The following is a 227,356-nucleotide window of genomic DNA, read 5'->3' on the forward strand; positions in this document are numbered from 1 at the left end:
TGGCCCCCCCCCACTGTTTGCGGGGGGGGGGGGGGGGGTGGTGGGGGGGGTGTGGGGGGGGGGGGGGGGGGGGGGGGGGGGGGGGGGGGGGGGCCCCCCCCCCCCCCCCGCACGGGGTGCCTCAGCCGAGGTCGATCTGCGGGTACAGGGGGAAGCCCGCCACCAGGTCGGTCGCCCGCCGGGAGATCTCGTCGGAGACCTTCTCGTCCAGGACGTGGGAGGCCTTCGAGGGGGCGCCCGACTTCGTGGTGCCCGGCTCCGCCGTCGTCAGGACGCGGTCCATCAGGGCCGCGACCTCGTCCATCTCGGCCGTGCCGAGGCCGCGCGTGGTCAGCGCGGGGGTGCCGACCCGGATGCCGGAGGTGTACCAGGCGCCGTTGGGGTCGGCGGGGATCGCGTTGCGGTTGGTGACGATGCCCGAGTCGAGGAGGGCCGACTCGGCCTGACGGCCGGTGAGGCCGTAGGACGTGGCGACGTCGATCAGGTTGAGGTGGTTGTCGGTGCCGCCGGTGACGAGGGTCGCGCCGCGGCGCGTCAGCCCCTCCGCCAGCGCACGGGAGTTGTCGACGATGCGCCGGGCGTAGTCCTGGAAGGCGGGCTGCCGGGCCTCGGCCAGGGCCACCGCCTTCGCGGCCATGACGTGCGGGAGCGGGCCGCCGAGGACCATCGGGCAGCCGCGGTCCACCTGGTCCTTGAGGGAGTCGTCGCACAGGACCATGCCGCCGCGCGGGCCGCGCAGCGACTTGTGGGTGGTGGTCGTGACGATCTGGGCGTGCGGGACCGGGTCGAAGTCGCCGGTCAGCACCTTGCCCGCGACCAGGCCGGCGAAGTGCGCCATGTCGACCATCAGGGTCGCGCCCACCTCGTCGGCGATCTCCCGCATGATCCGGAAGTTCACCAGCCGGGGGTACGCGGAGTAGCCGGCGACGATGATGAGCGGCTTGAACTCGTGGGCCGTGGCGCGCAGCGCGTCGTAGTCGATCAGGCCGGTGGCCGGGTCGGTGCCGTAGGAGCGCTGGTCGAACATCTTGCCGGAGATGTTGGGGCGGAAGCCGTGGGTGAGGTGGCCGCCCGCGTCCAGGGACATGCCGAGCATGCGCTGGTTGCCGAAGGCCCGGCGCAGTTCGGCCCAGTCGGCCTCGGAGAGGTCGTTGACCTGGCGGGCGCCGGTCTTCTCCAGGAAGGGCGCCTCCACGCGGTCGGCGAGGACGGCCCAGAAGGCGACCAGGTTGGCGTCGATGCCGGAGTGCGGCTGGACGTAGGCGTGGCGGGCGCCGAAGAGTTCGCGGGCGTGCTCGGCGGCGAGGGACTCGACGGTGTCGACGTTGCGGCAGCCGGCGTAGAAGCGGCGGCCGACGGTGCCCTCGGCGTACTTGTCGCTGAACCAGTTGCCCATCGCGAGGAGGGTGGCCGGGGAGGCGTAGTTCTCGGAGGCGATCAGCTTGAGCATCTCGCGCTGGTCGGCGAGCTCCTGGCCGATCGCGTCGGCGACGCGCGGCTCGACGGCGCGGACCGCGTCGAGGGCGGCGCGGAAGGCGGTGGACTCGGTGGAGAGGGGCTGCTGCTCTGACATGACGTCGGCCTCCGGATGGCGTGGCGTGCAAGCGGTCACGGTCTCGGTCTGGCCCAGGCGCACGGCACTCGGTCACTGCAGGCCGCTCCCCGATGGTCCGTCCCATCCCAGCGCGCCAGTCACGGCCTGACGGTCAGCCTACCGGGGTCACCGACGGCCGCAGGGGCGACGTCCACCATGCGAGCGAGGGCGGCGGGGGCGACCGGGCCCGTCCCCGGAACGGGCCTACGCCCTCCTCCACCGGGGTGCGGGCCCGGTGGGCCGGAGCGTCGGGCGGCCCGCGAGGCGGAACGCCCGACGGTGTCGCCCGAGCCGGGAGCTCACGGCCGGCGAGGGGCAGGGTCGGCGCGCACGAGCAGCAGGGTCACCCGGAAGCGTGACGCCCACGACCGGGCGGGCCGGCCCCGGAGCGGGGCGGAGCGGCGGGCGCCGGGGCGGAGCAGAACGGCGGGCGCGGGACGGACGGCGGCCACGCCCAGGGCAGGGCGGCGGGCGCGGGACAGAGCAGGACGGCAGGCGCGGGACGGAGGGGACGCCGGGCAGGCCCCGGAGCGGAGCGGCGTGGCGGCGGGCGCCGGGGTCTGTCGTCGTGGGTGCCCGGCGGGCACGGCAGGGCCCGCGTCCGACGGTCACGGCAGAGGCCGCGTCCGACGGTCACGGCAGGGCCCGGCACAGTGCGGTCAGGGCTCCGCTCCAGGCGTGGTCCGGCGGGGTGGCGTAGCCGACCACCAGGGCGTCCAGGGGGTCGGTGCGGGCCGACGCGTGGCGGAAGCGGGAGAGGCCGTAGAGGGCCAGGCCCTGCCAGGCCGCTACCTGGATCACCGGCTGCTCGGTGCCGGGCGGGAGGCCCACCACGGCGTGCAGGCCGGCCGCGATGCCGGTCACACGGGCTTCGGGGGCGTGTTCGGCCAGGGCCGTGACCAGGGCGTCGCGGCGGCGGCGGTAGCGCAGGCGGGCCGAGCGGACGTGACGGTCGTAGGCGCCGGAGGTGAGGAACTCGGCCAGGGTCAGCTGGTCGAGGACGCCGCAGGTGTCGATGCCGCCCTTGGCGCCGGCGGCCTCCTCGGCGAGGCCGGGCGGCAGGACCGCCCAGCCGAGCCGCAGGGCGGGGGCGAGGGACTTGCTGGCAGTGCCCAGGTAGACGACGTGGTCGGGGTCGAGGCCCTGGAGGGCGCCGACGGGCTGGCGGTCGTAACGGAACTCGCCGTCGTAGTCGTCCTCCAGGACAAGTCCGCCGGTGCTGCGCGCCCAGTGCACGAGGGCCGCCCGCCGGTCGCGGTGCAGGGGCACGCCCATCGGGAACTGGTGGGCGGGGGTGAGGAGGACCGCTCCGACGCCGCTCAGACCCCCGGGGTCGGTGCCGAGCCGGTCGAAGGGCATCGGGACGGTCCTCAGTCCGGCCGCCCTCAGCTGCCGCTCGTGCACGTCGAGGCCGTACGACTCGACGGCGACCGTGCGGACCCCGCGGGCGCGCAGCACCTTGCCGAGCACCTGGAGGCCGTGCACGAACCCGGCGACGACGAGGACGCCTCCGGGGTCGGTGCGCACGCCGCGGGCGCGGGCGAGGTAGTCGGCGAGGGCGGTGCGCAGCTCGGCGCGGCCGCGCGGATCGCCGTAGCCGAGGGCGTCGTTGGGGGCGGCGGTGAAGGCGCGTCGGGCGGCCTTGAGCCACTCGGTCCGGGGGAAGGAGGCGAGGTCGGGGGTGCCGGGGCGCAGGTCGAACGCCGGGCGGCGGTGCTGCCGGTGCGGGGCCGCCGCCCCGGCCGACGGGACGACGGCGCGGTCCGCGACGCGCGTGCCGGAGCCCTGCCGGGCGGTCAGCCAGCCCTCGGCGACCAGGTCGGCGTAGGCGTCGGCGACGGTGTTGCGGGCGATGCCGAGGTCGGCGGCGAGCGTGCGGGAGGAGGGCAGCCGGGTGCCGGGGGCCAGCCGACCGCCGCGGACGGCCTCGCGCAGGGCGTCGGTCAGTCCGCGCCGCAGGCCGGGACCGGTCGGTTCCAGGTGCAGGTCGACGCCCAGAGTGGCCCAGGATTCCGGCATGGAAATGGACCATACCCGTGGGCAGCCTCGCTCCTAGGGTCGAGGGCATGACGAACGCGACCGACAGCACCACCAGTACGACCAGTACGACGACCGTGGAGTACGCCCCCGAGCACACCCCCCGGCTGGCCTGGGCCGAGCTGGCCCCCGAGGTCTACAAGGCGATGGTCCGGCTGGACGCCGCCGCCCGCAAGGGCCTCGACGCGACGCTGCTGGAGCTGGTGAAGATCCGCGCCTCGCAGCTCAACCGCTGCGCGCTCTGCGTGGACATGCACAGCAAGGACGCCCTCGCGGCCGGGGAGAGCGTGGAGCGGATCGTGCAGCTCAGTGCCTGGGAGGAGTCCGGGCACTTCTACACCGAGCGGGAGCTGGCGGCGCTGGCACTGACGGAGGCGGTGACCGTTCTGACGGACGGGTTCGTGCCGGACGCGGTGTACGAGCGGGCCGCGAAGCACTTCGGGGAGGCGGAGCTGGCGCAGCTGATCGCCGCGATCACGGTGATCAACGCGTGGAACCGGTTCGGCGTGACCTGCCGGCTGGTGCCCGGGCACTACCGGCCGGGGCAGCACCGGTGACCCTCCGCCCGGCGACGGTCCTCCGCACGGCGGTCACCCGCGACACGTCACCGGGGAGCGCGTCATGGTGACCCGGGCCGACACCTTCCGCGCGCTGCACCGCGGGCGGCTCCCCGACGATCCGCTGGTCCTGCCGGGGCCGTGGGACGCGGCCAGCGCCCGCGCCCTGGCCGACGCCGGCTTCCCGGCGCTGGCCACGCCGAGCGCCGGGATCGCCGCCTCGCTCGGCCACGCGGACGGGGAGACGCCGGCCGCGGAGATGTTCGCGGCGGTCGGGCGCATCACCCGCGCCGTGGACGTGCCGGTCTCGGCGGACGTCGAGGACGGCTACGGCCTGCCGCCGGGGGAACTGGTCGAGCGGCTGCTGGAGGCGGGGGCCGTGGGCTGCAACCTGGAGGACTCCCGCGGGGGTGTCCTCCAGGACGCGCGTGCCCACGCCGACCGGCTCGCCGAGGTGTGCGCGGCCGCCGCCGGCCGGTTGTTCGTGAACGCGCGGATCGACACCTTCCTGCGGGGCGAGCCCGACCCGGCGCGGGCCATCGAGCGGGCCGCGCTGTACGTGGCGGCCGGCGCCGACTGCGTGTACCCGATCGGCGCCCCCACCGCCGTACTGCCGCTGCTGCGGGCCGGGACCGAGGGGCCGGTCAACGTGCTCGCGCGGATCGGCGAGGGCCCCTCGCCCGCCGAACTCGGCGAACTCGGGGCCACGCGGGTCACGTTCGGGCCGGGGGTGCAGCAGCGGGCGACGGCGGCGGTCACGGAGATCGCCGCGCGGCTGCGCGACAAGCCGTAGTGGCAGGTCGTAGCTGGGTCCCGTCGCGGAACGTGCCGTAGGGGTCGGCAGCGCCGGCGAGCGGGCCGACGGGCGCGATCGGCGTCGGCGCCGGAACGCGGACGCACCGATCCCCGGGCGGCCGGTGCCGCCCGGGGATCGGGAAGTGCGGTGGTGCGCCGAGCCGTGGCTCAGACGGCGTGGCTCAGACGCCGTGGCTCAGATGAGGCCGAGCGCGCGGACCGCCTCGCGCTCCTCGGCCAGCTCCTGCACGGACGCGTCGATGCGGGCGCGGGAGAACTCGTTGACGTCCAGGCCCTGGACGATCTCGTACCTGCCGTCCTTGGTGGTGACCGGGAAGGAGGAGATGAGGCCCTCCGGGACGCCGTAGGAACCGTCGGACGGGATGCCCATGGAGGCCCAGTCGCCCTCGGCGGTGCCGTTGACCCAGGTGTACACGTGGTCGATGGCCGCGTTGGCGGCGGAGGCGGCGGAGGACGCGCCGCGCGCCTCGATGATGGCCGCACCGCGCTTGGCGACGGTCGGGATGAAGTCCTCGGCCAGCCACTTCTCGTCGTTCACGACCTCGGCGGCGTTCTTGCCCGCGACCGTGGCGTGGAAGATGTCCGGGTACTGGGTGGCGGAGTGGTTGCCCCAGATGGTCAGGCGCTTGATGTCGGCGACCGTGGAGCCCGTCTTCTTCGCGAGCTGGGTCAGCGCGCGGTTGTGGTCCAGGCGGGTCATCGCGGTGAAGCGCTCGGCCGGTACGTCCGGGGCGGCGGCCTGGGCGATCAGCGCGTTGGTGTTGGCCGGGTTGCCGACGACGAGCACCTTGATGTCGTCCGCGGCGTGGTCGTTGATGGCCTTGCCCTGCGGCTTGAAGATGCCGCCGTTGGCCTCCAGGAGGTCACCGCGCTCCATGCCCTTGGTGCGCGGGCGGGCGCCCACGAGGAGGGCGACGTTGGTGCCGTCGAAGGCGACGTTCGGGTCGTCGGTGATGTCGATGCCCTGGAGCAGCGGGAACGCGCAGTCGTCCAGCTCCATGGCGGTGCCCTCGGCGGCCTTCAGCGCGGGGGTGATCTCCAGGAGGCGCAGCTTGACCGGCACGTCCGCGCCGAGCAGCTGGCCGGAGGCGATGCGGAAGAGCAGTGCGTAACCGATCTGGCCGGCCGCGCCGGTGACGGTGACGTTCACGGGAGTGCGGGTCATGGCGTTCTCCGTATGACAGCTGGCGGTGGGGCGTCCCTGCCCCGGACGTTTGATCGATCTCTTGGCGTCAAGAGATCGACCAGCGGTCAGGCTATCGCGCATCCGGGATGCCGTACGTCCGGGGCTGTGTGGCCCGTCCCACAGAGTGGCATCCGGCCGCGGTCGCCGCACCACGTCGTACGTTCCCCGGTCCGGCGGTGCGAGAGGCGGCCGCCGGTCCGGGAGAGGGGGGAACCTGGCGGCCGCCGGTGGGGGTGCCGGGTCGTGCCGGACTCCCCTGGGGGTACCGTTCGCGTGCCCGGGGCGGAGCGGGGTATGCCTGGGCGCGCCGACCTCTTTCCCCGCGGGTTGCGGCGGCCGGTTCCGACGGCCGGACCGGTCCCCGCCTACGTGCAGCCTCGTTGCCCCGAGGCCAGCTCGGCGCACGCGCGCAGCTCGCCCGGCCCCTTCACGGCCGCCATCGGGGTGTACGCGATCGTCTCGTCGTCGCCGGTGATGCCGCCGGTCCCGCTCGTCCCGCTCGTCCCGCCCACGGTCACCCGGACGGTGTCGCCCGGTACCGCCCCGGTGAGGCGGCCCCAGGCGGCGCCGCACGTGTCGCTGTAGCGGACCTCCAGCAGGGTCGCGCCGACGGTGACGCTCCGTGCCGTGGTGACGTGCTCACCCGTGCACCCCATCTTCTCCGGGTCCTTGCCCGTGCAGCCGGGGCCGGCGCACAGCACGCCCGGCGGCAGGCCGGGGGTGGCGGAGGGTGCGGGTGTCCGGGCTGCGGTCCGGCCGCTGTCGGCGGGTCCGCCGTCGGTCAGCAGGAAGGCGCCCACGGCGACGGTCACCGCGCCGAGCGCGCCGGCCAGGAACACGGCGGGGCGCCGCGCGGGCCGGCCGGCGCCGGTCGGCCGGCCCGCCGCGGGCCGCCCGGGGCCGGACGCCGGGGTCGTCACCGTGCGGGCGCGGGACAGCAGGACGGCCTCGGTGGCGTCGCCGTGGCGCAGTTCGGAGCGGCTCCAGGCCCGCTCGGCCAGTTCCCACAGGGTGATCAGCGGGACCGGGTCGGTACCGGTGACCTCGGCCAGGGCGACGACCGCGCCCTTGGGGGCGAGGAGCCGGCCGTCGAGGTAGCGCTCCCAGGACGCCTCGCCGTAGCCGGTGCCGTCGGCGAGCACGGCCGGGCTCGCACCGCTGCCGTCCGCGATCCGGCGCAGCCGCGTGACGAACTCCCGGACCTGCGGATCCAGTGTGTCCGGCAGATCCTTCCAGCGAGGCATCGGTCCCCCCCTTCCACCGCCGTGTCCCCCGCGGCCACGGTAGCGCCCGGCCGGGTGCCACGGCTCCCCCGGCGGGATCGGTTCCCGCTCCGGGGACGACTGTGGCCGGGCGCGCACACGATGGCGGAACGGTCACCGCTGTGCCACAGCGCGCGGCCGGGCGTTGAACGACGCGCTCCCCGTGCGGCAGCGTGGAACACGACGGCGGCCCGTCCTTCTCGGGGGAGAGGACGGGCCGCCGTACGCGCGCGGAGGTGGGCCGTCAGCCCTGAGCCCTCAGCCCTCAGCCCTCAGCCGTCGACCGTGAAGTGCAGGGTGTCCTTCAGGAAGGGGATCTGCAGCCACGGGTCGGGCTGGGCCATCAGCGCCAGCAGGACGATCGCCGCGCCCAGCACGCCGTACGTCGCGATGTCGGTGAACCGGGAGCGGACGGCGAGCATGCCGACGCCGGGCAGGAACCAGCGCAGGGCGGCGCCGCCGAGCAGGGCGGCGCCGATCAGGATCGTGCCGACGCGGAACTGGTCGAAGGCGGTCACCAGCAGGCCCAGGGCGACCAGGCCGAGGACGGCCAGGACCGGCCACTGCCGGGCGGGCGCGGGGGCGTCCCCGGGCGCGGCCCGGCCGCCGCCCTCGGGGCGGGCGGTGTCCCGCGTGAACAGGGGGAAGCGGCGCGTGACGCGGCGCGGGACGCCGTCGGCGTCGGGTGCGCTGACCGGGTCGCTGACGACGGGCTCCACGAACGCCCGCTCCTCGGCGGACCGGGCCGCCGCACCGCCGTCGGCGCGGCCCGTGGTGCCGGCGTGGTCCCGGCCGTCGGCGCGGTCCGTGGCGTCGGCCCGGACCGCGGCATCGGCGCGGACCGTGGCGCCGGCCGGGCCGCCGGCGTCGGTGCGGTCGGGGTGGTTCCCGCGGTCAGCCGACACTGCGCTCCGCCGCCTCGACCACGTTGACGAGCAGTTGGGCGCGGGTCATCGGGCCGACGCCGCCCGGGTTCGGGGAGATCCAGCCGGCCACCTCGCGGACGTCCGGGTGGACGTCGCCCACGATCCGGCCCTCCGCGTTGCGGGAGACGCCCACGTCGAGGACGGCCGCGCCCGGCTTGACGTCCTCGGCGCGGATCAGGTGGGCCGAGCCCGCGGCGGCGACGATGACGTCCGCCCGCTTGAGGTGCGCCGAGAGGTCGCGGGTGCCGGTGTGGCACTGGGTGACCGTGGCGTTCTCGCTGCGCCGGGTCAGCAGCAGCGGCATCGAGCGGCCGATGGTGACGCCGCGGCCGACGACCACGACCTCGGCGCCCTTGATCTCGACGCCGTGGCGGCGCAGCAGGGTCAGCACGCCGTTCGGGGTGCAGGGCAGCGGGGCGGGTTCGTTGAGGACGAGGCGGCCGAGGTTCATCGGGTGCAGGCCGTCGGCGTCCTTGGCGGGGTCCATCAGTTCGAGGACGCGGTTCTCGTCGATGCCCTTGGGCAGCGGGAGCTGCACGATGTAACCGGTGCAGTCCGGGTCCTCGTTCAGCTCGCGGACGACCGCCTCGATCTCCTCCTGCGTGGCCGTGCCGGGCAGTTCGCGCTGGATGGAGGCGATGCCCACCTCGGCGCAGTCACGGTGCTTGCCGGCGACGTACTTCTGGCTGCCGGGGTCGTCCCCGACGAGGATCGTGCCGAGGCCGGGCGTGACGCCCTTCTCCCTCAGCGCCGCCACTCGGGCGGTCAGGTCCGACTTGATCTCGGCTGCGGTGGCCTTGCCATCGAGAATCTGGGCGGTCATGGACCCATCCTCCCGGATGACGCCCTCCCGGTTCCAATCCGGGTGACTCCGCCGCCGGACGTCCCCGCCGGGCCGGTGCGGCGACCGCTCCGGCGGTGATCCACCGGGTTGCACTTGCACAACGTCCCGGCTCACCGGCTGGACAACGAACCAGCCGTCGGCCAACGATTGACGTCCAGTGCCGCGGGCAGTACCGGGGGGACGCACCGCACCGTGGGACCTTCCTCCGCACGTGCCCCGCGTCGTCCCCGCACCCGAGTGCACACGGAGGAAGGACCGCCATGAGCTTCGGCGAGCCGAACAACCCCTACGGGCCGCCGCCCCAGCAGCCCCCGGCCGCTCCCGGCCACGGCCACCCGCAGCAGCCGCCCGCCCCCGGTCACGGCGTCCCGCAGGCCCCGCCCTACCAGCAGCAGCCGTACCCGCAGCAGGCGTACCCGCAGTACCCGGGCGGGGACCCGTATTTCCAGGGCGGCCACCACCCCGGCGGACCGGCGCAGATGCCACGGCCGACGCGCGTCGCGCAGATCCTGGTGGGGGTGATCGCCCTGGCACACCTGATCGTCGCGGGCTCGTACGTCTGGGTGCTGTCCCGGTGGGACGAGGAGATGCTGAAGGCCGGGGTGACCGACGACCCGGACGTGGAGCGCTACGCCGACCTGGGCAAGGGAATCGTCGTGTTCATGGCGAGTCTGGCCACCGTGTTCGCGATCCTCGGCATCGTGCTGCTCCTGCAGTACGCCAAGGGCGGCAACGCCGTGCGCGTGTGCTCCATCGTGTACGGCTCGTTCGCCATCGTCACCGGCATCTTCATGCTGTCGGCCTGGGGCCTCGGCCTCATCCTCATCGCCGTCAGCATCCTGGTGATCGTCTTCTGCGCGAAGCGGGAGAGCGCGGGCTGGTTCCGCCGGCCGCGCTACTGATCCACCGGCCGGCCCCGGACCCGCGGGAGCGCCCGTACCCGGTGGCGGGAGCGCCCGTTCCGATCACCGGGGGCGCCCGTCGTACCGCGCGCGCCGACCGGTTCGCGCCATTCACGCCCGCGGGCCGTGTCGGTCCCGTCCGAAGGGGGACACGGCCCCGGCGCGTCGCCCTACCCTGGCTGCGGTAGCCGTCGGGCACGGGGAGACGCACCTTGTACAGCATCATCGTGGTACCTCCGCCGACCGCCGAGGACGCGCGAGGGGGCGACCAGGTCCGGCTCGCGCCGGGCGAGCGGCTGGCCTTCGGGCGGTCCGCGGCCGACAACGACCTGCGCATCGCACACGACGGGGTCTCCCGCAGGGCGGGCGAGATCACCGCGCAGGGCGCCTTCTGGATACTGAGCAACCTCTCCGCCCGGCACACCTATGTGGTGGAGAACCCCGAGGGCGCGGGCGAGCACATCAAGGTCGGGCCGGGCCGGCTCGACGCCCCCGTGCCGTTCGAGTTCTCGCGGATCGTGCTGCCCGCGGCGGGCGACCTGCTGGCGATCCAGGTGTGGGCGCCGCGCCACGACTACCGGCGCGACGACGGGGCGGGGCCGGACGGCGACACCACCGCGCCCGCCTTCTCCATGGATCGCACGAAGCGCTACTTCGCGGTGCTGGCCGCCCTGTGCGAGCCCCGGCTGCGCGGGGAGCCGCACGCCCCACCGCCCACCGTCGACCAGCTCGTGGACCGGCTGCGCCCCGCCTGGCCCGGGGCCTCCCGCACCTCCGTCCAGTGGAACATCGACTACCTGGCCGTGAAACTGCGCCTGAAGCCGGGCCCGGACACGGCGGACACCGGCCCTCGGCTCAACGGCAAGAAGGAGTCGCTGGTCTCCCTGGCCCTCCGCTTCGACCTGGTGCGCGAGGACGACCTGGTCGTGCTGGCGGGCGCCGCCGAGAGACGAACGGCGCGGTGACCGGGCAGCCGTACGCGGTGCCGGTGCCGGCCGGCTACCGGGTGGGCGACTGGGAGGTGCGGGCGCCGCTCGCGACGGGCGCGTTCGGCAGCGTCTACGAGGCCCGGTACACCGGCGCGCGGGCGCGGCTGCCGAGGACGGCGGCGCTGAAGTTCCTGCCCACCGGCACCAGTACGCCCCGCCGGCTGGCGCACCTGCGGGACCTCGTCGAGCGCGAGGTGGAGTTGTACCGGCGGCTGAGCCATCCCCGGCTGATCCGCCTGTACGAGACGCTGACGGTCGACGACCCCGGCCGCCCCGGACTCGACGGCGCCACCGTCCTCGTGCTGGAGAAGGCGGAGGGCTCCCTGGCCGCGCTGCTCGCCCGCTCGCCCCGGCCCGCCGGGGGGCCCGAGCTGCTCGCGCAGATCTGCGAGGGCCTCCACCAGCTGCACCGGGCGGGCTGGGTGCACGGGGACCTGAAACCGGCGAACGTGCTGCTGATGCGGGACGGTTCGGTCCGCCTCGCCGACTTCAACATGGCCGCCGAACTCGAGGGCACCCACGCCTACACGCCCGCCTTCTCCACCCCCGACTACACCCCGCCCGAACTCCTGTGGTCCGAGATCGGCGAACGCGGCCGCCGCATCCGCCCCTCCGCCGACGTCTGGGCCTTCGGGGTCCTCGCCCACCTCGTCCTCACCCACACCTTCCCGCTGCCCGGCGGCACCCCGACGGCCCGCCGCGACGCGGCCGCCGCCTACGCCCGCGGCGCCGACGAGCTGCGCCTGTCCCCCCGGTTGCCGGACGTCTGGCGGGAGATCGTGCGGGACTGCCTGACCCGTACGCACGAGGAGCGCGTGGCCGCCGGGGCGCTGCTGCGCCGGGTCGAGGCCGCCGCCGCGGGCACCGCACCCCGGCCGCGCCGCCGCTCCCGGCGCGCGACCGCGGCCGCCGCGGCGGGCGCCACGGTCGCGGCGGCCGTCCTCGGCTGGGGCGTCAGCTCCCGGCTGGCGGACGGCGGCGACGGGGCGGGCGGTGGAGGGACCGGTGGCGCCACCGGGACGGCCGTACCGGCCGCCGTGTACGGCGCGGAGGACCTGCGCACCGGCCGGGGCGTCCCCGCCGCCTACCGGCTGCTGATCGTCGAGACCGCGCGCGACTGCCGTCAGGGCGACGTCACCCCCTCCCTGATCGCCGCGATGCTGAAGGTGGAGAGCGACTTCGACCCGGACCTCGCCGACCCCGCCAAGGACGAGTACGGCATCGCCCGCTGGACGCCGAGCGTGCTGCGCTGGTGGATGAACGAGGACGGCACCCCCGGCGAGTCCGTGCCCTCGCCGCCGTTCCCGCCGGCCGAGTCCGTTCCGGCGATGGGCCGCTACCTGTGCTGGATCGCGCCCCGCCTGGACCGCCGGCTGCCGGGCGACCGCCGGGTGCTGGTCGCCGTCGCCTACCGGACGTCGTACAAGAAGGTGAACGACGCGGGCGGAGTTCCCCCGAAGTACCGCGACTACGCCGCCCGCGTCGCCCACTACCTCAAGGAGTACACGCCCCCCGGCCGGAAGTGACCCTGAGACGTCCGAGGTACCGGTCGGCCTCCTGAGCCGCCACCGTGGAACCACCGCCCCGCACGACGGGGGCGGGACACCCACGGGGGAAACGGGGGGTCGGCGATGACCGGCAAGCACGCGTTCGCCCGGATGTGCCTGGTCGCGGCGGCCGTCACGGCCGCCGCGACCGGATGCACCGGCAACGGCAACGGTGACGGCGGTGACGGCGGCGGCTCGGGCGGGCGGGCCGGAGCGGCGCCGCTGACCTGGCAGCAGGAGCTGCGCGTCACCGACGCCCTGCAGCGGCTGACGAAACGGTGCATGGACCGCCACGGCTTCACGTACTGGGAGGACCGCACCCTCACCCTGCGCGAGAGCCGCCCCGTGCGGTACGTGCAGGACGACGTGGCCTGGGCGCGGACGTACGGCTACGGCGGCCCCGTCGAGGCGAAGAACGAACGGACCCGGCTGCACCACCCCAACGCCGCCTACCGGCAGCGGCTCCCCGCCGACCGCCGGGCCGCCTTCGACAGGGCCCTCGACGGCGGCGACGACGCCCACACCCTCTCGGTACGGCTGCCGGGCACCGGGGCCGAGGTCGGCAAACGGGTCGGCGGCTGCTCGGCCGAGGCGGAAAAGGCCCTCTACGGCGACCCCGCCACCTGGTTCCGCGCCGCGAGGACCGCGACCGGCCTGCGCGCGCTGTACGGCGAGGACCTGATGCGCGACCGGGAACTGACCGCGGCCGTGCGCGTCTGGTCCCGGTGCATGAGAGGGGCCGGCCTGGCCCACGCCGACCCGCGGGCCGCCCGCGACGCGATCCGCGCGAACACCGCCCGGCTGGGCCCGGCCCGCGCCGGCGAGGCGTTCGCGCTGGAGCGCCGGACGGCGGTCGCGGACGCCCGCTGCGCCCGCGGGGCGGACCTGAGGTCCGTCGTCACGGCCCGCGAGGCCCACTACGTCGACCGGCTGCGCGACCGGTACGGCGACGCGCTCGACACCTACGAGCGCCTCCAACGGCAGGCGTACGACCGGGCGGTACGGATCGTGCCGCCACGCGCCTGACGGATCACCACCGGAACACCGCAGAACACCAACGAGGGGACATCATCATGCGCAAGTTCGCCATCACGGCGGCCGTCCTCGGGCTGACCGCCCTGGGCCTCGGCCTGCCGGCCACGACCGCCCAGGCGGCCGGGTCGGACGTCCGGGCCACCGTCTGCAACAGCAAGTGGCCGGGCCGCAACGGCAACGTCTACGCCTGGGACGCCCTGGACTGCCAGGGCTCGCCGCTCGGCGTCACCGCGGGCAACGACGCCGACTGGAACGCGGCCGGCGGCGGTTTCGCGAACGCCTGGGACAAGGCGTCGTCCGTCATGAACGCCGGCTACACCGGCGGCAACGACGTCGTGCAGTTCTGGTTCATGGAGAACCACGGCGGGGGCTACACCTGCCTGTCGCCCAACGAGTACTTCGCGGACGACCTGAGGGACAACTTCTTCACCAGCGGCCCCGTCGTGAACGACAACATCCGCTCCCACCGGTGGGTGACCGCGGGCTCCTGCTCGCAGTGGCTGACCTGAGCCACCGGGCGCCGACGGCAAAGGCGGGCGGACCGGCAGGGTGCCGGGCCGCCCGCCCTCGCGTCGGCGGCGGACCGTCAGTGGAACGCCGGCGGCGGACCGTCAGTGGAAGAAGTGGCGCGTCCCCGTGAAGTACATGGTGACGCCCGCCTTCTTCGCGGCCTCGACGACCAGCTCGTCACGGACCGAACCGCCGGGCTGGACCACGGCCTTCACGCCGGCCTCGACGAGGATCTCCAGCCCGTCGGGGAAGGGGAAGAACGCGTCGGAGGCGGCGTACGCCCCCTGCGCGCGCTCCGCGCCGGCCCGCTCGACGGCGAGCTTGGCGGAGTCCACCCGGTTGACCTGGCCCATGCCGACGCCGACCGAGGCGCCGTCCTTGGCGAGCAGGATCGCGTTGGACTTCACGGCCCGGCAGGCCTTCCAGGCGAAGGACAGCTCGGCCAGTTCGCCGGCGGTGAGCGCCTCGCCCGTCGCCAGCGTCCAGTGGGCCGGGTCGTCGCCCTCGGCCTGGAGGCGGTCGGTGACCTGGAGGAGGGCACCGCCGTCGATCGGCTTGACCTCGACCGGGTTGGCCGGGGCGCCCTCGGCCTTGAGCACCCGGATGTTCTTCTTCCTGGCGAGGGCCTCCAGGGCCCCCTCCTCGTAGCCCGGCGCGACGATGACCTCGGTGAAGATCTCGGCGACCTGCTCCGCCATCTCCTTGGAGACCGGGCGGTTGACCGCGATGACGCCGCCGAACGCCGACAGCGGGTCGCACGCGTGCGCCTTGCGGTGCGCCTCGGCGACGTCCGCGCCGGTCGCGATGCCGCAGGGGTTGGCGTGCTTGATGATCGCGACGCAGGGCTCGTCGTGGTCGTACGCGGCACGGCGGGCGGCGTCCGTGTCCGTGTAGTTGTTGTACGACATCTCCTTGCCGTGGAGCTGCTCCGCCTCGGCGAGGCCGCCGGTGCCGTCGACGTAGAGCGCCGCGCCCTGGTGCGGGTTCTCGCCGTAGCGCAGGGTGTTCTCGCGCGCGTAGGTGTGGCCCAGGAAGTCGGGGAAGCCGCTGTCGTCGACGGCCGCGTAGTCGTCGGCGAACCAGGAGGCGACGGCGACGTCGTAGGCGGCCGTGTGCCGGAAGGCCTCGGCGGCCAGCCGCTTGCGGGTGGCGAGGTCGAAGCCGCCGTCCCCGACCGCGGCGAGGACGTCGGCGTACCGGTCCGGACTGGTGACCACGGCGACCGACGGGTGGTTCTTGGCGGCGGCACGCACCATGGACGGCCCGCCGATGTCGATCTGCTCGACGCACTCGTCGGGCGAGGCGCCGGAGGCGACCGTCTCGCGGAACGGGTAGAGGTTCACGACGACGAGGTCGAACGGCTCGACGTCCAGCTCGGCGAGCTGCCGCCGGTGGTCCTCCAGCCGCAGGTCGGCGAGGATGCCGGCGTGCACGCGCGGGTGCAGGGTCTTGACGCGTCCGTCCAGGCACTCGGGGAAGCCGGTCAGCTCCTCGACCTTGGTGACGGGGACGCCGGCGGCGGCGATGCGGGAGGCGGTGGACCCGGTGGAGACGAGGGTGACACCGGCCTCGTGCAGCCCGCGGGCCAGCTCTTCGAGGCCGGTCTTGTCGTAGACGCTGACGAGCGCGCGACGGATCGGCCGCTGGGTGCTCTCGTTGCTCTCGGCGGTCACTGGATAACTACCTTTCGTCCCTCGATGCGATAGCCGTTGCGGGCGAGGCGCCCCACGACCTCGACGAGCAGCCTTCGCTCGACTTCCTTGATGCGCTCGTGCAGCGCGCTCTCGTCGTCCTCGTCCCGGACCTCCACCACGCCCTGGGCGATGATCGGGCCGGTGTCGACGCCGTCGTCGACGAAGTGGACGGTGCAGCCGGTGACCCGGGCGCCGTACGCGAGCGCGTCCCGCACTCCGTGGGCACCCGGAAAACTGGGGAGCAGGGCGGGGTGGGTGTTCACGAACCGCCCGCCGAACCGCGCCAGGAACTCCTTGCCGACGATCCTCATGAACCCGGCGGACACGACGAGGTCGGGCTCGTGGGCGGCGACGGCCTCCGCGAGGGCGGCGTCCCACGCCTCGCGGGTGTCGTAGTCCTTCACCTTGCGCACGAAGGTGGGGATCCCGGCCCGCCCGGCCCGCGCGAGCCCCTCGATGCCCTCCCGGTCCGCGCCGACGGCCACGATCTCGGCGCCGTACGCCTCGACACCGGTCGCGGCGATCTCGTCGAGCAGTGCCTGAAGATTCGTACCGGAACCGGAGACCAGCACGACGAGGCGCTTGGCCTCGGGCTTGGCGGCCACGATGGGGCCCTTTCTCGGGGGAGCGTCTGTCCGTCGGCCGACTCACGACGCCACGCTTGTGCATTCATACGAATGCTTCGCGCCCCGGGATACGGGGAAGTCTACGAAGCGGCCGACCGTCAGCAACGATACCGGCACACCGGACGGCCCCCGCGGGACGGGGGCGTGGCCGGAAGGTAGCGTCTGGGGCGAGCGGGCTCGGGAACGCGGTCGTCGTGCGGAGCGTTTCCCCTGTGACCGCTCCCATCCGACAGCCGTACGCGGTCGCCTCGGCCAGCAGGCCGTGACCACCGTCGCGATCACTTAGGGGAAGACGCTCTCTTGATGCCGGACCGCAGTCTGCGACTCCTCACGCTCCCCCCGCAGTCACCGCAGGGAGGGGAGCGCGGCGCCGTGCTGCTGCGGGAGCGCCCAGCCACCCCGCCCGACGCGTCCACGGGCCGGGTGAGCGGCGACGAGGGTTCCTCGCCGAAGGATTCCCCGCCGAGCGGCTCCTCGCCGAACGACGACAACCCCTTCGCCCCGCCCCCGGAAGGCACCCCCGACCGCCCGTGGCAGCCCCGTCGCCCGTCCCAGGGCGGGGGCGAGCCGCCGTCCGGGAACTCCCCCTGGGGCAGCCAGTGGAGCGACCACCAGCCCGGCCGTTCCGGCGGCGGCTTCGGCGAGCGCCCCGGCGGCCCTCCCGAGGGCGGCGACCCCGGCTCCGGCCCCACTCCCAGCCCGCGCTGGGATCCCACCGACCCGTCCCAGCGCCGCGCGCGCTACGCCCTCCTGTGCGGCATGTGGGCCTTCTTCTTCGCCCTCTTCGGCTGGCCCTACGTGGCCCTCCTCCTCGGCGCGCTGGCCCTCAACTGGGGCATCAGCGCGCTGCGGGCCAAGCCGCGCACCCCCGACCCGGACAACCCCCGGCCGCCCGCCCGCCCCCAGACCACGGCGGCCGTCAGCGGCATCGTCACCGCCTCCCTGGCCCTGGCCCTGGTGGCCCTCACCTTCACGGCGCAGCTGGTCTACAGCGACTACTACACCTGCACGAACGACGCCCTGACCAACAAGTCCGAGCAGGCCTGCGAGGACCTGCTGCCGGAACAGCTGAGGGACGTCCTGGGCGGCAACAGCTAGAGGCAGCACGCCCCAGCGGCAGAAACCGCACCACCGGGGCCCCGTGGCTCCGCCCCCGGGGCCCCACCCCCGCCCACCCCGACCCGGCGGGCCGAAACCGCTCCGGCCGGGCGTCTCCTCCCGGCCGAGGCCAGGCATCCGGCACCCCCAGCGCCCACCCGCCGGGGACGAGCGACGAACACCGGCCGGCACACGCAGCCCGCCCGAGTGCGCCCCTCCGGAGAAGCCTGAGGGCAAGACCCGCCCAGGCCCGGCAGCCGGGGTCCAGGCCCGGCAGCCGGGGTCCAGGAGCGGGCCGCCGGGGTCCAGGAGCGGGCCGCCGGGGTCCAGGAGCGGGCCGCCGGAAGCGGCGACTCCCGGACGGTGAACACCGGCCGGCACACGCAGCCCGCCCGGAGGCGCCCCTCCGGGGCAGCCTGAGGACAAGACCCGTCCAGGCCCGGCAGCCGGGGTCGGGGGGCGGCAGCCGGGGTCGGGTCGGGAAGGGGCGGCGGGGGCGAGAACGCTCCGCGCCGTTCACGGCGTCCCGGTGCCCTCCTCGCGCTCGAAGTCGTACGGCTCGGTGTCCGCGCCGGACGCCGGCGCGGGCACGGCCACCGACAGCGGCACCGGCACCGACGTCCGCACGGGCGCAGCCGCGCCCGTCACCTCACCCCGCCCCCACCACCACCGCAGGCCGAGCCCCACCGGCATCCCCACCCCCACCACCCACACCCACACCGCCGCCCCCACCTGCCACCCCACCGGCCCGAACCGGGCCAGGCTCCCCACCCCCAACGGCCCCCCGGCCATCGCCGCCAGCACGCCGAACCCCACCGCGCACAGCACCGCCGCCAGCCCCACCACCCCCACCGTCCGCTTCCAGGACCAGACCCGTCCGCCGGGCCGCACGGCGCCCCGGCCCACGAACATCCCCACCGCACCCCCGCCCAGCAGCGCCATCACCGCCGCGGCCCAGTTCAGCCCTCCACCCGCCCCCGCCTCCGGCACCGCCGCGAGCAACGGGAACGGCGGCAGCAGCGGAGCCGGGTCGGAGGTCAACGGCGTCACCACGTGCCCGGTCCCCAGCACGAACCCGGGGCCCACCGCGTACGCCGCTCCCCACACCGCCGCGTTCGGCACCAGCACCACGCACAGCAACAGCACCGCGAACCGCCCCGACCAGCCCCCGGTCAGCTCCAGGAACGCCCCCCGCGCCGCCCCGAGGTGCCACACCGACGAGACCACCACCAGCAGGGCACCGCCCCCCACCAGCACCGCGGCCCCCGCTCCCGCCGCCCGCACGGCCACCGCCACCCGCTCCCGTCCCTCCGCCCCCAGCACCAGCCGCCGCGCCCCGCGCGGCAACAGCACCAGTACCCGCTCCACCGGCCCGCGGGGGCAGCCGTACGCCACCCACACCCCGACCCCGGCCGCGACGGCCACGAGCACCGGCAGCGACACCACGGCCCCGAGCCAGGAGGGCCGCAGGGCGCCACCGGCCGCGTACCCCGCGGCCGTCGCGGCGACGGCGAGGTACCCGAGGACCACCCCCGCCCACGCGGTCCGCGCGCTCACCAGGGGAGCGCCCTCCTCCCCGGTCCCGTCCACGGCGTCCCGCGCGGCCCGGTGCAGCAGCCACACCGGCAGGGCGAGCAGCAGCAGGGGGGTGACACCGACCGGCGCGGGGACCCCGGACAGGGTGTCGGCGCGGACCAGTTCCACCCCGTGCGCCAGCAGCCACAGCGCGGCCGCGACGTGCAGCGCGCCACCGGGCCCGCTGTCCGGATAGGGCGAGCTGATCCACAGCACCGTCACCAGCACGGCGAACGAACCGAGCCCTAGCCCCGCGGCCAGCGCACCGCCGAGCAGTCCGGCGGCCAGTCCGGGGGAGCGATGCCGCGACCGGGCGAGAAGGAGCGACAACGACGAACGACGAGCGGTCATCTGGATCACGCCCGCCATGGTCCCAACGACACGCGTCTTCCCGTCGTAACGGGCGAACCATCGCTGTGTCGCTCAATATACGTTTATGTACTTTTTCGTACGAAGGGGTGCCCTGTGACACAGTGCTTCGACACCCCGCTCCCCCCGCCCGAGGAACGCCGACGCCTGCGCGAGAAGCGCTCGCTGACGCAGGCTCAACTGGCGGCGCGACTGGGTGTCAGCAGGGAGACGGTGCGTGCATGGGAGACCGGCCGCTCCACTCCGAGCGGCCGCAAGAGGGAGTCGTACGCGAAACTGCTGGCCGAGCCGACGGACGAGCTACCGGCCGAGATGACGGGCCCCCAGAAGGCGGAGCCCGCACCCGAGCTGACGACCGGTCCGGGCACGGCCGGGAAACCCTCCGCACCCGGGCCCGCCCGCGCTCCCACCCCCACACCCGCGTCCCCCCTCTCCCCTCCCCTGACTCCCGCTCAGGCCTTCGACGCCCTGTACGCGTTCTGCGCCCCGGCCCTCGTCCGCCAGGCCTACCTCCTCACCGGCCGCCGCGAACTGGCCCGCGAGTCGGTCGAGCGGGCCTTCCAGGTCGCCTGGCAGCGCTGGCCGGAGGTGGCCGTCGACCCCGACCCGCCGAGCTGGGTCCGCGCGACGGCGTACGAGTACGCGCTGTCCCCCTGGCACCGGTTCCGCCCCCGCTACCGCCACCCCGAACCACCGCCGGCCGACGCCCGTGACCGCGCCCTGCTCGACGTCCTCCTGACGCTCCCGCCGTCCTACCGCCGCACCCTCCTGCTGTACGACGGGGTCGGCCTGGGGCTGCCGGAGACCGCGGCGGAGACGGAGGCGAGCACACCGGCGGCGGCGAACCGCCTGCTGCACGCCCGCGCGGCGGTCGCCGCCCGGCTGCCGGAGCTGGCGGAACCGCGCGAGCTGCACCGCAGCCTGGCGCAGACGGCGTCGACGGAACGCCTGCGCGCCGCCAAACCCCCGACGGTACGGATCGGCAGCGAACGCCGGGCCCGGTTCTGGACCAGGGCGGCGATCGCCGTCACGGTGGCGATCATCGGAGCGACGGCCCTCACCCTGAGGTCGGCCCCCACCCGCTACGAACCCCCGGTCCCGCCCGGCGAGACGGTCCGCGGCATCCCCCCGAGGACGGCCCCGGGCCCCCTGTCGACCGCGGAACTGGCGCTGCGGGCCAAACTCCGGGCGGAAGCGGCGAACGGCCCGGAGAGGCTCCGGCCGGAGCCCCGCTGACGCGACGGCCCCGGCCCGCTCGCCGCCCGCGGACACGACGGTGGGCCCGTCCCGGGCAAGGGGACGGGCCCACTGACGTTCAGCCGGAGGGAGCCGTTCAGCCGGCCAGGATCTCCCGGGCCAGCTTCGCCGTCTCGGTCGGCGTCTTGCCGACCTTGACGCCGGCGGCCTCGAGGGCCTCCTTCTTGGCGGCGGCCGTACCGGAGGAGCCGGAGACGATGGCGCCGGCGTGGCCCATGGTCTTGCCCTCGGGCGCGGTGAAGCCCGCGACGTAGCCGACGACCGGCTTGGTCACGTTCTCCTTGATGAAGGCCGCGGCCCGCTCCTCGGCGTCGCCGCCGATCTCACCGATCATGACGATCAGGTCGGTGTCGGGGTCGGCCTCGAACGCGGCGAGCGCGTCGATGTGCGTGGTGCCGATGATCGGGTCGCCACCGATGCCGACGGCGGACGAGAAGCCGATGTCGCGCAGCTCGTACATCATCTGGTACGTCAGCGTGCCGGACTTCGAGACCAGGCCGATACGGCCCGGCTTCGTGATGTCGCCCGGGATGATGCCGGCGTTCGACTGGCCCGGCGTGATGAGACCGGGGCAGTTCGGGCCGATGATCCGGGTCTTGTTGCCCTTCGAGCCCGCGTACGCGTAGAAGGCGGCGGTGTCGTGGACTGCGATGCCCTCGGTGATGACGACCGCGAGGGGGATCTCGGCGTCGATCGCCTCGATGACGGCGGCCTTGGAGAAGGCCGGCGGCACGAAGAGGACGGACACGTTGGCGCCCGTCTTCTCCATCGCCTCGGCGACCGTGCCGAAAACGGGGATCTCGGTGCCGTCGATGTCGACCGACTGACCCGCCTTGCGGGGGTTCACGCCACCGACGATGTTGGTGCCGTCCGCCAGCATGAGCTTGGTGTGCTTCATGCCCGTGGCACCGGTCATGCCCTGGACGATGACCTTGCTGTCCTTGTCGAGGAAGATAGCCATGGCTGTGTCTGTCCCTCTTCCTTACTTCGCAGCCGCGAGCTCGGCGGCCTTGTCGGCCGCGCCGTCCATGGTGTCCACGCGCTGGACCAGCGGGTGGTTGGCGTCGGAGAGGATCTTGCGACCCAGCTCGGCGTTGTTGCCGTCCAGGCGGACGACGAGGGGCTTGGTGACTTCCTCGCCCTTGTCCTTGAGCAGCTGCAGCGCCTGCACGATGCCGTTGGCGACCTCGTCGCAGGCGGTGATGCCGCCGAAGACGTTGACGAAGACGGACTTGACGTCCGGGTCGCCGAGGATGATCTCCAGGCCGTTCGCCATGACGGCGGCGGAGGCGCCACCGCCGATGTCGAGGAAGTTGGCGGGCTTGACGCCGCCGTGGGCCTCACCGGCGTACGCGACGACGTCGAGGGTGCTCATGACGAGACCCGCGCCGTTGCCGATGATGCCGACCTCGCCGTCGAGCTTGACGTAGTTGAGGTTCTTCTCCTTGGCCGCGGCCTCGAGGGGGTTGGCCGCCGCGTGGTCGACGAGCGCCTCGTGGTCGGGGTGGCGGAAGTCCGCGTTCTCGTCCAGGGAGACCTTGCCGTCGAGGGCGATGACGTCGCCGGAGGCGACCTTCGCCAGCGGGTTGACCTCGACGAGGAGGGCGTCCTCCTCGATGAAGGTCTTCCACAGCGTCACGAGGACGTCGGCGACCTTGTCCGCGACCTCGGCCGGGAACTTCGCGGCCTCGACGATCTCGCGGGCCTTCTCGGGGGTCACACCCTCGTTGGCGTCGATCGGGGTCTTCGCGACGGCCTCGGGGCGGGTGGCCGCCACCTCCTCGATGTCCACGCCGCCCTCGACGGACGCGATGGAGAGGAAGGTGCGGTTGGTGCGGTCCAGGAGGAAGGAGACGTAGTACTCCTCCAGGATCTCCGGGGCCGTCTCGGCGATCATCACCTTGTGGACCGTGTGGCCCTTGATGTCCATGCCGAGAATGTCCGTCGCACGGGCGACGGCCTCGTCCGGGGTGGCGGCGAGCTTCACGCCACCGGCCTTGCCGCGGCCGCCGACCTTCACCTGGGCCTTGACTACGGACTTGCCACCGAGACGCTCAGTGGCTGCGCGGGCCGCCTCAGGCGTGTCGATGACTTCACCGGCCAGCACCGGTACATCGTGCTTGGCGAAGAGGTCCCTCGCCTGGTACTCGAACAGGTCCACGCGCTTCCGTCCCTATCAGTGATCTCGCGGTTCGTTGTCTGCGTGGGCGTGCCGCGAGGGCAACGTGACGTCCGCCGTCTGTCAGTCACAAGGGAGGCGCACACGGTGTCCGAGCGCGCGGCATGTCCGTCTCGCAGGTTATCGCTGCTTGCGGGGGGCCCCTAAATCGAGGGTCACACCTGAGCGGTGATACCTGTCACATGATGCCGACATCACTGGCACGCCGTGCCGCCTGTGAGGAGGGGGAGGTGGTGACGGAGGCGGGGCGGAGGCGGGGCGGAGGCGGAGGCGGAGGCGGTAGTGGCGGCGGAGGCGGCGGCAGCGGCAGCGGCAGCGGCAGCGGCAGCGGCAGCGGAGACACGCGACCGGGACGGAGCCCGGGAGGGGTCTCACCGGGCTGGGGTTGGCCCGGTGAGACCCGTGGAACAGCCCCGGAGGGGCTCGGGGCCGGGCCGTCCCCACCCCAATGGGGACGGCCCGGCCCCGTTCCGCGGGGGTGGGGCCGGAACGACCGACGGCCTCGGCCGTCCGGTTCCCGCCTCCCGCGGAGTCGGTGCCCCGCCGACGTGCGGCCGGCGGGAAGAATGCGAGGCCCGCGGGGCCCGGTGCGCGCGGGTGCGCTCGCTGCGTGCGCGGACCGGGGGATCAGGCGTGCCGGGCCTCGGCGACGTCCCGCACCGGGCGGCACGACCGGGCGGGGACGACCAGGCGGGGGCGACCATGCCGGCAGCCGGCCGGGCGGGGACGACCATGCCGGCAGCCGGCCGGGCCGCGCGCCGTCGGAAGGACGCCACCGGCTCGCCTCGTGCGTGAGTTCTTACGCGAAGGGGGTGGCGGGGCCGTCAGATCTCCGGCGCACCGGTCAGCCGTACGGGTGACCGTCCGGGCGGAGAGGGCGGCCTGCCCTAGCCGGGGAAGAGGGGGATCTCCCGGTACCTGTCCTCGATCCCGACCACGTCCGTACGCACGGCGCTGCCGGGAACCAGCAGCAACGGCACCCGCTGCTGCGGCGGCACGGCGTGCGCGTCGCCGTGCCGCGACACACCGCCGTCGAGCTGTGACGCACTGCCCAGCGCGCCGTCGGGCGCCCCGGCGGGCGTTCGCTCCGCGGGCGCGTGCGCGCCGGTCCCGGTGTGCCCGGTACGGCCCCGCACTCCACCGCGCGCCACCGTTCCGCTCGGGTACTCGCGTACGACGCCCCGGGGGCCGCACGACGGTCGCGGCGCCGCCGGGTCTACGGTCCCGGAGTCCGGTCCGGGGTCCGACGCCGGGTGGACCGGTTCCGGGTGGACCGGTTCCGGATGGACCGGTTCCGGATGGACCGCTGGCGGTAGATCCGAGGCCGGGAGGTCCGACACCGGCAGGGCCGGCAGGGCGGGCGCCGGCAGGGACGGCAGGTTCGACACCGGCAGGGCGGGCGCCGGCAGGGACGGCAGTGGGGGAAGGTCCGGCGGCGGCACCGTGGGCGTCCCCTCCACCACCACCGCCGCCAACCGCTCGCTCACGTCCTCCAGTGCTTCACCGGTGAACTTCACGACCCGCTCCCGCACCGGAAGCACGGGGTTCGTCGGGGCGGCCGGACGCGCCGGCGTCTCCTCGGCCGGGGCCGGGACTGAGGCGGAAGGCGCGGAAACGGAACCGGATGACGGTCCGGAGACAGCATGCGGTGAGGCCAGTTCGGCCACGGTCTTCGACAACGAGGCGGCCGGCGGTACTCCGTCCGCCGCCTGCGCCTGCCCGCCGAGGAGGAGTCCCAGCGCGAACAACCCGCCCAGCAGCAGCACGCCGCGCAGCGCGATGCTTGCGGCGACGGCGGGCAGGCGAGCGGGGCGGGCCAAGGGGGAGGAACCTCCCGTGCGACGGGACGAGGCGTTCGATCCTCGCACGGGAGTCCCGAGGTCGCGCAAGCTCCCCGTTACCGATGAGTGGTCATGTCCCGTTTGCCGCACCGGTGTCCAGGTCCGGGACGGGAAGCGGGCGTTTCTCGATCGCCGCCGCCATCACGTCCGGGAACAGGTCGGGCGTACAGGCGAAGGCGGGTGCGCCCAGCGCCGCCAGGGCGGCGGCGTGCTCCCGGTCGTGGGCGGGCGCGCCTTCGTCGGAGAGCGCGAGCAGGGCGACGAACTGCACCCCCGACGCCTTCATCGCCGCCACCCGCTTCAGCATCTCGTCACGTATGCCTCCCTCGTAGAGGTCGCTGATGAGCACCACCACCGTCTCGGCGGGGCGGGTGATCCGCGACTGGCAGTAGGCGAGCGCCCGGTTGATGTCCGTACCGCCGCCGAGCCGGGTACCGAAGAGGACGTCCACGGGGTCGTCGAGCTGGTCGGTGAGGTCGACGACCGCCGTGTCGAAGACGACGAGCCGGGTGCTGACCGTCCGCATCGACGCCAGCACCGCCCCGAACACCGAGGCGAAGACGACCGAGGGCGCCATGGACCCCGACTGGTCGACGCAGAGGATCACCTCCTTCTTCACGGACTGCGCGGCCCGCCCGTGACCGACGATCCGCTGGGGCACGACCGTCCCGTACTCGGGCAGGTAGTGCCTGAGGTTGGCGGCGATCGTGCGGTTCCAGTCGATGTCGTGGTGGCGGGGCCGGGCGACCCGGGCGCCGCGGTCGAGCGCGCCGGTGAGGGTGGCACGGGTACGGCCGGCGAGCCGTCTCTCCAGGTCCTGGACGACCTTGCGCACGACGGCCCGCGCCGTTTCCCTCGTCGTCTCCGGCATCGCCTTGTCGAGCGAGAGGAGGGTGCCGACGAGGTGCACGTCCGGCTCCACCGCCGCCAGCATCTCCGGCTCCAGCAGCAGCGCGGCCAGCCCGAGCCGCTCGATGGCGTCGCGCTGCATGACCTGGACGACGGAGGAGGGGAAGTAGGTCCGGATGTCCCCCAGCCAGCGCGCCACCGACGGCGCCGACGCCCCGAGCCCCGCCGAACGGTCCCGCCCCGTCCGCGCCCTGTCCCCCTTGCCGTAGAGCGCGGCGAGCGTGCCGTCCACGGCCGTGTCCCGCCCGGACAGTTCCTGCCCGGTGCCGTCCGCCTCGCCGCCCCCGAGCACGAGCCGCCAGCGCCGCAGCCGCTCCCGCGCGGGGTCCGTCTCCCTCGTCTCGAAGGCCGAGGTCATGTCCTCACTCCTGCCGGATGGCCGTCGTCCTGCCGCGTCCCGTCCGGTCCCAGCAGCAGCCGCACCACGGGGAGGACGGCGTCCGCTCGTCCCTCGTCGATCTCGTCCGCGAACCCAGTGGTCCCGGCACCCGCACGCACCACGGTTCCTCTCTCCCCGGGCCCTCTGCGCACCAGTTCCCCGAGCGTCCGGCGCACCCCCACCTCGTACGCCGAGAACGTCCGCCGCAGCAACGGCAGTACGTCCGTGAACGTCTGCGCCGGCACCCCCGACAGCCAGCCGTCGACCAGGCCGAGCAGCCGCTCGTCGTGCACGAGGAGCAGCCCGCCGCCGGCCCCGCCCCCGACGAAGCCCTCGATCCAGGCGGCCGCGTCCGCCGGCGGCGTCCCCGGCGACAGCGCGAGCCCCATCAGCCGCGCCACCTCGTCCGCCGCCAGCTCCCCGTCGTCCAGCAACAGCCGTACGGCGCGCCCCCGCACGACCTCCGCCACGCCGCGCCGTGCGGACAGCAGCCGCAGGACGTCCCGCCAGCGGTCCCGGAGCCGGCCGTGCAGCGGGGCCCGCTCCGCCCCGGTCTCCTCCTCGAGCAGCCTCACCGCGCCGTGGACCGCGTCCACGTGGCCGCGCATCTCCTCGGCCGCGTCGGCGTCGAGTGCGGCGCACGCCCGCGGCAGGCCGACGAAGATCCGGTCGGCGAGCCCCACGGCGACGTCGGCCAGCGCGCCGGTGCCGGTGCCGCGCGCGTCGCCGTAGCGCAGGGAGCGGACCAGGGCGGGGAGCGCCCGGGCGAGATGGCCGACGTCCGTGTCCAGGGCGGCCCGCTCGGCGATGACCCGCATCACCGTCGGCAGGGCGTCCGGCAGCCCGGCCGGCAGGCAGCGCTCCGCGAGGGCGGTCGCCTCGGCGAGGCCCCGCGCCGCGACGGCGTCCGCCTCCGCCCTGGCGGTGGCGGCGGCCGGTACGGTCGTCCCCCACATCCCGGCCTCGGCGACCCGGACGGACAGCTCGGGCCGCCAGCGCAGCCGCCAGGTCTCCCGGAACGTGCCCGTGCTCCCCCGCGAGACCACCGGCTCGCCCCAGTCCACCCGCAGCAGGCGCAGCCGGTGCAACAGCCTGCTGCGCTCGGCGTCGGTCTCCTTGCGCAGGTCCAGTTCCAGTTCCCGTTCGGCCGCTTCCGGGGTGAGCCGCAGCCGGCGCCGGCGCCGGTCGAGGTCACGCTGCAGGGGCACCGCGGGCGCGGTGGCGGGGACCTCCCCCATGACGTCCCCCACGACCAGCCGGTCCTCGATCAGCGCCAGCGGTACGTCCGACCCCTCGCACAGCACCGCCCGCACGGCGTCGGTGGTCTCGCCCAGTCCGGGCAGCGGGCGGCCGCGCAGTGCGGCGAGCGTCTCGGCCAGCCGGACCGCCTCGATGACGTGCGCCGGGGAGACGACACGGTCCTCCTCCCGCAGCAGGCCGGCCACCCTGGTCAGCCACCGCTCCACCGGCCGGTCGGGGACGGCGAACAGATGCGCGTACCAGCCCGGCGAGTCGATGCCGGCGCCGTATCCCCCGGCCCGCGCCAGTCTGCGGTGGGTCCACGGCACCCACGTCAGGTCGGTCTTGGTCTTCGGCAGCCCTCTCACCAGCGCCCGGTCTGCGGTGAGCGTCGTGGTACGCCGGAGCGCGGGCACGTGCCACGCCCCGCACACCACCGCCACGGCCCCGCCCCCGGACTCCTTCAGCGCCGCCCTCAGCCGGAGCCGCATGTACGCCTCCCGCACGAGGTCCCGCTCGGTGCCCGCGGCGCCGTGCCCGTCCCGCAGGGCCGTCATGGCCTCCTCGATCGCGGCGAAGGGCGCCAGCGGGTCGCGCCGTCCGGCCCCCCGGTGTTCGACGACGTCCTCCCACCAGCGCTCGGGGTCGTCGTAGCCGGCGGCGTCGGCGAGCGCGGCGATCGGGTCGATCGGGTCGACGCGGAGATCGTCGCCCGGCGGTCGCGCCCCGGGCGCCGTGCCCCCGGACCCGGTACCGCCGGACTCCGTGTCCTCCACGTCCTCCGGGCCCGTGCCCTCGTGCGCCGTGCCCTCGTGCGGCTTCCGCTGCCAGGCCAGGGTGTGCGCGGCCGGCAGGTCGATGAAGCGGGCCGGGACGCCGTGTTCCAGGGCCCAGCGGAGCGCGACCCACTCCGGGGAGAACGCGGCCATCGGCCAGAACGCCGACCGTCCGGGCTCGTCCACGGCGTGCGCGAGGAGGGCGACCGGGGGCCGCAGGTCCTCGTCCGCGACCAGCGGGATCAGCGCGTCGGCCTCGGGCGGGCCCTCGATGAGCACGGTCCGCGGCCGGGCGGCGTCCAACGCCCTCCGGACGGCCCGCGCCGACCCCGGCCCGTGATGCCGCACCCCGAGCAGCAGGGCCCGGGCCGGGCCCGCCACGGGCCGACCGCCCGGCTCTCTCCCGGCGGCACGCGTCCGCCGTTCCCCGTCCTCCCCCTTCCCGACCACCCCGGCAGCCCCGTCACCGGCCGCCCCGTAGCCGTCGTCGTCACCGTCGTCCGGACCCCGTACCCGGCCCCCGGCCCCGTCCGTCCCCCCGGAGGCCCGGCTGCCGGTGGTCCCGTCCCCCGCTCCTCCGGGCGCCCGGTCCCCGCGCCCTTCCTCCCCGGCGCCGAGGGCCGCCCGGCCGGCCTCGGCCACCTCACCGTCCGGCATCCCGGCTCCTCCCCCGTGATCCTCCGTGGCCCCCGTCCGGCCGTCGTCCCCCGGTGCCCCGCCCGGCCCGTGCCCGCCCGCGCCCCGCCGGAACACAGCCCCGGGTCGCGTCCTCGTGTCCCCTCACACGGTCACCTCCCGGCACGCCCGGTAGAAGTCCGCCCAGCCGTCCCGCTCGCGGACGACCACCTCCAGGTACTCCCGCCACACCACCCGGTCGGCGGCCGGGTCACGGACGACCGCGCCGAGGAGGCCCGCGGCGACATCGGCCGGACGCAGGACGCCGTCGCCGAAGTGGGTGGCCAGCGCGAGGCCGTTGGTCACCACGGAGATCGCCTCCGCGGGCGACAGGGTGCCGCTCGGCGACTTCACCTTCGTACGGCCGTCGGAGGTGATCCCGTCGCGCAGTTCGCGGAAGACGGTCACCACGCGGCGGATCTCGTCGATGCCGTCGGGCCCGGCCGGCAGGTCGAGGGAGCGGCCGATCTGGCCGACGCGCCGCGAGACGATGTCGACCTCCGCCTCGACGCTCTCCGGCAGCGGCAGCACCACCGTGTTGAAACGGCGGCGCAGGGCGCTGGACAGCTCGTTGACCCCCCGGTCGCGGTCGTTGGCCGTGGCGATCAGGCTGAAGCCGCGGACCGCCTGCACCTCCTGCCCCAACTCCGGTACGGGCAGCGTCTTCTCCGACAGGATGGTGATGAGGCTGTCCTGCACGTCGGCCGGGATCCGGGTCAGTTCCTCCACCCGTGCCGTCATGCCCTCCGCCATGGCCCGCAGGACGGGGCTGGGCACCAGCGCGGCCCGGCTGGGGCCGTGGGCGAGCAGCTGCGCGTAGTTCCAGCCGTAGCGGATCGCCTCCTCCGGGGTGCCCGCCGTGCCCTGCACCAGCAGGGTCGAGTCACCGCTGACGGCGGCGGCCAGGTGCTCGGAGACCCAGGTCTTGGCGGTGCCGGGCACGCCGAGCAGGAGAAGGGCGCGGTCGGTGGCGAGCGTGGTGACGGCGACCTCGACGATGCGGCGCGGGCCCACGTACTTCGGTGTGATCACGGTGCCGTCCGGCAGGGTGCCGCCGAGGAGGTAGGTGGCGACCGCCCACGGCGAGAGCCTCCAGCGGGCGGGGCGCGGGCGGTCGTCCTGAGCGGCCAGCGCCACGAGTTCGTGGGCGAACGCGTCCTCGGCGTGCGGCCTCAGGACCTCCTGACCGGGTGTGCCGTTCGCGGGCGCGGAGTGGTCGTGGCGTGGTTCGGCGGACATCGGTCCAGCGCTGACTGACATGGCTGAGGTCCCCTCCAGCTCGGCCGGTTCGGATCTGGTGTCCACCCTGCACCACCCCACTGACAATCCACTCCGACCTGCGAAAACACCTCCGCGAGGGCCTTCACGGGACCGATTGTCAGTGGGGGGATCTACCTTCGACGACATGACACAGCAGGGGGTGCGCTGGACCGTGGACCGGGTGCTGGCACTGGCGCCTGACGTGGGGTCACGCGCAGCGGGGAGCGAACTCGGCGCGGTCGGTGCGTGGTCCGGGACGGGCTGTTCCGGCGAGGGGGCGGTGTGGGGGTTGTGCGGGGGCGGTGGCGGTGGCGGCGGCCGGTACCGGACGGTCGTCGATGTCGGGGACCCGTCCGGACCGGCGTACGAGTGCAGCTGTCCGAGCCGGAAGTCCCCGTGCAGACACGCGCTGGGGTTGTTGCTGCTCTGGTCGGAGGGAGAGGAGGCGGTGCCGGCCGGAGGGGAGGGGCGGGCGCCGGACTGGGCGCGACCGTGGCTCGCGGCGCGGCGGGGGCGCACGCAGGGGGAACGGGGGGCGGGTGCGCGGAGTTCCGGAGCGGGCCCCGCCGATCCGGAGGCGGCCCGTCGCAGAGCCGAGCGCCGCGCCGGGCGCGTCACCGCGGGGGCGACGGAGTTGGAGCAACGGCTCACCGACCTCCTGCGTTCCGGCCTGGCCGCGGCCGAGCAGTCGGGGTACGGGCTGTGGGAGGAGGCGGCGGCCCGGATGGTCGACGCCCAGGCTCCCGGACTGGCTTCGCGCGTGAGGGAGTTGGGGGCCATTCCCTCGTCCGGGGCCGGCTGGCCGGTGCGCCTGCTGGAGGAGTGCGCGCTGCTCCACCTCCTCGACCAGGGCTGGCTGCGCCGCGACCGGCTGCCGGAGGCCCTGGCGACGACGGTCCGCACCCGTGTCGGTCTCACCCGGTCGCCGGACGGACCGCCGCTGCGCGACGACTGGCTGGTCCTCGCCCAGTACGACGTCCCGGACCCGAAACTGACGACCCGCCGCGTCTGGCTGTACGGCACCACGTCGGGCCGCACGACGCTCCTGCTCTCCTACGGAGCCGCCGGCCGCGCACCCGAACTCTCGCTGCCGGTCGGTCTGGCCCTGGACGCGGAGGTGTCGGCGTACCCGGGCACCGGGCAGCGGCGGGGTGCCCTGGGTGAGCAGTTCTCGCCGCCCGTGCCCACCGCGGTCCGGCCGGACGGTGTGACCACGGCGGAAGCCGCCGCCCGCTACGGCGCGGCACTGCGGGACGATCCCTGGCTCGACTCGGTGCCGGTGACCCTGGACGCCGTCGTCCCCACGCCGGACGGGACCTCCTGGCAGCTGGCGGACGCCGACGGGGACACGGCGCTGCCGCTCACACCGGCGGCGACGGCCCGGGCCGGGCTGTGGCGCCTGGTCGCCCTCTCGGGGGGTGCTCCCGTCAAGGTCTTCGGCGAGTGCGGCCACCGCGGCTTCACTCCCCTGACCGCCTGGCCGCCGACCCCCGGAAGGGCGGTCCACCTGTGCTGACCCCCCGGGACCACGCCCGGCCTCCGCAGGGCGGTCCGGCACCGGCATCCGGCCCGTGCCCGTCCGCCGTCCCCGGCACCGGCAGCCGCGCCCCGGCACCGGCCGGACGCCTCGGCCACCCTTGCCGGCCGCCCCGCCGGGGCCGGAAGACCACGTCCGTGACGCGCCCCGCCACCCGACTCGGTGAGCCAAGAAGGGAACCGCATGACCGGTACCGCACCGGCCTCCTGGGACGACCTCGTCGCCATGGCCCTGCTCGGCACGGACCGGCGCACGCCGCCGGGCGTGGCGCCCGGCCGCTCCGCGGCCGCGGCGCTGCTGGACGCGGCGGCCGCCGAGACCGTACGGCGGCGGGCCGGGCTGCGGCCGGGACGGGCGGCACCGCGCCCCGAGCCGGCGCCCGAGGACCCGCGCCCGGCGCTGCCCGCCGCCGCGGCCCGCAGACTGGCCCGCCTGCTGGCGGACCGTCCCGGCACCGGCAGAGGCGGCCGCAGGGGCACGGCACCGGACCTGGTGGAGTTGCTGCCCCAGTGGCTGGCGGCCGCCAACGCCCGCGGTTTCGCCGCTCCCGCCGAGATGCTGCCCGCCCTGCTGGACGCGGCGCGCGGCCGGACCGATCTGCGCCCGGCGGCACTCGAGTTCGCGGGCCCGCGTGCGCTGTGGCTGGCCCGGCTCAATCCGGAGTGGCGGTTCGCTCTGCGTTCGACACCGGGCGGCGGGACGTCCCTGCCCGGCCCGGAGGAGACCGGCAGGATCGCGAAACTGTGGCAGGAGGGCCTGTTCGCCGAGCGGGTCGCCCTGCTCGCGGTGATCCGCTCCCGTGATCCCGACGCCGCCCGCGCGCTGCTGGAGTCGACCTGGCCGACGGAGCGCGCCGAGGACCGCCTGATGTTCCTCGATTCGCTGCGCACCGGCCTCGGCCCCCGGGACGAGCCCTTCCTGGAACAGGCGCTGGCCGACCGCAGCCGCAACGTGCGCGCCACGGCGGCGGAGTTGCTGTCGGCGCTGCCGGGGTCGGCGCTGGCCGCGCGGATGGCGGTGCGGGCCACCGCGTGTGTGGCCGTCGACCGCACGCGGGACACTCCGACGATCGTCGTGGAGGCGCCGCACGAGTGCGACGCGGCCATGGAGCGCGACGGCGTGTTGCCCAAGGCGCCGTCCGGCCGGGGCGAACGGTCCTGGTGGCTGGGCCAGTTGGTGGAGTCGTCCCCGCTAGCCTCCTGGCCGGCGCGGCTGGGTGGCCGTACGCCGGAGGAGATCCTCGCGCTGCCGGTGGCCGACGACTGGGTGGGCGAGCTGCACGCGGCCTGGTGCCGGGCGGCCGTACGGCAGCGGGACGCCGACTGGTCGCGGGCGTTGCTCGGAGCGCCGTCGGCGCCGGAGGCGGGCGGACCGGGGGCGGTCTCCCTCGCGGAGCGGGCCAGACTGCTGGGCACCCTGCCGACGGGCGAACGGGCCGGCTGGGTGGCCGGTTTCATCGCGACGCACGGCCTGTCGGAGGCGTTCCAGCTGCTCGGGGTGTGCGCGGTGCCGTGGGCCGCGCCGCTGGGCCGGGCAGTTCTCGACGCGCTCAACATCGCCCGGGACGCGGGGAGTTACCCGTGGAGCTTCAGCGGGGTGATGGGCCTGGCGGAACGCTGCCTCGACCCGGCGGAGGCCGCCCGCCTCGACGGCCTGCTGGCGGTTCCGGAGGAACCGGAGGACGCCTCGCCCGGTGCCGGAGGCTACTGGGCGGAGGCGTTCCAGCGCCTGGGGACGACGCTGCGGTTGCGGGCCGTGATGAGCGAGGAACTGGGCGCGGTGCGATGACAGCGGACCACGACGACAACGGCCCACGACTCCGCCCCGCGCCCGCGCCCCTGCGCGTACGCGCCCTGCACGTCCGAGACCGACACGTCCGCGTCCTGCCCGTCCGTGCCGTGCGCGTCTCCCGGTCCGCGTGTCTCCGCGCGCCCGTCCCCGCGGGCACCCGCCCGTGCAGGCGCCCGTGGGTCGCCCGTCCGCGCCGCGTGCGCCCCGTCAGGGGTGATGCGGGGTGCGGGGGCGCCGCCCCCGGATGACCACTGCGGACCACCCCGCCTCACTCGGGACCGCTCTACGCTCCCGCCGGCTGCCGTACGTTCGCCCGCACCCAGTCCACGATCGACGCCGTGGTCGCGCCGGGCGTGAAGATCTCCGAGACGCCCTTCTCCTTCAGCGGCGCGATGTCCGCCTCGGGGATGATCCCCCCGCCGAAGACCAGGATGTCCGCCGCGTCCCGCTCCTTGAGGAGTTCGATCACGGCGGCGAAGAGCGTGTTGTGCGCCCCGGAAAGGATGGACAGACCGATCGCGTCGGCGTCCTCCTGGATCGCGGTGTCGACGATCTGTTCGGGGGTCTGGTGGAGGCCCGTGTAGATGACCTCCATACCGGCGTCGCGCAGCGCACGCGCGATCACCTTGGCCCCGCGATCGTGGCCGTCGAGCCCCGGCTTGGCCACCACCACGCGGATCGGACCGGCTGCCACACCCATCACTGCCTCCATGAAGCGACTACATCCATCCGTACCGATTCCCTGCGTACCGAGAGGTACCACCACACCGGCCGGGGAAGTGAACGAACGTTATCCCCAGCATCCCGCAACCGGCGGTTTTACGGTGCGCACAGAGGGGGAAATCACACAATGGGACACGTTCACCGAACGCGGTTGTCTCTCCCCGGACGGGGAACCCGGGACAGATCCGCGCAACGGGAGCCGCACAGAGGTCGCCGCACCGCCGCGCCGCAGACCGCGCGCCGTGGCAGCGCGGCGCATCGGCGCAGGCTCGATGGGCAGGCAGGACAGGGTCGTCGACGTCAGGAGCGCCGGGAGCAGATCGCTCACCCCACCGCAACGCCCTTCGCGCTCCGCCGACCGCCTCCGCCGCGACTTCCATGAGGGCACACGGGGGTCAGAGCCGTCCTCGGCGTGCCGACAGGAGGTCGGCCATGCAGGTCACCCGGGCCCTGGAGCCCTTTCTCCCGTACCGCCTCTGCCGGCGCCTGGTGCCGAGCGGGCTGATGGGGCTCTCCGCGACGCTCCTCAAGGCGACCGCCCTGGAGCTCGCGATCCTCACGGGGCACCTCCTTCTGTACCCGTCCGGCATCGTCCAGGAGCGGCGCGGCGGGACCGCGCCCGCGCCTCCCCCGGGCGGTGGCGTCGCGAGCGCCGGAGGGGTCGAGGATCCGGCGCGGCTGCCGACGCAGGCCCCGCCCCCGGTCGTCCTCCTGCACGGCTTCATCGACAACCGCTCCGTCTTCGTCCTGCTGCGCCGCAGTCTCGCCCAGCACGGCAGGCACCGCGTGGAGTCGCTCAACTACTCTCCGCTGACCTGCGACATCCGGATCGCCGCCGAACTGCTCGGACGGCACATCGAGGAGATCTGCCAGCGCACCGGCAGCAGCCGGGTGGACGTCGTGGGGCACAGCCTCGGCGGGCTGATCGCCCGCTACTACGTGCAGCGGCTGGGCGGCGACGCGCGCGTGCGGACGCTGGTCACGCTGGGCACCCCGCACGCCGGGACCCGGGTGGCGCCGCTGGCGAACGCCCACCCGATCGTGCGCCAGATGCGTCCCGGCTCGGAGGTCATCGAGGAACTGTCCCGGCCCGCGCCCGGCTGCCGTACGCGCTTCGTCAGCTTCTGGAGCGATCTGGACCACCTGATGGCGCCGCTGGAGGCCGCCCGCCTCGACCACCCCGACCTCCTGGCCGAGAACGTGCAGGTGAGCGGCATCGGCCACCTCGCCCTCCCCGTACACCCGGCAGTCGCGACCGGCATCCGGGACGCCCTCGACGGAGACGGCGCGGCGACGGACGCCACGCCCGGTGCGCCCGGTACGCCGGGAGCGCACACCGGCGGTCTGACGGTCGCCTGAGAACAACCGTCCGGACGACCGGAAGGCGTCACCAGCAGTCCGCGATCGGACATGCGGCGCCACTTCCGTCCACAAAGAGACATGAGGTGGCATAACAGCCCCTCCGCGCGGCCGACTTACCGAGCCCGCACCACACCGAGACGACCGTCAAACTTCGAACAGGTTTCGAACATAGGGCCAAACCCGTGCCCACCCTTCCCCGAAACCCCACCGAATGCCCCTTTCCCGCGAGCATGAAACCTGCGGAAGATTGTCGCGCCCGCATACCGCCGGGTACAGTCGCCGCACTGCTCTGGCAGCCCCTGTTGTGCTCTGGCAGACCCTGTTGTCTAGGCGAGAGAGAAGTTGGTGAACGACCGTCACCCGTCGGGGACCATGACCACCCCGGCTCCGGCTTCCGACGCCGAACCGGCGCACCAGGCGTCGTACGGCTCCCCGGAAGCCCAGTACGGCGACTTCACCACGTACGACGGCTACGACTCCGGCACCTACGACACCGGCGCGCACGCCACGGGTCACTTCACGGTCGACCCCCTCTTCGGCGACATGTCGGGCGATGCCGCACCGGCCGGGGTGTACGGCGCCACGCAGTGGTCCACGGGCAGCCACCAGACCCTGAACCACGACCCGTACGCGGCCCAGCACCACGCCGCCTACGACACGGGCGCCTACGACACCACCGCCTGGTCCACGGACCAGCAGCAGTCCTCGGGCATCCCGGCGCAGGCCACGGCGGCCGACGGCGGCTGGGACTCCCCCCTCGCGGAGGGCGACACCGGCACCTGGCGCACGCCCGACGGCACCGCCGACCCGACCCAGCAGTGGGAATGGGGCACGCAGGCCTTCGACACCGGCGCCTACGACGCGACCCAGTGGAACTCCGACGGCGGCGACGCCGCGGAGAGCGGCGACGAGTACGGGCAGCCGGGCGAGGCCGCTTTCGACCAGCAGGCCGAGATCCCCTTCGACCAGCAGGCCACCGCCACCTTCGAGCAGGTCGGCCGCGACGACTCCGGTCCCGACGCCGACGGGTCGGCCGACGGCGCCCCGCTCCTCCTCGACGACCAGGAGGAGGCCGTCCCGGCCCCGCTCGGACGGGCCGCCACCCGCAACGCGAACCGCTCCCGGCGCCGTACGCCCGCGCGGCGCTCCGCGCTGCTGACGATCGCCGTGCCCTCGGCGTGCGTCATGGGCGTGGCCGGCATCGCGGCGGCCTCGGTCGGCACCCTGGCCTCCGGCGACGACCAGGACACCACGGCGTCCGCCTCCGAGGCGCAGGCGGTGAAGCCGTCCACCGCGAACAACAAGCTGGACACCCAGCTCCAGACGCTCACCGCCGAGGCCGACGCCTTCGCCGACCGGGCCAGCCGCACGCAGGAACGCATCGACCTCAAGGCGCAGCAGGAAGCCGAGAAGAAGAAGGCGGCGGCGGAGGCGGCCCGCAAGGAGCGGCTGCGCCCCAAGTACGCGCTGCCGGTCGCCAACCAGGGACTGAGCGCCTACTACGGCCAGTCCGGTGTCAACTGGATGTCCCAGCACACCGGCATCGACTTCCCGGTGTCCTACGGCACCACCGTGGTGGCGGCGACCGACGGCACCGTGCGCACCCAGTGGAACAGCGCCTACGGCAACATGATGATCGTGACGGCGAAGGACGGCACGGAGACCTGGTACTGCCACCTCTCCAGCTACCGCGTCGCCTCCGGTACGACGGTGAAGGCCGGCGACCCGATCGCGTACTCCGGGAACTCCGGGAACTCCACCGGACCGCACCTGCACTTCGAGGTCCGGCCGGGCGGAGGCTCCTCGATCGACCCGCTGTCGTGGCTGCGCAGCCACGGACTCGACCCGACGTAGCCCTCCTCGGCCCGTCGTCTCCGCGATGAGCCCTCGTCTCCGCGATGAGCCCCCGTCGTCGACCTGACGCCGGGGGCTCATGCCGTGCGCGCTACAGCTTCTCCACCGGCGCGTACCGCAGCAGCAGCCGCTTCGGCTTGGCCTCGCCGAAGTCGACCGTCGCCTCCGCGTTGGCGCCCGTGCCCTTCACGCCGACGACGGTGCCGAGGCCGAACTGGTCGTGGGTGACGCGGTCGCCGACGGCCAGGGCGATCACCGGTTTCTCCGAGGTGCGCCGCGTGGCGAAGCCGGACGCGCCGGCCGCCGAGGAACGCGAGCGGGACGACGACAGCGAGGCCGCCACCCCGGACACCGGGCCGGAGGACAGGGGAGAGGTCGCCCCCGTCCGCCTCCAGTCCACGTGCGCGGCCGGGATCTCCTCCAGGAACCGCGAGGGCGGGTTGTACGACGGCTGCCCCCAGGCGCTGCGCAGCGCCGAGCGCGTCAGGTAGAGCCGCTCCCGCGCGCGGGTGATGCCGACGTAGGCCAGGCGGCGCTCCTCCTCCAGCTCCTTGGTCTGGCCGAGGGCGCGCATGTGCGGGAACACGCCGTCCTCCATGCCGGTGAGGAAGACGACCGGGAACTCCAGGCCCTTGGCGGTGTGGAGGGTCATGAGCGTGATGACACCGGAGCCGTCCTCGCCCTCGTCCGGGATCTGGTCGGAGTCGGCGACCAGCGCGACCCGCTCCAGGAAGTCGGAGAGCGAGCCGGTCGCCTCGCCCTCGCCGGACTCCTGCTCGAACTCCAGTGCCACGGCGGCGAGTTCCTGGAGGTTCTCGATGCGGGTCTCGTCCTGCGGATCGGTGGAGGCCTGCAACTCGGCCAGGTAGCCGGTGCGTTCGAGCACGGCCTCCAGGACGGTCGCCGGTCCCGCGCCCGACTCGACGATCGTGCGCAGCTCCTCCATCAGCGTGTTGAACCGCTTGACGGCGTTCGTGGAGCGCGCGGCCATGCCGTAGGCCTCGTCGACGCGCTTGAGGGCCTGCGGGAAGCTGATCCTCTCGCGCTGGGAGAGGGCGTCGATCATCGCCTCGGCGCGCTCGCCGATGCCGCGCTTGGGCACGTTGAGGATGCGGCGCAGCGGGACCGAGTCCTCGGGGTTGGCGAGGACCCGCAGGTAGGCCAGGACGTCCCGGACCTCCTTGCGCTCGTAGAAGCGGACGCCGCCGACGACCTTGTAGGGCAGGCCGACGCGGATGAAGACCTCTTCGAAGACGCGGGACTGGGCGTTGGTCCGGTAGAAGACGGCGACGTCACCGGCCTTGGCCTTGCCCGCGTCCGTGAGGCGGTCTATCTCGTCGGCGACGAACTGCGCCTCGTCGTGCTCGGTGTCGGCGACGTAGCCGGTGATGCGCGCGCCCTCGCCCGCGTTGGTCCACAGGTTCTTGGGACGGCGGGACTCGTTGCGCTCGATGACGGCGTTGGCGGCGGTGAGGATCGTCTGGGTGGAGCGGTAGTTCTGCTCCAGCAGGATCGTGGTGGCGTCCGGGTAGTCCTCCTCGAACTGGAGGATGTTGCGGATGGTCGCCCCGCGGAAGGCGTAGATCGACTGGTCGGCGTCGCCCACGACGCACAGCTCGGCGGGCGGCAGGTCGCCCGCGTCCCGCGGTGCGTCCACCGGCTGTTCCACGGAGCCGACGAGCTCCCTGACCAGGGCGTACTGGGCGTGGTTGGTGTCCTGGTACTCGTCGACGAGGACGTGCCGGAAGCGGCGCCGGTAGTGCTCGGCGACGTCGGGGAAGGCACGCAGCAGATTGACCGTCGTCATGATCAGGTCGTCGAAGTCGAGGGCGTTCGCCTCGCGCAGCCGCGACTGGTACATGGCGTAGGCCTGCGCGAGGGTCTTCTCGAAACCGTCGGCCGCCTGAACGGCGAAGTCCTCCTCGTCGATCAGCTCGTTCTTGAGGTTGCTGATCTTGGCGCTGAAGGACTTGGGCGGGAAGCGCTTGGGGTCGAGGTCGAGGTCGCGGCAGACCAGCGCCATCAGGCGCTTGGAGTCGGCGGCGTCGTAGATCGAGAACGACGAGGTGAAGCCGAGCCGCTTGCTCTCGCGGCGCAGGATGCGCACGCACGCGCTGTGGAAGGTCATCACCCACATCGCGTTCGCCCGCGGGCCGACGAGCTGCTCGACGCGCTCCTTCATCTCGCCGGCGGCCTTGTTGGTGAAGGTGATCGCGAGGATCTGGCCCGGGTGGACGTGCCGCTCGGCGAGGAGGTGGGCGATGCGGTGGGTCAGTACCCGCGTCTTGCCCGAGCCGGCGCCGGCGACGATGAGCAGCGGGGTGCCGGAGTGGACGACGGCCGCGCGCTGGTTCTCGTTGAGCCCCTCCAAGAGCGCCGCCGCGTCGATCGGGGGGCGCGGGGCGCCGTCGCGGTAGTGGGTGTCCCGGTCCGGCGGCACGTCGAACTTCCCGCCGAACAGATCGTCCGGAACCGGTTCCGGAGAGTGATCGTCCTCGGGCGGCGGCGGGGGTTCCTCGTCGTGGCCGCGGGGGGCCTGGAGGTCCGCCAGGAAGCTGTCGTCAAAGAGGCTGCTCATCGCTCTCCGAGTCTAGGCCGCCCCACCGACAACCCGAGGCCGTCCGGGAAACATCCCGGCCCCTCACCTTCCGGCGCGCCCCTTGCACCGTCGGTGACCGCGGACGGCGAACCGTCCGGAGGTCACGAAAATGTATCGGGCATATCACCCGCCAACCTTCACAGGGGGCACACCGGTTGGCTACCGTGCCGGGCAGGCCGCTCGACCCCCTCCGGCGAACCCGCCGGGCCGCGCGGCCTCCGCCGAGTCCGGCGTGCCCCGCGGCAGCCGGAGCCGGGGACCCACCGAGACCTTGGGGTGAATCGGCTCACTCCCCTCCGGGGAGGACGGGCCGTAGGGCAACCCTTCCGAAGCATTCCCGCCCGAACCCTCCCCCAGCGCTTGAACGGCCTGGGGGTGCCCCCATCGCTAACCCGGCAGGCGGAGCATGGAAGGAGTCGCCTCCCTTGGCGTCGCAGCACCGCAAGCCGCGCCCCGCGAGCACGCGTATGGCAGGCATCCGTACGCCCGCCCTCGCCACCGCCGCCCTCACCTCGGTGGCCCTGCTCTCCCAGACGGCCACCGCCGCTCCCTCCACCGACGGCAGGCCGAGCCTGGAGGAGGTCGAGAAGAAGGTCGACGACCTTTACCGCCAGGCGGAGTCGGCCACCGAGAAGTACAACGCCGCCAAGGAGAAGGCGACCAAGCAGCGCAAGAAGGTCGACACCCTCCTCGACGACGTCGCGCAGCGCGCGCAGAAGCTCAACGACGCGCGCGAGGAGCTGGGAACCTACGCCGCCGCCCAGTACCGCACCGGCGCCGCCGCCCCCGGCACGGCGACCCTCCTGCTCGCGGACTCCCCGCAGGACTACTTCGACCAGACGCAGCTGATGGGGCGGGTGACCGACCGCCAGAAGGGCGCGGTCGACGACTACTTCGCCGACCAGGCGGAGACGATGAAGAAGCGCCAGGAGGCCTCCCAGAGCCTCCAGACGCTGACCGACTCGCAGAACGACCTGCGGACCGCCAAGGCCGCCGTCCAGAAGAAGCTCGGCTCCGCCCGCGCGCTGCTGTCGCAGCTGACGGCCGAGGAGAAGGCGCGGCTGGCGAAGATCGAGGAGCGGAAGCGGCAGGAGGCCGCCCGCAAGGCCGCCGAGCTGGCCGAGCAGCAGGCGGCAGAGGCGGCGGCCGCGCGGCAGGAGAGCGCCGGCGCGTCGGACCCGGCGGGCACCGGCACGTCGACGTCCTCGTCGTCCCCCTCCACGTCGTCCCCCTCCACGTCCACGTCCACGGACTCCTCGTACGCCACCAAGGCCGAGAAGGCGCTGGCGTTCGCCCGCGCGCAGATCGGCAAGCCGTACGTGTGGGGTGCGGCCGGCCCGGACTCCTATGACTGCTCCGGTCTCACCCAGGCCGCCTGGAAGGCCGCCGGTGTCTCCCTGCCGCGCGTCACCTACGACCAGGTGAACGCCGGCACGACGGTCTCCCTCTCCGCCGCACAACCCGGTGACCTGGTCTTCTTCTACGACGACGTCACCCATGTCGGCATCTACATAGGCAACGGCATGATGATCCACGCCCCGAAGCCCGGCACGTACGTGCGCGAGGAATCGATCTACTACGACGGGGAGTCGTCGATCCACAGCGTGGTGCGCCCGGCCTGAGGGAGCACCACGCGCGGGGGCGGGCGTCGTCCTGAGCCCCCGCGCGTGTCCCGTGCCCGCGTTTCCTCGCGACCGCGCGTACTCCGCCGCCCTCGCGCGCCTGCCCTGGGGAAACCTCCGTACGCTCCCCGGCATCGGCGGCGTGCCCCGCACCGGACGCGCCGCTGGGTGACCGTGTTCACCCCCCGGGATGACGGCGGTGGCGACGCTGCCGGTCGCCGCCGCCGTGGACGTGCCGTGGCCGAGGGCCCCGGGAGGTACTGGTGTGGGTCGCGGTGGCGGCGTGGCCGGCCGTCGCCGCGGGCGCGGTCGCGGACGGGCGGGCGTCGCTCAGGTCCAGAGCACCGCGATGAAGACGTTGGCCACGGTCAGCAGGCCGACCAGGCCGAACAGGGGCTTCTCCACCCGCTCGTCGTCCCGCTTCACGTAGACGAGGCCGAGGATCACGATCAGCAGGGCCAGCTTCACCCCGATCTTGACGTTGTTGACCTCCTGGTCGTCCGCCTGGTTGAGGCCGACCAGGATCACGCCGGTGACCAGCATCGTCGCGGCGCCGTGCAGCATCGCGGGGACGAAGCGGGCCGTGCCCTGCCCCATCGCCTTCATCTGCGTGAGGAAGCCGCCGAGCAGCGCGGCGATGCCGATGATGTGCAGGCCGACGAAGAGGTGGATGAGTACGTCCATGAGGCCGGATGCTAGCCACCGGGCCGGCCGCCCACGACACCGGCCCGCACCCACCGCCCCCTCGTACACCTGTGCGCGCCCCTGTGCGCCGCATAGCAGCGTGCCGCTCCCGGGTGCCCCGGATTCACCGCATCGGTCGGCCCGCCACGTGAAGTCGACGCCCCCGGACCGGCGGTACGGCCATTTCCGGTCACCCTGCAGTCCGCTCCTGTCATTTCCGTACATCGCGTCACCGGGCCTACCCGAACGGGCCTAGCGTCCTCCCCCAGGTGACCGGCTTCCCACCGCCGCCCGGCCCGGGGCGGCAGTCGGACACCACCGCCGAGAGTCCGGCGGCGCTCCGCTCCCCCGTGCGGGCGTCGCCGGGCGCGTCAGCCGCACCGCGCGGCCGTGCGTCCGCTCCCCCGGCACCCGAGGCCCGTGCCCGCGGCCCCGGTCCCCGGCGGCCGTACCGACGAGGCGGTCGACGAAAGGACGTGCAGTCCCACGTGCCAGCGCACCGCAAGCCCCGCCGGCGTTCGGCCGGCGGCCACACGGCCCGCACGGCGGCCACCCTCGCCCTCGCCGGTGTGGCCGGCGCGACCGCCCTCGACGGGATCGGGCACGCCGAGCCGAACCTCACGCCGGCACAGGTGAAGGCCAAGGTGGACAAGCTGTACCAGGAGGCCGAGGCCGCCACCGAGAAGTACAACGGCGCCCGGGAGAAGGCGACGGCCGCCGAACGGCGGCTGGACACACTGCGCGACGAGGCCGCGCGCAGGGAGGCCCGGCTCAACACGGCCCGCGAGGCGCTGGGGACGATGGCCGCGGCGCAGTACCGCGGTGGCGGCCTCGACCAGGCGGTGCAGCTCGCGCTCTCCGACGACCCCGACCGCTACCTCGACAACGCCGCCTTCGCCGAGCGGGCGGGCCACCGCCAGTCCGCCGCCGTCACCCGGGTCGGCAGGCAGCTGCGGGAGATCGAGCAGCTGCGCGGCGCCGCTCGCGTCCAGCTGACCTCGCTCGAGACGCGTCAGGCGGAGCTGAAGCGGCACAAGAAGACGATCACCGACAAGCTGGGCGCCGCGCGGCGCCTGCTGAACCGGCTCACGGCCGAGGAACGGGCTCGGCTCACCGCGGACACGGGCGGCGGGACGGACACCCGTGTCTCCCGGACCCCGGCGGGAGCCCGTGCCGGCCTGCCCGCCCCCGGCGCGGTCACCGCGACCACCTCCCGTGCGGCGGCGGCCGTCTCCTACGCCTACGCCAAGCTGGGCAGCCCCTACGTGTGGGGGGCGACCGGCCCGAACGCCTTCGACTGCTCGGGCCTGGTCCAGGCGGCGTACCGCTCGGCGGGCGTCTCCCTGCCCCGCACGACGTACGCCCAGATCGACGCCGGGCGCCGCGTCCCCCGTTCCGAACTCCGGCCGGGCGACCTGGTGTTCTTCTACCCCGGCATCACCCATGTCGGGCTCTACATCGGTGGCGGCAGGATGATCCACGCCCCGAACCCGTCGGCCCCGGTGCGCGTGGCACCGATCGACGAGATGCCGTACGCGGGGGCCACCCGGGTGGTCTGAGGCTCCCCCGTCACACCAGCCGTCGGGCCGTCGCCCAGCGGGTCAGCTCGTGGCGGTTGGACAGCTGGAGCTTGCGCAGCACCGCCGACACGTGGGACTCGACCGTCTTCACCGAGATGAACAGCTGCTTGGCGATCTCCTTGTAGGCGTAACCGCGCGCGATGAGGCGCAGCACCTCGCGCTCGCGCTGGGTGAGGCGGTCGAGGTCCTCGTCGACCGGCGGGGCGTCGGTGGAGGCGAAGGCGTCCAGGACGAACCCGGCGAGCCGCGGCGAGAAGACCGCGTCGCCCTCCTGGACACGGAAGACGGAGTCGACCAGGTCGGTGCCGGTGATCGTCTTGGTGACATAGCCGCGGGCACCGCCGCGGATGACACCGATCACGTCCTCCGCGGCGTCCGAGACGGACAGGGCGAGGAAACGCACGGGCCGCTCGGCGTCGCTCATCAACGGGGCACAGCGGCGCAGCACTTCGACGCCGCCGCCGCCCGGAAGGTGCACGTCGAGCAGGACGACCTCGGGCCGGGTCGCGGTGATGACCGTGACCGCCTGGTCGACGTCGGCGGCCTCGCCCACGACCTCCACACCGGTCTCCTCGGTCCGGCCGATCTCGGCCTGCACGCCCGTGCGGAACATGCGGTGGTCGTCGACGAGGACCACCCGCACGTGCCGTCCGGCGCCGCCCTCGCCGTGCGCGGGCGGCGCCGGGGCCGCCCCCGTCGTGCCGTTCGTCTCGGTCGGGTCGCTCATCACTTCTCCGCCCTCTCCATCTCCAGCTCGATCTCCGTGCCGCCGCCCGGGACCGCCCGCAGCCGCGCCGTGCCGCCGTTGCGCTCCATGCGGCCGATGATCGATTCTCTGACGCCCATCCGGTCGGCGGGTATCGCGTCGAGGTCGAAGCCGGGACCGCGGTCCCGGACGGACACGAAGACCGTCCTGCCCTCGACCTCGGCGTAGACCTGTACGGCGCCGCCCTCGCCACCGTACTTGGCGGCGTTCACCATCGCTTCGCGCGCGGCCTGCATCTGCGCGGTCAGCCGCTCGTCGAGCGGGCAGTCGCCGACGACCACGACCTCCAGGGGGACGCCGTGCTTGTCCTCCACCTCGGCGGCGTGGCGCCTGACGGCATCGGCGAGGGTGGTGGGCTCGTCCGCCTCGTCCTTGCCAGTGCCCTCCGGCTTGTACAGCCAGGTGCGCAGGTCGCGCTCCTGGGCGCGGGCGAGTCGGCGCACCTCGCCCGCGTTCTCCGCGTTGCGCTGGATCAGGGTCAGGGTGTGCAGCACCGAGTCGTGCACATGGGCGGCGACCTCGGCCCGCTCCTGCGCGCGGATGCGCATCAGCCGCTCCTCGGACAGGTCCTGCGTCATGCGCACCAGATAGGGCCCGGCGAGCAGGGTGATGCCGACCAGGACGGCGAGGGCCGCCTGCAGGACCGAGCCGAGGTGGGCGGCGGAGCCCTGGAGGACGAAGATGCCGGAGACGCCCGCGGTGACCAGCAGGACACCGGCGCCGGCGCGCAGCAGCGTGAGCGTACGGCGTCGGCGGCCGACCTCGACCCAGCGGGCCCGCCGGGCGTTGTCCGCCTGGCGCCAGACGAGGGCGACACCCGCGCCGACCAGCACGGCGGGCAGGAGGTAGGCCTTGGCGCCACTGCCCAGGTTCACATTGCCGACGAAGACCATGGCGACGACGACCATGAGGAGCAGGGCGACGATCTGGCCCTTGTCGGGCTTGCGGGCGACGAGTCTGCGGCGGCCGTCGGGCGCGGTCCCGGTGGCGACGAAGGAGGAGGGCCGCTGGTCGCCGACCCCGCCGATGCCGAGCGGCACGAAGAACCAGAAAGCCGCGTAGAGCAGGGCGCCGAGGCCGTCCGCCATGAACAGGCCGACGAACACGAGCCGCACCCAGATCACGGGCAGCCCGAGATGTCCGGCGAGCCCCCGCGCCACGCCACCCAGCCAGCGTCCGTCGCCGCTGCGGTAGAGCTTGCGCGGCGGCCGCGGTTCGACGAGTGGCGCTGTTGCGGCTTCCGGCATGCCAACGATGGTCACACGGCCGCAGGTCCCGGACATCAGGGTTCGCCCCCGAGACACCCCTGATCTTCGACGGCCCCGCACGTCGAACGCGTCCCCGGCGGCGCCTCAGGGCCGATATCAGGGTCCGACCAGGGTCGTTCCGACTGCCGCCGGGGCCGCTCGCCCGCCACCATGGACTCATGACGGATCACCAGCACGCCGCGGACACCGGACCGGACGGGAGCGGCGCACCCGACGCGGCCACCCCGCCCGCCGGCGCCCACGGCGGGGCGTCGGCGCCCGGTTCCGGTTCCCACCCCGGCGGTGGCCCCGGCCTCGCCGAGCGCCCCCCGCACCGGTTCCGCCGCGACCGCGAGCACAAGATGCTCGCCGGCGTGTGCGCGGGCCTCGGGCGGCAGTGCGACATGGACCCGGTGATCTTCCGGATCACACTCGCCGTGCTCTCCGCGACCGGCGGCATCGGCCTCATCTTCTACGGCTTCGCCTGGCTGTTCGTCCCCTACACCGACGACGGCCAGAACGAGGTGCGCAAGCTGCTGACCGGCCGGGTGGACGGCCAGGCCCTCACGGCCGTGCTGTTCGCGCTGGTGGGCTGCGGGGTGTTCCTGTCGATGCTCAACAACGGCGGTGTGCTCACCTTCGCCGTCGTCCTCTCCCTCCTGCTGGCCGGTGCCGGCTACTGGTCGCGGTACCGGGAGACCTCCGACGCCGACCCGCTCGCCGCCCAGGCCGTCGCCGACGCCCCGCCGGAGGCCCAGGCGCCCCCGGCTCCGGCCGCGTACCCGTCCTGGTGGCGCGACCCGATCGTGAAGGACGGCACGCACGACGGCGGCACGGGGTACCTGTGGGGGCCCGGAGACTCCCACGCCCCGGAGTTCGTCTCGTCGGTCCACGTCGACTTCCTCGGGCACGCGCACGCCAGGGAGGCCGTACGCGCCCTGCACGGCCGGCCGGCGGCCCGGCCGCGGGGTCCGCGCTGGATCGGCGGCTGGTCCTTCCTGCTCGCGCTGCTCGCGGGCGGCCTGGCGACCCGGCTCGCCTGGGACGAGCACCCGCTGGGCACCAGCCTCCAGGCCGGCCTGGCCGTCGCGTTGGTCGTGCTCGGCACGGGGATCGCGGTCAGCTCGCTGCTGGGGCGCACCGGCGCGGGGTCGGTCCTCCTGGCGATCGTCACGGCCGGCCTGCTCGCCGGCTCGGCCACCGTGCCGAAGAACGTCGGCACGCGCTGGGTCGACACGACGTGGCGGCCCACGGCGGTGGCGGACGTCCGGGAGGGCTACGACCTCGGTACCGGCGACGCCGTCCTGGACCTCTCCCGGCTCCGGCCCGCGAAGGGACAGACAGTGAGCACCGACGCCGAGGTGGGGCTCGGCCGGCTGCGGGTGATCGTGCCGCCGGACGTGACGGTGACCGTCCGGATCGACGTGGGCCTGGGCGACATCCAACTGCCGGGTGACGACCAGAAGGACGTGGACGTGGAGCCGGGCAAGTACAAGGAGGTGACCTTGTCCCCCGTCTCCGGCGGCGAGGACACCGGGACGATCGACCTCGACCTCCAGGTCGGGGCGGGACAGGCGGAGGTGGCCCGTGCTGCGTCATGAGTTCCGGCCGGGCCGGCTGGTCGCCGGCTCCGCCTTCGTCCTCGCGGGAGTCATGTACGCGGGCGACGCGGGCGGTCACTGGGAGACGCCCTGGTTCGCCGTCATACCCGTCGTCGTGGCCGGTCTCTGTCTGGCGGCCGTCACCGGCCTCGTGACCCGCGCGATCCGCGGACACCGGGACGGAAAGCCGGACGCTTCCACGGAACGGGGCGCGGGAGCGGGACCGGCGGGAAGCTGACCTCGGGACCGGGACCGGGAGCGGGAGCGGGAGCGGGACCGGCGGAGGAGCTGCCCCGGAAGGGGGCCATGCCGGGGGCGGCACGGCCTACAGGAAGCCTCCGGACCGCTGACGCCTCCTGGTGTGCCAGGCGGCGTCGAGGGAGAGGACCGGGGCGCCGGCCAGCACGAGAGGCACCCAGCAGAACAGGTACGGGAGGTCGTTGCCGTAGTAGTACGGGTCGGAGGCCCAGCTCACGGTCAGCCACAGGCTGAGGGAGATCAGCGCGCCGCCGAGGGCGGCGAGGCGGGTGAGGACGCCGAGAAGGGTGCCGATGCCGACGGCGAGTTCGCCGAAGGCCATGGCGTAGCCGAAGCCGGTGGGGCTTTTCAGGGCGAGGTCGACCAGGGCGGGGATGGCCGAGGAGTCCCGTACGGCCCGCATGGTGTCGCCGATCGAGCCGGCGCCGCTGTCCTTGAGGAAGGCGCCGTCGGTCAGTTTGTCCAGGCCGGCGTAGATGAAGGTGACGCCGAGGAAGATCCGGAGCGGGAGGAGGGCGTAGCGGGTGGCGGTGTCCCGCCAAGTGCCGCGGTCACCGTCGCGATAGGGGGAGTGCGTGTCCGTCCGCCTGCCGTGAGTCATCGCCCGTAGCCGCCCGTCGCCCGCAGTGGTGGAGCCCTCGGCAAACCATACGGACGAAAGGGGCGGTGCGTTCAATGATCGGCCAGGTCGCCGAACACCTCGTCCGGGCCTTGGGCACTCAGGTCCGGCGCGTCCGGGCCCTGGGCGCCCGGGTCCGGCGCGTCCGGGCCCTGGGCGCCCAGGACCCGCGCGTCCGGGTCCCGCCCGCTCCCGTTCCGCCTGCCTCAGTCCGTCACGTCGATCGCGTAGCGGTTCGTCTCCACGCCGGCCGCGGTGACCACCTGTACCTCCACCCGGCCGGGCTCGACCTCCACCGGGACCGGGACGGTGAGGACCGCGTCGGTGGGGTTGCTGAAGCCGCCCGTGACCGGGACGAGGGGTACGTGGACGTGGACGGCGCCGATACGGACGACCATGCGGGCCAGGCGGTCGGCGGTCTGCGCGCCCGGCGGCACGAATCCGGCACCGCGGATCTCGATGTCGTCACCGGTGCGGATCGGGGCGTCCAGGTCGCCCGCCTCGCGGGAGCGGACGACGGACAGGATCACGGGCCGCCCACCCTCGGCGTACTTTCCGGCGAGGTAGGTCGCGGCCGACACCAGCACCACCACGGCGAGGCCCCAGGGCAGGTCGGGCAGCTGGTCGGGGCGGCGGGCGAGGCGTACGGCGGCGAAGGCCAGGGCGACGGCGCCGATCACGACGTACTGGATGTCGGCGAAGGTGCCGCGGCCGGCGTCGTCGGTGAACAGGTCGGCGGCACGGGGCCGGGGCGCGCGGACCTTCTGGAGCCGCTGGCCGAGGACGCGCTGGCCGACCACGCGCCGCACCACCACGGCGATCGCGCAGACCACCGCGAGGACGGTCACCGCGCCGGCGCCGCGCGTCAGGTCGAGTCCGGAGATCAGGACGTCGCGCTCGGCGGGTCCGGACGCGGCCGCCAGCCTGCCCACCAGGACCAGCACCGCGTACGCCACGAACAGCACCCAGGCGGCGGCGACCGCACGCGAGGTGGACAGGCGGTTGTCCTCGCCGATCACGGGGGCCAGCGCCCCGCCGCGGGTCCGGTGGAACCAGGAGGCGGCGGTCAGGGCGCCGCCGACGAGCAGCGCGGCGAGCAGTCCGGCGGTGCGGGCCGTGGTCCAGCCGGCGCCGATCGCGGTCAGGGACTGCACGAGCAGCAGGGTGACGACCGCGGCCCCGACCGTGCAGGCCGTGCGCAGCCAGACGCGGTTCAGCCAGGACTCGCCCTCGGCGCGGCCGCGTTCGGCGACGAGTTCGGCGGACTGGGCCAGTTCCTCCGACACCCACTGGCGGGAGGCGGACGCCGAGTGGGCGACGGCGGCCGGCAGGCCCTGTCCGGCGGCGAACCCGTCGCGCTTCGCCAGGAAGGCGGCGACTGCCCGCCGGTGCCCCTCGCGCGCCCCGTGCGGGCAGTCCCCGCAGGCACAGCCACCGTCGTGCGCGCCCGGTTCCGGGCCCTGTCTCGCCTCCTGCACCGCCACTGCCGATGCCCGCCTTCCCCACTACCCGTACGGCTGGTGGCTCCGGTGAGAACCGGCCCCCGCCCCTGTGAACAACTCCCCTGCGACGACAGCGAATTGTGCCCTACGGCACACCGCCGTGCTCCGGCAGGTCGGGTCGGCGCGGGTGAATCCGGGCCCGCCGTGTTGACCCGCCCAGCCGAGCAGGTCGGGTTCGCTGCGGCTGATGTCCTGCCACAGGGGCTGGTAGTTGATCCAGGCCACCAGGTCGCCGCCGAGCTGTTCCCGGGTCGCCACGGCGGCCTTGTGCTCGATCAGGACGGGGCGGCCGGCGGCGCGGGCGGTGAGCTGGACCTGGCTGGAGCGTTCCATCGACAGGGACCACCAGGCCGCCGCGTCCACCGAGTCGCCGACGGTCAGCGGCCCGTGGTTGCGCAGGACCAACGCCTTGCGGCTGCCGAGCGCGGCCGCGATGCGCCGCCCCTCCTCGGCGTCGACGGCGACGCCGGTGCAGGCGTCGTACAGCGCCATGTCCTCGTAGAAGGCGCAGCTCTCCTGGGTGATGGGGTCGATCAGTTCGCCGAGGGCGGCGAGGGCGCGCCCGTGGACGGAGTGGCAGTGGGCGACGGCGACGACGTCCGGCCGGGCGGCGTGCACCTGCGCGTGCACGGTGAAGGCGGCCTGGTTGACGTGGTGGCGGCCCTCGACGACCTGCCCGTCGGCGTTGACGAGGACGAGGTCGCTCACGGTGACGTGCTTGAAGGGCACGCCGAACGGGTTGACCCAGAAGCAGTCGCTGTACTCGGGGTCGCGTGCGGTGATGTGGCCGGAGACCCCGTCCTCGAAGCCGTGCCGTCCGAAGATCCGCAGGGCGCCCGCGAGCCGTTCCCTGCGGTGCCGGCGCTCGTCCTCGACCGATTCGTGCATCGGCGGCATGGCGAACCGCAGTCGGTCGGTGGGCAGCGGGGCGGGAGACGTGGGCCCGTGCATCGGTCCTCCAGCACTGGGATGCGTTACGGGCGGAAGTTACCGTCGGTCAGGGAAAAAGGGCAGAGCCGTTGTGCAAAGACGACGATTTCCGTCACCTGTGGAGCACGACGTGGGCAGCACCGACCGGCATCTCGCCTCCCTCATGCGGCAGATCACCAGCCGTGACGAGGTCGAACTCGTCCACCCCTTCACCGAGTGGCGGACCTTCGGCGCGCCGGCGTACGTCGCCGAGTGCTACGGCTTCCGCTACGCGGGCGTCCGGCTGGTCGGCAGGCAGCGGATCGTCCACGTCATCCTGGTGCGCGGCACCAGCCCCTGGGCGCGGCAGCGGGCGGCGGCGAACACCGCGGCCTTCCCCGACCCGGGCGCCGGGCGTCCCGTGCCGGGCATGTGCCTCGGCTCGCTCACCCCGGTCCCCGAGGCGCGGCCGGACGTCGACCTGCTCACGGCCCTCATCCGTCACGAGGCGCTGGAGGCGGCCGTGAACCGTCGGCAGCTGCTGGCCATGGCCTCGGGCTCCGCCGCGCTGTTCCTGCTGATGGCGCCCTCTGATGGCGCCCTTGACCGGGAAGTACGCCGTGCTGCCCCCGCTCGCCGTCCTGACCCCGCTGGGTCTGCTGGGCGCCCTGCGGGTCAACGCCTCGCGCCGGGCGAAGCCGGCGCGGCAGCTCGTCGCGGCGGGCTGCACGGCCGTACCGGACGGGTCGGGCCGGGTGCGCCGCGTGCGGCCGGCTCCGCACACCGTCTGATCCTCCCGGCGCGACACGCGGTCCCCGCAATACCGGACAGAAGATGTCTGGTTTCGGCGCCACACTCGCCGTATGACAGCACGTATGACAGCACGTTCCGCGACAGCGGCGAACTGGGCGGTGTTCGCCGGGGCGGAGCCGGCGTTCGCACGGGTCGTCGAGGACCGTTTCGGCGCCTTCACGCACCACGTCCTGGCGACCCTGCGCAGGGACGGCTCCCCGCGCACCAGCGGCCTGGAGGTGCGCTTCCTGGGGGGTGAGCTGTGGCTCGGCATGATGCCGGGCTCGCTCAAGGTGCTCGACCTGCGCCGCGACCCCCGTTTCTCGCTCCAGGCCAACCCGGGCGAGGGCACCGGGATGGGCGGCGGCGACGTACGGGTCAGCGGGCGGGCCGTCGAGGTCGAGGACGGGGAGGCGCGGGCCGGGTACGTGGAAGAGGTGGAACCGCCGCAGCCGTTCCACCTCTTCCGCACCGAGCTGACGGAGGTCGTACGGACCTGCGTCGAGGACGACACGTATCTGGTCGCCCAGGTCTGGAAGCCCGGAGAGCCGGTGCGCGCTCTCAGGCGGACCTGAAGCCCGAAGGGCTCACTCCCACTCGATGGTGCCCGGCGGCTTCGAGGTGACATCGACGACGACCCGGTTGACGTCACGGACCTCGTTGGTGATCCGGGTGGAGATCTTCGCGAGGACGTCGTACGGCAGGCGCGACCAGTCGGCCGTCATGGCGTCCTCGGAGGAGACCGGGCGCAGGACGATCGGGTGGCCGTAGGTGCGGCCGTCGCCCTGGACGCCCACGCTGCGGACGTCGGCGAGCAGGACCACCGGGCACTGCCAGATCTCGCGGTCCAGACCGGCCGCCGTCAGTTCCTCGCGGGCGATCGCGTCGGCGTCGCGGAGCAGGTCGAGGCGATCCTTGGTGACCTCGCCGACGATGCGGATGCCGAGGCCGGGACCGGGGAACGGCTGGCGCTGGACGATCTCCTCCGGCAGGCCGAGTTCCTGGCCGACCATGCGGACCTCGTCCTTGAACAGCTTGCGCAGCGGCTCGATGAGCTGGAACTCGAGGTCCTCGGGCAGTCCGCCCACGTTGTGGTGGGACTTGATGTTGGCGGTGCCGGTGCCGCCGCCGGACTCGACGACGTCCGGGTACAGGGTGCCCTGGACCAGGAACGCGACCTCGGGACCCTCGTCGGCGATGATCTCCGCCTGGGCCTGCTCGAAGACGCGGATGAACTCGCGGCCGATGATCTTCCGCTTCTCCTCGGGGTCGGAGACCCCCTTGAGGGCGGTGAGGAAGCGCTCCTGCGCGTCGACGACCTTCAACTGGACGCCGGTCGCGGCCACGAAGTCCTTCTCGACCTGCTCGGTCTCGCCCTTGCGCATGAGGCCGTGGTCGACGTAGACGCAGGTCAGCTGGGAGCCGATGGCCTTCTGGACCAGGGCGGCGGCCACCGCGGAGTCGACGCCGCCGGACAGGCCGCAGATCGCGCGCTTGTCGCCGACGAGCTCGCGGATGGCGGCCACCTGCTCGTCGATGACGTTGCCGGTGGTCCAGTCCGGGGTGAGACCCGCGCCGCGGTACAGGAAGTGCTCGAGCACCTGCTGGCCGTGCGTGGAGTGCATGACCTCGGGGTGGTACTGGACGCCGTAGAGCTTCTTCTCGTCGTTCTCGAAGGCGGCGACCGGGACGACGTCCGTGGAGGCGCTGACGGTGAAGCCCTCGGGGGCGGCGGAGCAGGCGTCGCCGTGCGACATCCACACGGCCTGCTCGGCCGGGGTGCCCTCGAAGAGGGTGGAGGACACGCGGGAGACGTGCAGGTCGGTGCGGCCGTACTCACGGGCGCCGGTGTTGTCCACCGTGCCGCCGAGGCTCTGCGCCATCAGCTGGAAGCCGTAGCACATGCCGAAGACGGGGACGCCGGCCTCGAAGATCGCGCGGTCGAGGCGGGGGGCGCCCTCCTCGTAGACGGACGAGGGGCCGCCGGAGAGGATGATCGCCGCCGGGTTCTTGGCGAGCATCTCCTCGACGGGCATGGTGCTCGGCACGATCTCGCTGTAGACCCGCGCCTCGCGGACTCGACGGGCGATGAGCTGGGCGTACTGCGCGCCGAAGTCGACGACCAGGACGGTGTCGGGGGCGGCGGCAGCGGGAGTCGCTGTTGACACGGGAGCCTTCCGGCGGTTTGGGCGGGTCTCTGTGCTGGCCAATTCTACCGAGGTGGGCGCGGGACCGGTCCCGTCGCCGGGGACGGCCGGGCCCGCGGCCCCCAGCGCCGGTGAACCGCCGTGGCATACTGGCCCCATGCTTTCGCACGCGACCTTCGTCTTTACCTATGGCACCCGGCCCGCCGGCTGCCATGGTCGCGCTGCTTGAGCTGACGCAGCGACTTCCCAGGCGCCCCGGGCCGACAAGGCCCGGGGCGCCTGTCGTTTCTCCCGGGTCCTGTCGTTCCGGGGCATCCGCACCCACCACCACAGGAGCCCCCATGACCGCCACCGACGTGACCGGCGCCCGCACCTCCGAGGCCGCCGACGTGATCACCGGCGCGCGTGAGCGCATCGACGCGCTGGACGACCGGATCATCGGTCTCATCCAGGAACGGGTCGCCGTGTCCGCCGTGATCCAGGAGGCCCGGATCACCTCCGGCGGCCGGCGGGTGAACCTGTCCCGCGAGATGGAGGTCCTCGACCACTACCGGCAGGCCCTCGGCAAGCCCGGCACGTCGCTCGCCATGACGCTCCTCGAACTGTGCCGGGGTCGCATCTGAGTTCGGTGCCCCTCTCACCCGTACGGCGCGTGACCGGCCCCGGACGGCTTCGTTGGTCCCGGTGTCCGTTCCAGCCAGGGGCGGGCCCGGAAGAACCACGCGTGGCTCACTGGAGCGATGAGGCGCACGGGTCGTGCCGTGCGCCGTGGGACCTCGCTCCGGGGAAGTGACCGGACGGCAGGGGACAGCAGCCCGGTCACCCAAGAGAACGGCCGGCCTCGGGGACGCCCGGGGCCGGCCGGCGGGAAGGGCGAAAACGCACCAGGGCCGGGTCGAACGGTTGCGGGCGCCGCGTTCATCCAGCACGATGCGCAGAAAGCCCCAAGTCCCGCCGGGGACAACCGCATTGCACCACTCTCCCGCGCTGTGACCTGATGAGTGGCGTTGCGTCCCCATCGACCTCCAAAGGTCCAGATCAGCCGTACGCCCCGCGCGCGCCCCGGCGACCACCCGGTGCGGACGCGGAAGCCCGACAAGCCAGCGGCGCAACCCCCCGGCGCCGCTCCACAGGCACCGGCGCCGCCCTGACGCCGGTGCTGACGGTAAGGAAGGGCCCCGCGGATCCGTCCCGCGGGGCCCTTCGCCATGCCGAGCGGGCTCCTTCGTCACGCCGGTGTGACGCACGCCATATAAGAAACGCGTGAAGAGAGGGCAACTCTTCACAGACTTGGCCGGTCACACGTAGCGAACCCAGGGCCATCAGCCGCTCCCCCATGCGGAAGGCCTCCTCAACCGCGCCGCGGCCTCGCAGCCGTGCGCATCGCATCGATCGAGGTCTCTTTTCATGAAGCTCCGCCGGGCCGTGGTGACCATGGTCGCGACCGCCGTCCTCGCGCCGCTGGCCCTGCTGTCGGCGCCGACCGCCTTCGCCGAGGAGAGCGGCACGGCGTCACCCAGCGCGTCGTCGTCCGAGAGCACCTCCGCCTCGCCGTCCGACTCGGCGGGTTCCTCGGAGTCCGCGTCTGCCTCCGCCTCCGAGTCCGCCTCCGAGTCCGCGTCGGGCTCGGCGTCCGCCTCCGAGGAGACGAAGCCGACCGGCTCCCCGTCGTCCTCCTCTTCCTCTTCCTCGTCGGCGTCCGCCTCCTCCTCGCCCGGTGAGGAGCCGTCGGAATTCCCCGACGACTGCCCGGTCGACGAGGACGGCGTCGACGTCGACTCGCAGCTGGAACTGTCGGTGTCCGGTCTGCCCGGCAAGATCGTCGCAGGCAGCGGGTGGCACACCTTCAAGCTCACCGCCGCCAACCACAGTGACGAGGCCCTGGGCACCGTGCAGTGGCTCGCGGCCATCGACAACGACTCGATGAGCGACGACGAGCGGACCTGGCTGAGCACCTACGCCAAGATCGAGTACTACGACCCGCAGACCAAGGCCTGGGACTCGATCGCGGACGACTTCGGCAACGGCTTCTACTTCGGCCAGACGGAACTCGGCCCCAAGGAGACCGTCGACATCAAGCTGCGCGTCGACATCACCGCGAAGGCCCCGGCCGGCGACGGCTTCACCCTGGGCCTCGGCGGCTACGTCGACGCGGAGAAGAACTGCGTCCACAGCTCCTTCGCGCTCTACGAGTTCACCGTGCTCAAGCCTGGCAGCAGCAACGACGACCCGGGTGAGGCCAAGCCGGGCGAGGGCAAGGCTCCCGAGGGCGGCAAGAAGCCGCAGGGCGGCGCCAACGAGATCCCCGCCACCGGCAGCCTCGCCGAGACCGGCTCCAGCTCCGTGCTGCCGATGATCGGTCTGGTCGGCGGTGTCGCCGTCGTCGCCGGTGCGGGTGCGGTGTTCACCGCGCGCCGCCGCAGGACACAGGCGTAAGCCTGACACGGCCCCTGGGGCCACCGTGAAGGAGGGACCTGCGCTCGGAGGGGGGCGCAGGTCCCTCTTCTCGTGTCCGGTGCCCTCTTCTTCCGGGTCCGGCTTTCGCGTTCCGTTCTTTCTGATCCGGCTTTCGGGTCCGGTTCTTTCGGGTCCGGCTACTTCTTCGGTGGCACCGTCGGCATTCCCAGGAACGGCAGCCGCAGGGCCGCGAACGCCTCGGCCGGGACCACCGGGTCGCGCGGTGCCACCGGCTCCAGCCGCTCGTAGGCCGCTCCCTGCGCGGGGCGCGGGTCCGCCTCTCCCTTGTTCGGCCAGTACGACATCGCGCGTTCGGCCTGGGCGGTGATCGTCAGCGACGGGTTCACCCCGAGGTTCGCCGAGACGGCGGCGCCGTCGACGACGGAGATGCCGGGGTGACCGTAGAGCCGGTGGTACGGGTCGATGACGCCGGTCTCGCGGGAGTCGCCGATCGGGCAGCCGCCGAGGAAGTGGGCGGTGAGCGGGGTCCCCATCAGCTCGCCCACGTTGGAACCGGCGAAGCCGTTGATCTCTGCGGCGAGGGCGTCGGCCGCCTCCGAGGCCGCCTTGATCTGCTTGGGGTTGGGGCTGCCGTGCCCCTGGCGTGCGGTGAGCAGGCCCTTGCCCACGCCCGTCGGCTTCAGGTGCGTGGTCAGCGAGTTGTCCAGGGACTGCATGACCAGGCCGATGATGGTCTTCTCCGACCAACGGCGGTTGGACAGGGAGCGCAGCACGCGGAGGGGGTGGCGGGCGGCGTTGGCCAGCCAGCCGGCGACCCGTGACGAACCCTCCGCGTAGGGCACCTGGAGGATCGACAGACTGCCCATCGAGTTGGAGCCCTTGCCGTAGCGGACCGGCTCGATGTGGGTGTGCGGGTCCGGGTGGATCGAGGACGTGATCGCGACGCCGCGCGTGAAGTCGACCTTCGCCTGCCCGGTCGCCCTGCGGTAGCGGCGGTCGTCGGTCTGGGCGCCGACCAGCGCCTCCGAGTTGGTGCGGGTCAGCTCACCGAGCCGGTCGGAGAGGTACGGCAGCTGCCGGCCCGCCTTCATGCGGTGCAGCAGGGTCTGGGTGCCGTAGGTGCCGGCGGCGAGGACGACCCGGCGGGCCGTGAAGGTGCGGCCGCGCGACCTGCGGCGGTCGTCGGTCGGGAGGGTCGCCACCGCGTACCCGCCCCGTGAGTCGTCGGTGACCGAGACGACCGTCGTCAGGGGGTGGACGACGGCGCCCGCCTTCTCGGCGAGGTGGAGGTAGTTCTCGTTGAGGGTGTTCTTCGCGCCGTGCCGGCAGCCGGTCATGCACTCGCCGCACTCGTTGCAGGCCTTGCGGGCGGGACCCGCGCCCCCGAAGTAGGGGTCCGCGACCTGCTCGCCGGGCCGTGCCGTCACCGACCCGTCGGCGTCCTTGCCGTCCCCGAAGAACACGCCCACCGGCGCCATGTGGAAGGTGTCGCCCACGCCCATCCGCTCGGCCGCCGCCCTGAGGTGCACGTCGGACGGGGTCGTCGTCGGGTTGAGGCGCACACCGAGCATGCGGGTGGCCTGGTCGTAGTAGGGGGCCAGCTCCTCCTGCCAGTCGGTGATGTGCCGCCACTGCGGGTCCTCGAAGAAGGGCTTCGGCGGGACGTAGAGGGTGTTGGCGTAGTTGAGGGAGCCGCCGCCGACGCCCGCGCCGGCCAGGACCATGACATTGCCCAGCAGGTGGATGCGCTGGATGCCGTACATGCCGAGCCTGGGAGCCCAGAGGTAGTTCTTCAGGTCCCAGGAGTTCTTCGGGAGCGACTCGCGGGTGAAGCGGCGGCCGGCCTCCAGGACGCCGACCCGGTACCCCTTCTCCGTGAGGCGCAGGGCGGTGACCGAGCCGCCGAAGCCGGATCCGACGACGACGACGTCGTAGTCGTACGCGTCGTCCACGGCGTCGGCGTGGGCGTCGGCATGGACGTCGGCATGGACGTCGGCGTCGGCGTGGGCGTGGGCGTGGGCGTGGGCGTGGGCGACGATGTCAGCCTCGGCCTCGGCCTTGGCGTCCTGGCGGCCGGGGCCGTCCTCGTCCCGGGGCTGGGCGGAGTTCTCCTGTGACACATGCTCTCCTCGTCGAGAACGGGTGCTGTCCAGTGCTGTGACCGGAAAGGTCTGCCGGAAAGCTCGCGGCGTCCGGTGCCGGGGGCTCCTCCCACGCCGTTCGGGCAGTGGGGGAGCATCTCAAGGCGGAGCATTGCCCGCGTACTGGATGTACTCGGATGCACTCGGGTGATGCGACGACGCGGCGCGGGGGTGCCCCCGGCCGAAGGCTGGGGGAGTGCCGGGCCGGGCGTCGCGAGCCGGTGAACCTTTCCGGTCACAGCACTAGCGGAAGCGGAGCGCCTTCATGAGGCGCAGGCTGCGGCTCATGAACTCCGCGTACTTCTCGTCGTCCATGCCCAGGGACGGCGCCATCGGCAGCAGTCGCTGCTGGGCCACCGTCTGGGCCTCGGTGTACTTGAGGATGCCCTCGGAGCCGTGGCGGCGGCCGAGGCCGGAGTCCTTCATGCCGCCCATGGGCGACTGGACGCTGCCGTAGGCGGGGGCGTAGCCCTCGTTGACGTTGACGGTGCCGGTGCGCAGGCGGGCGGCGACCGCGCGGCCGCGTCGGCCGTCCTTCGTCCAGACCGAGGAGTTCAGGCCGTACGGCGTCGCGTTGGCGCGTTCGACCGCCTCGTCGTCGGTCGTGAAGCGGTAGACCGAGACGACCGGGCCGAAGGTCTCCTCGCCGCACACGGACATCGGTTCCGTGACGCCGTCGAGGATCGTCGGCTCGAAGAAGTACGGGCCTATGTCCGGGCGGGCGACACCGCCGGCGACGACCCGGGCGCCCTGGGCGACGGCCTCCTCCACGTGCCGGGTCACGGTCTCCAGCTGGCGTTCGCCGACGAGGGAGCCCATGTCGGCGCCGTAGGCGAGGGAGGTCCCGAGGCGCATGGCCTTCGTGCGGGCGGCGAAGCGCTCCAGGAAGGCGTCGGCGATCGACTCGTGGACGTACAGCCGCTCGATGGAGATGCACAGCTGGCCGGCGGAGGAGAAGCAGGCGCGGACCGCTCCGGCGGCGGCCTTCTCGACGTCGGCGTCCTCCAGCACCAGCATGGCGTTCTTGCCGCCGAGTTCGAGGGACACGCCGACCAGGCGGGCGGCGGCACCCCGCGCGACCTCACGGCCGGTGCGGGTGGAGCCGGTGAAGGAGACGTAGTCGGCGTGCCGGACGACCTCGGGGCCCACGACCGGGCCCTCGCCGATGACGACCTGGAAGACCTCTGCGGGCAGCCCGGCCTCGATGAGCAGGTCGCGGGCCCACAGCGCGGTGAGGCAGGTCTCCGTGTCGGGTTTCATGACGACCGCGTTGCCCGCGACGAAGGCGGGCAGCGCGTCGCCGACGGAGAGTTCGAGCGGGTAGTTCCAGGGGGCGATCTGGCCGACGACCCCGCGCGGGTGACGCAGCTCGGTGACCTTGGTCAGCGTCGGCATGGCGCCCGCGTGCCGCTTCGGCCGCAGGTAGGCGGGGGCCTTGCGGCCGTAGTGGCGGGCGGCGACGGCGACCGCCTGCACCTCCTCGTGGGCGTGCAGGCGTGCCTTGCCGGTCTCCAGCTGGATCAGGTCGAGGACCTCGCCCTGGCGCTGGAGCACCAGGTCGTGGAAGCGCAACAGGACCGCGGCCCGTTCCCGCACCGGCACCTGCGCCCACACCGCCTGCGCGGCCCGGGCCTCGGCGAACGCCCGCTGCACGTCCTCGGGGATGGACTCGGGCAGGTCGGCGAGCTTCTCGCCGGTGAGCGGCGTGTGGTTCGCCGTGAGCCCGGAACCGGCGACGCCCTTGGTGAGGTGGGCGACGAGCTGGGGGGTCACCACGTCGGCGGCGGTACGGGCGCCGGTGGGGGTCGGGGCGAGGGGGTTGGTACCGGTCTTCTCCGGGGCCTGCGTGTCCGTCATGAGCCGCAGGGTATGACGTGGCGAACGCTTTTGGTACCCGTCGGTAACGGGGATTCACCGACCGCACACACGACGCCAGTGGTCACTGGCAACAAACCCGCTGATCAGCGGGTTGGCGTGACGGTTCCCCTTTCACGGTCCGTGCCCTACGGCACTCCGATCTGGAGCCGGTCGCGGGCCGCCGCGAAGACGGCCGTGCCCTGCTCCTCGTCCGCGGTGCCCTTCGGCATGTCGACCCGCAGCTCGTACGTCCGGCTGTCGTCGGCGAGCACGAACAGCTCCATCACGCGGGTCGGGGACGCGTCCGGGCCGTAGGTGGTGTCGGCGAGCGCCGCCTCGCGACCTCGGAAGACGGTCCGGGCCGTTTGCGTGCGCGCGTCCCCGCCGTGCCCGTCCCACGTCCCCCACGCCTCGGCCGCCCGTCCGAGCGGCGATGCCGGCGCCCTGTCCCATTGCGTGAGGCGTACGTCGACGGAGCCGGCCGAGCAGACCACCAGCCGCGGCTGCTCGCCGCCGCCACCGCCCTGCCGGGCCGACTCGCGGTACTCGGCGGGGAGGGAAAGGACGGCGCCCATCCCGGTCTCGCGGTGGGCGGTCCAGGCGGCCGGGGAGGCGGAGGCGGCCGGGGAGGCAGGGCCGGCCGGGGAGGCAGGGACGGCCGGGGAGGCGGGGACGGCCGGGGAGGCAGGGGCGGAGGCGGCCGGCTCACGGTAGAGGCGGTGGGCCGCACGGCGATGGGCCTCGTCACCGGGTTTCCCCGGCAACCGGGTTTCCTTGACGGCCACTTCGCGTTCCACCAGCAGGTCCCGGGCCCGCCACACGGTGCCCGTGACGCCGGATCCGATGCGTTCGAGCAGCATGTAACGCCCGCTGACGGTACGGCCGTTGGCGCCTCCGGGGTCCCCGTCGTCGCTCATGTCACATGACTACCACGAGCGTGGTCCGTCAGAGCTTGTCCACGTCGAGGTGGGCGATCGCCGTCCGCGCCACCTCCTGGCCCCGCTTCGTGAAGTCGCCCTTGCCGGGGTAGGCGACGGTGAGCTTGTACATGTCGCCGGCGGTGGACTTGTAGTACAGGGTCCGCATCTCGCGGGGGCGGGGGTCCTGGGTGTCGTCGGTGGTGTAGCGGACCGTGTTCTCGGCGGCCGGCCTGCCCCGGTACTCGGCGGTGGCGTTCGGTTCGGTCTTCGGCCCCTTCGGCATGTCGAGGGCGTAGCTGCCGTTGGTCTTGAAGTCGTCGTTGTCCTCGTACATCTCGGCGGCCGCGGAGTCCTTGATCCCGCCGCCGGTGTCCTCCGCCTTGCGGTCGACGGTCAGGACGATCGAGACGGCCCCGCTCGGGTCCGTGAAGCTGACCCAGTGGTCGTCGTCCGACTCCCGGTCCGGTGTGCCGATCACGTAGCCCTTCGGCACCGCCAGCGTCGCGGTGACGTCCTTCTGGGCGCTCGTCGTCCAGCCGGCGGGCAGCCCGCCGGCGGAGGGGTCGGCGACGATCAGCCAGGCCGTGACCGCGGCGGCGACGACCGCCGCCCCGAGCCCGGTCCAGAACAGCCTGGTGCCGACCCGCAGGCCCCAGCCGGCCCGTCCGGCACTGACCCTGACGGACCAGCCGCCGATCGGACCGGCCGCGGCTCCGGCTCCGGTGAGGCTCCCGGGTGCGGTGAGGCTCCCGGGTGCGGTCACCACCTGGGTGGGAGCCGGGGCGGGCGGGTTCGCGGCGCGCTCCAGCAGGGCGCGGACCTGCGCGGCCTGCGGGCGGCGGGCCGGATCCTTCTCCAGCAGGCCGTTGATGGCCTCGGCGAGCGGTCCCCGCGCGGCGGCGGGCGGCGCGGGCGCGGCGTTGAGGACGGACTGGAGGGTCGCCGGGGTGTTGCTGCGGCGGAACGGCGACACGCCCTCCGTCGCCGCGTACAGCACCACGCCCAGCGACCACAGGTCGGACGCCGGGCCGGGGCGCTGGCCCAGCACCCGCTCGGGCGCGATGAACTCGGGCGAGCCGACGAAGCCGCCGGTGTCGGTCAGGTTGGTCTCGCCCTCGATCTGGGCGATGCCGAAGTCGGTGAGGACGACCCGGTCGTGCCGCCCGAGCAGCACGTTGTCCGGCTTCACGTCCCGGTGCAGGATGCCCGCCGCGTGGGCGGCCTCCAGCGCGCCCAGCACCTCCAGGCCGACGCGGGCGGCCTCGCGCACGCCGAGCGTGCCCTCCTCCAGGGCGGCGCCGAGCGACCGCCCGTGGACCAGCTCCATGACGATCCACGGCTGCCCGTCGACGACCGCGACGTCATGGACGTTCACGACGGACGGATGGTCCAGCCGGGCCGCGGCCCGCGCCTCGCGCCGCATCCGCTCGAACGCGTTGGCCCGTTCACGTTCGGGAAGGTGGTCCGGTACGCGCGGCTCCTTGACGGCTACCTCCCGGTCCACCGTCTCGTCCTTGGCCCGCCACACCGTGCCCATGCCACCGTGCCCGAGCTTGGCGAGGAGCCGGTAGCGGCCGGCGATGAGCCGCCCGACGCCGTGCTCCCGAGGGGCGGGCGCGGCCTGGGCGGGCACCGCGTAGGGGTTGCCGGGCTGCGGGGCCGGCGCGTCGTGGGGCGCCTGCTGCGCCTGCGGAGGCTGCTGTGACTGGGGAGGCTGCTGTGACTGGGGAGGCTGCTGCGCCTGTGCCTGCCGAGGCGGTTGCAGAACAAAACTCGTGGTCTCGTCGGCCCCGTGGCCCGGTCCCCCGTTGTGGCTCATGCGTCCATCCATATCGCGCCACGCGGGCCGATATCCACCGGCGGCCCCCACCGGTCACAGACCCGTGACGCAGTCCGTCCCTTATCTCCGCTTATTCCGGTACGAGCGTGTCGACGGCCACGTCGAAGTACTCGCGCGCCTCCCGCTCCTTGCCGACCGGCGCCGAGACCCACACGTCGTACAGCCGCCCGCCGTCCTCCCAGCACAGGTCGTACGTGTGCCGGGCACCCTCCGCCGCGTCGAAGCCGTCCCAGGTGAACTCCCAGAGGGCTGCGGGCCGTCCGGCGCGCGTCGTCTCGGTGACGCGGCCGTCGCGGTAACCCGGGTTGGTGTCGGGACCCTCGCGCGCGGCGCGTTCCATCACCCCGAGCGGGCCGCCGGGCCGGGGCGCGCCGATCTTCACGCCGAGCCGGAAGATCTGCCCCGGGGACAGGTAGAAGACCCGTTCGCCCTGCGGATCCCGGGTGAACCCCTCCGGCACGGCGAGCGTGAACCCGGCCGGGTCGGCGACGACGCGGTAGCCGGAGGGCGCGCTGGGGCGGCTCCGGGACGGGGTGGCGGAAAGCGGGGTGGAGGGGGCGGGGGAAAGCGGGGTGGAGGGGGCGGGGTCGGACGTGCCGCTGGACGTCGTACCCGTCGCGCCGCCCGGTCTTCCAGGTCCTCCCGGCCCTCCCGGTGCCGAACTCGACGGCGTGCCGCCCCCGTCGCCGTCCCGGTCGAGCAGCAGCGCCGCCGACACGCCGGCGCCCGCCATCGCCGCCACCAGCAGCGCGGCCACCAGCGCGCCCCGCGTGGACCGCTCGCGGGGCGGGGGGTCCGAGGCGAGGCGGGCGGGCCGCTGACGCGGCAGGTCGGTCTGCGTGGGCGGGTACCCGGTCCGGCCGGCCGGCGTGCGCCCGGTGTCCAGGAAGGAGCGCAGCATCCGCTCGGCCCGCTCCGCGTCCAGCCGCCGGCCCGGATCCCGCTCCAGCAGCCCCCGCACGACGGGCAGGAGCGGCTCGGCCTGCGGAGGCGTACGGATGTCGGCGAAGACGACGGCGTGCAGGATGCCGCCGAGCGAGTCGCGGCGGAACGGCGACTCGCCGCTCAGCGCCGTGCACAGCAGCGCGCCCAGCGACCACAGGTCGGACGCGGGACCGGTCCGCTCCCCGGACATGCGTTCCGGCGCGGTGTACTCGGGCGAACCCACGAAGGAGCCCGTCTCGGTGAGGGTGGTGGCGCCGGCGACCTGCGCGATGCCGAAGTCGGTGAGGACGGCGCGGCCGGTGGCGGAGTCGACCAGGACGTTGGCGGGCTTGATGTCCCGGTGCAGCACCCCGGCCGCGTGTGCGGCGCGCAGTGCGCCGAGCAGGTCGGCGCCGATCCGGGCGGCCTCGCGCGGGTCGATCGGGCCCTGTTCGGCGATCCGGTCGGCGAGTGAGCCGCCCTCGATCAACTCCATGACGATGTAGGGCCGTTCGTCCTCGACGACGACGTCGTGCACCACGATGATGTGCGGGTGGCTGAGCTGGGCGACCGCGCGGGCCTCGCGCAGCGTCCGGTCGCGGCGGGCGCGGGCCTCCTCGACGGACAGGGAGTCGTCCTGGACCAGTTCCTTCACCGCGACACGCCGTCCCAGCAGGTGGTCCGTCGCCCGCCACACGATCCCCATGCCGCCCCGCCCGAGCCTCGCCTCCAGCCGGTAGCGGCCCGCGATGACCCGGACGGCGTCCCCCTCGGTCCCCATGCGCCCATCATGCCCCACCGGACGCCACGCCTCCGGGGCGCTGATCGGCCAAGTCACGCGCGGCACCGCCCCGCCGGGACGGAGGCGGGCTCACCCGGGCCAACCCGGGTCCACCGGGGCCCACCGTGCGGATCGGGCCGGACCTCGCGAGCCCGGTCTGATCATCGCGGGAGGTCTCAGGTTCCCGGCGGCTCCCGCCAGCTCTGCAGCACCGAGGTGAACTGCCGGGCGGTGAGCGCCCAGTCCTCGGCGGGCGAGGACATGTAGATGACGTACTCGGTTCCGTCGCGGGAGAAGTACGTCTCCTCGACCGCGTGCCGCGGGCCGGGGAAGTCCGTGTCCTTGGCGAGCGCGGTCCAGGTGTACTCCCACCGGGCGCCCTCGCGGTCGCGGTAGGTGTTCCGCTCGAGGGTGACCCGCTCGTAGTCGACCAGCCGCTGGAGCTGCTGTTCGAGGTCGAGCTGATGGGCGTACGGGTCGTCGAAGTCCGGGGACGTGTCGATGGCGATGCGGACGAAGTGCTCGCCGCCGTCGGGCGAGTAGTCGACCTGCTTGAGGTCGCCGTCGTCCTGGAACAGCTTCCGCTCCCAGGTCCGGGGCAGCGAGAGCCCGAACCCGAGGGGGTCGTCGATGTCCACCCAGGTGTCGGGGACGGCGCCCTGGTCCTTCTGCTTGCCGGTGCCGGTGGGGCTGGGGCTGGTGGTCGGCGAACCGGAGCCCTGCGTCGTGCCGTCGCCGCCCCAGGTCCGCATCGCCACCGCCGTACCGCCTCCGACCAGCGCGGCGACGACGACCACGAGCGCGAGGGTACGCAGCCTGCGGCGCCGGGGCGGCCGGCTCGGCGGGACCTGCCCGGCCGAGCCGATGGCGGTCGGGCCGATGGCGGTCGGGCCGGTGACGGGGTGGACGCGCGTCCCGGAGGCGGCCGGGACGGGAATGGCGGAGGCGGGGGTGGCGGAGGCGGGGGTTCCCGGCCCCGCGGCCGCCCCGGCGTACGGGCCGGGAGACGGGTACGGCGTGCCGCCGCCGTCCGTGCGGTGGGGCGCCCCGCCGGACGGTGTCCCGGTCTCCACTCCGTTCGCCCCAGCGGTCGCCGCGCCACCCTGGAGGCCCTGCCCCTGCTCCGGCCACGGTCCCGGCCCCGTGTACCGCGTCGGTACGTACGCCTGCGCCTCGTCGGGCCGGCGGCCCTCCGCCGCCTCCGCGAGCAGGCGTTCCGCACCGGCCGTGTCGGGCCGGGCGGCCGGGTCCTTGCGCAGCAGCGCGGTGATGACGGGGGCGAGCGGGCCTGCGTACCGCGGCTCGGCGGCCTCCTCCTCGACGACCGCCTGCATCGTGGACAGCGGCGAGGTACGGCGGAACGGCGAACGGCCCTCCACCGCCGTGTACAGCGTGGCGCCGAGCGCCCACAGGTCGGAGGACGGACCCGGGTCGTGGCCGCGGACGCGCTCGGGGGCGAGGAAGTCGACGGACCCGACGACCTCTCCGGTGCGGGTGATGGTGGTGTCGCCCTCGATCTGGGCGATCCCGAAGTCGGTGAGCAGGACCCGGCCGTCGTCGGCGAGCAGCACGTTGCCGGGCTTGACGTCGCGGTGCAGGACGCCCGCGGTGTGCGCGGCACGCAGGGCGCGCAGCACCCACAGGCCGATCCGGGCGGCCTCGGTCGGCTCGACCCGCCCGTCCGCCTTGACCGCGTCGGCCAGTGAACGGCCCTCGACCAGCTCCATCACGATCCAGGGGCGGCCGTCGTGTTCGAGTACGTCGTGCACGGTGACGACGGCGGAGTGGTTGATCCGCGCGGCGGCGCGGGCCTCGGCCCTGGTGCGCGCCAGCAGGACCGGACGGTCGCTCTCGGAGACGTAGAGCGCGGCGGTCAGCTCCTTGAGGGCGACGGACCGGTGCAGCAGGTCGTCGTGAGCGCGCCATACGCGGCCCATGCCGCCGCTGCCGATGGCGTCGACGAGCCGGTAACGGCCCGCGACGAGCAGGCCCTGCATCTGATTCACGTTGCCCCGCAATGCTCTTGACAGAGCCAGCGTAAAGACCGGCCCTCGTCCGGGGAACCTGCGGGGCGCCACGGAAACCGCACTGTGACGGTTGTCGCTTCCGCCCACGTGCGGGAACCAACGGCGCCCCGGCCACCGCGGGTGTCACCGAACGGTCGCTCAGCCCGTGTAGCGGTAGCTGGCCGACGCCTGCTCGAACAGCCGCGTCACCTCGTCCCGCTCGGCCTCCGGACCGCGCAACTGCACGACGTGGTACCGCCCGTCGAGGAGCAGCGCGACGTTGCGCACGAACAGCTCGCGCCCGTCGCCGCCGGTCCAGGTGAACTGCCCCTCGGCCGAGGTCCGTCCGCCGACCTGGATGGTCCGCAGCCCGGACGCGGTCGCCCAGCTGGAGTCGCGGTAGGGCTGCAACTCGCCCTCCTTCTCGCGCTGGTACACCATCGGATCGCTGCCGTACCGGGCGGCGGAGTCCCGTCCCGGCACCACGATCAGCTCGAAGCCCGCGTGGGTGTAGACGACCTGACCGCGCCCGTTCTTCGGGGTGCGGTCCCAGCCGTCGGCGACGGCGATCTGGAAGCCCTCGGCGTCCTTGCGCAGCGTGAAGCCGCCGGGCAGACCACCGGACTGCGTCTCGGTGCCCCCGGAGGCCGACGCGGAGGGGCTGTTGCCCGAGGCCGGAGGGCTGCCGTCGTCGGGCCGGGGCTCGCTGCTGGCGTCGGGGGCCGGGTTCGCCTGGCCCGCGGCACCGGTCCGCTCCGCACCGCCCGCGCTGCCGGTGCCCTCCTCGTCGGCCTTGGGCATGAACATCACGGCGTAGGCGACCGCCGCGGCCAACAGGAGCAGCACCAGCACGACCAGGGTGCGGCCCAGGCTGCGAGGTGAACGTCCTGTCTCCGGCCGGCCCCGCTTGTGCCGCGCGTGCGTCGCGGGCAGCCCCGCGCGCCGCCTGCGCACCAGCTCGCCCCTGCGGCGCACGATCGGCAGCCGGCGCGGGTCGGTGGGCGGTGCGGCGACGACGTACGTCCCCGCCTCGGGTTCGGGTGCCGAGCGCACCAGCGAACGCAGCCAGCCGCCCAGTTCCTCGAAGTCCAACCGGTCGGTGGGATCCTGACGCAGCAACGACTCCACGACCGGCCGCAGCGGCCCGCACTCCTCGGCGAAGGCGGGCGGTTCGGCGCACACCAGCTGCACCAGCTCGGCCGTCGACTCCTCCGGATAGGGGGCGTGTCCCTGCACGGCGCGGAACAGCAGCGCGCCGAGCGCCCACAGGTCGGTCGAGGGCCCGACGGGCGCGGCCAGTTGCCAGTTCTCGTGCACGGGACCGGCCTGCTCCGGCGCCCAGCGCTCGGTGACGGGCCCGACCACGGCCATCCGCGCCTGCCGCGCCCGTTCCGCGGCCGGCGCCGTGGCCGGCCCGCGCCGTGCGCCGGCTCCGGCGGCCGGCTCGTCCCAGCGCGACCCCACCGGTGCCCCGCCGCCGGTCTGCGCCGGCACGGGCACCGCGCCGGTCCCGAGCGGCCTCGGGCCGGTAGCGCCGCCCACGCCGTAGGGATCGGCGATCTGCCCGGAAGGCGCACCCCCCGCACCCCCCGCACCTCCCGGTTCCTGCTCCGGACCACTGCCGAGGGCGTACGGCGACGGCGCCACGCCGGCGATGCCCGGCCCGGTGCCGGTGTCGCCCCCGGCCGGGGTGCGGACGCCCGGCAACGCCGGCCGGCCGCCCTGCTGCGCCTCGTGCACCCGCGCCGCGGCCCGTGCGCCCGCGCGGTAGGCCGCGATCGCGCCGGCCCGCGCGGCACGGATGTCCCCGCCCGTCTCCATGGGCCGGCGAGCCACCGCCCCGGAGGCCCCGGGCGCAGGCTCGGCTCCCGCCGCGGGCAGCCCACCGGCGGCCCGCGCCTCGATCGCCGCCCGCCGCGCGGCCTCGGGATCCCCGCCGGCGGCGCTTTCCTGCCCGCGCTGCGGCTGCGGTCCCTGCCGCCGGTGCTCCTGTTCCTGCTCCTCGGTCACGGGCACCGGGTCGTACCCGCACAGTGCCTCTTCCGCCGCGCCGACCGCCAGCCCGGTCAGCATGACCCGGCCGTCGTCGCAGACGAGCACCGTGCGCGCGGTGATGTTGCGGTGCACCCAGCCGTGCGCGTGCAGCACCCGCAAGGCCATGAGCACGTCGGAGGCGACCTCCGCCGCCCGGTACGGCGTCAACGGCTTCTCGGCGAGCAGCGCCGCCAGCGGCCGGGCGGACACCAGTTCGCTGACCACCCAGAGGGAACCGCCCTCGGCGAACACGTCGAAGACCTGGTCGAGCCGTGGATGGTCGGGGATGCCCGCGGCGGCCTGCGCGGCCTCCACAGCCCGCCGTACGACGGGATCGACGGGCCGGCGCGTGCTGGCGCCCGGCCCAAAAGCATCCGCCGGCCGGCGTGCTCCGCGCTCCCGCGCGGTGAACCCCTCGGGCAGCCCTTCCGCGTCGAGCACCTCGGCCTCGACGACCTCGGGCAACGGCACCTGACGGACCAGGACTTCCTGCCCGCTGTAGGTGTCGAAGGCCCGGGTCTCGGTGAGTTCGTACTCGTCGGAGGGCGGCAACGGCAGGCGGTAGCGGTCGGCGAGTACCCGTCCCGCATAGTCGTCCACGACGCCTCCCCCGGCCGGCCGGTCGGTCACATCCGTTCGTCCCACGGGCCGTTCCAGCCGAATCAGGCCGGATCCAGCCGGACAGCTGGATGCGTACGGTCCGCAGCCATTCACGATACGTGCCGGAGGCAACCCGGAAAGAGGGGATGCCAGATCTCACGCGCCGAACACGTACCGAAACCCCGCCGGGGGCCCGCTGAAACCCCACCGAGGGCCCTCCGGAGACCTGCCGGAGGCCCTTCGAGGGCCTGCGGGCGCGGGCCCGACGCGGGCGGGACGTCGGCGGGCCCCGCCGGAAGCGGGGCCGGAAGCGTGGGCCGGACGCACGTCACGGCCACGCCGACGGACGAGCGGGGAGCCGCGGACGAGCGGGAGCCCCGGAGCCGCCCCGCCCAGAGCGCTACTTCTTCGGCGTGAACGTCTCCGTGAGCGTCTTCCAGGTGTTCTCCCGGAGATCGCCGTCCCACGCGGCGGCCTTCGCCGTGTACATGAGCGCATGGCCGAGCTGGTCGTCGACCACGAATCCGCGGTCGATCGTCCGGTACGCCGTCCCGCTCTCCGTGTAGGTGAACTCCCAGTCGGCCGTGTTCCAGCCGCGGTAGTCCACCTTCTCTATGCGGACCTTCTGGTACTGGGAGCGCTTCATGTAGCGCTCCTGGTTCTCCCAGTCCGCGACCGGGTCGTCCTTGGGCGTGGTCGTCCAGGCCACCAGCAGCTTCTGTCCCTCGGGCCCCGTGAAACGGTCCCCCGCGGCGCTCGTGGACTGGTACTTCCAGCCGGCGGGCAGCCCGATCGAGTAGCCCTGCTTCCCCTCGTGCGTCGTGACGGCCGCACCGGCGCCGGTGGCGGAGCCGCCCGAAGCGGCGCCGCCGGCCGTGGTGGTGCCGCTGGGCGAGCTGGTGCCGGAGGCCGAGCCGGTCGTCGCGGACTGCGACGCCGAGCCGTCGGTCCGTGTCCCGCCGTCCTCGTCCTCCTTGGTGCCGGCGGCGGCGCTGTCGCTGGCGACGGCCGAGGAACCACCGCCGGTCTTCGCGCCGTTCGCGTCGTCGTCGCCACCGCCGAGGGTGAGGGCCAGTACGGTGCCGAGGACGGCGAGCGCCACCACCACGGCGATGATCACCAGCGTCCGCTTCGGCACCACGTCGGTCAGCGGCGCCCTGGGCACGGGCCGCGGCGGCAGGTCCGGCGGCGTCATCACGGGCCACCCCGAACTGCGCCCGGCGGGCTGTCCGTTCGCCCCGCGAGCCTCCTGCCCCGTGGACCCGGGGCGGCCGGCCGCCCCGGTCGTGGTGCGGGTCACCGGCGCGGCGGCGGAGGCCGCGGTGGTGGTCGTCTTCCCGCGAGCGGTCCCCGCGGTCTTGGCGGCTGCCACGGCCGACGCCGAGGTGACGGCCCCGGTGGCCGCGCCGCCCCGCGTCTCCTCCTGCGTGCCCAGCGACGCCGAAGCGGACGACGCGTCGGCCGACTTGGCGCGGGCGGCGGCCGAGGTGGCCGCCCCGGCGGCGACCGCCGCCTTCCGCACGGACCGCAGGGCCCCGCGCAGTTTCTCCGCCGCCTCTCCCCCGGACGCGCCCGCCCGGCTCTGGGAGCTGTCCGGCTGCGCCGGCAACGGCACGAGCTTCGTCGCGTCCGCCGGCTCGGTCTCCCGGGACTCCGGCGCGTGGATCACCGCGTTGAGTTTCGCCCGCGCCCCGGTGTCGTCCAGCCGGTGCACCGGGTCCTTGGTGAGCAGGCCGTAGATGACGTCCCGCAGCGGACCCGCGTTCTTCGGCTCCTCCAGCGGCTCGGTCATCACCGCGGTGAGCGTCGCGATCGCGGAACCCTTGTCGTAGGGGGGTGTGCCCTCGACCGCCGCGTACAGCAGGCCGCCCAGCGACCACAGGTCGGCCGCCGGTCCCGGCTTGTGGCCGCGGGCGCGCTCCGGCGAGATGTAGGAGGGCGCGCCGACGAGCATGCCGGTCGAGGTGATGGACGGGTCGCCCTCGACCTGGGCGATGCCGAAGTCGGTGAGCACGACCCGTCCGTCCTCGGCGATCAGCACGTTCGACGGCTTCACGTCGCGGTGCAGGATGCCCTCGCGATGGGCCGACCGCAGTACGTCGAGGATCGCGAGCCCGACCTCCGCCGCGCGCCTCGGTTCCAGCACTCCGTCCTCACGGATGACCTCGGCGAGCGACTTGCCCTCGACGAGCTCCATCACGATCCACGGCCGGTCGTCCTCCTCGACCACGTCGAAGACCGTCACCGCGCTGTTGTTGCGGATCCGCGCGATGGCCTTGGCCTCACGCAGCGTCCGGGTGATCAGCCGGCGCTTCTCCTCGTCGTCGATGTTTCCCGGGAACCGCAGCTCCTTGACGGCGACCGTGCGTCCGAGGGTCTCGTCCTCGGCTCGCCACACCGTCCCCATGCCGCCGCGGCCGAGTACATCTCCCAGCCGGTACCGCCCGGCGAGGAGACGTGCGCTCTTGTCCTGACGGGATGCTCCCGCCCGCTCCGCCTCCGACATGCGTCCCCTCATGCAACCCGCCCTGACAGAGCCTTCATTGTCCCTCACCCGACAAGTGCCCGACGCCCAGGGTGCCCCTCACCACCCCTGAGGACCGGCTCATTTCGGCCAGAAGGGGCAGCAGTCTCCGGCCAACAGGCGGAATGAGCCCCGCCCGCTGCACCAAAAGTCCCTTCTGTGAGCCGGACGGCGACCGGGTACCCGGCACGAAGCCCACTCGGGACCCCGGCGCGAGACCTCCCCACCCACTCTGCATGATGGGCACATCAGGGACACGAAGTGGAAGAGAGAGGGAGGGAAAGGGAGGGAGAGAGCCCCGCGATCCGAGCGCTGCGCGGACTCCTGGCCGTCCCCGTGACCCTGGCCCTCCTGGGACCCGCCACAGCCGACTCCCACCCGAGCCCCACCCCCGGCGCCGGCACGACCTCCACCGCCGACACCGCCGACACCGCCGACTCCTTCCTGCCCCTGCTCCGCACCCGGGGCAAGGCCCCCGCCGCCCTGCCGGCCGGTGAAAAGAGCGGCACCCGCTACCCCGAGTCCGGCCCGGACATCTCCAGGTCCGACCACTTCCGGGCCGGCAGCGTCACCAAGACCTTCCTCGCGACCGGCATCCTCCAACTGGCCTTTGAACGAAGGCTGTCGCTCTCCGACCCGGTGGAGCGGCACCTGCCCGCCCTGGTGCGGGGAGCAGGCAACGACGGGCGCGCGCTACCCCTGCGTTCCCTGCCGAACCACACCAGCGGCCTGTACGACTTCGCCCGGGACACCGGCGGCATCCGCCCCGTCACCCCTGTTCAGGCCGTCCGTATCGCTCTCACCCACCCTCCGGCCGACCTCGGCCGCTACGCCTGCTCCAACACCGGCTACGTCCTGCTCGGCCTGGTCGTCACCCAGGTCACCGGCCGCCCCTACGCCACGGAGGCCGAATGGCGCATCCTCGATCCCCTCGGTCTGAACGGCACCTCCTTTCCCGGTTCCCGCACCTCTCCGCCCTCCCCCTCCACCGTCGCGCCTACGGCACGGACGGATCCGACGTCACCGGCCTCGACCCACGGGTGGCCGGGGCGGTGGGCGAGCTGGTGACGGCCCTCGCCGACCTGAACCGCTTCTGCTCCGCCCTCCTGGGCGGCGAACTGCTCCCCCCTCGCTGACGGAGGGAGATGCTCGACACCCGCACCGCACACGGCTCGTACGGCTTGGGGCTGATTCCGGCGCGCCTGCCCTGCGGAGTGACCGTGTGGGGGCACAACGGCCGGATCCAGGGCAGCTACATGCGCACCGCGGCCACCGTCGACGGCCGTCATGTCCTCACCTTCCGCGTGAACACGACGGCGATGGCGGACCCCGACCTCGAACCGGCCCTGCTCGCCGCCGAGTTCCGCCCTCGCACCTCTTAGAACGGACAGGCCCCGAACGGAGATCCCGACCGGCGACACTCGTTCGAGTGAAGCAGTGTGCGGCCCCACCGGGCCGGCCTCACGCGCGGGACCGCGGGGACCCTGCAACGGCACGATGTCCAGGGCCCTACAACGGCACGATGTCCGGCGCCCCCAGCCGCGCCGCGTCCGCCGTGAGGTCGTCGGGCTGCCGTTGCGACTCCCGTTCGGCCTCCACCCGCTTCTCGTAGTGCTCGACCTCACGCTCGATCTGGCCCTTGTCCCAGCCGAGGACCGGCGCCATCAGTTCCGCCGCCTCCCGGGCGCTGCGGGCGCCCCGGTCGAAGGTCTCGATGGAGATGCGGGTGCGCCGGGTCAGCACGTCGTCCAGGTGCCGCGCCCCCTCGTGCGAGGCGGCGTAGACGATCTCGGCGCGCAGGTAGTCGTCGGCCGCGTGGAGCGGCTCGCCGAGTGTCGGGTCCTCGGCGACGAGTTCGAGGAGTTCCTCGGTCATCGAGCCGTACCGGTTCAGCAGGTGCTCGACGCGCACCACGTGCAGCCCGGTCCGGGCGGCGATGCGCGCCCGCGCGTTCCACAGCGCCCGGTAGCCCTCCGCGCCCAGCAGCGGCACGTCCTCCGTGACGCACTCGGCGACCCGCAGGTCGAGGCCGTGCACCGCCGCGTCGACGGCGTCCTTGGCCATCACCCGGTACGTCGTGTACTTGCCGCCCGCCACCACGACGAGCCCGGGTACGGGGTGGGCGACGGTGTGCTCGCGGGAGAGCTTGCTGGTGGCGTCCGACTCGCCGGCGAGCAGCGGGCGCAGCCCGGCGTAGACGCCCTCGACGTCGTCCCGGGTGAGCGGTACCGCCAGGACGGAGTTCACGTGCTCCAGCACGTAGTCGATGTCGGCGCTGGAGGCGGCCGGGTGGGCCTTGTCGAGGTCCCAGTCGGTGTCGGTGGTGCCGACGATCCAGTGCCGGCCCCAGGGGATGACGAACAGCACGGACTTCTCGGTGCGGAGGATGAGGCCCGTGGAGGAGTGGATGCGGTCCTTGGGCACGACGAGGTGGACGCCCTTGGAGGCCCGGACGTGGAACTGTCCCCGCTCCCCCACCATCGACTGCGTGTCGTCGGTCCACACGCCCGTGGCGTTGACGACCTGACGGGCGCGGATCTCGTACTCCCCACCGCTCTCGGCGTCCTGGACGCGCGCACCCACGACCCGCTCGCCCTCGCGCAGGAAGGCCATCACGCGCGCGCGGTTGGCGGTCTTCGCGCCGTACGCCGCCGCCGTGCGCACCAGGGTGGCGACATGGCGGGCGTCGTCCACCTGGGCGTCGTAGTACTGAAGGGCTCCGACGAGCGCGTCCTTCTTCAAGGCGGGTGCGACACGCAGGGCGTGACGGCGGCTCAGGTGACGATGGGTCGGCAGGCCCCTGCCGTGGCTCCGGGCCATCGACATCGCGTCGTAGAGCGCGACACCCGAACCGGCGTACAGCCGCTCCCAGCCCTTGTGCTGGAGCGGGTAGAGGAACGGCACCGGCTTGACCAGGTGCGGAGCCAACCGCTCCAGCATCAGTCCGCGCTCCTTCAGCGCCTCCCGGACGAGGGCGAAGTCGAGCATCTCCAGATAGCGCAGCCCGCCGTGGATCAGCTTGCTCGACCTGCTCGATGTGCCCGACGCCCAGTCCCGCGCCTCGACCAACCCCGTGGACAGGCCGCGGGTGACGGCGTCGAGGGCGGTGCCCGCGCCGACCACCCCGCCTCCCACGACCAGCACGTCCAGCTCGCGCTCGGCCATGGCCGCGAGTGACTCGGCTCGCTGCGCCGGCCCCAGTGTCGCTGTCCTCACCGCTGCCTCCCGCTGTCGGTCGCGCCGGCCGCACCGCCTTCAGGGCGCGGCCCGGCCCGTATCCCCCATGCCCCAATGGTGACCGTGTTGCCCGACTTCAGCCACCACTCGCCCCCAGACTGTGGACAACCCCCACGAAAGCCCACCCGTCCACGGCCGGCCTGCCGGAAAACGCAGCCGATCAATCCCACAAATCGGTCATATTTACTCCTAGTCTGACATTGCGCTCGCCCGTCCTGTCCACAGGGCTTGCGCACCTGTCCCGCTTCGGTTACTGGGAAGGACGGCCCACGCCATGCCCGCAGATCTCGCCGTCATCGGACTCGGCCCGCTCGGCCTGCCCCTGGCCCAGGCCGCCGTGGCCGCCGGCATCCCCACGCTCGGCTACCGCACCGGACCAGAGCCCGGCTCCCTGAGCCCCGCCGAACTGCGCCGGATGCTCTCGGGGGGTTTCCGGCCGGCCACCGACCCGGCCGAACTGGGCCGGGTACGCACCGCCGTCATCTGCGCCCCCGCGCCGCGCGACGCCGACGGCGGGCCCGACCTGAGCCAGGTGGAGGCGGCCGCCCGCACCCTGGCCGGACACCTGCGCCCGCACACCACCGTGATCCTGGAGTCGCCGGTTCCTCCGGGGACGACCGAGGAGTTCCTGCGGCCGCTCCTGGAGGAGATGTCCGGCCTGCGCGCGGGCCGCGACTTCCACCTCGCGTACTCCCCCAGCCGGGTCGACCCCGGCCGCCGTGATTTCACGCCCGCCAACACTCCGCAGGTCATCGGCGGCCTCACCCCCGCCTGCACCGAGTCCGCCGCCGCCTTCTACGGCCGTCTCACCGACAAGGTGGTACGCGCGCGTGGCCTCAGGGAGGCCGAGACGGTGACCCTCCTGGAGACCAACTTCCGGCACGTCAACATGGCCCTCGTCAACGAGATGGCCGTCCTCTGCAACGACCTGGGTGTGGACCTCTGGGACGTCATCCGGTGCGCCGAGACCAAGCCGTTCGGCTTCCAGGCCTTCCGCCCCGGCCCCGGCGTCGGCGGCCACTCCGTGCCCCTGGACCGCACCGGCCACCACGGCAGTCCCCTGCGCATGGTGGAACTCGCCCAGCAGGTCAACAGCCGCATGCCCCGCTACGTCGTCCAGCGTGCCGCCACCCTCCTCAACGAGTACGGCAAGTCGGCGCGGGGCGCGCGCGTGCTGCTGCTCGGCGTCACCTACAAGGCCGACCTCGCCGACCAGCAGGGCACCCCCGCCCGGGAGATCGCGATCCGCCTGATGGAACTCGGCGCGGCCGTCAGCTACCACGACCCGCACGTCCCCTCCTGGAGCGTCCTGGACCGCCCGGTCCCCCGCGCCGACTCCCTGTACGAGGCCGCCGCCGACGCCGACCTGACGATCCTGCTCCAGCAGCACCGGACGTACGACCTCCAGGGCCTGTCGGTGAAGGCACAGCTGCTGCTCGACACGCGGGGGGCCACGCCGACGGGGGCGGCGCACCGGTTGTGAGCCGGGGCGCACCAGGCGGACCCGGGCTCCAAAGGCTGGTGGCGTACGGCACGGCACGCCGGTACCGTACGAACAGGTGGCGCCCACCGCAGTGGCCTCTGCGGCAGGCGCCTGATGGATCACGGAGTGTCCGCCCCTAGTCTGTGTGGGGGCGGCCGCTCACCATCCGAAAAGCCGCAAGATCCACCTCCTCCGGCACTGCACCGTCCGGAGACGGATGCGGTCCCAGCGGGTGGGCTTGCGGTGGCGTCCCATGGGCGCCCCCTTCCACGACGCCGCCCGGTGGACGGCTCGTTCAGGAAATCGGGCCGGGCCCCGAGGGCTCGGGTCCGGAACCATGTCCTTGGAAGGGGGGCACCCCACACGACTGGGTCGCCGATCCGGACGCCACCGTCCGCAACACCCCTGACCAGCCCGCATTCGCCCCGAAGGCAACCGTGCGCCCCGCCCCGCGCCTCGCGCCCCCACACCCCCGCGCCCGTCCGGGCATGCGAAAGGGGCCGGGGGGGGGGGCCCCCCCGGGGGGCCCCCCCCCCCCCCCCCCCCCCCCCCCCCCCCCCCCCCCCCCCCCCCCCGCCCCCCGGGGGGGGGGGGGGGGGGGGGCCGGCCGCCCGCCCCCCCCCCCCCCCCCCCGGCCCCTACCGATGCCGAGACCGCGCGGTCTACCGCCGGTGCACCGAGTCCGCCACCGTCACCTCGACGCGCTGGAACTCCTTCAGCTCGCTGTAACCGGTGGTGGACATGGCGCGGCGCAGGGCGCCGAAGAAGTTCATCGAGCCGTCCGGCGTGTGGGACGGGCCGGTGAGGACCTCCTCGATGGTGCCGACCGTGCCGAGGTCGACCTTCTGGCCGCGCGGCAGCTCCTCGTTGACGGCCTCCATGCCCCAGTGGTGGCCACGGCCGGGCGCGTCGGTCGCGCGCGCGAGCGGGGAGCCCATCATCACCGCGTCGGCGCCGCAGGCGACGGCCTTGGGCAGGTCGCCGGACCAGCCGACGCCGCCGTCCGCGATCACGTGCACGTACCGGCCGCCGGACTCGTCCATGTAGTCGCGGCGCGCGGCGGCGACATCGGCCACCGCCGTCGCCATCGGGACCTGGATGCCGAGCACGTTGCGCGTGGTGTGCGCCGCGCCGCCGCCGAAGCCGACGAGGACGCCCGCCGCGCCCGTGCGCATCAGGTGCAGGGCCGCCGTGTAGGTGGCGCAGCCACCGACGATGACCGGGACGTCGAGTTCGTAGATGAACTGCTTCAGGTTCAGCGGCTCGTGCGAGCCGGAGACGTGCTCCGCGGAGACCGTGGTGCCGCGGATGACGAAGATGTCCACGCCGGCGTCGACGACGGCCTTGGAGAACTGGGCCGTGCGCTGCGGGGAGAGCGCGGCGGCGGTGACCACGCCCGAGTCGCGCACCTCCTTGATGCGCTGCCCGATCAGCTCTTCCTTGATCGGCGCGGAGTAGATCTCCTGGAGCCGGCGGGTCGCCTGGTCGACGGGCAGCTCGGCGATCTCGTCCAGCAGCGGCTGCGGGTCCTCGTACCGCGTCCACAGGCCCTCGAGGTTGAGCACGCCCAGGCCGCCCAGCTCGCCGATGCGGATCGCGGTGGCCGGGGAGACGACGGAGTCCATGGGGGCGGCCAGGAACGGCAGCTCGAAACGGTAGGCGTCGATCTGCCAGGCGATCGAGACCTCCTTCGGGTCCCGCGTACGGCGGCTGGGGACGACGGCGATGTCGTCGAATGCGTACGCCCGGCGGCCGCGCTTGCCGCGCCCGATCTCGATCTCAGTCACGTGTGTGGCCTTTCCCTGATGCGTTGCAGCGTCTTCCAGTATCGCCGACGGGCACGGCGAAGGCGGCCCCGGAGGTTCCGGGGCCGCCTGGGAATCCCGTGCGGCTACTTGCTGCTGTAGTTGGGTGCCTCGACCGTCATCTGGATGTCGTGCGGGTGGCTCTCCTTGAGACCCGCGGAGGTGATCCGGACGAAACGGCCCTTGGACTCCATCTCCTCGATGGTGGCGGCGCCCACGTAGCCCATGGTCTGGCGCAGGCCGCCGACGAGCTGGTGCAGCACGTTGCCGAGCGGGCCGCGGTAGGGCACCTGGCCCTCGATGCCCTCGGGCACGAGCTTGTCGTCGGCCGCGACCTCCGCCTGGAAGTAGCGGTCCTTGGAGTACGACTTGCCCTGGCCGCGGGACTGCATGGCGCCCAGCGAGCCCATGCCGCGGTAGGACTTGAACTGCTTGCCGTTGATGAACTGCAGCTCGCCCGGGGACTCCTCGCAGCCCGCGAGGAGGCTGCCCAGCATCACCGTGTCGGCGCCGGCGGCCAGCGCCTTGCCGATGTCGCCGGAGTACTGCAGGCCGCCGTCGCCGATCAGCGGGATGCCCGCCGGACGTGCGGCGAGGGACGCCTCGTAGATGGCGGTGACCTGCGGGACGCCGATGCCGGCGACCACGCGGGTGGTGCAGATCGAGCCGGGTCCGACGCCGACCTTGATGCCGTCGACGCCGGCGTCGATCAGGGCCTGGGCGCCGTCACGGGTGGCGACGTTGCCGCCGATCACGTCGACGCGCACGCTCGACTTGATCTTCGCCATCCAGGCGAGGGCGTTGCTGTTGTGGCCGTGGGAGGTGTCGACGACCAGGAAGTCCACGCCGGCCTCGGCGAGGGCCTGGGCGCGCTCCAGCGCCTCGGGGCTGGCGCCGACGGCGGCGCCGACGAGCAGCCGGCCCTCGGCGTCCTTGGCGGCCCGGGGGTACTGCTCGGCCTTGACGAAGTCCTTGACCGTGATGAGGCCCTTGAGGACACCCGCCTCGTCGACCAGCGGAAGCTTCTCGATCTTGTGGCGGCGCAGCAGCTCCATGGCGTCCGTGCCGGAGATGCCGACATGGCCGGTGACGAGCGGCATCGGGGTCATGACCTCACGCACCTGACGGGTGCGGTCCGACTCGAAGGCCATGTCGCGGTTGGTGACGATGCCGAGGAGCTTGCCGCCGCCGTCGGTCACCGGGACGCCGCTGATGCGGAACTTGGCGCACAGCGCGTCGGCCTCGGCCAGCGTGGCGTCCGGGTGCACCGTGATGGGGTCGGTGACCATGCCCGACTCCGAGCGCTTCACCAGGTCGACCTGGTTGACCTGGTCCTCGATGGAGAGGTTGCGGTGCAGCACGCCGACGCCGCCCTGGCGGGCCATCGCGATGGCCATGCGGGACTCGGTCACCTTGTCCATCGCCGCCGAGAGCAGCGGGATGTTGACGCGCACATTGCGGGAGATGCGGGACGAGGTGTCGACCGCGTTGGGGAGCACCTCGGATGCGCCCGGCAGCAGCAGCACGTCGTCGTAGGTGAGCCCGAGGGTCGCGAATTTGGCGGGCACTCCGTCGACGTTGGCAGTCATGACACCTTCCCCAAATGGCCTTGATCGGTGCGGATGTCCATGCTAACGGGAAGCGCACCCCCGGAATTCCACGCTCCGCGTGACTCCGGGCTTCGTATGTTCGTACGGCAGCGGCGCTCGGCCCGTTCAGCGGGCGGGCCGTCGGCACCCGTCGGGCGAACGGGCCGCCGTCCCTGTCCAGCCTAGGCTCCTCGGCCGGTCCGGCGTCGGCCCCGCTGTCGGGTTCGTTCGGGGAACGGTGGCGGGGCACGGCGTGGCGGCGGTGCTACTGCTCGGCGAGGGCCCGCAGTCTGCTCAGCGCGCGGTGCTGGGCCACGCGCACGGCCCCGGGTGACATTCCCAACATCTGGCCGGTCTCCTCCGCGGTGAGGCCCACCGCGATGCGCAGCAGGAGCAGTTCCCGCTGGTTATCGGGCAGGTTGGCCAGCAGTTTCTTCGCCCATTCGGCGTCGCTGCTCAGCAGGGCCCGTTCCTCCGGGCCGAGGGAGTCGTCGGGGCGTTCCGGCATCTCGTCGGAGGGGACCGCCGTGGAGCCGGGGTGGCGCATCGCCGCGCGCTGGAGGTCGGCGACCTTGTGGGCGGCGATGGCGAAGACGAAGGCCTCGAAGGGACGGCCCGTGTCCTTGTAGCGAGGAAGGGCGAGGAGGACGGCCACGCAGACCTCCTGCGCGAGGTCCTCCACGAAGTGGCGCGCGTCACCGGGGAGCCGGGACAGGCGGGTGCGGCAGTAACGCAGGGCGAGGGGGTGGACGTGAGCCAGCAGGTCGTGTGTGGCCTGCTCGTCGCCGTCCACCGCGCGATGCACCAGTCCGCCGATCGCCCCGGGGGCACGGACCGCATCGTCTTCGCGCATCGGTCCATGGTGCACTGCGGCCGGACCGGCCGCGGCACCGTGCCCTTCGTTGTGCACCGAAGCGTTATGAGCAGGTGCGCCGGAACTCATCCCCTGCGCCCTCCCGTCCCGCTCGACCGACTCGTCCCCGAGGAACTCCACACCTCAAGGATGCGGCATCCGCGGCGAAACGAGCAGCGGGCATCCGGCGAGGTGCTGCGCCGCCGCCGGCCACCGACCGGCCGACAGGGGGTTCCCGCACATCCTGCACCCCGCGCGAGCAGGGAGGTTCGTCCATTCCCCCGCTCCTGTCCCTGGGATCGGCTTGCTCGAAAAGTCCGCCGTACGGCCCGACGGGGCCGCGACTTCGAAGATCCGGCCCCGGCCCCGGCACCGCACGGCCTCCACCGCCGTCGGCACCCGCGAGAGCCGACGACCGCGACGACCCGGTGGCCTCACCCGCCGGACCCCGCTCACCGGCGGTCCCGTACGTGCCGCCGCTCACCGGAAGCGGTCCGACGGGCGGCCGAGAGCGGGCCGGGGTCGGGCCGGGACGCCCAGGTCCTGTCCGGCGGATCATGCCGGAGACACGGGGTCCGGCACGCCCGTCCGGGCTGCGGGGTGCCGCCGGTTTCCTCCGGCCCGATCCGCCGGGCAGGCCCTAGCGGACCAGGCCCCACCGGAAGCCGAGCGCCACGGCGTGGGCACGGTCCGAGGCGCCGAGTTTCTTGAACAGACGGCGGGCGTGGGTCTTGACGGTGTCCTCGGAGAGGAACAGCTCGCGGCCGATCTCGGCGTTGGAGCGACCGTGGCTCATGCCTTCCAGGACCTGGATCTCACGCGCGGTGAGCGTGGGCGCGGCACCCATCTCGGCCGAGCGCAGCCGCCGCGGGGCGAGCCGCCACGTGGGGTCGGCCAGGGCCTGCGTGACCGTCGCGCGCAGTTCGGCGCGCGAGGCGTCCTTGTGCAGGTAGCCGCGGGCGCCGGCGGCGACCGCGAGCGCGACGCCGTCGAGGTCCTCGGCAACGGTCAGCATGATGATGCGTGCGCCCGGGTCGGCGGACAGCAACCGGCGGACGGTTTCCACACCGCCCAGTCCCGGCATGCGCACGTCCATCAGAATGAGGTCCGAGCGGTCGGCACCCCAGCGGCGGAGGACTTCCTCGCCGTTGGCCGCCGTCGTCACGCGCTCGACGCCGGGCACGGTCGCGACCGCGCGGCGGAGCGCCTCTCGGGCAAGCGGGGAGTCGTCACAGACGAGGACGGAAGTCATGGCCGTCCTCCGCAGCTGATGCGCGTCACCTTGTGCCTCCAGGCTGGTACGTATCGTCACCTGTGCGGTCGACCGTCTCGGACGCTTGCCCGAGCGTTTGTGTTTTCAACCGCCACCGCACACTCAACGATGGTCACTCGAAAGAGTTACGGGGCCGCGTGCATTCTTCGGCACTCTACGTGAGGAGGCGGACACGGCCGGGGGAGCCGCGCGGACCCGCGAGCTTTCCTCGCAACCCGTGCCCCGTTCAGCCCTATTTCTTCCCATTTACTGGTGTCTGAGGCTAGATTCGCAATGAGTCATATTTTCATCTCCTTAGATCGTAGTTGTACGGTCGTGGGCACCGTATCCGCTCAGCACGGCTACAAGGGGTCACGCAATGGCAGATTTCTCCCGCCTTCCCGGACCGAACGCGGACCTGTGGGACTGGCAGCTCCTGGCCGCCTGCCGCGGAGTGGACAGTTCGCTCTTCTTCCATCCCGAGGGCGAGCGCGGGGCGGCGCGGAGCGCTCGCGAGAACTCGGCCAAGGAGGTCTGCATGAGGTGCCCGGTACGCGCGCAGTGCGCGGCGCACGCGCTGGCGGTGAGAGAGCCGTACGGCGTGTGGGGCGGGCTGACCGAGGACGAGCGCGAGGAGCTCATGGGGCGGGCGCGCAACCGCCTGGTACCGGCGTCGGCCGGCGCGAGCGGCGTTTCGAACAACTGAAGGAACGTTTCTCCACACAACTCAGGGCACGCACACGCGCGTGCCCTCATCTCTTGGACGCCCCCACCCGTACGACCCAGCGGCCCTGCGCGACCCCCACGACCCCGCACGACTCCCACCGCCGCGTACGACCCCACCGCCCGGCACCGCCCCCGCACGTCCGCGTATGCCCCCGCTGCCGTACGGCTACCGTGCCGCCGCGCGCGCGAGCTGCTCCAGCGTCGCCGCCACCGCCGGCACCTGGGCCAGGTCGGGCAGGGTGAGCGCGACGACCTCTCGCCGTACCGCCGGCTCCAGGGTCACCGCGCGCGTGCCCCGCGGCCGTACGGACTCGATCGCGAGCTCGGGGAGGACGGCGACGCCGAGGCCCGCGCCCACCAGGCCGGCCACCGCCGGGTAGTCGTCGGTGGCGAAGTCGATGCGGGGGGTGAAGCCCGCGGCCTCGCACACCTCCACCAGCCGGCCCCGGCAGCGCGGGCAGCCGGCGATCCACGGCTCGCGGGCGAGTTCGCCGATGGCGAGGGAGTCCGCGCGTGCGAGCCGGTGGCGTTCGGGCACGAGGGCGACGAGCCGGTCCGTCAGCAGGGGTCGGACGACCAGGTCGGACCACTCCTCGGTGCCCGGGGCGTCCTCGTAGCGGAAGGCGAGGGCGATGTCGCAGTCGCCGGCGCGCAGCTTCTCGACGGACTCGGGCGGTTCGGCCTCCTCCAGCGAGACCCGGGTCCCGGGGTGCGCGGCGCGCAGGGCGGCCAGCGCGGTCGGGACGAGCGCGGAGCTGCCGCTGGGGAAGGAGACGAGGCGGACCCGGCCGGCGCGCAGACCGGCGATCGCGGCGACCTCCTCCTCGGCGGCGGTGAGTCCGGCGAGGATCCCGGCGGCGTGCCGTACGAGGGCCTCGCCGGCCTGGGTCAGCCGCATCTCGCGGCCGCTGCGCACGAGCAGCGGTGTGCCGACGGACGTCTCCAGCGCCTTCATCTGCTGGCTGACCGCGGGCTGCGTGCAGCCCAGCTCGCGGCCCGCCGCCGAGAAGGACCCGGTGGCGGCGACGGCGCGCAGCACGCGGAGATGACGGGCCTCGATCATCCTTCGAGCATAGGCGAGCCGCATAAGGAAGCCTTGGGAAAGGGGGCGGATAATGCGTCGACGCTTTGACCGCCGGTCGCTTAGCGTGCCGCCATGAGGCTTCTGTCCGTCAACGTGGGCCGTCCCAAGGCCGTGCCGTACACCGACCAGCCCGACGGGTTGACCGGTATCGACAAGCGTCCCGTCGAGGGACCGGTGCGGGTGGCCGCGCCCGGTCCGAAGGGCGTCGGCGGGAGCGGGCTCGCCGGGGACGCGGTGTGCCACCTGCGCCATCACGGCGGCAACGACCAGGCGGTGTACGCCGTCGCACGTGAGGACCTGGACGACTGGGAGCGTGAGCTGGGGCGCACGTTCGCCAACGGCGCGTTCGGCGAGAACCTCACCACCACCGGTCTGGACGTGTCCGGGGCGCGGATCGGCGAGCGCTGGCGGATCGGCCCGGAGGTGGTGCTGGAGGTGACGGCGGGGCGGATCCCCTGCCGCACCTTCCAGGGGCACGTGGGTGAGAGGGGCTGGGTCAGGCGGTTCACGCAGAAGGCCGCGACGGGCGCCTACCTGCGGGTGATCACGCCGGGCGAGATACGCGCGGGGGACGCCGTGGAGATCGTCCACCTGCCGGAGCACGGGGTGACGGCCCGGATGGAGTTCCAGGCGACCACCACCCACCGGGAGCTGCTGCCCCGGCTGCTGGCGGCGGGCGAGGCGCTGCACCCGGAGACGCTGGCGGCGGCCCGCGCCCACGTCGAGAGGTACGGGGAGTGAGCCGCCGTCACCGGCGCGGGCGCGCACGGTTCCGTCACTTTCCGCAGGCCGCGTGCACGGAGCGGACGCCCGGACTCCGGGTCACTAACCTTCTGCCATGACAACGGCTCTGATCACAGGTTCGACCGCGGGCATCGGTGCCGCGTTCGCGCGACGGCTCGCGGCGGACGGGAACGACCTCGTCCTCGTCGCCCGGGACACCCAGCGGCTGCGCGAGCAGGCGACCGAGTTGCACGACCGGCACGGCATCGAGGCGGAGGTGCTGACGGCCGACCTGGCCACGGACGGGGGCATCGAGACGGTGGCCGCCCGGCTCGGCGACCGCAGGAACCCCGTCGACCTGCTGGTCAACAACGCCGGCTTCGGCAACAAGGGCCGCTACCTCGACGTGTCGATGGCCGACGAGCTGAGGATGCTCAAGGTGCACTGCGAGGCGGTGCTGCGGCTGACGTCGGCGGCGGCCGGCGCGATGCGGGAGCGGGGGCGCGGGGGCGTCGTCAACGTGGCCTCGGTGGCGGCCTTCGTGCCGCGCGGGACGTACGGCGCCTCCAAGGCGTGGGTCGTGCAGTTCACTCAAGGGGCGGCGAAGGACCTGGCGGGCAGCGGGGTGCGGCTGATGGCGCTGTGCCCGGGGTTCGTGCGCACCGAGTTCCACGAGCGGGCCGGGATGGGCACGGACAACATCCCCGGCTGGATGTGGCTCGACGCGGACAAGCTGGTCGCGGCGGCACTGGCGGACCTGGCGCGCGGGAAGTCGGTGTCGATTCCCGACGCGCGCTACAAGGCGCTGATGGGCCTGGTGAAGGTGACGCCCCGGTCGCTGCTCGGCGGGATCAGCTCGCGGACGGGGCGGAAGTACGGGCCGCAGTAGCGGGTGGCCGCATCCGGGCCCCGGCGGGCGGGCGGACGGGTCGCGGTGGCGGGCGGACGGGTCGCGGTGGCGAGCGGCGGCCTCGGGGCTCCGGTGGGAAAATGGCTCTGACAGGGCCGGACCCAGGGGGGCCGGAGGCGGCGCGATGACCTTCGTACAGCTCATCGATTGCAGGACGAGCCGGTTCGACGAGATGAACCGGCTGATGGACACCTGGGTCGAGAAGACCAAGGGGAAGCGGACGGCGACGCACGCGGTGGTCGGCAAGGACCGGTCGGACGCGTCGCACGTCGTCGAGATCGTGGAGTTCCCCTCCTACGAGGAGGCGATGCGGAACTCGGGCCTGCCGGAGACCGAGAAGATCTTCGACGACATGGTCGCGCTCTGTGACGAGATGCCGACCTTCACCGACCTGGAAGTGGTGCGGGACGAGCAGCTGAACTGCGCGACGGCGCGGGAGTGGTTCGAGCGGGCCGGGACGGTCGACATCGGCGCGATGTTCGAACGGGTGACCGATGACTACGTGGACCACGATCCCGCCAGTCCACAGGACAACGGGCTGGCGGCTGCGCGCGAGGAGTTCGCGGGCTGGCGGCGGGCCTTCGACTTCTCCTTCCGGGTCGACGACCAGATCGCCCAGGGCGACCGGGTGTGCACCCGCTGGACCTGGACCGCCCGGCACGAGGGCGACTTCCTCGGCCTCCCCGCCACCGGCCAGAACGTCGTCATGACCGGCATGACCTGGCAGCGGTTCCGCGACGGGATGATCTGCGAGGGCTGGTGGCAGTACGACCGCGTGGGTCTGATGCGGCAGCTGGGGGTACTCGGGAAGTAGCCCGCGAGGGTCAGTCGAGGGTTCCGTGCCCCGCCCGGCGGGGGACGGAACCCTCCGTCGTCCCCGCGTCGAGAAGGCACGGACCGGCTGTCGTAGGGGGCGACTAGGATTTCCGCCTGCCCTCGGAGGAGGCCCGGGCGGTTCGGCATCAGGATTCCCTCCTCTTCTTCTGTGCCGTTTCGGAGGTGCCCCGTGCCCGCTGTCCCCAAGCCGACAGCCCTCGCTCCGCGGGAGCGCTGGTTCCAGCCCCGGCGATCCGGGTTCCGCTGGGAGCAGGAGGGGTTGGACCACCTGCGCGGACTCATGCCGGCGACCGAGCCGAACCGGGCCTGGGCGACGTTCCAGTTCACCGGGGCGTCGGGCCGGATCAACGAGTGCGACGTGCTGATCGCCGTGCCCGGCGGCCTTTACCTGCTGGAGTTGAAGGGGCACCCGGGCCGGGTGGTGAACCACGGCGACACCTGGCAGTTCCACGGTGACCGCGTGCGCACCGTCCGCAATCCTTTGTATCTGACCGACCTCAAGGCCAAAGAGCTGAAGGGACAGTTGGAACGGGCGGCTCGGGCGTCGGGGATGGACCCTCGGCAGGTTCCGTTCATCAAGCCCGCGGTGTTTTTGCACGACCCTGGACTCGTGAGTCAGCTGGACGAGTTCCAGCGCACCTCGGTGTACGGACTCAACGACGGTGCGAGCGGCCTGCCGAAGATCTGGGACGACCTGCTGGGCCGTCCGCCGGAGCGGGAGAGCTGGCGCATCACACCGGTGATCAGCCAGCGGCTGGAACAGCTGATGCAGAAAATCGGCATCAGCCACTCCACCGCGCATCTGCGCTTCGGAGACGACTGGAAGCTCGAGCCACGGGCCCTCGACGCGGGCCCCGGCTGGGAGGACCGGTTGGCGGTGCGCGACGACCAACTGGTTCAGGAGAGCGGCCGGGTCCGTATATACCTGGCCGGGGCGGCGGCCTCCGACGAGCAGCGCTCGAAGGTGGAGCGGGCGGCCCGCCGCGAGTACCAGGTGCTCCAGGGTGTCAATCACCGTGGGATCGTGCAGGCGGTGCAGATCCGCGAGCACCAGGGCGGGCCGGCGATCCTGTTCCGGCATCGCGAGTCGGACCTGCGGCTGGACGCGTACCTCGACGCGTACGGCGGGCAGCTCACCCCTGTACTGCGTCTCGATCTGGTGCGGCAGCTCGCCGAGGCGGTGCGGTACGCGCACAACCGGTCCCTCTACCACCGCGCGCTGGCCGCCCGGTCGGTATACGTCTCCGCGCGGGAGGACGGCAGCGAGCCGGTCCTGCGGATCGCCGACTGGCAGACCGCGGCCCGCGACTTCGAGACGACGTTGCACCGCTCCCTCGGTGACACTCCGCTGGACGCGGGACTCATCGCGGACACGGCGCAGGTCTATCTGGCACCGGAGACGGACCAGGAGTTCGCCGATCCGGTGGACCTGGACGTGTTCGGCCTCGGCTCCCTCACGTATTTGTTGCTCACGGGGCGTCCGCCGGCGGACCGTCGCAGCGCGCTGCTGGAGCGGCTCCAGAGCGACAAGGGGCTTCATCCGTACGCCGTCTCCGATTCCGTCTCGGCCGCCCTGGACCACCTGGTCTTCCGGGCCACGGCCGCCGATGTCCGGGACCGCCCGGCGTCCGTGGACGAGTTCCTGGAGCTGCTGGCCGCGGCCGAGGCGGACGCCGCGGTTCCGCAGCCGTCGGGTGGTCCTGCCGCCGACCCTCTGACCGTGCAGCCGGGGCAGCCGCTGGACGGCGAATGGACCGTCCTGCGGGTTCTGGGGACAGGGGCCACAGCCCGTGCACTACTGGTCCGCCGTACCGCCGCGGAGGACGGCGAGAACTCCCTCCGGGTCTTCAAGGTCGCCCTGGACCAGGAGAAGGACGCGCGGCTGCTCGCGGAGGCGAAGGCGCTGAAGGAAGTGGGCGGCGGGCAGATCGTGAAGCTGCTCGCCGAACCGCGTGAGCTGGCGGGGCACACCGTCCTGGAGATCGAGTACGCGGGTGGTTACCGCGCGCGGGACGATCGTGAGCCGGTGAGTCTCGGCTCCCGGCTGCGCGACCAAGGCCCGCTGGGATACGACCAGTTGGAGCGGTTCGGCAACGACCTGTTCCTCGCCCTGGACTCCCTCGCCGCGCGCGGGGTGCGGCACCGGGACATCAAGCCGGACAACCTCGGGCTCTTCAAGCGCGGTGACGGTTCCTGGCAGCTCATGCTGTTCGACTTCTCCCTGGCCGACGCCCCGGACCAGGACCTGCACGCGGGCACGCGCGGATACCTCGATCCGTTCCTGGGGAGCGCGGGGCGATCGCGTTACGACGACCATGCCGAGTGGTACGCCGCAGCCGTCACCCTGCACGAGATGGCCTCCGGGGAGCGGCCCGTGTGGGGAGACGGTCAGGGTGATCCGCGCATGGTCGCCGACGCGGCACTGCACGTGTCGGCGGAGTTGTTCCCGCAGGCGCTCAGCGAGGGTCTGAAGGAGTTCTTCGAGCGGGCACTGCACCGGGACGTGGAGCAGCGGTACGACAGCCTGCGGCAGGTCCAGGAGGCGTGGCGGCAGGTTTTCCGCAGGGCCGACGCGACCCGCCCCGCGACGACTCCGGCCACGGTCGGCATCAGCACGGAGGACTTGGAGGACGCCCGTGAGCAGGCGGCCGAGGCCGCTGGTCTGAGGACACCTCTTGCGGCAGCCGGTCTGTCCCCCCGTGCCGTGTCGGTCGCCGAGAGCCTGAAGGCCCACACGGTCGAGCAGCTCCTGGACATCCCTCCCCACCACATCTCCCGGGCCCGCGGCGCCGGCAATGCGATCCGCAAGGAGCTGAACCGCCGCCACCGCCAGTGGACGCAGGCGCTGCGCCGCCGCGCCGGCGTGAAGAAGCCGGTGGCTCTGGAGCCGGACGCGCCGGAAGAGGTGCTGGAGTCGGTCGACACGCTGGCCGCGCGCCTCACGCCGCCGGAGGGCAAGCGCCGTACCCGGCCGCGTTCCGACGTGGTCCGTGCGACGTTGCAGCTCCCGGGTGTGCTGGAGGCCGGTGAGGCGCTGGAGCCGTGGCCGGCGCAGAGCCAGATCGCGAAGGCTCTGGGGGTCAGCCAGCCGACGGTGTCCGGCAATCAGCAGGCGGCGGTCGAGCAGTGGGCCGAGCTGCCGTGGCTCGCGCGGGTGCGGGACGAACTGGTGGCGATCCTGGCCGACCGGGACCGGGTGTCCACGGCGGAGGAACTGGCGTCTGAGCTGCGTGCCCGGCACGGCGCGGGCGCCGGTGATCCGATCGAGGCTCAGGCCAAGGCGCTGGCCGTGGTGCGGGCCGCCGTCGAGACGGAGATCCGCAAGCGGGGCGACGAGGAGTCCGACGCGCAGGGCTCCGATCCGGGCGAGGCATCGGCGCGGTTCGCGGTGCAGCGCCGTGGCGGCCGGGTGGTCGTCGCGCTGGAGGACCAGCCGGGGGCCGACGACCCGACGCCCGCGGAACTCTCTGACTACGCGGCAGAATTGGGCGAGCGGGCCGCGGACCTGGCCGGACGCGATCCGTTGCCCGGTCGTGCCACCGTGCTCCGGGAGCTGCGTGCCGTGCCGGTTCCGGAGGGTATGCCCCCGCTCGCCGACACCCGCCTGGTGGAACTGGCCGCCTCCATGGCGGGCGGTGTGGCCGTCTCACCCCGGCTGGAACTGTTCCCCCTCGCCCTCGGGCTGGCCCGTGCCCTGCGTATCTCCCAGGCGCCGGCGGGCGTACGTTCCGACACCGGCATCACCACGACCGACCTGTTGTCCCGGGTCCGAGCCAGGTTCCCCGGCCTGGCGGTGCTGGAGGAGACGACGTACGTGGAGCTGGCGGAGGCGCTGGCCGAGTCCGGGTTCCCCCTGGTCTTCGACCACGCCAGGCGTCGTTTCCTCCCGCAGGCCCAGGACGGTACGCGCAGTCGCGCGGGCGTGCCCTCCTCGGTGGTCACCAGCACGAGTTCCTTGTACGCGGCGGCCCAGGGTCGGATCGCCGAGGGCCGGGACCCACGTGAAGTGCTGTCCGCGCGGCTGACGGAGGCCCGCCGCCACGGCGGTTTCCTGGCGCTGACCTTGAAGGGGGCGGAACTGCCAGGTGTAGCCGGACCTCTGACGGAGCGGTACGGCACCACGGCCGTGCCGTTGAACACGATGTTCCTGGACGCACTGAAGGAGCTGGCCGAGGAACAGGGCGTGCGCTGGCAGGCGCTGCTCAAGGCGGACGCCAAATACGCGGCGACCGGCGCGATGGGCGCGGCGCTCGCCTCGTACACACGGCTGGCGGCCGAGCGGGTGCGGCAGCGAGTGGTGGAGCTGGCGGAGGGCTCCGGTCCGCGTTCCGTCCTGCTGGTCCACGAGGCCGGTCTGGTCGCGCGGTACTGGGAGGCCGGGGGCCGGGAGCTGCTGGCGGCGCTCCAGCAGTCGGCCCGGCGCCCCGCCGACGCCCCGCACGGGCTGTGGCTGCTGCTGCCGGTGGAGGACCCGCGCGCCACGCCCACGCTGGACGGGCGGACGGTGGAGGTGGTGGACCGGGCGACGGAGTGGGAAGTGCTGGACGGGCTGTTCCTCAAGGGTCTGCGGTTGCCCGGTTCGGCGGCCTGATCAATCGTTGCGGAGGTCTCCCGCGAGACCTCCGCAACACAAGGGCATCAGCAGACGGAAGAGCCCTGCGCCGCGGATGCGGGCATGAACCGCTCGCATCCGCGCCCCCTCCCGTTGCGTGACGTTTCGCCACTTCATGCGTGTCACAGCGCCGCTCAGGCACTTCCGCAAGACCCCGGACAGAGTCCGCACGAACTGCTATACATCCCATACGGTCCGTAATCGACAAGGGGTGGGGATCGGATGGATCCGATTTCGGCGGCGCTTCTCGTGGCACTCGTGAGTGGCGCCGGAGGCGCCGCGGGCACACAGGCGTGGACGGCGCTCGGCAGGCTGGTGCGTCAGCCGTTCCGGCGAGCCGATCAGACTCTCGACGAGGAGCCGACCCCGGCGCTGAGGGAGTTGGAAGATTTCGAGGCCGGCCCCCAGGACGCGGGTCGGGCACGGACGCTCGCCGACGCGCTGGAGCGACGGGCGGCTCACGACCCGGACTTCGCCCGCGCCCTGAGGCCATGGCTGGATACGGCGCGTGCGGCGGCGGCGGAGGCCGGAGACGTGCACAACACCGTCAGCGGCGGATCACAGGGAAACGTTCTGCAGCTGCGGGACCTGCACGGTTCCGTGTCGTTCGGCAGTCCTTCCGCACCGGAACCGGACGCCACGACCGGAGAGCGGAACGACTGAGCGGCATCCGACCTCGACATCACGCGCCGGACCGTCCGCCACAGGATTCGAGACGGACAACCGTCGCATCAAAACTCACATCCGAACTCACGGCACACACATCCGAACCCTTGAAAACATTACATATTAACTTGAGCGAGAAGCGAAATCGGCCAAGTTTCCCGGACACTCCATCGGGCTGTGATAAATCTTGACGTGCCACATTCCCGAACTCTAGCCTTGCGTGAGCCGAGATTTCCATCCAGACAGGGGCGGGGATGAAACTCACCAAGCTGTACAAGGATCAGGGGTCGGGCGGAAACGGCTGTCCCACGGTCTACCTGAGTGAGACCGGCGAACTGGTCGTCCAGGGGCACGTTGTGGATGGCGCGACCTTCGCGGAACTGGAGAACGTCCTTCCGGGAGAGGGCGCCGTCCGTATCTCCGCGGACGTCGTGATCGGCGCCGTGGAGCAGTACCACAGTCGACACAGTGAGGGGCGGTAGGTGGGACGCAGGTTCTCTTCCTTGGCGGACGAGGAATTCAACCGTCTGTTCACCGACTTCAAGTACACGGCTTATCGTCTGGAATCCCTCCAGCGGTACGACGTGTCCTACGAGCAGAACGAGTTCGCACGCTTCCTGTCGGGTGAGTCGAGGGGCGAGTTCCCCGGCATCGCGGAGTGGATCGACGGCACCGTCACCAAGGCGGTGGCGGCGGGGAAGATCCTGAGCCGGGTACACGTAGTCGAACTGCCGATGTCCGACTACGTCCGCTTCGAATGTGCGTGGGCGTACGAGCACACGGTCGAAGCCGGTGAGGACGTACGGATCCTCCCCGTGCCCCGCCAGGAGTGGCCGTCGGAGCTACCGCACTACGACTACTGGCTCTTCGACTCCACCCAACTGGTGGCGATGCACTACGAGGAAGACGGACGCTTTTCGTCCGCCGAGATCATCGACGACCCGCAACGGATCGTGGAGGCGAACTACTGGCGCGACGTGGCCCAGGCCTCGGCCGTCCCTTACCGGGAGTTCGCCCGCACCCATCAAGCCCGGTCGAGCGTGTCGGGCTGAACGGACACGCGGGTCACGGAGACCGGACCGGACGCATGGGCGAAGAGCCGACATCCGTCTCGAACGAGTTCTCCGGCGGCGACAGCGACGTGGTGGTCCAAGCCGGGACCGTGCACGGCGGAATACACGTACACGGCTCCGGCCGCTCGTTCCCTCCGCCCCGTCAGCTTCCCTACGGAGTGCCGGGATTCGTCAACCGGGTGCACGAGCTGACCGCACTGAACGCCCTGCACCCACGGCCCGCCGACGAGGACGGGCCGGCCGTCGTGACGGCGATCACCGGAGGCCCGGGAGTGGGAAAGACCGCGCTCGCACTGCACTGGGCGCACAAGGTCCGCCGGCATTTCGTTGACGGCGATCTGTACATCGACATGCGCGGATACAACAGCGGCAATGCGCTGGGACCCGAGCAGGCCCTGACCTCCTTTCTCCGGAGTCTTGGCGTGGAGGCGGACCGCATTCCGATCGACGAGCAGGAATGCGCCGCATTGTTCCGGTCGATGGTGTACGGGAAGAAAATCCTGATATTCATCGACAATGCTTCTTCCGTCAAGCAGATCAGACAGGTAATTCCCGCCTCGCGCTCCAGCCTCGTACTGATCACCAGTCGAAGTAGGCTGTCCGGTCTTGTGGCGCGGGAGGGAGCAGCGCGTGTGACACTCGACGTACTGTCACCGCAGGAGTCGGTGCGATTGCTGCGTGAGGTGATCGGGCCCTTACGGGTCGACTCGGAGCCCGAGGCGGCCCGGCGAGTGGCCCAGCTCTGTGGTTGCCTTCCCCTGGCCTTGCGCGTCGTGGGGGAGCGCGCGGCCGGACGATCGCTGCTCTCGCTGGAAGAACTCGTCGGAGAGCTCGTCCAGGAACAGGATTTCCTCGACGCACTGGCCGACCGGGAGGACGAACTCAGCGATGTGCGTGCCGTCTTCTCGTGGTCCTACAAAGCGCTGACGGAGGAGTCCAGGAGGGCTTTCCGGCTCCTGGGTCTGCACGAGGGGAGAACACTCTGCAGCAGCTCCGCGGCAGCGCTTCTCGCCGTCACCCCGTCGGCCGCGCGGCGAAGACTGGGTGAACTCACCGACGTCCATCTTCTCCAGGAGGCCGCCAGGGACAGATACCGCATGCACGATCTGCTGCGTTCCTATGCGGTGGAGCAACTGTCCGCCGAAGAGCCACGGGAAGACAGGACGCGGGCCGTGCGCCGGGTTCTCACCTGGTACCTGCTCAGCGCCGACGCGGGACGGAAGGCGATTCTTCCGTACTCCCACTCCATCCCCCTGGTACCCGCGGGCGAGCAGGTGCGGCCGGTCGAGCGTTTCGACGGGGCCGCCGACGCGATGCGGTGGTTCGATACCGAGCGCGAGAACCTGCTCTCCGCGTTGCGGCAGGCGGTCGCCTGGGGACAGTACGACATCGCGTGGATGTTGCCCGTGGTGGCCGACGGATTCTTCGAGCTCGGAGCCCACTGGTCGGACTGGAAGCACGTCCACGAGCTCGGGCTGGAAGCCGCCCGACTGGTCGGGAACCGGCTGGGAGAGGCCTCGAACCTGTTGTGCCTGGGTGATGTGAGCTGGCGGTCAGGGGTGTACGGCGTCGCCGCCGAGAACTACCGGCGGGCCGCGGGGCTCAGCCGGGACATCGACGATCCCTGGCTGCTGGGGTTCTCGCTGCGAGGTCTGGGGCTGGTGGCCCTGGAGCAGGGTGACGCCGGCGCCCGGGCGCACTTCGAAGCCGCACTGGCCGTGTTCCGGGAGCACGGGGTCCGGCGAGGCGAGGGAATGAGTCTGCTCAGTCTCGCGGCGTGTGCCCGTGCCCGCGGCAACCACGCGGAGGCCGCCGCGCTCTGCCGCCAGGCCCTCGGCATCTTCCGCTCGATCGACGACCGCTGGAGTGAGGCATGGGGCGCGCTCCCCCTCGCCGACAGTCTCGGCGAGCTGGGTGAGCTTCACGAAGCGGAGGAGTGCCTCGGGCGGGCCCTGGGAACATTCCGCGAGTTCACCGACCGGCGCAGCGAGGCGTCGACGCTGCGGAGTCTGGGCGATGTGTCCCTGGCAGGTGGCGAGCCGCACGCCGCACGTGACTTGTGGAGGCAGGCCGCGGCCCTCTACGAGGAGCTCGGCGACGCCCTCTCCGACGTCCTGCGGAGGCAGGCGGAGGAACTCATCGACGCCAGGAGCGGGGAAAGGGACGGAGAGGGGGATGGGGAGGGCCGTGGCGGAGCCGGATGAGGTCATGGTCGAGGGCGGCGGACAGGAGTCGGCCGAAGACTGGTTCCGCCGCATCTGCGACCTGCACGACGGGGTCTTCTCCGCCGAGCCGTTCGCCTGGGTTGCGGAGATGTCCCGGGAGCACGGGGAGGAACTCGGGGACCTGATGACGGTTCCGGGTTTCCGGCTGGCCGTGGCCAGGCAACGGGAGCGCCTCGTCGGGTACGCCTACGGTCATCCGCTCCCCGCCGACCACGGCTGGTGGCGCGACTTCGTCCGTCCGCTCCCCGCCGACCTGGTACGGGAATGGCCGGGTCGGACCTTCGCGGTCATCAGCTTGGCGGTCCTCCCCGAACAGCGTGGCCGGGGCACGGGGGGACGGCTGATGGAGACGCTCCTGCGCGATCGCGAGGAGCAGCGCGCGGTCCTCTCGGTGCAGCCCACCGCCCTCGCCACGCAGGGCCTCTACCGGCACTGGGGGTGGAAGAACATCGGCAGGAAGGGTCCTCTGGCCGGTGTCACACCGCCCTACTGGGACATCTACGTCCGCGACCTGAGTGTCTCGCACCAGTAGGGGGACTGGGCCTTCTCCGGCACACATACAGGGACAGCCTCCGGTGGGAGTCCCTTCCTTGTCATGCAGGTGCCCCGAAGTTCAGCCATTGCTGCTCGGCCTCTGACATGGACTGCCGCAACAGTGTTCCGGTCGTTTCGACCGGCCCCAGTTCGTTCCCGTCGGCTGTGTACGACCGCTCGCCCGAGGCGACGAAGTACACGTCCTCACCGGCCGGGACACCGGTGAACTCCGTATAGGCGAGACAGTTACCGGCGAGGTCTCCGTACTCGGACGACAGGATCTCCCCGCCCTGAGAACTGCCCGTCGCCAGGACTCGCTTGTCCTCCCCGAGCAACTTCTCCCGTGCTGCCGCGTCCTCCGCGTGGCACGAGCCGTCGCCGTCGTCCACGAGCCTCGCTGCTCCCAGCACGCTGTAGTTCCGGGCGGTGAACGGAGTTCTGTCGACCCACGGTTCCCGGACGAAGGTCGGTCCGGCGCGGGCCGGTGGTGGTTCAGCCCACGGGTTCCAGCTTGTCGGGCCAGCCGGTGAGGGCGCCGGTGTCGCGGAGTCGGTACAGGTCGGCCATCAGCCGCCCCGGCGCGCTGCCGCTCCTCGGGGACCAGCCGAAGAAGACGGCTGCCTCGGCCACGGCCTGCTCGGCACTGAGGGCCCGTGGCCGGTCCTCGACGAGCCCCAGGAGTGCTCGCCGCCGCTCGGCCGGGGAGACATGTTCCACAGGGCGGCGGGTGAGGCCGGGCAGTGGTCGGCGTGCCTGCGTGCAGGGCCGGTCGGGCACATCGAGGAAGTCGTTCGCCTCCACGATGTCTGCGTCGTCGGTCAGCACGGCCTCGGCCGCGTCGACGAGACGCTTCTTCGCCGCGGTCAGCCTGGGCTGGTAGAGCACCTCGCCGAGGTGGAGGCGGAGCACTTCCCGGTGGATCGGCCCTTCCCCTCGAACCAGCCTGCGTACGGCGTCCAGCAGGGCGGGGTCCGGCGTCTTGCCCCGCCATGTCACGGACGCCGGGTCGAAGTCGGTGAAGTCGGCGGGCTGGTACGGGACCGCCCAGTCGCCGGGGTCGGAATCGGTGGAGGGAGAGGAGGGACGAGGGGACATGGAGGATCGGTTCTCTCTTTCTGGTTCGGTCGGACGAATATGGGTCAGGCGGCTTCGGTCGGCCGTCCCGTGTATCCCTCTCCGAGGTAGGCGTCGAGCCCCGCCGCTGCCAGAGCGGAAAGACCGCGCGGGTCAGGCCGGCCGTGCAGCCGGAGCAGTACGTGGTCGTCGTCGACGAGGCAGTCTGTGTACGGCAGGGTGCGGGACAGGAGTTGGGCGAAGTCGTCGCAGGCGGCCCTGACGTCGACGCTGTGCAGTCCGATCCAGGCGTGCAGTGTGCCGTCCTGGACGGTGAGTTCGACGTCGACCGGGGTACCGGCCGCGTCGGCCGCCTCGCCGCACCACTTCAGCGTCTCGTGGAGTGCCCCGAGCTGTACGCGCAGCGGCGTGAAGGCCTCCCGGCGCATGAGGTCGCGGACGGTGACGCCGGTGTCGGGTGCCTGGTCGCGCCACCAGTCCTGGACGATGTCGCGGACGGACTTCTGCCAGGGCCCGGTATCCAGGGCACGCCGCACGGCGCCGGCGGCGTGCCGCCGGAGGACGCTCGCGGTGTCCGTGCCCTGGTCGGCGGCCATGCGGCGGAGGAGGGAGCGGGGGCCGCGGCGGGTGTCGGCGACGGTCTGCCGGTACAGGTCGCGCAGGGTGTTGGGCACGGTCTCGCCGTCCGGGCCGAGCAGGGTGCGGACGCGTTCGGCCCAGGCGTGGAAGGCCTCGGTGTCCCCGGTGGCGAGGAGGTCCGTGCCGAGGTCGCCTCTGCCGAGCATGCGGGCGCGCTGCCGTTCGTTCGTCTGCCCGAGGCCGTCGATCTGGGCGCGGAGGAGGTGGCTCAGCAGGTCGCGCTCCTCACCGGTGAGGGTGTCGAGGAGGTCGTCGGCCGGCGCGGTGAGGAGGTCCAGGACGTCCCGGGCGGTCGCGCGGTCGGCCTCGGTCTTGGAACAGGGCCCGTCCGGGGGCACGGTCCACCGGTGGACGCGGCCTCGCGCGTCGCGCAGCACGAGGGTCGACGTATAGGTCTGGAGGTGGTCTGGGCCGGAGCGCTCGTGCTCGAAGGAAAGGGTCATCCCGAAGGTGCTCGCCGTGTACGTCAGCACGGTGATCGGGTCGTGGTGGTGCTGGAGCCCGGTGAGCCAGTCGTCGAGGGCAGCGGGCCTGCGGTGCAGCAGCCGTGCCCCGTGGATGCGCCAGGCGACGGCCGTGACGGCCTGTGCGGCGTCGGCGACCATGGTCTCCCGTTGGAGGCCCGCCCCTCGGCCCGCCATGAGGCCTTGTGCGAGGGCGAGTTCGTCGCCGAGCCGGGCGGTGTCGTCGTTGGCGGGGGTGTGGATACGGGAGTCGTCCTCGTCCGGTACGAGTCCGTGGGCCAGGACGCGACGGACTCGGGCGTGTGTGGCCAGGTGGTCGAGGACCACGGAGCCATGGTGTGCGAGGAGCTGGTGGTCACGCTGGTGGACGGCGGCCGCGGCGGCCTGGTTCTCGTAGACGTGGGAGGAGTGGGTGAGGGCCTGGGCGAGCAGCCCGTCGACCCGGCCGCCGCCCAGGTCGAACATGGTCTTCAGATCGGCGAGGGCGTCCTTGTGCCGCAAGGACGGGGTCAGGTACGGCTGCGGCGCCGGGGCGGGCCGCGCGACGGCCGTGTCCGCGGCCCGTCCGCCGCCGGACTTCTCGGCACTCCGCGCGTGGGCGGTCAGCAGGGCGCGGGCGGCGGCTGCCCGTGCCGCCTTCTTGTTCGGGCCGGTCCCCCGGGCGGTGCGGCCGGTGCGGGTGCGGGCTATGGCCAGGAAGGTCTTGTCGTGTTCGGGGCCCTCCTCGGCGAAGTCGTAGGTCAGGTCGTCCTTGGCGAAGACGATCTGTGCCTCGGTGGTGGGGTCCGCGCCGCCGATCTCGTCGGCGGGCCGGTCCAGGTCGGTGCAGACGGCCTCGACCAGCCGCTTCGCGATGTCGTGGGCGTCGAGGAGGCTCAGCACGCCGAGGATCTGGAAGGCGACAGCCTCCGCGACCGAGGGAGCGGGCCGCTGCGCCTCGCCCGCTCCCATGCGGACGAGGCCGTGCTCGGCCGCCCACCGGCCGAGCGCGTGCCGGGCGGCCGTCCGGCGCCGGTTGTGTTCGGTGGACTGGACGCCGACCTTCTCGGGCCGGTGCGCCTCGGTGTACGCGTCGAGGAGGATCACGCCGGCCGTGCTGCGGCCCAGCCGGTCGAGCATGCCCAGCACGAAGGGGGTGACGGTCGTCCCGGCGAGTCCGCTCTCGTAGAGGTGGCTGCGGTGCGAGGCGGCGAGCCCGAGCCACGCGCTGGCCTCGGGCCCCGCGTCCCAGCCTCCGACGGCCTCCTCCACCGCGGCGCGGGCCGTGTCGCCGAAGGTGCCGACCAGCAGGGTGGGCGGCTCCGGCAGTGCCGGGTGGGTGACGTCCCGGCGTTCGAGTCGCCGGACGACGCGGACGTACGGCTCGACGGGCGCGGGCTGCGGCCGGGGGCTCGCGTGGGACCAGCGGGGCGGGGCCGGCCGGGCGGGTGCGGCCTTCCGGTGCGTCGGTCGGTGCGGTCGGCTGCCGGAGCGGGCGGCTTCCGGCTTCTGCCTGCGGGCGCGCCTGCCGTCGGGGGCCGTCCTGTCGTGGTCGAGCGTGACGCGGAGGTCGTCGGTGAGCCAGCGGGGCAGCCCGCCCAACGGCTCACCGCCGTCGAAGAACTCTCCGGCCAGGTCGACGCAGTACGACCACCGGTCCCACTCGGAGCGGGCCGCGTACCCCTGGCCGACCCTGCGCAGCGCGGCCCGCATCCGGGCGTAGGACACCTTCTGTCCGCCCAGGCTGTACGACGTGCGCTTGCGCGCGGCCTCGATGGCGAGCGCGATGCGGTGCACGGGTGTCGGTGGCGCGGTGTCCCGCAGCGCCACGATGCCGACCCAGCGGTTCATGTCCCTCCCCCGGCCGGGTGCGGCGCGGCCCGGACCGCCGCGTGCGGCGTCGACGCGCTTTCCGGCGCGTCCGGGCGGACCCTGCCCGGCCTTCTCGGTGCCCCTCCTTGTTCCCCCGCGCCCCACCGGCCTCGGTGATCACGATGGAACCCCCGGGCGAGCGTACGTCCCTGGCGTCCGGGCCGGGAGGGTTTCCGGACGCTTCCCCCGTCGGCCTGCTCACGGTCCGGAGACTCGAACCGCATGACACCGGCTGTGTTCCCGACCGTCACCGTCGTAGCGACCAGGGCGGCGATCGGACAGGACGCCCCGGCCCCATGCGGCGGGATTCGTCCGTCAGCGGGCGGGACCGGACCCGGTGTCCTGCGGCCGGGTTCCGCTCGCCCTCGTTCAGCGGCCGGCCGCGGTTTTCCTGGCGGCCTGCATCTTTCTCGCCAGTTTCGCCAGTCTGCGCTTCTCCGCCTTCGTCTCCCCCTTCAGTCGTCTCTGCCGTTCCCGTTGCGCTTCCTCGGGGGTCAGCCGCATGTAGGCGGACGCGATCTTGGGAAGTGCGCTGCGGTGATCGACGCCCCGGTCCGCGACGGGGGCGGGTCGGGAGGCGGGGAACTCCCTGTGACTGGCGGCCCGCGCCTTCGTCTTCCTGGACTTCCCCATGAGTCCGGGCACGCCCGGACCTGTCGGCTTCCCGCCCTTGACCGGAACGGCTGCCGAGGCCCTCTTCTTCCGCCGCTCGGGCGGTTTCACCGACCTGGACGAGGCCGGGCTCGACGGCTTCTCGGCCCTGACCGGAGCCACGCTCAGCCCGTTGCGCCGCCGCTCTGCTTCCCGGGCGAGTTCCAGGTTCCGCTGCATGCGCAGGCGCCGGAGTTCTTCCTGCTGTTGCGGGGAGACCCGTTGCGCGGCCTTGTCGCGCTTGTTCCCGGCCTTCGCCGGTGGCCCGCCGACCCGGACGTTCCCACCGTTGCCCACCGCACCCCCACATGTCGCCGATTCGCGCGTACGGCGATCTGCCGTCCGCCGTGGCCCTCCCCAGGACCGCGGTCTGCCTGCGGGCACCACCCACCGATACGGATGAGTGGTACGGGCACAACCGCCTGAGCAGCGTAAACGTCTGACTGCGCCGGTGAACAGTGCAATGCACACCGATCTTTCCGAGTTCGGTGCGGCCGTACCGGCAGGAGGGGACGACGGGCCTGCGGGCAGCCTGTCCACCCTCCGGATCGTCCTGTCCGGTTTCCACGTGCCTCCGCCATGTCTTGTCCGACCTGGTCGAGATCCTTACGCTGATCTTCTTTTCGAAGAGTCGTCGCACAGGGGGCTGTCATGCATGTGGGGGGCGGACTCCTCGGCAGGACGATCGTGAAAATCCACCCGCCCCGTGGTGGCGTACGGCTCGTCCGGCTGGAGGCGGTCGCGTCCTTCACCTGCTCGCGTTGTACTCAGGCGAAGACGGCGCGTTCCGTCGCCGTGGACGGTGACGCCCTCCTCTGCAACGGCTGCTACGGACGCCTCCAGGCGTCGCCCGCGGAGCACGGGCAGCGGCCGCAGGATGCCTCCACAGCCGCGTCGGGGGGTGTGGACACGCAGCCTCCGGTTCTTCGGACGGAAGATCTCGCGCGGGTCGTCGTGGAGGAACCCGACAGCGGGCTCCCCCACTCGGTGGTCAACACCGGGTTCACCGTCGAGTGGAAGTTCTCCGTGCGTGCCGAGCACCTGCTGCACGGCACGTGCCCCGTGCCGGCCGAGATGGCCGGTCGAGCGGCCCCTCATGAGCCGCTGGACCTCACCTTCGTGCGCGGCCGTCACCGCATTCGGGTGCTCGACGAGCAGAAGGGCGTCACCCTTGTGGTGAAGGGCGACGAGTCACTTCTGACCGGGCTGGTGTGGCAGCCCTTCGTCCTTCCCGGGATGCGGGTGTCGGTGCGGTGGGACACCTGGAAGACGCTTCGCTTCGCCTACACCCCGCTGGACAAGCCCGTCGTCTTCGGCGGCACCGTCGTGCGGTACGCCTACGACCCGAGGATCATGACCCGTGAGCTCGCGGCCTTCGACGCAGGCGTGGACCGGGTCGAGGAACTCGTGCTGACAGCGTTGCGCGAGCTGGGTTACCTCGACGAGAAGGGCCGGGCGCTGCTTCCCCAGGAGGCGTTGATCCGGAACACCACGGAGCGCGCGGAGTCGGAACGGCCGGCGAGGAGGAGGATCGACGGGGCGATCGAGCGGCTCCTCTCCCGCCGAGTGCTCACGTGGGAGCGGGGCAGCGTCAACGCCGCGGGCGTGCTGCGCCATCCCGCGCGGCGCGGGGAGACGCCGGTTCCGCTGCTCTGCTACGCGCCGACACTCCGGGACGCGGAACGCGAGGATCTGCGGCAGGACGCGGGCGCCGGTCACGGGATGAGCGCGCACCGGGTGGCGGGACACCTGATGCGCATCGGGCACCTCGGGAAGGGGGCCAGCCCGGAAGCGCAGGCCGCCTACCGCGAGGACCACATGCGAGCCGGCCTGGCCGGGCCTCACGAGTTGCCCCGCGGCTACACCTATGTGCGTGAGCACGAGCGCGGGATGTAGCGGTACCGCCGGCCCGCCCGCCGAGCGGGCCGGAACCGACGCTTCCCGGTCGGGCGACGTCTGCGGCCGGTGGGAGCGGGCTGGCAGGATGGGACGGCGGGCCTTGGGGGGTTCGCCGGAAATGTGTGCGTCCGCGGTGATCGCGGGGCCGGCTAGTGGGATGTGAGGTGCGGCTGTGACCGTGACGGTTGAGGAGACACAGGGGGCGGGGGCCTCGCTGGACCGGGCGCGGCTGCTGAAGGACCTCCAGGCGCAGGCACGCCTGCTGGAGGACGACCTCCGGGAGCGGACCGAGGCCGAGCCGGAGTTCCGGGACGCGCTGCGGGCCGAGTACGAGAAGGCCGTCGCGGCGGAGCGTACGGCGGCGATGTACGAGACCTGGCGTGACGAGCGGGTCGTGCAGATCGCCGCCGCGTGGGTGCTGGCGTGCGTGTTCGTGCGGTTCAGCGAGGACAACGGGCTGATCCCCGACGCGTGGCTGTCGGGGCCGGGTGAGCGGCTGGCGGAGGCGCAGGACCGGCACGACGCGTACTTCCGGGACAACCCGTCGAGGAACGACCGGGACTGGCTGGAGGAGTCGTTCACCGCGCTGGCCAAGTCCCACCGGACGGTGGAGGGGCTGTTCGACCGCGCGCACAATCCGCTGTACGAGGTGACGCCGTCCTACGAGGCCGCCACCGCGCTGCTCGCCTTCTGGCGGCGGCGGGGCGCCGACGGCGAGATCGTGCACGACTTCACCGACGAGGAACTGGACACGCGTTTCCTGGGTGACCTGTACCAGGACCTGTCCGAGCACGCCCGCAAGACGTACGCGCTGCTCCAGACGCCGGTGTTCGTGGAGGAGTTCATCCTCGACCTGACGCTGGAACCGGCGGTGGAGGAGTTCGGGCTGACGCCGGCGTGGAAGCACCGGCCCGCCGGGTGGGACGGCGAGGTGTTCCCCGACGGTCCCGGGGGCGAGGACGTGGTGCGGGGGCTGCGGTGCATCGACCCCGCGTGCGGCTCCGGGCACTTCCTGCTGGGCATGTTCGAACGGCTCCTGGAGAAGTGGCGGGCGGCCGAGCCGGGGACCGAGGCGTGGGTGCTGGTGCGGCGGGCGCTGGAGTCGGTCCACGGGGCGGACAAGAACCCGTTCGCGGTGGCCATCGCTCGGTTCCGGTTGCTGGTCGCTGCGCTGAAGGCGGGCGGTGTGCGGGAGTTGAGCGCTGCGCCCGGGTTGCCGATTCGGGTGGCTGTGGCGGACTCGCTGCTGCACGGGCGGGGCGCGGAGACGGTCACGGAGGCCCTGGACACGCTGTTCGCGGAGAACGAGCCCTTCTACTTCCGGACGGAGGATGTGGAGGGGTTCGCGCGGGAGGTGGATCTGCTCGGGCGGGGGTCGTATCACGTGGTGGTGGGGAATCCGCCGTACATCACCGTGAAGGACGCGAACGAGAACAAGAACTACAAGGCCGCGTACGACGCCTGCTATCGGCAGTACGCGTTGTCGGTGCCGTTCGCTCAGCGGATCTTCGAGTTGGCGGTGCGGGCGGGGGGTAACCATCGGGACGGGGGGTTCACCGGGCAGATCACAGCCAACTCGTTCATGAAGCGGGAATTCGGGAAGAAGCTGATTGAGGAGTTCTTTCCGAGGGTTCAGCTCACGCATGTGATTGATACGTCTGGGGCGTTCATTCCGGGGCATGGGACACCTACGGTGATTTTGGCGGGGCGGAATCAGGTGGCTCGGCAGGGGGAGGCTGTGCGGGCTGTGCTGGGGGTTAGAGGGGAGCCTAGCCAGCCGGAAAATCCGGAACACGGGCTCGTGTGGCGGGCAATAATGGCACAAATGGGAGCGCCCGGGAGCGAGTCCAACTGGCTCTCCGTCGAAGACGTGGCGCGCACCCGCTGGTCCGATCATCCTTGGTCGCTGTCTGGGGGCGGCGCCTCCAAAACCATGCTGCGACTGGAAGGGAAGTCAGGGAATCTAAGCGATCGAGTCTTCCGCATCGGCTTCTACGGTATGACACATGCTGACGATGTCATGCTGGCACCGAATGGTGTCTTCTCTCGACATGAACTGGAGCAAAATGCTCGCGCCCCCCTTGCCATCGGAGAGAATGTGCGAGATTGGGACTTGGCCACACCCAATGAAATCTTCCATCCGTACAGCAAAATCTCAGAATTGCTACCACTCGAAGAGTTGCCTAAATTTACACGCTTCCTATGGCCCGCCCGGACGGAACTAGGAAATCGAGCGACGTTCAGCGCGGGTACATACTTTAGCGACGGCCACCCCTGGCATGAATGGCACCAAATCCCTAAGGACAAAGGTGCAGCAAAGCCGACTATCACCTACGGCGAGGTAGCCACGCACAACCACTTCGCGCTGGACCGAGGCGGGAAGGTTTTCAAGCAGACCGCGCCAGTCATTAAGCTGCCCGCAGGGGTCAGTGAAGAGAAACACCTTGAACTGCTCGGCCTGTTGAACTCTTCAGCCGCTTGTTTCTGGATGAAACAGGTCAGCCATGTCAAGGGCGGAAGCGGTATTGGGCGCGGCGTGCAGGACGAGGCGTGGGAAAACCGATACGCCTTTAACGGAACACGGCTCCAAGAACTCCCCCTCCCCAACCAGCTTCCCCTCGCCCTCAGCCGTGAACTCGACAACCTCGCTCAGGAGTTGGCCAAGCACGCCCCTTCCGCCCTCATCAACAACGCCGTACCCACCCGTGAAGCCCTGGATGACTCTCGCCGTAGCCAGGAGCAGACCCGCGCCCGGATGATCGCCCTTCAGGAGGAGCTGGACTGGATCGTCTACGGCGCCTACGGACTACTCACCACCGAGGAAGTCGCGCGGACTACCACCAACGACGTGCCGAAAGTCACCCTCGGACAACGGGCCTTCGAGATCGTGCTCGCCCGAAAGGTAGCTGCCGGTGAGGCCGAAACCGCCTGGTTCGAGCGGCATAGCTCCACATCCATTACTGAGATCCCCGCCCACTGGCCCGATTCCTACCGCAAAATTATCCAGGCCCGTATCGACCTCATCGAGGCCAACAAGGACATCCGCCTCATCGAGCGCCCCGAATACAAGCGCCGCTGGTCGACCGAGCCCTGGGAGAAGCGGGAGGCCGCCGCTCTTCGTACCTGGCTGCTCGACGCCGCTGAGCGTGAGGAGTTGTGGTTCGAGGAGCGGGACGGGTTCACCGTGCCTCGGCCGCTGACCGTCAACCAGCTTGCCGACGAGCTGCGGCACGACAAGGACGTTCAGGCCGTCGCCGAGCTGTACGCCGCCGATCACCTCGGCAAGCGGGACGCCTCCCTCGCCACCGTTCTCGCCGCCGTCATCGAGGCCGAGCACGTGCCCTACCTCGCCGCCCTCCGCTACAAGGACACCGGTCTGCGCAAGCGGGCGCAGTGGGAGCAGGTCTGGGAGCAGCAGCGGGAGGAGGACCGGACCGGTCAGCGGCTCGACATCAAGGTGCCGCCGAAGTACACCAGCGCGGACTTCCTCAAGAACTCCTACTGGTCGAACCGCGGCAAGCTCGACGTCCCCAAGGAGCGGTTCATCTCCTACCCCGGCGCCTCCCTGGAGTCGGACACCTCCCTCCTCCTCGGCTGGGCCGGCTGGAACCACCGGGACCAGGCCGACGCCCTCGTCGGGCTCGTCCGCAGCCGCGTGGAGGACGGCGGCTGGGACAAGAAGGACCCCCGGCTCGTACCGCTGCTCGCCGGGCTGCGCGAAGTGCTGCCCTGGGTTCACCAGTGGTACGGCGAGTACGACGAGGAGTGGGAGGGCAACCCCTCCGAGGAGTTCCAGGCCGCGCTCGAATCGGGCCGCGCGGACGCGGAGTTGTCGGAGAACGACCTCGTCAACTGGCGTCCCGAGAAGAAGTCCGGCGGGCGCAAGAAGAAGAGCGAGTGAGCAAGGAGGGGCGGTCGTCTGCCGACCGCCCCTCGCTCACGTTCACCTCAGCCGCGCGCGGCCATTCGCACGAACGCGGCCCACTGACCGGCGCCGACCGTGAGGAACCCGTCCCCCGGCCGCTTGGAGTCACGGACCAGTACGGCCGTACCGGCGTCCGCGACCTCGACGCAGTCACCACCGTCACCCGCGCTGTAGCTGCTCTTCATCCAGGCGACCTCTACGCAGTCTCCGCCGCTGCCTGAGCTGTAACTGCTCTTGAACCAGCTCAGCTCGTCAGTGGCGGGCTCGGGGCTGCTTGCCTTCATAGCTCTCCCAACAGCTTCTCGATGAAGGTCAGCGACTCCCGGGGAGTCAGCGCCTGCGCTCGGAGAACGCCGTACGTCGCTTCCAGCGGACTGACCTTCTTGGGCACGGTGTACAGGACGCTCGCCTCCTGCACCTCCATGTAGCCAATCCTGCGCTCGCCTTCGAGATGGATCAACGTGAATGCGCCGCCAAGCCCTGCATGTTCGTCGCGGTCGGTAGGCATGACCTGCAATTCCACGTTCCGTTCGTGCCCGACGAGCAGCAGTTGCTCCAGTTGGCCACGCAGTACTTGGCGACCGCCGACAGGGCGCCGAAGCGCCTGCTCCTCGATGACGAAGCTGAGGAGCGGGGTAGGACGCCGGGAGAACAGCTTCTGCCGCTCCATACGTGCGGCCACCCGCTGCTCGATGACTTCGGGGTCCAGCAAAGGCCGCCACATGGTGAAGACCGCACGCGCGTACTCCTCCGTCTGCAACAAGCCCTTGACCACCTGATTGTCGTAGGCGTGCAGCTCAACGGCCTGCCCCTCCAGCTCGACGTACCGCCGGAAGAACGACGGATACCGAGCCTTCGCCACCTCCTCCTTCATCGCCACCAGCACCCCCCGCGCCCCCACCGCCCGGTCCACCGCGTCGATCAGCTCCGGCTTGGGGATCCGCCGTCCCTGCTCCACCGCCGCGATCTGCGCCTCGCCGTACCCGACCCGCTCCCCCAACTGCGCCTGGGTGAGGCCCGCCGCCTCCCGCAGAAGTTTCATCTGGCGGCCGAAGCAGCGCAGGAACCCCACGTCCGCGTCCGACTCCGCGCCACCCGTCCCCGCGCCCGCGTCCGCGCCCCTGTCCATCCCGCCCTCGCTCCCTCGCGACACCGCTGTCCGTGATCGCAGGGTAGGAGCCGCCCAGGTCAACGGTGCTTCGAACAAACAAAGTTGGTTCGTGTGGGTGAATGAGCCGCGAAAGCTTTCTTCACGCAACGCGTCCGCGCGCACACTTTGCGTGCGGTACCGTCAGCACAAATGCGGCCCCCGCGACGGCGCCAACCGTCCGCGAGGGCCTGAACCACCAGTGGAAAGCGACTCCACCGTGATTTACCGGCACCATATCGCGCCCCCGCGCGCCTTCACCCAGTTCTCCCACGACCTCATCCGGCATCCCCGGCTGTCGTCGGACGCCGTTCGACTCCTCACCTGGCAGCTCTCCCTCCCCGAGGGAGCGCGCGACTCGCTCTCGCGCACCGCCGAACGCGCCAACATCGGTGCGACCGCCTTCACCCGCGCCAAACGCCAGCTGAAAGAAGAAGGCTTCGTCCACGAGCGCCGCGTCCAGGGCCCCGGCGGCCACTGGACCACCCAACAGCTCGTCTCCAACGTCCCGTTGAGCCCCGCCGAGGCCGCCAAGCTCCTCGCCCGGACGCCCGTACCGCCGCCCTCCGCAGCCGTATCGCCGCAGGTCGCTCCGAGTCCCCGTATTCCGACGGCCGGTGAGCGGACAGGTCGGCTCACCGACGGTCTTCCCTATGGCGACACCCATGGGAACACCCACAACCAACCCCCCGAACCCCCCGAGGACGGACCCGATGCCCCCGCACCCGCCCAAGCCCCCGAAGCCGCGTACGCCCCGCAAGCCGCGCAGGCCCCGCAGGCCCCGCAGGCCCCGGTAGACGACGGGAACCACCGGCCCGCCGCTCCCCCGGTCCCCCACCTCGAAGAGGCCCGTGCCCTCGTCTCCTCCTACCGCGGCCTCGACCCGGCCCTGCGCGGCATCCCCCGTGCCATGGACGCCGAACTGACGGACCTCACCGCCCGCTGGCTCGCCGCCGGGCACCCGCCGACCGCCGTCCGCACGCACATCCTGCGCAACCTCCCCGACGGCGACACCCCCGTCCACCGCCCCGGCGGCCTCCTGCGCCACCTGCTCGGCGAGGTCCCGCCCCTCCCCCTCCTGCCGGACACCCCGCCCCCGCCCTCCTCCTTCCCCGCCACGGCGGGCGGGCCGCCGGGCGGCGCGTGGCCCGCACCGGCCCTCGCCGGCCCCCGCCTGTCCGCCCGCCTGACCGGCGCCCGCGAGTGCGCGGGCGACCACGTGCAGCCGCTGCTGTTCCGGCCGGTCGGGGACGAGACGCACTGCCCGCGGTGCACCCGACCGCGATGACCGCACGGCTACGGGGCTACGGGGGCGCGCTCAGCTCGCCACCCTCGGGACGCCGCCCTTGCGGCCCACCCCGAAGGCGATGCGGTAGACGTCCGGCAGGTCGATGCGGCCGTCGCGGCGGCGGCGCATCACGCCGAGCGCGATCAGCTCCCCGATCAGCAGGGCCGGGTTCTCCGGATGGCGGGGGCCGGTGCGCACGCGGGTCTCGTCCTGGAGTTCGTCGGGCACGTACCGCTCGGCGTCCTCGCGCAGGGCGTCCACGAGGCGGGACTCCACCCACAGCGCCTCGACCTTCTCCTGCTCGATGGGGACCTGGTGCCCGGCCAGCGGTTTGATGGCCTGCTCCACCCACGGCATGTCCTCCCCGACCTCGGTGACCCGCGTCTCGGAGGCCTTCTGCACCCCGCGCCGGATGCCCTCGTGGTGCAGCGCGAACTCGTGACCGGCGTACTGGCCGCGGGTCTCCGACAGCGCCTTCTGCAACGCGCTGAGGAAACTGCGCGGGCTGACCTGCTCGACGCCGTCCATCAGGTGGTTGGGCAGCCAGGTGAAGGTGTGGCCCTTGCGGAAGTTCGATCCCATGTAAGGACCGGCGATCAGGGTGAACTGCTCCGACTGGGACTGCTCGTCGCCGCTGAGCAGCGCGGGCGGGACGTGGCGCCGGCCGTCCGCCTCGCTCTGCCAGCCGCCCGTGAGCTGCCGGAAGCGGGCCGCGAGGTCGCTGTCGTGGTTGCCCATGGTGTGGAAGAGCAGCCCGTAGAGGTTGGCCCGGGACCAGGTCAGCGCCGCCGCGTTGGAGGCCAGCTTGGAGGCGTCCGGGAAGTGCAGCAGCGCGCCGTCGTACATGTCCGGACGGATGAACACCTTGAAGCGGATGCCGCGCGTCCCCAGACGCATGGCGAGCGCCAGCTCCAGGATGCCGCCCACCAGCCGATCGGCCTGGGCCCGGACCCGGTGCAGGTGCTCCAGGGCGTCGAAGAGGATCAGGTGCGTGATGCCCTGGCGCTGCGCCTCCTGGTCGACGTTCTGCACGGTGCGCTCCGCCGCTCCGGGGTTGTTGCGCACCCACAGGGCCCTGTCCCGCCATTCGGGCAGCTCGCGCAGCTCGGGCTGGCCGAACGCGGTCAGCAGGACGGCGTACCAGAGGTCGTAGGGACGGACGCCCTCCTCCACCAGCTGCCGCAGGGTGCCGGGGCCCGGGTAGAGGTCGTGCTTCAGCGCGGCCCCGAACCCCTGGGACACCGTCACCCGGCGCAGCCGCTCGATGCCGTACTCCTGGGCGGCGATCTCGCGCAGCGTCCCGTCGAGCAGCGAGCGGTACCAGAACGTCTTGCCGACGCCCCGTCCGCCGCGGACCACCGTACTGTCGACGTACAGGGCCGCGCGGTGGGTGTCCGGGGTGAACAGGCTCTCGACCTTCGGCTCGGCGGTGTCGGCGTCCGTGGCCTCCGGGAGAGCGCCGGCCAGCAGTGCGCGGTACTCCTCGACGCTCAGGGGCATGCTCATCGCGGTCCTTCGCTGTTCTGCGGATCGGCGGTGATCAGGAGCGTAGCCGTGGGCAGGAAGTCCCGGTACGCCGCCTGCACGAAGGCACGGTCCTGCCAGCCCGGGGCGGAGACCAGGTCCAGGCCGACCAGCCCCGGCTCGAAGAGGATCGGAATGGGGTGGTGCGGTGCCGCGTCGTCCTCCAGGGAAGGGGAGAAGGCGTCCGTGCCGAGTTCGTCGGCCCCGGCGGGGACGTCGTCGTAGAGCTGCGCGAAGCACTCCCAGGCGTGCTCGCGGAACGACTGCAGGTACGCGCCCTGGGGCGAGTCGGGGACCATCGAGGCCACCATGCGCAGTTTCTCCCTGATCGCGGGCGCCTGTCCGGAGGAGAGCCAGGCCGCGAAGAGGTCGCCGTAGCCCTCCCAGGTCTGCGCGTTGTCCGTACCGAACAGCAGGGCCAGGTCGCACAGCCGGGAGATGGCGACCGCGGCGATGTCGTGGATGCCGGCCCGGCTGTCGAGCAGGACGACGTCGGGACGCCGTCCGCTGTCCCCGTCCCGGGCCACCGCGTCCTCGCAGGCGCGGACGGCCTGCTCCAGCCGGTCGGCGAAGTCCGCGTCCGGGACGTCCGCGTACGCGCGGTTGAGCTTGTCGACGTAGGCGTAGGGGACGCCGGGCGTCCCGCGTCCACGGGCGGGCGCCACCCACAGCTCGCCGCGGCCGCCCCGCGGCTCGTAGCCGGAGCGGATCACGTGCTCCAGTCCCTCGGCGTTGCCGACGGCCGACTCGACGAGCTGGTCGATGACACCGTGCGGGGGCGGTTCCGCCCCGGCGGCGGCCAGCGGTCCGACGCCCGGTGACTCCAGGTCCAGGTCGACGACGAGCACGACGTGCCCCTGGTCGGCCAGGTGGCGGGCCAGGACGGCGGTCGCCGTGCTGCGGCCCACACCGCCCTTGAAGCCGTAGAGCGCGGTGCGGTGGGTGCGGGTGCCGTCCGGTTCGGGCGCGGGAGTGGACACCTGCGCCCAGTCCTCGCCCACCACGGTGTTGTCGAGGATCCGGACCCGGCCGGCGGGATGCTGCGGGTCCGTCACGGCCCGCTCCGAGCCCAGCAGGCCGTCGGCCGAGAAGAGACCGGACGCACGCATCAGCGGACGGTCCGCGGCATAGGGGCCGAGTTCCCGCGCGAGTCGGGGGCCATAGTCGGCCTCCAGGTTCTCCAGCGGAGGTGGGACCGGCTGCGTGCGGTCGTCCACGAGGAGGGTGAAACGGCCGAGCACGTCCCGTACGGCCAGGACGTCCGCCCCGGCGGCCGCCATCTCGTGGGCGAGGGCCAGGGCACGCGGGCGCGCCTCGGCGAAACGGACGGGGTCGCCGGCCGGTCCGGGGGCGAGAGTCACGGCAGCCTTCCGGTGATCAGTGCCTGTTCGTGCAGGGCGAGGATGTTCGCGGCCACGGTACGCCGTCGCCGCACGTCGGCCTCGACGACGGCACTGCCGTCGAGGTAGCGGTCGTCGACCGCCCAGGTGTCGAAGGCCGTGAGGCCCGCGAGCGCCGCGGCCAGGCGGGTCGCCGACCTGCCGTGCGTCAGCAGCGCCACGTCGGTGGCCACCCAGGGCAGGTGGCTGTAGGAGTGGGCGACCTTGCCGGTCGCCGGGTCCTTGACCCAGGGCGCCTTGGCGGGCGGACCACCCGGCTTCCTCGGGTCCACGGTGGCGGAGGTGAAGCGGAGCAGCAGGCTCTTGAGGGCGCACTCGACCGAGAAGCCGAAGTGATGGTCCGCGTTGGGCAGGCGTGCCGCTTCGTGCAGGAAGACGGCGTCCTCGTAGTGGCGCAGGGCTGCGTGGGCGTAGTGGTGCTCTGTCGAATTCACCGGCACGGCAAGGATCTTAGGGCGCGGACCCCCCGGACGGAGCAGCTCCGGCACGGGCACGGAGCCGCCCGGTCCGCGGGTGGGACCGACCGCCCCGACAGCCGCCGCCCCGACCGCTACAGAAGGCGTCCGTAGGACCGAGCCTGCTGGCCAGGGGCGTGCGGGGGCGGGATCTTCGGGGCATGACCACCGCATTCACCGGCCTCATGTCCTTCACCGCCGCCGCGTCCTTCACCCTCCGCTTCAGCGCCACCCCGCGCGGGGCACGTCTGGCCCGGCGGCTGGCCTCTCAGCAGATGGACGGCTGGGGGTGGCCCTACCGCACCCCGGCCCACGAGGCCGTGGAACTGGTCGTGGCCGAGCTGGCCGCCAACGCCGTCACCCACGGGCGGGTGCCGGGGCGGGACGCTGAACTGCGGCTCACCCACGACGGCGAAGGGCTCATGCTGGTGGAGGTGAGCGACGTACGCGGGGAGCGGCGGCCGGTGCCCGCGCCGGAGAGCCGACCGCTCGCGGAGGACGGGCGCGGACTGACACTGGTGGCGGCGCTGGCCGAGCAGTGGGGCGTGGCCGAACGGGCGGGAGCGCCGGGCAAGACGGTGTGGGCGGTGGTCTCATGCCCTGCGGTGCCACGTGATCGACCCGCCTCGCCAGGACAACGGGTCGGTACGTCGACCGCACCACCGGACGGCGCTGCGTGAAGAAGGCGCGGCGCCGCCGTCCCGGGACCGCCGGCGTTCGGCCGGACATCGCCGAACGGCAGGAGGGTCCGTACCCGACCCCCCACCTGCCTCAGCGGCTCCTTCCGGCTCGTCTCACGAAGGAGGGCGCGTCACCAGCCGGTCGGCGACCAGTGCCAGCCAGGTGCTCGGCGCACAGGGCGCTGGCGGGTCGACCTCCATGCCCAGCTCGGCCAGGGCCAGTGCGCACTCGGGCTCGTCCAGGCCCAGCGCGAGCAGTTCGTGCAGCTCGCCGACCAGACGGGCGACCAACTGTGCGTCGGTCGTGGCCCGGTAGTCGTCGACGGCGGCGTCGTGGTCGGTGAACTCGTCCGGCATGTCCTGGGAGAACCAGCCGCCGAGGAACTGGCCGAGTTCGGGGAAGCGGGCCTGCCACTCCGCGTGCGTGGCCGGGACGGCCGGGGGCGGCACCTCGCCCTGCTCGACGCTGTGCCTGATGTGATCGGCCAGGCAGTAAAGCCACTGCCGGACCTCGCCCTCGGGCAGGCCGACGTCGGGCACGGAGTAGAACTCGCCGAGGCGCAGCCGCAGCCGTCCCGGCGGGTTGTCGGCGTACTCACGCAACTGCCGCTCGGCGACGGCGAGCGCCCAGGGCCGGGTGTGCCACGTGTGGCGCAGGTAGGCGATCAGGGCCTCGCCGGGCTGCTCCGGAGTGTCGTCGGCCGGCTGTCCCGCGTAGGCGCGGATCACCTGGTCGAGTTCGCCGTAGCGGCGGTCGTGTTCGAGGGGGTTCAGGGGCACGGTGGTCAGCCTCTCCAGGGGCTACAGGTAGACGGGAAAGGTCGCCTGGACGGTGAACCCGTGGGGCCGGGAGGCGTCCCGCCTGAGAACCACCCGGGCGCTCCGTACGTCGACGGGACCACGCCCCGCCAGCATCATCGCCTGGAGCAGCACCCGCCCCACCGGTTCCTCCCGCGACGGCCAGGACGCCTCGATCGTCAGACGGGCGCGGGTGGACCGGGCGAGCCAGCGGTGGATGAGCTGCTCGTTGGCGGTGACCACCTGCTGGGTGGCCCACTGGGCCGTCTCCCGGTCCGGATAGGTCGACGTTCTGGTACGCACGGGAGTTGTCCCGGACACGATGACCACCTCGTGGGGAAGGGTTACGGAGCACCACGGCAGGCCCTCTCCGACGGGGCCGAAGGACGCCATGGAAACGTACACGTCATCCAGGATCCGGAAGGCAGCTGCCCCGGTCTTTCGGTGCAGCCTTTCTCCTCAGGCGTCCTCGAACCTCCAGGCCACCAGGATCCGTTCGGGTGTCACCCCGATCAGGCAGACGTCATAAAGCGTGATGGCGAGGGAGTTCCAGTGGAATCCGGACACCAGGAAATCCGCGTCTTCCCCGTCTTCGGCGTGACCATGGTTCGTGAAGAATTCGACGGAATCCCCCACCGCCTCCAGAAGCTCATGAACACACTTGTCCCTGGCGGCATCCGGCTCACGAAGTGAGGGATCCAGGCCCTCGTAGAAGGAGCCCAGCGCGAGGAGCTTCAGCAAGTCCTGCGCGCCTTCTTTCCCGACGGGCAGGAGGCTCTCCCTCACCAGCTCGCCGGCCACCTCCTCGAACATCGGCGCCGGGTCGACACCCGTGCTCTCCCCGCGTACTTCACCGCGCGTGAACGCCACCAGGTCGTCAACCCAGTCCGCACGGGTCCTGGGTGCCAGACAGAGGACAGTCCGATGCGGGTCGAACAGGGCGGTCGCGCACTCGGGCAGGGAACCTACGCTCACGGAAATCACTCACTCGGGTACATGGGTCACTTGGGCATGGACGTCAGGACGACGTACGGTGGATCGATTCCGTTCTTGTATTTCAGAATCACCTTTACGCTGTACGTGTCATGTGCGGATGTCGAACCGCTCGGAATGGTTCTTCCCGTGGCGTAGTCGAATTCCACCGGATCCAGTTCGAGTTTCGAGTTGTCGGTCCTGGGCCGGGAAAGCCAGTTCTCGATCTTCTCGGGGTTGTTGACCCCGACATTCGGTTTGCCGGCGTTCGCCGGACTGTTGGAGGGGCCGATCTCGTCCATGGCGCCCTGGGTCGCCCTCTGCGCGGTGGCGAGGTCGGTGAAGGTGGATGCCGCGTTGATTCCCGGTTGGTCGCGAAGGCGGTTCAGGAGCTGTGCGTCGCTCTGCCCGACATGCTTGTCGATGACGTGGCTCCTGTGCACGCCCTCCTGGTTCGCAAGGTCGACCGTGTAGAAGTGGTTGTCCTTGTCCTCGCCCGGGACGGTGTAGAGCGGCTGCTCCCTGAAGTCATTGAGCGAGCGGGCGCCGAAGGCCTCGGCCCGTGCCTCCTCGGCGGAGTACGTGGGGACGCTGTTCCCGGCCTCGTCCAATGCCGGCTTGAGCTTCACCAGGCCGTCGCCGAGGTCGTGGATCCTGCGGTTGTAGGAGTCCACCGCGTCATTGAGGCGGCCTGTGTCGATGTTGGCGATGAACTCACCGGCAAGCTCGGGGAGCTTCCCGAGAAGTTCGAAGAGGTCCTTGAAGCTCTTCATCGTGAAGGTCTTGGCCGCCGCGTCCTTGTAGACCTCGATGATGACGGACCGGACCTTCGTCACTTCCGCGCCGACCCCGTCGCACGCCGTCGCCACGTCCCGCGCGGTGTCCTGAAGAACGTCCAGGGACGGCTGCTTCCCCGCACTGTGGGCCCACTGGTAACCGTGGTGCTCCTTGCCCCAGTCCGACGTACCCCACATCGCCGAGCAGAACTGCTTCATCGCGCCCTGCCACTCGTCGTGCCCCGCCGCGGGGTTGGTGATGTAGGCGATGGCGTCGTCGAAGGCCTCCGCGGACGCCTTGGCGTCCTTGGCGGCCTGCCGCCAGAGCTTGGCGATCTCCGGCAGGGCGAGGTCGTCACCGCCGGGAGTGATGTCAGCGACCTTGCCGTGGCGCAGGGCGTGACCGAGGATCGGGCGCAGGACCTCGGCGCCGATCGTGCTCAACGCCCCGGAGACCTCGTCGATGATCACGTTGCCCCAGCCGTCCTCGCCCCGGGCACCGCCCCAGCCGAGTTCGGCGACGGGACCGACCACACCCGCGTTCCTGAGGACGTCCGGCGGGTTCTTCGTCGCCACCGCCGGGGTCAGCGGGTGGGTGGCGTGGTCCGCCCGCGCGTAGTTGTTGGCCGTCACCGTGAGGCCGACGGCCGCACCGCCGACGCCCTCCGTCGTCTTGTTCCACACGTCGAGGAAGGAGGCGGCGACATCGGCATACGCTTTGACGAAAGCCTCCGGACCCGTGCCGCATCCGACCGCGTGCTCGTACCCGTCGAGCGCGTCGACCAGGTTCCTGGCACGGCCGGCGAAGTCGTACTGCGCGTTGCGCAACATGTACGACGCGTAGTACACGTGCTGCGGCTGGACGTCGAAGCCGACGAGGTTGCCCGGCGGTGCCGGCTTCAACGCCTCCAGTTCGGCCGCGCGCTCATCACGGTCCGAGTTCGAGTCGCCGCGGGAGATGTCCTTGCCGTCGGGGTCGGTCAGTCCACCGGGCGACGGGTGGGGCGTGGGCACGGTACCGCCCGTCCCGGACGGCTGGACGGTTCCGCCGCCCGTCGACGGGGTGGGTGTGGGGACCGGCGTGGCCATCAGAGCGCACCCCAGCCGCGCAGCACCGCCCGGTGCGCCGCCGTGTAGTTGAGGTGCCCCGTGGTGACGAAGTCGTGCAGCCACTTCTGAGCCGCTTCCAGGTCCTGGGCCGAGCGGTCCCATTCGTCGAGCTTCTCGACGAAGACCTCCCTGGTCTCGCCCCGCCAGGACAGCACCACCGGCTCCACGCGGCCGTACAGTGCCTCCAGCCTCTCGTTGAGCTGCTTGAGGATGTCCTCCAGGTCACCGGCCAGTTCCTGGAGCGTTCCGAAGGAGACCGTGATCTGCTCCTGCGGCGTCGTCCCGTCCGACATGCTTCCCCCTTGATGTGATCCGTGGCGGCCGTGTGCGGAACCCGACGCCGTACGTCAGTACCCGTCGAGAGGGCTGCGCGGGGGCGTCGTCGGCTCCGGGTTCGGGGTGGAGAGCCGGTCGACCTCCCCGGTGACGTCCACCTGGATCCGGCGCATCCCGTCAAGCACATCGAGGTCGGTCTCGGAGAAACCGTCTCTGCTCAGCAGCACGGCCTGCCGCAACAGCTTCACCACCTCCCGGATGCGCACGGCGTCCTCGGCGGCGGCTCGGTGGAACTCCCGGTACGCCGTCCCCGCCGGGCCGCGCCAGCCCGCCTCGATCCGGTCCACGATCGCGTCCATGCGCGTGACCTGTTTGTCCAGGTGATCACGCATGTCGTCGAGATCACCCGCGAGCTTCGTCAGATCCGCATCGGTCACTTCGAGGTCCGCGGTGCCTCCCGCCCGGAAGCCGGCCCCGTGCTGCCCCATATCGCGCCCCCGCCCCATGGGTGTCATGGATCCCTGAAAATGCAGCAACCAGCATATGGACAGACCTGCTTGTGTCCTCTCCCGGCTCGCCCATCGCTCCGCTCCCTCCACATCTCTGCGGGCCATCCCGCCCCGATGCCCCGAGCTGGCAGGATAAGAAGCACATGTGAGGGACACCGAGGGGAGCGGGAGCAGCCGATGGCCAGGGGTGGCGACACCGTCGTACTGAGGGACGTCCTCGACATCAAGGAGGACGTCTACGCCGGCGACTTCAAGGTCGAGCTGTCCCAGGGATTCAAGGGCGACTCGGCCGGGCGGGTCGAGGAGTACGTCGTCACGCCGCAGCTGCGGGAACAGTTCGACAAGGCGCTGAAACTGGTGCGCGGCGCGGTGCGCAAGAACGCCTCGTACGCCGCCTACCTCCACGGCTCCTTCGGCGCCGGCAAGAGCCACTTCCTGACCGTGCTGCACGCCGTCCTCAACGGCGACGCCTCCGCGCGGGCCAAGCCCCGGCTGCGGGAGGTCGTCGCCGACCACGACGAGTGGCTGCGCGGGAAGCGGTTCCTGATGGTGCCCTACCACCTGGTGGGGGCGGCCAACCTGGACGAGGCGCTGCTCGGCGGGTACGTGCGGGCCATCCGGGACCAGCACCCCGAGGCGCCGACCCCGAGCGTGTTCCGGTCCGACGCGATGCTCGCCGACGCCCGGCGGATGCGGGACCAGCTCGGTGACGACGCGTTCGTCCGGCTGCTGCCCGCCGACGCGGACGGCGGCGAGGACGAGGATGACGACGAGCTGCGGGTGATCGGCAGCGGAGGGACGTGGACGCCCGGCGAGCTGGACGCGGCCTTCACCGCGCAGGCCGGGGACGAGCGCCGCGAACGGCTGGTGTCCGCGCTGCTCAGCGGGCCGATGCAGTCCTACGCGGAGAGCGCGCGCGGGGACGCCGCCAAGTACGTGCCGCTGGAGAACGGACTGGCCGCGATCAGCCGGCACGCGCGCACGCTGGAGTACGACGGCGTCGTGCTGTTCCTCGACGAGCTGGTGCTGTGGCTCCAGGCCCACATGCGGGACCGCACCTTCGTCAACAGCGAGATCCAGAAACTCGTGAAGCTGATCGAGTCGGGGGACGCCGACCGGCCGGTGCCGATCGTGTCGTTCATCTCCCGCCAGCGCGACCTGTCCCAGCTGGTCGGCTCCGACGTGCTGGGCGCCGACGTCAAAGCGATGGAACAGGCGCTCGAATATCTCAACGAGCGGTTCGACACGGTCGACCTGGAGGACCGCAACCTGCCGGAGATCATCAAGGAGCGGGTGCTGAAGCCGCTGCCCGGCAAGGAGGCGGTGCTGGAGAACGCCTTCGGCGGGATCGACCGGTCCAACCAGCAGGTCAAGGACATCCTGCTGGACGGCGGCGGCGCCACCCAGGCCGACTGGACCGACTTCCGCGCCGTGTACCCGCTGTCCCCGGCCCTGCTGAACGTCCTCGTCGCCCTCTCCGGCGCCCTCCAGCGCGAACGCACCGGACTCAAGCTCGTCCAGCAGCTCCTGCAACGGCACGCCGACGCCGCCGTGGGACAGCTCATCCCGCTCGGCGACCTGTGGGACGTCCTCGTCGACGGAACCGGCGCCGCCTTCACCGACAAGCTGAAGCGCGAGTCGGAGGCCGCCGTGAAGTTCTACGCCAAGGCGCGCACCCACCTTCAGGAGAAGTACGGCTCGGACACCCACGCCGACTTCCGGGCCGACGACCGGTTCGTGAAGAGCCTGCTGCTGAGCGCCCTCGCCCCCGACGTGCCCGCGCTGCGGCGGCTGACCGGAGCGCGGCTCGCCGCGCTCAACCACGGCTCGGTGCGCTCCCGTACCGTGCCCGCCGGTGACGTGGTCGTACGGCGGATGCGCGACCTGCAGGCCGCGTTCCCGTCCGAGGTGCGGTCCGACGGCGAGGCCGACCCCGTGTTCTCGCTGCACCTGTCCGACCTCGACATCGAGCCCCTGCTCGACGCCGTCGCCGAGGAGGACAAGGCGGGCGTGCGGCGGGTGTGGCTGCGCGACCGGCTGTGGGAGGCGATCGGCGTACGGGACGGGCAGTTCGTCGCCGAGAAGGAGATCGTCTGGCGCGGCACCCGGCGCGTCGCCGAGTTCGTCTTCGGCAACGTCCGCGACCGCGGCGACCTGCCCGACGAGCAGTTCACCCCCGCGACCGCCGGCAACGTGCGGTTCGTCATCGACTACCCCTTCGACGACGGCGACCACTACCCCAGCGACGACTTCCACCGCGTCGAACAACTCAAGAGGGACGGGGTGACCGCCCCGACCCTGGTGTGGCTCACCGACTTCTTCTCCGACCAGCGCAAGGCCCAGCTCGGTCGGTTGATGCGGATCGGCTTCCTGCTGGAACGCGACCGGCTCGCCGACTACACCGGCACCTTCCCGCCCGACGACCGGGCCAAGGTCCGGCGGCAGCTGGAGGTCGCCCGCGACACCCTCACCGACCAGCTCACAGGGGCGCTCGCCGAGGTGTACGGGCTGGCCCGGCCGACCGACTCCAACCCCGGCCCCGAGGTGCCGGACGGGCGGCACGTCCTGTCGCTCCAGCCGGAGTTCGCCCAGCCCCGCGAGGAGGGCGGCAAGGGCTTCGAAGCGAACGTGCACCACCTCGCCGACGGCATGTTCTCCGCCCTGTACCCCAAGCACCCCGACTTCGGGCCGGACGGCAAGGGGCAGCGCAAGGCGGTCACGCCAGCCGAGCTGCGCACCGCACTGGAGTGGATCACCCGGGCCATGGACGAGGGCGGTCGCGCCCAGAACGTCGACAGCCACCACCTGAAGACCGTCAAGCGGATCGTGGAACCGCTGGAACTCGGCACCGTCCACGACGGACCGCTGGTCATGCGGCAGGACTGGCGTACCCGCATCAACCAGGCGGCGGCCGCGCACAAGCAGCGCGGCGACCTCGCCGTCGAGGACATCCGCGGCTGGATCACGAAGGACCTCGGCCACAGCGGCCTCGACAAGCTCACCGGCAACCTCCTCATCGCCGCCTACGCCCTGCTCGACGACCGCGCCTGGGCCTACCAGGGCGGGCCGGAGCGGGAGGCTCCCGCCCTGCACGAGATCGGGCCGGGCTGGTCGCTGCGGGCCCAACCGTTGCCCGGCGAGGAGCAGTACGCGGCGGCCCGCGACCGGGCGGCCCGGCTGTTCGGCGTCTCCGCCAAGCCGAACATGTACGCCCGCAACGTCAACCGGCTCGCCGACGACATCCGCGCCAAGGCGGAGACCTGGGAGAAGGACGTGGCGGGAGTGCGGGCCTCGCTGGAGCGGCACGCCGCGCTGCTCGGACTCGACGCACCGGGCGAGACCGCTCCCCGCACCGCGATGCTGCGCGAAGCGGCGGCCCTGCTCGCCCGGCTGACCCGGCACGGCAGCGACGCCACCGCGCTGGTGTGCGAGCTGGCCGCCGCCTCCTACACGTCGACCGAACGTGACCTGAACACCACCATGGGCAGCGCGGGCGAGGTGTTGCGGGCCCTGGACGACGCCGCCTGGCCGACGCTGGGCAACGTCCGGGGACTGACCGCCCGCGAGGACGGAGTGGGCGACCGGGCCCGACGGCTCTTCGACGAGATCGCGCTGGCCGCACGGTCCTCCGAGTTCGAACGGTCGCTGGTCCCGGTGCTCGGCGACGCGGGCGAGAAGGCCAACGCGATCATCAATGCCGCGCTCAAGGTGGAGACCGTCCTCCCCCCTCGGCAGGAACCCGCTCCCGGAGCGCAGGACGTGCGCGTCACCGAGCCCGAGGTCGCCACCCGTCACCCCCGGGCGGGAGCCGAAGCCGTGCCGCCGCACGCGGAGACCCCCTCCGGCGCCGGGACGGACGGACCGGCTCCCAGCCGACGAGCCGGACGCCGGATCGTCGCGGCCGTCGGCCCGACCTCACTGGAGGAGCAGCTGGCCGACGAGCTGGGAGGCGTCCGGGACGACATCCGCGCCTTCCTCGCCACCCATCCGGACGCCACAGTGGAGATCAGCTGGAAGCCGGTCGAGCCCGCCGAGTCCGTCGACGGCACCGAGGACGCCCGCTGATGGCGGCCACCCGGCCGGCCGCCGGACGCCGTGCCATCGAGGTGCTCCTGGAAGCGGAACTGCCCGGCGCCGAAGGCCGTCGGCTGGTCCTGGTCGACGCCGTGTGGGCGGGCGGCGACGAGGAGCGGGAGTTCACGGTCCAGGTCGACGGCATCCCCCGGCGTGTCCACGTCACCGACCAGGACTCACCACTCGGCATCGCCGACGCCTGGCGGCGCCACACCCACGACACCGACCCCGACGGGGACAGCGTCCTCGTCGTCACCGGCAAGGTCCCCGCCGACCAGCTCGGCTGGGACCTGCGTGGACACGCGGTGCGCCGCCGCCCCCTGGCCGTCGAACGCACCGACGTGGTCAAGCAGCTGTTCGGGGCCGGGGACCTGGACACCCGCATGGTGCGCGAGGCCTGGCTGCTGGACGCCCTCCTGGAAGCCGAACCGTCGGACGGCTGGCCGCGGGCCGGCTCCGTACTCACCCGGGACCGGGCCCTGCGGGCCCTGCTCGCCGCCCGCGTCGGCCTCGGCGACACGAGCGACGACTCGCTGGACCTGGACGCCGACACCCTCTTCGACTGGAGCCGCAACCCGGTCGGACCGAAGCGCTTCGCCGAACTGCCGACACAGGAGCGGGCCGGGCTGACCACCTGGCTGGAGCAGGTGACCGGACCTGCCGCACCCACACTGCTCGCGCTCGCCGCCGACGGGCGCGGCGCGGACGCACTGCCCCTGGGCGCGCTCGCCTCGGCCGCTCTGGCCTGCCCGGCCGCCGCCGACGCCGGCTTCGCGCTGGGCACCCTCTTCGGCCGGGCACTCGCCTCGTTCGACGCGCTCACCCCCTACGCGGCGGCCGCCACCGGCGTCCTCACCCGGTGGATCGCCCAGGCGGAGGCGGGCGGCGGCACCGGTGCACAGGCGCACACCCGGGTCCTGGCCGTGCTGGAGCGCGCCGACCAGCTCGCCGAGACCGCCCGGCTGACCGGGCTGCTCGCCGGTGACCGGCTGCTGCCCTCCGGGTACCGGTCCCGGCTGCGGACCCTCGCCGGCACGCTCGACGGGCAGCCCGGCCCCGCGCACGCGGCGCTGCGAGACCTCGCCGACCACCAGCTCGCCGTCCTCCACGCGGACTCCACCGAACGCGCCCGTACCGCCGTACGGCTCGTGCGCTGGCTCGACGCCCCGGCGCCCCCCGTGGAATCGGTCGGACAGGGCGTGCGTCACCACCTGGGGTCGACGGGCTGGGTCGATCTGGCGATCGGCATCCTCGCCGAGGGCGACATCTCCCGGGACAGCGAGGTCGGAGAGGCCTACCACCGGCTGATCGGCCGGGTGCGGGACCGCCGCCGGCAGCTCGACGAGCGATTCGCGGCCGTCCTGGCCACCTGGACGGAGGGAGCCTCCCCGCAGGCACCGCACGGGGCCCTGCTCATCGAGGACGTGCTGACGGAGGCTGCGGCACCCCTCGCCCGCGACGGCGGCCGGCCCCTCGTCCTCGTCCTCGACGGGATGAGCGCCGACGTCGCCGTCGACCTCGCCGCCGGACTGGACCGGCGGGCCTGGACCGAGATCGTCCCGTCCGGCACGGCGGGCCACCGCCCCGGCCGGATCGCCGCCGTCGCCATGCTGCCGACCGTCACCCGGATCAGCCGGGCCTCGCTGCTGAGCGGGGCGCCGACCGAGGGCGGGCAGGACGTGGAGCGGGCCGGATTCACGGCCTTCTGGAAGAAACGGCGCCGCGAAGCCCTGCTCTTCCACAAGGGCGGCTACGAGGGAACGGCCGGGCACCGGCTCGCGCCGGGGCTCCTCGAAGCGCTCGCCGACGACACGACCGTCGTCGGCGTCATCGTCAACACCATCGACGACGCGCTCTCCGACGGCCGCGAGAACGGGCGGGCCCGGTGGCGTACGGGGGACATCGCCAAACTCGCGGACCTCCTCGACGCCGCCCTCGGAGCGGGCCGACCGGTCCTCCTCGTCTCCGACCACGGTCACGTCCTGGACCGCAGCCCACGCCAGGGCGGCCCCACGGCGGCGGAAGGCGTCCAAGGGGCCCGCTGGCGCACCGGCCCTGCCCAACCCGGTGAAGTGGAACTCACCGGGCCGCGGGTGCGGGCCGCCGGCGGGCGGATCACCGCGGCCTGGCGCGACGACCTGCGCTACACCGCCCGCCAGGCGGGATACCACGGCGGAGCCTCACTCGCCGAGGTCACCGTGCCCGTCCTGGCGTTCGTCCCGTCCGGGAGCGAGATCCCCGCCGGCTGGACCGCGCTGCCCGCGGAGGACACGGCTCCCGAATGGTGGCGGGGCGGCGCCGAAGCCCCGCAGCCCGCGGAGCCCGCGACGGCACCGCGCGGCAAGGGCGCCCGCAAGCAGCAACCTCAGCCCGACGGGCTGTTCCCGCAGCCCGGGCAGCCCACGCCCGGCGAGCGGACGGTGCGCAGCAAGCCGTACGAGAGCCAGCGCGAGTTCGTGCGGAACGCACCGAGCGGCACCGCCGTGGCCGCCGCGCTCGACGCGCTGCTCGCGGCGGGCGGCAAGCTCTCGCCGGCCGCCGTCGCCACAGCCGCCCAGGCCGCCACCGGCAAGTCGGAGCGCAACCCGCAGCGGTTCGTCACCATGCTCGAACGGCTCCTCAACATCGACGGCTACCCGGTGCTCCAGCTGGTGGAGTCCGGGCGCACCGTCCACCTCGACAGGGAGCTGCTGCGGCAGCAGTTCCCGGGAGACACCGCATCATGAGCACTCCGGACGGGCCCGCGTCCTTGGGCGTCAGTCCCGCGCGCGCCCAGGACGTCGTCGACGCGCTGCGCCGCGGGACCGTGCCCCAGCAAGGACTCGGGCTGTTCGCCGTCGGCCTGGACCGGTTCGCGGACGCCCTCGACGACGACCTCGCCACGGTCGCCCGCGGCGGATCGGCCTTCCACGCGCTGCGCGGTGAGTACGGCTCCGGCAAGACGTTCTTCGCCCGGTGGCTCGCCGAGCGGGCGAAACGACGCGGACTGGCCGTCAGCGAGGTGCAGATCTCCGAGACGGAGACCCCGCTGCACCGCCTGGAGACCGTCTACCGGCGGCTCACCGAACGCCTGACCACCTCCACCCACCCGGCCTCCGCGCTGCGCGCGGTCGTCGACTCCTGGTTCTACGCGCTGGAGGAGGAAGTCCTCGACGCCGGGGACGCCGACGAGCACGACGAGGCCGGCCTCGCACGCGCCGTGGACACGCTGCTGGAGTTGCGGCTGACCGAGGTGGCCCGCACGACGCCCGCCTTCTCCGCCGCACTGCGCGGTTACCGCGAGGCGGTGGCCGCCGGTGACGGGGCCCGCGCCGAAGCGCTCATCGCCTGGCTCGGCGGACAGAAGTCGGTGGCCGCTTCCGCCAAACGTGCTGCCGGAGTGCGCGGCGAGCTCGACCACTTCGCGGCCCTCGGCTTCCTCCAGGGACTGCTGACCGTGCTGCGGGACTGCGGCCACCCCGGGCTCCTCCTCGTCCTCGACGAGGTCGAGACCCTCCAGCGGGTGCGCGGCGACGTCCGGGAGAAGTCGCTGAACGCCCTGCGCCAACTGCTGGACGAGATCGACGCGGGACGGTTCCCCGGACTGTTCCTCGTCATCACCGGCACCCCCGCCTTCTACGAGGGGCAGCAGGGCGTACAACGCCTGGCTCCGCTGGCCCAGCGCCTGGCCACCGACTTCACCACCGACCCGCGCTTCGACTCACCGCGCGCCGTCCAACTGCGCCTTCCCGGCTTCGACCTGACCTCCCTCGGCGAGCTGGGCCGCAAGGTGCGCGGCGTGTACGAGGCGACCGCACGCAACCCCGAGCGGGTCGCCGCCCGAGCCGACGACGGCTACCTCGACGAACTGGCGCGTGCCGTCACCGGTTCGCTCGGCGGGAAGGCCGGTATCGCCCCCCGGCTGTACCTGCGCAAGCTGGTCGCCGACGTCCTCGACCGGATCGACACCTTCGACGACTTCGACCCCCGCGTCCACTACACGCTCACGGTGAACAGCGCGGAGCTCGACGAGGTGGAGCGCAACGCCGCCGCAAGCGCAGGTGACGTGGAGCTGGAGCTGCCGTGAGCGCCGATGCGCTGGACCTGCTCGATCCGATCCTCACCCATCACATCGTCAACTCCCTCGGCTGGCGCTCCCTCAGACCACTGCAGGAGGAGGCGATCGCCCCCCTCCTGGCCGGACAGGACGCCGTACTGCTGGCGCCGACCGCCGGCGGCAAGACCGAGGCCGCCACGTTCCCCCTGCTCACCCGCGCGCAACGGCACGGGTGGAAGGGCACCGGAATCCTGTACGTCACCCCGCTGAAGGCGCTGCTGAACAACCTGCACCCACGACTGGAGACATACGCAGGCTGGGTGGGGCGTACCGCGCAGCTGTGGCACGGCGACATCGCGAGCAGTCGCCGCCGCCGTATCCTCGCGCAGCGGCCGGACCTGCTGCTCACCACGCCCGAATCGCTGGAGGCCATGCTGGTCAGCACCCACGTGGACCACCGGACGTTCTTCTCGGGCGTGCACTGCGTGGTGGTCGACGAGGTCCACGCGTTTGCCGGTGACGACCGGGGATGGCACCTGCTGGCCGTGCTGGAACGGCTCCAGAAGGTCGCCGAACGGCCCGTGCAACGCGTCGGGCTCTCCGCCACCGTCGGCAACCCGCACGAGCTGCTGGACTGGCTGCAGGGCTCGGGCCACGGGCGACGGCCGGGGCGGGTCGTCGCGCCCGGTGTGGCCCTGCCCGGCACGGCCCCCCTGTCACCGTCCCCGACCACGAATGCGCCGCCGGGAGACATCGAACTCGACTACGTCGGCTCCGTCACCAACGCAGCCACCGTCATCGCCGCCCTGCACCGGGGCGAGAAACGGCTGGTTTTCTGCGAGAGCAGACGCACCGTCGAGGAGCTGGGCGAGCAGCTCCGCCTGCGGGGCGTGACCACCTTCCTGTCGCACGCCTCGCTCTCCGCCGACGAACGGCGACGCGCGGAGGAGGCCTTCGCCGAGGCCCGGGACTGCGTGATCGTGTCGACCAGCACCCTGGAGCTGGGCATCGACGTCGGCGATCTCGACCGGGTGATCCAGCTCGACGCACCTGCCACGGTGGCCTCGTTCCTCCAACGCCTGGGGCGCACGGGGCGCCGCGCCGGCTCCCGCCGCAACTGCCTGTTCCTCGCCCTCACCGACGAGGGGCTCCTGTCCGCCGCGGCGCTGCTGCTGGCCTGGTCGCGCGGCTGGGTGGAACCGGTCACCCCGCCGCCCGAGCCGCGGCACCTCGTCGCCCAGCAGCTTCTCGCCCTGTGCCTGCAGGAGCACCGGGTCGGGGAGAACCTGTGGCAGGAGTGGTGGGGCGGCCTCGGCCCGTTCGCCGGCGCCGCCGAACCCGTCGTACGGCATCTCGTGGAACACGGCTACCTGGAGCGCGACGGCGGCACGCTGTTCATCGGGCCCGAGGCCGAACGCCGCTTCGGCCACCGGCACTTCATGAACCTGACGGCATCCTTCACCGCACCGCCGGAGTTCACCGTGCTCAGCGGCCGGACGGAGATCGGCCGCACCGATCCGGACCTGCTCACGGAAGAGATCGACGGGCCGCGCAAACTGCTTCTGGCCGGCCGCAGCTGGCTGGTGACGTACATCGACTGGCGGCGCAGACGCTGCTTCGTGGAGCCCGTGGACGAGGGCGGGCGGGCCAGGTGGAACGGGTTCGGGCCGAACCGCGTCCGCTCCTCCACGCTGACCCGTGCCGCCCGTGACGTCCTGCTCGGCGATGATCCTCCGGTGCTCCTGACCCGCCGGGCGCAGGCGAGGCTGGCGGAGGCGCGAGAGACCCATCTGGACGTGGTGCACCCGGCCGGAACCGTCGTCACCCGGCGTGGCGACAGTGACGTGCGCTGGTGGACCTGGGCCGGGCACCGGGCGAACGCGACCCTGGCCGCGTCCCTGCCGTCCGCGGTCCTGCGGCACCGGCTCGTCGACGACCGCTTCGTCCGGCTCCGCGACGACGTGACCCCGCAGACTTGGCGGGCGGCGGTGGCGGATGCCGCCGCGGGCCTGACGCTGCCCGAGGTGGACGCCCACGCCGTGCGCGGCCTGAAGTTCGCGGAGGCGCTGCCCCCACGGCTCGCGCAGGCCACGCTCGCCGCGCGGCTGGCGGACCACGAAGGAGCGCGGGCGGCGCTCGCGGAGCCCGTCCGGTTCCTGGTGCGGCACGACTGGTGACGTGACCGGGGACGGTCGTCGTGGAAGCGCCGAGGCCCGGCACCCCTCGCGGGGGCCGGGCCTCGGTGGCTGACGTGCGTCAGTGGGAGTGGCCGTGGCCGTGCCCGGCGGCGGCCGGCTCCTCTTCTTCCTTCTTCTCGACGACCAGGGTCTCGGTCGTCAGGAGGAGGGAGGCGATGGAGGCGGCGTTCTCCAGGGCGGAGCGGGTGACCTTGACCGGGTCGATGACGCCGGCCTTGACCAGGTCGCCGTACTCGCCGGTCGCGGCGTTGAAGCCCTGGCCCTTGTCCAGCTCGGCGACCTTGGAGGTGATGACGTAGCCCTCCAGGCCGGCGTTCTCGGCGATCCAGCGCAGCGGCTCGACGGCGGCGCGGCGGACGACGGCGACACCGGTGGCCTCGTCGCCGGTCTTGCCGAGGTTGCCCTCGAGGACCTTCACGGCGTGGACGAGCGCGGAGCCACCACCGGAGACGATGCCCTCCTCGACCGCGGCGCGGGTCGCGGAGATGGCGTCCTCCAGGCGGTGCTTCTTCTCCTTCAGCTCCACCTCGGTGGCGGCGCCGACCTTGATCACGCACACGCCGCCGGCCAGCTTCGCGAGACGCTCCTGGAGCTTCTCGCGGTCCCAGTCGGAGTCCGTGTTCGCGATCTCGGCCTTGATCTGGGCGACGCGGCCGTGGACTTCCTCGGTGTTGCCGGCACCGTCGACGACCGTGGTGTCGTCCTTGGTGACGGTGACGCGGCGGGCGGAACCGAGCACGTCGACGCCGACCTGGTCGAGCTTGAGGCCGACCTCCTCGGAGATGACCGTGGCGCCGGTGAGGACCGCGAGGTCCTGCAGCATCGCCTTGCGGCGGTCACCGAAGCCGGGGGCCTTCACCGCGACGGCGTTGAAGGTGCCGCGGATCTTGTTCACGACCAGGGTGGAGAGCGCCTCGCCCTCCAGGTCCTCGGCGATGATCAGCAGCGGGCGGGAGGAGTTGGTCTGGATGACCTTCTCCAGCAGCGGCAGCAGATCGGCGATGGAGGAGATCTTGCCCTGGTTGATGAGGATGTACGGGTCCTCGAGGACGGCCTCCATGCGCTCCTGGTCCGTCACGAAGTACGGCGACAGGTAGCCCTTGTCGAAGGCCATGCCCTCGGTGAAGTCCAGCTCCAGGCCGAAGGTGTTGGACTCCTCGACGGTGATGACACCGTCCTTGCCGACCTTGTCCATGGCCTCGGCGATCAGCTCGCCGACCTGCTGGTCCTGGGCGGACAGCGCGGCGACGGCGGCGATGTCGGACTTCTCGTCGATCGGGCGGGCCGTGGCGAGCAGCTCGTCGGAGACGGCCTTGACCGCGGCGTCGATGCCCTTCTTGAGGAGGGCGGGCGACGCGCCGGCGGCGACGTTCCGCAGGCCCTCGCGGACCAGCGCCTGGGCGAGCACGGTGGCGGTGGTGGTGCCGTCACCCGCGATGTCGTTGGTCTTGGTCGCCACCTCCTTCACCAGCTGCGCGCCGAGGTTCTCGTACGGGTCGTCGAGCTCGACCTCGCGGGCGATCGTGACACCGTCGTTGGTGATGGTGGGGGCGCCGAACTTCTTGTCGATGACGACGTTGCGGCCCTTGGGGCCGATCGTCACCTTGACCGTGTCGGCAAGCTTGTTGACGCCGCGCTCGAGGGCGCGACGGGCGTCCTCGTCGAACTTCAGGATCTTCGCCATGGGAGCGGTTCAGCCCTCTCGGAAAACGTGGGAGAAACGAACCGCGCCCCCAGCGCCCGGCTTCACAAAGACGCGGGGGCCAGGGGCGCAGTTCACTGCAGAACTGGGTGAATTACTTCTCGATGATCGCGAGCACGTCGCGGGCCGAGAGGACGAGGTACTCCTCGCCGTTGTACTTCACCTCGGTGCCGCCGTACTTGCTGTACAGGACGACGTCGCCGACCTTGACGTCGAGCGGCAGGCGCTCGCCGTTCTCGAAACGGCCCGGGCCCACGGCGAGGACGGCGCCCTCCTGGGGCTTCTCCTTCGCGGTGTCCGGGATGACCAGGCCAGAGGCCGTGGTCTGCTCGGCGTCGAGCGGCTGGACCACAATGCGGTCCTCGAGCGGCTTGATGGCAACCTTGGAGCTGGTGGTCGTCACGATCCGACCTCCCCCTTCGGAGATCTCACGGGGTTAACTGTCTGAGGTGGCGACCAGGTGGATCCGTCGTCGCGGGTGCCGGACCTGCCCGTCGCTATTGGCACTCTCCAGTGGGGAGTGCCAGAGCTGAGACTATGACCGCGATTAGCACTCGGTCAAGCGGAGTGCCAACGCCGTGCGTCGCGCGTGCCGGAATCCGGGTCGGGCGGGGCCGGTGTCCGGGTCGGGATCCGGGGCGGGATCCAGGTCGGGCAGGGGCCGGCGTCCGGGTCGGGATCCAGGTCGGGCGGGGGAAAGCCCTCAGAGGTAGTCCTCCAGGCGGCCCACCGTCAGGCCCTGTTCCTGGATCATCCGCAGCAGCCTCGTCGTGCGTTCCCGCAGGCTCGGCCCTCCGGTCTCGTCGGGGTCGACGGCGACGACGTCCCCGGGACGCAGGCGGTGGGAGCCGTGGGTGTAGGTGAGGTCGGTGGTCCCCATGGAGGCCCGCCACAGGACGACGGCCGTGATCCCGCAGTCGGCGGCCGCGCGCAGGGTCACCGTGTCGTACGTGCCGTAGGGCGGGCGGAACAGGCGGGGGCGCAGGCCGAAGCGGGCCTTGAGCTTGTCCTGCTGGCCGCAGATCTCGGCGCGCTGGCCCGCGTAGGGCAGGCCGCGCAGGGCGGCGTGGTCGAGGGTGTGGTTCTGGAGGCCGGCACCGACCGACCGCAGCCGGGCGAAGTGCGCGTAGCCCGGGCCCACCACGCTGTCGGTGAGGAACATGCTGACCGGCAGGCGCAGCTCGCGGACCATGGTGACGAAGCGGGGGTCGCGTTCGGCACCGTCGTCGTAGGTGAGGAAGACGACCTTGTCGCGGGTCGGGATCCGGTCGACGACCGGCGGGAGCGCGGGGCGGGCCGGGCTGCCCGCGAGGGGGCCGGCCGCCGGTGTGCGGGCGGGAGCGGGGGCGAGGGGGGCGTCCAGACCCCAGCGGCGGTACGGCTGCTCCGCGGCCGACGCGTGCGGACGCTCGGCCCGCTCGGTCTGCTCGGCCCGCTCGGTCTGCTCGGTCTGTTCGGCCCGTTCGGCCCGCTCGGCCCGTTCGGCCCGCTCGGCCGTCGGGGCCTCTGGCCGCGCGCCCTGCCCAGCCCCCGGCCCCGCCGCCGGCGCGTGCGGGCGTACGCCCCGTTCGGCGCCCGGCCCTTCGGACCGCACCCGCTCCGTCGCCGTGCGGCCCGGGTGTTCGACCGGGTCGGCCGACCGGGCGCAGCCGGTCAGCGTCACCGTGAGGGCCGCGGCGGACGCGAGCAGCGCGGTCCGCCTTCTCACAGGTAGTCCTCCAGCCGGGCCACCGCGTAGCCCTTCTCGGTGACCAGGTTCAGGAAGCGGCGGATCATGTCGGGCATGGTGCCCTTCCAGTCGGCGCGGCCGCGGAAGTGGGTGAGGACGATGTCACCGGGGTGGAGGTCGCGGTCCCACTCGCGGTAGTCCCACCGGTCGGCGAAGACCTCCTCGTTCCACAGCGGCGCGTACTTCACGCCGCAGGCCTTCGCGGCGCGCAGGGTGTCGCGGTTGTAGTTGCCGAAGGGCGGGCGGAAGAGCGCGGGGCGGCTGCCGTAGCGCTTCTCGATGACGTCCTGCATGCCGCAGATCTCGTGCTTCTGGCGGGTGTAGGAGAGGGCGGGCAGGTAGGGGTGGTGGAGGGTGTGGTTGTTCAGGGTCACCCCCGCGTCCTGCATCTTCTTGAAGTAGCCGTAGTCCTCCTTGACGAGGTAGTCGCTGAGGAAGGCCGTGTAGGGGATCCTCAGGTCGCTCATCATGCGCAGGAACGCCGGGTCCTTCTCGGCGCCGTCGTCGATGGTGAGGAAGACGACCTTGTCCTTGGTGGGGACGGTGGTGAAGACCGGCGGGAGGTTCAGTTCCTCGTGGTCGTCGACCTCGAAGCCCTGGCGGGTGGTGATCGCCGGTCTCGTCGCGGGCGGGGCGGGGGGTGTCAGCGGGACCGTCTCGAGCCGCCAGCGGGCGGCGGCCGCGGCCCGGGCAGCGTACTCGGCACGCAGCTTGGCCGCGTAGGTGTGCAGGGCGCGGGCGGGCTGCCCCTGGGGCAGCTGCTGGCCGGGGGCGGGACGGCTGCCGGAGCCGTCGGCACCCGTGGCCCCGGGGGCGCAGCCGGAGGCGAGGGCGGCCACGGCGAGGACCGCGACGCCGGCCCTGATCCCCACTCGCCGCATCCCCTTTTCATCGTTTTGTACGACTGATCCTGGTCCCATGGCGCCGGATCCTCGCAGTCACGTCCACGCGATCCCGCCCGACACCGCCGCCGGAGGCGCACCATCCACCGACTGGCCCACAATGACCCGGTGAACGACCTCGCCCCGCTCCTCACCCCCGAGGGCCGCGCCCTCCTCGACGCCGTGCGCGGCACCGCCCCGGCCGACGAACTGGCCGTCGCCACCAGGCTGCGCCGCGAACACCCCGCCGAGCTGGTCTCGGCGGCGCTCGGACAGGCCCGGCTGCGGCAGCGGGCGGCGGCGAAGTTCGGGGCCGAGGACGCGGAGCGGATGTTCTTCACGCCGAACGGGGTCGAGCAGTCGACGCGCGCGAGTGTCGCCGCCCACCGCGCCGAGCGGATGAAGGCGCTCGGCGTGGCCTCGGTCGCCGACCTGTGCTGCGGGATCGGCGGCGACGCGGTCGCGCTCGCCCGCGCGGGGATCAGGGTGCTCGCCGTGGACCGCGACCCGCTGACGGCGGCGGTGGCGCGGGCCAACGCCGAGGCGCTGGGGCTCGCCCATCTGATCGAGGTGCGCGAGGCGGACGTCACGGAGGTCGACACGGGCGGGTACGACGCCGTGTTCGTCGACCCGGCGCGGCGGGGTGGCCGGGGCCGGATCTTCGACCCGGAGGCCTACTCGCCGCCGCTGTCATGGGCGGTCGGGGCGGCGCTGAAGGCTCCGCACGGCGCGCTGAAGGTCGCCCCCGGCATCCCGCACGAGGTCGTGCCCGCCGGGGCCGAGGCCGAGTGGATCTCCGACGGCGGGGACGTCAAGGAGGCCGTGCTGTGGTTCGGCACCGAGCCGGGCACGGTGCGCGCCACCCTCCTCCCCGGCCCGCGCACCCTGCTCGGCGCCGGTCTGCCCGACCCGGCGGTACGGCCGGTGGGACGCTTCCTTTACGAGCCGGACGGCGCCGTCATCCGGGCCCACCTGGTGGCCGAGGTCGCCCGGGACCTGGACGGCGGCCTGGTCGACGAGACCATCGCCTACGTCACCGCGGACACGCTCCGGCCGACGCCGTACGCCACCGCCTACGAGATCACCGACCGGCTGCCCTTCAACGTCAAGAAGCTGAAGGCGCTGCTGCGGGAGCGCGGGGTGGGGATCCTCACCGTGAAGAAGCGCGGCTCGGCGGTGGAGCCGGAGGAACTGCGCAGGAAGGTCAAGCCGCAGGGGCCGAACTCGGCGACCGTGTTCCTGACCCGGGTCGCGGGGGCGCCGACGATGCTCGTCGGTCACCCGGCCTGAGCGGCCCGGCGCAGCAGCAGCTCCCGTTCCCGTTCGTTGCCGGTCAGCCGCGCGGCCCGCTCGAACTCCGCGCCCGCCTCCGCCGTACGGCCCAGGCGCCGGAGCAGGTCGCCGCGGACGCTGGGGAGCAGGTGGTAGTCGCGCAGGGCCGGTCCGGCGGCGAGGGCGTCGACGATCCGCAGGCCCTGCTCCGGGCCCTCGGCCATCGACACGGCGACCGCGCGGTTGAGTTCGACCACCGGGGACGGGGAGCGGGCCGCGAGGAGGCCGTAGAGGGCGGCGATGGCACGCCAGTCGGTCTCCTCGTAGGAGTACGCGTGCGCGTGGCAGGCGGCGATCGCGGCCTGGAGGACGTACGGGCCGGGCGGGCCGGCGGCCGTGGCCTCGGCGCGGCCCAGGGCGGCGATGCCGCGGGCGACGAGCATGCGGTTCCAGCGGCGGCGGTTCTGGTCCGCCAGCAGCACCGGTGTGCCGTCGGGGGCGGTGCGGGCGGCCGTGCGCGAGGACTGGAACTCCAGCAGCGCGGCCAGGCCGTGCACCTCGGGCTCCTTCGGCATCAGGGCGGCCAGCAGGCGGGCCAGCCGCAGGGCGTCCTCGCACAGACCCGGACGCAGCCAGTCGTCGCCCGCGGTGGCCGCGTACCCCTCGTTGAAGATCAGGTAGATGACGTCGAGGACGGAGCCGAGCCGAGCCTCGCGGTCGGGCCCGTACGGCACCTCGAAGGCGACGTTCTTCCTGGCCAGGGTGCGTTTGGCGCGGACGATCCGCTGGGCGACCGTCGGCTCGGGCGCGAGGAAGGCGCGGGCGATCTCGGCCGTGGTGAGACCGCCGAGCAGCCGCAGGGTGAGGGCGGTGCGGGCCTCGGCGGACAGCACGGGGTGGCAGGTGGTGAAGACGAGGCGGAGCAGGTCGTCGTCGATGTCCTCGGGGTCGGAGGGCTCGGGCGCGGGTGCCGTCGTCTCCAGGTCCCGGCCGATCTCGGCGAGTTTGCGGGCGTACGTCTCCCGGCGGCGGACCAGGTCGACGGCGCGGTGCCGGGCGGTGGCGGTGAGCCAGGCGCCGGGGTTGTCGGGTACGCCCTCGCGGGGCCAGCGTTCCAGCGCGGCCACCAGGGCGTCCTGCGTGAGTTCCTCGGCGATGCCGACGTCCCTGACGATCCGGGCGACGGCGGCGACGACGCGGGGCGACTCCAGGCGGAAGACGGTCTCCAGGGCGGCCGTGGCGGTGCGGGGGCCGGTGGCGGGCTGTTGGTTCACAACCCACCATCGAACACCTTCCGGGGGCCGCGGGGAAGCGACCCCGACCCGCCCCGGCCTCACCCCGGGCCCCCTCCCCGGTCTTCCCCTTGCGGCCTCCGCGCCCGGCCTTGTCCCGGTCTCACCCCGGACTCCCTCCCCGGCCTTCCCCCAGGCCTCCGCGCCCGGCCTCAGTCTTCCGTGATCTCCCGGACCTCCAGGGTCAGGTTCCACTCGTCGCCGTGGACCTTCACGAAGCGCTTGGACCACTCGAGCGCCTCGGCCATGTCCTTGCACTGCATGAGCGCGTAGCCGCCGACGACCTCCTTGGTCTCGGTGAAGGGGCCGTCGGTGACGGAGATCTCGCCGCCGTTCAGGTGGACGCGGACGCCCTGTTCGGAGGGCAGCAGGCCGCCCGTGTCGAGCATGACGCCGGCCTTGGTGATCTCCTCGATCAGTTCGCCCATCCGCTGCATCATCTCGGGGCTCGGGCCCTCGGCAGGCCGGGTCGACTCGTCGATCTTCACCAGGGACAGGTAGCGGGGCATGGTGGCTCCTCGGGTGGTGCGGGGCCGGGCTCCTCCCGGCCTCTCACCCATGCGTCGAACGGAGAACGGCCGGATCGACACCCCCGGCGAAAAACTTCGGGATTTTTTCCGGGACGGGGTCAGAGGGGTGTGGATCACGGGCTGTGGATCAGGGGGTGTGGATCAAGGGGTGTGGATCAAGGGCCGGGGGCCGGGGATCAGGCCCGTCCGAGCGACTCCCACAGGTCGCCCGCCTCGGGCTCGTCGGGGACGACCCGGTTGGGGTCCTCGGGGGCCTGCCGCACCGGCATGGTGACGGTGGTGACGTTCGCGGCGGACAGGCCGTGCAGGCTCCGGCCGAGTTCCATCAGCTCGGTGAGGGAGTCGAGGCCGGTGTCGGTGGTGAGGCCGCCGGTGGCCGCGTCGGCGACCCGGTAGAGCCGGGCGGGGTCGGTCGCCAGGTCCGTCGTGGACATCTGCTCCAGCAGGGCCTTCACCAGGGTCTGCTGGAGGCCGATGCGACCGAGGTCGCTGCCGTCGCCGATGCCGTGCCGGGTGCGGGCGAGGGCCAGGGCCCGGGTGCCGTCGAGGTGGTGGGTGCCGGCCGCGAGGCTGAGGTGGCTGTCCTCGTCCTCGATGTCCTCGGTGGTGGTGACGGTGACCCCGCCGAGCGCGTCCACGAGCTTCGCGAAGCCGGCGAAGTCGACCTCGACGAAGTGGTCCATGCGGACGCCGGTGAGCGACTCGACGGTCTTGACCGCGCAGACCGGACCGCCCAGCGCGTAGGCGCTGTTGAACATCGCGCCGTGGGCGACCTCGCTCGAGCCGCCGGAGGGCAGCGGGCAGGAGGGGCGGGTGACGAGGGTGTCGCGCGGGATGCTGACCACGGTGGCGCCGGTGCGGCCGGCGTCGACGTGCACGACCATCGCGGTGTCGGAGCGGGCCCCGGAGCTGTCCCCGCCGCCGAGCTCCCGGTTCTCGGCGCCGCTGCGCGAGTCGGAGCCGAGGACCAGGATGTTGACGGCCCCGGTGGGCAGCGGGGCGGCGGACTCGGTACCGGACGGGGTGGTGACCGCGCGGGCCGGACGGTCGTCGCCGAGCGCGCTGTCGATGTCGACGCCGCGGATGTTGTCGTTCAGGCGCCAGTAGACCCAGCCCGCCGCGGCCACGCCCAGCACCAGGGCGCCGGCCAGGGTGAGGCCGACGGCCTTGAACACCCTCGACCGCCGGCCCCGCCGCCGTTCCCCGCGCGCGCCCTCGTGCGCGGCCCCGTACGTGTCGCCGTGCCCGTTTCCGTGCCCGTCGCCGCGCGCGTTCGCGTCGTATCCCGTCACACGGGGAACGTACGTCCGAATGATGAGCGGACCGTGAGGAAAGGCACCCCGAGCGAGCTTTCTTCGGAAAATCTTACGACCGGAGCGTCACCTTCACCCCAGGGTCACCGTGGGCACCGGATTGCTCCCGCTCCACGACCCGTTGAACCCGAAGGTCACCGAACCGCCGTCGGGAACCGTCCCGTTGTACGAGGCGTTGGAACAGGTGACGGCCGCCCCCGACTGCGCGCAGGTCGCGTTCCACACCTGCGTGATCCCCTGCCCCGCACCGAAGTTCCAGTCGACCTTCCACGACGACAGCGCTGCTCCCGAGCAGGCGATCCGCACCTGTCCGGTGAAGCCGGTGTTCCACTGGGCGGTGACGCTGTAGGCCGCCGTGCAGGCGCCCGTGGGCGGCTCGGTCGTGGTCCCGCCGAGCGCCTCCGCGATCGCGCGGTAGGCCGGTTTCGGCGCGTAGTTCTCGTCGTACGGCGTCGCCGCGCCCTGCCCCGGGAAGGTGTCCGGGATCCAGGAGTCGGAGTCGGCGAAGCCCCACACCGTGACGCCGGTGCACCGGGCCACCGCCAGGCAGGCGTTCATGACGGCCTTGTAGTCGGCGGCCTGCTGGGTGAGCTTGGCGCTGTCCGAGGGCAGTTGCATCCGGATGTCCAGCTCGGTGATCGCCACGTCCACGCCGAGGTCGGCGAAGCGCTGGATGTTCTGCTGCAGGGTGGCGGGCACCTGACCGAGGATCAGATGGGCCTGCAGGCCCACCCCGTCGATCGGTACGCCGCGCTCCTTCAGCGACTTCACCAGGTTGTACAGGGCGGTGGACTTCGCGTTGACGCCCTCGACGTTGTAGTCGTTGATGTACAGCCGGGCGGCCGGGTCGGCGGCCCGCGCCCAGGTGAGGGCGTCGGCGATGTAGTCCGCGCCGAGGCCGTCGTACCAGAGGGTCGAGCGGTAGGTGCCGTCCTCGTCGAAGGGCTCGTTGACGACGTCCCAGGCGGCGACGCGTCCCTTGTAGCGCCCGACCTCGGTGTCTATGTGGTCGCGCAGGAGCGTGCCCAGCTGGGCGGGCGTCCAGCTGCCGTCGGTCAGCCAGCTCGGGTTCTGGCTGTGCCAGACCAGGGTGTGGCCGCGCACGTCCTGGTCGTGGGCCTCGGCGAAGTCCACGATCCGGTCGGCCTCGGCCCAGTCGAAAGTGCCCCGGGCCGGTTCGACCGAGCCCCATTTCATGGCGTTGCCGGGGGTGAGCCAGTTGAACTCCCGGCCGGCGATGTCGCCGTAGGTCCCGGTGAGCTTGGAGCCGGTGACCGCCGTGCCCATGACCTTGCCCTCGACGGCGGCGAGGTCGCGCAGCGGTGTGTCGGCGGCGTGGGCGGTACCGGCGCCGGCGGTGAGCAGCGCGCCGACGGTGGCCGCCCCGGCGAGCAGGGCGGACAGCCTGGCGCGGAGCGACGGACGGGAGCTCCTCCTCGACGAAGTGAAGGGTGACCTCGACGGACGGGAGGCCGACCTCGACGGACGGGAGGACATGACGGGACTGGAGGATCTCATGGCGGGCGCCTCCGAAAGTTTCGGCTGTTCAACCGATTGACTTCGGAGGAGTGTGGGGGCGCGCTCACCACCCGTCAACCCCGTCAATACGTCACCTTCCGGCCAGCGGCGGCGCCCCCGTGCTCGCCCGCACCACCAGACTGGTCGCCAGCTCCACCCGGGTCGCGGTGGGTGCGTCACCCGAGCGCCCCAGCTCCAGCACCAGCCGGGCGGCCGCCTCGGCCATCTCCGTCAGCGGCTGCCGTACGGTCGTCAGCGGCGGGCCGACCCAGCGGGCCACCGGCAGGTCGTCGAAGCCGACCACGCTCACGTCCTCGGGGATGCGCAGCCCGAGTTCGCGGGCGGCCTCGTAGAGGCCGAGCGCCTGCAGGTCGTTGCCCGCGAACACGGCGGTGGGCCGGTCGGGGCGGGCGAGCAGCTCGCGGCCGAGCCGGTAGCCGGTCTCGTGGTGGAAGTCGCCGGTCTTGACCATCTCCGGGTCGACCGGCAGCCCGGCCGTCTCCAGGGCCGCGCGGTAACCGTCGAGCCGGGCCCGGCTGCACATCATCTGCGGGGGTCCGCTGATCACCCCGATCCGCCGGTGGCCCAGTTCGACCAGGTGCCGGGTGGCGGCGAGGCCGCCCTGCCAGTTGGTGGCACCCACGGACGGCACGTCGGCGCCGGGGTCGCCCGCCGGGTCCATCACCACGAACGGGATGGACCGGCTGGTGAGCAGCGCCCGCTGGGACACGTCGAGCCCGGACAGCACGAGCACCACGCCGTGCGGGCGGCGTGCGGCCACCTGGTCGGCCCAGCTCCGTCCGGGGGTGAGCCGCCCGGCGCTCTCGCTGAGCACCACGCTCAGCCCGGCGTCCCGGGCCACGTTCTCCACGCCCCGGATGACCTCCATCGCCCAGGCGCTCTCCAGCTCGTGGAAGACCAGGTCGATCAGGGGGGAACGGGTCGCCTCGGCACGGCGCCGCCGGTAGCCGTGGGCGCGCAGCAGCTCCTCGACGCGGGTCCGGGTGGCGGGGGCGACGTCGGCGCGGCCGTTGAGGACCTTCGAAACAGTCGGCGCCGAGACGCCGGCCTCGCGCGCGATCTCCGCGAGGGTGGCGGTACGCGCCGCGGGGCGCCGTGCGGGCCGGTCTTCCGTCCGCGTCTCAGTGGGCTCCGAGGGTGTCATGGCGGCGATCGTATCCCCGCACTCCCTCTTGACGAACCCATGGGGACGCCATAGGTTCCCGGAACATTCGAAGTCAAGCTCGAAACATTCGTACCGCTGATTCCCGCTCTGGTGGCTCGCCGACCTCTGACAGGAGCTTCATGACCACCGCCCCCTGGCGTGACCCCGCCCTGCCCGCGGCCGCCCGCGTCGACGACCTCCTCTCCCGGATGACCCTCGAGGAGAAGACCGCCCAGCTGTACGGCGTGTGGGTCGGCGCCGCGACGGACGGCGAGGGAGTCGCCCCGCACCAGCACGACATGACCGCGGACTCCGCCGTCGACTCCGCCGACGGCTGGGACGAGCTGATCACCAGGGGTCTCGGCCAGCTGACCCGCCCCTTCGGCACGGCCCCCGTGGACCCGGCGCTCGGCGCCCGCGCACTGGCCGGTGCCCAGCGCCGGATCGCCGCCGCGGGCCGCTTCGGCATCCCCGCGGTGGCGCACGAGGAGTGCCTGGCCGGCTTCACCGCCTGGCGCGCCACCGCCTACCCGGTCCCGCTCGCCTGGGGCGCCGCCTTCGACCCGCCGCTGGTCGAGGAGATGGCCGGGCGCATCGGCCGCGACCTGCGCGCGGTCGGCGTCCACCAGGGCCTCGCCCCGGTCCTGGACGTCGTACGCGATCCGCGCTGGGGCCGGGTCGAGGAGACCATCGGTGAGGACCCGTACCTGGTCGGCACGGTCGGCGCGGCCTACGTGCGCGGCCTGGAGTCGGCGGGGGTCGTCGCCACGCTCAAGCACTTCGCCGGGTACGCCTCCTCGGCCGGCGCCCGCAACCTGGCCCCGGTGCGGGCGGGCACCCGCGAGTTCGCGGACGTCACCCTGCCGCCGTTCGAGATGGCGCTGCGCGAGGGCGGCGCCCGTTCCGTCATGGCGGCCTACACCGAACGCGACGGCGTCCCGGCCTCCGCCGACCCGGAGCTGCTCACCCGGCTCCTGCGCGAGGAATGGGGATTCACGGGCACCGTGGTCGCCGACTACTTCGGCATCGGGTTCCTCCAGACCCTGCACCGGGTGGCGGGCACGCCCGTGCAGGCCGCCCGGCTGGCACTGGAGGCCGGCATCGACGTCGAGCTGCCGACGGTGAAGTACTACGGCGACGCACTGGTCGCGGCCGTCCGCGCGGGCGAGGTCCCCGAGGACCTGATCGACCGCTCCGCACGCCGGGTCCTGCTCCAGAAGTGCGAACTGGGCCTCCTGGACGAGGACTGGCAGCCCGGGGTCCCGGAGCGGGTCGACCTCGACTCGGCGGCCAACCGCGCGGTGGCCCGCCGACTGGCCGAGGAGTCCGTGGTCCTGCTGGACAACCCGGACGGTCTGCTCCCCCTCGCCCCCGACATCCGGATCGCGGTCGTCGGCCCGCGGGCGGCGGACGCCCTGGCGATGCTCGGCTGCTACTCCTTCCCCTCCCACGTCCTGCCCCACCACCCCGGGACCGAGCCGGGCATCGAGATCCCCACGGTGCTGGAGTCGCTGCGCGCCGAACTCCCCGACGCCAAGGTGACGTTCGCCGAGGGCTGCCCGGTCTCCGACCCGGACGCCACGGGCATCGAGGAGGCCGTGGCCAGGGCCGCGGAGGCGGACGTGTGCGTGGCGGTCCTGGGCGACCGGGCGGGCCTGTTCGGCCGGGGCACCTCGGGCGAGGGCTGCGACGTGGCGGACCTGCGACTGCCCGGCGTGCAGGGCGCGCTGCTGGACGCGCTGGTCGCCACCGGCGTGCCGGTGGTGCTGGTCCTGCTCACCGGCCGCCCCTACGCACTCGGCCGCTGGCACGGCCGCCTGGGCGCCGTCGTCCAGGCCTTCTTCCCCGGCGAGGAGGGCGGCCCGGCGGTGGCGGGGGTCCTGTCGGGCCGCGTCAACCCCTCGGGCCGGCTGCCCGTGAGCGTGCCCCGGGTGACGGGCGGTCAGCCGTGGACCTACCTCCAGCCGCCGCTGGGCCTGGCCGGGGAGGTCAGCAACCTGGACCCGACCCCGCTGTACCCCTTCGGGCACGGCCGCTCGTACACCACGTTCGCCTGGGAGGACGTCGACGCGCCCGAGACCGCCCTCGGCACGGACGGCTCCTGCGACCTCTCGCTGACCGTCCGCAACACCGGCGACCGCGCGGGCGCCGACGTCGTGCAGCTCTACCTGCACGACCCGGTGGCCGGCGTGACCCGCCCCGACGTACGGCTGATCGGCTACCAGCGGCTGGAACTGCCCGCGGGCGGGTCGGCGCGCGTGACCTTCCGCTTCCACACCGACCTGTCGGCCTTCACCGACCGCGCCGGGCGGCGCGTGGTGGAGCCGGGCGACCTGGAGCTGCGGCTGGGCGCGTCCAGCGCGGACGTACGGCACACGGCGCGGCTCAGTCTCACCGGGCCGGTGCGGGAGCTGGGGCCGGACCGGCGGCTGCGCTGCGAGACGCGGCTGTCGGAGCAGGGGCAGGTGTAGGGGCGGGGGCAGGGGCAGGGGCAGGTGCAGGGGCAGGTGCAGGGGTACGGGCGAGGGCCCGGCTCAGTCCGGGTCCATCGCCTCGAACCGCCACCGGTGCACGGCCCGTGTGACCAACTCCCCTTCGGGATCGGGCAGTTCCGGGAGGTCCGCGTCGAACTCCGCGTCCCACCAGGTGATGACGAGGACCCGGTCCTGCGGGGCGCGGAAGGTCTCACGGCGTACGGGAGGGCGCGGGAGCCGCTGCTCCCGCGCCCACGCCAGCAGTTCCGCGCCCCGGCCGTCCGCGGCCCGGGCCTCCCACATCAGCGCGACGGTCATGAGTACAGGTTGTCCTCACCGACCGCGTGCACGTGGTCGTGGTCGTGGGCCCGGCCCGGCACGTGCGGGTCGGTCACCGGCAGTGACGAGTCGGCCGACAGGTCCCAGTCGGAGGCGGACCGGCCGCGGGCCACCATCTCCGCGCCGAGCGCCGCGACCATCGCGCCGTTGTCCGTGCACAGCTTGGGCCGGGGCACCCGCAGCCGGATGCCGGCCGCCTCGCAGCGCTCCTGGGCCAGCACGCGCAGCCGGGAGTTGGCCGCGACGCCACCGCCGATCATCAGGTGGTCGACGCCCTCGTCACGGCAGGCGCGGACGGCCTTGCGGGTCAGCACGTCCACCACCGCCTCCTGGAAGGAGGCCGCCACGTCCCGCACCGGCACCTCCTCGCCGGCGGCCCGCTTCGCCTCGATCCAGCGGGCGACCGCCGTCTTGAGACCGGAGAAGGAGAAGTCGTACGCCGGGTCGCGCGGCCCGGTCAGGCCACGCGGGAAGGCGATCGCGGACGGGTCGCCCTCGCGCGCGTACCGGTCGATGACCGGGCCGCCGGGGAAGCCCAGGTTCAGCACGCGGGCGATCTTGTCGAAGGCCTCGCCCGCCGCGTCGTCGATCGTCGCGCCCATCGGACGGACGTCGGAGGTGATGTCCGAGGAGAGCAGCAGGGAGGAGTGGCCGCCGCTCACCAGCAGGGCCATCGTGGGCTCCGGCAGCGGGCCGTGCTCCAGCTGGTCCACGCAGATGTGCGAGGCGAGGTGGTTCACGCCGTACAGCGGCTTGCCGAGGGCGTACGCGTACGCCTTCGCCGCCGACACGCCGACCAGCAGCGCGCCCGCCAGGCCCGGGCCCGCCGTCACGGCGATGCCGTCGAGGTCCCCGGCGGACACGCCGGCCTCCTTCAGCGCCCGGTCGATGGTCGGGACCATCGCCTCCAGGTGCGCCCGGCTCGCCACCTCCGGCACCACCCCGCCGAAGCGGGCGTGCTCGTCGACGCTGGAGGCGACGGCGTCCGCCAGCAGGGTGGTGCCGCGGACGATGCCGACGCCGGTCTCGTCACAGGAGGTCTCGATGCCGAGGACGAGCGGTTCGTCAGTCATTGATCCCGGTTCCTTGTACTGATGTCGGTTCCGTGGCGGAGCCACTGTCGGATGCCGTGGTCAGGCGCATGACCAGGGCGTCCACGTTTCCCGGCTGGTAATAGCCGCGCCGGAAGCCGATGGGCTGGAAGCCGAAGCGCTCGTACAGCTTCTGCGCGCGGACGTTGTCGACGCGGCACTCCAGCATGACCTCGGCGCACTCGAAGGCGGTCGCGGCCCGCAGCAGCTCGGCCAGCAGCCGGCCGCCCAGTCCGGTGCCCCAGTGGTCCTGGGCGACGGCGATGGTCTGGACGTCGGCCAGGTCTCCGGAGGAGGCGAGGCCCGCGTAGCCGACGATGCGGTCGCCGTCCTCGGCGACCACGTACCGGCGGGTCGCCTCGGGGCCGCGGGAGTGCGCCAGCTCGGACCAGAACATGCCGCGCGACCAGGCGTCCTCGGGGAAGAGGGCCTTCTCGAGTTCCAGGACGGGATCGATGTCCCACCAGCGCATCTCGCGCAGCGCGGGGGTTACGGGTTCGGTCACTTGGGGGTGACCACCTTGTAGTTCTTGGGGACCTGGGCATCGGGCCGGCGCAGGTAGAGCGGGCGGGGCGCCGGGAGCTCCTCGCCCGCGGCCAGCTTCTCGGCGGCCAGACAGGCGAGCGCGGCGGCGGACACGTGCTCCGGCTCGTGCGCCGCGGGGAAGGTGTCCGGGTAGAGCAGCGCGCCCGCGCCGACCGCGGGCAGCCCCGCCACCTGCTCGGCGATGTCGGCCGGCCGGTCGACGGCGGGCCCGGTGAGGCGGGTGCGGGAGTCGGCGTAGCGCGCCCAGTAGACCTCCTTGCGGCGGGCGTCGGTCGCCACGACGAAGGGGCCTTCGAGGTCGGTGGCGTACGCGAGGCCGTCGAGGGTGCACAGGCCGTGCACGGGCACGCCGAGCGCGAGCCCGAAGGTGTCGGCGGTCATCAGGCCGACGCGCAGCCCGGTGTACGGGCCGGGGCCGGTGCCGACGACGATCCCGGTGACGGCGTCGAGCCGGTGCCCCGTGGCGGCGAGGAGACGGTCGACGGCCGGCAGCAGCAGCTCACCGTGCCGGCGCGCGTCCACCTGGCCGGCGGAGGCGAGGACGTCCGTCCCGTCGTGCAGGGCGACGGTGACGGCGGGGGTGGCGGTATCCAGAGCGAGCAAGAGCACGCAAACAGCGTACGGCTCGCGGGGCCCGGGCACGGCCGCCCGGGCACGGAGGCCACCGGCTGCTAACGTCGCGGCGAGGCACGGACGTACGACGAAGAGGTGGTCGCGGTGGCAGGCAGCAGCTCGACTTTCGTGGCCGTGCTCACCGCGGCGGCCGTCGCGACCGTCGGGTTCCTCGCCTACCAGGCCTCGGCGAGCGTGCCGGCCGGCCTCGCCGCGCCGCGGGCGAGCGCCTCCGCCGCGACGACGGAGGCGCCGCGCGACACCAGGAACCCCACCGCGCTGCCGGCCGGCTCCGGCACGGGCGCGCGGGTGGTGTACTCGGTGGCCGACGACCGGGTGTGGCTGGTGGCCGCGGACGGCAGGGCCGAGCGCACCTTCCAGGTCACCCCCGGCAGCGTCGACCCGCTCCCCGGCACCTACGCCGTCACCTCCCGCTCGGGCGCCGTCACCGGCACCGACGGCACCCCCATCGAGCACGTGGTGCGCTTCACCGACGTCAAGGGGGTGTCGATCGGCTTCAGCGCGGCGGTCGACGGTTCGACACCGGCCCCCGACCCGGCCGCGAAGACGGGCGGCATCCGTGCCTCACGGGCGGACGGGAAGGCCGTCTGGAAGTTCGCGACGATCGGCCAGCGGGTCGTCGTGATCCGTTAGACGCCGTGGTGATCCCCGTGGACGCCGTGATGACCCTGGCAGACGCCGTGGTGATCCCGTTAGACGCCGTGGTGACCCCGGTGGCGGGGACGGACGGTCAGGCGGCTTCGCGGTGCCGCTTCCCGTCGTGGGCGGGCCGCTTCTCCGGGTGCGCGGGCTCGGGCCCGCGCGGCGGCCGGGACACGGCCTCCGCGGCGGCGCAGGACGCCAGCAGGTCGCGCATGGACACCCCGGCGAGGGCGGACGGCCGCCGCGGGACCTGGGGCTCGGTGGCCGGCATGGGCGCCTCCTGGGGGTCGGGCGGACCTAGTTAGGTAGACCTAACCAAGGGCGGGACACCATGTGACCACGCCCGGCACACCGAACGCAACATCTTGCCGACGTCCTGTCGGAACCTTCGTCCCCTTCGCCGGGGCACGGCCCGCCCGCGACGCGCGCCCTGGCGGCGAGCCCGCCCGTGTGAGCGGCCACGGCGGCCGATCAGCCGAGGCCGCCGGGGCCGGGGCCGCCGGGGCCGGGGCCGCCGAGCGGCGCAGGCCTCCGGCACGCTCGGGCCGACTCCTGCGGCAGGCTCCCGCGGCCGCCTCGCCCGGGCCGCCCCGCTCAGGCCACCGGCGCCCCCGGACCGGCTCCCGCGGCCGCCCCGCTCAGGCCGCCAGCACGCTCAGGTCCGCCGACGCCCACCGGTCGCCCAGACCGGTGACCGTCACCTGCCGCACCTCGTCCGTCGTGTCGCCCACGGCCCGGTGGATGCGCACCTGGAGCCGCTCCTCGGTCAGCTCCTCGACCTTGCCCTCGCCCCACTCCACGACGACCACGGACTCGGGCAGGGAGACGTCGAGGTCCAGGTCCTCCATCTCGTCGAGCCCGCCGCCCAGGCGGTAGGCGTCGACGTGGACGAGCGGCGGACCGCCCTGGAGGGAGGGGTGGACCCGGGCGATCACGAAGGTGGGCGAGGTGACCGCGCCCCGCACGCCGAGTCCCTCGCCGAGGCCGCGCGTCAGGGTCGTCTTGCCCGCGCCCAGCTCGCCGCTGAGCATCACGAGATCGCCCGCGCGCAGCAGTTCGGCCAGGCGCCGGCCCAGGTCCCGCATCTGCTCGGGGGAGGTGACGGTCAGCTCGGTCTCAGCCGGGTTGCGCGCTGCTGCTGGTGCTTCCATAGCCACCCACGGTAACGCCTGCCGGTACGGCGCCCGCGCGGGTGAGCAGGTCCGCGAGCCGGTCGGTGACGACCTCCGGGTGCTCCAGCATCACGAGGTGACCGGCGTCGGGGACGAGCACCAGTTCGGCGTCCGGCAGCAGGTCGGCGATGGCCTCGCTGTGTTCGCTCGGCGTCACCAGGTCCCCGATGCCGGCCAGCACCAGCACCGGCATGTCGCTGAAGCAGGCGAGCGCCTCGGTCTTGTCGTGGTCGGTGAAGGCCGGGTAGAACTCGGCGACCACGTCGATCGGCGTGCCCTCGATCATCCGCTCGGCGAAGCGGACGACGGCCGGATCCACGTCCCGCGAGGCGAACGAGTACCGCTTGACGACCCCTGCGAACAGATCGGCGGTGGCCCTCCGCCCCTTCTCCACCAGCGCGGCCTGCTGGCCCAGCGCCTTCAGCACGCCCGGCAGCACGCGTCGCACGGCGTTCACCCCGGCGACCGGCAGGCCGAAGTTCACCTCGCCGAGCCGCCCGGACGACGTACCGACGAAGGCGGTGGCGACGACCCGCTCGAGGATCAGCTCGGGGAACTGCGCGGCCAGCGCCATGACGGTCATGCCGCCCATCGAGTGCCCGACGAGCACGATCGGCCCCTCCGGCACGGCCGCGTCGATGACGGCCTTCAGGTCACGCCCCAGCTGCTCGATGGTGAGCGGCTCGCCGTCCCGCAGCTGGGCCGCGCCGCGCGCGGACCGGCCGTGGCTGCGCTGGTCCCAGTGCACGGTCCGTACGACGCCCCGCAGGGCCTCCCGCTGGAAGTGCCAGGAGTCCTGGGTGAGGCAGTAGCCGTGGCTGAAGACGACGGTGACGGGGAGCGGGGCCTTGCGGCCGAACAGCCTGCGCCGGCGGTTCGCCGGTCCGCCCTGCGGCTCGACGTCGTCGACCTCGTAGTACAGCTCGGTGCCGTCGTCGGCGAAGGCCTTGCCGGGGGTGCCGCGGAGGGCGCCGTACGGGCCCGTCGAGTCGAGGGCGAGACGGGCCCTGGCCCGCATGCCCCGCCCGACGGTCATCCGCTCCAGGGCGACTCCGGCGGCGGCACCCGCGGCGATCACGCCTATCGCGGCACCCGCGATGCCCGTCGCCCGGCGCCAGCCGCCGGCCCCCGTGGCGGAGGCGGCGTCGACGACCGCCGAGGCGGCACCAGCCAACGCCTCCGCGCTGCTCTCGCTCACGTACCGCTCCTCTTCGCAGGGTGTCGCAGGGTGTGCAGGGTGTCGCAGGATGCCGTCGGGTGCCGGGGTGCCGGCGCGCGGACACCCGTTTGGTTCCTCGTTCACATGAACCGCATGCACACGAATCGCCTGTGCATGTACGGGGACGCGGGTGCGCTCAGAAGAACGCGCTCACGGGGTCCGGTCCGCCTCGCCCGCGTAGACGCGCGGGACGCGTGCTCCGATGCGCGTGACGATCTCGTACGCGATGGTGCCCGCGGCCTGCGCCCAGTCCTCGGCGGTGGGCTCGCCCCGGTCGCCGGGGCCGAAGAGCACGGCCTCCTCGCCGGGGGCGGGCTCGTCGCCGCCCAGGTCGACGACGAACTGGTCCATCGCGATCCGCCCGGCGACCGTACGCCACTTGCCGCCGACGAGGACGGGGCCGGTGCCGGAGGCGTGCCGGGGGACGCCGTCGGCGTAGCCGAGGGGGACCAGGGCGAGGGTGGTCTCGCCGGGGGTCGTGTAGTGGTGGCCGTAGCTGACGCCGTGGCCGCCCGGCACGTGCTTGACCAGGGCCAGCGAGGCCGACAGCGTCATCACCGGGCGCAGTCCCAGGTCGGCGGCGGAGCCCAGCTCGGGGCTCGGGGAGACGCCGTACATGGCGATGCCCGGCCGGATCAGGTCGAAGTGGGTCTCGGGCAGGGTCAGCACGGCCGGCGAGTTGGCGATGTGCCGCACCTCGGGCCGTACGCCGTGCTCCTCGGCGTACGCCAGCATCTCGCGGAAGCGGGCGAGCTGGGCGGCGACGGACGGGTGGCCGGGTTCGTCGGCGCAGGCGAAGTGCGACCACAGGCCGGTGATCCGGACCAGGCCCGCGCGCTCGGCGCGCAGCGCCTCGGCGACCAGTTCGGGCCAGTCGGCGGGCTGGCAGCCGTTGCGCCCGAGCCCCGTGTCGGCCTTGAGCTGCACGCGGGCGGCCCGCCCTGCGAGCCGCGCCCCCTCGGCAGCCTCGCGCAGCGCCCACACACCGCTCACGGACACGTCCAGGTCCGCCTCGACGGCCTCCCGCCAGGGCCCGCCCGGAGTCCACAGCCAGCACATGATCCGCACGTCCGCCGGCAGTCCCGCCCCGGCGCGCAGCGCGAGGGCCTCCTCCGGGGTGGCGGTGCCGATCCAGGTGGCGCCCGCCTCGACGGCGGCGCGGGCGCAGGCGACCGCGCCGTGGCCGTACCCGTCGGCCTTCACCACGGCCATGAACGCCGCGCCGGGCGCCTTCGCGCGCAGGGCGCGCACGTTGGCCCGCAGCGCGGCCAGATCGATCTCGGCGCGGGCGCGCAACGGGGCGGCGGCCGGCTGTGCAGTCTCACTCATCGCGCCCAGTCTCTCAGAGCCCCCCGACGCGCATGGAGAGCCGGGCCGGACGGCGGGCGGCACGGGGCGTTCCCGCCGGTCCGGGGCCTCCCAGGGGGCCGGGGCCGGGGCTTCCAGGGGGGTCCGAAGCCGGGACTTCCCAGGGGGAGTCCGGGGCGGGGGCCTCCCGGGGGGAGTCCGGGCCGGGGGCCTCCCGGGGGAAGTCCGGGCCGGGGGCCTCCCGGGGGAAGTCCGGGCCGGGGTCGCGCAGGGGAAGTCCGGCGCCGGGGTCGCGCAGGCGGGGGCGCTCCCCCGCCTCACTCCCGTACGACATCGCGCCAGGCCCTCGCCACCGCCTCCGCCACCTCGTGCGCCGCCACCGGCGCGCCCGCCGCCGCGAACCGCCCGGCCAGTCCGTGCAGGTACGCCCCCGCGCTGCCGGCGTCCACCGCCGACAGCCCCGCGGCCAGCAGCGAGCCCGCCACCCCCGAGAGCACGTCCCCGCTGCCGGCCGTGGCCAGCCACGGCGTCCCCGTCGGGTTCACCCGCACCGCGCCCGCACCGCCCTCCCCCGCGACCACCGTCGTGGCTCCCTTCAGCAGCACGGCCGCCCCGTACCGCCCCGCCAGCTCCCGCACGGCGCTCAGCCGCCCCGCCTCGACCTCCTCCCGCGACACCCCGAGGAGCGCCGCCGCCTCCCCGGCGTGCGGGGTCAACAGCGTCGGCGCCGTCCGCCCGCGCACCGCGTCCACGTCGGCGAGCCGCAGCCCGTCCGCGTCGATCAGCACCGGCACGTCGCAGGCGAGCACCTCCGCCACGGTGCCGGCGTCGTCCCCGGCGCCGGGCCCGACGACCCACGCCTGCACCCGCCCGGCCCGCTCGGGCCCCCGGTCGGACACCAGCGTCTCGGGGTAGCGCGCGAGCACGGCCTGCCCGGCGGGTCCGACGTACCGTACGGCCCCCGCCCCGCCCCGCAGCGCGCCGGCGACCGCCAGGACGGCCGCGCCCGGATAGCGCGCGGACCCGGCGGCGATCCCGACCACCCCGCGCCGGTACTTGTCGCTCGCGGCGCCCGGCACGGGCAGCAGCCGGGCCACGTCGGCGTGCTGGAGGGCCTCCAGTTCCGGCTCGCCGGGCAGGTCGAGGCCGATGTCGACGAGCCGCACCGTCCCGGCGTACCCGCGCGCCGGATCGACCAGCAGGGCCGGCTTGTGCGTCCCGAACGTCACGGTGAGGTCGGCCCGCACGGCGGCGCCCCGTACCTCGCCCGTGTCGGCCTCGACGCCGCTGGGCAGGTCGACGGCGACGACGGCGGCCCGGGACCCGTCGGCCAGCGCGGCGAGCCGTGCCGCGTCCTCGCGCAGTCCGCCGCGCCCGCCGATCCCGACGATGCCGTCGAGGACGAGGTCGGCCCGCCGGATCGGCCCGTCGGCGTCCTGCGGTGCCACGGTCCGCCCACCGGCCCGCAGCAACGCGGCCAGCCCGCCGGCGTGCGCGCGCCCGGGAGCGAGCGGCACGGCCGTCACGCCCGCGCCGCGCCGCGCCAGCCGGGCCCCGGCGTACAGGGCGTCACCCCCGTTGTCGCCGCTCCCGACGAGCAGGACGACCCGGCGTCCGTACACCCGCCCCATCAGATCGGCACAGGCGGCGGCGAGCCCGGCGGCGGCCCGCTGCATCAGGGCGCCCTCCGGGAGCCGCGCCATCAGGTCCCGCTCGGCGGCCCGGACCGTGTCCACGCAATAGGCAGTACGCATGGGCCCAGTCAAACACCGGGCCCCCCGCCGCGGGCGGACCCGCCCCGCCCTCCCGTCCCGCCGCGGTCACCCTTCCGCGATCACCACCGCCGAGGCGACACCGGCGTCATGACTGAGCGACACGTGCCAGGACTGCACGCCCAGTTCGGCGGCCCGGGCGGCGACGCTCCCGCGCACCCGCAGCCGCGGCTGCCCGCTGTCCTCCACGTACACTTCCGCGTCCGTCCACAGCAGACCCGCGGGAGCGCCCAGCGCCTTGGCGAGGGCCTCCTTCGCCGCGAACCGGGCCGCGAGCGAGGCGGTACCCCGCCGCTCCCCGCTCGGCAGCAGCAACTCGCTCTCCAGGAAAAGGCGTCGGGCCAGCGCGGGCGTGCGTTCCAGCGATGCAGCGAACCGGTCGATCTCGGCCACGTCGATACCGACCCCGATGATGCTCATGCCGAGCACCCTAGGGCCTGGCCGGCGGATCGGGCCGGAGGAGACCGGCGGTGCCGCACGGCGGGAGGCCCGTCCGCCCCGGTCGCCCACGCGGCTGTCGGAGGTGGCTGCTAGCCTGCGGCGACTTGATCACACGGTCGCACCGCTCGTACACGGAACGGCCGCAGACCGACCACAGATCGATCAGCACACGTCACACCATCACTTCACCGCCCGCGCCCTGGGGGGCCAGTCGGCGCGCGCGGAAGGCAACGCCAGGGGGCGGGGGCATGAGCAGTACCACCGACGGCGGATCCACGGGCTCTCCGGGACCGACCTTCGACCCGTACGACAACACACCCGAGCTGGTCCCGCTGCGCACGGCCGCGCGGGCCGGTGACTGGCCCGCCGTCCGGGCCTTCGTCGAGGGACTGGACTCGGCCGGGAAGATCTCGATGGTCTCGTCCGTCCTCGCCGAGACCCCCGGCGTCGAGACCTTCCTGGAGCGGGCCGCCGCCGAACTCCCGGCCGATCCCCTGCCGCGCACCCTGCTCGCCGAACGGTACGTCCACATCGGCTGGGACATCCGCAGCGGCGCCCGCGCGCAGGACGTCTCGCGGGACCAGTTCGAGCAGTTCCACTCCTGGCTGCGCCGGGCCGAGCACCTGCTGATCGAGGTGTGCGCGGAGCAGCCGGCGTACGCCCCCGCCTGGGCGGTCCGGCTGACCACCGCGCGCGGCCTCCAGCTGGGGCAGGCCGAGGCGCGCCGCCGCTACGACCGGCTGTCCGCCCACCACCCGCACCACTACCGCGCGCAGACGCAGCTGCTCCAGCAGCTCTGCCCGAAGTGGGGCGGCACCTGGGAGGCGGCGCACGCCTTCGCCCGCGAGTGCGCGACCGCCGCGCCGGACGGCTCCAACTCCGGCGCCGTGGTGGCCCTCGCCCACATCGAGCACTGGCTGGACCTGGACAGTCCCGACGACGCCGCCTATCTGCGCGGTGCGCCGGTCCGCGACGACCTGCGCTTCGCCGCGCAGGTCTCGGTGCTGCACCCCGGCCACCGCCCCGACTGGTACTCCGTCGGCGCGCACAACGCCTTCGCGTTCGCCTTCTCGATGGGCGGCCACCACGCCGACGCGGCCCCGCACTTCGCCTTCCTCGGCGACCGGGCCACGGAGTTCCCGTGGCAGTACACGGGCGACCCGAAGGCGTCGTTCCTGAAGTTCCGCAAGCTCGCGGCACAGGCCTGAGGGGGCACCGGCACATGACCACCGACCTGCACGACCCGAGCGGCCTCGCCGCTCTCGACGGCCTGATCTCCCACACCACCGTCCAGGGCGTCCCCACCCTGTACACCGCCGGCTCCGGCAACGAGGTCAGCGCCGGACTGTTCTTCCGGGTGGGCCGCGCCGACGAGACCCTGGCCACCGCCGGGATCACGCACCTCGTCGAACACCTCGCCCTGCACCGCCTCGGCCTGTCCGACCTGCACTACAACGGCGCGACGGCGAACGCGTACACCCTCTTCCACGTCACCGGCAGCGAGGAGGAGGTCGTCACCCACCTCAACGGCGTGTGCGCGGGCCTGCGGGACCTGCCGATGGACCGCCTGGAGACCGAGAAGGAGATCCTGCGCACGGAGGCGGCGAGCCGCGGCGGCGGCCCCCACTCCCCGCTCGCTCTGTGGCGTTACGGCGCCCAGGGCTACGGCCTGTCCAGCTACAACGAACTGGGCACCTGGAGCCTCACCCCGGACCAGGTCCGGCACTGGGCCGAGACCCGCTTCACCCGGGACAACGCGGTGCTGTGGATCACCGGCGACCACGTGCCGGAGGGCCTCGACCTCGGCCTGCCCGCGGGGACCCGCTCGCCGGTCCCGGCCGCGACCAGCGCGCTGCCCGTCACCCCGGCCTACATCCACGGCGACGACGGCCACGTCGTCCTCACCTCGGTGCTGCCCCGCTCCGCCGCGGCCGCCGTCTTCGCCGACGTCCTCGGCCGGGCACTCTTCCACGACCTGCGCCAGGAGGGCGGCTACTCCTACGCCGCGGAGGCCGACTACTCACCGCGCGACGCCGCCTTCGCCACCCTCACCGCCCACGCGGACGCCCTGCCGCACAAGCAGGACGCGGTCGTCGGCGGCTTCGTCGACACCCTCGCCCGGCTGCGCGCGGGCCGCGTCGAGCAGTCCGAACTGGACTCCGCGCGCGGCAAGCTCCTCAAGGTGTACGACACCCCCGACCTCGGCGCCGCCGTCCTCCCGTCGTACGCGCTGAGCCTGCTGCTCGGGCACCCGCTCCTCTCCCCCGAGCAGCACCGGGCCGAGCTGAACGCGGTCACGGTCGCCGACCTGCACGAGGTGGCCCGTCAGACGTGGGACTCCGCCCTGCTCCAGGTGCCCGGCCGGGGCGTGGACTGGGCCGGCTTCACCCTGGCACCCCAGTCCTCCCCGGCCGCCGTCACCGGCACCCGGCACCCGTCCCTGGAGGACGACCGGGTCGCGCTGGTCATCGGCGCCGAGGGCGTCACCCTGGAGACCCCGAAGGGCCCGGTCACGGTCCGCTACGACGCCTGTGCCGCGATGACCGCCCGGCCGGACGGCGCCCGCGCGCTCACCGGTCTCGACGGCTTCGCGGTCACCGTCGAACCGACCCTCTTCGAGGGCGTCACCGCCGAACGCGTCGCGGCCCTGGACGCGGCGGTCCCCGCCGGCTGCGTCGTGCCGATGCCGGCCCGCGCCCCCGAGCAGATCCCGCAGCCGCGCAGGCCGGCCCCGGAGCCCGCCGTCGGGCGGCGCCGGGCGGGCGACCGGGGCCGGGCGACCGGCTGGGGCTGGGCGGCCCTCGTCGTCCTGCTGCCCGTACTGGCCGTGGCCTGGGCCGCCCTCGGCGTGTACCTGGTCGTCGACCGGATCGACGAGGGCCGCATACCACCCCTCGGGGGCACGCTCGTGATCATCGCCGTGGAACTGGCCCTGCTCCGCTGGACCCGCACGGCGAACCTGCGCCGCAGGCAGGCCCGCGGCTGACCGACGGGGACGACACCCGCGCACGCCCTCCCGCTGGCGCCTCGCACGGCGTCTCCGGCGGGAGGCGGCGTCCCCGGCGGGGGGGGCGCGGCAGCCGCGACGGGGCGGCGGGAGCGACCGGGCGGCGGCGGGGCGGCGGGGCGGCGGGGCGGCGGGGCGGCGGGGCGGCGGGGCGGCGGGGCGGCGGGGCGGCGGGGCGGCGGCCGTGCCTACTCCACCGTGACCGACTTCGCCAGGTTCCGGGGCTGGTCCACCTCGTTCCCCCGCGCCGTGGCCAGCTCGCAGGCGAACACCTGCAACGGCACCGTCGCCACCAGCGGCTGCAGCAGCGTCGGCGTCGCGGGGATCCGTACGAGATGGTCGGCGTACGGCACGACCGCCTCGTCCCCCTCCTCCGCGATCACGATCGTGCGCGCACCCCGCGCCCGGATCTCCTGGATGTTGGAGACGATCTTGTCGTGCAGCACGGACCGCCCCCGCGGGGACGGCACCACCACCACGACCGGCAGGTCCTCCTCGATGAGCGCGATCGGCCCGTGCTTCAGCTCACCGGCCGCGAAGCCCTCCGCGTGCATGTACGCCAGTTCCTTCAGCTTCAGCGCGCCCTCCAGTGCCACCGGATGGCCCACGTGCCGCCCGAGGAACAGCACGGTGTTCTTGTCGGCGAGCGACCGCGCCAGCTCCCGCACCGGCTCCATGGTCTCCAGCACCCGCTCGACCTCCCCGGAGATCCGCGCCAGGTCCCGCACCACGGCCCGGATCTCGTCCCCCCACTGGGTGCCGCGCACCTGGCCGAGGTAGAGGGCGACGAGGTAGCAGGCTACCAGCTGCGTCAGGAACGCCTTGGTGGAGGCGACGGCCACCTCGGGCCCGGCGTGGGTGTACAGCACCGCGTCCGACTCGCGCGGGATGGTCGACCCGTTGGTGTTGCAGATCGCCAGCACCTTGGAGCCCTGCTCGCGGGCGTGCCGCAGCGCCATCAGGGTGTCCATGGTCTCGCCGGACTGCGAGATCGCGATCACCAGCGAGCGCGCGCCGAGGATGGGGTCCCGGTACCGGAACTCGCTGGCCAGCTCCACCTCGCAGGGGATCCGCGTCCAGTGCTCGATGGCGTACTTGGCGATCAGCCCCGCGTGGAACGCCGTGCCGCAGGCGACGATGACGACCTTGTCGACCTCGCGCAGCTCCGCGGCCGGGATCCGCACCTCGTCGAGGGTCAGCGCGCCGGAGACGTCGACGCGACCCAGCAGGGTGTCGGCGACGGCCTTGGGCTGCTCGGCGATCTCCTTGAGCATGAAGTAGTCGTAACCGCCCTTCTCGGCGGCCGACGCGTCCCAGTCGACGTGGTACGAGCGCACCTCGGCCGGACGGCCGTCGAAGCCGGTGACCGTCACCTGGTCCCGGCGCAGCTCCACCACCTGGTCCTGGCCCAGCTCGATCGCCGAGCGCGTGTGGGCGATGAACGCGGCGACGTCCGAGGCGAGGAAGGCCTCACCCTCCCCGACGCCCACCACCAGCGGCGAGTTGCGGCGTGCCCCGACCACCACGTCCGGCTCGTCGGCGTGCACCGCGACGAGCGTGAACGCCCCCTCCAGCCGCCGGCACACCAGCCGCATGGCCTCCGCGAGGTCACCGGTCGCCGAGTACTCCTCGGCGAGCAGGTGGGCCACGGCCTCGGTGTCGGTCTCGGAGCGCAGCTCGTGCCCGCGCCCGGCCAACTCGGCCCGCAGCGCGGCGAAGTTCTCGATGATCCCGTTGTGCACGACGCAGACGCGTCCGGCGTTGTCGAGGTGCGGATGGGCGTTGGCGTCGGTGGGCCCGCCGTGCGTGGCCCACCGCGTGTGCCCGAGACCGGTCGTCCCGGTCGGCAGCGGCCGGGCCCCCAGCTCCTTCTCCAGATTGACCAGTTTGCCCGCCTTCTTGGCGGCGGCGAGCCCTCCGTCCGCGAGGACGGCGACGCCCGCCGAGTCGTATCCCCGGTACTCCAGCCGCTTCAGCCCGGCCATGACGACCTCGAGAGCCGGCTGAGACCCCACGTATCCCACGATTCCACACATGACCGGCAGCGTACGGCGGGACAGCACCTCGAAAGGGCCTCCACGTGCCCGAATTCGGAAATTCCCACGGGGGTACGCACGCCGCGGCGACAGCTCACGTCCATCGGCGGCCGGGGTGACGGATCCCACCCGCCATCCTGTTCAAACTCCGTTAACAATGGACTGTGATCTCTCCGGTCCCCTCGATACCGCGGAGCGCCCACCGGCACCGGCCGGAGGCGACTCCCTACGTCGACCTCACCCGTTCCGAGTGGAGCGCGCTGCGCGACAAGACCCCGCAGCCCCTCACGGCCGAGGAGGTCGAGCAGCTGCGCGGCCTCGGCGACGTCATCGACCTGGACGAGGTCCGTGACATCTACCTCCCGCTGTCCCGGCTGCTGAACCTGTACGTGGGCGCCACCGACGGCCTGCGCTCGGCCCTGAACACCTTCCTCGGCGAACAGGGCTCCCAGTCCGGCACCCCGTTCGTCATAGGTGTCGCCGGCTCGGTGGCGGTGGGCAAGTCCACGGTCGCCCGCCTCCTCCAGGCCCTCCTGTCGCGCTGGCCGGAACATCCCCGCGTCGAGCTGGTCACCACCGACGGCTTCCTGCTGCCCACCAGGGAGCTGGAGTCCCGCGGCCTGATGTCGCGGAAGGGTTTCCCCGAGTCGTACGACCGCCGCGCCCTCACCCGGTTCGTCGCCGACGTCAAGGCCGGGAAGGGCGAGGTCACCGCACCCGTCTACTCCCACCTGATCTACGACATCGTGCCCGACCGGCGCCTCACGGTCCGCCGCCCCGACATCCTCATCGTCGAGGGCCTGAACGTCCTCCAGCCCGCGCTCCCCGGCAAGGACGGCCGCACCCGCGTCGGTCTCGCCGACTACTTCGACTTCAGCGTGTACGTCGACGCCCGCGTCGAGGACATCGAGCGCTGGTACCTCAACCGCTTCCGCAAGCTGCGCGCGACCGCCTTCCAGGACCCGCACTCGTACTTCCGCAAGTACACCCAGGTCTCCGAGGACGAGGCACTCGACTACGCCCGCACGATGTGGCGCACCGTCAACAAGCCCAACCTGGTGGAGAACATCGCCCCCACCCGCGGCCGCGCGGCCCTCGTCCTGCGCAAGGGCCCGGACCACAAGGTCCAACGACTGAGCCTGCGCAAGCTCTGATCCGAGCCCGCCGCCCCTGCGGGGCGCCCCGTGGTCCGCGCCTGTTAGAAAGGGCGCCATGCTGCACCTGCGCCTGATCACTCCGCCCGACCGCACCGACGACGCGGTCCGCCTGATCGAGAACACGGCCGGCGCCACCCACCTGGTGGTGCTGCCGGGTGCCGCCCGCGACCCCGGGGGCGACGTCGTCATGTGCGACGTGGCACGCGAGGCGGGTGACCAACTCCTCACCGAACTGCAGGAGTTGGGACTGGAGGACACCGGCTCGATCGCCGCCGAGAACATCGACCTGTCGCTGTCCCGGCGAGCCGACCGGGCCGAGGCGGAGGCACCGGGCGAGGCCGCCGACGCGGTCCTGTGGGAGCACCTGGTCGAGGCGACGCACGAGGAGTCGACCCTCTCGGTCACCTACGTCGCCTTCATCACCCTGGCCACGATGATCGCGGCCTGCGGTGTGGTGCTCGACAACGCGATCCTGATCGTGGGCGCGATGGCGGTCGGCCCGGAGTTCGGCCCCCTGGCCGGCATCTGCACGGCCACCGTGCAGCGCGCGCCGCGCCTGGCCCTGCGTTCCCTGGTCGCCCTGCTGGTCGGCTTCGCCGCGGCGATGGCGGTGACGGCGGGCTTCAGTCTCTTCATGGACGCCGTGGGCCTGTTCACCAAGGACCAACTGGAGGGCGACCGCCCGAACACGGGGTTCGTCTACGCCCCGGACTGGTTCTCCTTCGTGGTGGCGGTCCTCGCCGGTGCCGCCGGCACCCTCTCCCTCACCTCGGCGAAGTCGGGCGCCCTGGTCGGCGTCGCCATCTCGGTCACCACCGTCCCGGCCGCCGCCAACGCGGCCGTGGCACTGACCTACGGCGACACCAACCAGACCCTGCGTTCCTCGGAACAACTCCTGCTGAACCTGCTGGGCATCGTCCTGGCGGGGATCCTGACCCTGCTGGTGCAGAAGTGGCTCTGGTCGCTCGCGAGGAGGCGTCAGACGACGGCTCACCCACGAGCCGGGGCGAAGTCCGCCCCGCGGGCCTGAGGCCTTTCGTCCGGATCGGACCGGATCGGGTCGGACCGGCGGGCCCGGTCCGACCCGGACGAGAAGGTCTAGCCGAGCGCCGACTTCACGGCGTCGGCCAGCCGCCCCGCGACGGACCGGGCCTGGTCGATGTCCGCCGCCTCCACCATGACCCGCACCAGCGGCTCGGTGCCGGAGGGCCGCAGCAGCACCCGCCCGGTGGCGCCCAGCTCCCGCTCCGCCTCGCCGACCGCGGCCGCGAGCTCCGCCGAGCTGGCGACCCGGGACCTGTCCACGTCGGGCACGTTGATCAGCACCTGCGGCAGCCGCTCCATGACGGACGCCAGCTCCCGGAGCGTCCGTCCGCTCTCGGCGACCCGCGCCGCCAGCATCAGCCCGGTCAGCGTGCCGTCGCCGGTGGTCGCGTGGTCGAGGATGATCACGTGCCCGGACTGCTCACCGCCGAGCGCGTACCCGTGCTGCTTCATCTCCTCCAGCACGTACCGGTCGCCCACGGCGGCCTGCACGAGCGAGATGCCCTCGCGTTCCATCGCCATCTTGAAGCCGAGGTTGGACATGACGGTCGCGACGACGGTGTCCGAGCGCAGGGCGCCCCGCTCCCGCATCGCGAGCGCGAGCACGGCGAGGATCTGGTCCCCGTCGATCTCCTCGCCGGTGTGGTCCACGGCCAGGCAGCGGTCGGCGTCACCGTCGTGCGCGATGCCGAGGGCGGCCCCGTGCTCGACGACGGCGGCCTTCAGCTTGTCCAGGTGGGTGGAGCCGCAGCCGTCGTTGATGTTGAGGCCGTCCGGCTCGGCACCGATCGTGACGACCTCGGCGCCGGCCCGCGTGAAGGCCTCCGGCGAGACCCGGGCGGCGGCTCCGTGCGCCTCGTCCAGCACGATCTTCAGCCCGTCGAGCCGGTTCGGCAGTACGGCGATCAGGTGGGCGACGTACCGGTCGAACCCCTCGTCGTACGCGCGCACCCGGCCGACGCCGGCGCCGGTCGGACGGTCCCAGGGGGCACCGGTGCGGTGCTCGTCGTAGACCTTCTCGATCCTGTCCTCCAGCTCGTCGGCGAGCTTGTGGCCGCCGCGGGCGAAGAACTTGACGCCGTTGTCGGGCATGGCGTTGTGGCTGGCGGAGAGCATCACGCCGAGGTCGGCACCGAGCGATCCGGTGAGGTAGGCGACCGCGGGCGTCGGCAGCACGCCGACCCGCAGGACGTCGACGCCCGCGCTGGCCAGACCGGCCACGACGGCCGCTTCGAGGAACTCCCCGGAGGCACGCGGATCCCGTCCGACGACCGCCACCGGCCGGTGGCCCGCGAAGGTGCCCGCCTCGGCCAGCACGTGCGCCGCCGCGACGGAGAGGCCCAGCGCCATCTCGGCCGTGAGATCCACGTTGGCGACACCGCGCACGCCGTCCGTGCCGAAGAGTCGTCCCACTTGTCCTCCTGAGGAAGCGTCAGTTTCGAAAGCCGTGCGGCGCGTCGATGGATCAGCGGCGGCTCCCGCGTTCAGGCATTTGATGCCCTGAACATCCGATCACACAAGCCTTTGAGCACCTTGTGCCGTTATACGCCCACGGTTACGGGAAAACGAACGCCCCGACGGCACTGTGGCGTGCCGCCGGGGCGTTCGGAGTACGGAGGGGTGGGCCGATCGGCCCACAGCCCGTACGAGCAGGCAGCGAAGCTTAGCGCTTGCTGTACTGCGGGGCCTTGCGGGCCTTCTTGAGACCGGCCTTCTTGCGCTCGACCGCACGGTCGTCACGCGTGAGGAAGCCGGCCTTCTTCAGGGCGCCGCGGTTGTTGTCGACGTCGGCCTCGTTCAGCGCTCGGGCGACACCGAGACGGAGCGCACCGGCCTGGCCGGAGACGCCGCCACCGGCGATGCGGGCGATGACGTCGTAACGGCCCTCGAGCTCGAGGACCTTGAACGGCTCGTTGACTTCCTGCTGGTGCACCTTGTTCGGGAAGTAGTCCTCGAGGGTGCGACCGTTGATCTTCCACTTGCCGGTGCCCGGGACGATCCGGACGCGGGCGATGGCGTTCTTGCGACGGCCCAGGCCGGCGGCCGGCTGCGGGTCGCCGAAGCGGCCGGCCAGCGACTCCGAGGTGTACTCGCCCTCGACGGGCACCTCGGACTCGGTGGTGTAGCTGTCGATGTCAAGCTCTTCGAGCGGCTGCTCGGCAGTGGTCTCGGCCACGGTGATTCCTCAGATTCTCTTGGCTCGGTTTGGTCTGGCCGGTGTTACTGCGCGACCTGGGTGATCTCGAACGGCTGCGGCTGCTGCGCGCCGTGCGGGTGCTGGTCACCCCTGTAGACCTTCAGCTTCGAGAGCATCTGACGGCCCAGCGTGTTCTTCGGGAGCATGCCCTTGACGGCCTTCTCGATGGCCTTCTCGGGGTTCTTGTCCAGCAGCTCGTCGTAACGGACGGAGCGCAGACCACCCGGGTAGCCGGAGTGGCGGTACGCCATCTTCTGGGTCCGCTTGTTGCCGGACAGGTGCACCTTGTCGGCGTTGATGATGATGACGAAGTCACCGGTGTCGACGTGAGGGGCGTAGATCGGCTTGTGCTTGCCGCGCAGGATGGAGGCGGCGGTGCTGGCGAGACGACCCAGGACGATGTCCTGAGCGTCGATGACGTGCCACTGGCGCGTCACATCGCCGGGCTTGGGGCTGTACGTACGCACGGTTCGTAGCCTTCGCTTCGAGTGAGTGGTCCTGACAAGGTCACCGAAGACGATCACGACAGCCCTGACCGCACTGCGGTGACGCATACCGCGTGCAGGTCGCTGGTCATCGGCCCGGTGGACCGGTGTAAGGGCCCGTCCCGTGAGAATGAGCAAGCCAATACACAACGAAGATGCAGGATACCCGCGGTGGCTCGGCCGGGTCAAAACGAGGCCCGCGGCCGCCGGGATCGCTGCTTCTTCTCATCCAGTGTAAATGTGATCGTCGCCGGGGACCGCCGTCGCCCGCGGGCCCGCGCCCGCCGGGTCGGGCCGCCCCGCCGGTGGACGCCGACCGCACCGGCAGGCCACCGTCACGGCCAGGACGCACAACGTCACCGCGTCCCGGAAGGCCCGGCGCTGCACCGTCTCCAGATAAGGCCAGGTCAGGCCCGGTAGCTGCGGGACCATCGCCAGCCAGAACCACGGTCCGCGCACCACCGATCCCGGGTACGGCAGCCCGGCCAGCAGCAGCGGCACGACGACGAGCAGGTAGTGGTCGTACGACGGCCGTGAGACCAGGAACACCGGGAGCATCAGCCCCGCCGCGGTCTCGGAGAGCCGCAGCGGACCGGGGTCGGCACGGCCCCAGCGCCGGTACGCCGCGACCAGCCCCGCCGCGCAGGCGGCCAGCGCCAGCGTCCGGGCCGCGGGCGCCGGCACCCCCAGCCGCGGCAGCACGGCCCCCGGAGAGGCCTCGTAGAGCCGCACGAAGGCGTCCTGGCCATGCAGCAGGAAGGGCAGGGTCCGGGTGAGGAACCCGGCCGGGTCGGGCAGCAGCAGGGCGCTCGCGCCGGAGGCCAGCGCCGGGACCGCGGCCATGACGGCGAGCGCCTTCCAGCGGCCCGCGAACAGCAGCAGCAGGGCCAGCGGGGCCAGCAGCGGTTTCAGCGCCAGGGCCGCACCGAGCACCGCGCCCGCCGCCGTCCACCGGCCCCGGCTCGCCAGCAGCAGTCCCAGCGGCAGGGCCAGGACCGCCGTCGCCGTCCAGTTGCCCAGCCGCACCAGGTGCCCGAAGGGCGCGAAGCCGGCCGCGAGCGCGGTCAGCCCGAGCACCGCGAGCCGGCTGTCCAACGGCACCCGGTGCAGCCGCAGCGCGCACCCCCAGCCGCCCACCAGACAGGCCGCGACGACCACCGGCACCAGCACGCGCAGCGCCTGAGGCGGCAGCAGCGCCTGCGGCACGGCGGCGAGCACCGCCCCCGGCAGATACAGGAAGTGCGGGTCGTCGTACGGGGACCGCCCCTCCAGCCAGGCGCGCGCCGCCCGGACGACGATCGCGTTGTCCATGCCGCCGTCCGGGGTGGCCCGCGCCACATGCCCCGTCAGCGCGCCCAGGACCGCCGCCAGCCCCAGCCACGGCGGCCAGGGAGAACGCCGCACCAACCACCCCGAGATGTCGCCTTTGACCGTACTCATTCCCCGAACGCTAGGGGCAGCTGAGCCTGTTGAGGCGGAACAGCACACCTCTCGCCCCGTCTAAGATGCGGCGCATGAGCTATGGGCAGGGGGGACCTCAGTCCCAGTGGGATCCCTGGAAACCGAACTCCCAGCAGCCGTGGACCAGCGGTGCCACGGACCCTTCGCCGGACTGGGCCGCGCTCGCCGAGGCGTCGGAGTCGCGCAACAAGCGCCGCCGGCTGCTGCTGATAGGCGGGGGCGTGCTCGCGACGCTCGGCGTCGGCACCGCCGTGGCCATGGCCGTGGTGTCGGCGAACGGCGGTGACGAGGCGTCCGACCGGCCGGCCTCCTCGCTGCCCGCCACCGCCGACCTGCCGAGCGCGTCCGGGACGCCGTCCTTCGCACCGACCAGCGCCCCGCCGCCGCTGGACCCGAAGGAGTTCGTCTCCAGCAAGGCCAAGGACGGCGCGCCCAACGGCCCGGACATCATGTTCCCGGGCAGGCAGCTGACGATGGGCTCGGCCGTCTACAAGAAGGCCGCGAAGACCGACACCACCAACTGCGTCACCGCCGCCGCGGGCACCCTGCCCAAGGTGCTGACCGCCAACGGCTGCACCCGCCTGATGCGCGTGACCTACGTCAAGGACGGCGTCGCGGTGACGGTCGGGGTGGCCGTCTTCGACACCGAGGCCCAGGCCCTCAAGGCCAAGGGCCAGGCCGACAAGAGCAGCATCATCAAGGCGCTGCCCGGCACCGACGCCAAGTCCTTCTGCGCCGGCGCGATCTGCCGCTCGACGACCAACTCCTACGGCCGGTACGCCTACTTCACGATCACGGGCTTCACCGACGGCAAGGACGTGACGACGAAGGACACCCAGGTCTTCGCCGCCGGTGACGGCCTCGCGGAGTTCACGTTCCAGCAGATCCGCCGCCGCGGCGAGACGCAGGCATCGGCGGCGGCGAACCAGTGACCCATTCCCCGGGGGCGGGTCAGCAGCACCCGGCCCCGGGCAGCGTCCGCCGGTTCCGCGCCTCCCTGCTGCGCGCGGCCAGCAGCTCGTCGGCCGGGTAGCCGACCTCCTCCAGCGTCAGCCCGTGCGGCCGGACGACGTGCACCGCCGAGTCCCGTACGCCCGCGGCCAGCACCTTCCCCGGCCACTCCGGGCCCCGGTGCCCGTCCCCCACGAACAGCAGCGCCCCGATCAGCGAGCGCACCATGTTGTGGCAGAAGGCGTCGGCCCGCACGGTCGCCGTGACGATCCCGTCCCCGCCGCGCACCAGGCTCAGCTCCTGGAGCGTGCGGATCGTGGTCGCCCCCTCCCGCCGCTTGCAGTAGGCGGCGAAGTCGTGCTCCCCGAGCAGGCGCCCGGCGGCCTCGTTCATGGCGTCGACGTCGAGGGGCCAGTCGTGCCAGAGGACGTGACCGCGCAGCAGCGGGTCCACCCCGCCGGGGTTGTCGGTGACCCGGTAGGCGTACCGCCGCCAGACGGCCGAGAACCGCGCGTTGAAACCGGCGGGCGCCTCCCGCAGCGCCCACACCCGGACGTCCCTGGGGAGCCGCCCGGCGAGCCGCTTGAGCAGCTTGGCGTGGTGCTCCGCCCAGACCTCGCGCGGCAGGTCGACGTGCGCGACCTGCCCCCGCGCGTGCACACCGGCGTCCGTGCGCCCGGCCACGGTCAGCTCGTACGTCTCCCCCGACCGCGTGACGGTCCGCAGGGCGTCCTCGATCTCGCCCTGCACGGTCCGCCGGCCGCCGGCCTGCTTGGCCCACCCCGAGAACTCCGCCCCGTCGTAGGACAGGTCCAGCCGCACCCGTACGAACCCGGGCTGTACTTCGTCACTCACTCCTGGATCCTCTCGACAACACGAGAGCGGGCCCGCCCCGAAGGGAGGACCCGCTCCTGTGCAAGGCAGAGCCTCAGGCGTCCTTCGACTCCTCGGACGCGTCCTCGGCCTTGGCCTCGGCAGCGTCCTCGACGACCTCGTCGGACTTGGCCTCGGCGGCCTCGTCCTTCTTGAGGGTGTCTTCCTTGACCGCGCGCTTCGTCGCGGCCTCGGCCTCACCGGTCGCCTGCTGCGCCACGGTCAGCGCCTCGACCAGCTCGATGACGGCCATGGGCGCGTTGTCGCCACGGCGGTTACCGATCTTGGTGATGCGGGTGTAGCCACCCGGGCGGTTCTCGTAGCGCGGGCCGATCTCGGTGAAGAGCGTGTGCACGATGCTCTTGTCCGAGATGACCTGGAGCACCTGGCGGCGGTTGTGAAGGTCGCCCTTCTTCGCCTTGGTGACCAGACGCTCGGCGTAGGGCCGCAGACGGCGGGCCTTCGCCTCGGTGGTGGTGATGCGGCCGTGCTCGAACAGCTGCTTCGCGAGGTTCGCGAGAAGCATCTTCTCGTGCGCGGCGCTGCCGCCCAGACGGGCACCCTTGGCGGGCTTCGGCATGGTCTTTCTCCTCAGTGTCTGCCCCGGCCGTACCAGGTACCGGGGTCAGTATCCGAGCGGGCGGTCGCCCGTCGGAGATCCGGACGACAGCCCCGCAGGGGCGTCGTCCGGAAGGGGCGCGGGGAACTGCGCGACCAAGCACAGCGTTCCCGCGCCCAACAGCGAACCGGTGGTCCCGAGCTCTCAGTACTGCTCGGTCTCGACGAAGCCCGCGTCCGCGTCGTCGTCCGCGCCGAAGGCGTCGGCCGCGGCGGTCGGGTCGAATCCGGGCGGGCTGTCCTTGAGGGCCAGGCCCATGCCGGCCAGCTTCGCCTTGACCTCGTCGATCGACTTCGCACCGAAGTTGCGGATGTCGAGCAGGTCGGCCTCGGAGCGGGCGACGAGCTCACCCACGGAGTGGATGCCCTCACGCTTGAGGCAGTTGTACGACCGAACGGTGAGCTCCAGCTCCTCGATCGGCAGGGCGAGATCAGCGGCGAGGGCGGCGTCCGTGGGGGACGGACCCATGTCGATGCCCTCGGCGTCGATGTTCAGCTCGCGGGCGAGACCGAACAGCTCGACCAGCGTCTTGCCGGCGGAGGCCATGGCGTCGCGCGGACGCATCGCCTGCTTGGTCTCGACGTCGACGATCAGCTTGTCGAAGTCGGTGCGCTGCTCGACACGCGTCGCCTCGACCTTGTACGTGACCTTGAGGACCGGCGAGTAGATCGAGTCGACCGGGATGCGCCCGATCTCCTGACCGACCTGCTTGTTCTGCACGGCGGAGACGTAGCCGCGACCGCGCTCGACGGTCAGCTCCATCTCCAGCTTGCCCTTGCCGTTGAGCGTGGCGAGGACGAGGTCGGGGTTGTGCACCTCGACACCGGCCGGGGGCGCGATGTCGGCGGCGGTGACCAGACCCGGGCCCTGCTTGCGCAGGTACATCACGACCGGCTCGTCGTGCTCCGAGGAGACGACCAGCTGCTTGATGTTGAGGATCAGGTCGGTGACGTCCTCCTTGACGCCCGGCACGGTGGTGAACTCGTGCAGCACGCCGTCGATGCGGATGGACGTGACCGCCGCACCCGGGATCGAGGACAGGAGGGTCCGGCGGAGGGAGTTGCCGAGGGTGTAGCCGAAGCCCGGCTCCAGCGGCTCGATCACGAACCGGGAGCGGAACTCGTCGACGACCTCTTCGGTCAACGAGGGACGCTGAGCAATCAGCATGTTGCTTTCCTTCTGTCAGGGGCGCCCGCTATTTGACGCCCTGATACGAGACAAGGGTACGGGCGACACGGCTCGAAGGAGCCGTACCGCCCGAGAACCTCAGTCCGGCAAGCGACCGTGCGTCAGACGCGGCGGCGCTTCGGCGGACGGCAACCGTACTGCGACATGCGGGGGACGACCCCCGCACCCCCAGCCGACGGCCGAGCCACCGTGAGCCCGTGCGTCAGACGCGGCGGCGCTTCGGCGGACGGCAACCGTTGTGCGGGGTCGGGGTGACGTCCTGGATGGAGCCGACCTCGAGGCCCGTGGCCTGCAGGGAACGGATGGCGGTCTCACGACCGGCGCCCGGGCCCTTGACGAAGACGTCGACCTTGCGCATGCCGTGCTCCTGCGCGCGACGGGCGGCCGACTCGGCGGCCATCTGCGCGGCGAACGGCGTGGACTTGCGCGAGCCCTTGAAACCGACGTGGCCGGCGGAGGCCCACGAGATCACGTTTCCGGCCGGGTCCGTGATGGACACGATCGTGTTGTTGAACGTGCTCTTGATGTGCGCCTGGCCGTGCGCGACGTTCTTCTTTTCCTTGCGGCGCACCTTCTTGGCAGCGCCCTGACGACCCTTGGGGGGCATCTATTACTCCTACGGGAGGTGGTCGGTCCTACAGCGAAGACCGCTGATGAGCGTCCGCTGAGGACTACTTCTTGCCCGGCTTCTTCTTGCCGGCGATGGCGCGACGCGGGCCCTTGCGGGTACGGGCGTTCGTGCTGGTGCGCTGACCGCGGACGGGCAGACCACGACGGTGACGGAGACCCTGGTAGCAGCCGATCTCGACCTTGCGGCGGATGTCGGCCTGGATCTCGCGACGGAGGTCACCCTCGGTCTTGATGTTGGCGTCCACGTACTCGCGGATCGCGACGAGCTGCTCCTCGGAGAGGTCGCGAACGCGGGTGTTGGGGTCGACGCCGGTCGCAGCCAGCGTCTCCTGGGACAGGGTCCGGCCGATGCCGAACACGTAGGTGAGGGCGACCTCCACGCGCTTTTCGCGCGGGATGTCAACACCGGAAACGCGTGCCATTCAATGGCTCCTGGTGATCTTCGGAGGTCTTCCGCAGAACCGCCTCCCAGCCGCCGTCCTCTTCCCGGGATGCCCTGGAAGATTTGGTACGGACTGGGTCCCCGGCCTCCGAACCGGGGGTGTCAGACCACAGGTCTGGGTTCTGCGTATGAACATATTCAGCTCGCGTCGCGCGAAGATTCTGCGTGATGCAGAGGGTGTGATCTGTGTGCGGTCAGCCCTGGCGCTGCTTGTGGCGCGGGTTCTCGCAGATGACCATGACCCGACCGTGACGGCGGATCACCCTGCACTTGTCGCAGATCTTCTTGACGCTCGGCTTGACCTTCATGGGATGTGAGGTTCTCCGGGTCAGTTGCCGGCCACCCCGGGCGGGAACGCACGGGGCCTGGGCAAGATCTACTTGTACCGGTAGACGATCCGGCCGCGCGTCAGGTCGTACGGAGACAGCTCCACCACGACCCGGTCGTCAGGGAGGATGCGGATGTAGTGCATGCGCATCTTGCCGCTGATGTGCGCCAGGACCTGGTGGCCGTTCTGGAGCTCGACCCTGAACATGGCGTTCGGAAGAGACTCGACGACAGTGCCCTCGATCTCGATGGCACCTTGCTTCTTGGCCACGCTTCGCCCTTCGAATCGACTACCTTGATCGACTCCTGGGCTTTCCCTTACGGGCGCATACAGACATGCGGGTGCACAAGAGCCGACGAGTCAGTCTACGTCAGCGCACCCGGAAACACGAATCGAGGAAGTGTGCCCATCCCGGGAGATCCTTAAGCGGCCCACGGGACCGGAGCGGGCCGGGTGGGGAAGGACGGGAAGGGGCGGGACGGGAAGGGGCGGCGGGGGCGAGACACCTCGAACCCCCGCCCGGCACCCTCAGCCCAGCGGGTCGGGCGCGGCCACGACCCCGTGCTCGGCGAGCTTCGCCTTCCCGCCGTCCACGGCGGTCAGCACCAGCGGCCCCTGCTCGGTCAACGCCACCGAGTGCTCCCAGTGCGACGACCAGGTCCCGTCCGTGGTGATGACGGTCCAGTCGTCCGCGAGGACCTCCGTCCGCGGCGTCCCGAGCGACACCATCGGCTCGATGGCCAGGCAGAACCCGGGGACCAGCTTGGGCCCCTTGCCCCTCTTGCGGTCGACGTAGTTCAGCAGGTGCGGGTCCATGTGCATCTCGGTGCCGATGCCGTGGCCGCCGTAGTCCTCGATGATCCCGTAGCGTCCGCCGCCCGGCTTCGGCTGGCGGCGGATGTACGTCTCGATGGCCCGCGACACGTCCACCAGCCGGTTGCCCTGCTTCATCGCCGCGATGCCGGCCCACATCGACTCCTCGGTCACCCGGGACAGCTCGATCAGCTCCGGGGCGTGACCGGAGCCGACGAAGGCCGTGTAGGCGGCGTCGCCGTGCCAGCCGTCGACGATCGCCCCGCAGTCGATGGAGATGACGTCCCCGTCCTTGAGGACGACGTCGTCGGAGGGGATGCCGTGGACGACGACGTCGTTCACCGAGGTGCAGATGGTCGCGGGGAAGCCGCCGTAGCCGAGGAAGTTCGACTTCGCGCCGTGCTCGGCGAGGACCTTGCGGGCGACCTCGTCGAGGTCCTTCGTGGTCGCCCCCGGCACCGCCGCTTCCCGCGTCGCCGCGTGGATGGCGGCGACGACCAGGCCCGCCGCGCGCATCTTGGCGATCTGCTCGGGGCTCTTGATCTGCACCATGGGGGGCCTGCGCTCTCCGTCACTCAGGTCGGTCGATGACATACGTACACAACAGTACGGCCGTGGCGTCCCGGAGGACTCCACGGCCGTACCGGGACGGAACCTACTGGCCGTCGTCCTCGCGCTTCAGGGCCACCAGCGCACGGCCGGTGACCTCGTCGACCGGGCCCATGGCCTCGATCGTCACGACAAGGCCCTGCGCCTTGTAGTAGTCGATGATCGGCTCGGTCTGCGTGTGGTAGACCTCGAGCCGCGTGCGGACGGTGTCCTCGGAGTCGTCGTCGCGCTGGTACAGCTCCCCGCCGCAGACGTCGCAGACGCCGTCCTTCGACGGCTTCTTGTACGTCACGTGGAAGACGTGCGAGGAGTCGTTGCGGCAGATGCGCCGGCCGGCGATCCGCTTGACGACCTCCTCCTCGGGGGCCTCCAGGTCCAGTACCGCGTCCAGCTTGATGCCCTCGCTGGTGAGCAGCTCGTCCAGTGCCTCGGCCTGCGAGACGTTGCGCGGGAAACCGTCGAGCAGGAAGCCGCGCTCGGCGTCCGGCTGCTCCATGCGGTCCTTCGCCATGGCGATGGTGACCTCGTCGGGGACGAGGTTGCCGGCGTCCATGTAGGACTTCGCGAGTTTCCCGAGCTCCGTCTGCCGGCTGATGTTGGCGCGGAACAGGTCGCCCGTGGAGATGTGGGGTACGCGCAGCTTCTCGGCTAGGCGAGTGGCCTGCGTTCCCTTACCGGCGCCCGGCGGCCCGACGAGGACGATACGCATCAGCGGAGGAACCCTTCGTAATTGCGCTGCTGAAGCTGGCTCTCGATCTGCTTCACCGTCTCGAGGCCCACACCCACGATGATCAGGATGCTGGTACCACCGAACGGGAAGTTCTGGTTTGCCCCGAAACCAGCCAACGCCATCGTCGGCACGAGAGCGATCAGCCCCAGATACAGCGAACCCGGCCAGGTGATCCGGTTGAGTACGTAGCTCAGGTACTCAGCGGTCGGTCGGCCAGCCCGGATGCCCGGGATGAAGCCACCATACTTCTTCATGTTGTCGGCGACTTCCTCGGGGTTGAAGGAGATGGCCACGTAGAAGAAGGCGAAGAAGACGATCAGGAAGAAGTAGAGAGTGATGTGCGCGGGCGCCGCCGTGTCCGCCAGGTTCTGCGTGATCCAGGTCGCCCAACCCGCCTGCGAGTTGGAGAACTGCACGATCAGAGCCGGGATGTAGAGCAGCGACGAGGCGAAGATGACCGGGATCACACCGGCCTGGTTCACCTTCAGCGGGATGTACGTCGACGTACCGCCGTAGGAGCGGCGGCCGATCATGCGCTTGGCGTACTGCACCGGGATGCGGCGCTGGGCCTGCTCGACGAAGACCACCAGGCCGACCATGACCAGGCCGACGAGGATGACCGTGCCGAACTCGATCCAGCCGTCGGCCAGCGTGCCCTGCTTCTTGATGGCCCACAGCGCGGAGGGGAAGGTGGCGGCGATCGAGATGAACATCAGGATCGACATGCCGTTGCCGATGCCGCGGTCGGTGATCAGCTCACCGAGCCACATGACTGCGGCCGTACCGGCGGTCATGCAGATGACCATCGTGATGGTGGTGAAGATCGCGCGGTCCGGGACGATCTGGCCGGCCACCGAGCAGCCCGAGAAGAGCGCGCCGCTGCGGGCGGTGGCCACCAGGCCGGTGCCCTGGAGGATGGCGAGCGCCACGGTCAGGTACCGGGTGTACTGGGTGATCTTCGCAGTACCGGCCTGGCCCTCCTTCTTGAGCGCTTCCAGACGCGGGATGACCACGGTCAGCAGCTGAAGGATGATGCTCGCCGTGATGTACGGCATGATGCCCAGGGCGAAGATCGTGATCTGCAGCAGCGCGCCGCCGCTGAACATGTTGACCAGACCGAAGAGGCCCTGGTTGCCGGATGCCTCGTCCACGCAGGTCTGGACGCTCTTGTAGTCGACACCCGGGATCGGGACATGGGTGCCGACCCGGTAGACCACGATGATGCCGAGCGTGAAGAGCAGCTTCTTGCGCAGGTCGGGCGTCTTGAACGCCCGGGCGAACGCGGTGAGCACGGTGCCTCCTGCGACCCCCGCGCGTCTGCGTCAAGGGTGACGGTGTTGAGGTTCCAATAAGAAACAACGACATGTGTAACGGTCGACTGCCGCCCAAGGTGCCCCATCGGAGGCACCTTGTGAAAGAGGGCAGTGCAGGCCACCTTACCGGCGACACTGCCGCCCTAGGAACGACCAACCGGGGATACCCCATTTGTGGGGTATCCCCGGTCGGGATCGCTCAAGTCATCGAGACGCCTGTGGTGTTCAGACGAGCTCGGTGACCGTACCGCCCGCGGCGGTGATCTTCTCCTTGGCGGAACCGGAGACGGCGTCGACCGTCACCTGCAGCGCCACGGAGATCTCGCCCTGGCCGAGCACCTTGACGAGGCTGTTCTTGCGAACGGCACCCTTGGCGACGAGCCCCTCGACGGTGACCTCGCCACCCTCCGGGTACAGCGCCGCCAGCTTGTCGAGGTTCACGACCTGGAACTCGGTCTTGAACGGGTTCTTGAAGCCCTTGAGCTTCGGAAGACGCATGTGGAGGGGCATCTGCCCACCCTCGAAGCGCTCCGGAACCTGGTAACGGGCCTTCGTGCCCTTGGTACCACGACCGGCCGTCTTACCCTTCGACGCCTCACCACGACCCACACGGGTCTTGGCGGTCTTGGCGCCCGGGGCGGGACGGAGGTTGTGGATCTTGAGCGGGTTGTTCTCCGCCATGATCAGTCGACCTCCTCGACCGTCACGAGGTGGCGGACGGTGTGCACCATTCCGCGGAACTCGGGGCGGTCCTCCTTGACGACCACGTCGTTCAGGCGCTTGAGCCCGAGCGAACGCAGGGTGTCACGGTGGTTCTGCTTGCTGCCGATGTACGACTTCGTCTGCGTGATCTTGAGCTGAGCCATTACGCAGCACCAGCCCCGGCACGCGCACGAAGCAGAGCCGCGGGAGCGACGTCCTCGAGGGGCAGACCGCGGCGGGCCGCGATCTCCTCGGGACGCTGCAGGCCCTTCAGGGCCTCCACGGTCGCGTGCACGATGTTGATCGCGTTCGACGAACCGAGCGACTTCGACAGGATGTCGTGAACGCCGGCGCACTCGAGCACGGCACGCACCGGGCCACCGGCGATAACGCCGGTACCGGGGGACGCCGGCTTGAGCAGGACGACGCCCGCCGCCTTCTCACCCGTGATCGGGTGCGGGATGGTGCCCTGGATACGGGGGACCTTGAAGAAGTGCTTCTTGGCCTCCTCCACACCCTTGGCGATGGCGGCCGGCACCTCCTTGGCCTTGCCGTAACCGACACCGACGGTGCCGTCACCATCGCCCACCACGACCAGCGCGGTGAAGCTGAAGCGACGACCACCCTTCACTACCTTGGCGACGCGGTTGATCGCGACGACGCGCTCAACGTACGCGGTCTTCTCGGCGGCAGCTGCGCCGCCGTCACGGCCCTTCCGGTCCCGCCGCTCGCCGCCACCGGCACCGCCACCGCGGCGCTGGGGTCCAGCCATTGGAATTACCTCTCTCTGTCTCCGCTAGCTACGGAACCAGGACTCAGAACTTGAGTCCGGCCTCGCGGGCTGCGTCCGCCAGAGCGGCAATGCGCCCGGCGTACTGGTTACCACCACGGTCGAAAACGACGGCCTCGACACCGGCGGCCTTGGCACGCTCGGCGACCAGGGCGCCGACCTGCTTGGCCTGCGCCGACTTGTCGCCCTCGGCACCGCGGATCGAGGTGTCCAGGGTGGACGCCGACGCAAGGGTGTGACCCTTGAGGTCGTCGATCACCTGGGCCACGATGTGGCGGTTCGAGCGGGTTACGACCAGACGGGGGCGCTCCGACGTACCGGCGATCCGCTTGCGGATCCGGATGTGACGGCGCTTGATCGCGGCGCGCTTGTAGGCGTCGCCCTTCAGGATCTTCTGCCCGTATGCCATGGCTTACTTACCCGCCTTTCCGACCTTGCGGCGGATGACTTCGCCCTCGTACTTGACACCCTTGGCCTTGTACGGGTCGGGCTTGCGCAGCTTGCGGATGTTGGCCGCAACCTCGCCGACCTTCTGCTTGTCGATGCCCTCGACCTGGAAGCGGGTCGGGGTCTCCACCTTGAAGGTGATGCCCTCGGGCGCCTCGACGGTGATCGGGTGGCTGTAACCGAGCGCGAACTCGAGGTTCGAACCCTTCGCGGTCACGCGGTAACCGACACCACTGATCTCGAGCTTCTTCACGTAACCCTGGGTCACGCCGGTGATCATGTTCGCCACCAGCGTGCGGGACAGGCCGTGCAGGGCCTTGCTCTGACGCTCGTCGTTGGGGCGGGTGACGTTCAGAACGCCGTCCTCACCCTTGGCGATCTCGATCGGCGCGACGACGGTGTGGGTCAGCGAGCCCTTGGGGCCCTTGACCGAGACCGTCTGGCCGTCGATGGTGACGTCCACGCCGGCGGGAACCGTGATGGGGAGCTTGCCAATGCGCGACATAGCTGTTTCCTCCGTTCCCTTCCGCTACCAGACGTAGGCGAGAACTTCTCCGCCTACGCCCTTCTTGCCGGCCTGCTTGTCGGTGAGGAGACCGTGCGACGTGGAGATGATCGCCACGCCGAGGCCGCCCAGCACCTTGGGCAGGGAGGTGGACTTCGCGTAAACCCGGAGACCGGGCTTGGAGATCCGCTTGATGCCCGCGATGGAGCGCTCACGGTTCGGACCGAACTTCAGCTCGAGGGTGAGGTTCTTGCCCACCTCGGCGTCCTCGATCTTCCAGCCCGTGATGAAGCCCTCCTGCTGGAGGATCTCCGCGATGTGAGACTTGATCTTCGATGCCGGCATCGTCACGGAGTCGTGGTACGCCGAGTTCGCGTTCCGCAGACGCGTCAGCATGTCTGCGATCGGATCAGTCATGGTCATGAGTTGGCCTGTGGCCTCTCTCGCCGGGGTTTCCTGGTGCGCCATCCCTCTCCCCGATCCGAGACGGGACGGGTGCGGCGCGGTGGACCTACGGCGTAGTAAGTCGTACGGGCGTCAGGCGCCCAACCCTCCCAGCCTACGCCATGAAGGGGTGGGCACCTGACACTGCCCTTTACTTACCGAGAGCTCAGGAATCCCGAAGTACGGGGATTACCAGGAGCTCTTGGTCACGCCCGGCAGCTCGCCACGGTGAGCCATCTCACGAAGGCACACGCGGCAGAGGCCGAACTTGCGGTACACGGAGTGCGGACGGCCGCAGCGCTGGCAGCGCGTGTAGCCGCGTACTCCGAACTTGGGCTTACGAGCAGCCTTGGCAATCAGAGCCTTCTTCGCCATCTCGCTCACGCCTCCTTGAAGGGGAAGCCGAGGTGACGAAGGAGCGCACGGCCCTCAGCGTCGTTGGTCGCCGTGGTGACCACGGTGATGTCCATACCCCGGACGCGGTCGATCTTGTCCTGGTCGATCTCGTGGAACATGACCTGCTCCGTGAGACCGAAGGTGTAGTTGCCACGGCCGTCGAACTGCTTGGGGGACAGGCCGCGGAAGTCGCGGATGCGCGGAAGCGCCAGCGACAGGGTGCGGTCCAGGAACTCCCACATGCGGTCGCCACGGAGCGTGACGTGAGCACCGATCGGCTGACCCTCGCGCAGCTTGAACTGCGCGATGGACTTGCGGGCCTTGGTGACGGCCGGCTTCTGACCGGTGATCGTGGTGAGGTCGCGGATCGCGCCCTCGATCAGCTTGGAGTCGCGGGCGGCGTCGCCCACACCCATGTTGACCACAATCTTGACGAGGCCGGGGATCTGCATGACGTTCTCGTAGGAGAACTCCTCACGCAGCTTGCCCGCGATCTCCTCGCGGTACTTCGTCTTCAGACGCGGAGTGGTGGTGGTAGCCATCAGATGTCCTCACCCGTCCGCTTGGCAACGCGGATCTTGTTGCCCTCGTCGTCGAAGCGGTAACCGACACGCGTGACGACCTTGTTGCCGTCCTTCTCCACGACCAGCTGAACGTTGGACACGTGGATCGGGGCCTCGGTGGTCACGATGCCGCCGGCCTGGGAACCGCTGGCGGTCGGGCCGGCCTTGGTGTGCTTCTTGACCCGGTTGACACCCTCGACCAGGACGCGGTCCTCGCGGGGGAAGGCCGCGATGACCTTGCCCTGCTTGCCCTTGTCCTTACCGGTGATGACCTGGACCAGGTCGCCCTTCTTGATCTTCATGCTTACAGCACCTCCGGCGCGAGCGAGATGATCTTCATGAACTTCTTCTCGCGCAGCTCACGGCCGACCGGGCCGAAGATACGGGTGCCGCGAGGGTCGCCGTCGTTCTTCAGAATGACGGCGGCGTTCTCGTCGAAGCGGATGTACGAGCCGTCCGGACGGCGGCGCTCCTTGACGGTGCGAACGATGACCGCCTTGACGACGTCACCCTTCTTCACGTTGCCACCGGGGATCGCGTCCTTGACGGTGGCGACGATGACGTCACCGATGCCCGCGTAGCGGCGACCGGAGCCACCGAGCACACGGATGCAAAGGATCTCCTTCGCACCAGTGTTGTCGGCGACACGCAGTCGCGACTCCTGCTGGATCACGTCTATCTCCTGTTTGTCTGCCGGTTCCCGGCAGGGGCCGCCTCTTCACGAGGTGGGGCCCCTGCCGAGCCTGGCGGAACCGTCCTGCGGGGTTGCCCGCAGGCGTACTGGTGGGAGTTCCCTTGCGGGAACTACCTACTTGGCCTTCTCGAGGATCTCGACGACGCGCCAGCGCTTCGTCGCGGACAGCGGACGCGTCTCCATGAGGAGGACGCGGTCGCCGACGCCCGCGGCGTTCTGCTCGTCGTGGGCCTTGAGCTTGTTGGTACGGCGGATGACCTTGCCGTACAGCGCGTGCTTGACGCGGTCCTCGACGGCGACGACGACGGTCTTGTCCATCTTGTCGCTGACGACGAGACCCTCACGGGTCTTGCGGAAGCCGCGGGCCTCTGCAGTCTGCTCAGTCACGTTGTTCTCACTCATCAGGCGCTCTCCACCGTCTCGATGCCCAGCTCGCGCTCACGCATCAGGGTGTAGATCCGCGCGATGTCCTTGCGGACGGCCTTCAGCCGACCGTGGTTCTCGAGCTGACCGGTCGCCGCCTGGAAGCGGAGGTTGAACAGCTCTTCCTTGGCTTCGCGGAGCTTCGCGAGAAGCTCCTCGTCACCCAGTTCGCGCAGCTCGGACGCCTTGGTACCGGCCGACATCACGCTTCACCTGCCTCGCGCTTGACGATCCGGCACTTCATCGGCAGCTTGTGGGCTGCGCGAGTGAGGGCCTCACGGGCGATCTTCTCGTTGGGGTAGGACAGCTCGAACATGACCCGACCCGGGTGCACGTTCGCGATCCACCACTCGGGCGAACCCTTACCGGAACCCATGCGGGTCTCGGCGGGCTTCTTCGTGAGCGGGCGGTCCGGGTAGATGTTGATCCAGACCTTGCCGCCACGCTTGATGTGGCGGGTCATCGCGATACGAGCCGCCTCGATCTGGCGGTTGGTCACGTACGCCGGCGTGAGGGCCTGGATGCCGTACTCGCCGAACGCGACCGTCGTACCACCCTTGGCCTGACCACGGCGCTTCGGGTGGTGCTGCTTGCGGTGCTTGACCCTACGGGGGATCAGCATGTCGGTCAGGCCTCCGTTCCGGTGCTCTCAGCCGGAGCGGCGGCGGGGGCGTCGGCCTTGGGGGCCTCGGCACCGGCAGCCTGCTGCGGCTTGCGACCGCGCCGCTCGCCACCGCCGCCACGGCCACCACGGGCCGGGCGGTCGGCGCCGCCGCCACCGCCACGGGCCGGGCGGTTGCCGGCGCGGGCAGCGGCGTTCTCGGCACGGACCTCGGCGATGTTCTTGACATCGCCCTTGTAGATCCAGACCTTCACACCGATGCGGCCGAAGGTCGTCTTGGCCTCGAAGAAGCCGTAGTCCACGTTCGCGCGGAGCGTGTGCAGGGGCACACGGCCCTCGCGGTAGAACTCCGAGCGGGACATCTCGGCGCCGCCGAGGCGGCCACCGCACTGGATCTTGATGCCCTTGGCGCCGGCCTTCATCGCCGACTGCATGCTCTTACGCATGGCGCGGCGGAAGGAGACGCGGGAGGAGAGCTGCTCGGCGACGGCCTGGGCGACCAGCTGGGCATCCGTCTCGGGGTTCTTGACCTCGAGGATGTTCAGCTGGACCTGCTTGCCCGTGAGCTTCTCGAGGTCGCCGCGGATGCGGTCGGCCTCGGCGCCACGGCGGCCGATGACGATGCCCGGACGAGCGGTGTGGATGTCCACACGCACGCGGTCACGGGTGCGCTCGATCTCCACCTTCGAGATGCCGGCGCGCTCCATGCCGGACGTCATCATCCGACGGATGGCGACGTCTTCCTTGACGTAGTCCTTGTACAGCTTGTCGGCGTACCAGCGGGACTTGAAGTCCGTGGTGATGCCGAGCCGGAACCCATGCGGGTTAACCTTCTGGCCCATTACCGGGTCCCTTCCTTGCTGCTGACGACCACGGTGATGTGGCTGGTCCGCTTGCGGATCCGGTAGGCGCGGCCCTGGGCACGCGGACGGAACCGCTTCAGGGTCGGGCCCTCGTCGACGTACGCCTCGGAGATGAAGAGGCTGTCGGCGTCAGTGTGGTCGTAGTTGTGCGCGGCGTTGGCGATGGCGCTGTCCAGCACCTTGCCGACCGGCACGCTCGCGGCCTGCGGGGCGAAACGCAGGACCGCCTGAGCCTCCGTGGCGTCCATGCCACGAATAAGGTCCACCACGCGGCGGGCCTTCATGGGCGTGACGCGGATGTACCGCGCCTGGGCCCTGGCTTCCATGGTTGTCCTTCCAGTGTCTGTCATGGTCATTCCACCCCGCGTTAGCGGCGCTTCGACTTCCGGTCGTCCTTGACGTGACCCCGGAAGGTGCGCGTCGGCGAGAACTCGCCGAGCTTGTGGCCGACCATCGACTCGGTGACAAACACCGGAATGTGGGTCTTGCCGTTGTGCACCGCGATCGTGTGACCCAGCATGCTGGGAATGATCATCGAGCGACGGGACCAGGTCTTGATGACGTTCTTGGTGCCTGCCTCGTTCTGTACGTCCACCTTCTTGATCAGGTGGTCGTCGACGAAGGGCCCCTTCTTGAGACTGCGCGGCATCTAAACCCGCTCCTAGCGCTTCTTGTTCGTCTTGCGGCGGCGGACGATGTACTTGTTCGAAGCCTTCTTCGGCGAACGAGTACGACCCTCCTTCTGACCCCAGGGGCTGACCGGGTGGCGACCACCGGAGGTCTTGCCCTCACCACCACCGTGGGGGTGGTCAACCGGGTTCATCGCCACACCGCGAACGGTCGGGCGGACGCCCAGCCAGCGCTTGCGGCCGGCCTTGCCCCAGTTGATGTTGCTCTGCTCGGCGTTGCCGACCTCGCCGACCGTGGCGCGGCAGCGCTGGTCGACCAGGCGGATCTCACCGGACGGCATGCGGAGGTGGGCCATGGTGCCCTCCTTCGCGAGCAGCTGCACGGAGGCACCGGCGGAGCGGGCGAACTTGGCGCCGCCACCGGGACGGATCTCGATCGCGTGGATCGTGGTACCGACCGGGATGTTGCGGAGCGCCAGGTTGTTGCCCGGCTTGATGTCGGCCCCGGGACCGTTCTCGACGCGGTCACCCTGCTGCAGGTTGCGCGGGGCGAGGATGTAGCGCTTCTCGCCGTCCGCGTAGTGCAGCAGCGCGATGCGCGCGGTGCGGTTGGGGTCGTACTCGATGTGCGCGACCTTCGCCGGCACGCCGTCCTTGTCGTGACGACGGAAGTCGATCACGCGGTAGGCGCGCTTGTGTCCGCCACCCTGGTGGCGAACGGTCACACGACCGGCGTTGTTACGGCCGCCCTTGCTGTGCAGCGGGCGGACCAGCGACTTCTCCGGCGTGGACCGCGTGACCTCGACGAAGTCGGCGACGCTGGAGCCACGACGGCCCGGCGTAGTCGGCTTGTACTTGCGGATACCCATTGTCTCTCAGTCCTCGGAAGTTTCCGATTATCTGGACGCTCCGACCCGCTTACGCGGTCGGACCGCCGAAGATGTCGATACGGTCGCCCTCAGCAAGGGTCACGATCGCGCGCTTGGTGGAAGCGCGCTGACCGAAACCGGTCTTGGTGCGCTTGCGCTTGCCCTGGCGGTTGATCGTGTTGACCCCGGTGACCTTGACCGAGAAGACCGCCTGGACGGCCTGCTTGATCTGGGTCTTGTTGGCGTTCGGGTCGACGATGAACGTGTACTTGTTCTCGTCGAGGAGCGCGTAGCTCTTCTCCGACACGACCGGCTTCAGCAGCACGTCACGGGGGTCCGTGTACGCCTTGCTGGGCGCGGTGACGACGGTGTTCTTGCCCTCGGCCTCGTGGCGCTTCGCCTTGGCGATGCGCGCGGCCTTGGCGGCCTTGGCCGCCTTGGGGGCGATGCTCGGGTGACGCGTAGCCATCAGGCGTCACTCCCTTCGGTGTCGTTGGCCTTCGGGCCGGCGACGAAGGACTCGAGAGCGGCCTGGGTGAAGACCACGTCGTCCGAGACGATCACGTCGTACGTGTTCAGCTGGCCCGGCTCCAGGATGTGCACCTGGGGCAGGTTGCGGGCGGACAGCCACGCGGCCTCGTCGGCGCGGTCGACGACCAGGAGCAGGTTCTTGCGCTCCGAGATCTTGCCGAACAGCGTCCGAGCGGACTTCGTGGACGGGGTGTCGCCCTCGATCACGCCGGTGACGACGTGGATGCGGTTGTGGCGGGCCCGGTCGGTGAGGGCGTGGCGCAGGGCCGCGGCCTTCATCTTCTTCGGGGTCCGCTGCGAGTAGTCACGCGGCACGGGACCGTGCACGACGCCACCACCGGCGAACTGCGGCGCGCGGGTCGAACCCTGACGGGCGCGGCCGGTGCCCTTCTGGCGGTACGGCTTCTTGCCACCACCGCGGACTTCACCGCGGCGCTTGGTCTTGTGCGTGCCCTGACGGGCAGCGGCGTTCTGCGCGACGACGACCTGGTGGATCAGCGGGATGCTGACCTTCTCCACGCCGAAGATCTCCGCGGGGAGCTCGACGCTACCGGTCTTCTCGCCTGCAGGCGAAAGGATGTCAACAGTGCTCATCGGTTACCTCAGGCCCCCTTGGCCGCGGTGCGGACCAGGACGAGGCCGCCGTTCGGACCGGGAACCGCGCCCTTGATGAGCAGCAGACCCTTCTCCGCGTCAACGGCGTGGACGGTCAGGTTCTGGGTGGTGACCCGCTCGTTGCCCATGCGACCCGCCATGCGGAGGCCCTTGAACACGCGGCCCGGGGTGGCGCAGCCACCGATGGAACCGGGGGAGCGGTGCTTGCGCTGGGTGCCGTGTCCGGCGCCGAGGCCCTTGAAGTTGTGACGCTTCATGACACCGGCGAAGCCCTTGCCCTTGCTCTTGCCGGTCACGTCGACCTTGATGCCGGCCTCGAACACCTCGGCGGTGATCTCCTGGCCGAGGGTGTACTCGCTGGCGTCAGCGGTACGGATCTCGACGAGGTGGCGGCGGGGAGTGACGTCGGCCTTGGCGAAGTGGCCCTTGAGGGGCTTGTTCACCTTGCGCGGGTCGATCTCGCCGAAGGCGATCTGCACCGACTCGTAGCCGTCGGCGTCGTTCGTACGCACCTGGGTGACGACGTTGGGGCCGGCCTTGACGACGGTGACCGGAACAACACGGTTGTTCTCGTCCCACACCTGCGTCATGCCGAGCTTCTCGCCCAGGATGCCCTTGATCTGCTTGGTCATCTTCAGATCACCGGCCTCAGAGCTTGATCTCGATGTCGACACCGGCCGGGAGGTCGAGTCGCATCAGAGAGTCAACGGTCTTGGGGGTCGGGTCGAGGATGTCGATCAGGCGCTTGTGCGTGCGCATCTCGAAGTGCTCGCGCGAGTCCTTGTACTTGTGCGGCGACTTGATGACGCAGTACACGTTCTTCTCAGTGGGCAGCGGCACCGGGCCCGCGACCGACGCACCAGTACGCGTCACCGTCTCGACGATCTTCTTCGCCGAGCTGTCGATGACCTCGTGGTCGTAGGCCTTGAGCCGGATGCGGATCTTCTGTCCCGCCATGGCTACTCAGTAGTCCTGTCTCTTCTCACGCTCTGGACCTGGTGGGCCCCTTACCGTTTCCTCCGACCCACGCGGTCGGGCGTGTCGCGCTCCCGCTGACACGGATGTCCTGACGTTCGAACATCCCTGCGGGGAATGCACACGGCCCTACCGGAACCGCAGACCGGGGGCGGAAGGCCCACCGGGTGCCTGGTCGGTGTCGCACCCACGCTTCCCGGAAGATTCCCGTACGTCCGCCCCAGCGCTGCCATGAGGCAGTTGGGGCGACGAGTACTGTGGGACTCGCTTCCGGTCCTCCCGGCGGGAGGCGCGCAGCATCAACACTCGACCGAGCAACTCGGACAGTCTGCCATATGGGGCGGGGGCCTGGCCAATCGGGCCGGAGAGAATACCCCCGGAGTGACGAGGATCAAACACGGCCCGGGATCGGACACGGCCGGCGCCCGTTCCACTGGCGTTCGGCCGCGTGCGGCCGCCGCACCTCCGCGATCCCGTCGAGGCCCAGGGGCGGCGCCCGGCCGGAGTGCTCACGGCCGCGGCCGTACGACACGCGGCCGTCCGAAGGCGGGGCCGTACGGCGGTGGCGGTGCCCGTGTGCGCCCGTCAGCCCCGTGTGGCGACCGTGAGGAGGACCGCGGCGTCCTCCGTCGCCTCCAGACCGTGGCGGGCCCGCGGGACGACGAGGAGGTCGCCGGTGCGGCCCTCCCACGCGGTGTCGCCGCTGGTGAGCCGGACCCGTCCGCGCAGCACCAGCAGCGTCGCCTCGCCGGGACTCTCGTGGTCGGCGAGGGAGGTGCCGGCGGTCAGGGCGAGGAGGGTCTGGCGCAGGCTGTGCTCGTGGCCGCCGTAGACGGTGCTCGCGCTGCGGCCGGTGGAGGAGGCCGCGGCGCGTTCGAGCTGTTCGCGGGTGAGCGCGTCGAGGGAGAGTTTCGTCTGCATGGCCGCAAGTCTTCCCGGGCGGGGCGGACGGCCGCCAGGGCCGTGCGGGGTAGTCCGAGGAGCCGGGACGGGCATGACCCCCTGTGATCCGCGTACTTGCCGAACGCCCCTCCGCGCCGGTCACCGCACCGGGCCGAACGCCTCGGGTGCGAGGACGACCCGGTGGCGGCGGTGGGACCGCCGGGGCCGACCGGCCCGGTCGGCCCCTCCACTGCGTGACGACCTGACGCGTGATGCGTCACGCGTCAGATGACGCCCTGCGCCAGCATCGCGTCCGCGACCCGCTCGAAGCCGGCGATGTTCGCGCCCGCCACGTAGTCGCCGGGGGCGCCGTAGCGCTCGGCGGTCTCGGCGCAGGTGGTGTGGATGTCGGTCATGATCCTGGCCAGCTCGTCCTCGACCTGGTCGGCCTTCCACGACGTACGCGACGCGTTCTGCGTCATCTCCAGCGCGCTGACCGCGACCCCGCCCGCGTTGGCCGCCTTGCCGGGGCCGAAGGCGACACCGGCCCGCTGGAACAGCTGCACGGCCTCCGGTGTGGTCGGCATGTTCGCGCCCTCGGAGACCGCCTTCACGCCGTTGCGGACGAGGGCGGCCGCGTCGTCGGCGTTCAGTTCGTTCTGCGTGGCGGACGGCAGCGCGACGTCGGCCGGGACCTCCCAGACCCGCCCGCCGGGCACGAACCGCGCGGAGGCGCCGCGCCGCTCGGCGTACGTGCTCACCCGGCCGCGCTCGACCTCCTTGACCTGGCGCAGCAGCTCCAGGTCGATGCCCTTGTCGTCGACGACGTAGCCGCCGGAGTCGGAGCAGGTGACCGGGTTGGCGCCGAGTGCGGCCAGCTTCTGGATGGTGTGGATCGCGACGTTCCCGGAGCCGGAGACGACCGCCGTCTGCCCCTCCAGGTCCTCACCGCGGGCGCGCAGCATGGCCTCCGCGAACAGCACGTTGCCGTATCCGGTCGCCTCGGGCCGGATCAGCGAGCCGCCCCAGCCGGCGCTCTTGCCGGTCAGGACGCCGCCCTCCCAGCGGTTGGTGATCCGCCGGTACTGGCCGAACAGGTAGCCGATCTCACGGGTGCCGACACCGATGTCACCGGCCGGGATGTCGGTGTACTCGCCGATGTGCCGGTACAGCTCGGTCATGAACGACTGGCAGAACCGCATGACCTCGGCGTCGCTGCGGCCCTGCGGGTCGAAGTCGCTGCCGCCCTTGCCGCCGCCGATGCCGAGCCCGGTCAGCGCGTTCTTGAAGATCTGCTCGAAGCCGAGGAACTTGATGATGCCGAGGTTCACCGAGGGGTGGAAGCGCAGACCGCCCTTGTACGGGCCGAGGGCGCTGTTGTATTCGATCCGGAAGCCCCGGTTGACGTGCACCCGGCCGTTGTCGTCCGTCCACGGCACACGGAAGATGACCTGCCGCTCCGGCTCGATCAGCCGCTCGACGAGTCCCGGGTCCCGGTACTCGGAGCGCGCCGCGAGCGCCGGTCCGAGGCTGTCCAGCACCTCGCGCGCGGCCTGGTGGAACTCGGGTTCCGCCGGATTGCGGCGCACGAGTTCGACATGCAGATGTTCGAGCGAGGTGATCTCGGGTCGCGTCGTCACGGGGGCCCTTTCTGGCACGGCCGCCACCGGAGGCCGGGCAGCCGGTGCCGCGGTCCGATCCGGTCCGGTGAGGGGTGGCGCTCGGCACCTTCGCCGCGCGCAGGACATTTCGATGTGACCCCTGCGTAACACGGTGACCGGCGAGCCGTGGTGCGTACGCCACGATGTGAGACGGGCTTCCGGAAAAACTGATGAGCGGGGAGAACCCCGGCCGGGCCCGCTCCTCCCGCCCGAGGCCCTCACTCGCCAACTCACTCGGGCACTCACTCGGGCGGGTGGACATCACCGGTTCGACCGGATTTCCGGGCCCCCGACTCCCCTACGCTCAGCGCAGACACCCGCAGGCGTGCATCGGCCTCGCCGGAACGCCGGCCACGGCACGAGGGCCTGCCCGGCGCGGAAGAACGCCCCTTCCCGACAGGTGTCCGTACCCGGCGCCCTGGCGTGTCCCCGCGCGGTCGATCTCGCGCCCGTCCCGCCGCAGTACGCCATGCCCTCACCAGCGAGCTCCCGCCCGAAGGCGTACGGCCGCCCCGCCGTCCTCCTCGCCGTACGGCCGCCACCCGTTCCCGAACCGATGGAGGAAACCCATGGTCAGTCCGCCCCACGAGGCGATGCACCGCATCTTCCAGCACGACCCCGGACTGTTCAGCCGTGTCTCCCGCTTCCTCGGAGTCGACGTCCCCACCCCCGTGAAGGGGACCGCTCTGCCGACCGACCTCACGGAGGCAAGCCCCGTCGAGCGCCGCGTGGACACGCTCCTGCGCTTCGAGACCGCGGAGCAGGCACCCTTCCTCCTGGCCGTCGAAGCCCAGGGCAGGAAGGACCCGGACAAGCCCGCGAGCTGGGCGTACTACGCCGCGTACCTGTGGACGAAGTACCGGTTGCCCACGGCTCTCCTGGTCGTCTGCCAGGACCACGCCACCGCCAGGTGGGCCGGGCAGGCGGTGCACAGCGGACCGCCTCAACTGCCCACCCTCACCCTGCGGCCCCTGGTCGCCGGCCCCCACAACATGCCGGTGATCACCGACCCGGAGGAAGCCCGCGCCGACCTGGTCCTGGCCAGCCTGGCGGCCATCACACACGCCGCCGATCCGGTCGTCGATGTGATATTGAAGGCCCTGTCCACAGCATTGCGGGACGTACCCGAAGACATGGCCACGGCACGGAGGCGGGGCGTCGTTCGCGGGCGCGCGGCACACCGGTGGGCGGCAGCGGCGCGGCGAGCGGGGAAGCGACCGCGCGTCGCGGGTGAGAGCCGAGCCGGTCATCCGCGTCGCAGGGGCCGGCGAGTCCGGCTGCGGCCGGGACAGCCGCCTCGCACGGACCCCCATGGCCGAGCGCCTGTCCGTGGCTCACCCGTCACACATCCACCACCGCACGGACATGCGAAAGGGCCCGTACGACCGGAGTCGTACGGGCCCTCTCAGGTGCTCAGCTCAGGCTGGAGCAACCAGGTCGAGCAACAAGACTTACTTGTTGATCTTGGTGACCTGGCCGGCGCCCACGGTCCGGCCACCCTCACGGATGGCGAACTTCAGGCCCTCCTCCATGGCGATGGGCTGGATCAGCTCCACCTTCATTTCGGTGTTGTCGCCCGGCATGACCATCTCGGTGCCCTCGGGGAGGGTCACGACGCCGGTCACGTCCGTGGTACGGAAGTAGAACTGCGGGCGGTAGTTGTTGAAGAACGGCGTGTGACGGCCGCCCTCGTCCTTGGACAGGATGTACGCCTGCGCCTCGAACTCGGTGTGCGGGGTGACCGAACCCGGCTTGATGATGACCTGGCCGCGCTCGACGTCCTCGCGCTTGATGCCGCGGAGCAGCAGACCGACGTTCTCACCGGCCTGGCCCTCGTCGAGCAGCTTGCGGAACATCTCGATACCGGTGACCGTGGTGGTGGTCTTCTCGGTCTTGATGCCGATGATGTCGACGGTCTCGTTGACCTTCAGGACACCACGCTCGATACGGCCGGTGACGACCGTACCGCGACCGGTGATCGTGAAGACGTCCTCGATCGGCATGAGGAACGGCTTGTCGACGTCACGCTCGGGCTCCGGGATGGACTCGTCGACGGCCTGCATCAGGTCGAGGACGGTCTGGGCCCACTCCGGGTCGCCCTCGAGCGCCTTGAGAGCGGACACCTTGACGACCGGCAGGTCGTCGCCCGGGAACTCGTACTCGGAGAGGAGCTCACGGACCTCGAGCTCGACGAGCTCCAGGATCTCCTCGTCGTCCACCATGTCGGCCTTGTTCAGGGCGACGACGATGTACGGAACGCCGACCTGGCGGGCCAGGAGCACGTGCTCCTTGGTCTGCGGCATCGGGCCGTCGGTGGCGGCGACCACGAGGATGGCGCCGTCCATCTGGGCAGCACCGGTGATCATGTTCTTGATGTAGTCCGCGTGACCCGGGCAGTCGACGTGCGCGTAGTGACGCGTCTCCGTCTGGTACTCGACGTGCGCGATGGAGATGGTGATACCGCGCTGGCGCTCTTCGGGAGCCTTGTCGATCTGGTCGAAGGCCGAAGCCTCGTTCAGGTCCGGGTACTTGTCGTGCAGCACCTTGGTAATGGCGGCCGTGAGGGTCGTCTTACCGTGGTCGATGTGACCGATGGTGCCGATGTTGACGTGCGGCTTAGTCCGCTCGAACTTCGCCTTCGCCACGGGGGTCCTCCTGGGAGTGGTTCTGGTACGCCTTACTTCATCGGCGCCAGGTGATCTTTGCTGGAATGCCCGGGCCCAGGGGCGAAAGGCCGGGAATGCGGCCGTTCGCCCCAAGAGGCTCCGGAGTCAAGCCTACGGCGTGTGAACGGAGTGCGTTACTCGCCCTTGGCCTTCGCGATGATCTCCTCGGCGACGTTCCGCGGAACCTCGGCGTAGGAGTCGAACTGCATCGAGTAGCTTGCGCGACCCGAGGTCTTGCTGCGGAGGTCTCCGACGTAGCCGAACATCTCCGAGAGCGGCACGAGGCCCTTCACGACGCGGGCGCCGGCGCGCTCCTCCATGGCCTGGATCTGGCCACGGCGGGAGTTGATGTCGCCGATGACCTCACCCATGTAGTCCTCGGGCGTGGTGACCTCGACGGCCATCATCGGCTCGAGCAGCACGGGGCTGGCCTTGCGCGCGGCCTCCTTGAACGCCTGCGAACCGGCGATCTTGAAGGCGAGTTCGGAGGAGTCCACCTCGTGGTAGCCACCGTCGAGCAGGGTGACGCGCACGCCGGTCATCTCGTAACCGGCGAGGATGCCGAACTGCATGGCCTCCTGCGCACCGGCGTCCACCGAAGGGATGTACTCCTTCGGGATACGGCCACCGGTCACCTTGTTCACGAACTCGTACGAGGCGTCGCCGCCCTCGATCGGCTCGATCGCGATCTGCACCTTGGCGAACTGACCGGTACCACCGGTCTGCTTCTTGTGCGTGTAGTCGAGCCGGTCGACCGCCTTGCGGATGGTCTCGCGGTACGCGACCTGCGGCTTGCCGACGTTGGCCTCGACCTTGAACTCACGGCGCATGCGGTCGACCAGCACCTCGAGGTGCAGCTCGCCCATACCACCGATGATGGTCTGGCCGGTCTCCTCGTCCGAGTGAACCTGGAAGGAGGGGTCCTCCTCCGCGAGACGCTGGATGGCGACACCCAGCTTCTCCTGGTCGCCCTTGGACTTGGGCTCGATGGCGACCTGGATGACCGGGGCCGGGAAGTCCATGGACTCCAGGATGACCGGCGCCTTGTCGTCGCACAGCGTCTCACCGGTCGTGGTCTGCTTCAGACCCATGACGGCGACGATGTCGCCGGCGCCGACCGCCGCGATCTCCTCACGCTTGTTCGCGTGCATGCGGTAGATCTTGCCGATGCGCTCCTTCTTGCCCTTGACGGAGTTCAGCACGGCGGTGCCGGACTCCAGGCGGCCCGAGTAGACCCGGACGAAGGTGAGCTTGCCGAGGTGCGGGTCGCTCATGATCTTGAACGCGAGGGCCGACAGCGGCTCGTCCTCGGACGGCTTGCGCTTGACGACCTCCTCCGGGTCGTTCACGGCGTGGCCCTCGATGGCCTCGACGTCGAGCGGGGAGGGGAGGTAGCGCACGACCGCGTCAAGCAGGGGCTGAACGCCCTTGTTCTTGAACGCGGTACCGCAGAACACCGGGGTGACCGTGGTGTCCTTGGACTTGCCGGACGCGATGGTGATGCGACGGATCGCGGCGTACAGCTGCTCCTCGGAGGGCTCGGTGCCCTCGAGGTACAGCTCCATGATCTCTTCGTCGTTCTCGGCGACGGCCTCGATGAGCTTGCCGCGGTACTCCTCGGCAGCCTCGGTGTGCGTGGCCGGGATGTCGACGATGTCGTACATCTCGCCCTTGGTGGCCTCGGCGGACCACACGAACGCCTTCATCGTGACCAGGTCGACGACGCCCTTGAAGTCGGCCTCGGCACCGATCGGGAGCTGCATGACGATCGGCTGAGCGCCGAGGCGGTCAGAGATCATGTCGACGCAGCGGTGGAACTCGGCACCGGTCCGGTCGAGCTTGTTGACGAAGCAGATGCGGGGGACGCCGTAGCGGTCCGCCTGACGCCACACCGTCTCGGACTGGGGCTCGACACCGGCGACGCCGTCGAACACCGTCACGGCACCGTCGAGCACGCGCAGGGAACGCTCCACCTCGACGGTGAAGTCGACGTGACCCGGGGTGTCGATGATGTTGATGGTGTGGTCGACGTCGGCGAGCGGCCAGTGACAGGTGGTGGCAGCAGAGGTGATCGTGATGCCACGCTCCTGCTCCTGCTCCATCCAGTCCATGGTGGCAGCGCCGTCGTGGACCTCACCGATCTTGTAGGACACACCGGTGTAGAACAGGATCCGCTCGGTGGTGGTCGTCTTGCCCGCGTCGATGTGGGCCATGATCCCGATGTTGCGGACCTTGGCCAGGTCAAGTGAAGTGGTAGCCATAAGGCTTCAGTCTTCTCTCGGTCTCGATGTGGGTAGCGACTACCAGCGGTAGTGCGCGAAGGCCTTGTTGGACTCGGCCATCTTGTGGGTGTCCTCGCGCTTCTTCACGGCCGCACCGAGGCCGTTGGAGGCGTCGAGCAGCTCGTTGAGCAGACGCTCGGTCATGGTCTTCTCGCGACGGGCGCGGGAGTAGCCGACGAGCCAGCGGAGCGCCAGGGTGCTCGCGCGGCCGGGCTTGACCTCGACCGGGACCTGGTAGGTCGCGCCACCGACACGGCGGGACTTGACCTCGATGGTCGGCTTGATGTTCTCGAGAGCGCGCTTCAGCGTGATGACCGGGTCGTTGCCGGTCTTCTCGCGCAGGCCCTCCATGGCACCGTAGACGATGCGCTCGGCGGTGGAGCGCTTGCCGTTCAGCAGCACCTTGTTGATGAGCGACGTGACAAGAGGAGAACCGTAGACCGGGTCGATGATGACCGGGCGCTTCGGGGCAGGGCCCTTACGAGGCATGTCTTACTTCTCCTTCTTGGCGCCGTAGCGGCTGCGGGCCTGCTTGCGGTTCTTGACACCCTGGGTGTCGAGGGAACCACGGATGATCTTGTAGCGAACACCGGGCAGGTCCTTCACACGGCCACCACGCACGAGCACGATGGAGTGCTCCTGCAGGTTGTGCCCCTCACCCGGAATGTAAGCGGTGACCTCGATCCCGCTGGTCAGACGCACACGCGCGACCTTACGCAGGGCCGAGTTCGGCTTCTTCGGGGTGGTCGTGAACACACGCGTGCAGACGCCGCGACGCTGAGGGGAACCCTCGAGTGCGGGCGTCTTGTTCTTCTCGACCTTGTCCTGCCGGCCCTTGCGGACCAGCTGCTGGATCGTAGGCACTACTTCTCCGGTTTCTGTGTGCCGATTTGTACAGCTAACCTGGAACTTCGCCGACCCACGCGGTCGGGTGTGTCGGATCCGGCGGACTCCCGCCGCGAGGCGGAAAGAGGCGCGGATCGCGGTGGCCGCTCCTTAGGCCCCCGTGCGGTTGAAGGCACGCACGAAGGCCAGGGCACACCCCAGGCACAAGGTCTGAGCGTACCCAGCGCAACCACTCCGGTCAAAACAGAAGCCGCGCCGCCGACACACCGAGGTCACGTCCGCGCCCCCGACGGCCCCTGTGGTAGCGGCCCTCCGGCCTCCGCGGCGGGCGGCGGAACCGCCGCCCCGCCGGGAACCGCCGCTCCCCCGGGAGCCGTGCCCGGTCCGGCACCGGACGCGGGCTCGGGCGCGGGCGCGGGCACCGCGACGCGGGGACCCGCCGCCCCGTGCGCCGTGTCGTGGCCGACGAAGTACGTCGGACGGTTCTGCACGGCCGTGTAGATGCGCCCCACGTACTCGCCGAGCAGGCCGACGCAGATCAGCTGGACCGCGCCGATGAACAGGACGCCGGTGAACAGGGAGGTCCAGCCGGGGACGGTGTGCTCCAGGGCGTGGGCGCCGAGCGTGTAGACCATCAGGGCCAGGCAGACCAGGAAGGCGAAGCCGCCGAGCCAGGTGGCGATGCGCAGCGGGGCCGCCGAGAAGCCGGTGACGCTGTCGATGGCGAGGCGGATCATGCGGCCCAGGGGGTACTTGCTGCGGCCCGCGGGCCGCGGCGCGCGCTCGTAGGCGACCTGGCCGCTCGGGAAGCCGAGCCAGGGCACCAGGAGGCGGTAGACGCGCTGCTGGTCCGGCAGCGCCTTGAGGGCGTCGACGGCGGCCCGGCTGAGCAGCCGGAAGTCACCGGCCTGGGCGGGCACGGAGGGGCCGGCCAGGCGGCGGACGAGCCGGTAGTACAGGCCGGCGGTCCACCGTTTGAAGCCCGTGTCGCTGGCCCGGTCGGCCCGGATGCCGTAGACGATGTCGAGGCCCTCGGCGCGGGCCAGCGCCAGCATGTCGGGGATCTTCTCGGGCGGGTCCTGGAGGTCGGCGTCGAGGCTCACCACATACGCCCCGTGGGCCCGGTCCAGGCCCGCGGTGAGGGCCGCCTGGTGGCCGGAGTTCCGGCGCAGGCCGATCACGCGCAGCTCGGGCCAGCCGAGGCGGAACGCGGCGAGCAGCTCGGCGGTGCGGTCGGTGCTGCCGTCGTCGACGGCGACGACCTCGTAGCCGACGCCCATCCCGGCCAGGACCGGGCGCAGCCTGCTGACCAGCGCGGGAAGTACCTCTTCCTCGTTGTACATGGGTATGACGACCGACAGGACGGTCGCCGCCGCCGTGGTGTCCGGCGCTTCAGCCACCCGTACTCCCCCAAGCTGTGACGCACATGTGCGACGCTGTTGCGATCTTATGACCACACTTCATGATCGTCCGGACAGCGGTCGCGCGTCCGGCCCCGGCCGGTCGTCCGAGGGGGGACCCCAGTCATGAGCACGGCCCGCAGCGACACGGCGGCGGACTCCGCGATGCCCGAAGAGCCCGACGAGCCGGGCGGGCGGCAGAAGCGGCCGCGGGTGCCGCGCCGGCTCACGCTGCCGGATGGTCTACGACCGTACCGTGCCCCACTGCTCCTGTACGGCGTCACGAAGCTGGTCGGGCTGACCGTCTTCGCGCTCCTGCTCGAGGCGGCCGGCGACTACCGGGAGAAGCAGCCCCGCTTCGGCGGCGGCGCCCACTGGTGGGACGTGCTCGCCACCTGGGACGGCTGGTGGTACCTCCAGGTCGCCGAGAAGGGGTACGACCCGCGGCCCCTGACACCCCTCGCGCCGGGCGGCATGTTCACGGTCGAGCAGAACTCCGTCGCGTTCTTCCCGCTGTACCCGGGGCTGATCCGCGGGGTGTCCGAGATCACCGGGCTCGGCCTGTTCGGGTCCGGGATCCTCGTCTCGGTGCTCGCGTCCTTCGTCGCCGCCGCCGGGATCTACGCCGTCGTCGCCACGCTCGCGGGGGCGCGGGCCGGCACCATCGCCGCCGGGCTGTGGGCGGTCGTACCGGGCGCCGGCGTCGAGTGGGCGGTGTACTCGGAGTCCCTGTTCGTGGCCATCGCCGCCTGGTGCTGCTACGGCGTGATGAAGGGCCGGTGGCTCACGGCCGGGCTCCTCGCCTTCGTCGCCGGACTGAACCGGCCCACCTCCGCCGCGCTCATCGGCGCGGTCGGGCTCGCCGCGCTGGTCACCCTCGCCCGGCGCGACAGCAGACGCGCGCACGGGGTGGCGGGACCGGTGTACGCGATGGCCGCCGCGCCGCTCGGCCTGCTCACCTACGTCGCCTGGGTCGGGCTGAGCATGGGCGACCTGACGGCGTACTTCACGCTCCAGCGCGAGGGCTGGGCGCACTACTTCGACTTCGGCGCCTACACCCTCGACGTGCTGGGCAACACGGCCGTCGGCCGGCACGACTACCTGTTCGCCTTCTCCGTCCCCGACCTGATAGCCGTCCAGGTGGTGCTGGCGCTGCCGTTCCTGATCGCGCTGATGCTGCGGAAGAAGCCGCCGCTGGTGCTCGTCGCGTACACGCTGGCCAGCGTGGTGACCGTGCTCGGCACCCAGCAGATGTTCGGCAACACACCGCGCTACCTGCTGCCCTGCTTCCCGCTGCTCCTGGCCCCCGCGGCGGCGCTGGGCCGCCTGAAGTGGCCGGGTCTGACGGTCTTCTTCACCACGGCCGCCGTGGCCTCGGGTTGGTACGCCCACTACGTCATGTTCGAGCTGGGCATCCCCTGACCGACGCCACCGGACCGGGACGCCCCGCCCCGGGCTCCGGTGTCAGTGCGATGCGACCGCCGCCAGGAACAGGACGGCGAGAAAGACCGCCCAGCCCGCCACCGACAGCCAGCCCAGGACGAGGCCGGCCATGGCGAAGCCCTCGCCGCCCTCGCCGGTGCGGCGGATCTCGGCTCTGGCCGAGTGCCCGAGGATCACCGCGGGGATGCCGGTGAGGCCCATCGTCATCGTGGTGAGGACGCCGCAGACCATGGAGCCGACCGCCTTGCCGTTCGTCGGCGGCGGGGCGGCCAGGAAGGTCCGCGGAACCTGCGTCGGGTAGCCGTGCGGCTGCGGGACGGGCGGCTGCGCGGCGACGGGGCCCTGCGGCAGGTCGGCGACGATCAGGGACAGCTCACCGACCGTGCGGGCCTCGTACGCGCGCGCCACCCGGCGCTCGAACTCCCCCTGCTGGAGACGACCCTCGGCGAAACCCGCTCTGAGCACGTCGACGGTGCGCTCCCGGTCCGCGTGGGCGGCCAGCATCGGCGGACCGCTCTGGCCCTGCCACGGCTGCCATGGCGACGGATACGACACGGACACCTCCCCCGCTCGGCGTGAACTGCCTCCATCATTCTCCTACGCTCGGCGGACCGCGATGGTTCCCTCACTCGTCCTGACGCCGCCTCCGCGGAGGGACGGAGGGGGCCCTGGGAGACCGCGGGCGGGTCGGCGGCACGGCCGGGCACCAGCAGGGCGGCGCGGCCGGGCACGGCACCACGCGGAGGCGGCCGCACCGCCGCGGACGGCCGCGGACACGCCGAAGGGCGGCCACCCGCACGGGTGACCGCCCTTCGGTGCTTCAGACGTACGCCTTACTGGTTGTACGGACCGTAGTCGTAGTCCTCCAGCGGGACGGCCTGGCCGGAGCCGGTGCCGAACGGCGAGTAGTCGATGTCGTCGTAGCCGACGGCCGAGTACATCGCGGCCTTGGCCTCCTCGGTCGGCTCGACCCGGATGTTGCGGTAGCGGGACAGACCCGTACCGGCCGGGATGAGCTTACCGATGATGACGTTCTCCTTGAGGCCGATCAGGGAGTCGGACTTGGCGTTGATCGCCGCGTCCGTCAGCACCCTGGTCGTCTCCTGGAAGGACGCCGCCGACAGCCAGGACTCCGTGGCCAGCGAGGCCTTGGTGATACCCATGAGCTGCGGACGACCGGAGGCCGGGTGACCGCCCTCCTGCACCACACGACGGTTCTCGGTCTCGAACTTCGAGCGCTCGACCAGCTCGCCGGGCAGCAGCTCGGCGTCGCCGGACTCGATGATCGTCACGCGGCGGAGCATCTGCCGGATGATGATCTCGATGTGCTTGTCGTGGATCGACACACCCTGCGAGTTGTACACCCGCTGGACCTCGGCCACCAGGTGGACCTGGACGGCACGCTGACCCAGGATGCGCAGCACGTCGTGCGGGTTCTGGGTACCCACGGTGAGCTGCTGGCCCACCTCGACGTGCTCGCCCTCCTCGACCTTCAGACGGGCACGCTTCGAGATCGGGAACGCCGTCTCGTCGCTGCCGTCGTCCGGCGTGATGACGATCTTCTTGGTCTTCTCGGTCTCCTCGATCCGCACGCGGCCGGCGGCCTCGGAGATCGGGGCGACACCCTTCGGGGTACGGGCCTCGAAGAGCTCGACGACACGCGGCAGACCCTGGGTGATGTCGTCACCGGCCACACCACCGGTGTGGAAGGTACGCATCGTCAGCTGGGTACCGGGCTCACCGATGGACTGGGCGGCGATGATGCCGACCGCCTCACCGATGTCGACCAGCTTGCCGGTGGCCAGCGAACGGCCGTAGCACATGGCGCAGGTGCCGACGGCGGACTCGCAGGTCAGGACCGAGCGGGTCTTGACCTCCTCGACGCCGGCCTTGACCAGCTGGTCGATGAGGACGTCACCGAGGTCGACGCCCGCCGGGGCGAGCACCTTGCCGTCGACGACGATGTCCTCGGCGAGGCAGCGCGCGTACACGCTGGTCTCGGCGTCGTCCGCCTTGCGCAGCACGCCGTCCTCGCCGCGCTCGGCGATGGCCAGCTTGAGGCCGCGCTCGGTGCCGCAGTCCTCCTCGCGGATGATGACGTCCTGCGAGACGTCCACCAGACGACGGGTGAGGTAACCCGAGTCGGCGGTACGCAGGGCGGTGTCCGCCAGACCCTTACGGGCACCGTGGGTGGAGATGAAGTACTCCAGCACGGACAGGCCCTCACGGAAGGAGGCCTTGATCGGGCGCGGGATGGTCTCGTTCTTCGCGTTCGACACCAGACCGCGCATACCGGCGATCTGACGCATCTGCATCATGTTTCCTCGGGCACCCGAGTTGACCATCATCGAGACCGGGTTGGTCTTCGGGAAGTTCGCGTTCATCGCCTCGGCGACCTCGTTGGTCGCCTTGGTCCAGATCGCGATGAGCTCCTGCGTGCGCTCTTCCTTGGTGATCAGACCGCGCTCGTACTGCTTCTGGACCTTCTCGTCCTGCGCCTCGTAGCCCTGGACGATCGCCCGCTTCGCGTCGGGGACGACGATGTCGGAGATGGCCACGGTGACGCCGGAGCGGGTCGCCCAGTAGAAGCCGGCCGCCTTCAGGTTGTCGAGCGTCGCCGCCACAATGACCTTGGGGTAGCGCTCGGCGAGGTCGTTGACGATCTCCGAGAGCTGCTTCTTGCCGACCTCGTAGTCGACGAACGGGTAGTCCTCGGGCAGCAGCTCGTTGAAGAGCGCGCGGCCCAGGGTCGTCCGCAGCCGGAACGAGTCACCCTGCTGCCACTCGGGCTCGTCCTCCTCCCGCGCCGGCGGGGTCCAGCCGCGCGGCGGGATGGTGCCGACCGGGAAGCGGACGTCGACGCGCGACTGCAGCGACAGCTCGCCGGCGTCGAACGCCATGATCGCCTCGGCCACGGACGAGAAGGAACGCTCCTCGCCCTTGACGTCGCGCAGCTCGCCGTCGGTGGTGAGGAAGAACAGACCGAGGACCATGTCCTGGGTCGGCATCGTCACCGGACGGCCGTCGGCGGGCTTGAGGATGTTGTTCGAGGACAGCATCAGGATGCGGGCCTCGGCCTGCGCCTCCGCGGACAGCGGCAGGTGCACGGCCATCTGGTCACCGTCGAAGTCCGCGTTGAACGCGGTGCAGACGAGCGGGTGGATCTGGATGGCCTTGCCCTCGACCAGCTGCGGCTCGAAGGCCTGGATGCCGAGGCGGTGCAGGGTGGGCGCACGGTTCAGCAGCACCGGGTGCTCGGCGATGACCTCTTCGAGGACGTCGTACACCACGGTGCGGCCGCGCTCGACCATGCGCTTGGCCGACTTGATGTTCTGCGCGTGGTTCAGGTCGACCAGGCGCTTCATCACGAACGGCTTGAACAGCTCCAGCGCCATCGCCTTCGGCAGACCGCACTGGTGCAGCTTCAGCTGCGGACCGACGACGATCACGGAACGCGCGGAGTAGTCCACGCGCTTGCCGAGCAGGTTCTGGCGGAAGCGGCCCTGCTTGCCCTTCAGCATGTCGCTGAGGGACTTCAGCGGGCGGTTGCCGGGACCGGTGACCGGACGGCCACGACGGCCGTTGTCGAACAGCGCGTCCACGGCCTCCTGGAGCATGCGCTTCTCGTTGTTCACGATGATCTCGGGCGCACCGAGGTCGAGAAGGCGCTTCAGGCGGTTGTTGCGGTTGATGACACGGCGGTACAGGTCGTTCAGGTCGGAGGTCGCGAAGCGGCCACCGTCCAGCTGCACCATCGGACGCAGGTCCGGCGGGATGACCGGCACGCAGTCCAGCACCATGCCCTTGGGGCTGTTGCTGGTCTGCAGGAACGCGGAGACGACCTTGAGGCGCTTGAGCGCACGGGTCTTCTTCTGGCCCTTGCCGGTACGGATGATCTCGCGGAGCTTCTCGGCCTCCTCGTCGAGGTCGAAGGACTCCAGGCGCTTCTGCAGCGCCGCGGCACCCATCGAACCGTCGAAGTACGTGCCGAAGCGGTCGCGCAGCTCGCGGTAGAGCAGCTCGTCGCCCTCGAGGTCCTGGACCTTGAGGTTCTTGAAGCGGGTCCACACCTCGTCGAGGCGGTCGATCTCGCGCTGGGCGCGGTCGCGCAGCTGCTTCATCTCCCGCTCGGCGCCTTCGCGCACCTTGCGGCGCACGTCGGCCTTGGCACCCTCGGCCTCGAGCTCGGCCAGGTCGGTCTCGAGCTTCTTGGCGCGGGCCTCGAGGTCGGAGTCGCGACGGTTCTCGATCTGCTGGCGCTCGACGGAGACGTGCGCCTCCAGCGAGGGCAGGTCACGCGTGCGGCGCTCGTCGTCGACGTACGTGATCATGTACGCCGCGAAGTAGATGACCTTCTCGAGGTCCTTGGGAGCCAGGTCGAGCAGGTAGCCCAGACGGCTCGGGACGCCCTTGAAGTACCAGATGTGCGTGACGGGAGCGGCCAGCTCGATGTGGCCCATCCGCTCGCGGCGCACCTTGGCGCGGGTCACCTCGACGCCGCAGCGCTCACAGATGATGCCCTTGAAGCGGACACGCTTGTACTTGCCGCAGTAGCACTCCCAGTCCCGGGTCGGACCGAAGATCTTCTCGCAGAAGAGTCCGTCCTTTTCGGGCTTGAGGGTGCGGTAGTTGATGGTCTCGGGCTTCTTGACCTCGCCGTGGCTCCACTGACGGATGTCGTCAGCGGTGGCCAGACCGATCCGGAGCTCATCGAAGAAGTTGACGTCGAGCACTATGCGTCAATCCCTCTCAGGGTTGTAAGTCTGTGGTCTGAAACGGGGGTCGCGGGATCGGCGGGACCTCTGCACGAGAGGCCCCGCCGGACTCCCGTCAGACCTCTTCGACGCTGCTCGGCTCGCGCCGGGACAGGTCGATGCCGAGCTCTTCCGCAGCGCGGAAGACGTCCTCGTCGGTGTCGCGCATCTCGATGGACATGCCGTCCGAGGACAGCACCTCCACGTTGAGGCACAGGGACTGCATCTCCTTGATGAGCACCTTGAAGGACTCGGGGATGCCGGGCTCGGGAATGTTCTCGCCCTTGACGATGGCCTCGTAGACCTTCACGCGGCCGGTGACGTCGTCGGACTTGATGGTCAGCAGCTCCTGGAGGGCGTACGCGGCGCCATAAGCCTCCAGCGCCCACACCTCCATCTCGCCGAAGCGCTGGCCACCGAACTGGGCCTTACCACCCAGCGGCTGCTGGGTGATCATCGAGTACGGACCGGTCGAGCGGGCGTGCAGCTTGTCGTCGACCAGGTGGTGGAGCTTGAGGATGTACATGTAGCCGACCGAGATCGGCTCCGGGAACGGCTCACCCGAACGGCCGTCGAACAGCGGGGCCTTGCCGGACGGGAGCACCATGCGCCCGCCGTCACGGTTCGGGATGGTGTGCTGCAGCAGACCGGTCAGCTCGTCCTCACGGGCACCGTCGAACACCGGGGTGGCGACGTTGGTGCCGGGGGCGACGCTGTCGGCGCCGATCGCCTGGAGGCGCTGCGCCCAGTCGTCCGCGAGGCCGGAGACGTCCCAGCCGCGGCTGGCGAGCCAGCCGAGGTGGATCTCCAGGACCTGTCCCGGGTTCATTCGGGACGGCACACCGAGCGGGTTGAGGATGATGTCGACCGGGGTGCCGTCCTCCAGGAACGGCATGTCCTCGATCGGCAGGATCTTCGAGATGACACCCTTGTTGCCGTGACGGCCGGCGAGCTTGTCACCGTCCGTGATCTTGCGCTTCTGCGCCACGTAGACGCGAACCAGCTGGTTCACGCCCGGCGGCAGCTCGTCGCCCTCCTCACGGTCGAAGACGCGGACGCCGATGACCTTGCCGATCTCGCCGTGCGGCACCTTCAGCGAGGTGTCACGGACCTCACGGGCCTTCTCGCCGAAGATGGCGCGCAGCAGGCGCTCCTCCGGGGTCAGCTCGGTCTCGCCCTTGGGCGTGACCTTGCCGACCAGGATGTCGCCGGCGACGACCTCGGCACCGATACGGATGATGCCGCGCTCGTCGAGGTCGGCGAGGACCTCCTCGGAGACGTTCGGGATGTCCCGGGTGATCTCCTCGGGGCCGAGCTTGGTGTCACGGGCGTCGACCTCGTGCTCCTCGATGTGGATCGAGGAGAGGACGTCGTCCTGCACGAGGCGCTGCGACAGGATGATCGCGTCCTCGTAGTTGTGACCCTCCCACGGCATGAACGCCACGAGCAGGTTCTTGCCCAGCGCCATCTCGCCGTTCTCGGTGGCCGGACCGTCGGCCAGGACCTGGCCCTCGATGATCCGGTCGCCCTCGTTGACGATGACCTTCTGGTTGACCGAGGTGCCCTGGTTGGAACGGGCGAACTTGGCCAGGCGGTACGTGATGTACGTGCCGTCGTCGTTGGTGGTGGTGATGTAGTCCGCGGAGACCTCCTGGACCACACCCGCCTTCTCGGCCTTGACCACGTCGCCGGCGTCGACCGCGGAGCGGTACTCCATGCCGGTGCCGACGAGCGGCGACTCGCTCTTGATGAGCGGGACGGCCTGGCGCATCATGTTCGCGCCCATGAGGGCACGGTTGGCGTCGTCGTGCTCGAGGAACGGGATCATGGCGGTCGCGACCGACACCATCTGGCGCGGGGAGACGTCCATGTAGTCGACGTCGTCACCGGGGACGTAGTCGACCTCACCGCCACGACGGCGGACCAGGACGCGGGCCTCCTCGAACTGGAACTCGTCATTGAGCGGCGCGTTGGCCTGCGCGATGACGAACCGGTCCTCTTCGTCGGCCGTGAGGTAGTCCACCTCGTCGGTGACGACACCGCCGGTGACCTTGCGGTACGGCGTCTCGATGAAACCGAACGGGTTGATCCGGCCGTACGAGGCGAGCGAGCCGATCAGACCGATGTTCGGGCCTTCCGGCGTCTCGATCGGGCACATGCGGCCGTAGTGCGAGGGGTGGACGTCACGGACCTCGAAGCCGGCCCGCTCACGGGACAGACCACCCGGGCCGAGCGCGTTGAGACGACGCTTGTGCGTCAGACCCGACAGCGGGTTGTTCTGGTCCATGAACTGCGACAGCTGGCTGGTGCCGAAGAACTCCTTGATGGAGGCGACGACCGGCCGGATGTTGATCAGGGTCTGCGGCGTGATCGCCTCGACGTCCTGGGTGGTCATGCGCTCGCGCACGACGCGCTCCATACGGGCGAGACCCGTACGGACCTGGTTCTGGATCAGCTCGCCGACGCTGCGGATGCGACGGTTGCCGAAGTGGTCGATGTCGTCGGTCTCGACCATGATCGAGCGGCCCGACTCGCCGAGCGTCTCGGTCTCACCGGCGTGCAGCTTCACCAGGTACTTGATCGTGGCGATGATGTCGTCGGTGGTGAGCACGCCGGCGTCCAGCGGCTCGTCGGCGCCGAGCTTCTTGTTCACCTTGTAGCGGCCGACCTTGGCGAGGTCGTAGCGCTTGGGGTTGAAGTAGAGGTTCTCGAGCAGCGTCTGAGCGGCCTCGCGGGTCGGGGGCTCGCCCGGACGCAGCTTGCGGTAGATGTCCAGGAGCGCGTCGTCCTGGCCCTGGGTGTGGTCCTTCTCCAGGGTGGCGCGCATCGACTCGTACTCGCCGAACTCCTCGAGGATCTGCTCGGTGGTCCAGCCGAGAGCCTTCAGGAGGACGGTGACGGACTGCTTGCGCTTGCGGTCGATGCGGACGCCGACCATGTCGCGCTTGTCGATCTCCATCTCCAGCCAGGCACCCCGGGACGGGATGATCTTGGCGGAGAAGATGTCCTTGTCGGACGTCTTGTCGATGGAGGAGTCGAAGTAGACGCCGGGCGAGCGGACCAGCTGCGACACGACGACACGCTCGGTGCCGTTGATGACGAAGGTGCCCTTGTTGGTCATGAGCGGGAAGTCGCCCATGAAGACCGTCTGGGACTTGATCTCGCCGGTCTCGTTGTTCGTGAACTCGGCCGTCACGAAGAGCGGGGCCGCGTACGTGAAGTCACGGTCCTTGCACTCGTCGATGCTGTTCTTCGGCGGCTCGAAACGGTGGTCGCGGAAGGTCAGCGACATCGACCCGGAGAAGTCCTCGATCGGGGAGATCTCCTCGAAGATCTCCTCGAGGCCGGACTTGGTGGGGACGTCCTGACCGTTCTCGAGAGCCTCCTCGACGCGAGCCTTCCACGCTTCGTTGCCGAGCAGCCAGTCGAAGCTCTCGGTCTGCAGTGCGAGAAGGTTCGGAACCTCGAGGGGCTCCTTGATCTTTGCAAAGGAGATGCGCAGCGGGGCGGTGCTGGCAGCGTTGTTCGTATTCGCGGTCGAGGCGTTGCGCGAGGCGGCCAAGAGGGGGTCCTTCCGAGGGCTCGGACTCACTACGCGCGTACCGGCCCCTCTCCCACACAACGATACAGACTCCCCGAAATCGGCCGAAAGGCCAGGTCAGAAAGGGTCCGATCATCGGTGCTCGGGTGAGGGCATGCCCCTGGTGACGGGCAGGGGACAGCTAACAGGCAGCGCAAAGGGTCAGTGTAGCCACTTGGCACACTGATGTCCAGTGCGGGTTTTTCGAGACCCTCGTAGCTCTCAACGCCCTCGGTCCGGTAGCCCTCTAACGCACGGTGATACTGCCCTCTTCGCCGTCGATCCATGCCTCGGATACGGATCCTTGTGACGACGCGTCCTGAGAATTGCGCGCTGCGTGCGGTTCGTCAAGGCCCCCATGCCCGGACGCGGGGCGTCCGGGGACAAGACGAAGATCACCCTACCCCTCGCGAACTCAGGTGCAAGGCAACCGTGGCCGGCCCTCGGGAACGCCGAAGAGCGACCACCCGGATGGATGATCGCTCCTCGGTGCGCCGGCGTTACAGCCCCGAGGGGATCTGTTTCGGCCTTCGCTGCGGTCGTCGCCGACCGCGGGGTGTTACTTGACCTCGACGGAGGCGCCGGCGCCCTTGAGGGACTCGGCGGCCTTCTCGGCGGCGTCCTTGGCGACCTTCTCGAGGACGGGCTTCGGGGCGCCGTCCACGAGGTCCTTGGCCTCCTTCAGGCCGAGGGAGGTCAGCTCACGCACGACCTTGATGACCTGGATCTTCTTGTCGCCCGCACCGGTGAGGATGACGTCGAACTCGTCCTTCTCCTCCTCGGCCTCGACCGGGGCACCCGGGGCGCCCGGAGCGGCAACGGCGACCGCGGCGGCGGCGGTGACGTCGAACTTCTCCTCGAAGGCCTTCACGAACTCGGAGAGCTCGATGAGGGTCATCTCCTCGAACTGCGCGAGCAGGTCTTCCTGGCTGAGCTTCGCCATGGTGGGCGATCCTTCCACTAATTCGGCAGGTGCCGGATGTACTTGTTCGGCGGGCGTACGTTCGGCCCGCTAAGACCGCTGCCTCAGGCGGCGGTCAATGCGCGAGCCGAATTACTCGGCACCGCCCTGCTCTTCCTGCTTGGCGCGAAGGGCGTCCACGGTGCGGACGAGCTTCGAGGGAAGCGCCTGGAAGAGCTGTGCAGCCTGGGACTGCTTGCCCTTGAAGGCACCCGCCAGCTTGGAGAGCAGAACCTCGCGGGACTCGAGGTCCGCAAGCTTCTTGATCTCGTCGGCGGACAGCGCCTTGCCGTCAAGGACACCGCCCTTGATGACGAGGTTGGGGTTGTCCTTGGCGAAGTCACGAAGACCCTTCGCCGACTCCACCGGGTCACCGGTGACGAAGGCAACTGCCGTCGGACCGTTGAACAGGTCGTCGAGCGTCGAGATCCCGGCCTCGTTGGCCGCAATCTTGGTCAGCGTGTTCTTCACCACGGCGTACTGGGCGTTCTCACCGAGCGAACGACGCAGCGACTTGAGCTGCGCCACGGTGAGACCCCGGTACTCGGTCAGCACGGCGGCGTTCGAGCTGCGGAACTGCTCCGCGAGCTCGGCTACCGCGGCAGCCTTGTCGGGCCTTGCCATGAGCGTCGGCCTCCTTCCGGGTGTTGACGACCGCTCGGAAGGGGCTGGGACAAACGAAACGCCCCGGCGCAGGCGCACGGGGCGAGAGCTCGACCGAACGAAATCCGCGGGCGGATCACGGTCCGGGAGCACTTCCACAGTCACCTGCGCGGGTCGTCCGCATATCAGCGGATCCTTCGGCCACCGCACCCTCTCGCGAGCGCACGGCAACGACCAGCGGTCTTTGGCTTCTGTAGGAGCGTACGGGAACGGGTCGCCGTCAAGCAAATCCGCCCGTGAGGGGGATCGGAGCCCCGCCCGCGAGGGGTTCAGCGGCCGGCCTTCTTCATCTCCTCGGCCAGGTCGAAGGTGTCCGAGGCGGGCGGGGCCTGCACGGTGACGGGCTCGCCGAAGTCGAGGAGGGTGATGGTGAGGTCGAGCTGGCCGCGCCGGCCGAAGCCCTGGAACCGCAGCTGCTTGGTGCGGCCGCCCTCGTCGATCCAGACGTCCATGTCCAGCTCGTCGACGCCGAGCTTCTCGTACTGCGCGAGGGACTGCTCGCGCCGCTGGCGGACGCTCCTGGCCTCGTCGCGGTAGGAGGCCCGGATCTCGTCGACGGTGGCCGTGCCCGCGTAGTGGGTGGTGGTCACGCCGTCGACGGTCTGCGTGCCGGTCGTCCTCAGGTCGTCGGCCGCGGTGAGGAAGGCGCTCTCGTGGGCCGGGTTGCGGCGGACCTTGTCGGCCATCGACGTGGTGTCGACCTTGACGCCGCTCGGGGTGTCGGATCTGCCGGGCGCCCCGAACCGCATCCAGTGCTTGCCGTCCTCGGTGGCCTCGTCGCTGCCGACGTACAGCACTCCGCCGACGAGGCGGACCTCGCCGACGCCTTTGTCCGGACCGCCGAGAACGGTCGTCCTCAGGCTCATGGCCGGCGGCTTCACGGCCATCGCGGCCTCGGCCCTGATCCGGCCCTCCTCCGGCATCCGGCCGGTCATCCGGTAGCGCAGGGAGCCGAGTTGCTCCGTCTTCTCCGCGGCCCGCGCGACGGCCGTGGCCGCGGCCTTCGGGTCACCCCCGTCCGCCGCACCCTCCGACGCCGCCGCACAGCCCGTGACGAGCAGGGCCGACAGCCCGAGGACACCCACGGAAGATCTCATGCACATTCCCCCACGCAGCACACGGTGAACACCTGGTCGATTCACGGCGAGGGTGTGAAGGTACCCCGGGGGTGCGGGCGGAGTCCCGTGAATTCCCGGCGGTCCGCTCTCAGGGCGTGGAGCCGGCCCTCTGCTGCCGGAGCAGCTCCGAGAAGTCGGCGGTGTCGGCCGCCGGGGGCGCCTCGGTGTCGACCGGGGTGCCGTAGTCGCTGTAGTAGGCGGTCTGGCTGTACGTGCCGTTCGCCGACTGGCCCTTCTCGACCTTCTTGACCAGCAGGTCGTCCTCGTCGACCCAGATGTCGACGGTCTCGGTGGTGACGCCGGCCTGCTCCAGCTGCTTCCTCAGGTCGGCGAGCTGGCTCTCGCTGAGGCTGGAGTTGCGGCCGGCGAGGTCGGCGACCTCGACGGTGCCCGAGTAGTGCGTGGTCCGCTCGCCGCGGACCGTCTCCTCGCCGACCCTGCGCACGTCCCCGGAGGCCAGCAGGAGCTTCACCGACTGGTTCGGGGTGGAGTTCTCCATCTGGTCCTTGAGGTAGGCCCCCGAGCCGCCGCCGAGGGTCTCCAGCGCGTCGTACGGGTACTTGATCCAGTGCTTGCCGCCGGCCTGCTCGGCGAAGGCGTCGCCCATGCGCGCGTAGTACGCGTCGGGCAGATAGCGGGCCTGCATCGAGGTGGTGCCCAGCTGCCGCATGGTGTCGGCCATGGTGCCGCCGGTGTAGGTGATGGTGAGGGTGCCGGTGAGGCCGTCGCCCCAGCCGAGGGAGCCGTCGGCCGTCATCGCCATCAACGAGCCCATGGTGGTCGTCGACTCGACCTTGACGGAGTCGGCGCCGTCGGTGGACTTCTCGGCGGTGCGCAGCGCGGCTATCGGACTGACGCGGCTGCCGCCCCCGTCGGAGGAGGCGGCGGCGGAGGAGGAACCCTCGTCGCCGTCGGATCCCCCGGAGCCCGAGCTGCAGGCCGCCACCCCGGTCAGCAGGGCCGCCGCGACGATCGGGAGGCCCGCCCGGCGCGCACTGGTGCCCTTCATACCCTCACCCCCATCTTGTCCCCGTGTCCGCACGGTAACGCACGGCACCGACAGCCGTACGGGAAAAGGGACGAGCCCCGCACCTCGGAAGGTTGCGGGGCTCGTCGCCGACCGATGCGAACCGTCAGGTTCAGACCGCGGCCGGGTCCTCCTCGACGAGGAGGTTCCGGGTGCGGTTGGGGTCGACCAGGATGCCGGGGCCGATCGTGGTGCTGATCGCGGCCTTCTTGATGTAGCGGCCCTTGGCGGCGGACGGCTTCAGACGGAGGATCTCCTCCAGGGCCGCGCCGTAGTTCTCCACCAGCTGGGTGTCGTCGAACGACGACTTGCCGATGATGAAGTGCAGGTTCGAGTGCTTGTCGACGCGGAACTCGATCTTGCCGCCCTTGATCTCCGTGACGGCCTTGGCCACGTCGGGGGTGACGGTGCCGGTCTTCGGGTTCGGCATCAGACCACGCGGACCGAGCACGCGGCCGAGGCGGCCGACCTTGCCCATGAGGTCCGGGGTGGCGACGACGGCGTCGAAGTCCAGACGGCCCTTCGCGACCTCGTCGATCAGTTCGTCGGAGCCGACGATGTCGGCGCCGGCGGCCTCCGCGGCCGCAGCACGGTCACCGGTCGCGAAGACCAGGACCCGGGCGGTCTTGCCGGTGCCGTGCGGCAGGTTCACGGTGCCACGGACCATCTGGTCGGCCTTGCGCGGGTCGACACCCAGACGGAAGGCGACCTCGACGGTGCCGTCGAACTTGGACGTGGAGGTCTCCTTGGCGAGACGGACGGCCTCGAGCGGGGCGTACAGCTTCTCCCGGTCGATCTTGGCGTCCGCAGCGCGGAGAGACTTGCTGCGCTTGCTCACTACTGCTCCTGGGGGTTCTGAGGAGTCGTGGTACGGGCCGAGCAGGCCCTGCCACGTGCGGCCGGAGCCGCGGCTGCTACGAAGGTGCTACGGGGCTTGGAACTCAGCCCTCGACCGTGATGCCCATGGAACGGGCGGTGCCGGCGATGATCTTCGACGCGGCGTCCAGGTCGTTGGCGTTGAGGTCGGGAAGCTTGGTCGTGGCGATCTCGCGGACCTGCGCCTCGGTGATCTTGGCGACCTTGGTCTTGTGCGGCTCGCCCGAGCCCTTCTCGACACCCGCGGCCTTGAGGATCATCTTCGCGGCCGGCGGCGTCTTGGTGATGAAGGTGAAGGAACGGTCCTCGTAGACCGTGATCTCCACCGGGATCACCCAGCCACGCTGCGACTCGGTCGCGGCGTTGTAGGCCTTGCAGAACTCCATGATGTTGACGCCGTGCTGGCCGAGCGCGGGGCCGACCGGCGGTGCGGGGTTCGCCGCACCGGCGTTGATCTGGAGCTTGATGAGCCCCGTGACCTTCTTCTTCTTGGGAGGCATTGCTCTCTCCGGGTCCTAGTGAGAGTTTTGAGCCGTCCGGTCCGGATGATCCGGATGGAGGCATACCGCACAACGATAACGGGTATCTCTGCGCGGCCAAAAACCGAGCAGGTCAGGCGCCGCGCGAGCGGCCACCTGACCTGGTCGGAGGCTTGCGTTCCAGAAGGGGCTAGTTCTTCTGGATCTGGTCGAAGCTCAGCTCGACCGGGGTCTCGCGGCCGAAGATCTCGACGAGGCCCTTGACCTTCTTCGAGTCGGCGTTGATCTCGTTGATCGTGGCCTGGAGCGTGGCGAACGGGCCGTCCGTGACGGTGACCGAGTCGCCGACCTCGAAGTCCAGGACCTGGACCTCGATCTTGCGCTGCGGAGCCGGCTTGCCCTCGGCCTCGGCAGCCTCGCGGGCGGCCTTCTCCTCGGCCTCCGGGGCGAGCATCTTGACGATCTCGTCCAGGGTCAGCGGGTACGGGTCGTAGGCGTTGCCCACGAAGCCGGTGACGCCGGGGGTGTTGCGGACGACGCCCCAGGACTCGTTCGTCAGGTCCATGCGCACCAGCACGTAGCCGGGGAGCTTGTTCTGACGGATCGTCTTGCGCTCGCCGTTCTTGATCTGCGCGACCTCTTCCTGCGGCACCTCTGCCTGGAAGATGAAGTCCTCGACGTTCAGCGAGACGGCGCGCTGCTCGAGGTTGGTCTTCACGCGGTTCTCGTAGCCGGCGTACGTGTGGATGACGTACCACTCGCCGGGCAGGGTGCGGAGTTCCTCGCGCAGGGCGGCGACGGGGTCGACGGGCTCGGCCGGCTCGGCTTCCTCGGCCTCTTCCGCGACGGCCTCGCCGTCCTCGGAGTCCTCTTCCTCGGAGTCCTCGTCGTCGGAGTCCCCGTCGTCGGAAGCCTCTTCGTCCTCGACGTGCAGCGCGGCTTCCTCCGCGGGCTCGCCCGCCTCGGCGTCGGCAGCCTCGAACTCGTCCAGGTCCTCGTCAGCGCCCTCGACGATGTCGAGCTCGTCGTCAGCCGACTCGGCATCCGCCCCGCGCGGCTCCATGGCGTCGTTCAGGTTCTGGTCAGACACGGTGGCTGCTTCTTCCTGGATACATAGGGGTGGAACACGCGAAAGGGGCGCCGATCACCCGGCGCCCTTCGCTCTCGGCTCAGCCGAATACGTACTTCGCGGCGTGGTCGAGTCCATAGTCAATCACGGTCACCAGACCAATCATGATGACCACGAACACGATCACGACCATGGTGTACGTCGTCAGCTGACCCCGCGTCGGCCAGACGACCTTGCGAAGCTCCGCGACGATCTGACGGTAGAAGAGCGCGAGCCGCTTCAGCGGGCCCTTCTTGGCGCGCTTGCCGCCCTTGCGGGACTTCTTCTGCGCCTCAGGCACCTCGTCCTGGGCATCAGGCGTGTCGATGGAGCCCACGGCGTCCGCCATTCGTCCTCACCTGTTCCCGGGTCGTGGCCGTGCCGCGCCCGGTCTGAGCCGCACGGCGGTGCATTTCTGTACGTACATGCGCACACTGCCTGGCGAAGGAGTGTGTAGCAGGGCCGGAGGGACTTGAACCCCCAACCGCTGGTTTTGGAGACCAGTGCTCTACCAATTGAGCTACGACCCTTTGTGTGTTCCCCAACGTACCGCATTCATCCGGATGCTTGGTGTGCACCGGTGGTGAAACGGCTGTTGAAGGCCAACGACGTAGGAGTGTACGTGTTCCGGGGCGCCTCGTCGAACGTAAAGCGCCAGTGAGGGCCCCGGCGGCGGAAGATCGTCGGGAAACGGCCGGAAGATCACCCGGCTACCGCCCGGATCGGCACGGATGTTCGCAAGGGGGCCCGTCCTTGTTCAGTCCGTGAAACCCGTGTGCCGGGCGCGTTTCCTGTCTGAAAACATGGGGCCATGAGCCCTGCAACCCCTCCCACCGAGCGCCGGGTCTCCGCCCGGGTCGGTGCGATCTCCGAGTCCGCCACCCTCGCCGTGGATGCCAAGGCCAAGGCCCTGAAGGCCGCCGGGCGGCCGGTGATCGGCTTCGGCGCCGGTGAGCCCGACTTCCCGACCCCGGACTACATCGTCGAGGCCGCCGTCGAGGCCTGCAAGAACCCGAAGTACCACCGCTACACGCCGGCCGGCGGCCTGCCGGAGCTGAAGGCCGCGATCGCCGCGAAGACGCTGCGCGACTCCGGCTACGAGGTCGAGGCGTCGCAGATCCTCGTCACCAACGGCGGCAAGCAGGCCATCTACGAGGCCTTCGCCGCGATCCTCGACCCGGGCGACGAGGTCATCGTCCCGGCGCCGTACTGGACGACGTACCCCGAGTCGATCCGGCTGGCCGGCGGTGTCCCGGTGGAGGTCGTCGCGGACGAGACGACCGGCTACCGGGTCAGTGTCGAGCAGCTGGAGGCGGCGCGCACGGAGCGGACGAAGGTCGTCCTCTTCGTCTCCCCCTCCAACCCGACCGGCGCCGTCTACAGCGCGGCCGAGGCCGAGGCGATCGGCCGCTGGGCCGTGGAGCACGGTCTGTGGGTGATGACCGACGAGATCTACGAGCACCTCGTCTACGGCGACGCGAAGTTCGTCTCGCTGCCGGCGGTCCTTCCCGAGCTGCGCGACAAGTGCATCGTGGTCAACGGCGTCGCCAAGACGTACGCGATGACGGGCTGGCGGGTGGGCTGGATCATCGGCCCGAAGGACGTGGTGAAGGCGGCGACCAACCTCCAGTCGCACGCCACCTCGAACGTCTCGAACGTGGCGCAGGTGGCCGCGCTGGCCGCAGTCTCCGGTGACCTGGAGGCGGTCGCGAAGATGCGGGAGGCGTTCGACCGCCGCCGCCGGACGATCGTGCGCATGCTCAACGAGATCGACGGCGTGCTCTGCCCGGAGCCCGAGGGCGCCTTCTACGCCTACCCGTCGGTGAAGGGGCTGCTCGGCAAGGAGATCCGCGGGAAGCGCCCGCAGGACTCCGTCGAGCTGGCGGCGCTCATCCTGGAGGAGGCCGAGGTCGCGGTCGTCCCGGGCGAGGCCTTCGGCACGCCGGGCTACCTGCGGCTGTCGTACGCGCTGGGTGACGAGGACCTCGTCGAGGGCGTGAGCCGGATCCAGAAGCTGCTGGCGGAGGCCAGGGACTGACCTGGCCCCGTGCCGGATTCCGCGGGCCGTCTCCTCCGGGAGGCGGCCCGCTGCCGTGTGCGAGCAGGACCACGTTCGGGGAAACGGCTACCCGGACGGCCTCGGCGTACGGCAGGATTCCGGAATGGAGCGTGTACGTGATGTCTCTGAGCTGCCGAAAGCCCATCTGCACCTGCACTTCACCGGGTCGATGCGGCCCGGCACCGTGCTGGAACTCGCCGACAAGTACGGCGTGCGTCTGCCGGAGACGCTGAGCGAGGCCCTGACCAGTGGGGAGCCGCCCCGGTTGCGGGCGACCGACGAGCGGGGCTGGTTCCGCTTCCAGCGGCTGTACGACGCGGCCCGCTCCTGCATCAGAGAGCCCGAGGACATCCGGCGGCTGGTGCGCGAGGCCGCCGAGGAGGACGTGAAGGACGGCTCGGGCTGGCTGGAGATCCAGGTGGACCCGACGTCGTACGCGCCGCGGCTGGGCGGGCTGATCCCGACGCTGGAGGTCATCCTGGACGCCGTGGAGTCGGCGTCCAGGGAGACCGGGCTCGGGATGCGGGTGCTGGTGGCGGCGAACCGGATGAAGCATCCGCTGGACGCCCGCACGCTGGCCCGGCTGGCCGTGCGGTACGCCGACCGGGGCGTGGTGGGCTTCGGGCTGTCGAACGACGAACGCCGGGGCATGGCGCGGGACTTCGACCGCGCCTTCGCCATCGCCCGGGAGGGCGGGCTGCTGTCGGCCCCGCACGGCGGCGAGCTGGCCGGGCCCTCCTCGGTGCGGGACTGCCTCGACGACCTGCACGCCACGCGGATCGGGCACGGCGTCCGGGCGGCGGACGACCCGCGGCTGCTGAAGCGGCTCGCCGAGCGCGGTGTCACCTGCGAGGTCTGCCCCGCCTCGAACGTGGCCCTGGGCGTCTACGACAAGCAGGAGGACGTGCCGCTGCGCACCCTGTACGAGGCCGGGGTGCCGCTGGCCCTGGGGGCCGACGACCCCCTGCTGTTCGGCTCCCGGCTGGCCGACCAGTACGAGCTGGCCCGCCGCCACCACGCCTTCACGGACGAGGAGCTGGCCGAACTGGCCCGCCACTCGATCCAGGGTTCGGCGGCCCCGAAGGACGTGCAGCAGAAGCTGCTGTCGGGGGTGGACGACTGGCTGGCCTCCTGACCGGCGGGCATCGCGCCGCGGGTCACCGGCCGGGGCGGCGTGGCGCGCTCCGCGCCGGTCCGGGCGGACGGTGCCGCACGGTCCGGGGCGGACGGTGCCACGCGGTCCGGGACGGGGTGCGGGGCAGCGGGCCGCGGGGCAGCAGGGCGCGGGTGTGGCCCCCTGACCACGCCCGCGCCCCACGCCCGCGGGTCGGCTCAGGGTCCGGCCCGCGCCCGGGTGGGAACGGGTTCCGGCAGCAGCGGGTAGCGGGCCGACAGCCGCATCGCGCCCTCGGTGACCGCCGGATCGTGCGAGGCAGCCTGCACACCGTCGAGGTAGGCGTGCGCGGCCGCCTCGAACACGGCGTCCACCGCGGCCAGTTCGGCGGCCAGCGCCTCGCCGCGCTCCTGGGCCCGTTCCGCCTGCGTCTCCTGCTCACGCCGGGCTCCCGCCGCCGCGGCCACGGCCCGCGAGAGTGCCGTCTCGGCCTTCTCCAGGTTGCGGTGATGGTGGCGGTAGGCGGCGACGAAGGGGTGTTCCTCGGACAGGGCCAGCAGGAAGGCGATACCGCCGGAGAGCAGCAGCAGCGAGATGAAGGTGACGGCGACCGTGTGCTGGTCCAGGTGGAGCTGCTCCAGCACGGTGGGTGCCGGGGTCAGGTCGACGCCCATCTGGCGGGCGAGGTCCTCCATGCCCCGTCGGGGGCGTCCCGGAACACGATCCGCGCCCGCAGATCGCCCAGGTACCAGGCGGCCCAGCCCCACACCGACGCCAGCGCCGCCACCGACAGCACCACCCACAGCGAGGCGGTGGCCCCGCGCCGGCGCCACTGCCGTCCAGCCGCCACTGCCGTCCAGCCTGGAAGGGTCCGGCCGTCATGACGACCCCGACGGCGGCCGACAGCGGGTAGGCGCTCAGCCTGCCCTCCGGCGTCCCGTCGTGGATCGCCAGGAACAGCGTGACGTACACCGGGAGTTCGACGAGCACCAGCAGTGCGGCGAGGGCCAGCCGGGCCGGCGGGCCATGGCCGCGGTCTCGGTCAGGCCCTCCCAGTGCGCCGCCGGCGGCACGGCGACGGGCACGGGCTCCGGCTCGAAGTCGTCGTCCGGGGCGGAGGCGTACGGCGAGGCGGGCTCCGCGGCCCGGTCCCGGCCGGGGCCGCGGTCCGGGCCACCGGGGGCGACGCGTCCCGCCCCCCAGGGCAGCACGCGGTCGCGGCTGTCCTCGCGGGCGGCGAACCGGGCGGCCGCCCGGTCCAGCTGGGCGGCACCAGCAGTCTGATCAGGAGTTTGGTGACGGCCGTCCGGGACCGCGTCTCCCGCTCGGTGACGGGTTCCGGCTCGCGGGCCTCCCGCAGCAGGACCAGGGCCTCGGCCCGGTCACCCGCCGGGTCGGCGGCCCCGCCGTGCGTCCCGTCGGCCAGGTGGCGGACGGCGAGCAGGGTGCCGCGCGCCATCCGTAACGCCCGCCGCGCGGCCCCGTCCCGCTCCTGCTCGGCGTCCGCGAGTTCGCGCAGCATCCGCTCGGTCGCGGGGCCGTCCGGCGGTCCGCCGCCCTCTTTGGCGCGGGCCCACTCCTGACCGACCGCGGTCGCCCGCCGGAACAGCTCCCGCGTGCGGGCCTCCTGTTCCGCCAGGGCCTGGCGGAACAGGCCCTGCTCCTCCCCGGCCGTCCCCTGCGTCCCGCCCACCGTCACGCGCGCCTCCCCGGATCCCTTTCGCCCACATAGGGGCGGCGCCGCGGGTCCCACGCGGGGGTTTCGGCCGTATTTCAGCCGCACCGACCGGGAAACAACCGTGCTGCGGGGAGTCAGGAGATGCCAGGAGGACCACCATCGAGACGGGGGGCGTCCGCGGCCGCCGGGGCTGCGGATCGGGGGAGGCCCTTGGCCCGCGGCCGCCCCCTGCCCACCGGCACGGCGCCCACGGCGCCCACGGCGGGCTCCGAGGCGCCGCCGGACAGGCCCTACAGCCCGACCCCCACCATCACCGGCTCGTTGACCAGCGTGACGCCGAACGCCTCCCGCACCCCGGCCACGACCTCCCGGGCCAGCGCCAGCAGGTCCTCCGTGGTGGCCTCGCCGCGGTTGGTGAGGGCGAGGGTGTGCTTGGTGGAGATGCGGGCGGGCCCGCTGCCGTAGCCCTTGGTGAAGCCGGCCTTGTCGATCAGCCAGGCCGCGGAGGTCTTGGTGCGCCCCTCCCCCGCCGGGTAGGCGGGCGGTACGGCGTCCTCGCCGAGCCGCTCCCTCACGCGCGCGTGGAACACCGCGAAGTCGGCGTCGTCGAGGATCGGGTTGGTGAAGAAGGACCCGGCGGACCAGGTGTCGTGGTCCTCGGCATCCAGGACCATCCCCTTGCCCGCGCGCAGCTTCAGCACGGTCTCGCGGGCCTGCTCCAGCGGCACCCGGTCACCGGGCGCCACCCCAAGGGCCCGTGCCGTCTCGGCGTACCGGAGCGGCGCGGACAGCCCGTCGGCGTCCTCCAGGGCGAAGCGGACGCGCAGGACGACATGGCGGTCGGGGTCGGCCTTGAAGCGGCTGTGCCGGTAGGAGAAGGCGCACTCCTCGTTGCCGAGGGTGACCGTCTCACCGGTGCGGCGGTCGTAGGCGATCACCTCGGAGATCGTGGCGGACACCTCCTGGCCGTACGCCCCCACGTTCTGGATCGGGGTCGCGCCGGCCGAGCCGGGGATGCCGGCCAGGCATTCGACGCCGGCCAGTCCGGCCTCGACGGTGCGGGCGACGGCGTCGGTCCACACCTCACCGGCGGCCAGTTCCAGCGTCGTACCGGCGAGGTCGAAGCCGCTGGTGGCGATGCGCAGGGCGGTGCCCTCGAATCCCTTGTCGCCGATGACGAGGTTGGATCCGCCGCCGATGACGAGCAGCGGCGTGCCGTCGGCGTCGGCCTCGCGCACGGCGGCGACCACCTCGGCGTCGGTCGTCGCGGTCACCAGCCGGGTGGCGGGGCCGCCCAGCCGGAAGGTGGTCAGCGGGGCGAGCGGGGCGTCGTGGAGTTCCAGCACGCGCCCAAGCCTACGAGACGGCACCGACGGCCCCGGCCGCGCACTCACCACGGGTAAGGGGCGCCCCACAAGGGAGGGCGCCCCTTACCCCACCGGTGTCGGTGAGGACCTCTCCGGCCCCGGGCCGGCCTGCCCCGGGCCGGCCTGCCCCGGGCCGGCCACGCCCGCACCGGTCTTACGACCGGGTCGGGCTCAGGCCAGTCGTACGACCGCCCGGGACATCCCCAGCACCTTCTGCCCGCCGCTGGTCGCGGTCAGGTCCACGCGGACCGTGTTGTCGTCGAGCTTGGCGCCGATCTTGCCGTTGACCTCGATGGTCGCGCCCTCTTCGTCGTTCGGGACGACGACGGGCCGGGTGAAGCGGACGCCGTACTCGACGACGGCGCCCGGGTCGCCGGTCCAGTCGGTGACGACGCGGACCGCCTCGGCCATGGTGAACATGCCGTGCGCGATGACGTCCGGCAGGCCCACCTCCTTGGCGAACTTCTCGTTCCAGTGGATCGGGTTGAAGTCCCCGGAGGCACCCGCGTACTGGACGAGGGTGGCCCGGGTCACACCGAACGACTGCGCCGGCAGCTCGGTGCCGACCTCGACGTCGTCGTAGGAGATCTTCGCGGCCATGTCAGCCCTCCTCCGCCGCGCGGGCGACGAGCTTGGTCCAGGCGGTCACGACGTGCTCGCCGGACTCGTCGTGGACCTCACCCCGGACGTCCACGATGTCGTTGCCCGCCATGGACTTGATCGCCTCGATGGTGGAGGTCACGGTCAGCCGGTCACCGGCCCGCACCGGGCGCCGGTAGGCGAACTTCTGGTCGCCGTGCACCACCCGGCTGTAGTCGAGACCGAGCTGCGGGTCCCGGACGACCTGGCCCGCGGCCTTGAACGTGATGGAGAACACGAAGGTCGGCGGGGCGATCACGTCGGAATACCCGAGCGCCTTGGCGGCCTCCGGGTCGGTGTAGGCCGGGTTGGTGTCCCCCACGGCCTCCGCGAACTCGCGGATCTTCTCCCGGCCGACCTCATAGGGATCGGTGGGCGGGTAGGTCCGCCCCACGAAGGACTGGTCGAGCGCCATCGGCTCGGCACCTCCTGCTTGCTCTTGCGTCGCTCTACTGACCGGTACTGGTCGCTCAACGACGTGAGGCCGCCCCCGATCACTCGGGGACGGCCTCACGTACGAGCCTGAATTATCGCGTTTCGCGGTGCGCGGTGTGCGCATTGCAACGCGGGCAGTGCTTCTTCATCTCCAGTCGATCCGGGTTGTTACGCCGGTTCTTCTTGGTGATGTAGTTCCGCTCCTTGCACTCCACGCAGGCCAGCGTGATCTTCGGGCGGACGTCGGTGGCAGCCACGTGAGTGCTCCTTGACGAACGGATGGGACATATACGCAAGAAAGAGTAGCCGATCGAAGGACCGACCCCACAATCGGCTACTGTCAGTAGCGGTGACCGGACTTGAACCGGTGACACAGCGATTATGAGCCGCTTGCTCTACCGACTGAGCTACACCGCTTTGATGGGATCAGGTCCCGCCTCACGACGGGAACCTCACCCACCAGAGCCCCAATACGGAATCGAACCGTAGACCTTCTCCTTACCATGGAGACGCTCTACCGACTGAGCTATTGGGGCGAGCGATGAAGACATTACACGGTCCGCAGCCGTTCACCCAAATCCGTTCGCCCGACCCCGCCGACCCCCGTTCCGCCCAGGCGGCACACGGCTCCTGAGCCCCTCCGGCCCACCGGACCACACCGGTACGACTATTGCGCTCCTCCCCGACCGCGCCGGACGGCCGCCCTAGGCTCGACTCACTCTGCGTGATCTTGCCCGAGCCCCGGGCAGCGAGCCCCCACTCTCTGCCGAGCCCCTGGAGCGCGATGCCCGACAGCCAGCCGCAGCCGCCCCCGCCGTCCGGGACGCCGGCTTCCCCGGACGGGCAGCAGGACCCCGGCGTCCTCCTGCTGTGCGGCGCCCGCCTCACGGACGGCCGGACCGTGGACGTACGGCTGGGCCGCGGGCACATCGAGGCGGTCGGCACCGTCGGGAGCCTGACGGCCGACCCCGCCCCCGGCACCGGCACCCGCGTGGACCTCGGCGGGTACCTCCTGCTGCCCGCCCCCGCCGAACCCCACGCCCACGCCGACACCGCGCTCTCCGCGGACACCGACGGCCCCGTCTCGTACACCCCCGAGGACGTCCAGCGCCGGGCCACCGAGGCCGCCCTGCTGCAACTCGGGCACGGGGCGACGGCGTCCCGCGCGCACGTGCGCGTCGGCGACGTCCAGGGGCTCGGCTCGCTGGCGGCCGTCCTCCAGGCCCGGCGCTCGCTGCGCGGGCTGGCCGAGGTGACGACGGTGGCGATGCCCCGGCTGCTGACCGGGGCGGCGGGCGCGGACGGGCTCGCGATGCTGCGGGACGCCCTGAAGATGGGCGCCTCGGTGGTGGGCGGCTGCCCGGACCTCGACCCCGACCCGACCGGCTACGTGGAGGCCGTCCTGGAGGTCGCCTCCGAACACGGCTGCCCCGTCGACCTGCACACCGACGCCGCCGACCCGGCCCGCCTGGCCCGCCTGGCCGCGATGGCGGGCGGACTGCGCCCCGGCGTCACCCTCGGCCCGTGCGCCGCCCTCGCCCGCCTCCCCGCCGAGGCCGCGGCCCGCACCGCCGACCAACTCGCCGCGGCGGGCGTGACGGTGGTGTGCCTCCCCCAGGGCGGCTGCGGCACCACCGACCGCCGCGACACGCCTCCGGTACGGCTGCTGCGCGCGGCCGGCGTCCGGGTCGCGGCCGGCAGCGGCACCCTCCGGGACGTCTCCAACCCGGTCGGCCGGGGCGACCCGCTGGAGGCGGCGTACCTCCTGGCCTCCCGCCACGGCCTGCGCCCCGAGGAGGCGTACGACGCCGTCAGCACGTCCGCGCGGGCGGCCCTGGGGCTGCCCGAGGTGCGGGTGGAGGCGGGTTTCCCCGCCGACCTGCTGGCCGTCCGCGGCGACCGCCTGGCGGGCGCGCTGTCGCTGGCGTACAGCCGGATCGTGATCCACCGGGGGCGGGTGGTGGCCCGCACCAGCGCGGTGCGCGAGTACTGCGACTCGGCGGCGGAGGAGGAACTGGGGTTGCCACGGCAGGGGCGGAGCATGTTGCCGTAGGCCGGGGTCCGGTGTTCGTCGGGATCCGGTGTTCGTCGGGGTCCGGTGCTCGCGGGGGTCCGGTGTCCACGGGCCACGGCGGCAGCGGGACACGGCGGCAGCGGGACACGACGACCGCAGGACACGGTGTCCGGCACCGGTGACGCGCCGTACGGCCCGGCCGGGCGTACGGTCGAAGGCATGCGCATTGTCATCGCCGGAGGTCATGGTCAGATCGCGCTGCGGCTGGAGCGTCTGCTCGCCGCACGCGGAGTCGAGGTCGCGGGCATCGTCCGCAAGGCCGAGCAGGGCGACGACCTGCGGGCCGTCGGCGCCGAACCGGTCGTGCTGGACCTGGAGTCGGCGTCGGAGCCGGAGGTCGCGGACGTCCTGCGGGGCGCGGACGCGGCGGTGTTCGCCGCGGGCGCCGGCCCTGGCAGCGGAACGTCCCGCAAGGAGAGCGTCGACAAGGGCGCGGCGGTCCTGTTCGCGGACGCGGCGGTCCGCGCGGGCGTCCGCCGCTTCCTCGTCGTGTCCTCCTACGGTGCCGACCCCGACCGCCGGGGCGACGAGGTCTTCGACGTCTACCTGCGCGCCAAGGGCGAGGCCGACGCGTACGTCCAGGGGCTGGACGGTCTCGACTGGACGATCCTGCGCCCCGGTTCCCTCACGGACGACCCGGGCAAGGGCCGCGTCCGGCTGGAGGCCCGGACCGGCCGCGGTTCGGTCCCGCGCGACGACGTGGCCGCCGTGCTCGCGGAGCTGCTGGACACCCCGGCGACGGCCGGCCTGACCCTGGAGCTGGTCTCCGGGTCGACGCCGGTACCGGTGGCGGTGAAGTCGGTCGCGGGCAACTGAGCGCGCCGCCGGGCGCGTTCAGAACAAGGGCAACTGGCCGGGGATGTCGGACACCACGTATCCGTCCAACGAGGGCTGTACGGCACCCAGTTGTGCCGTGCTGCGCGAGCCGGGGCAGGACGTCAGCCGGCCGTTCTCGCGCGCGCCGGGCGGGTCGTGCCGGGCGAACCGTCCGGCGACGACGGCGATCTCCCGACGACACTCGGGGCAGGTTCTGCGGCGGCTGGACATGCGCTCAGTCTGCCCCAGTGCGCCACGTGGGTACCGCGCGGCAACGCACGCCCCGTTCGCCGCGCGCGACCGGCGTCCTCTCCCTAGCATCGCTACATATGGCACATACCTTCGAGGAACTCGTGGCGAAACAGCGTGCGGCCGACGAGGCGCACGCGAGGGTCCTGCACCTGCGGGACACCTACGGCGCGCCCACGGCGGCCCCCTGGTCCCAGGCCCAGACCGACACCTACGAGACCGCCTGGCGCGCCTGGCGCGACCTCGCCCGCGACGCCCAGGCCGCGCTCACGGAGTACGCCAAGGACGAGAACAGACCCCGTACCGACGTCGAAGCGGACGTGCGGAAAGCCGCGAAGACACAGGAGCGGGAGGAGGCGTCGGGACCGGCAGCGGGGCCACCGTCCGGACCGGCAGCGGGGTAGGCCTCGCGGCCGGCGTCGCGGACACCGTTCGGGCCGACAGCGGGGCCGGCGTCCAAGCCCGCAGCGGGTTGGGATCCAGGCCTGCAACGGGGTCGGCATCGGGGTCAGCGCATCGGTGGAGCCGTCGTCCGGCGACCGATGAGCCGAGCGCCGCCCCCTACCGCCCGTCCGGACCAGAGGAAGCGGCCGGAAACGAAGCAGACCCCCTCCGCCCTGCGTTTCCGCAGTTCGGAGGGGGTCTTACTCAGCGTGGCGGCGCCAGGATTCGAACCTGGGAAGGCTGAGCCGGCAGATTTACAGTCTGCTCCCTTTGGCCGCTCGGGCACACCGCCGGGTTTGCCGCCGTTCGAACCGCTCTTCGGCGGTGCTCTCCGGCAACGACGTAAACGATACCCGATGGGAAGGGGTGCTTCGCCACCCGGATTCCTCACCGCCGCGGCCGGGCCGGGTGGCTAGGCTTGTCCGGATGCGGCCCGCGTCCCACGCCGGGCTCGACGGCAGCCCCACACACGCCGACACGCATCCGATACGCACCCCGATATCAAGGAGCCACAGGACATGGCCGACTCCAGTTTCGACATCGTCTCGAAGGTCGAGCGGCAGGAGGTCGACAACGCCCTCAACCAGGCCGCCAAGGAGATCTCCCAGCGCTACGACTTCAAGGGCGTCGGCGCCTCGATCTCGTGGTCCGGAGAAAAGATCCTCATGGAGGCGAACTCCGAGGACCGGGTGAACGCCGTCCTCGACGTCTTCCAGTCGAAGCTGATCAAGCGCGGGATCTCGCTGAAGGCGCTGGACGCGGGCGAGCCCCAGCTCTCCGGCAAGGAGTACAAGCTCTTCGCGGAGATCAAGGAGGGCATCTCCCAGGACAACGCGAAGAAGGTCGCCAAGCTCATCCGCGACGAGGGCCCCAAGGGCGTCAAGGCCCAGGTCCAGGGCGACGAACTGCGCGTCAGCTCCAAGAGCCGTGACGACCTCCAGGCCGTCATCTCCCTGCTGAAGGGTCAGGACTTCGACTTCGCGCTGCAGTTCGTGAACTACCGGTAGCTCCTGGCTCCCCGGGACCTGGCAGCGGGACGGAAGGGCAGGCGCCACGGCAGCAGTCGCTCTGCCCGTCCGTCCCGGCGGTCGGACGGGCAACGGGTACGGCGGGCGGGCTGGAGGGCTCGAAACCGACGCCGGAACGACGGGATCGCGATCAGTCCCGGGAGTTGCCGAACAGGATGCGGTAGGCGATCAGGAGCACCAGCGACCCGCCGATCGCCGCCGCCCAGGTGGCGCCGTCGTAGAAGTCCTTGGTGATGGGGTGGTCCAGCCAGCGGGCCGATATCCAACCGCCGATGAACGCGCCCGCCACACCGATGACGGTGGTGCCGATGAAGCCGCCCGGGTCCCGGCCCGGCAGCAGTACCTTGGCGATGACCCCGGCCAACAGCCCCAGAATGATCCAGCTGATGATGCTCATGTCCTGACCCTGCCCTTCCGCGCTGTGCCCGCACCGTCCCGGAGCTGTGATCTCGCTCCGGTCGGCCTGTGCGTCCGCGCGTCGTCCACGGCCCGTTCCTACGGTGTCGCCGGGGACGACGTCCTGACGACACCCGGTGGTTCCCCGGCTCAGTAGGGTGCGACCCATGACACAGCCCGCATCGGCCGCCGAGCTGCGGCGCACCCTGGGCGTCGGGGACGCCGTGGTCATCGGGCTCGGCTCGATGGTCGGCGCCGGGATCTTCGCCGCCCTCGCGCCCGCCGCCCGTGCCGCCGGCTCCGGGCTGCTGCTCGGACTCGCGCTCGCCGCCGTGATCGCCTACTGCAACGCCATGTCGTCGGCCCGCCTGGCCGCGCTGTACCCGGCCTCGGGCGGCACCTACGTGTACGGGCGTGAACGGCTCGGCCCGTTCTGGGGATATCTCGCGGGCTGGTCCTTCGTGGTCGGCAAGACGGCCTCCTGCGCGGCGATGGCGCTGACGGTCGGGGCGTACGTCTGGCCGGGGCAGGCGCACGCGGTGGCGGTCGTGGCCGTGGTGGTCCTGACCGCGGTGAATTACGGCGGCATCCACAAGTCGGCCTGGCTGACGCGGCTGATCGTGGCGGTGGTCCTGGCGGTCCTCGCTTCCGTGGTCGTCGTGTGTCTGGGCTCCGGGGAGTCCGACGCCGGACGGCTGGACATCGGGGCCTCCGGAGGGCTCGGCGGGGTGCTGGAGGCGGCCGGCCTGCTGTTCTTCGCCTTCGCGGGGTACGCGCGCATCGCGACCCTCGGCGAGGAGGTGCGGGATCCGGCGCGGACCATCCCACGCGCGATCCCGCTCGCGCTCGGCATCGCGCTGGTTGTGTACGCGTGTGTGGCGGTCGCCGTCCTTTCCGTGCTGGGGTCGGGGGATCTCGGGCGGGCTGCCGCGCCGCTGACGGACGCGGTGCGCGCCGCGGGCGTGCCGGGGCTGGTACCGGTGGTGCGGGTGGGGGCCGCCGTGGCCGCGCTGGGTTCGTTGCTGGCCCTGATCCTGGGTGTCTCGCGGACCACGCTGGCCATGGCGCGGGACCGGCATCTGCCCGGCGTGCTGTCGGCCGTGCATCCGCGCTTCCAGGTGCCGCACCGGGCCGAGTTGGCCGTGGGCGTGGTGGTCGCGGTCCTCGCCGCCACGGTGGACGTGCGCGGCGCGATCGGTTTCTCCTCCTTCGGTGTGCTGGTGTACTACGCGGTGGCCAACGCCTCGGCGTGGACTCTGGATTCGGCCCCGCTGAGGCGGGCCCTGCCGGCGGTGGGCCTCCTCGGCTGCCTGGTCCTGGCGTTCGCGCTGCCGGGAACCTCGGTGGTCATGGGGGCGGGTGTGCTGGCGATGGGTGTGGCCGCGTACGGGGTGCGGGCGCGGATGGGTTCGGGGAGAGGGGTCGGACAGGGCGGGTGAGGGCGCCGACGGGCGGGACGCCGGCGCGGTAGGGATGTGGCGTAGCCGGGGTCGGCGGTCCCCATGGCGGCACCCGTGACGCCGGAGCACACCGGGATCGGACCCGTATGACCGGAGCCCGTTACGCGGTGTGGACGCGCCGGCCGGGTATGCGGGACGCCCGGTGGGGTCGGGCGTGGGCCCGGGATCCTGCGGGCGTTTCCTTCGCCTGCTCGTTCTCCGTCATGTGTTCATGGTGCGGGCTGCCACTGACATCGGGGGCGGCCTGTGGAAAAGCAGCGGGCTGTGGACAACCCCGCTCCGACCGCCGTGGTCGGCGTACGGCGCTCAACGTGCGGCGAACGGCTGGTCCGTGGGCACGATTTCGCGGCCCAGCGGGAGCAGCGAGACCGGGATCAGCTTGAAGTTGGCGATGCCGAACGGGATGCCGATGACCGTGAGGCACAGGGCAATGCCGGTGACGATGTGGGTGAGGGCCAGCCACCAGCCGGCGAGGACCAGCCAGAGGACGTTCCCGAGACAGGACGGGGCTCCCGCGTCACGGCGCTCGACCGTCGTGTACCCGAAGGGCCAGAGGGCGTAGACGCCGATGCGGAAAGCCGCGACGCCGAAGGGAATTCCGATGATGGTGACGCACAGCAGCAGGCCCGCGAACACGTATCCGAGGAACAGCCAGAAGCCGCTGAGGATGAGCCATATGACGTTCAGGATGGTCTTCACTGGTGTCCTGCCATCTTCTCGAGACGGGCGATGCGCTCCGCCATCGGCGGGTGCGTCGAAAACATCTTGGAGAGGCCCTGGCCCGGGCGGAACGGGTTCGCGATCATCATGTGGCTCGCGGTCTCGATGCGGGGCTCGGGCGGCAGCGGGAGCTGCTTGGTGCCCAGTTCGAGCTTGCGCAGGGCACCGGCGAGGGCCAGGGGGTCGCCGGTGAGCTGGGCACCGGAGGCGTCGGCCTCGTACTCGCGGGAGCGGCTGATGGCCAGTTGGATGAGGCCGGCGGCGAGCGGGCCGAGAATCATGATCAGCAGCATGCCGAGGATGCCGGGGCCGTCGTCGTCGTTGGACCGGCCCACGGGGATCAGCCAGGCGAAGTTGACCAGGAACATGATGACCGAGGCGAGGGCGCCGGCCACCGAGGAGATGAGGATGTCGCGGTTGTAGACGTGGCTCAGCTCGTGGCCGATGACGCCGCGCAGTTCGCGCTCGTCGAGGAGGCGCAGGATGCCCTCCGTGCAACACACTGCGGCGTTGCGCGGGTTGCGGCCGGTGGCGAAGGCGTTGGGGGCCTCGGTCGGGGAGATGTACAGGCGGGGCATGGGCTGGCGGGCCTGGGTGGAGAGCTCGCGGACCATGCGGTACAGGCCGGGGGCCTCGAACTCGCTCACTGGGCGGGCGCGCATGGCGCGCAGGGCCAGCTTGTCGCTGTTCCAGTACGCGTACGCGTTGGTGCCGAGCGCGATCAGGACCGCGACGACGAGCCCCGTGCGGCCGAAGAGGCTACCGATGACGATGATGAGTGCGGACAGTGCCCCGAGGAGTACTGCGGTCCTGAGCCCGTTGTGCCGGCGGTGCACGGTACGCCCTCCAAATCGTGCGGCAGGGAACCCTTCGCTTGCGGATCTCGCCTTCTGATCTGCGGTTCCGCTGGTGTCGTGGTGCCACGTCCAGTGGAACCTCCCGTTTTGGACAACGCCAGACGAGGGCCCCGGGTTCCCTTGTGCTCCCGGCGGCGGGCGTGGGCCGTCCGGGTGGCGGCTCAGAAGAGGGCGGTGTCGGCGAAGCGCAGAACCAGCTGCGGGGCGCCGGAGAGGGTGATGCCGAGGACCGCGGTGAGGGTGATCGCGACGGTCAGGGGCGCGGAAACGGGGTGCTTGCCGGTTTCGTCCTCGGGTGCGCGGAAGAGGAGCGCCGTCCACCGGAGGTAGTAGTACAGGGCGATCACGACGTTGGCCGCCATGACGACGGCGAGCCAGCCGAGGCCGGCGTCGACGGCGGCCGAGAAGACGGTGACCTTGGCGAAGAGTCCGATGATGCCGGGCGGCAGTCCGGCGAGGCAGAGCAGGAAGAAGGCCAGGACGAGCGCGGAGAGCGGGTTCCTCGCGTACAGGCCCTGGTAGTCCGTGACGCGGTTCGCGGCGTGCGTACGGCCGACCAGGGCCGCGACGGCGAAGGCGCCCAGGTTCACGGCGGCGTACATGAGGGCGTAGGCGACGGTGGAGCCGACGGCGTGCTCGGGGTCGTCGGAGTACGCGGCGGCGGCGATCGGGACGAGGAGGTAGCCGGCCTGTCCGACGGAGGACCAGGCGAGCAGACGTACGGCGCTGTACGCGCGCGTGGCCTGCTGGCGGAGGGCGCCGACGTTGCCGACGGTCATGGTGAGGGCGGCCAGCACCGCCAGCGCGGGACCCCAGACGTCGGCGTACGACGGGAAGGCGACGACCGTGACGAGGATGAGGCCGGAGAAGCCCACGGCCTTGCCGACCACCGACAGGTAGGCGGCGATGGGGAGGGGGGCGCCGACGTAGGTGTCGGGGACCCAGAAGTGGAAGGGGACGGCGGCCGTCTTGAAGGCGAAGCCGATGAGGGTGAGGGCGACGCCGGTCTGGGCGAGGGTGTGCAGTTGCCCGTCGACGTCCTGGAGGCGGTCGGCCACCTGGGTGAGGTACAGGGTGCCGGAGGTGGCGTAGACGAAGCTGATGCCCAGGAGGCTGACGGCGGTCGCGGTGACGGACGACAGGAAGAACTTCAGGGCCGCCTCGGAGGAGCGGCGGTCGCCGTGCCGGATGCCGACGAGGGCGAAGGCGGGCAGGGAGGCGACCTCGAGGGCGACGACGAGGGTGGCGAGGTCGCGGGAGGCCGGCAGGAGGGCCGCGCCCGCGGCGGAGGACAGGAGCAGGAACCAGAACTCGCCCTCGGGGAGCCGTCCGCGCTCGTCCTTGAGGGCGGTGACCGACAGGAGGGCGGCCAGGAGCGCCCCGCCCAGCACCAGGAACTGGATGACGAGGGTGAAGTGGTCGGCCGTGTAGCTGCACACGCGTGTGTCGCCGGTCAGGCAGAACGTGGAGCGATCGCCGTCCAGGAGTGGCAGCAGCAGGGCCGTGGCGGCGGCGAGGCCCGCGACGGAGAGCCATCCCAGGAGCGGCTTGCGGCTGTCGGGCACGAACAGGTCGGCGACGAGGACGCCGAGTGCGACGACCGCCGTGAGGGTGGGTGGGGCGATGGCGAGCCAGTCGACGGACTGGACGAGCGAGGGGGCGGCGGCGAGGTGGCTCATCGGTTGCCTCCTGCGAGGAGCTGCTGCACGGCCGGGTCGGTCAGGCCGAGGAGTGCCTTGGGCCAGAGGCCGGCGACGACGGTGAGGACGACGAGCGGTGTCCAGGCCGCGAACTCGTAGGCGCGGACGTCGGTGAGGCGGGGGGCGTCCTGCGGGACGGCGCCCATGCAGACGCGGCGGACCACGACGAGGAGGTAAGCCGCGGTCAGGAGCGTCCCGAAGGCGGCGATCGCGGTGAAGGTGAGGAAGGCGGGGCGGCTGAGGTCGTCCGCGGGGTCGAAGGCGCCGAACAGGGCCAGCATCTCGCCCCAGAACCCGGCGAGGCCGGGCAGGCCGAGCGAGGCGACCGCCGCGAAGGCGAGGAGGCCGCCGAGGCGGGGGGCCTTGCCGTAGAGGGCGGCCCCGGTCTCCTGCGCGAGGGTGTCCAGGTCGGTGGTGCCGGTGCGGTCCTTCAGGGCGCCGACCAGGAAGAACAGCAGGCCGGTGATGAGGCCGTGGGCGATGTTGGCGAAGAGGGCGCCGTTGACGCCGGTCGGGGTCGTGGAGGCGATGCCGAGCAGGACGAAGCCCATGTGGCCGACGGAGGAGTAGGCGATCAGGCGCTTGAGGTCACCCTTGGCGCCCTCTTTGGCGAGGGCGAGGCAGGCCAGGGAGCCGTAGATGATGCCGACGACGGCGAGGGCGGCGAGGTAGGGCGCGAAGGTGTGGAAACCGTCGGGCGCGACCGGGAGGACGATCCGGACGAACCCGTACGTGCCCATCTTCAGCAGGACGCCGGCGAGCAGGACCGAGCCGACGGTCGGGGCGGCGGTGTGGGCGTCCGGCAGCCAGCTGTGCAGGGGCCACATCGGGGTCTTCACCGCGAGCCCGATCCCGATTGCCAGAACGGCGGTGACCTGCACGGATGCGGTCAGGGACCGGCCGTTGTCAGTGGCGAGTGCCACCATGTCGAAGGTGCCCGCCTCGAGTCCGATCAGGAGCAGGCCGAGCAGCATGACCACGGATCCGAGCAGCGTGTACAGGATGAACTTCCAGGCCGCCCGGGTCCGGCCCGCGCCGCCCCAGCGTGCGATGAGGAAGTACATCGGGATCAGGACCATCTCGAAGGCGAGGAAGAACAGCAGCAGGTCGAGGACGGCGAAGGTGGCGAGGGTGCCGGCTTCGAGGACGAGCAGGAGCGCGACGAAGGCCTTCGGGCTCGGGCCCGCGGGCAGGTTGAAGTACGAGTAGAGCGCGCACAGGAAGGTCAGCAGCGCGGTCAGGACCAGAAGGGGGAGGGAGATGCCGTCGATGCCGAGGTGGATGCGCACGTCGAGTGCGGGGATCCAGCTGATGTCGGTCGTGGCCTGCATCTTCGACGGCTGGTCGTGGTCGAAGCCGAGCGCGAGGACGATCGCGGCGATGAGGATCACGCCGGTCACGGTGACACCGTGCCGCAGGACGGCCTGCTCGGGGGACTTCCCCTTCAGGCCGGGCGGGGCCGGCAGGAGAGCGGTGACCGCGCCGAGGAGTGGGCCGGCCACGATCAATGCCAGAAGGAACTGCATCAGGGACTCACTGATATCGATCACGCCTGCTCACGCTCCCGCGGCGACGAGGACGGCGGCGACCACCAGGACGACGGTGCCGGCGAGCAGCGCGCTCACATAGGTCTGGACGTTGCCGGTCTGGGCGCGCCGTACGGCGGCGCCGAGCCAGCGGGGCAGGGTGCCCGCGCCGCGTACGTAGGTGTCGACGACCTCGCGGTCGAGGAACCGGACGAGGCTCGCTGCGGCCTGCACCGGACGGACGAACACGGCGGTGTAGACGGCGTCCAGGTGGAAGCCGGTGGCCGCGTGGCGGTGCAGGGGGCCGAGCAGGAGCCGTCCGGGGTCTGCCGGGTCGGGTGCGGAGGCCACGTCTCCGTAGGCGGGTGTGTGAGTCGCGATGGCCTCGGCCTCGACGAGTCCGGCGTCGCCCTCGGGGTGGGCGGCGACGGCGCCGAGCGGGAAGCGGGCCGCGAGTGCGGTGGTGTGCCGCCATGCGCTGTAGACGGCCAGGCCGCCGACGAGGGCCAGGCCGGTGCCGAGGACGGAGGTCATGAGGGTCGGGGCGAGGTCACGGCCGTCGAACCAGTCGGGCAGCGAGTGGTAGGCGAACCCGCCGAGGGCGAGGGACGGGATGGCGAGGACCCACAGCACCATGGTCATCGTCAGGGGCTGGCGGCCGTGGTCCGGGGCCTCGGCGCCGCGGCCGCTGAAGGCCAGCAGCCACAGCCGGGTCGCGTAGGCGGCGGTGAGGGCGGCGGTCAGCAGGCCGGCGACGAGGACGATCCAGCCGGCCGCGGCGGGGGCGTGCTCGGTGTGACCGGTGGAGACGTGCTCGGCGGCGCCTAGGACGGTCTCCTTGGAGAAGAAGCCGCTGAAGGGCGGGATCGCGGCGAGCGCGAGGAGGGCCACGGTCATCGTCCAGAAGGCGTCCGGGACGCGGTCGCGCAGGCCGGTCATGCGGGACATGGCGGCCAGCGAGTTGGTGCCGGCGGCGTGGATGATCACGCCGGCAGCGAGGAACAGCAGGGCTTTGAAGGCGCCGTGGGAGAGGAGGTGGAAGACGGCGGCGCCGCGGTCGCCGACGGCGAGGGCGCCGGTCATGTAGCCGAGTTGGCCGATCGTCGAGTAGGCGAGGACCCGCTTGATGTCGTCCTGGGCGAGCGCGGCGAGACCCGATCCGGCCATGGTGACGGCGGCCATGACGGCGAGGACGACCATCGCCGCCCCGGAGGCCTCGAACACCGGGAGGAGACGGGCGACGAAGTAGACACCGGCGGCCACCATGGTCGCGGCGTGGATGAGCGCGGAGACGGGTGTCGGGCCGGCCATCGCGTCCGGGAGCCAGGTGTGCAGCGGGAACTGGGCCGACTTACCGGCCACACCGGCAAGGAGCAGCAGGGCGATGGGCGTCGGGTGGTCGAGTCCGCCGTGGGCGACCGTGCCGAGGACCTCGGTGATCCGGAAGGAGCCGGCGTCGGTGGCGAGGGCGAACAGGCCGATGAGGAAGGGGACGTCGCCGAGCTTGGTGACGAGGAAGGCCTTGATGGAGGCGGCGCGGGCCTCCGGGGTCTCCCAGTAGTGGCCGACCAGGAAGTAGGAGCAGATGCCCATCACTTCCCAGCCGACCAGCAGCACGATCAGGTCGCCCGAGTAGACGACGAGGAACATCGCGGAGGTGAACAGGGAGACGAGGGCGGCGTACGAGGGGTAGCGCGGGTCGTCGCGCAGGTAGCCCGTCGAGTAGATCTGCACGCAGGTGGCGACGAGGCCGACCAGGGTGGCGACGAGGGCGGCGAAGCCGTCGATGTGCAGGGCGAGTTCGATCGGGACGGAGCCGGTGGGCGTCAGCTCGGTGGCGGCGTCGACGGCCGCGTCCCCGCCCTGGCGTACCGCGACGGTCACGGCCAGTACGAGGGAGGCGAGGGTCGGCAGGACGGCGAGCGGGCGCACGAAGCCGGGGGCGGTGCGGCCGAGGAGCAGGCCGGTGACGGCACCGAGGAACGGCAGGAGGGGGACGAGGACGGCGAGGGTGGTCGTGGTCACGCGGTGGCCTCAGCCTTCTCGGCCGTGGGGTCGGTGCCGTCGGCGCCGGCGGGCTCGTCGCCGACGGCGCTCTCGTGGCCCTCGGCGGTGTCGCGGAGCTTGTCGATGTCCGCGGTGCCGCGGTTGCGGTGGACGGCGAGGACGATCGCCAGGCCGATGCCGATCTCGGCGGCGGCGATGGCGATGGTGAACAGGGTCAGGGCCTGACCGGAGTGCAGGGTCTCCTCGGCGGTCCGGCTGAGCCAGACGTCGAAGGCGACGAGGTTCAGGTTGACGGCGTTGAGCATCAGCTCGACCGACATCAGGACCAGGATCGCGTTGCGGCGGGCGAGGACGCCGTACAGGCCGGTGCAGAAGAGGAGGGCGGAGAGGACGGCGGGATAGGCGAGGTGCATCAGCGGGCGCCTTCCTGCTCGGCCGGATTTTTCCGGGCATCCGGGACGGACGGGGAACTCTTGCCGGCGGCTCGGGAGTTCAGAGGGGGAGAGCTCGACTCCGCCTTCGCCTTGCGGGACAGGACGATCGCGCCGACCAGGGCCGCGAGGAGCAGGACGGAGAGAGCCTCGAAGGGGAGGACCCAGTTCTGGAAGAGACTCGCGCCGGTGGCCTCGGTGGAGCCGGCGGCGGGACCGTCGAGGTCGATCCAGGTGGCGCGGAAGGCGTCGACGACCACCCAGACGAGGGCGGCAGCGGCGGCGACGGCGACCGTGAGGGCGGCCCAGCGGTTGCCGGAGTCCGCGTCCGGGGAGCGGCCGATGGGCGCTCTGGTGAGCATCAGACCGAAGAGGAGGAGGACGACGACGGAACCCACGTAGATCAGTACCTGCACCCAGGCGATGAACTCCGCGGTGAGCAGGAGGTACTCGACGGCGAGGCCGCCGAGGGCCACCACCAGCCAGAGGGCGGCGTGCACCAGCTGCTTGGTGGTGACGGTGACGAGGGCGGCGCCGAAGGTCAC

General features: G+C 71.9%; 198 protein-coding genes, 4 tRNA genes, 3 pseudogenes and 1 riboswitch (1 of these 206 running past the window's edge). Of the genes and pseudogenes, 58 read left to right on the forward strand and 147 right to left on the reverse strand.

Going from position 1 to position 227,356, the window contains the following annotated elements; translation table 11 throughout:
• Positions 1–121: 121 nt before the first annotated feature.
• Complete coding sequence (locus tag ACGFQC_RS07540) at positions 122–1,573, reverse strand: glycine hydroxymethyltransferase (protein WP_363091252.1); 1,452 nt, start codon at positions 1,571–1,573, stop codon at positions 122–124.
• A gap of 44 nt (positions 1,574–1,617) precedes the next feature.
• Positions 1,618–1,706: riboswitch (ZMP/ZTP riboswitch) on the reverse strand.
• Positions 1,707–2,227: 521 nt separating this feature from the next.
• Positions 2,228–3,613: a PLP-dependent aminotransferase family protein gene (locus tag ACGFQC_RS07545; RefSeq protein ID WP_363091250.1), complete on the reverse strand. Its 1,386-nt coding sequence runs from the start codon at positions 3,611–3,613 to the stop codon at positions 2,228–2,230.
• A gap of 47 nt (positions 3,614–3,660) precedes the next feature.
• Between ACGFQC_RS07545 and ACGFQC_RS07550 the strand changes: the two genes are divergently transcribed.
• Together ACGFQC_RS07550 and ACGFQC_RS07555 are read left to right on the forward strand one after the other, a co-directional pair.
• Positions 3,661–4,188 carry a carboxymuconolactone decarboxylase family protein gene (locus ACGFQC_RS07550; protein WP_363091249.1) on the forward strand — a complete coding sequence of 176 codons (528 nt, stop codon included), beginning with the start codon at positions 3,661–3,663 and terminating at the stop codon, positions 4,186–4,188.
• 64 nt (positions 4,189–4,252) lie between these two features.
• On the forward strand, positions 4,253–4,981 hold the full coding sequence (locus ACGFQC_RS07555; protein ID WP_363091248.1) for an isocitrate lyase/phosphoenolpyruvate mutase family protein: 729 nt from the start codon (positions 4,253–4,255) through the stop codon (positions 4,979–4,981).
• Positions 4,982–5,179: 198 nt separating this feature from the next.
• On the opposite strand, the gene ACGFQC_RS07560 is transcribed toward ACGFQC_RS07555, so the two are convergent.
• From ACGFQC_RS07560 to ACGFQC_RS07575, 4 genes are all read right to left on the reverse strand, one after another.
• Complete coding sequence (locus ACGFQC_RS07560) at positions 5,180–6,169, reverse strand: malate dehydrogenase (RefSeq protein ID WP_363091247.1); 990 nt, start codon at positions 6,167–6,169, stop codon at positions 5,180–5,182.
• A 386-nt stretch (positions 6,170–6,555) separates the two neighbouring features.
• Complete coding sequence (locus ACGFQC_RS07565; protein ID WP_363091246.1) at positions 6,556–7,434, reverse strand: DUF2690 domain-containing protein; 879 nt, start codon at positions 7,432–7,434, stop codon at positions 6,556–6,558.
• 290 nt (positions 7,435–7,724) lie between these two features.
• Positions 7,725–8,357: a DUF3017 domain-containing protein gene (locus ACGFQC_RS07570; protein ID WP_363091245.1), complete on the reverse strand. Its 633-nt coding sequence runs from the start codon at positions 8,355–8,357 to the stop codon at positions 7,725–7,727.
• Entirely contained in the window at positions 8,347–9,201 is an 855-nt protein-coding gene (locus ACGFQC_RS07575; protein ID WP_363091244.1) for a bifunctional methylenetetrahydrofolate dehydrogenase/methenyltetrahydrofolate cyclohydrolase, read from the reverse strand. Before ACGFQC_RS07575 ends, ACGFQC_RS07570 begins: the two co-directional genes overlap by 11 nt.
• Positions 9,202–9,482: 281 nt before the next feature.
• Between ACGFQC_RS07575 and ACGFQC_RS07580 the strand changes: the two genes are divergently transcribed.
• The 5 genes from ACGFQC_RS07580 (at position 9,483) to ACGFQC_RS07600 (ending at position 14,204) form a co-directional block, all read left to right on the forward strand.
• Positions 9,483–10,124 carry a hypothetical protein gene (locus ACGFQC_RS07580; protein ID WP_363091243.1) on the forward strand — a complete coding sequence of 214 codons (642 nt, stop codon included), beginning with the start codon at positions 9,483–9,485 and terminating at the stop codon, positions 10,122–10,124.
• A gap of 212 nt (positions 10,125–10,336) precedes the next feature.
• The gene (locus ACGFQC_RS07585) at positions 10,337–11,089 is read left to right on the forward strand and encodes an FHA domain-containing protein (RefSeq protein ID WP_363091242.1); all 753 of its coding nucleotides are present in this window, start codon (positions 10,337–10,339) and stop codon (positions 11,087–11,089) included.
• Positions 11,086–12,639, forward strand: a complete 1,554-nt coding sequence (locus ACGFQC_RS07590; protein ID WP_363091241.1) for a protein kinase — start codon at positions 11,086–11,088, stop codon at positions 12,637–12,639. The genes ACGFQC_RS07585 and ACGFQC_RS07590 overlap by 4 nt, the downstream gene beginning before the upstream one ends.
• Before the next feature lie 105 nt (positions 12,640–12,744).
• A complete protein-coding gene (locus ACGFQC_RS07595) occupies positions 12,745–13,686 on the forward strand; it encodes a hypothetical protein (RefSeq protein ID WP_363091240.1) in 942 nt (313 codons plus the stop codon).
• A gap of 47 nt (positions 13,687–13,733) precedes the next feature.
• Positions 13,734–14,204 (forward strand): hypothetical protein, encoded by a 471-nt coding sequence (locus tag ACGFQC_RS07600; protein ID WP_363091239.1) that lies wholly within the window; start codon positions 13,734–13,736, stop codon positions 14,202–14,204.
• A gap of 102 nt (positions 14,205–14,306) precedes the next feature.
• On the opposite strand, the gene purH is transcribed toward ACGFQC_RS07600, so the two are convergent.
• A complete protein-coding gene (gene purH / locus ACGFQC_RS07605; RefSeq protein ID WP_363091238.1) occupies positions 14,307–15,878 on the reverse strand; it encodes a bifunctional phosphoribosylaminoimidazolecarboxamide formyltransferase/IMP cyclohydrolase in 1,572 nt (523 codons plus the stop codon).
• Positions 15,875–16,504, reverse strand: a complete 630-nt coding sequence (gene purN / locus ACGFQC_RS07610) for a phosphoribosylglycinamide formyltransferase (protein ID WP_363091237.1) — start codon at positions 16,502–16,504, stop codon at positions 15,875–15,877. Before purN ends, purH begins: the two co-directional genes overlap by 4 nt.
• A gap of 324 nt (positions 16,505–16,828) precedes the next feature.
• Here purN and ACGFQC_RS07615 point away from each other — a divergent pair, with 324 nt between their 5' ends.
• Positions 16,829–17,623, forward strand: a complete 795-nt coding sequence (locus ACGFQC_RS07615; protein WP_363091236.1) for a hypothetical protein — start codon at positions 16,829–16,831, stop codon at positions 17,621–17,623.
• A gap of 516 nt (positions 17,624–18,139) precedes the next feature.
• Here the strand turns inward: ACGFQC_RS07615 and ACGFQC_RS07620 are convergent.
• Entirely contained in the window at positions 18,140–19,567 is a 1,428-nt protein-coding gene (locus ACGFQC_RS07620) for a DUF6350 family protein (RefSeq protein WP_363091235.1), read from the reverse strand.
• Between the two features lie 96 nt (positions 19,568–19,663).
• Here ACGFQC_RS07620 and ACGFQC_RS07625 point away from each other — a divergent pair, with 96 nt between their 5' ends.
• Positions 19,664–20,803: a helix-turn-helix domain-containing protein gene (locus ACGFQC_RS07625; protein WP_363091234.1), complete on the forward strand. Its 1,140-nt coding sequence runs from the start codon at positions 19,664–19,666 to the stop codon at positions 20,801–20,803.
• Positions 20,804–20,900: 97 nt separating this feature from the next.
• Here ACGFQC_RS07625 and sucD read toward each other — a convergent pair whose 3' ends face one another.
• The 6 genes from sucD to ACGFQC_RS07655 all read right to left on the reverse strand — a co-directional run bounded on the left by sucD (position 20,901) and on the right by ACGFQC_RS07655 (position 30,082).
• Entirely contained in the window at positions 20,901–21,785 is an 885-nt protein-coding gene (gene sucD, locus ACGFQC_RS07630) for a succinate--CoA ligase subunit alpha (protein WP_363091233.1), read from the reverse strand.
• 21 nt (positions 21,786–21,806) lie between these two features.
• On the reverse strand, positions 21,807–22,985 hold the full coding sequence (sucC, locus tag ACGFQC_RS07635) for an ADP-forming succinate--CoA ligase subunit beta (RefSeq protein ID WP_363091232.1): 1,179 nt from the start codon (positions 22,983–22,985) through the stop codon (positions 21,807–21,809).
• 905 nt (positions 22,986–23,890) lie between these two features.
• Positions 23,891–24,823 carry a hypothetical protein gene (locus ACGFQC_RS07640; protein WP_363091231.1) on the reverse strand — a complete coding sequence of 311 codons (933 nt, stop codon included), beginning with the start codon at positions 24,821–24,823 and terminating at the stop codon, positions 23,891–23,893.
• Between the two features lie 91 nt (positions 24,824–24,914).
• Complete coding sequence (locus ACGFQC_RS07645; protein WP_363091230.1) at positions 24,915–26,111, reverse strand: VWA domain-containing protein; 1,197 nt, start codon at positions 26,109–26,111, stop codon at positions 24,915–24,917.
• Complete coding sequence (locus ACGFQC_RS07650; protein WP_363091229.1) at positions 26,108–28,804, reverse strand: DUF5682 family protein; 2,697 nt, start codon at positions 28,802–28,804, stop codon at positions 26,108–26,110. The genes ACGFQC_RS07645 and ACGFQC_RS07650 overlap by 4 nt, the downstream gene beginning before the upstream one ends.
• Positions 28,805–28,927: 123 nt before the next feature.
• Complete coding sequence (locus tag ACGFQC_RS07655; protein WP_363091228.1) at positions 28,928–30,082, reverse strand: AAA family ATPase; 1,155 nt, start codon at positions 30,080–30,082, stop codon at positions 28,928–28,930.
• A 145-nt stretch (positions 30,083–30,227) separates the two neighbouring features.
• On the opposite strand from ACGFQC_RS07655, the gene ACGFQC_RS07660 reads away from it, so the two are divergent.
• Together ACGFQC_RS07660 and ACGFQC_RS07665 are read left to right on the forward strand one after the other, a co-directional pair.
• The gene (locus ACGFQC_RS07660) at positions 30,228–31,598 is read left to right on the forward strand and encodes an SWIM zinc finger family protein (protein WP_363091227.1); all 1,371 of its coding nucleotides are present in this window, start codon (positions 30,228–30,230) and stop codon (positions 31,596–31,598) included.
• Between the two features lie 204 nt (positions 31,599–31,802).
• Positions 31,803–33,407 carry a DUF5691 domain-containing protein gene (locus ACGFQC_RS07665; RefSeq protein WP_363091226.1) on the forward strand — a complete coding sequence of 535 codons (1,605 nt, stop codon included), beginning with the start codon at positions 31,803–31,805 and terminating at the stop codon, positions 33,405–33,407.
• Between the two features lie 286 nt (positions 33,408–33,693).
• Here ACGFQC_RS07665 and ACGFQC_RS07670 read toward each other — a convergent pair whose 3' ends face one another.
• The gene (locus ACGFQC_RS07670; RefSeq protein ID WP_363091225.1) at positions 33,694–34,110 is read right to left on the reverse strand and encodes a cobalamin B12-binding domain-containing protein; all 417 of its coding nucleotides are present in this window, start codon (positions 34,108–34,110) and stop codon (positions 33,694–33,696) included.
• A gap of 455 nt (positions 34,111–34,565) precedes the next feature.
• Between ACGFQC_RS07670 and ACGFQC_RS07675 the strand changes: the two genes are divergently transcribed.
• Together ACGFQC_RS07675 and ACGFQC_RS07680 are read left to right on the forward strand one after the other, a co-directional pair.
• Positions 34,566–35,492: an alpha/beta fold hydrolase gene (locus ACGFQC_RS07675; RefSeq protein WP_363091224.1), complete on the forward strand. Its 927-nt coding sequence runs from the start codon at positions 34,566–34,568 to the stop codon at positions 35,490–35,492.
• 348 nt (positions 35,493–35,840) lie between these two features.
• Entirely contained in the window at positions 35,841–37,349 is a 1,509-nt protein-coding gene (locus ACGFQC_RS07680) for a M23 family metallopeptidase (RefSeq protein WP_363091223.1), read from the forward strand.
• Between the two features lie 91 nt (positions 37,350–37,440).
• Here ACGFQC_RS07680 and pcrA read toward each other — a convergent pair whose 3' ends face one another.
• A complete protein-coding gene (gene pcrA, locus ACGFQC_RS07685) occupies positions 37,441–39,927 on the reverse strand; it encodes a DNA helicase PcrA (protein ID WP_363091222.1) in 2,487 nt (828 codons plus the stop codon).
• A 488-nt stretch (positions 39,928–40,415) separates the two neighbouring features.
• Between pcrA and ACGFQC_RS07690 the strand changes: the two genes are divergently transcribed.
• Positions 40,416–41,570, forward strand: coding sequence for an NlpC/P60 family protein (locus tag ACGFQC_RS07690; protein WP_363091331.1), 1,155 nt, complete (start codon positions 40,416–40,418; stop codon positions 41,568–41,570).
• Positions 41,571–41,900: 330 nt separating this feature from the next.
• Here ACGFQC_RS07690 and ACGFQC_RS07695 read toward each other — a convergent pair whose 3' ends face one another.
• Positions 41,901–42,254, reverse strand: a complete 354-nt coding sequence (locus ACGFQC_RS07695) for a hypothetical protein (protein ID WP_363091221.1) — start codon at positions 42,252–42,254, stop codon at positions 41,901–41,903.
• Positions 42,255–42,742: 488 nt separating this feature from the next.
• Between ACGFQC_RS07695 and ACGFQC_RS07700 the strand changes: the two genes are divergently transcribed.
• A complete protein-coding gene (locus ACGFQC_RS07700; protein ID WP_363091220.1) occupies positions 42,743–43,813 on the forward strand; it encodes an NlpC/P60 family protein in 1,071 nt (356 codons plus the stop codon).
• A 10-nt stretch (positions 43,814–43,823) separates the two neighbouring features.
• On the opposite strand, the gene ACGFQC_RS07705 is transcribed toward ACGFQC_RS07700, so the two are convergent.
• The gene (locus ACGFQC_RS07705) at positions 43,824–44,561 is read right to left on the reverse strand and encodes a response regulator transcription factor (protein WP_363091219.1); all 738 of its coding nucleotides are present in this window, start codon (positions 44,559–44,561) and stop codon (positions 43,824–43,826) included.
• Positions 44,561–45,847, reverse strand: coding sequence for a PspC domain-containing protein (locus ACGFQC_RS07710; RefSeq protein ID WP_363091218.1), 1,287 nt, complete (start codon positions 45,845–45,847; stop codon positions 44,561–44,563). Before ACGFQC_RS07710 ends, ACGFQC_RS07705 begins: the two co-directional genes overlap by 1 nt.
• 179 nt (positions 45,848–46,026) lie before the next feature.
• On the opposite strand from ACGFQC_RS07710, the gene ACGFQC_RS07715 reads away from it, so the two are divergent.
• Positions 46,027–47,448: a PspC domain-containing protein gene (locus tag ACGFQC_RS07715; protein WP_363091217.1), complete on the forward strand. Its 1,422-nt coding sequence runs from the start codon at positions 46,027–46,029 to the stop codon at positions 47,446–47,448.
• Entirely contained in the window at positions 47,435–47,686 is a 252-nt protein-coding gene (locus ACGFQC_RS07720; RefSeq protein ID WP_363091216.1) for a hypothetical protein, read from the forward strand. The genes ACGFQC_RS07715 and ACGFQC_RS07720 overlap by 14 nt, the downstream gene beginning before the upstream one ends.
• An 87-nt stretch (positions 47,687–47,773) precedes the next feature.
• Here the strand turns inward: ACGFQC_RS07720 and ACGFQC_RS07725 are convergent, their stop codons facing one another.
• From ACGFQC_RS07725 to ACGFQC_RS07740, 4 genes and pseudogenes are all read right to left on the reverse strand, one after another.
• Positions 47,774–48,307, reverse strand: a complete 534-nt coding sequence (locus ACGFQC_RS07725) for a DoxX family protein (protein WP_363091215.1) — start codon at positions 48,305–48,307, stop codon at positions 47,774–47,776.
• Between the two features lie 224 nt (positions 48,308–48,531).
• Entirely contained in the window at positions 48,532–49,809 is a 1,278-nt protein-coding gene (locus tag ACGFQC_RS07730; RefSeq protein WP_363091214.1) for a hypothetical protein, read from the reverse strand.
• A 180-nt stretch (positions 49,810–49,989) separates the two neighbouring features.
• Positions 49,990–50,778 (reverse strand): annotated as a pseudogene (locus tag ACGFQC_RS07735) (class II aldolase/adducin family protein); the annotation flags it as partial.
• A gap of 246 nt (positions 50,779–51,024) precedes the next feature.
• Positions 51,025–51,225, reverse strand: coding sequence for a hypothetical protein (locus ACGFQC_RS07740; RefSeq protein WP_363091213.1), 201 nt, complete (start codon positions 51,223–51,225; stop codon positions 51,025–51,027).
• A gap of 113 nt (positions 51,226–51,338) precedes the next feature.
• Between ACGFQC_RS07740 and ACGFQC_RS07745 the strand changes: the two genes are divergently transcribed.
• Positions 51,339–51,527 carry a hypothetical protein gene (locus tag ACGFQC_RS07745; protein WP_363091212.1) on the forward strand — a complete coding sequence of 63 codons (189 nt, stop codon included), beginning with the start codon at positions 51,339–51,341 and terminating at the stop codon, positions 51,525–51,527.
• A gap of 84 nt (positions 51,528–51,611) precedes the next feature.
• A complete protein-coding gene (locus tag ACGFQC_RS07750) occupies positions 51,612–52,103 on the forward strand; it encodes a pyridoxamine 5'-phosphate oxidase family protein (RefSeq protein WP_363091211.1) in 492 nt (163 codons plus the stop codon).
• A 12-nt stretch (positions 52,104–52,115) separates the two neighbouring features.
• Here the strand turns inward: ACGFQC_RS07750 and guaA are convergent, their stop codons facing one another.
• Positions 52,116–53,696 (reverse strand): glutamine-hydrolyzing GMP synthase, encoded by a 1,581-nt coding sequence (gene guaA, locus ACGFQC_RS07755; RefSeq protein WP_363091210.1) that lies wholly within the window; start codon positions 53,694–53,696, stop codon positions 52,116–52,118.
• A gap of 209 nt (positions 53,697–53,905) precedes the next feature.
• On the opposite strand from guaA, the gene ACGFQC_RS07760 reads away from it, so the two are divergent.
• Positions 53,906–54,298: a chorismate mutase gene (locus tag ACGFQC_RS07760; protein WP_363091330.1), complete on the forward strand. Its 393-nt coding sequence runs from the start codon at positions 53,906–53,908 to the stop codon at positions 54,296–54,298.
• A gap of 784 nt (positions 54,299–55,082) precedes the next feature.
• On the forward strand, positions 55,083–56,111 hold the full coding sequence (locus ACGFQC_RS07765) for an LAETG motif-containing sortase-dependent surface protein (protein ID WP_363091209.1): 1,029 nt from the start codon (positions 55,083–55,085) through the stop codon (positions 56,109–56,111).
• 158 nt (positions 56,112–56,269) lie between these two features.
• Here ACGFQC_RS07765 and ACGFQC_RS07770 read toward each other — a convergent pair whose 3' ends face one another.
• The 8 genes from ACGFQC_RS07770 to ACGFQC_RS07805 all read right to left on the reverse strand — a co-directional run bounded on the left by ACGFQC_RS07770 (position 56,270) and on the right by ACGFQC_RS07805 (position 71,702).
• Positions 56,270–58,045: a GMC family oxidoreductase gene (locus ACGFQC_RS07770; RefSeq protein WP_363091329.1), complete on the reverse strand. Its 1,776-nt coding sequence runs from the start codon at positions 58,043–58,045 to the stop codon at positions 56,270–56,272.
• Positions 58,046–58,477: 432 nt separating this feature from the next.
• Positions 58,478–60,091, reverse strand: a complete 1,614-nt coding sequence (locus ACGFQC_RS07775; protein ID WP_363091208.1) for a succinic semialdehyde dehydrogenase — start codon at positions 60,089–60,091, stop codon at positions 58,478–58,480.
• A gap of 146 nt (positions 60,092–60,237) precedes the next feature.
• Positions 60,238–61,008, reverse strand: a complete 771-nt coding sequence (locus ACGFQC_RS07780; protein ID WP_363091207.1) for a hypothetical protein — start codon at positions 61,006–61,008, stop codon at positions 60,238–60,240.
• 28 nt (positions 61,009–61,036) lie between these two features.
• Positions 61,037–62,830, reverse strand: a complete 1,794-nt coding sequence (locus tag ACGFQC_RS07785) for a serine/threonine-protein kinase (RefSeq protein ID WP_363091206.1) — start codon at positions 62,828–62,830, stop codon at positions 61,037–61,039.
• A gap of 91 nt (positions 62,831–62,921) precedes the next feature.
• Entirely contained in the window at positions 62,922–64,556 is a 1,635-nt protein-coding gene (locus ACGFQC_RS07790) for a serine/threonine-protein kinase (RefSeq protein WP_363091205.1), read from the reverse strand.
• A gap of 176 nt (positions 64,557–64,732) precedes the next feature.
• Positions 64,733–66,553 carry a protein kinase gene (locus ACGFQC_RS07795; RefSeq protein ID WP_363091204.1) on the reverse strand — a complete coding sequence of 607 codons (1,821 nt, stop codon included), beginning with the start codon at positions 66,551–66,553 and terminating at the stop codon, positions 64,733–64,735.
• A 168-nt stretch (positions 66,554–66,721) separates the two neighbouring features.
• The gene (locus ACGFQC_RS07800) at positions 66,722–69,196 is read right to left on the reverse strand and encodes a protein kinase (protein ID WP_363091203.1); all 2,475 of its coding nucleotides are present in this window, start codon (positions 69,194–69,196) and stop codon (positions 66,722–66,724) included.
• A 400-nt stretch (positions 69,197–69,596) separates the two neighbouring features.
• Positions 69,597–71,702, reverse strand: coding sequence for a serine/threonine-protein kinase (locus ACGFQC_RS07805; RefSeq protein ID WP_363091327.1), 2,106 nt, complete (start codon positions 71,700–71,702; stop codon positions 69,597–69,599).
• A gap of 321 nt (positions 71,703–72,023) precedes the next feature.
• Here ACGFQC_RS07805 and ACGFQC_RS07810 point away from each other — a divergent pair.
• Positions 72,024–73,102, forward strand: a pseudogene (locus ACGFQC_RS07810) (serine hydrolase domain-containing protein).
• A 127-nt stretch (positions 73,103–73,229) separates the two neighbouring features.
• Here ACGFQC_RS07810 and ACGFQC_RS07815 read toward each other — a convergent pair.
• On the reverse strand, positions 73,230–74,936 hold the full coding sequence (locus ACGFQC_RS07815; RefSeq protein ID WP_363091202.1) for a glycerol-3-phosphate dehydrogenase/oxidase: 1,707 nt from the start codon (positions 74,934–74,936) through the stop codon (positions 73,230–73,232).
• A gap of 295 nt (positions 74,937–75,231) precedes the next feature.
• Between ACGFQC_RS07815 and ACGFQC_RS07820 the strand changes: the two genes are divergently transcribed.
• A complete protein-coding gene (locus ACGFQC_RS07820) occupies positions 75,232–76,440 on the forward strand; it encodes a nucleotide sugar dehydrogenase (RefSeq protein WP_363091201.1) in 1,209 nt (402 codons plus the stop codon).
• 662 nt (positions 76,441–77,102) lie between these two features.
• Here ACGFQC_RS07820 and ACGFQC_RS07825 read toward each other — a convergent pair.
• The 4 genes from ACGFQC_RS07825 to ACGFQC_RS07840 form a co-directional block, all read right to left on the reverse strand.
• Positions 77,103–78,227, reverse strand: coding sequence for a GuaB3 family IMP dehydrogenase-related protein (locus ACGFQC_RS07825; protein ID WP_363089104.1), 1,125 nt, complete (start codon positions 78,225–78,227; stop codon positions 77,103–77,105).
• Between the two features lie 104 nt (positions 78,228–78,331).
• Positions 78,332–79,834 (reverse strand): IMP dehydrogenase, encoded by a 1,503-nt coding sequence (gene guaB, locus ACGFQC_RS07830; protein ID WP_363089103.1) that lies wholly within the window; start codon positions 79,832–79,834, stop codon positions 78,332–78,334.
• A 265-nt stretch (positions 79,835–80,099) separates the two neighbouring features.
• Positions 80,100–80,687, reverse strand: a complete 588-nt coding sequence (locus tag ACGFQC_RS07835; RefSeq protein WP_363089102.1) for a sigma-70 family RNA polymerase sigma factor — start codon at positions 80,685–80,687, stop codon at positions 80,100–80,102.
• A 640-nt stretch (positions 80,688–81,327) separates the two neighbouring features.
• On the reverse strand, positions 81,328–81,939 hold the full coding sequence (locus ACGFQC_RS07840; protein ID WP_003948568.1) for a response regulator transcription factor: 612 nt from the start codon (positions 81,937–81,939) through the stop codon (positions 81,328–81,330).
• 379 nt (positions 81,940–82,318) lie between these two features.
• Between ACGFQC_RS07840 and ACGFQC_RS07845 the strand changes: the two genes are divergently transcribed.
• Positions 82,319–82,645: a WhiB family transcriptional regulator gene (locus ACGFQC_RS07845; protein WP_363089101.1), complete on the forward strand. Its 327-nt coding sequence runs from the start codon at positions 82,319–82,321 to the stop codon at positions 82,643–82,645.
• 186 nt (positions 82,646–82,831) lie between these two features.
• Here ACGFQC_RS07845 and ACGFQC_RS07850 read toward each other — a convergent pair whose 3' ends face one another.
• On the reverse strand, positions 82,832–83,728 hold the full coding sequence (locus ACGFQC_RS07850) for a LysR family transcriptional regulator (protein ID WP_363089100.1): 897 nt from the start codon (positions 83,726–83,728) through the stop codon (positions 82,832–82,834).
• 93 nt (positions 83,729–83,821) lie between these two features.
• On the opposite strand from ACGFQC_RS07850, the gene ACGFQC_RS07855 reads away from it, so the two are divergent.
• The 9 genes from ACGFQC_RS07855 to ACGFQC_RS07895 all read left to right on the forward strand — a co-directional run bounded on the left by ACGFQC_RS07855 (position 83,822) and on the right by ACGFQC_RS07895 (position 95,327).
• Positions 83,822–84,490, forward strand: a complete 669-nt coding sequence (locus ACGFQC_RS07855) for an MOSC domain-containing protein (protein WP_363089099.1) — start codon at positions 83,822–83,824, stop codon at positions 84,488–84,490.
• A 97-nt stretch (positions 84,491–84,587) separates the two neighbouring features.
• Positions 84,588–85,361 (forward strand): SDR family oxidoreductase, encoded by a 774-nt coding sequence (locus tag ACGFQC_RS07860; protein WP_363089098.1) that lies wholly within the window; start codon positions 84,588–84,590, stop codon positions 85,359–85,361.
• A 145-nt stretch (positions 85,362–85,506) separates the two neighbouring features.
• Positions 85,507–86,196, forward strand: a complete 690-nt coding sequence (locus tag ACGFQC_RS07865) for an ester cyclase (RefSeq protein ID WP_363089097.1) — start codon at positions 85,507–85,509, stop codon at positions 86,194–86,196.
• A gap of 192 nt (positions 86,197–86,388) precedes the next feature.
• The gene (gene pglW / locus ACGFQC_RS07870; protein WP_363089096.1) at positions 86,389–90,810 is read left to right on the forward strand and encodes a BREX system serine/threonine kinase PglW; all 4,422 of its coding nucleotides are present in this window, start codon (positions 86,389–86,391) and stop codon (positions 90,808–90,810) included.
• A 279-nt stretch (positions 90,811–91,089) separates the two neighbouring features.
• Complete coding sequence (locus ACGFQC_RS07875) at positions 91,090–91,494, forward strand: hypothetical protein (protein WP_363089095.1); 405 nt, start codon at positions 91,090–91,092, stop codon at positions 91,492–91,494.
• A gap of 257 nt (positions 91,495–91,751) precedes the next feature.
• Positions 91,752–91,979 (forward strand): hypothetical protein, encoded by a 228-nt coding sequence (locus ACGFQC_RS07880; RefSeq protein WP_363089094.1) that lies wholly within the window; start codon positions 91,752–91,754, stop codon positions 91,977–91,979.
• Positions 91,980–92,000: 21 nt separating this feature from the next.
• Positions 92,001–92,549, forward strand: a complete 549-nt coding sequence (locus ACGFQC_RS07885) for a DUF6879 family protein (protein ID WP_363089093.1) — start codon at positions 92,001–92,003, stop codon at positions 92,547–92,549.
• Between the two features lie 35 nt (positions 92,550–92,584).
• Entirely contained in the window at positions 92,585–94,774 is a 2,190-nt protein-coding gene (locus ACGFQC_RS07890) for a tetratricopeptide repeat protein (RefSeq protein WP_363089092.1), read from the forward strand.
• Positions 94,758–95,327: a GNAT family N-acetyltransferase gene (locus tag ACGFQC_RS07895; protein WP_363089091.1), complete on the forward strand. Its 570-nt coding sequence runs from the start codon at positions 94,758–94,760 to the stop codon at positions 95,325–95,327. The genes ACGFQC_RS07890 and ACGFQC_RS07895 overlap by 17 nt, the downstream gene beginning before the upstream one ends.
• Before the next feature lie 61 nt (positions 95,328–95,388).
• Here the strand turns inward: ACGFQC_RS07895 and ACGFQC_RS07900 are convergent, their stop codons facing one another.
• The 4 genes from ACGFQC_RS07900 to ACGFQC_RS07915 form a co-directional block, all read right to left on the reverse strand.
• Positions 95,389–95,718, reverse strand: coding sequence for a hypothetical protein (locus ACGFQC_RS07900; protein WP_363089090.1), 330 nt, complete (start codon positions 95,716–95,718; stop codon positions 95,389–95,391).
• A gap of 103 nt (positions 95,719–95,821) precedes the next feature.
• Entirely contained in the window at positions 95,822–96,424 is a 603-nt protein-coding gene (locus tag ACGFQC_RS07905) for a hypothetical protein (RefSeq protein ID WP_363089089.1), read from the reverse strand.
• Positions 96,425–96,468: 44 nt separating this feature from the next.
• Complete coding sequence (locus ACGFQC_RS07910) at positions 96,469–99,336, reverse strand: putative dsRNA-binding protein (RefSeq protein WP_363089088.1); 2,868 nt, start codon at positions 99,334–99,336, stop codon at positions 96,469–96,471.
• A gap of 390 nt (positions 99,337–99,726) precedes the next feature.
• Positions 99,727–100,305 (reverse strand): hypothetical protein, encoded by a 579-nt coding sequence (locus ACGFQC_RS07915; RefSeq protein ID WP_363089087.1) that lies wholly within the window; start codon positions 100,303–100,305, stop codon positions 99,727–99,729.
• 354 nt (positions 100,306–100,659) lie between these two features.
• Between ACGFQC_RS07915 and ACGFQC_RS07920 the strand changes: the two genes are divergently transcribed.
• Together ACGFQC_RS07920 and pglX are read left to right on the forward strand one after the other, a co-directional pair.
• Positions 100,660–101,904, forward strand: coding sequence for a hypothetical protein (locus ACGFQC_RS07920; RefSeq protein WP_363089086.1), 1,245 nt, complete (start codon positions 100,660–100,662; stop codon positions 101,902–101,904).
• Between the two features lie 175 nt (positions 101,905–102,079).
• Complete coding sequence (pglX, locus tag ACGFQC_RS07925; RefSeq protein ID WP_363089085.1) at positions 102,080–105,808, forward strand: BREX-2 system adenine-specific DNA-methyltransferase PglX; 3,729 nt, start codon at positions 102,080–102,082, stop codon at positions 105,806–105,808.
• Between the two features lie 47 nt (positions 105,809–105,855).
• On the opposite strand, the gene ACGFQC_RS07930 is transcribed toward pglX, so the two are convergent.
• Together ACGFQC_RS07930 and ACGFQC_RS07935 are read right to left on the reverse strand one after the other, a co-directional pair.
• Complete coding sequence (locus ACGFQC_RS07930; protein ID WP_363089084.1) at positions 105,856–106,116, reverse strand: DUF397 domain-containing protein; 261 nt, start codon at positions 106,114–106,116, stop codon at positions 105,856–105,858.
• A complete protein-coding gene (locus tag ACGFQC_RS07935; RefSeq protein WP_363089083.1) occupies positions 106,113–106,961 on the reverse strand; it encodes a helix-turn-helix transcriptional regulator in 849 nt (282 codons plus the stop codon). The genes ACGFQC_RS07930 and ACGFQC_RS07935 overlap by 4 nt, the downstream gene beginning before the upstream one ends.
• Before the next feature lie 220 nt (positions 106,962–107,181).
• On the opposite strand from ACGFQC_RS07935, the gene ACGFQC_RS07940 reads away from it, so the two are divergent.
• Positions 107,182–108,267, forward strand: coding sequence for a hypothetical protein (locus tag ACGFQC_RS07940; protein ID WP_363089082.1), 1,086 nt, complete (start codon positions 107,182–107,184; stop codon positions 108,265–108,267).
• 30 nt (positions 108,268–108,297) lie between these two features.
• On the opposite strand, the gene ACGFQC_RS07945 is transcribed toward ACGFQC_RS07940, so the two are convergent.
• Genes ACGFQC_RS07945 through ACGFQC_RS07955 form a run of 3 tightly spaced genes read right to left on the reverse strand, consistent with a single transcriptional unit; the run spans position 108,298 to position 111,631 of the window.
• Positions 108,298–109,773: a hypothetical protein gene (locus ACGFQC_RS07945; protein WP_363089081.1), complete on the reverse strand. Its 1,476-nt coding sequence runs from the start codon at positions 109,771–109,773 to the stop codon at positions 108,298–108,300.
• The gene (locus ACGFQC_RS07950; protein ID WP_363089080.1) at positions 109,770–111,152 is read right to left on the reverse strand and encodes a KGGVGR-motif variant AAA ATPase; all 1,383 of its coding nucleotides are present in this window, start codon (positions 111,150–111,152) and stop codon (positions 109,770–109,772) included. The genes ACGFQC_RS07945 and ACGFQC_RS07950 overlap by 4 nt, the downstream gene beginning before the upstream one ends.
• Positions 111,149–111,631, reverse strand: coding sequence for a hypothetical protein (locus ACGFQC_RS07955; protein ID WP_363089079.1), 483 nt, complete (start codon positions 111,629–111,631; stop codon positions 111,149–111,151). Before ACGFQC_RS07955 ends, ACGFQC_RS07950 begins: the two co-directional genes overlap by 4 nt.
• Positions 111,632–111,807: 176 nt before the next feature.
• On the opposite strand from ACGFQC_RS07955, the gene ACGFQC_RS07960 reads away from it, so the two are divergent.
• The gene (locus ACGFQC_RS07960; protein ID WP_363089078.1) at positions 111,808–112,326 is read left to right on the forward strand and encodes an ATP-binding protein; all 519 of its coding nucleotides are present in this window, start codon (positions 111,808–111,810) and stop codon (positions 112,324–112,326) included.
• Positions 112,327–112,440: 114 nt separating this feature from the next.
• On the opposite strand, the gene ACGFQC_RS07965 is transcribed toward ACGFQC_RS07960, so the two are convergent.
• The 6 genes from ACGFQC_RS07965 to ACGFQC_RS07990 all read right to left on the reverse strand — a co-directional run bounded on the left by ACGFQC_RS07965 (position 112,441) and on the right by ACGFQC_RS07990 (position 116,695).
• A complete protein-coding gene (locus ACGFQC_RS07965) occupies positions 112,441–113,106 on the reverse strand; it encodes a contact-dependent growth inhibition system immunity protein (protein WP_363089077.1) in 666 nt (221 codons plus the stop codon).
• A 21-nt stretch (positions 113,107–113,127) separates the two neighbouring features.
• A complete protein-coding gene (locus ACGFQC_RS07970) occupies positions 113,128–113,427 on the reverse strand; it encodes an RNase A-like domain-containing protein (RefSeq protein WP_363089076.1) in 300 nt (99 codons plus the stop codon).
• A 156-nt stretch (positions 113,428–113,583) separates the two neighbouring features.
• Positions 113,584–114,099: a hypothetical protein gene (locus tag ACGFQC_RS07975; protein WP_363089075.1), complete on the reverse strand. Its 516-nt coding sequence runs from the start codon at positions 114,097–114,099 to the stop codon at positions 113,584–113,586.
• 26 nt (positions 114,100–114,125) lie between these two features.
• On the reverse strand, positions 114,126–115,961 hold the full coding sequence (locus ACGFQC_RS07980) for an RNase A-like domain-containing protein (RefSeq protein WP_363089074.1): 1,836 nt from the start codon (positions 115,959–115,961) through the stop codon (positions 114,126–114,128).
• Entirely contained in the window at positions 115,961–116,275 is a 315-nt protein-coding gene (locus ACGFQC_RS07985) for a WXG100 family type VII secretion target (protein ID WP_363089073.1), read from the reverse strand. The genes ACGFQC_RS07980 and ACGFQC_RS07985 overlap by 1 nt, the downstream gene beginning before the upstream one ends.
• A 54-nt stretch (positions 116,276–116,329) precedes the next feature.
• A complete protein-coding gene (locus ACGFQC_RS07990) occupies positions 116,330–116,695 on the reverse strand; it encodes a WXG100 family type VII secretion target (RefSeq protein ID WP_363089072.1) in 366 nt (121 codons plus the stop codon).
• Between the two features lie 249 nt (positions 116,696–116,944).
• Here ACGFQC_RS07990 and ACGFQC_RS07995 point away from each other — a divergent pair, with 249 nt between their 5' ends.
• Genes ACGFQC_RS07995 through ACGFQC_RS08010 form a run of 4 tightly spaced genes read left to right on the forward strand, consistent with a single transcriptional unit; the run spans position 116,945 to position 127,054 of the window.
• Positions 116,945–120,832 carry a hypothetical protein gene (locus ACGFQC_RS07995; RefSeq protein ID WP_363089071.1) on the forward strand — a complete coding sequence of 1,296 codons (3,888 nt, stop codon included), beginning with the start codon at positions 116,945–116,947 and terminating at the stop codon, positions 120,830–120,832.
• Entirely contained in the window at positions 120,832–123,567 is a 2,736-nt protein-coding gene (gene pglZ, locus ACGFQC_RS08000) for a BREX-2 system phosphatase PglZ (RefSeq protein ID WP_363089070.1), read from the forward strand. The genes ACGFQC_RS07995 and pglZ overlap by 1 nt, the downstream gene beginning before the upstream one ends.
• Positions 123,564–124,907, forward strand: a complete 1,344-nt coding sequence (gene brxD, locus ACGFQC_RS08005) for a BREX system ATP-binding protein BrxD (protein ID WP_363089069.1) — start codon at positions 123,564–123,566, stop codon at positions 124,905–124,907. Before pglZ ends, brxD begins: the two co-directional genes overlap by 4 nt.
• Positions 124,904–127,054: a DEAD/DEAH box helicase gene (locus tag ACGFQC_RS08010; RefSeq protein ID WP_363089068.1), complete on the forward strand. Its 2,151-nt coding sequence runs from the start codon at positions 124,904–124,906 to the stop codon at positions 127,052–127,054. The genes brxD and ACGFQC_RS08010 overlap by 4 nt, the downstream gene beginning before the upstream one ends.
• Positions 127,055–127,133: 79 nt before the next feature.
• Here ACGFQC_RS08010 and groL read toward each other — a convergent pair whose 3' ends face one another.
• The 4 genes from groL to ACGFQC_RS08030 form a co-directional block, all read right to left on the reverse strand.
• Complete coding sequence (gene groL / locus ACGFQC_RS08015) at positions 127,134–128,759, reverse strand: chaperonin GroEL (RefSeq protein WP_363089067.1); 1,626 nt, start codon at positions 128,757–128,759, stop codon at positions 127,134–127,136.
• 112 nt (positions 128,760–128,871) lie between these two features.
• Positions 128,872–129,180, reverse strand: a complete 309-nt coding sequence (gene groES / locus ACGFQC_RS08020; protein ID WP_020132158.1) for a co-chaperone GroES — start codon at positions 129,178–129,180, stop codon at positions 128,872–128,874.
• 300 nt (positions 129,181–129,480) lie between these two features.
• Positions 129,481–130,485: a polysaccharide deacetylase family protein gene (locus ACGFQC_RS08025; RefSeq protein ID WP_363089066.1), complete on the reverse strand. Its 1,005-nt coding sequence runs from the start codon at positions 130,483–130,485 to the stop codon at positions 129,481–129,483.
• The gene (locus ACGFQC_RS08030) at positions 130,482–131,387 is read right to left on the reverse strand and encodes a polysaccharide deacetylase family protein (protein WP_363089065.1); all 906 of its coding nucleotides are present in this window, start codon (positions 131,385–131,387) and stop codon (positions 130,482–130,484) included. The genes ACGFQC_RS08025 and ACGFQC_RS08030 overlap by 4 nt, the downstream gene beginning before the upstream one ends.
• A gap of 129 nt (positions 131,388–131,516) precedes the next feature.
• Here ACGFQC_RS08030 and ACGFQC_RS08035 point away from each other — a divergent pair, with 129 nt between their 5' ends.
• Complete coding sequence (locus tag ACGFQC_RS08035; protein WP_363089064.1) at positions 131,517–132,677, forward strand: methyltransferase domain-containing protein; 1,161 nt, start codon at positions 131,517–131,519, stop codon at positions 132,675–132,677.
• Here ACGFQC_RS08035 and ACGFQC_RS08040 read toward each other — a convergent pair.
• The 5 genes from ACGFQC_RS08040 to ACGFQC_RS08060 form a co-directional block, all read right to left on the reverse strand.
• Entirely contained in the window at positions 132,665–133,933 is a 1,269-nt protein-coding gene (locus ACGFQC_RS08040; protein ID WP_363089063.1) for a sigma-70 family RNA polymerase sigma factor, read from the reverse strand. The genes ACGFQC_RS08035 and ACGFQC_RS08040 overlap by 13 nt on opposite strands.
• 170 nt (positions 133,934–134,103) lie before the next feature.
• Positions 134,104–134,460, reverse strand: coding sequence for a YciI family protein (locus ACGFQC_RS08045; protein ID WP_363089062.1), 357 nt, complete (start codon positions 134,458–134,460; stop codon positions 134,104–134,106).
• Positions 134,461–134,657: 197 nt separating this feature from the next.
• Positions 134,658–135,656 (reverse strand): LCP family protein, encoded by a 999-nt coding sequence (locus ACGFQC_RS08050; RefSeq protein WP_363089113.1) that lies wholly within the window; start codon positions 135,654–135,656, stop codon positions 134,658–134,660.
• A 210-nt stretch (positions 135,657–135,866) separates the two neighbouring features.
• On the reverse strand, positions 135,867–137,291 hold the full coding sequence (locus ACGFQC_RS08055; protein ID WP_363089061.1) for an endo-1,4-beta-xylanase: 1,425 nt from the start codon (positions 137,289–137,291) through the stop codon (positions 135,867–135,869).
• A 112-nt stretch (positions 137,292–137,403) separates the two neighbouring features.
• Positions 137,404–138,477, reverse strand: a complete 1,074-nt coding sequence (locus ACGFQC_RS08060; protein WP_363089060.1) for a LacI family DNA-binding transcriptional regulator — start codon at positions 138,475–138,477, stop codon at positions 137,404–137,406.
• 140 nt (positions 138,478–138,617) lie between these two features.
• Here ACGFQC_RS08060 and ACGFQC_RS08065 point away from each other — a divergent pair, with 140 nt between their 5' ends.
• The gene (locus ACGFQC_RS08065) at positions 138,618–140,948 is read left to right on the forward strand and encodes a glycoside hydrolase family 3 N-terminal domain-containing protein (RefSeq protein ID WP_363089059.1); all 2,331 of its coding nucleotides are present in this window, start codon (positions 138,618–138,620) and stop codon (positions 140,946–140,948) included.
• Between the two features lie 63 nt (positions 140,949–141,011).
• On the opposite strand, the gene ACGFQC_RS08070 is transcribed toward ACGFQC_RS08065, so the two are convergent.
• From ACGFQC_RS08070 to tsaB, 4 genes are read right to left on the reverse strand one after another with little or no spacing between them, the layout of a single operon-like run.
• Entirely contained in the window at positions 141,012–141,269 is a 258-nt protein-coding gene (locus ACGFQC_RS08070; protein ID WP_363089058.1) for a hypothetical protein, read from the reverse strand.
• Positions 141,266–142,363: a tRNA (adenosine(37)-N6)-threonylcarbamoyltransferase complex transferase subunit TsaD gene (tsaD, locus tag ACGFQC_RS08075; RefSeq protein WP_363089057.1), complete on the reverse strand. Its 1,098-nt coding sequence runs from the start codon at positions 142,361–142,363 to the stop codon at positions 141,266–141,268. Before tsaD ends, ACGFQC_RS08070 begins: the two co-directional genes overlap by 4 nt.
• Positions 142,356–142,886, reverse strand: a complete 531-nt coding sequence (gene rimI, locus ACGFQC_RS08080; RefSeq protein ID WP_363089056.1) for a ribosomal protein S18-alanine N-acetyltransferase — start codon at positions 142,884–142,886, stop codon at positions 142,356–142,358. Before rimI ends, tsaD begins: the two co-directional genes overlap by 8 nt.
• Complete coding sequence (gene tsaB, locus ACGFQC_RS08085) at positions 142,883–143,536, reverse strand: tRNA (adenosine(37)-N6)-threonylcarbamoyltransferase complex dimerization subunit type 1 TsaB (RefSeq protein ID WP_363089055.1); 654 nt, start codon at positions 143,534–143,536, stop codon at positions 142,883–142,885. Before tsaB ends, rimI begins: the two co-directional genes overlap by 4 nt.
• Positions 143,537–143,644: 108 nt before the next feature.
• Here tsaB and ACGFQC_RS08090 point away from each other — a divergent pair, with 108 nt between their 5' ends.
• Positions 143,645–144,193: a hypothetical protein gene (locus ACGFQC_RS08090; RefSeq protein WP_363089054.1), complete on the forward strand. Its 549-nt coding sequence runs from the start codon at positions 143,645–143,647 to the stop codon at positions 144,191–144,193.
• 97 nt (positions 144,194–144,290) lie between these two features.
• On the opposite strand, the gene ACGFQC_RS08095 is transcribed toward ACGFQC_RS08090, so the two are convergent.
• The 6 genes from ACGFQC_RS08095 to ACGFQC_RS08120 all read right to left on the reverse strand — a co-directional run bounded on the left by ACGFQC_RS08095 (position 144,291) and on the right by ACGFQC_RS08120 (position 150,093).
• Positions 144,291–144,473, reverse strand: a complete 183-nt coding sequence (locus ACGFQC_RS08095; RefSeq protein ID WP_363089053.1) for a hypothetical protein — start codon at positions 144,471–144,473, stop codon at positions 144,291–144,293.
• 367 nt (positions 144,474–144,840) lie between these two features.
• Complete coding sequence (gene tsaE / locus ACGFQC_RS08100; RefSeq protein ID WP_363089052.1) at positions 144,841–145,353, reverse strand: tRNA (adenosine(37)-N6)-threonylcarbamoyltransferase complex ATPase subunit type 1 TsaE; 513 nt, start codon at positions 145,351–145,353, stop codon at positions 144,841–144,843.
• Positions 145,319–146,572, reverse strand: coding sequence for an alpha/beta hydrolase (locus tag ACGFQC_RS08105; protein ID WP_363089051.1), 1,254 nt, complete (start codon positions 146,570–146,572; stop codon positions 145,319–145,321). Before ACGFQC_RS08105 ends, tsaE begins: the two co-directional genes overlap by 35 nt.
• A 171-nt stretch (positions 146,573–146,743) precedes the next feature.
• Positions 146,744–147,922, reverse strand: a complete 1,179-nt coding sequence (alr, locus tag ACGFQC_RS08110; protein WP_363089050.1) for an alanine racemase — start codon at positions 147,920–147,922, stop codon at positions 146,744–146,746.
• A gap of 296 nt (positions 147,923–148,218) precedes the next feature.
• Positions 148,219–149,655 carry an NAD(P)H-hydrate dehydratase gene (locus ACGFQC_RS08115; protein ID WP_363089049.1) on the reverse strand — a complete coding sequence of 479 codons (1,437 nt, stop codon included), beginning with the start codon at positions 149,653–149,655 and terminating at the stop codon, positions 148,219–148,221.
• Between the two features lie 66 nt (positions 149,656–149,721).
• Positions 149,722–150,093 (reverse strand): holo-ACP synthase, encoded by a 372-nt coding sequence (locus ACGFQC_RS08120; RefSeq protein ID WP_363089048.1) that lies wholly within the window; start codon positions 150,091–150,093, stop codon positions 149,722–149,724.
• A gap of 269 nt (positions 150,094–150,362) precedes the next feature.
• On the opposite strand from ACGFQC_RS08120, the gene ACGFQC_RS08125 reads away from it, so the two are divergent.
• Entirely contained in the window at positions 150,363–151,322 is a 960-nt protein-coding gene (locus tag ACGFQC_RS08125; protein WP_363089047.1) for a hypothetical protein, read from the forward strand.
• Between the two features lie 14 nt (positions 151,323–151,336).
• Complete coding sequence (locus tag ACGFQC_RS08130; protein WP_363089046.1) at positions 151,337–153,100, forward strand: insulinase family protein; 1,764 nt, start codon at positions 151,337–151,339, stop codon at positions 153,098–153,100.
• A 209-nt stretch (positions 153,101–153,309) separates the two neighbouring features.
• Here the strand turns inward: ACGFQC_RS08130 and glmS are convergent, their stop codons facing one another.
• A complete protein-coding gene (glmS, locus tag ACGFQC_RS08135) occupies positions 153,310–155,157 on the reverse strand; it encodes a glutamine--fructose-6-phosphate transaminase (isomerizing) (RefSeq protein WP_363089045.1) in 1,848 nt (615 codons plus the stop codon).
• 164 nt (positions 155,158–155,321) lie between these two features.
• On the opposite strand from glmS, the gene coaA reads away from it, so the two are divergent.
• Together coaA and ACGFQC_RS08145 are read left to right on the forward strand one after the other, a co-directional pair.
• The gene (gene coaA / locus ACGFQC_RS08140) at positions 155,322–156,311 is read left to right on the forward strand and encodes a type I pantothenate kinase (RefSeq protein ID WP_363089044.1); all 990 of its coding nucleotides are present in this window, start codon (positions 155,322–155,324) and stop codon (positions 156,309–156,311) included.
• Between the two features lie 58 nt (positions 156,312–156,369).
• Entirely contained in the window at positions 156,370–157,344 is a 975-nt protein-coding gene (locus ACGFQC_RS08145; protein WP_363089043.1) for a DUF389 domain-containing protein, read from the forward strand.
• A gap of 68 nt (positions 157,345–157,412) precedes the next feature.
• Here the strand turns inward: ACGFQC_RS08145 and glmM are convergent, their stop codons facing one another.
• The 4 genes from glmM to ACGFQC_RS08165 form a co-directional block, all read right to left on the reverse strand.
• Entirely contained in the window at positions 157,413–158,771 is a 1,359-nt protein-coding gene (gene glmM / locus ACGFQC_RS08150) for a phosphoglucosamine mutase (RefSeq protein ID WP_363089042.1), read from the reverse strand.
• A 250-nt stretch (positions 158,772–159,021) separates the two neighbouring features.
• Positions 159,022–159,534: a 30S ribosomal protein S9 gene (rpsI, locus tag ACGFQC_RS08155; RefSeq protein ID WP_356560302.1), complete on the reverse strand. Its 513-nt coding sequence runs from the start codon at positions 159,532–159,534 to the stop codon at positions 159,022–159,024.
• 44 nt (positions 159,535–159,578) lie between these two features.
• A complete protein-coding gene (gene rplM, locus ACGFQC_RS08160) occupies positions 159,579–160,022 on the reverse strand; it encodes a 50S ribosomal protein L13 (protein WP_363089041.1) in 444 nt (147 codons plus the stop codon).
• Positions 160,023–160,265: 243 nt separating this feature from the next.
• Positions 160,266–161,480, reverse strand: coding sequence for a glycosyltransferase 87 family protein (locus ACGFQC_RS08165; RefSeq protein ID WP_363089040.1), 1,215 nt, complete (start codon positions 161,478–161,480; stop codon positions 160,266–160,268).
• Between the two features lie 74 nt (positions 161,481–161,554).
• Between ACGFQC_RS08165 and ACGFQC_RS08170 the strand changes: the two genes are divergently transcribed.
• A complete protein-coding gene (locus ACGFQC_RS08170; RefSeq protein ID WP_363089039.1) occupies positions 161,555–162,433 on the forward strand; it encodes a hypothetical protein in 879 nt (292 codons plus the stop codon).
• A 19-nt stretch (positions 162,434–162,452) separates the two neighbouring features.
• On the opposite strand, the gene truA is transcribed toward ACGFQC_RS08170, so the two are convergent.
• The 33 genes from truA to gdhA all read right to left on the reverse strand — a co-directional run bounded on the left by truA (position 162,453) and on the right by gdhA (position 182,587).
• Positions 162,453–163,307 carry a tRNA pseudouridine(38-40) synthase TruA gene (truA, locus tag ACGFQC_RS08175; RefSeq protein ID WP_363089038.1) on the reverse strand — a complete coding sequence of 285 codons (855 nt, stop codon included), beginning with the start codon at positions 163,305–163,307 and terminating at the stop codon, positions 162,453–162,455.
• 73 nt (positions 163,308–163,380) lie between these two features.
• Positions 163,381–163,905: a 50S ribosomal protein L17 gene (gene rplQ / locus ACGFQC_RS08180; protein ID WP_363089037.1), complete on the reverse strand. Its 525-nt coding sequence runs from the start codon at positions 163,903–163,905 to the stop codon at positions 163,381–163,383.
• A 183-nt stretch (positions 163,906–164,088) separates the two neighbouring features.
• Positions 164,089–165,111 carry a DNA-directed RNA polymerase subunit alpha gene (locus ACGFQC_RS08185; RefSeq protein ID WP_003966937.1) on the reverse strand — a complete coding sequence of 341 codons (1,023 nt, stop codon included), beginning with the start codon at positions 165,109–165,111 and terminating at the stop codon, positions 164,089–164,091.
• A gap of 223 nt (positions 165,112–165,334) precedes the next feature.
• On the reverse strand, positions 165,335–165,739 hold the full coding sequence (gene rpsK, locus ACGFQC_RS08190) for a 30S ribosomal protein S11 (RefSeq protein WP_010354218.1): 405 nt from the start codon (positions 165,737–165,739) through the stop codon (positions 165,335–165,337).
• Positions 165,740–165,803: 64 nt separating this feature from the next.
• The gene (rpsM, locus tag ACGFQC_RS08195) at positions 165,804–166,184 is read right to left on the reverse strand and encodes a 30S ribosomal protein S13 (protein ID WP_020132619.1); all 381 of its coding nucleotides are present in this window, start codon (positions 166,182–166,184) and stop codon (positions 165,804–165,806) included.
• Positions 166,185–166,398: 214 nt separating this feature from the next.
• Positions 166,399–166,512, reverse strand: a complete 114-nt coding sequence (gene rpmJ, locus ACGFQC_RS08200; protein ID WP_003998809.1) for a 50S ribosomal protein L36 — start codon at positions 166,510–166,512, stop codon at positions 166,399–166,401.
• Between the two features lie 68 nt (positions 166,513–166,580).
• Positions 166,581–166,802, reverse strand: a complete 222-nt coding sequence (gene infA / locus ACGFQC_RS08205) for a translation initiation factor IF-1 (RefSeq protein WP_004927214.1) — start codon at positions 166,800–166,802, stop codon at positions 166,581–166,583.
• A 258-nt stretch (positions 166,803–167,060) separates the two neighbouring features.
• The gene (map, locus tag ACGFQC_RS08210) at positions 167,061–167,897 is read right to left on the reverse strand and encodes a type I methionyl aminopeptidase (protein ID WP_363089036.1); all 837 of its coding nucleotides are present in this window, start codon (positions 167,895–167,897) and stop codon (positions 167,061–167,063) included.
• A gap of 103 nt (positions 167,898–168,000) precedes the next feature.
• Entirely contained in the window at positions 168,001–168,663 is a 663-nt protein-coding gene (locus ACGFQC_RS08215) for an adenylate kinase (RefSeq protein ID WP_363089035.1), read from the reverse strand.
• Positions 168,663–169,976: a preprotein translocase subunit SecY gene (gene secY, locus ACGFQC_RS08220; protein WP_363089034.1), complete on the reverse strand. Its 1,314-nt coding sequence runs from the start codon at positions 169,974–169,976 to the stop codon at positions 168,663–168,665. The genes ACGFQC_RS08215 and secY overlap by 1 nt, the downstream gene beginning before the upstream one ends.
• Before the next feature lie 246 nt (positions 169,977–170,222).
• Positions 170,223–170,678, reverse strand: coding sequence for a 50S ribosomal protein L15 (gene rplO / locus ACGFQC_RS08225; RefSeq protein ID WP_003974249.1), 456 nt, complete (start codon positions 170,676–170,678; stop codon positions 170,223–170,225).
• 2 nt (positions 170,679–170,680) lie between these two features.
• Complete coding sequence (rpmD, locus tag ACGFQC_RS08230) at positions 170,681–170,863, reverse strand: 50S ribosomal protein L30 (protein WP_030788246.1); 183 nt, start codon at positions 170,861–170,863, stop codon at positions 170,681–170,683.
• A complete protein-coding gene (gene rpsE / locus ACGFQC_RS08235) occupies positions 170,863–171,471 on the reverse strand; it encodes a 30S ribosomal protein S5 (protein ID WP_013001409.1) in 609 nt (202 codons plus the stop codon). The genes rpmD and rpsE overlap by 1 nt, the downstream gene beginning before the upstream one ends.
• A 43-nt stretch (positions 171,472–171,514) precedes the next feature.
• The gene (gene rplR, locus ACGFQC_RS08240) at positions 171,515–171,898 is read right to left on the reverse strand and encodes a 50S ribosomal protein L18 (protein ID WP_073491925.1); all 384 of its coding nucleotides are present in this window, start codon (positions 171,896–171,898) and stop codon (positions 171,515–171,517) included.
• Between the two features lie 3 nt (positions 171,899–171,901).
• Positions 171,902–172,441: a 50S ribosomal protein L6 gene (gene rplF / locus ACGFQC_RS08245; RefSeq protein WP_099969705.1), complete on the reverse strand. Its 540-nt coding sequence runs from the start codon at positions 172,439–172,441 to the stop codon at positions 171,902–171,904.
• A 24-nt stretch (positions 172,442–172,465) separates the two neighbouring features.
• Positions 172,466–172,864: a 30S ribosomal protein S8 gene (gene rpsH, locus ACGFQC_RS08250; RefSeq protein WP_073491923.1), complete on the reverse strand. Its 399-nt coding sequence runs from the start codon at positions 172,862–172,864 to the stop codon at positions 172,466–172,468.
• Between the two features lie 210 nt (positions 172,865–173,074).
• Entirely contained in the window at positions 173,075–173,260 is a 186-nt protein-coding gene (locus ACGFQC_RS08255; protein WP_003948630.1) for a type Z 30S ribosomal protein S14, read from the reverse strand.
• Positions 173,261–173,265: 5 nt separating this feature from the next.
• Positions 173,266–173,823, reverse strand: coding sequence for a 50S ribosomal protein L5 (gene rplE, locus ACGFQC_RS08260; RefSeq protein WP_030788262.1), 558 nt, complete (start codon positions 173,821–173,823; stop codon positions 173,266–173,268).
• Positions 173,823–174,146, reverse strand: a complete 324-nt coding sequence (gene rplX, locus ACGFQC_RS08265; protein ID WP_033272457.1) for a 50S ribosomal protein L24 — start codon at positions 174,144–174,146, stop codon at positions 173,823–173,825. Before rplX ends, rplE begins: the two co-directional genes overlap by 1 nt.
• A gap of 2 nt (positions 174,147–174,148) precedes the next feature.
• Positions 174,149–174,517: a 50S ribosomal protein L14 gene (gene rplN / locus ACGFQC_RS08270; protein ID WP_003998823.1), complete on the reverse strand. Its 369-nt coding sequence runs from the start codon at positions 174,515–174,517 to the stop codon at positions 174,149–174,151.
• Positions 174,518–174,652: 135 nt separating this feature from the next.
• On the reverse strand, positions 174,653–174,940 hold the full coding sequence (gene rpsQ, locus ACGFQC_RS08275) for a 30S ribosomal protein S17 (RefSeq protein ID WP_009327090.1): 288 nt from the start codon (positions 174,938–174,940) through the stop codon (positions 174,653–174,655).
• Positions 174,940–175,164, reverse strand: coding sequence for a 50S ribosomal protein L29 (gene rpmC / locus ACGFQC_RS08280; RefSeq protein ID WP_003998824.1), 225 nt, complete (start codon positions 175,162–175,164; stop codon positions 174,940–174,942). The genes rpsQ and rpmC overlap by 1 nt, the downstream gene beginning before the upstream one ends.
• The gene (gene rplP / locus ACGFQC_RS08285; RefSeq protein ID WP_004927269.1) at positions 175,164–175,583 is read right to left on the reverse strand and encodes a 50S ribosomal protein L16; all 420 of its coding nucleotides are present in this window, start codon (positions 175,581–175,583) and stop codon (positions 175,164–175,166) included. Before rplP ends, rpmC begins: the two co-directional genes overlap by 1 nt.
• A gap of 5 nt (positions 175,584–175,588) precedes the next feature.
• Positions 175,589–176,425, reverse strand: a complete 837-nt coding sequence (gene rpsC, locus ACGFQC_RS08290; RefSeq protein ID WP_363089033.1) for a 30S ribosomal protein S3 — start codon at positions 176,423–176,425, stop codon at positions 175,589–175,591.
• Positions 176,425–176,772 carry a 50S ribosomal protein L22 gene (rplV, locus tag ACGFQC_RS08295; RefSeq protein WP_003974262.1) on the reverse strand — a complete coding sequence of 116 codons (348 nt, stop codon included), beginning with the start codon at positions 176,770–176,772 and terminating at the stop codon, positions 176,425–176,427. Before rplV ends, rpsC begins: the two co-directional genes overlap by 1 nt.
• A gap of 41 nt (positions 176,773–176,813) precedes the next feature.
• Positions 176,814–177,095 (reverse strand): 30S ribosomal protein S19, encoded by a 282-nt coding sequence (rpsS, locus tag ACGFQC_RS08300; protein WP_363089032.1) that lies wholly within the window; start codon positions 177,093–177,095, stop codon positions 176,814–176,816.
• 12 nt (positions 177,096–177,107) lie between these two features.
• Complete coding sequence (rplB, locus tag ACGFQC_RS08305; protein ID WP_030039757.1) at positions 177,108–177,944, reverse strand: 50S ribosomal protein L2; 837 nt, start codon at positions 177,942–177,944, stop codon at positions 177,108–177,110.
• A 49-nt stretch (positions 177,945–177,993) separates the two neighbouring features.
• On the reverse strand, positions 177,994–178,413 hold the full coding sequence (gene rplW / locus ACGFQC_RS08310) for a 50S ribosomal protein L23 (RefSeq protein ID WP_363089031.1): 420 nt from the start codon (positions 178,411–178,413) through the stop codon (positions 177,994–177,996).
• On the reverse strand, positions 178,413–179,069 hold the full coding sequence (gene rplD / locus ACGFQC_RS08315; protein ID WP_363089030.1) for a 50S ribosomal protein L4: 657 nt from the start codon (positions 179,067–179,069) through the stop codon (positions 178,413–178,415). The genes rplW and rplD overlap by 1 nt, the downstream gene beginning before the upstream one ends.
• 8 nt (positions 179,070–179,077) lie before the next feature.
• Complete coding sequence (gene rplC, locus ACGFQC_RS08320; RefSeq protein ID WP_073491919.1) at positions 179,078–179,722, reverse strand: 50S ribosomal protein L3; 645 nt, start codon at positions 179,720–179,722, stop codon at positions 179,078–179,080.
• 16 nt (positions 179,723–179,738) lie between these two features.
• Positions 179,739–180,047, reverse strand: coding sequence for a 30S ribosomal protein S10 (rpsJ, locus tag ACGFQC_RS08325; protein ID WP_003948644.1), 309 nt, complete (start codon positions 180,045–180,047; stop codon positions 179,739–179,741).
• Between the two features lie 603 nt (positions 180,048–180,650).
• The gene (locus ACGFQC_RS08330; protein WP_363089029.1) at positions 180,651–180,986 is read right to left on the reverse strand and encodes a cupin domain-containing protein; all 336 of its coding nucleotides are present in this window, start codon (positions 180,984–180,986) and stop codon (positions 180,651–180,653) included.
• Between the two features lie 245 nt (positions 180,987–181,231).
• Positions 181,232–182,587, reverse strand: coding sequence for an NADP-specific glutamate dehydrogenase (gene gdhA, locus ACGFQC_RS08335; protein ID WP_363089028.1), 1,356 nt, complete (start codon positions 182,585–182,587; stop codon positions 181,232–181,234).
• Positions 182,588–183,177: 590 nt separating this feature from the next.
• Between gdhA and ACGFQC_RS08340 the strand changes: the two are divergent.
• A pseudogene (locus ACGFQC_RS08340) lies at positions 183,178–183,795 on the forward strand (hypothetical protein); the annotation flags it as partial.
• A gap of 264 nt (positions 183,796–184,059) precedes the next feature.
• Here the strand turns inward: ACGFQC_RS08340 and tuf are convergent.
• The 5 genes from tuf to ACGFQC_RS08365 form a co-directional block, all read right to left on the reverse strand.
• The gene (gene tuf, locus ACGFQC_RS08345; RefSeq protein ID WP_363089027.1) at positions 184,060–185,253 is read right to left on the reverse strand and encodes an elongation factor Tu; all 1,194 of its coding nucleotides are present in this window, start codon (positions 185,251–185,253) and stop codon (positions 184,060–184,062) included.
• A 155-nt stretch (positions 185,254–185,408) separates the two neighbouring features.
• Positions 185,409–187,535: an elongation factor G gene (gene fusA, locus ACGFQC_RS08350; protein WP_363089026.1), complete on the reverse strand. Its 2,127-nt coding sequence runs from the start codon at positions 187,533–187,535 to the stop codon at positions 185,409–185,411.
• A 39-nt stretch (positions 187,536–187,574) separates the two neighbouring features.
• A complete protein-coding gene (gene rpsG, locus ACGFQC_RS08355) occupies positions 187,575–188,045 on the reverse strand; it encodes a 30S ribosomal protein S7 (protein WP_030788318.1) in 471 nt (156 codons plus the stop codon).
• Between the two features lie 3 nt (positions 188,046–188,048).
• On the reverse strand, positions 188,049–188,420 hold the full coding sequence (rpsL, locus tag ACGFQC_RS08360) for a 30S ribosomal protein S12 (protein ID WP_003948652.1): 372 nt from the start codon (positions 188,418–188,420) through the stop codon (positions 188,049–188,051).
• Positions 188,421–188,674: 254 nt separating this feature from the next.
• Positions 188,675–189,802 carry a glycosyltransferase family 2 protein gene (locus tag ACGFQC_RS08365; RefSeq protein ID WP_363089025.1) on the reverse strand — a complete coding sequence of 376 codons (1,128 nt, stop codon included), beginning with the start codon at positions 189,800–189,802 and terminating at the stop codon, positions 188,675–188,677.
• Positions 189,803–189,928: 126 nt separating this feature from the next.
• On the opposite strand from ACGFQC_RS08365, the gene ACGFQC_RS08370 reads away from it, so the two are divergent.
• On the forward strand, positions 189,929–191,224 hold the full coding sequence (locus tag ACGFQC_RS08370) for a glycosyltransferase family 39 protein (RefSeq protein ID WP_363089024.1): 1,296 nt from the start codon (positions 189,929–189,931) through the stop codon (positions 191,222–191,224).
• A 42-nt stretch (positions 191,225–191,266) separates the two neighbouring features.
• On the opposite strand, the gene ACGFQC_RS08375 is transcribed toward ACGFQC_RS08370, so the two are convergent.
• The 12 genes from ACGFQC_RS08375 to ACGFQC_RS08430 form a co-directional block, all read right to left on the reverse strand.
• Positions 191,267–191,749, reverse strand: coding sequence for a DUF1707 and DUF4190 domain-containing protein (locus ACGFQC_RS08375; protein ID WP_363089112.1), 483 nt, complete (start codon positions 191,747–191,749; stop codon positions 191,267–191,269).
• A 329-nt stretch (positions 191,750–192,078) separates the two neighbouring features.
• Positions 192,079–195,978 (reverse strand): DNA-directed RNA polymerase subunit beta', encoded by a 3,900-nt coding sequence (locus ACGFQC_RS08380; protein ID WP_363089023.1) that lies wholly within the window; start codon positions 195,976–195,978, stop codon positions 192,079–192,081.
• Between the two features lie 97 nt (positions 195,979–196,075).
• A complete protein-coding gene (rpoB, locus tag ACGFQC_RS08385; protein WP_363089022.1) occupies positions 196,076–199,561 on the reverse strand; it encodes a DNA-directed RNA polymerase subunit beta in 3,486 nt (1,161 codons plus the stop codon).
• Between the two features lie 577 nt (positions 199,562–200,138).
• Positions 200,139–200,522 carry a 50S ribosomal protein L7/L12 gene (gene rplL / locus ACGFQC_RS08390; protein ID WP_355140812.1) on the reverse strand — a complete coding sequence of 128 codons (384 nt, stop codon included), beginning with the start codon at positions 200,520–200,522 and terminating at the stop codon, positions 200,139–200,141.
• Between the two features lie 111 nt (positions 200,523–200,633).
• Entirely contained in the window at positions 200,634–201,164 is a 531-nt protein-coding gene (rplJ, locus tag ACGFQC_RS08395; RefSeq protein ID WP_363089021.1) for a 50S ribosomal protein L10, read from the reverse strand.
• Positions 201,165–201,472: 308 nt separating this feature from the next.
• A complete protein-coding gene (locus ACGFQC_RS08400; protein WP_363089020.1) occupies positions 201,473–202,300 on the reverse strand; it encodes a hypothetical protein in 828 nt (275 codons plus the stop codon).
• Positions 202,301–202,409: 109 nt separating this feature from the next.
• Positions 202,410–203,330, reverse strand: coding sequence for a hypothetical protein (locus tag ACGFQC_RS08405; RefSeq protein WP_363089019.1), 921 nt, complete (start codon positions 203,328–203,330; stop codon positions 202,410–202,412).
• Between the two features lie 130 nt (positions 203,331–203,460).
• Entirely contained in the window at positions 203,461–204,186 is a 726-nt protein-coding gene (gene rplA / locus ACGFQC_RS08410; protein WP_020132674.1) for a 50S ribosomal protein L1, read from the reverse strand.
• 103 nt (positions 204,187–204,289) lie between these two features.
• Entirely contained in the window at positions 204,290–204,724 is a 435-nt protein-coding gene (rplK, locus tag ACGFQC_RS08415) for a 50S ribosomal protein L11 (RefSeq protein ID WP_020132675.1), read from the reverse strand.
• 169 nt (positions 204,725–204,893) lie between these two features.
• Positions 204,894–205,793, reverse strand: a complete 900-nt coding sequence (gene nusG, locus ACGFQC_RS08420; RefSeq protein WP_363089018.1) for a transcription termination/antitermination protein NusG — start codon at positions 205,791–205,793, stop codon at positions 204,894–204,896.
• 79 nt (positions 205,794–205,872) lie between these two features.
• Positions 205,873–206,160 (reverse strand): preprotein translocase subunit SecE, encoded by a 288-nt coding sequence (secE, locus tag ACGFQC_RS08425; protein ID WP_356560341.1) that lies wholly within the window; start codon positions 206,158–206,160, stop codon positions 205,873–205,875.
• Positions 206,161–206,268: 108 nt separating this feature from the next.
• Positions 206,269–206,341: transfer RNA gene (locus ACGFQC_RS08430), tRNA-Trp, on the reverse strand.
• 281 nt (positions 206,342–206,622) lie between these two features.
• Here ACGFQC_RS08430 and ACGFQC_RS08435 point away from each other — a divergent pair.
• Positions 206,623–207,849 carry a pyridoxal phosphate-dependent aminotransferase gene (locus ACGFQC_RS08435; RefSeq protein WP_363089017.1) on the forward strand — a complete coding sequence of 409 codons (1,227 nt, stop codon included), beginning with the start codon at positions 206,623–206,625 and terminating at the stop codon, positions 207,847–207,849.
• A 124-nt stretch (positions 207,850–207,973) separates the two neighbouring features.
• The gene (locus tag ACGFQC_RS08440; protein WP_363089016.1) at positions 207,974–209,005 is read left to right on the forward strand and encodes an adenosine deaminase; all 1,032 of its coding nucleotides are present in this window, start codon (positions 207,974–207,976) and stop codon (positions 209,003–209,005) included.
• Positions 209,006–209,202: 197 nt separating this feature from the next.
• Here the strand turns inward: ACGFQC_RS08440 and ACGFQC_RS08445 are convergent, their stop codons facing one another.
• The 9 genes from ACGFQC_RS08445 to ACGFQC_RS08485 all read right to left on the reverse strand — a co-directional run bounded on the left by ACGFQC_RS08445 (position 209,203) and on the right by ACGFQC_RS08485 (position 213,639).
• Positions 209,203–209,679, reverse strand: a complete 477-nt coding sequence (locus ACGFQC_RS08445; RefSeq protein WP_363089015.1) for a hypothetical protein — start codon at positions 209,677–209,679, stop codon at positions 209,203–209,205.
• On the reverse strand, positions 209,643–209,834 hold the full coding sequence (locus ACGFQC_RS08450; protein WP_363089014.1) for a hypothetical protein: 192 nt from the start codon (positions 209,832–209,834) through the stop codon (positions 209,643–209,645). The genes ACGFQC_RS08445 and ACGFQC_RS08450 overlap by 37 nt, the downstream gene beginning before the upstream one ends.
• Positions 209,835–210,026: 192 nt before the next feature.
• Entirely contained in the window at positions 210,027–210,683 is a 657-nt protein-coding gene (locus ACGFQC_RS08455) for a hypothetical protein (RefSeq protein ID WP_363089013.1), read from the reverse strand.
• Between the two features lie 269 nt (positions 210,684–210,952).
• A complete protein-coding gene (locus ACGFQC_RS08460; RefSeq protein WP_363089012.1) occupies positions 210,953–212,008 on the reverse strand; it encodes a UDP-N-acetylmuramate dehydrogenase in 1,056 nt (351 codons plus the stop codon).
• Positions 212,009–212,200: 192 nt separating this feature from the next.
• Positions 212,201–212,629 (reverse strand): MaoC family dehydratase, encoded by a 429-nt coding sequence (locus tag ACGFQC_RS08465; RefSeq protein ID WP_363089011.1) that lies wholly within the window; start codon positions 212,627–212,629, stop codon positions 212,201–212,203.
• Between the two features lies 1 nt (position 212,630).
• Positions 212,631–213,083 carry a MaoC family dehydratase N-terminal domain-containing protein gene (locus ACGFQC_RS08470; RefSeq protein WP_363089010.1) on the reverse strand — a complete coding sequence of 151 codons (453 nt, stop codon included), beginning with the start codon at positions 213,081–213,083 and terminating at the stop codon, positions 212,631–212,633.
• Between the two features lie 112 nt (positions 213,084–213,195).
• A complete protein-coding gene (rpmG, locus tag ACGFQC_RS08475) occupies positions 213,196–213,360 on the reverse strand; it encodes a 50S ribosomal protein L33 (protein ID WP_003948671.1) in 165 nt (54 codons plus the stop codon).
• Between the two features lie 87 nt (positions 213,361–213,447).
• A tRNA-Met gene (locus tag ACGFQC_RS08480) sits at positions 213,448–213,520 on the reverse strand.
• Positions 213,521–213,566: 46 nt separating this feature from the next.
• Positions 213,567–213,639 (reverse strand) — tRNA-Thr (locus ACGFQC_RS08485).
• Positions 213,640–213,887: 248 nt separating this feature from the next.
• Here ACGFQC_RS08485 and ACGFQC_RS08490 point away from each other — a divergent pair.
• Together ACGFQC_RS08490 and ACGFQC_RS08495 are read left to right on the forward strand one after the other, a co-directional pair.
• The gene (locus tag ACGFQC_RS08490) at positions 213,888–215,156 is read left to right on the forward strand and encodes an amidohydrolase family protein (RefSeq protein WP_363089009.1); all 1,269 of its coding nucleotides are present in this window, start codon (positions 213,888–213,890) and stop codon (positions 215,154–215,156) included.
• 180 nt (positions 215,157–215,336) lie between these two features.
• A complete protein-coding gene (locus ACGFQC_RS08495) occupies positions 215,337–215,993 on the forward strand; it encodes an SDR family oxidoreductase (RefSeq protein WP_363089008.1) in 657 nt (218 codons plus the stop codon).
• An 18-nt stretch (positions 215,994–216,011) separates the two neighbouring features.
• On the opposite strand, the gene ACGFQC_RS08500 is transcribed toward ACGFQC_RS08495, so the two are convergent.
• Complete coding sequence (locus ACGFQC_RS08500; protein WP_363089007.1) at positions 216,012–216,224, reverse strand: hypothetical protein; 213 nt, start codon at positions 216,222–216,224, stop codon at positions 216,012–216,014.
• A gap of 98 nt (positions 216,225–216,322) precedes the next feature.
• Here ACGFQC_RS08500 and ACGFQC_RS08505 point away from each other — a divergent pair, with 98 nt between their 5' ends.
• The gene (locus ACGFQC_RS08505; protein WP_363089006.1) at positions 216,323–216,646 is read left to right on the forward strand and encodes a hypothetical protein; all 324 of its coding nucleotides are present in this window, start codon (positions 216,323–216,325) and stop codon (positions 216,644–216,646) included.
• Between the two features lie 250 nt (positions 216,647–216,896).
• On the opposite strand, the gene ACGFQC_RS08510 is transcribed toward ACGFQC_RS08505, so the two are convergent.
• Positions 216,897–216,978: transfer RNA gene (locus tag ACGFQC_RS08510), tRNA-Tyr, on the reverse strand.
• A 226-nt stretch (positions 216,979–217,204) separates the two neighbouring features.
• Here ACGFQC_RS08510 and ACGFQC_RS08515 point away from each other — a divergent pair.
• The gene (locus ACGFQC_RS08515) at positions 217,205–217,693 is read left to right on the forward strand and encodes a YajQ family cyclic di-GMP-binding protein (protein ID WP_363089005.1); all 489 of its coding nucleotides are present in this window, start codon (positions 217,205–217,207) and stop codon (positions 217,691–217,693) included.
• A gap of 151 nt (positions 217,694–217,844) precedes the next feature.
• On the opposite strand, the gene ACGFQC_RS08520 is transcribed toward ACGFQC_RS08515, so the two are convergent.
• Positions 217,845–218,111, reverse strand: coding sequence for a GlsB/YeaQ/YmgE family stress response membrane protein (locus ACGFQC_RS08520; RefSeq protein ID WP_363089004.1), 267 nt, complete (start codon positions 218,109–218,111; stop codon positions 217,845–217,847).
• A gap of 166 nt (positions 218,112–218,277) precedes the next feature.
• Between ACGFQC_RS08520 and ACGFQC_RS08525 the strand changes: the two genes are divergently transcribed.
• Positions 218,278–219,549 (forward strand): APC family permease, encoded by a 1,272-nt coding sequence (locus ACGFQC_RS08525; protein ID WP_363089003.1) that lies wholly within the window; start codon positions 218,278–218,280, stop codon positions 219,547–219,549.
• Positions 219,550–219,876: 327 nt separating this feature from the next.
• On the opposite strand, the gene ACGFQC_RS08530 is transcribed toward ACGFQC_RS08525, so the two are convergent.
• The 7 genes from ACGFQC_RS08530 to ACGFQC_RS08560 form a co-directional block, all read right to left on the reverse strand.
• A complete protein-coding gene (locus ACGFQC_RS08530; protein ID WP_363089002.1) occupies positions 219,877–220,269 on the reverse strand; it encodes a YccF domain-containing protein in 393 nt (130 codons plus the stop codon).
• Positions 220,266–221,126, reverse strand: coding sequence for a zinc metalloprotease HtpX (htpX, locus tag ACGFQC_RS08535; RefSeq protein WP_363089001.1), 861 nt, complete (start codon positions 221,124–221,126; stop codon positions 220,266–220,268). Before htpX ends, ACGFQC_RS08530 begins: the two co-directional genes overlap by 4 nt.
• A gap of 182 nt (positions 221,127–221,308) precedes the next feature.
• Positions 221,309–222,826: an NADH-quinone oxidoreductase subunit N gene (locus tag ACGFQC_RS08540; protein ID WP_363089000.1), complete on the reverse strand. Its 1,518-nt coding sequence runs from the start codon at positions 222,824–222,826 to the stop codon at positions 221,309–221,311.
• Positions 222,823–224,397, reverse strand: coding sequence for an NADH-quinone oxidoreductase subunit M (locus ACGFQC_RS08545; protein WP_363088999.1), 1,575 nt, complete (start codon positions 224,395–224,397; stop codon positions 222,823–222,825). Before ACGFQC_RS08545 ends, ACGFQC_RS08540 begins: the two co-directional genes overlap by 4 nt.
• Before the next feature lie 6 nt (positions 224,398–224,403).
• Positions 224,404–226,398 (reverse strand): NADH-quinone oxidoreductase subunit L, encoded by a 1,995-nt coding sequence (locus ACGFQC_RS08550; RefSeq protein WP_363088998.1) that lies wholly within the window; start codon positions 226,396–226,398, stop codon positions 224,404–224,406.
• Positions 226,395–226,793, reverse strand: a complete 399-nt coding sequence (gene nuoK, locus ACGFQC_RS08555) for an NADH-quinone oxidoreductase subunit NuoK (RefSeq protein WP_363088997.1) — start codon at positions 226,791–226,793, stop codon at positions 226,395–226,397. Before nuoK ends, ACGFQC_RS08550 begins: the two co-directional genes overlap by 4 nt.
• Positions 226,793–227,356: the 3' portion of an NADH-quinone oxidoreductase subunit J gene (locus ACGFQC_RS08560; RefSeq protein WP_363088996.1), read on the reverse strand. The gene runs 75 nt beyond the window's last position; the window shows 564 of its 639 coding nt (coding positions 76–639); the start codon falls outside the window, past its right edge; it ends in the stop codon at positions 226,793–226,795. Before ACGFQC_RS08560 ends, nuoK begins: the two co-directional genes overlap by 1 nt.

It is taken from the genome of Streptomyces sp. NPDC048734 (assembly GCF_043198675.1).
Lineage (GTDB): Bacteria > Actinomycetota > Actinomycetes > Streptomycetales > Streptomycetaceae > Streptomyces.

What these genes read in the sequence shown, in the direction of transcription:
- ACGFQC_RS07540 (WP_363091252.1), bottom strand. Translation starts at nt 1,573, where the DNA reads ATGTCAGAGCAGCAGCCCCTCTCCACCGAGTCCACCGCCTTCCGCGCC.
- ACGFQC_RS07545 (WP_363091250.1), bottom strand. Translation starts at nt 3,613, where the DNA reads ATGCCGGAATCCTGGGCCACTCTGGGCGTCGACCTGCACCTGGAACCG.
- ACGFQC_RS07550 (WP_363091249.1), top strand. Translation starts at nt 3,661, where the DNA reads ATGACGAACGCGACCGACAGCACCACCAGTACGACCAGTACGACGACC.
- ACGFQC_RS07555 (WP_363091248.1), top strand. Translation starts at nt 4,253, where the DNA reads ATGGTGACCCGGGCCGACACCTTCCGCGCGCTGCACCGCGGGCGGCTC.
- ACGFQC_RS07560 (WP_363091247.1), bottom strand. Translation starts at nt 6,169, where the DNA reads ATGACCCGCACTCCCGTGAACGTCACCGTCACCGGCGCGGCCGGCCAG.
- ACGFQC_RS07565 (WP_363091246.1), bottom strand. Translation starts at nt 7,434, where the DNA reads ATGCCTCGCTGGAAGGATCTGCCGGACACACTGGATCCGCAGGTCCGG.
- ACGFQC_RS07575 (WP_363091244.1), bottom strand. Translation starts at nt 9,201, where the DNA reads ATGACCGCCCAGATTCTCGATGGCAAGGCCACCGCAGCCGAGATCAAG.
- ACGFQC_RS07580 (WP_363091243.1), top strand. Translation starts at nt 9,483, where the DNA reads ATGAGCTTCGGCGAGCCGAACAACCCCTACGGGCCGCCGCCCCAGCAG.
- ACGFQC_RS07595 (WP_363091240.1), top strand. Translation starts at nt 12,745, where the DNA reads ATGACCGGCAAGCACGCGTTCGCCCGGATGTGCCTGGTCGCGGCGGCC.
- ACGFQC_RS07600 (WP_363091239.1), top strand. Translation starts at nt 13,734, where the DNA reads ATGCGCAAGTTCGCCATCACGGCGGCCGTCCTCGGGCTGACCGCCCTG.
- ACGFQC_RS07615 (WP_363091236.1), top strand. Translation starts at nt 16,829, where the DNA reads ATGCCGGACCGCAGTCTGCGACTCCTCACGCTCCCCCCGCAGTCACCG.
- ACGFQC_RS07620 (WP_363091235.1), bottom strand. Translation starts at nt 19,567, where the DNA reads ATGGCGGGCGTGATCCAGATGACCGCTCGTCGTTCGTCGTTGTCGCTC.
- sucD (WP_363091233.1), bottom strand. Translation starts at nt 21,785, where the DNA reads ATGGCTATCTTCCTCGACAAGGACAGCAAGGTCATCGTCCAGGGCATG.
- ACGFQC_RS07645 (WP_363091230.1), bottom strand. Translation starts at nt 26,111, where the DNA reads ATGACCTCGGCCTTCGAGACGAGGGAGACGGACCCCGCGCGGGAGCGG.
- ACGFQC_RS07650 (WP_363091229.1), bottom strand. Translation starts at nt 28,804, where the DNA reads ATGCCGGACGGTGAGGTGGCCGAGGCCGGCCGGGCGGCCCTCGGCGCC.
- ACGFQC_RS07655 (WP_363091228.1), bottom strand. Translation starts at nt 30,082, where the DNA reads ATGTCAGTCAGCGCTGGACCGATGTCCGCCGAACCACGCCACGACCAC.
- ACGFQC_RS07660 (WP_363091227.1), top strand. Translation starts at nt 30,228, where the DNA reads ATGACACAGCAGGGGGTGCGCTGGACCGTGGACCGGGTGCTGGCACTG.
- ACGFQC_RS07665 (WP_363091226.1), top strand. Translation starts at nt 31,803, where the DNA reads ATGACCGGTACCGCACCGGCCTCCTGGGACGACCTCGTCGCCATGGCC.
- ACGFQC_RS07670 (WP_363091225.1), bottom strand. Translation starts at nt 34,110, where the DNA reads ATGGGTGTGGCAGCCGGTCCGATCCGCGTGGTGGTGGCCAAGCCGGGG.
- ACGFQC_RS07675 (WP_363091224.1), top strand. Translation starts at nt 34,566, where the DNA reads ATGCAGGTCACCCGGGCCCTGGAGCCCTTTCTCCCGTACCGCCTCTGC.
- pcrA (WP_363091222.1), bottom strand. Translation starts at nt 39,927, where the DNA reads ATGAGCAGCCTCTTTGACGACAGCTTCCTGGCGGACCTCCAGGCCCCC.
- ACGFQC_RS07690 (WP_363091331.1), top strand. Translation starts at nt 40,416, where the DNA reads ATGGCAGGCATCCGTACGCCCGCCCTCGCCACCGCCGCCCTCACCTCG.
- ACGFQC_RS07695 (WP_363091221.1), bottom strand. Translation starts at nt 42,254, where the DNA reads ATGGACGTACTCATCCACCTCTTCGTCGGCCTGCACATCATCGGCATC.
- ACGFQC_RS07705 (WP_363091219.1), bottom strand. Translation starts at nt 44,561, where the DNA reads ATGAGCGACCCGACCGAGACGAACGGCACGACGGGGGCGGCCCCGGCG.
- ACGFQC_RS07710 (WP_363091218.1), bottom strand. Translation starts at nt 45,847, where the DNA reads ATGCCGGAAGCCGCAACAGCGCCACTCGTCGAACCGCGGCCGCCGCGC.
- ACGFQC_RS07715 (WP_363091217.1), top strand. Translation starts at nt 46,027, where the DNA reads ATGACGGATCACCAGCACGCCGCGGACACCGGACCGGACGGGAGCGGC.
- ACGFQC_RS07725 (WP_363091215.1), bottom strand. Translation starts at nt 48,307, where the DNA reads ATGACTCACGGCAGGCGGACGGACACGCACTCCCCCTATCGCGACGGT.
- ACGFQC_RS07750 (WP_363091211.1), top strand. Translation starts at nt 51,612, where the DNA reads ATGACAGCACGTTCCGCGACAGCGGCGAACTGGGCGGTGTTCGCCGGG.
- ACGFQC_RS07765 (WP_363091209.1), top strand. Translation starts at nt 55,083, where the DNA reads ATGAAGCTCCGCCGGGCCGTGGTGACCATGGTCGCGACCGCCGTCCTC.
- ACGFQC_RS07775 (WP_363091208.1), bottom strand. Translation starts at nt 60,091, where the DNA reads ATGACGGACACGCAGGCCCCGGAGAAGACCGGTACCAACCCCCTCGCC.
- ACGFQC_RS07780 (WP_363091207.1), bottom strand. Translation starts at nt 61,008, where the DNA reads ATGAGCGACGACGGGGACCCCGGAGGCGCCAACGGCCGTACCGTCAGC.
- ACGFQC_RS07785 (WP_363091206.1), bottom strand. Translation starts at nt 62,830, where the DNA reads ATGAGCCACAACGGGGGACCGGGCCACGGGGCCGACGAGACCACGAGT.
- ACGFQC_RS07790 (WP_363091205.1), bottom strand. Translation starts at nt 64,556, where the DNA reads ATGGGGACCGAGGGGGACGCCGTCCGGGTCATCGCGGGCCGCTACCGG.
- ACGFQC_RS07795 (WP_363091204.1), bottom strand. Translation starts at nt 66,553, where the DNA reads ATGCAGGGCCTGCTCGTCGCGGGCCGTTACCGGCTCGTCGACGCCATC.
- ACGFQC_RS07805 (WP_363091327.1), bottom strand. Translation starts at nt 71,702, where the DNA reads ATGTCGGAGGCGGAGCGGGCGGGAGCATCCCGTCAGGACAAGAGCGCA.
- ACGFQC_RS07820 (WP_363091201.1), top strand. Translation starts at nt 75,232, where the DNA reads ATGCCCGCAGATCTCGCCGTCATCGGACTCGGCCCGCTCGGCCTGCCC.
- guaB (WP_363089103.1), bottom strand. Translation starts at nt 79,834, where the DNA reads ATGACTGCCAACGTCGACGGAGTGCCCGCCAAATTCGCGACCCTCGGG.
- ACGFQC_RS07835 (WP_363089102.1), bottom strand. Translation starts at nt 80,687, where the DNA reads ATGCGCGAAGACGATGCGGTCCGTGCCCCCGGGGCGATCGGCGGACTG.
- ACGFQC_RS07840 (WP_003948568.1), bottom strand. Translation starts at nt 81,939, where the DNA reads ATGACTTCCGTCCTCGTCTGTGACGACTCCCCGCTTGCCCGAGAGGCG.
- ACGFQC_RS07845 (WP_363089101.1), top strand. Translation starts at nt 82,319, where the DNA reads ATGGCAGATTTCTCCCGCCTTCCCGGACCGAACGCGGACCTGTGGGAC.
- ACGFQC_RS07850 (WP_363089100.1), bottom strand. Translation starts at nt 83,728, where the DNA reads ATGATCGAGGCCCGTCATCTCCGCGTGCTGCGCGCCGTCGCCGCCACC.
- ACGFQC_RS07855 (WP_363089099.1), top strand. Translation starts at nt 83,822, where the DNA reads ATGAGGCTTCTGTCCGTCAACGTGGGCCGTCCCAAGGCCGTGCCGTAC.
- ACGFQC_RS07860 (WP_363089098.1), top strand. Translation starts at nt 84,588, where the DNA reads ATGACAACGGCTCTGATCACAGGTTCGACCGCGGGCATCGGTGCCGCG.
- ACGFQC_RS07865 (WP_363089097.1), top strand. Translation starts at nt 85,507, where the DNA reads ATGACCTTCGTACAGCTCATCGATTGCAGGACGAGCCGGTTCGACGAG.
- ACGFQC_RS07880 (WP_363089094.1), top strand. Translation starts at nt 91,752, where the DNA reads ATGAAACTCACCAAGCTGTACAAGGATCAGGGGTCGGGCGGAAACGGC.
- ACGFQC_RS07890 (WP_363089092.1), top strand. Translation starts at nt 92,585, where the DNA reads ATGGGCGAAGAGCCGACATCCGTCTCGAACGAGTTCTCCGGCGGCGAC.
- ACGFQC_RS07905 (WP_363089089.1), bottom strand. Translation starts at nt 96,424, where the DNA reads ATGTCCCCTCGTCCCTCCTCTCCCTCCACCGATTCCGACCCCGGCGAC.
- ACGFQC_RS07910 (WP_363089088.1), bottom strand. Translation starts at nt 99,336, where the DNA reads ATGAACCGCTGGGTCGGCATCGTGGCGCTGCGGGACACCGCGCCACCG.
- ACGFQC_RS07920 (WP_363089086.1), top strand. Translation starts at nt 100,660, where the DNA reads ATGCATGTGGGGGGCGGACTCCTCGGCAGGACGATCGTGAAAATCCAC.
- ACGFQC_RS07930 (WP_363089084.1), bottom strand. Translation starts at nt 106,116, where the DNA reads ATGAAGGCAAGCAGCCCCGAGCCCGCCACTGACGAGCTGAGCTGGTTC.
- ACGFQC_RS07935 (WP_363089083.1), bottom strand. Translation starts at nt 106,961, where the DNA reads ATGGACAGGGGCGCGGACGCGGGCGCGGGGACGGGTGGCGCGGAGTCG.
- ACGFQC_RS07945 (WP_363089081.1), bottom strand. Translation starts at nt 109,773, where the DNA reads ATGAGCATGCCCCTGAGCGTCGAGGAGTACCGCGCACTGCTGGCCGGC.
- ACGFQC_RS07960 (WP_363089078.1), top strand. Translation starts at nt 111,808, where the DNA reads ATGACCACCGCATTCACCGGCCTCATGTCCTTCACCGCCGCCGCGTCC.
- ACGFQC_RS07980 (WP_363089074.1), bottom strand. Translation starts at nt 115,961, where the DNA reads ATGGCCACGCCGGTCCCCACACCCACCCCGTCGACGGGCGGCGGAACC.
- ACGFQC_RS07985 (WP_363089073.1), bottom strand. Translation starts at nt 116,275, where the DNA reads ATGTCGGACGGGACGACGCCGCAGGAGCAGATCACGGTCTCCTTCGGA.
- ACGFQC_RS07995 (WP_363089071.1), top strand. Translation starts at nt 116,945, where the DNA reads ATGGCCAGGGGTGGCGACACCGTCGTACTGAGGGACGTCCTCGACATC.
- pglZ (WP_363089070.1), top strand. Translation starts at nt 120,832, where the DNA reads ATGGCGGCCACCCGGCCGGCCGCCGGACGCCGTGCCATCGAGGTGCTC.
- brxD (WP_363089069.1), top strand. Translation starts at nt 123,564, where the DNA reads ATGAGCACTCCGGACGGGCCCGCGTCCTTGGGCGTCAGTCCCGCGCGC.
- groL (WP_363089067.1), bottom strand. Translation starts at nt 128,759, where the DNA reads ATGGCGAAGATCCTGAAGTTCGACGAGGACGCCCGTCGCGCCCTCGAG.
- ACGFQC_RS08030 (WP_363089065.1), bottom strand. Translation starts at nt 131,387, where the DNA reads ATGCGGCGAGTGGGGATCAGGGCCGGCGTCGCGGTCCTCGCCGTGGCC.
- ACGFQC_RS08045 (WP_363089062.1), bottom strand. Translation starts at nt 134,460, where the DNA reads ATGCCCCGCTACCTGTCCCTGGTGAAGATCGACGAGTCGACCCGGCCT.
- ACGFQC_RS08055 (WP_363089061.1), bottom strand. Translation starts at nt 137,291, where the DNA reads ATGTCCTCCCGTCCGTCGAGGTCGGCCTCCCGTCCGTCGAGGTCACCC.
- ACGFQC_RS08060 (WP_363089060.1), bottom strand. Translation starts at nt 138,477, where the DNA reads ATGACACCCTCGGAGCCCACTGAGACGCGGACGGAAGACCGGCCCGCA.
- ACGFQC_RS08065 (WP_363089059.1), top strand. Translation starts at nt 138,618, where the DNA reads ATGACCACCGCCCCCTGGCGTGACCCCGCCCTGCCCGCGGCCGCCCGC.
- ACGFQC_RS08070 (WP_363089058.1), bottom strand. Translation starts at nt 141,269, where the DNA reads ATGACCGTCGCGCTGATGTGGGAGGCCCGGGCCGCGGACGGCCGGGGC.
- tsaD (WP_363089057.1), bottom strand. Translation starts at nt 142,363, where the DNA reads ATGACTGACGAACCGCTCGTCCTCGGCATCGAGACCTCCTGTGACGAG.
- ACGFQC_RS08095 (WP_363089053.1), bottom strand. Translation starts at nt 144,473, where the DNA reads ATGCCGGCCACCGAGCCCCAGGTCCCGCGGCGGCCGTCCGCCCTCGCC.
- tsaE (WP_363089052.1), bottom strand. Translation starts at nt 145,353, where the DNA reads ATGGAAGCACCAGCAGCAGCGCGCAACCCGGCTGAGACCGAGCTGACC.
- alr (WP_363089050.1), bottom strand. Translation starts at nt 147,922, where the DNA reads ATGAGTGAGACTGCACAGCCGGCCGCCGCCCCGTTGCGCGCCCGCGCC.
- ACGFQC_RS08115 (WP_363089049.1), bottom strand. Translation starts at nt 149,655, where the DNA reads ATGCGTACTGCCTATTGCGTGGACACGGTCCGGGCCGCCGAGCGGGAC.
- ACGFQC_RS08120 (WP_363089048.1), bottom strand. Translation starts at nt 150,093, where the DNA reads ATGAGCATCATCGGGGTCGGTATCGACGTGGCCGAGATCGACCGGTTC.
- ACGFQC_RS08125 (WP_363089047.1), top strand. Translation starts at nt 150,363, where the DNA reads ATGAGCAGTACCACCGACGGCGGATCCACGGGCTCTCCGGGACCGACC.
- ACGFQC_RS08130 (WP_363089046.1), top strand. Translation starts at nt 151,337, where the DNA reads ATGACCACCGACCTGCACGACCCGAGCGGCCTCGCCGCTCTCGACGGC.
- glmS (WP_363089045.1), bottom strand. Translation starts at nt 155,157, where the DNA reads ATGTGTGGAATCGTGGGATACGTGGGGTCTCAGCCGGCTCTCGAGGTC.
- ACGFQC_RS08145 (WP_363089043.1), top strand. Translation starts at nt 156,370, where the DNA reads ATGCTGCACCTGCGCCTGATCACTCCGCCCGACCGCACCGACGACGCG.
- ACGFQC_RS08165 (WP_363089040.1), bottom strand. Translation starts at nt 161,480, where the DNA reads ATGAGTACGGTCAAAGGCGACATCTCGGGGTGGTTGGTGCGGCGTTCT.
- ACGFQC_RS08170 (WP_363089039.1), top strand. Translation starts at nt 161,555, where the DNA reads ATGAGCTATGGGCAGGGGGGACCTCAGTCCCAGTGGGATCCCTGGAAA.
- rplQ (WP_363089037.1), bottom strand. Translation starts at nt 163,905, where the DNA reads ATGCCGAAGCCCGCCAAGGGTGCCCGTCTGGGCGGCAGCGCCGCGCAC.
- ACGFQC_RS08185 (WP_003966937.1), bottom strand. Translation starts at nt 165,111, where the DNA reads ATGCTGATTGCTCAGCGTCCCTCGTTGACCGAAGAGGTCGTCGACGAG.
- rpsK (WP_010354218.1), bottom strand. Translation starts at nt 165,739, where the DNA reads ATGCCCCCCAAGGGTCGTCAGGGCGCTGCCAAGAAGGTGCGCCGCAAG.
- rpsM (WP_020132619.1), bottom strand. Translation starts at nt 166,184, where the DNA reads ATGGCACGCGTTTCCGGTGTTGACATCCCGCGCGAAAAGCGCGTGGAG.
- rpmJ (WP_003998809.1), bottom strand. Translation starts at nt 166,512, where the DNA reads ATGAAGGTCAAGCCGAGCGTCAAGAAGATCTGCGACAAGTGCAGGGTG.
- map (WP_363089036.1), bottom strand. Translation starts at nt 167,897, where the DNA reads ATGGTGCAGATCAAGAGCCCCGAGCAGATCGCCAAGATGCGCGCGGCG.
- ACGFQC_RS08215 (WP_363089035.1), bottom strand. Translation starts at nt 168,663, where the DNA reads ATGCGTATCGTCCTCGTCGGGCCGCCGGGCGCCGGTAAGGGAACGCAG.
- rplO (WP_003974249.1), bottom strand. Translation starts at nt 170,678, where the DNA reads ATGGCGGAGAACAACCCGCTCAAGATCCACAACCTCCGTCCCGCCCCG.
- rpmD (WP_030788246.1), bottom strand. Translation starts at nt 170,863, where the DNA reads ATGGCTCAGCTCAAGATCACGCAGACGAAGTCGTACATCGGCAGCAAG.
- rpsE (WP_013001409.1), bottom strand. Translation starts at nt 171,471, where the DNA reads ATGGCTGGACCCCAGCGCCGCGGTGGCGGTGCCGGTGGCGGCGAGCGG.
- rplR (WP_073491925.1), bottom strand. Translation starts at nt 171,898, where the DNA reads ATGGCATACGGGCAGAAGATCCTGAAGGGCGACGCCTACAAGCGCGCC.
- rplF (WP_099969705.1), bottom strand. Translation starts at nt 172,441, where the DNA reads ATGTCGCGCATTGGCAAGCTCCCCATCACGGTTCCCGCCGGCGTGGAC.
- rpsH (WP_073491923.1), bottom strand. Translation starts at nt 172,864, where the DNA reads ATGACCATGACTGATCCGATCGCAGACATGCTGACGCGTCTGCGGAAC.
- ACGFQC_RS08255 (WP_003948630.1), bottom strand. Translation starts at nt 173,260, where the DNA reads ATGGCGAAGAAGGCTCTGATTGCCAAGGCTGCTCGTAAGCCCAAGTTC.
- rplE (WP_030788262.1), bottom strand. Translation starts at nt 173,823, where the DNA reads ATGGCTACCACCACCACTCCGCGTCTGAAGACGAAGTACCGCGAGGAG.
- rplX (WP_033272457.1), bottom strand. Translation starts at nt 174,146, where the DNA reads ATGAAGATCAAGAAGGGCGACCTGGTCCAGGTCATCACCGGTAAGGAC.
- rpsQ (WP_009327090.1), bottom strand. Translation starts at nt 174,940, where the DNA reads ATGAGTGAGAACAACGTGACTGAGCAGACTGCAGAGGCCCGCGGCTTC.
- rpmC (WP_003998824.1), bottom strand. Translation starts at nt 175,164, where the DNA reads ATGTCGGCCGGTACCAAGGCGTCCGAGCTGCGCGAACTGGGTGACGAG.
- rplP (WP_004927269.1), bottom strand. Translation starts at nt 175,583, where the DNA reads ATGCTGATCCCCCGTAGGGTCAAGCACCGCAAGCAGCACCACCCGAAG.
- rpsC (WP_363089033.1), bottom strand. Translation starts at nt 176,425, where the DNA reads ATGGGCCAGAAGGTTAACCCGCATGGGTTCCGGCTCGGCATCACCACG.
- rplV (WP_003974262.1), bottom strand. Translation starts at nt 176,772, where the DNA reads ATGGAAGCCAGGGCCCAGGCGCGGTACATCCGCGTCACGCCCATGAAG.
- rpsS (WP_363089032.1), bottom strand. Translation starts at nt 177,095, where the DNA reads ATGCCGCGCAGTCTCAAGAAGGGGCCCTTCGTCGACGACCACCTGATC.
- rplB (WP_030039757.1), bottom strand. Translation starts at nt 177,944, where the DNA reads ATGGGTATCCGCAAGTACAAGCCGACTACGCCGGGCCGTCGTGGCTCC.
- rplW (WP_363089031.1), bottom strand. Translation starts at nt 178,413, where the DNA reads ATGGCTACGCGTCACCCGAGCATCGCCCCCAAGGCGGCCAAGGCCGCC.
- rplD (WP_363089030.1), bottom strand. Translation starts at nt 179,069, where the DNA reads ATGAGCACTGTTGACATCCTTTCGCCTGCAGGCGAGAAGACCGGTAGC.
- rplC (WP_073491919.1), bottom strand. Translation starts at nt 179,722, where the DNA reads ATGACCAAGCAGATCAAGGGCATCCTGGGCGAGAAGCTCGGCATGACG.
- rpsJ (WP_003948644.1), bottom strand. Translation starts at nt 180,047, where the DNA reads ATGGCGGGACAGAAGATCCGCATCCGGCTCAAGGCCTACGACCACGAG.
- ACGFQC_RS08330 (WP_363089029.1), bottom strand. Translation starts at nt 180,986, where the DNA reads ATGCAGACGAAACTCTCCCTCGACGCGCTCACCCGCGAACAGCTCGAA.
- fusA (WP_363089026.1), bottom strand. Translation starts at nt 187,535, where the DNA reads ATGGCTACCACTTCACTTGACCTGGCCAAGGTCCGCAACATCGGGATC.
- rpsG (WP_030788318.1), bottom strand. Translation starts at nt 188,045, where the DNA reads ATGCCTCGTAAGGGCCCTGCCCCGAAGCGCCCGGTCATCATCGACCCG.
- ACGFQC_RS08370 (WP_363089024.1), top strand. Translation starts at nt 189,929, where the DNA reads ATGAGCACGGCCCGCAGCGACACGGCGGCGGACTCCGCGATGCCCGAA.
- ACGFQC_RS08375 (WP_363089112.1), bottom strand. Translation starts at nt 191,749, where the DNA reads ATGCTGGCCGCCCACGCGGACCGGGAGCGCACCGTCGACGTGCTCAGA.
- rplL (WP_355140812.1), bottom strand. Translation starts at nt 200,522, where the DNA reads ATGGCGAAGCTCAGCCAGGAAGACCTGCTCGCGCAGTTCGAGGAGATG.
- rplJ (WP_363089021.1), bottom strand. Translation starts at nt 201,164, where the DNA reads ATGGCAAGGCCCGACAAGGCTGCCGCGGTAGCCGAGCTCGCGGAGCAG.
- ACGFQC_RS08400 (WP_363089020.1), bottom strand. Translation starts at nt 202,300, where the DNA reads ATGAGATCTTCCGTGGGTGTCCTCGGGCTGTCGGCCCTGCTCGTCACG.
- ACGFQC_RS08405 (WP_363089019.1), bottom strand. Translation starts at nt 203,330, where the DNA reads ATGAAGGGCACCAGTGCGCGCCGGGCGGGCCTCCCGATCGTCGCGGCG.
- rplK (WP_020132675.1), bottom strand. Translation starts at nt 204,724, where the DNA reads ATGCCTCCCAAGAAGAAGAAGGTCACGGGGCTCATCAAGCTCCAGATC.
- secE (WP_356560341.1), bottom strand. Translation starts at nt 206,160, where the DNA reads ATGGCGGACGCCGTGGGCTCCATCGACACGCCTGATGCCCAGGACGAG.
- ACGFQC_RS08435 (WP_363089017.1), top strand. Translation starts at nt 206,623, where the DNA reads ATGAGCCCTGCAACCCCTCCCACCGAGCGCCGGGTCTCCGCCCGGGTC.
- ACGFQC_RS08440 (WP_363089016.1), top strand. Translation starts at nt 207,974, where the DNA reads ATGGAGCGTGTACGTGATGTCTCTGAGCTGCCGAAAGCCCATCTGCAC.
- ACGFQC_RS08445 (WP_363089015.1), bottom strand. Translation starts at nt 209,679, where the DNA reads ATGGAGGACCTCGCCCGCCAGATGGGCGTCGACCTGACCCCGGCACCC.
- ACGFQC_RS08465 (WP_363089011.1), bottom strand. Translation starts at nt 212,629, where the DNA reads ATGGCCGCGAAGATCTCCTACGACGACGTCGAGGTCGGCACCGAGCTG.
- ACGFQC_RS08470 (WP_363089010.1), bottom strand. Translation starts at nt 213,083, where the DNA reads ATGGCGCTCGACCAGTCCTTCGTGGGGCGGACCTACCCGCCCACCGAT.
- ACGFQC_RS08490 (WP_363089009.1), top strand. Translation starts at nt 213,888, where the DNA reads ATGCCCGACAGCCAGCCGCAGCCGCCCCCGCCGTCCGGGACGCCGGCT.
- ACGFQC_RS08495 (WP_363089008.1), top strand. Translation starts at nt 215,337, where the DNA reads ATGCGCATTGTCATCGCCGGAGGTCATGGTCAGATCGCGCTGCGGCTG.
- ACGFQC_RS08500 (WP_363089007.1), bottom strand. Translation starts at nt 216,224, where the DNA reads ATGTCCAGCCGCCGCAGAACCTGCCCCGAGTGTCGTCGGGAGATCGCC.
- ACGFQC_RS08505 (WP_363089006.1), top strand. Translation starts at nt 216,323, where the DNA reads ATGGCACATACCTTCGAGGAACTCGTGGCGAAACAGCGTGCGGCCGAC.
- ACGFQC_RS08515 (WP_363089005.1), top strand. Translation starts at nt 217,205, where the DNA reads ATGGCCGACTCCAGTTTCGACATCGTCTCGAAGGTCGAGCGGCAGGAG.
- ACGFQC_RS08520 (WP_363089004.1), bottom strand. Translation starts at nt 218,111, where the DNA reads ATGAGCATCATCAGCTGGATCATTCTGGGGCTGTTGGCCGGGGTCATC.
- ACGFQC_RS08525 (WP_363089003.1), top strand. Translation starts at nt 218,278, where the DNA reads ATGACACAGCCCGCATCGGCCGCCGAGCTGCGGCGCACCCTGGGCGTC.
- ACGFQC_RS08540 (WP_363089000.1), bottom strand. Translation starts at nt 222,826, where the DNA reads ATGAGCCACCTCGCCGCCGCCCCCTCGCTCGTCCAGTCCGTCGACTGG.
- nuoK (WP_363088997.1), bottom strand. Translation starts at nt 226,793, where the DNA reads ATGCACCTCGCCTATCCCGCCGTCCTCTCCGCCCTCCTCTTCTGCACC.